Source organism: Lysinibacillus sp. GJ-1 (assembly GCF_021166035.1).
Lineage (GTDB): Bacteria > Bacillota > Bacilli > Bacillales_A > Planococcaceae > Lysinibacillus > Lysinibacillus sphaericus.
This window is the reverse complement of record NZ_CP088912.1, coordinates 2534901-2764340: the sequence shown is the minus strand read 5'-3', so window position 1 is coordinate 2764340 and position 229440 is coordinate 2534901. Positions and strand designations below refer to the sequence as shown.

The window sequence follows — 229440 nt, the reverse complement described above, 5'->3', positions numbered from 1 at the left end:
ATATTTTTAGTATTTTAACGCAAGGCAATAAAGGTTCAGCAATCGCTACGATTGATGAAATTGTCAAGCAAATTGCCAATGAAATGTAAAGGGTTTCAATAGAGTGAGCAATCTAGTTTAATTATGAATAATTTAGTGATAAACTATTTAACGATTAATGAAAAGGAGCTGTTCACTCATGGGCAAATTACAAGACAAAGTAGTAATTATTACTGGTGGAGCTGGCGGTATCGGTAGTGGTATGGCAAAAGCGATGGTAAAAGAAGGCGCAATCGTTACGATTGTAGATTTAAATGAAGAAACAGGGAAAGCAATGGAAAAGGAATTGCAAAAAATTTCTCCAAAATCAATGTTTTTACAGGCAAATTTAATGGATCGTGCTAATTTGCATAAAATAATCGATACAGTTGTTGAAAAATACGGTAAACTAGATGTATTAGTTAATAATGCACATGCTTCAAAACAAGCAACGATTGAAGATACAACGCAGGCTGATTTAGATTTATCATTTGATACTGGTTTTTATCCAACATTTTATTTAATGCAAGCAGCATTACCGCATTTAAAAGAAACAAAAGGAAATATTATTAACTTTGCTTCTGGTGCTGGAATTGCTGGTCATGAAACACAAGGTGCGTATGCTGCAGCAAAAGAGGCAATCCGCGGTATTTCTCGTGTAGCGGCAAATGAATGGGGACGTTTCGGTATTAATGTAAACTTAATTAGCCCAATTGCAAATTCACCAGGTGTACAAGCATGGGCAAAAGCACAACCAGAATATTACGAAGCTGTTAAAAATAAAATCCCAATGGGTCGCTTTGGTGATGTAGAAGATGACATCAGTAGTGTAGCAGTATTTTTAGCATCAGAGGATTCACAGTATATCACAGGTCAAACACTTATGGTTGACGGTGGTTCAATCATGCTTCACTAATTTTCTCGGTTATTGTTCGAGGAGGATTTTTTTGACACAGACAAGTATTTTTAAACTCATTCATATGATTGATCAGATGAATAATGCTAATATTATACGTTTTACGAAAGGTTTTCCATATCCGCTAGGCATTTCACCGATTTTAGTTTTAAGTGAACTAAAAATTAAAGGTCCGCAAAGACAGGCAGAATTAGCGGAAACGATTGGTTATACGAAAGGTGCTATGACAAGCATAGCTGAAAAATTAGTAAAACTAGGCTTAGCAGAAAGACTATACGATGAGGCGGATAGACGTACGATTCGTTTACAAATTACGGATAAAGGTGTAGAGGCATTAATAAAAGCACAAGAGGTTGGAAAGGACGTATTTATTCAACTTTTTGAAGTATTGAATGATGAAGAGATTGCACAATATTTGTCCATTCAAGAAAAGTTAGTGCAAGGAATACACGACAGAAATAATCAATAAGAAAGTTGCGTTTTTCAGTAGCTTGGAGAAATACCTTGAGCGTTTTTTTTGCTCAAGGTATTTCTCTTTTTTTTGTAATGATTGCGTTAAAAATGCAAACCAAATCGAAAGGCTTGTGCCTGAAAAATGATTATGCGATTGAGATGGTTTTATTGGCGAATTTTTAGTTGACTAAATAAATCTTTTTTTAAAATAAACGTAAAATCGACAAAAAAACTTTATAATTGAAGGGAAATTTGCTATTCTATACGGTACAAAAGGGGTTTTTACATACATAAAGGAATTTTTTCTTACTGTAGGGAAATGATAGAAGGTAGGTTAAAAAGTAACAAGATAAAACAGCGCATTTACAATCAGGATTGCCAATTTTACATATTAACGAATATAAAGACGCATATTTAGTAAATACTAGTGTACGTCTTTTTTTCGTCCAATATGCATATAAATAGACCATATAAACTTTTTTCCAACCTAAAACGTCAAAAAGAGGGGCAAATTTTTTAAAAAGCTAGAGAGGACTTAAGTATGGAAAAAAACATGAAACGAATGAAAGAAAAGAAAAAAAGAGTAAGAAGAAAATATGGCTTTGGATAGTAGGTAGCCTATTAACAATTTTTTTAATATTTATAGGTACAGCTTATTATACTATTCAGAAAACGATGAATAAAATAAATACACCTTTAGTTGAAGCGACAGACATTACTGAAGAAGCGCCAAAAACAATGAAGAAAAAAGAACCGTTTTCTGTGCTGTTACTAGGTGTTGATGAACGAAGCAACGATAGTACTGCTCAGATACAATGATTGTCATTACGGTCAATCCTGAAAAACAAACGATGAAAATGTTAAGCATCCCGCGAGATACACGTACCGAAATCATTGGTCATGACACAGTAGATAAGATTAACCATGCATATGCTTTTGGAGGCGTACCAATGGCAATGGATACAGTTGAAAATTTGTTAGATATTCCACTCGATTATTATGTATTTATTAATATGGAAGGGTTTCTACAAATTATAGATACGCTTGGTGGTGTTACGATTCAAAATGATATGGATTTAACCTATGATTCATACCATTTTCCTAAGGGAGAACTATCTTTAAATGGCGATGAAGCACTTATTTTTTCACGTATACGTTACGAAGATCCACGAGGGGACTTTGGTCGTCAAATTCGTCAACGTCAAATTATTGAAGCGGTAATGAAAAAAGCTTCTACACCTTCCGTAATTTTAAAGGCTAGTGATATGCTCGATGTTGTCGGAGACAATGTCCGCATGAATTTTACAGTGAAAGATTTAATCCAGCTACAAAGTATATATAAGAAAATGGATAGTAGTATAGAGCAGTTATCATTTGAAGCAGAAGGAGGGAAAATGATTGATCGTATTTGGTATTATGTACCAGATGAAACAGAGCTTCAACAAATACAAACAGAGTTAAAAACCCATTTAGAATAACGCACGATCATTTGGCTACAATAGTTGTAAAAATATGTTTGCGAAGGGAGCGAGATGAATGAATGGGAGGACCCAGGTGCTTAGGTATACAGCATTAAATAATTGCATGCAAAGCTATGTACCTAAACGGAAAGTACAAAAAAGTACAGTTAAATTCATGATGCAACAGCTACAACTATTATGTTTTAAAATTTTTATGTAATACAAAAAAATCATTCAGGTAGGATGCATGCCTAGTTGAATGATTTTTTTCGTTATAAAACGTGCTAGCAGTTTTTTATTTCGTTTGAAATATCTGAAAATTTAGTGTATAATTTTTTATAAGAAATGGTTGAGGGAGTGATTGTGATGATGATTGGTACAATATTGTTAGCTATCGCGTTGCCTGTTGGGATTGTATTAGCAGTTGATTTATTTAACGAGCAACATCACTCTACTACATAAAGCAACTAGTTGATGTACATAAATAGAATATATTTTCCAAGACACAAGCGACTGAGCTTATGTCTTTTTTTCATGGTATGGAAACATTTTGTGTTTTTATTCGTCAATAGACACTAGTAAATGCTATACTATTAAATAAAAAAGTATCGGGGAATGAGCATGCAAGCAGAAAAAACGAATATGAAAAAAGAAATTCTATCCTACATTAAAATTATTGTCGTGACAGCAATCGTCGTCTTAGGCTGTAAGCAATTTTTATTTGCACCGATAAAAGTACAAGGTGCTTCTATGTATCCGACATATGAGGATAAGGACATTATTATTGTAAGTAAAACAAGTAAAATTGAACGCTTTGACCAAATTGTCTTTCAATCTCCGACTGAGGATGAATTATATATTAAGCGTGTGATAGGGCTTCCAGGGGATACAGTGGAAATGATCGATGATGTATTGTATGTAAATGGAAAGGCCTATAAAGAAGATTATGTAAATCGTCAAACTGATGATCCGAGTCAACTACGCATTACCGAGAATTTCACATTAGAAGGTTTAACGAATGAGAAAAAGGTGCCAGAAGGTAAATACTTTGTCATGGGTGATAACCGTTTGAAAAGTTATGATAGTCGCCATTACGGCTTAATTGCAAAAGATGCTATTTATGGAGAAGCAAAATTGACACTTTATCCATTTAAGCATTTTCACATTGGCATTGAATAGAGACCAACGATAAAAATTCAAAAGGGGGCAGCTCATTGGAAATGGGCATGCCTCCTTATTTTCTTTATTTTGCTGATAATGCTTTACACACTTTATAAGAAGGGTAGTAAACGCAAACTGTTGAATCTTCAACTTTTTCTTTTAGTGGATGTTGTCTCTTTTCTAAGCTAGATGTTGGTTGATCGATTGAGAGCTCTTCTACTACTAATTCCGCGCCATAAAATAGCATTAAAAAATAGCATACTAATCCAAATATCCGCAAACAATCACCCCATTGCTATATTTCATGTCTATTACTATGTATGGTCGAATGATAAAAAATATAAGCAAAAAGCTAAAAAAATATATAAAAATAAATTGAGCTTATGTAAAGTACTGCGGGTGTTAGCAAATAGAGTGATAGAAAAATGTTGTAACGCAAAAATCCATATGCTAATATAGCTAAAGTAAAATAATGATCTGTATAACCTCAATAATATGGATTGAGGGTCTCTACCAGGAACCATAAAAATCCTGACTACAAAAATTTGCTTGCATTTTGTAGTCAGGATTTTTTTATGCTGTTACAAAATGGGAGTGTAACAGAAAGGTGATTCCATGAATTGGAGAGTATTTATATTGGCTGCTACTACTTTTGCAGTTGGATTGGTAGAGCTAATTGTAGGCGGTATTTTGCCATATATCGCAGATGATTTGAACGTTTCAGTTGCAACAGCAGGACAATTAATTACCATTTTTGCACTAGTATATGCTATTTCAGCGCCTGTCCTTTTATCGTTAACTGCGAAAGTGGAAAGGAAGCAGCTTTATCTTATTTCATTGTTTTTATTCACATTGGGGAATGTCATGACCTATTTCAGCCCAACCTTTGCCATTGTGATGATTGCAAGAATCATCACAGCAATGAGTACAGCATTGGTAATTGTGTTGTCTTTAACAATTACAACAAAAATAGTAGAGCCAAGACATCGTGCCAAAGCGTTAGGGCTTATTTTTGTCGGCGTCAGTTCGGCATTAGTCATCGGTGTACCAATGGGCATTTTTATTACCGAAGCATTCGGTTGGCGTGCCGTTTTTTTAGGGATTGCAATGCTGTCATCTGTATCCATGATTCTAATATTTATGATTTTAGAAAAAATGCCAGTTGTTGAAGTGGTGCCATTAAAAGCTCAAATCAAGTCATTAGCTAATTGGAAAATAGCAAGTGCGCATTTAACAACACTGTTTATGTTGGCGGGGCATTATATGCTTTATGCCTACTTTACGCCATTTTTAGTTGAAGCATTTAATTTAAGCTCTTCTTGGATCAGTATTTGTTATTTAGTATTCGGTCTCGCTTCAGTAAGCGGAAATGCAATTGGTGGTTGGTTAAGTGACCAAATTGGTACAGGCAAATCGATCGTTATGATTATCGCAACATTTGCCATCGTGCTGTTCAGTATTCCGTATACAATTGTCGCGTTTCCGTTATTTTTAGTCGTGACAGTGTTGTGGGGAGCGCTTAGTTGGGCACTTACACCACCGTTACAAAATTATTTGATACAAACAGATCCTAAAACATCGGATATTCAACAAAGCTTAAATACTGCCGCCTTACAAATAGGTATTTCGATAGGCTCTGCAATTGGTGGGGCTATGTTTACTGTTACAGGTTCGGTCATGCATTTAGCAAGCTTCGGTGCTATTTTAGTGTTAGCTGCATTAGGTTGTGCCATTTTTTCTTTAAAGAGAGCGCCGCTTGCAAAAAAATCATCATTTAAATGGTAACTTATAAAATATCATTTATGCTAAACGTAAATTATGATATAAAGCAGGACTATGATTGTTGGAAATAGAATGTAAGAGAAGAGAGGGAGGCTGGTAAATAAATGCAGGTAGATTTAACGGAATTTGAAGGATTGAATGTGAAAGTTGTCGCAACGATTGATCACACGCTTTATCGGAACGTTGGTGCCATTATTTTATATGAAGAAGATTCACACATTTTATCTGTACGAAAACTGAAACGAAAAATCGCTGATCAATATATACCAACAGACGAACTCGAAAATTTTATATTTGATTCACAAGCTGATGCTATTAAATTTACACATAAGTTAACTAGAATGAGTGCGCTGGATTATTTGTTAGTGACAAACAGAGAAAAACAGTTAAGTGAATAGCCGTTTAGGTCGCCTTGTAAAGTACGAGACGACCTAAACAATTGCTTTATTGCTCGTTTTACATTGTAGAGGGAGCAAGTAACCAACTTTTTTTGTGACTAAGGGCAATTAACTTTGCGCCAAGATTGGCATACTTCATATGAAAGACTTGATATTTTGTAGAGAGCATATGCTCGATAGACATGTCCATCGCTTGACTGACTGAAATTAACGAAGAAGCAATATTCATTGATAGGATGGCACTGATTTCGCAATCATTTACTGCTGTCTTGCCTCGAATCTTAGCAATTTGTAAACTTCCTTGGTCAATGGATAGTGGTGGGGCAAGTACGCCATTTTCTTTTAATAGCTTCTCTAGTTGTTTATTTTCCTCTTTTAAATATTGAATAAACTCCAAAATAATAACTTTTAACTCTCGATTCACCGCATGCTTGAAAAAGAGATGATTGGTCGCTATATAGCCATTATTGACCCCAAGTTGTTTCCAAATTGCAAACACTTCCTTAAAACGTAGAGCGTCTAAATTTCGCTTTGACATTTTCATTATTGCACGTCCTAACTCATTTTATAGTTGTTGATTGTGAGATTAGGATGGGATGATTTGTTATTTTTTATACATTTATAGGAAAAGTAGTCATTATCAATTTGGTATGTGTGTCATCTAGCAAAACGTATGTACAATATTTGTTTGAAGGCTTCGCCACTTTACTTCTGCTTTTTCTCTGTTTCGCTCTTTAATAGAAGTCTCGTCACGAAGCATTCCTTATCTACCATCATGCTTTTGTTGTTTTATTTTTAAAGCTCCTAATCGTGGTCTTTAAGGACGCATAATTCCCAATGGCTGCGTATCCATAAAAATGGCCCATAAATACACCTGCTAAAAAATTATGTTTGTGGCTAATAAAAATAGAAATCATTAAACCTAGAGCCAGAGCGATTGCTGGGACATATTTAGGTTGAATAGGGAAAAAAACTTTAATTGCTTGAGTCAGGATCATGACAACCGGTACGGCAATCACAGCATCCCAAAAATTTGTATGGATAATAGGAAAGCCCATTGTTTATACACCTCTTTTATACATGATGAATAATAGTTAGACTTTCCATTCTGAAATGTTTTATGCATTTTTGTAACGAAAACCAATAGACTTCATGTCATGAATATTCGTAACCATTTTGATACATATATGGATAATGGTAATAATTTAAGTTGTAAGGCGGATGCATTTGCATAAAATTGGGTGAGCTAGAGGGAGTGGGAATGGATTGGTTGCATTCTTTTGGAGGACCGATATAAGTCGTAGGAACTACAGCCGCAATCGTTTGTTTCCATACATTTTCATCTAAGCAATACGTATGCGCCATAATTGCTGTTGGTGTAAATTTCAAAATATCAGAACCTAAAATGACTTCGGGTGTAGGGGCATCAAAAATAGCGAGTATATGCGTGTTGTCTGCATTCGCGACGATATAATGCCACCAACCCTGTGGAATATTTGTTACCTGTCCAGATTTTATTGGGTAATTTTGAATTTGTTTTGTAAAAGGATTTAATAAGGAAACGGTAGCAGCACCAGAAATACAATAAACAAGCTCTCCTGCATTTTGATGATAATGCGGTTCTACAACATTATTCGTACTTAGAAATATATCAAGCAAGGATACATTTTCTAATGTATTTAATTGGGCAGTACCGAGAATGTTGATGTAGTTTTGATTATCCTTTTTAAATAGGGGGCTTGTATTTACATCAAACGTAAACTGCGTGGATGGAGATGTGTAGTCGATGGGCAAAATCATACATCCTTCCTTCATGTAAGTACATGTACGTTAATATCACAGATTATGACTATAAAGGTTGGTGCTTTAAGCGAACGCCTATGAAAGAGCTAAATAACAAAATTGCGCGAGGGGTTTTAAAATTTTTATCTAATAATCAATCATTATTTTGTATTTCAATTATGACCTCTTTTTCAAGTTTAGAATGCTGTTGTTCAAAAATTCCCTTGAGATTTTAGATTGAACCAGATAAATAAGTTTAAAACATTTAAGATGACTATAATGATTATAATTGCGACTGCAACTTTTACCCAATTCATATGTACCTCACTTCCTTTTTATTTTTTGATTGGATTTAGATGAGTTTATAAAAAATTATAATATATTTCTGATAATTAATTAAGAAATTAGCTACTTTAAACGATTAAAATACAGTTTCTGCATTTCCTAATTTTCAGTCAGTGTCCCAGTGGTGAAAATTTATGAATACCTAGTTGTCTTCTACATAACAATACAAGTCTAAACATATAAATAAAGGTAGCGAAAAAATACTAGTGTTTAACCATTCATAGAATCAAATCTAGTATTTTCACAATTCAACTACACCCTATTAAAAATTAAGGAAATCTTAAGTTTCAGCTTAAGTAAAAATTAAGATTTATTTTCTATACTATAAAAATAAGGAAATTACGAAACCATTTGAAGAATTAAAACGTATTGGTATTAACAGAACAATTGAAGTAGGTGACGAAATGGTATATACCATTTACATAGTATTGACAAAAACAGGGACCTTATTATCGAAAGCAATAGGGATGTATACGGGAAAAGAGATGAACCATGCTTCCATCGCCTTTGACCAGGAACTTTTTGATATGTACAGCTTTGGGCGAAGACAGCTCAATAATCCTCTAAGTGGCGGATTTTTAAGGGAAAATGCAGAAGCTGGTCTTTTTGAATACGCGGATTGTGTGATTTACCGTTGTCGTGTTTCGTATTATCAGTACTTAGAGATGGAAAAAATTGTACACTATATGTATTGCAATCGAGATCGATATAAATATAATTTTATAGGGCTTTTTGGTGTGATGATGCAAAAGGAAGTACGTAGAGAACGCGCTTATTTTTGTTCGCAGTTTGTGGCAACCCTTTTAAAAATCGGTGGTCTGAAGATTTATCAAAATCCAGCGTTAATGACCCCCGACTGTATTGCACAGTTACCTTATTTAGAAGAGATTTTTGCTGGTAAACTAGCAGATTATTTACATGGTGTACGACAACCCGCAATGCTGTATGGTTAAAATCACCTTATTTAATTCCGTTGTATGCCTATCGAATACATGTAAGACATTTTTTTGATATAATGGTTGAATGAAAAGAGGCGGGTGATAAAGGTGCAAATCATTGTAGTTGAAGGTGTACCTTATCATTGGGTGCAACCGTTACAAGAAATTCATGCACATGTATTTGAAGGTGCACATCTTACTCTAGAAAAACTGGAAAGTAAAAAAGACCTGCTTTGTTTATTTGCCGTGGAGAAACAGGAGATGGTAGGATTTAAATTAGGCAACCCACATTCTGATGGCGTTTTTTATAGTTGGTTGGGCGGTGTTCACGAAAAAATGCGAGGTCAAGGTATTGCTAGTCAATTGATGCGAAAGCAACATGAAAAAGTGCTAGAACTTGGCTATAGTAAAGTTCGTACATACGGTAGAAATAAGCGCAAAACCATGCTCATCACAAATATTCACCATGGTTTTGATATTGTTTCGACTTTTATTGATGATAAAGGTCGACATAAAATAGTGTTTGAAAAATTATTGAATTGAGGAATGTATGATGAAAGCATATTTAGCGAATGGGTTATTTTCTTTAGGAGATCGCTTAGTAAATGAACGGTTAGCAACGGCAATTCGACAAGCGATACCAGATATTGAATTATATGTTCCACAGGAGAACGATGCGATTAATGATAAGGCATCCTATGCGGATAGTTTAGCCATTGCAGAAGCGGATTTAACAATGCTACAAACGAGTGATGTTTTAGTGGCTGTGTTAGATGGTGTAGAAATTGATTCTGGCGTAGCGGCTGAAATCGGTGCATTTTCAATGCTGAACCGCCCAATCGTTGGGGTATTTACAGACGTCCGTCAACAAGGGCGAGAAAATATGATGAAAATAGAGGCGCTTATACGTGATGGCATTGAAAATCAATTTGTTTACCGTAATTTATTTGTTATCGGTTTAATCAAGCGCAACGGTGTCATTACGACTTCTATTGACGATGCTGTATTAGCGGTTCAAGAACTACAACAATAAGGAGGAATGGCAATGCTTTTAACAACAACGGATGTTGTTGCAGGAAAAGAGATTGAAGAAACATTAGGTTTGGTTAAGGGCAATTCGGTCCAATCGAGAAATATTGGTCGCGATATGATGGCGGGGCTTCGCAATATTGTGGGCGGTGAAATGAAAGAATATGCCGAAATGCTCGTGCGCTCCAGAGAAATTGCTACACGAGCTATGGAAGAAGAAGCGCAGCTTTTAGGAGCTGATGCGATTGTAGCCGTCCGATTTTCCACATCATCTGTTATGGACGGAACTTCCGAGGTTTTAGTCTATGGTACAGCCGTAAAATTAAAAAGTTAACTACTATAAGAGGACTTCAACCTACTCGGATTGAAGTCCTTTAATATGCCAGTTTACTTGATAATACTTACAAAAAATCGGTATGTCCGTCTGTGAAGAATGGAATCTAATGCAATTAGTATTGCACTAATTATCCCAATTATATAGAAAATTCGTAGTTATAAGGACTAATGATGTCCATCTCGTTTTGTATAATAAGAGGGTAACTATGTAGAAAGAGTGGGATATATGGTGGATTCACAACAAAATAAAGGCTATCGTGTCATTTCAATGTTCGACAGATTGATGGATGGTCAAGGAATTAGCAAAAAGCAAGAAGCATTTACACATCAAGTTGGTGAAAAAACCATACAACGAGATTTAGATCAAATTCGAGCGTATATTGAAAAAGCTAAACTAGACTGTCATTTAGAATATGTGCGAACAGAAAAAGTGTATAAGCTAACGAATACCGGGAAAAACGTTTTATCCAAAGAACAAGTGCTAGCGATTGTTAAAATACTTATTGAATCAAGAGCGCTTTTAAAATCAGAAATGAGCGATATTATCGATAAACTTATATCGATTGTTGCAGCAGATAAACAAGAGTTTATTCATAATATCATTTTAAATGAGAAGCATTTGTACGTTGACTTAAATCATAAAAAATCTCTTTTACATTTAATATGGGTAATTTCAGAGGCAATTCAAAAGAAAAAAATAATTAAAATTGATTATTTACGAGAGAGTGAGATAATTCCTTCACAAAAGATATTAAAACCTCTTGGTGTTATTTTCTCCGAATACTATTTCTATTTAATAGCTTACGATAGTAAGCATGAGAAGGACCTACCGATTGTCTATCGTATTGATCGTATCCAGCATTTTCTAGAGTTAGATAAGAAATTTCAAATCTCCTACTCCGAACGCTTTCAAGAAGGTGAATTTCGTAAACGCATTCAGTTTATGGATGCAGGTGAGCTGATGCATATTAAGTTTCTTTTTAAGGGGCGTTCGCCACAGGCGGTCTTAGATCGTTTACCGACAGCCAAAATTTTGTCCAATAAAGATGGACAATGCTTGTTTGAAGCGGAAGTTTTTGGTCGTGGTATTAAAATGTGGCTACTTAGTCAAGGGGCGAATATTGAGGTGTTGGAGCCTTTAGAATTGAGAGAAGAAATGATTGAAACAATCCAATCCATGCAGCAAAATTATTTTTATATGTAAACGAGGAAAGTATACTTCATTTTTAAACGCATCGCATATTAGAACAAAAAAGTTATAAGAATGAATGAAAAGTTGACTAAATTCCCTTGCTATTGCCGACTATAAAATGAAGGGGGAATTTACAATGTACTCACTTTCAAATTTCAAATTATTGGTTGAAAAACAGAAAAAAATTGATGCGATTTATCAACATTGCGATGAATTAAAAAAAACAACGATTACACCTAAAATTTCCGAAGAAGTAGAACGATTTTATACATGTTGTAAAACACGTTTAGAACAGCAAGGTTTTAAGGTCACTTTGACATCTTCAAAATTAATTGCAGAGTATAAAGAGGCATTTATTACTATCGATAAGCATTCTAAAGACATCGAAGAATGTATTTTTATTAATTTAAATAATTATGTGGAAGATCAGTTATCCATTATGCTAGACATTGAATATCAACAGTTCGAACAAATCATTACATATAACCTAGATGGTTTTTCAACGGTTATAGAGCAAGTAAACGAAAAATTAAACCAAGCCAAAAATTTTCAAGATGCTTGTAAAGCCGCAAAGCTTATTTATAAAAATAATCAAAACGAAATTTTTCATTCTGCTGACGAGGCAGTAAACTATTATTTTAAGTAAAACACAAGGCATCATCCTTACTAGGGATATGCTCTGTTTCAGATGTCCGTTGGTAAAGAAGTGTTATAACCATGATAAAAGGCATTGCTTGATGCCTTTTATCGACAAGCTAAAGCATACTAGGAGTGCATCTTAGTATGCTGTTTTTAGTTTAAAATAATAGAGCATTAGGAGTCTTGATCCTTACAATTAAAAGCTTTTCTTATTTTATAGGTATTACAAGCAGTTCCTTGCTCATCGTAAATTTCTTTACCTACGACTAGTTCAGTATTGCGATTAGCGTATTCGTCATAGTTCGTAATCGACAGTACATCGTCGGCAGTCCAGTTTACATTTACACTACCTTTGGCATCACTAAAATAAATGGTTTGTTCTTCGTCATGTTTTTGATGATATATAATATTGACAATCAAATTGACTCCACCTATAGCGCCACCATAATTGTCATAATAAACTTGTGCTGAATAGTCACCATTTGGTGAAAGAATAGGGCGACCATATTTGATATCGCCTGTATAGAAAAATGTATAAGTAAAATGGTGATAAACAACATAAAGGCAAAATAGTAAGATTGGCATCAACAAATATAAACTCATTTTTTTCATATTCTTCCATACCTCCTGTAAATAATACGAAACTTTTCATTGAAAGTTCCTAGAAAGGTAGTTCTCTTTTAAAAGGGTTTTTGCCAATTTTGGAGAATTGTAAATACTATAAAGGAGGAATAAGATGTTTCCTATTGTAGAGACTGAACGATTAATATTAAGAGAAATAATAGATGAAGATGCAACAGACCTTTTTCGCTGTTTTTCCAATCACCTTGTTACCCAGTATTATGGATTAGAACCCTTTGCAACAATTGAAGAAGCAAAAAAACTAATCGAAACTTTTTCGAAAAATTATAAGGAAAAAAGAGGTATTCGGTGGGGTATAGAGCGGAAAGAAGTAAAGGGCATTATCGGAACCATCGGCTTTAACGCATGGTCACCTAAACATAAGCGGACAGAAATTGGCTATGAGCTGCACCCCGACTACTGGCGAAAGGGCTATACGAAAGAGGCAGTAGCTGAAATTGTATCCTATGGGTTTGATAAGATGGAACTTAACCGGATTGGGGCAATTGTCTTTATTGAAAATGTAGCATCCAATCAGTTACTAACTCATTTAGGTTTTCACAAAGAAGGCGTATTAAAAGAATATATGTATCAACAAGGGAAAGCACATGATACAAATGTATATGCTATTTTTAATGATAAGCTATAAAGCCATGAGCCCAAATTCACCTTTCAGTGCGTTTAGGCTCATTGTAAGAAAATAAGATTTACTCCGTCGTTATCGCCAGTAGAAAATTGTCTCGTTCGGATTCTTCTTGCATTTTACTATCGACTAACATTGCACCATACTTTACAGTTGTCATTTTGGCATCGACTAAAAATTGTACATTGACTTTCGCCTTCTTGTTGTTGATAGGACAATCACCTTTAAATTCCACTACATCTTGTCCCTTTTGTGTCTCAAAATAAACCCAATATGGATTTTCGCAAGCTGAAGCAAAAGCTTTTTCGAATGATTGGTTACTATTTTCGATTGAATAGTTTTTGACATATGTAATATATTCATTATCCGTTATGTCTTCTTGTGGACCATAAAAATACCAAAACACGCCTATTATGCCGATTGGTATAATCCATAAAATATTACGCTTACTTAATTTCCCCATTCCCCATCCCCCTTTATAACCATATTTTATCATCTTGCCCCTATTATTTGCTAGCTCAATATAATATTTTCTAACTTAAACATTTTTCTTGTTATCCAAAATCTATATGGGATAAGGAGAAAGAGGTTATGTGCATTTAGTTTTTTTTCTATTTGAAGAGAGCATCGTTGCTTCGCTTCTGACATTAGGAAGTGCTATTTTATATGGTATACAGTAAAATAGTTGTAGGGTATTTCACAATAAGAGGCTGGGACAAAAGAGAAAAGTGTTAGATAGACTGCCATCAATCTAACACTTACTTGTTGCGCCGTTGTTGTCCGCTACGGAGGTGCTTTCCGCTCAGCACAGTAAGCCGCAACCCTCGCTACGCGCGGAATGCCCGCGTCTTACATTATGTGCTGTTCCCGCCGGAGTCACCACCTCCGCTACAACAACTAGTAACCCTTCTAATTTTTTATTTATTGCAAAAGTAAGAATAGCTAAGTTAGCCAAGTTCTCCATTCCTTAAATCTTTCTAGTTATGTCCCAGCCTCTTTCCATTTTTAGATAACAAACTACTAAAATATTTAAAAGAAGATGTGATCATTTTATGGGAAAAATCGCTATTTTAGCTGAAAAACCATCGCAGGCACGAGCTTATGCAGAAGCCTTTAAAATTAAACACAAAGAGAAAACGTTTATAGAGTTAGAGCCCTGTTCAACATTTCCTGATGGTGCCATTATTAGTTGGGGGATAGGTCACCTCGTCGAATTAAAGGAACCGAAGGAATATAAAAAGGAATGGGAGAAGTGGTCTTTAGATGCCTTACCGATTATTTTAGACAAATATGAAGATAAAGTTGTTAGTAATGTATACACACAGTTTAATGCGATAAAAAAAATCTTCCACGATCCACAAGTAACCATGATTTATAATGGATGCGATGCTGAGCGTGAAGGATCGAATATTTTTTATTCCATTTATAAAATGACAAAAGTAAAAAAGCCTGTAAAACGTTTATGGATTAACTCTTTAGAAGTGGATGAAATTCGGAAAGGTTTTCAAAATATGCACAGTAACGAGCGCGATTTGCTGATGTATCAAGAAGCAAAAACACGCCAAATTAGCGACTGGCTAGTGGGCATGAACTGTAGTCGTTTATATACATTACTTCTTCAGCAGAAGGGCTTTAAGGGCAGTATTTCTATTGGGCGTGTGCAATCACCAACAGTGTATTTGATTTATAAAAGACGACAAGAAATCGAGAATTTTAAGCCTGAAAAGTTTTATGAAATTGAAGGAGTATTTACAGCCCAAAATGGTATGTATAAAGGTAAGGCGAAAATCAAATCCAATGTTAGAGAAGAAGTAGAGCAGTTATTGAGACAACACGCTATTCAGCCAATGGATATAGGTCAAATTACGAGTGTAACGAATAAGACAAAGCGAATCCAACCACCTAAATTGCACGCATTATCAACTTTGCAGGCAACAGCAAATAGACGCTGGAAATATAGTCCGGCTCACGTGTTAAAATTGACACAGTCGCTATATGAGAAAAAGCTTGTATCGTACCCACGTACCGATTCACAGCTGATAACACCAAATGAATACAATTATTTACACGAAGCACTGCAAAAATATCAACAGCTCATTGGTCAGTCATTTCCCCCTGTTTTAAGAGGACAACATAAACGTTATGTTGACAGCTCTAATGTAGGCGAGCACTATGCCATTATTCCAACGAAAAAGGTGCCAACAGAAAAAGCGTTGCAGTCAATGGCTGCGGATGAACGAAATATTTATTTTGAAATATTACATACAACGCTTGCAATGTTTCATCATGATTATGAGTATGATGAAAAAACGATTTTAACGGATGTGAAAAATGTAGAATTTAAATCCGTCGGGAAAACAGAGCTTGTAAAAGGTTGGCGGGAGCTTTTCGCTGGCGATAAAGAGCCTTCACATCGTGAGGAAGTTCTACCTGTCGTATCTAAAGGGGAAATCGTCCAAAGTCAAATCGCCATTATGGAAGGGACTACAACGCCACCAAAGCCTTATACAGAAGGGCAACTTATTACAATGATGAAAACATGTGGAAAATCGGTTGAAGACGAGACTGAAATTGAAGTTTTAAATTCTGTAGAAGGTATTGGCACAGAGGCAACACGTAGTGGCATTATTGAAACGATTAAAAAGCATGGGTTTATTGAGGTGAAGAAAAATATTGTCAGTATCACACCTAAAGGGGAACTATTGTGTAGAGCAATTGAAGGAACCTTGCTTTCCAGTCCATCGATGACAGCAAAATGGGAAATTTATTTAAAAAAAATAGGACGTGGTGAAGGATCGGCCAAACATTTTATCGACAGTATTGGCAAATTTATCTATCAGTTAATTGCCGAAGTACCAAACAAAATTAACACAATCACAATTAATGCGGATCAATTTCCAACAAATGCTAAAGCAAAAGATATTGTGACATGCCCAACATGTAAAGTAGGCAAAATTAGCTTGCGCAAGAAATTTTATGGTTGCTCGGAATATAAAAATGGCTGTAAACAAACATTTCCAGAAAGATTATTAGGGAAAAAGCTTACGGAGAAGAATATTAGAGATTTATGTACGAGCGGGAAAACAGCCGAAATGAAAGGTTTTAAAGCAAAAAGTGGCAAGCAATTTAGCGCTGCCCTGCAATTTGTGGAAGGGAAAATTGAATTTGCATTTAATACAAAAAAATAACGTTCATAAAGTTTATTTGGAATGTGCTACTTAAGGTACAAATGGATTGAAATTATGCCTTTTTTATAGAAGGAGTGAAGCGTGTGGATGAGCAGGAACTAGTAGTGAAGGATTACTTGTTACAGGGAATCGAGGCAGGGAATTATTCGCAAGATGGGAAAATGCCAAGTGAACATGCTCTAATGGAAATGTTTGGTGTACCACGTATAAAAGTACGAAATGCCTATGATTTACTAGAGAAAATGGGTTTAATTTATTCGCAGAAGGGGATTGGGCGCTTTTTGCGGGAAAAACAAAAACCACTTGAGGTTGTAATGTCTGGCGATATTAGCTTTAGTGAAAAAATGCTCAAATTTACATCAAACTATCAATCAGTTGTGACGAAAATAGAACAGGTACCTAAAGAACATATTATTTTTAGCAAGCCGTATGTTCAACATAGCGACCTTTACCTAATTGAAAGATTGCGCTTTATTGACGAGGAACCCACAGCAATCCATCGCTCGTATGTCGTTGTTGAAAATATGCCTGCCATTAAGCAGGTGAATGATGATTTAACCTCTATCTATACATTTTATCAACAGCATGGTGTAAAACAATTTCGTAGTTCCTTCTCACATTTAGCTGTCAAATTTCCAAATGAACTGGACCGGTCATTGCTTGCATGTGAAATATTGGTGCCTCTCGTCAAGGTAGAATCGGATAGTTGGGATGACGAGCATAATATTTTACTAGAGTACACAGAAATTTTATATCGAACGGATCGCTTCTTTTTTCAAATATAGATTAGATTGACTTCAAACCATTCGTGTTTGAAGTCTTTTTTTATGTTGTAAGACAACCGGAAGATAAATTGCTACGTGACCCCGCCATTTTAATTAAATGCCGTTAATTTTTGTAAAACTTAATTTACATGAACTTCACGAAACCTTTTCACTACTGAACATGGCGCCAAGTTAAGGTATTGGTGAAGGGAGTTGGTCAAGTGAAACGAGCTGAACGGACTAAATTATTAATTGAGGTTGGACGTGAAGAAGCATTACAGATGGCAAATGAAGTTTGTAGTCACCATGAGGTAATTGAAATCCAAGCACCAAGAGAGGGGCTTGTCATGATTAAAATGCGAGAATCGGCACAGCAATCCCTTTTTTATATAGGTGAGACGTTAGTAACAGAAACTAAGGTCAAAATTGGCGAAGCATTTGGTCTTGGCTTAGTTCGCGAATATGAGCCAGAGCTTTCCAAGGCACTGGCCATTATAGATGCTGCTTATAATGGGCAACTACCTGTAGTGGCAAAGTGGGCGAGCGTGTTAACGAAACTGTCACAACGTCTTGATATGAAGCAACAAGAAATAAAATGTTCAATTGAACGGACAAAAGTTCAGTTCGACACGATGTCGATATAAGGAGGTAGGGAACATGGAAACGGTACACTTTACGCAACTGACATTTCGTACATTAATGGATTGTTTTGCTCGACCAGGCAGTAAAGGGACGTTACAAACTTTGCATTCCATCGATGGGCTATATCCTCAAACATTATCTGTTTTAATGACATTGTTCGATGGAGAAATCAGCTTTCAAGCAGTAGATGATTCGAAGCGACTTCACCAAGAACTACGTCAATGGACAGGCGCAAAAGTGAAAGATTACCATGAAGCGGATTTTATCATTGTGCCTGCAAATGCTAACAAAGAGCAAATATTGAAAGTGTTAGAAGTAGTGAAAATAGGAAATTTAATTGATCCACAGCAATCCGCTACAATCGTCATGGAATTGCCACAGCAGTCAAACGAAGTTGTCTATCAATTAACAGGGCCTAGTATTTTGCATAAAGAACTAGTGGAACTGGGATTATCTCCTGATATTTTGGCGTTGCGTGCAATTCGAAATCGAGAGTTTCCGCTAGGAGTCGATTTGATTTTAATAGATGAAAATGGTATGGTGCTCGCTTTACCACGCACAACGAAGTTGGAAGAGGTGAAAAGCTAATGGCGTATGTAGCAGTTCGTGGTGGCGCCGAGGCGATTGAAGCATCTTTAGAGCATTTGCAGTATGAGCGTGTGAAGCGAGGCGCACATATTTCAGTGCATACATTACAGTCCACAATGCGAGGTTTTTTAGATCAAGTCATGTCGGAAAGTAGTTTATATAGTGAACGTTTAGCCTCTTTAGCGATGAAACAAAGCGAGGGCAATGCAGAGGAGGCTGTATTTTTATTACGTGCTCACCGCTCCACATTGCCACGCTTGTATTATTCAACTGTAACGAATGCGAGAGAAATGTTTGTCCTACGACGCATATCGGCTAGTTTCAAAGATATTCCAGGAGGGCAAATTTTAGGGGCTTCACACGATTATTTACACCGCTTATTGGATTTTGATTTGCTGGAGGAAACCGTAGCAGATGTTGAGCTAAAAAAGGCGGCATTTGAACAAATAAATAAACCGGAAGAAAGTGAACTTGCATTAGAGCAGCTACCAAAAGTAATGGATTATTTACGCGATGAAGGTCTAATAAGAAAGTTCGCTTTAAATAATCAAGAACCTAAAGATGTGACGAAGCAAGCCATAACGTTTCCAACAAATCGTTCTCAACGTTTGCAAACATTAACAAGGGGACAAACAGGGACAATTACATCTCTTGGTTATGCAGGTCTTCGCGGCTACGGTGCATCACATCCAAATGTTGGGGAGGTACGGGTAGGTTGGCAACCAATTTATGTTGCATTAGAAGACGACGATATGGACCCTTATTATATTGGCGCCATTAAACTAACGGAAGTAGAGTCGTTTATTCCTGTTGATGTAGATGAAGATGGACAACAAGTGTTGGAATTCGATGTTGGCTATGGTGCATGTTTTGGACAAAACGAAACAAAAGCCATTGCGATGTCTATCGTAGATCATGCACTAGAAGTTGGAGGCGATTCTCCAATCCATGACGAAGAATTTGTACTACTTCACGTGGATATGATTGAATCTACAGGATTTATCTCACACTTGAAGATGCCGCATTATGTCACATTCCAAGCGAAGTTAGAACAAATGCGCAGTATAAAAAAGGAGGGGCACCGATGAGCGCAGTACCATTTGCTTTGTTAGACGAACAGTCAAAGCGTGAAATCCGACGAGCAATTTTGAAAGGAATAGCAATTCCTGGCTATCAAGTGCCATTCGCCTCGCGTGAGTTGCCAATTGCCCGAGGGTGGGGAACAGGGGGCTTGCAAGTAACACTCGCATTAATTGGTAAAAATGATGTATTGAAAGTTATTGACCAAGGTTCGGATGACTCCGTCAATGCAGTTAATATAAAAAAGCTTGTGACCAAGACAACGGGTGTTCAAACAACGACTCGTACGCAAGATGCCACGCTTGTACAATCACGCCATCGCATTCCTGAAGTGCCATTGCGTACAGATCAAGTGTTAGTGCTACAAGTACCAGAGCCAGAGCCGTTGCGGGACATTGAACGGAGTGAATTTAAAACAAAACGTTATCATGCAGAAAAAGAATATAGCGGTGCTTATTTAATGTTGTTTGAACAAATTATGCGCTATAACCAGACTTCTCAAGGGGCGGATTATCCAGTATTAGTCAATGGACGCTACGTTATGAATCCTAGTCCAATTCCACGGTTTGATAACCCAAAAATACATCAAAGTGAGGCGCTTATACTTTTTGGGGCGGGACGTGAGAAAAAAATTTACGCAGTACCGCCTTATACAAATGTAGAGTCGCTTGCATTTGAGGACTATCCGTTTGTTGTCGAGCAATTTGAAGGAAAGGTGTGCCGAGAAACAGGTCTTTCAGATGTCTTTCTTGATGAGCTTACAGATGAAGTTACGGGTGAAACTTACTATGTTTGTAATGATACAAGTTATATGCAAGAAATATTACAACAAAAGGTGGCAGCAAAATGATGCAAGAACAACCGGTATTATCGATTCGACAGTTATCCAAACAGTACGGTGATGGTTGTACGCATTGTCAGCACGAAGACATGAAACTAGAAAAAAATTTTTGCCCTGTCTGTAAAACTGTCTATGCATGTCGAAATGTATCGTTAGATTTATATCGAGGAGAAATATTAGGAATTGTCGGAGAGAGTGGCAGTGGTAAATCGACATTGATGAAAAGTCTTTACTTTGATGAGACGGTGACGTCAGGAGAAGGCTATTTAGTAGATTATGAAAATGGGCACAACAATATTTTTACTGAATCGAGTCAAATGAAGCGTCATATACGAAATACGATTTTAGGGATGGTTTATCAAAATCCGATGCTTGGACTGAAAATGGATTTTTCATCCATGAGTAATATTGCAGAAAAGCAAATTGCAGCAGGTAATCGTCATGTTCGTCAGATGGAAGAGCGAAGCCTATCACTTCTACAACATGTTAGAATTCCTGTCCATCGAAGTAAAGAAGCACCGAAAAATTTTTCAGGTGGCATGCAGCAACGGGTTCAAATTGCTAAGGCCATGTCCAATAACCCGCCTATTCTATTACTAGATGAAGTAACGACAGGATTAGACTTGTCTGTACAAGCAGATGTTTTAGATTTAATTAAATCGATACAACGGGAGTTAAATATTTCAATGATTGTTGTATCACATGATTTGGCCGTTATTCGTATGCTTGCTGATCGTACAATTGTCATGCTGAATGGGGAAATTATTGAACATGGGTTAACAGATCAAGTGTTGGAAGATCCACAGCACGAATATACACAACAATTAGTTTACTCATTACTGTAAGGAGGTAAATGATGCTTGCGATTATAAATGGCGTTATTGTGACAGAACAGCAATTTTTAAAAAACCACATTGTATTAGTGGAGGACCATTTAATTAATGCGATTGTCCATGAAGCGGACATTGATTTACATGGTATAGAGGTTTTAGATGCTAAAGGTGGCTTTGTATCACCAGGTTTTGTCGATATTCATTCGGATTATATTGAGACGATTGTCAGCCCTCGTCCAACCTCAGTAATGAGCATGAACATTGGTTTACGGGAGAGCGAACGCATTTTAATGACGCATGGCATTACAACAATTTTTCATTCCTTATCCTATTACGGGGATGATAAATACTCACATAAAGCAATTCGTAATCCGGAAAATGTTCAAAAATGTGTTGATGCTATTTACGCTTCACACGAAGAGCCACATTTAATACGACATCGTTTACATGCTCGCTTCGAAATTGATTCCATCGATCAAATACCGAACTTAGAGCGCAATATTAAAGATGGCAAAGTGCATTTGCTATCATTTATGGATCATACACCAGGTCAGGGACAATATCGAAATCTTGAAATCTATAAAAATATTATGCGCGGCTATCGTTCCATGTCAGATCAGGAAGCCAATGTATTAATTCAAAATCAAGTTGATAAGGCGAAAATGACTTTCGATGATATTGAACGACTAAGTCGACTAGCCATTGACCATAACATTGCGGTTGCTTCACATGATGACGATGATGTAGCAAAACTTCAACTTGTTCAATCGTATGGCACAACAATCAGTGAGTTTCCTATTACACTCGATGTGGCAAAAGAAGCAAAGAAGATGGGGATGCAAACGATTGCTGGTGCACCCAATATTTTAAATGGTGGCTCCCATTCAGGGAATTTAAGCGCCAGTGAGGCGATTCAAGCACAAGTAATCGATATTATTTGTAGTGATTATTATCCTCCTGCAATGTTACACGGGATTTTCGAATTATCGAAACAATATGATGAAGATTTACACCGTTTATTCCAACTTGTGACGATTAATCCTGCACGTGCAGTAAATCTTGATCACGAAATTGGCTCGATTGAGGTTGGTAAAAAAGCAGATATATTAATTATTGAACAGATGGAAGACGGCTATCCCGTTGTTACAACAACCATGGTTGATGGCAACATTATTATGCAAACCAATTATCGCTAAGGGGGGGAAACGATGTTAACTATACACAATTTGCAGAAATCGTTTACTATTCATCATTTACAAAAGACTTTTCCAGCACTTGAAAATATATCATTGCATGTGAAGGAGGGGGGCTTTTTAGGGATTGTCGGTAAAAGTGGCAGTGGCAAATCGACCATCTTAAAAAGTATTTATCGCACTTATATGCCGCAAGCTGGAAACATTATATTCCATTCAGATGCCTATGGTGAGATTGATTTATTACAAGCGACGACTCGACAAATTGTTTATTTGCGAAAACATGAAATTGGTTATGTGTCGCAATTTTTAAACGTCATGCCTCGAACGACAGCATTAGAACTGGTGACACAATCTCTACTAGATGTAGGTGTAGAACAACAAGAAGCTATTGCCCGAGCAAAGCAAGCATTACGTCATTTTGATTTGGAGGAAAAATTATGGAATAGTTATCCAAATAATTTTTCGGGTGGAGAGAAACTTCGTTTAAATATTGCTTGTGCGATCGTGAAAGAGCCACGCCTCCTTCTTTTAGATGAACCTACTGCTAGCTTAGATCAAGCCTCGAAAGTTAAGGTAAGGGAATCCATCGAAAAGCTAAAAGCACAAGGAACTACTTTAATTGGTATTTTTCATGATTTAGAGTTTATGGAAGGCCTGTGCGATGATGTTTTTACAATGATGAAAATTAGCGACAAGGAAGTGTTAGCGTGAAAATTGATTTGCATACACATAGTCGTTATTCCGATGGTAGTGAAACTTTGATGCAATTATTCCAGCAAGCGAAGGCAGCAGGTATCACACATCTAGGCGTTGTTGACCATGATACAACAGCTCACCATGCGGAGGGGCGTAAGCTTGCGGCACAATTCAATATCGAATTTATTGCTGGTGTTGAAATATCGGCCTATGACTTTAAGCGTCAGCGCAAAGTCCATATGCTTGGCTATGGTTTTCAAGGTCCATGTCCACATATTCAAGCACTTTGTACACCACTACTTGCTCGCCGGCACGCCCATTCATTATGGCAATTAGCGCGCATACAGGAGGCGGGGTTCCCGCTCGATGCAAAGCAGGCACTCGCCTTTGCTCGCGAAAGCGGTACATTATATAAACAGCATATTATGAATGCGTTGACAGAAGAGGCATATAGTTCAAAATACTATCAAACATTGTATCGCTCATTATTTAAAACAGGAGTAGCAGCAGGGGATATTGTTTATGTTGATGCATTTGATGCATTGCAAGCCATTCATGCTGATGGCGGAGTCGCTGTCGTTGCCCATCCTGGTCAGTTAAACTCTTTCGATATCACGGAGGAGCTTGTGCAAGAAGGGCTTGATGGAATCGAGTTACTTCATCCTGATCACACACCTGTGCATATGGAACAGGTGCAACAATTAGCTCAAAAATATCATTTAATCACAACAGGTGGATCAGATTATCATGGTCGTTATGGTGCACCTGTACAATTAGGGCAATATACATTATCCAATTTACAAACTGCCGTTTTTATTTAGTGAATGTAAAATTTTATTAAGAAAAATGCGGAGCTATTTCCAAGCGCTTTCCGAGATGATTAAATGGGGCATGTAGAGCAAAACTACAAAAACTGAAGTGAAAAAGGAGAAGAATAATGAACAAACGATGGTTATCAATTTTGATGGGCATGTTGACTGTACTTTTTTTAGCTGCTTGTAGTTCGGAAAATGGAACAAGTGAAACAAAGAAAGCCAATGCAAAATCAGATGGACCACTTGTAATGGTTTGGTATCCAAATGAATCAGGTTCTGAAATGGCTCCTTCTCGTGATGCTTTTGGTGCCATTTTTGAAAAGGCAACAGGGCGTAAAGTAGAACATAAATTAACGACAGATTATGCGATTGCGATTGAATCAATTGCCAATGGCAATGCACATATTGCTTTTATGGGAGCGCAAGGGTATATCGAAGCGAAGGACAAAAGTAAAGATGTCGAACCCTTAGTTGTACCATCCGGAGAGTCTGGTACATTAGACGATGCGGTCTATTATAGCTGGCTAGCGGTTCCAAAGGATCAGGCACAACAATATCAAAAGAATGGTAAATATACGTTAGATACAACGGAAGGCAAAACGATTTCTTTCGTCTCTGCTTCTTCAACATCAGGTTTCAAAGTACCAACAAGTTCAATTATTTCTCACTTTAGCGATAAAAATTTAACTGAAGAAGCTTTAATGGAAGGCAATGAAGTATATCCTGAAGTCTTATTTGGGGATTCTCACCAAGGGTCAGCTGTCAATATGTTGATGGAGCGCTCTGATATCGCAGCATTTTGTGATACATGTGTGGAGGCTTATGTTGAGCTAGTGGAAGGAAAAGAAAGTACACCAGGTGCAGTTTATAAGGTAAAAGATAATGCTGCAGCACCGTTTAACACGTTAACAGGAAAAGAATTTGTGCTGATACAGGTAACACCAGTACTTAACGCTCCATTCGTAGTCAATACGTCGGTATTAAGCGAAGAAGATATTAAGACATTAAAAGAACACTTAATCTCGGATGAAACAACCAATAACAAAAGTATTTTTGTACCAAAAGATTCCGGCGATTCTGGATTGTTCTATAGGGCGGCGGACGAGCGTTTCTTAGAAGTGGAAGATGCTTGGTTTAATCCAATTCGCGAACTATCAAAATAATACTGTACAGGGCTTTTATCTTTAAAGATAGAAGCCTTTTTCAAAAAAGTCTCAGAGATTTTCCATGCTATCAGCTTTATCAAATTACGATACAAGGAGAGAGAATAATGACTACTATTGTATTGGAAAGACAGCCCCTGCAGTCAGCATTTACTGTTGCTCCAGAAAGAGAGCAAGCCAACACGATTTTGCAGCTTCATAAAATTGCTAAAAGCTATGACCATAAGTCCATGGTGTTAAATGATATCAATCTTTCCTTGCAAGAAGGCGAGTTTGTATCCATTATAGGTCAATCGGGTGCAGGGAAATCGACATTGCTACGCTGCATTAATCGAATGATTGAACCGTCCGAAGGAGAAATTATTTTTGATCAGCAAGATATTACGTCTATCAATAAAAGAGCAATGCGGCAACAACGTGCCAAAATGGGCATGATTTTTCAGCATTATAACTTAGTTTCCCGTCTAACTGTATTTGAAAATGTGTTGCATGGTCGGTTTGGTTATAAATCCACGATGCAAGGTATCCTAAGTATTTATACAGAAGAAGAGAAACGACTTGCATTATCGATATTAGAAAAGCTGAATATGAAGGATCAAATTTATAAACGTTGTGACCAGTTAAGTGGTGGTCAAAAGCAACGAGTAGGGATAGCAAGGGCATTAGTGCAAGAGCCAAAGTTATTGTTATGTGATGAGCCTATCGCATCCCTTGATCCCAATTCATCGAAGGTCATTATGGATCACTTAAAGGAAATTTCACAGTCTATGGGCATTACTGTGTTAGTGAATTTACATCAAGTCGACGTTGCCATGCGTTATTCTGATCGAATTATCGGATTACGTAAAGGGGAGAAAGTATTTGATGATATCCCGAAGCAGTTAAACCAGCTTGCTATACGTAACATTTATGGAACAAGTGTAGATGAACTAATTACGGAATAAAAGGTTCGGAGGGTATGATGACAGAGGCGAATATTTTACGTAGGAAAAAGTGGCGAATGACAGGTGTAATGATTGTTCTGATTGTATTAACGTACGGCTCAGCAGCCATTACAAAGTTTAATATAATAGAAGGTTTATATGCGATTCCTAGTACACTTGCATGGATGATTAATAATTTAATTCCTTCAACTGAAACAATAGAAAATATACCAAAAGTATTACAACGCCTTTGGGAGACGATTATTTTATCCGTCATAGCTTCTACTACAGCAGCCGTATTTGCTTTGCTTTTTGCAATATTAGGGGCGCAAACGACACAATTCAATCGTTTCTTTGGCTTTGTAGCACGGTTCATTGCATCCATTTTTCGTAATGTTCCAGTAATCGCATGGGCGCTTGTTCTTGTTATTTCATTTGGACATAATGTTGTAACGGGCTATTTCGCTCTATTTTTCTCGACGTTTGGCTTTTTAGTTCGGATGTTTATTGAAACAATTGATGAGGCAAGTTCAGACGGAGTAGAGGCGCTAAGGGCCACAGGGGCTACATATTTTCAAATGGTATGGAAAGGCGTATTACCAGATACGATGCCTCAGATGCTTAGTTGGATATTTTATATGATTGAAACCAATATTCGAAGTGCGACATTAGTTGGATTATTAACAGGTACAGGTATTGGTTATCTATTTGATCTTTACTATAAAAAACTGGATTATAATATGCTAGGGCTTATTACCATTATGATTATCGCGGTTGTGTTTATTATTGAATTTACATCAAACAAAGTAAGGAAGGTGATTTCTTAATGCACGTGTCACCTTTAGAGACAAATGTTAAAGTAAGAAATGGTCGAATTCAAATCACTAAAATGACAAAGGCGAATATCGTCATGCGTCTTGTACTATGGGCACTACTGTTATTTACACTGATTGGACCATTTTTGCTTGATTATGGGACAATTACATGGTCAACAGCCATTTCCTTAACGCTAGGTAATTTAAAGATGATGTTTTTAGAACCTGCCTTTCATCAAATTACATTTGCTACAGCGTTAAAGCAAATTAGTATAACACTTGCATTAGCTTTTTTAGCAACGATTTTAGGAGCAGTACTCTCTTTTTTCCTTGCTATTTTTAGCGCGAAAAACTTAGTCCCTTCAATGGTGTCAAATGGGATAATCGCTTTTAACTCATTTATTAGAGCAGTACCTACAGTCCTGTGGGTGTTAATCTTTGCGATTGTTGCAGGTCTCGGTGCAATTGCTTGTGTACTGGGGATGATGCTGCATACCATTGCTTACTTAACAAAGGCATTTGCTGAATCATTTGAGGAGTTAGAAGAAGGTACTATAGAAGCATTGCGGGCTTCAGGAGCGAATTGGTGGCATATTGTATGGCATGCTGTTGTTCCGCAGTCTTCGTCCTATATGGTGTCGTGGATTTTTTTACGCTTTGAAACGAACTATGGTGTGGCAGTGGCGATGGGTGCAGCGGCGGCGGCAGGTGGTATTGGCTTTGAGTTATTTATGGCTTCTAGTTTTTACTATGATTTACACGAAGTTGGGATGATTACGTATTGCGCTCTTATTGTCGCCATCATCTTAGAGCTTGTGTCCCTTCGTATTAAAAGAAAATTAATGGCGAAATCATAAAATGAAGTGCAGATGAAGATTTGACTTCGAACACACTGTAGGCAAATTCTAATCCTAAAAGAAACGAACGATAATAAAAATAACACCCTAATGATGGTCATTTCACACATCAATTAGGGTGTTATTTGTCGTTTAGATTTTAAAGCTACGCACCATCTGATTAAGTGAATCAGAAATGCTCGTTAATGTTTGCGCAACACTTTGAATTTCTTCCATAGAAGCTAACTGTTCTTCTGTTGCTGCGACCACTTCGTGTGTGCTTTCGGAATTTTCCTTAAAGAGTGAAGAAACGATTTCATATTGTTGGGTAACCGTTGTAAAATCAGCTGTTAGTTGTTCTGTTGTGGCAGCTATTTCTTGTACTTTACCCGTGACATGGGCAATGGATTGCATAATATCTTGAAATTGTACCGAAGTAGTAGATGTTAATTGAACGCCACTACCGACATTTGTTTGCACTTTTTGTATCGTTTGAACGGTTTCATTGGTTGTCTCTTGAATACGTGTAATGAGTGCTTTGATTTGATTTGTCGAGCCACTGGATTGTTCAGCTAATTTTCGTACTTCTTCTGCAACTACGGCAAATCCTTTTCCATGCTCTCCTGCACGGTACTTCAATGCCGCATTTAAGGCAAGGAGATTTGTTTGATTGGCAATGTCATTTATCAATGTTGTGATTTCACCAATTTTGACAGCATCTTCAGCGAGTGAATTGATATTTTTATTTGTTTCGTCTACCGATTGTGAAATGGCCTCCATGGACGAAACAATTTCTTTAACGGATTGTGCTCCTTGATCCGCCTGTATACTAACTTCATTCGTATCTTCTGAAACATCAGCTGTATAATGTGTCATACTTTCTAAACTTTGCAATGCTTGCACGATGGCAATAGTGCTTTCGTGTAAAATGTTCGCTTGACTATCCATACTCGTCGAGACATCTTGTATATTTTCCGTAATTTGATGAGAAGATCGTTTTGATTGATCCGCACTCGCTGAAAACTCTTCGGAAGACGCTGCTACTCGCTCGGATGAAGAGCTAATTTGTGTCATCATTTGTCTTAATGAAGAAATGAAGTGGTTAAATGAAGTAGCCACTTCCCCTAATTCATCTTTGTTTTTTACTTGGATCGTTTTAGTTAAATCGCCGTTTCCGTGTGCGATATCATTCATCTGAATATTTAGTTGGCGCAATGGTTTTAAAATGGATTGATAAAGTAAAACGCCTAAAATGATTCCAGATACTGTGGCAACTATCGCAACTCCGAGTAGAAGTGCTTGGCTCATTTTAGATTGTGATTTCAAGCTAGCGCTTGCTACTTCTGTTTGTTGATCTATTTGTGCAATAAAACGTTCAAACGAAGGGTCAAGTACTTCTTTCCGTATTCTTCGTTCTTCCCCAAAATGAATTTCAGCTGCTTTTTTAGGGTCTATCGTATGATTGTGAATAACTAATTGAACTTGATTCCAATATTTTTCGTAATTTGCCTTAATGTCATCAATGGTCTGTTGCTCTGAGGATATGATGGAAAAGGCATATAATTGATTAAATTGGTTTATAATATCGTTTGATTTTTCCTCCATTTGTGACACGAATGTTGGATCATTTGTTAATAGTAATGCTCGCTCATCATTTGAAAGACCGGCAAGCCGATATTGAATTTGCTTGGTGATTGTTTTAATTTCCATCAGATTATTTACCTCATTATTTTGTGAGACAATCTTCGATAAAGACCATGTCCCAAATCCACCTACGGCCATGATTGACAACACAAAAATTGAAGTAACAAGAATAAGTCTTGTTTTAATACGCATACAAATCCTCCATCTATTTCGATAAATTAACTTTGCTTTAAGAAAGCAAAAAGTGATAGAGATAAATAGTGATATGGTCGACTAACACCAAATGGGGTATTAACATCTTGCTTTTATAACTATTATCTTTTGCAATAAGTATTCAGAATAAGAGAAAAGTGGTTATGTACTTCACTGGCTTTATCAATAAAGTAACCTAATTTGCGTCTTATATTATTTAAGGATAATGAATCTGTTATTGCTAAATATTAGTTTATTTTAACATCACATGTAGTGATTGGCGAGAACTATGTGGTAGATTTTTGCTTTTTCATATAAACATAAAGCGTGTAGTCCGTAAATTTGAGTTACTAATCTTTTGTCACACATCAATCAATCAGCAAAGCGTATTGAATCTATCTAAAATAGCAGCCATTTTACGTCACATAATAAGGAAGTAAGCGTTTGCTTTATTATATAGAAGAAAGGCAAAAGCTTGTGCATTACCAGCTGGTGTAAAAGGAACTGGAAAGGTATTAACCCAATGGACTAAAAGGGAAGCGCACAAATAAAAATGCCATCTTATATAAGGTGGCATTTTTTAATCGTTGCTAACAAATTCATTATCAAATAGCACAGACATAATGATTATTGTAGCATATCATAATGACAGTAAGCGCTCTCTTCATTAGTCATAAAAGAAAACAGTTTTCAGCTAGCAACGTATGATAGAAAGCTGTTGGATGCCATTAGATGAAGGAGACGAGCTAACTTGAAGCTCGTCTTTTAATGAACAAACGTAATCGCCACGATCATATAGCTAATTTAAGCTAGTTCAAACGAAAATTTACACGATTATGTGACATATGCGAAAAAAATTTATAAAAACCTTAACTAATTCATATGAAATCCGTATAATAAATCAAACAGTGCGAAAATTGTCCATTTTTCTATCGACGAATTGCGTGAATTTTTTAAATTGTATTGACGTAGAGAACGATAATTTGTACACTGTGTACATTCAATTGTTTTTTGGAGGAATACATTATTTTAAAAAGTTAGGATTTGATAGATATGATCGTATGTAAATTTGGTGGAACATCTGTAGCAAGTGCAGAACAAATTCAAAAAGTAGCAAACATTGTAAAATCTAATCCGGCACGCAAAATCGTAGCCGTTTCAGCACCAGGAAAACGTTCTGGTGATGATATAAAAGTAACAGATTTACTAATTGACTTAGCTCATGCGGCATTACAAAATGAAAATATAGAAGAAAAACTACAAACAGTAGTTAATCGTTACAAGTCTATTGCTGACGGGTTACAGCTAGATGATACGATTTGTGACGTTATTACAGAAGACTTGCGCGAACGTGTGCAAGGTGATATTTCCAATGAAGAATTATTTATTGATAGCTTAAAAGCGGCAGGAGAAGATAACAATGCCAAGCTTATTGCAGCATATTTTAACTCTATCGGTATGCCAGCACGCTATGTAAGTCCAAAAGAAGGTTTAGTCGTCAACGATTTACCTGAGCGTACGTTTGCCTTACCTGAAGCTTATACAAATTTAGCGCCATTAAAAGATACAAAAGAAATTATTGTTTTCCCAGGTTTCTTCGGTTACACTAAAGCGGGCATATTGCGTACGTTTGATCGCGGAGGCTCGGATATTACAGGCTCTATTTTAGCAGCTGCTGTTGAAGCGGAGCTTTATGAAAACTTTACGGATGTGGATTGTGTATTTTCCGCAAATCCGAAAGTCGTGAATGATCCAGTGGAAATTAAAGAAATAACGTATCGCGAAATGCGCGAATTATCCTATGCGGGCTTTTCTGTCTTCCATGATGAAGCATTAATGCCTGTCTATAAGATTGGGGTGCCAGTTAACATAAAAAATACAAATAATCCTTCAGCCCCAGGTACTCGAATTGTACCGAGTCGTCCTGCTACAGGTCGTCCGGTTACAGGTATCTCGGCAGACAGCGGCTTTTCAACGTTATATGTGTCTAAATATTTAATGAACCGTGAAGTAGGGTTCGGTCGTAAGCTTCTACAAATTTTAGAAGATGAAAATATTTCATATGAACATACTCCGTCTGGTTTAGATGATATTTCGGTGATTATGCGATCCAACCAACTAACACCAGAAAATGAAGCGCGTATATTAACGCGTGTGAAAAATGAATTGCAGGCAGATGATGTCCAAATGCGTCATGGATTCTCAATGATTGTGATTGTTGGGGAAGGGATGCGTAATAACACAGGTCTTGCAGCACGTGCAGCAACAGCAATATCTAAAACTGGAGCTAATATTGAAATGATTAATCAAGGCTCGTCTGAAGTAAGTCTTGTATTTGGTGTTTTACAAGAGTATGAAAATCGAATTTTACAAGCACTATATGGAGAATTTTTTGCACAAGTGCAAGCATAAGTAAACCCAATACGATAGTTTTATAAAAACAATAAAATTATCTAAAAATAAAACGGAGCTGCCTTATAAGCAATGAATTCATAGCTTATAAGGCAGCTCTTTCATTTTATAAGTTACCTGGATGTATGAATGCCTCCAAAAAATCAAACACTACTAGAAGGAATAGAGTTTTCTTTTATACAGTAATGCTGTAAAATCGAGTTCGTACATAGATAGGAGGTCGTAATAGATTGAAGAGTTTTTCAATGGGCATGATTTTGTCAGTTATCGGTATTTTAGTTGTCTGTTTAACCATTATGGACATTTTACCAGCATCGACGAAATCCATGAAAATTATATATGTTGGGATTGGTTGGGTTTTTATTATAGCCGGTTCAATTATTCGATTTAAAAATTTAAAGCAAAGGCAATAAGAAAATTAACTAAAATGAATGTTGCAAACATCAAAGTTATGATACAATTTCAAAGAAATAAATAATTTCAATACGATGAAGTTATTATTTTGTACTATACAAAAAATTCAGAAGGTTCAAATTTGCAGTGTATTCATAATTAAAGAATGAACAGTACAAATTCTTCTTGTAAGAATTTGTTTTTTTATTTACCTCCACTACAAAATATGGGTTCTCCCGTTGGAAAGGGAGTAGTGAATAACCAATTCGGTATATAATAAATAATGGAGGTAAGTAGACGATGATTGTACGTAAGGAAGATATAAAAATAGTAGATAATTATGTTACGATTCAAACAATAACTCCGATGAAAGTTGTCTCGTCAGCGATGCATAATCCTGGCTTTGGCTACTATACACATCTACTGAATCGCTCTGTACCAAAAACTTATGATGAACGAAAACCACATCATGAGTTGCGACGGTTTTTGCAATCAGAGGGTTATCCCATCGACAAAACCGTTGCGATGATGACAGCAGTAAACGCTCGTTTTGCAACAATACGTGAATTTACATATGAAGGTTTGCATCTAGTTGTTATGATAACAGCAGGCTTGGGCAATGCCGTTGATATTACGCGTGCATTTCATAGACAAGAGCAATATCACGCTGGAACGATTAATACTTGGGTGCTAATCAATGGAAAACTATCGGATGAGGCGTTGTTTCAGGCAATGATCTCAACAACAGAGGCAAAGGTCAAAGCACTACTAGATGAAGATATCACAGATCCTACTACGGGTACATTAGCAACAGGCACGTCAACGGATAGTTTACTTATTGCATCGACGGAAGAAGGCGATTTCCATCAATATGCAGGCCCTATTACAATGTTGGGCAAAGTGATTGGGCATGGTGTTTATGAAACGATGCGTGAGGCCATCCAAAAATACAAAAAAGAGAAAGAGGCGAATCCACTATGATTTTACTAGTGATTGCCTGTATCATTGGCTTATTATTTGATTTAGTTGTCGGTGATCCTCCTAAAATGCCACATCCAGTACGGTGGATAGGCAAACTTATTCAAGCGCAAACCGCCTTGTGGAATAAGGGCAAGATGCGAAAATTTCGTGGGATGATCATGGCGTTAGCTGTTGTTGGAACGACCATGTTTGTTGTAACCGTGATAGTAGTGCTTAGTTATCAAGTGAACATTGTGTTTGGAATTCTAATTGAGGGGTTATTAATTGGCGTTGGACTAGCACAGCGTAGTTTAAAAGAAGCAGCAATAGCTGTCTATGAGCCTCTTGTCCAAGGAGATTTTGCAGAAGCACGTGTGAAATTATCGTGGATTGTTGGGCGAGATACCGATCAGCTTGACGAGGATGAAATTGTTCGGGGTGTAGTAGAAACAGTATCTGAAAATACAAGTGATGGTGTAACCGCGCCACTCTTTTATGCATTTTTATTTGGGGCAATTGGTTTATGGGGATACAAGGCAGTAAACACGTTAGATTCAATGATTGGCTATAAAAATGAAAAATACAAAGATTTTGGTATGTTTGCCGCAAGACTTGATGATGTCCTAAATTTTATTCCTAGTCGTTTAACAGGGTTGTTGATGGTACTTGGTACTAAAAATGAAACAACTGTTTCGCTTGGCAAACGCTTAAAACGCTGGGTACAGGATGCTAAAAAACATCCTAGTCCGAATAGCGGTTATTTGGAAGCAGCAACTGCTGTACAGTTAGGCGTACAACTCGGCGGGAAAAATACATATCAAGGTGTTGCATCGTATAGAGCGACGATGGGTGAAAAACTTGTACCGTTAACGAAAGAGCACATTGCCACATCTGTGACTCATATGCGAATTGCTACACTGCTCTTTACGCTTGTTATGTTAGCAATGGAGGTGTTAATTTTTGCAATTACCTAATCATGGAGCAAATCCGCAAAATGTCTATCAGCAGCTCGGGCTGAAAATGCCGACAGAAGTATTTGATTTTAGTGAGAATGTCAATGCAGCAGGTCCTCCTTCTTTTGTTGAGGCACGCTGGCGCACATTTTATCCATTAATCCAGCGTTACCCAGATCCAGATGGTGAACCTTTTTTAACAAAGGTGGCCCATTTTCATGGCATTGAAAAACAGGCAATCGTCCTAGGGAATGGGGCGTCAGAGTTATTTAGTGTATTAGCCAGACGCTATGTAAATAAACGTGTTATTGTCATTCATCCGACATTTTCGGAGTACGAACGGACGCTAAAGGCTGCCGGGGCGAATGTTGTGCCAATTGTTGTGGATGATTTTATAAACTATACATTACCAATGGCACGTCTTTATCAAGAAATGGTACATGCAGATGCAGTATATATCTGTACACCAAATAATCCAACAGGTGTCTTACCAAAAAAAGAAGAACTACTCCGCTTAATAGCTTATGGAGCGGACGTAGACTGTGAACTCGTATTGGATGAGGCATTTATTGATTGGGTCAGTGAAGATCATTCGTTAATTGGCGATGTTACGCATCATCCACATGTAATTGTTGTGCGATCGATGACAAAAATGTATGCCATTCCTGGATTAAGACTCGGCTATTTAGTTGCAAGCAAAATTATTGTTTCAGAGCTAAAAGCAATGTTGTCACATTGGAATCTCAACGCATTTGCGCTTGTTATCGGTGCGGGCTGTTTGGATGAGCATGATTATTGTCAACAGGCAATCGACTATGCCACAAATCAAAGAGCGTGGCTCCAACGTTTTTTGCACGAACACGGATGTCGCGTAACAAATAGTGTGACAAACTATGTATGCTTTTCATTGCCGAGCAACCAGCATCCAGATACATTTTTCAGCTTTTGTTTAGGACAAGGAATTGTCCTGCGCCATACAAAAAACTTTATGGGGTTAAATGGTGAATGGTTCCGCATCGGTATTAAAGATGTAACAGCGATGACCTATTTACATAACTGTTTACAAACGTGGTTTAAAGCAAATAAGGGGTGAGAAAAGTGACAACTTTTTATCTAGTTCGACATGGGGAAACAGTTTGGAATAAAGAACATCGATTGCAAGGGTGGTTAGATTCTCCATTGTCTGAAAACGGCATTTTACATGCCCAAAAACTTGGTGAACAATTGAAAAACATTCCCTTTACTGCAGCGTATAGTAGCACAAGTGGTCGTGCAAAACAAACATTACACTATTTAACAGTAGGTCGCAAGCTAGCAATTCACTATGAGGATGATCTACGTGAAATTTTTTTAGGAAACTGGCAAGGAAAAACTGTGGAGGATATTATGGTCAGCAATCGTTTTGACTACGAGCTGTATACCCATTTTCCAGCACAATTTGTCGCCACTCACACCGAAAGCTTTGGCGAAGTAACAGAACGAGCGATGTATACGTTAAAAAATATTGCCAAACGCTATCCACATGAACATATTTTAATTGTGTCACATGGAGTAACGATTAAATGCATGATTAATGCCATATTAGAGCGGGGCATTGACCAGTTATGGATAGCCCCACACATAGAGGGGACAAGCGTGACTATCGTAGAGCGTACAGAAGAAAGCTGGCACGTCAAGGTTATTGGTAGCACACAACATTTACAATAGAGAGGTGAAAACAGTGCCGCTAATTTTTATTTCGGGTGGGGTTCGCAGCGGTAAATCTCACTTTGCCGAACAAGAAGCTGTTTTGCACTATCAAAATAAAGATTTAATAAACAAACGATTGATATATATTGCTTCTGGTGTTGCCATGGATGTTGAAATGGAAAAACGCATAGTGCGACACCAAGCAGATCGTTTAAAACAAGCGATTGCGTGGCATACAATTGAAGCACCTTATCAAATACAGGATGCCTTTAATACGTTGGTTGAAGGGGATATTGTACTTTGGGACTGTGTGACGACATGGCTGACAAATGCCTTTTATGAAGGGTTTGATCGTGGAACGCCATGTGTAGAAAAGCCAGGGTGTCTAGAGGAAAAAATATGGTTTATGAAAAGTGCAGTATTGACGTTACTTGACAAAAAGGTGACGCTTTTTGTCGTTTCTAATGAACTTTTTGATGAACCGCCGTATGAAAATCAGGAGGTGGAATTGTACCGCCAATTGCTCGGCAATCTCCATCAATGGTTTGTATCTATTTCACATGACGCCTATGAAATAAATTATGGTATCGTCAAGAAATGGAAATAAGGAACCAACTTCTAAGCTTAGTTAGTGACTGACACAAAAAAGATGTAACTCCACAAGTAAACGGGAAAATCTAGATGGCACGGTAGCATGGAAAATGATTTTGATTGCTCCTGTAAACGTTTGCTTTTTATGTCTTATTGGCAATTGATCTACTAGATTTTTTTATATTCTTCACTAAAATTGGTTGAGATAACACGAAAGAAAGAAGGCAAGGCGATGAAAACTATATGGCACAGTGTATTGCTGGCATTTCAATTTTTTACAGTTTTGCCTGTACATAAAGAAATTCCGTTAACTAAACGGACAATTACCGGAATGTTTGCATTTTTACCTTGGATAGGGGCGCTGATGGGAGCTGTTGTTGCAGCGATAATCTACTGTTTAACACAATGGACAGCCAGCAGTGAAGTCCTCTTAACTTTTATGATTATCGGTTTATTTGCATTATTTACAGGAGGCTTGCATCTAGACGGTTTTATCGATATGGGGGATGCTTATTTTTCTTATCGCGATCGAGATAAGCGACTTGAAATATTAGATGATCCGCGAGTTGGGGCATTTGGTGTACTATCTGTGTTATTTCTAGTGTTGGGAAAATTCGTTGTGCTACATGAACTTTTTGTACAGAATAAACTTTCATTATGGATGCTTGTCTTTATCCCTTTATTGACACGTGTAGGAATGAGTTTCTATTTTCTATCGTTACAATGTTCGAAGGAAAAAGGACTTGCTTATTTTTTTAAAACACATATACATCATCGCTTACTGACAAGTTTGATGTTACTTACGCTTTTACTTGCCTATTGTGGTGTGTTCGTAGTTTCAAGCTTTTCTATAGTGCCATTGCTGTTAATGGTCGTTTTAGTCATTGCATTTGTATTGTTTCGGCAGTTTACAGTGCGTAATTTTGGCGGAGTTTCTGGGGACTTGCTAGGTGCTTCAATCGAAGGAATGGAGGTTGTGCTATGGGTGACATTGTTACTGTTCGTTTAATGAGACATGCACCAACAAAAGAAAATGTGGAAAAGCGTTATATTGGCTGGACAGATTCTTCCTTAGCACAGGCGTCGGCGCTTCCAATAGTCAATGATTCTGTCAGAAAAGTATATGGCAGTGATTTACGTCGTTGTCAAGAAACCGCGAAATGTTATTTTCCACAAGCTAGCTATATAGCCGATGCGAGATTTCGAGAGACGAATTTTGGTGATTTTGAAGGCAAAACATATGACCAATTAAAGACAGATTCTCGGTACCGTAGATGGTTAGATGACCCAATGAAAAATGCCCCACCAAACGGTGAAAGATTTGATCAGTTTTGTGAGCGAGTAGTCGCAGGTTTTTTAGCGTTACCAAAAGATGAGGATGACTATTATCTCGTTGTTCATGGTGGGGTGGTGCGAGCGTTACTTGTTGCATTTGCTCCACAACAAGAGGCTTTTTGGTCATATCAAGCACCCCATAATCGCCTATTTACGCTAACGTTTTCCCGAGCAGCTTGGAAGGAGGGAGCTAGATGCATGTCTTTATCGGAGGAGCCTATAACGGAAAAACCGCTTATGTAGAGCGATTACTAAAAGATGATCACTATACGATAATTGATGGCGAACTACCAGATGTTGCACCTGATTGTGATGCACTCATTATTAAAAATTTAGAACAATGGCTCGTAAAACGCAATTTGGAGGAAGATGAAGCCATTATCCATCACATTTTGACAACACTTAAAAGCCTTGAAAAAAACTGTGTAGTGTATATGATTGTAACCGATATGGGACGTGGTGTTGTACCGATGGAAAAGCAAGCAAGACTATTGCGTGACACGTGTGGTCGCTTGTATCAGGCGTTATTTGCAGAAGCACAACAAGTAAATCGCATTTGGTATGGCATTGCAGAACGTATTAAATAAACGAGTTTAGGCTTCAGTAGAATACTTGTAGAAAAGAGGAAATGGAATGAATCGACAAAAATTAATGAGTTTGACATTAACAGCCATGGTTGCGGCGATTTGTGCAGTTGGGGCAGTTATTAAAATTCCGTCTTTTGTATCATCGGCGGCACTCGACTCAGCGCCAGCATTTTTAAGCGTTGCCTTTTTATCGCCTGTATTGGCAGGAGTAGCAGGGTTAATAGGTCATTTGATTACAGCATTGACATCTGGTTTTCTACTTGGACCTTTGCATCTTATTATTGCGGTCGAAATGTTTATTGTTGTATGGCTATTCGGTGTGATGCACAAAAAAGGTATGCATTTTTGGAAATGGCCGGTAGCGCTTATATTAAACGGTGTGATCGCACCACTCCCATTTTATTTCATCATTAGTCCAGCGTTTTTCTGGGGCTCATTAGCGAGTATTTTCATGGCAACTGTCATCAATTTATTGATTGTAGCTGTCGTGATGCCAATACTCTCGAAAGTGTTTGTTCGTAAGGCAGGGCGAGCAAATTGAGAAATGCAGTAAAAATAGGGAATCTGATTGTTACAACAGATAATGCTGCAGCCATCGGAGAAAAACCTCAAGATGTCGTATCGGCTCCGGATACATTAACTGCTTATTTAACTGGGCGCGTCACTTTTCTAGAACAGCTTGCAGCCGATGCCCTACCCAGTCATATTATTCTTGCCAACTTTTCAGGCGATGAGGCGTGGTCTCGTTATGTCGTAGGACTTGCGCAAGTCTTTGAAGAAGCAGGTCTACCATGTCCACCTGTAAATGGCAGTTCAGAATCCAATATGCCGACTGTGCAATCGGGATTATCTGTAACAATGTTAGGTGAAATGCAAACAAGGTCGTCATTTGCTCGTGACAACCTGATTTGGTATACGTATGGACTGCCACTCGTTGGCAATGAAGTGCTTGCGCAGCCTGAAGATGTGGCCCAACTACAGCCCATTTACCAAGCTTGGCGCGAGGAAATTGTGCAACAAGTTTGGCCGGTAGGTTCTCAAGGCTTACAAGCAGAATTTTTAAGACTTTTTGGTCAGCAACAAATTAAAAGTTCGCTGGATGTAGGAAAAACAGCAGGGCCATGTGCGGTAATTTTACTAGGAATTAATCCAAAAAAAGAGCAACTGGCACAAAAAATTTTTACTAGAAATTTTGAGAAACTGCGTAAAACTGCATTGGAATAGGGCTTGCTTCGAGCAAAAGTAGCGTTTTCGAGAATACAAGGGGCAAAACGCCTATTGAAACGTTAAACACAATATGTTAGATTTGTTTAGGAGTTAAAACACTATATATAGTATATTGGACAAGCGGTACCAGTATGGTTTAAAAGGGAATTCGGAAATAGAGATATCTAAAGCCGAAGCTGTCCCCGCAACTGTAAGTGCTGACAAATAATTAGGATGCCACTGTGAAAGAACGGGAAGGCAATTATTTGAAGGAAGCATGAGCCAGGAGACCTGCCGAGTTGTTCAAGACAGCAACACATCTTCGGGGATTGAGAAGTGGAGGCGAGAGATTTGTCCACTTCGATGTGTACATGTCCTTCATTTCCATTTCCGATTTTACAGCGATTACGCAACCGAAACAGGGTGTGTAATCGCTTTTTTGTGTGCGCTGATAGAAAGGGAGAGAATGGGAATATGACAATTCAAATCGAACAGCAGATGGCTAAGTTAAAGAAAAGTTACACAGAGGAGGAGCTTGAAAGCTTTGTAAGATTATCGGATAGATGGCTACGAAAAAATGACAATGCAACATTTGAAGCTTGGGCGGATGCGATGATTTTACAAACACTTAGTCTTATTGATGAGGAAGAGCCATATTGGACATTTGTTGCTGCCCAAATTTACTTAGAAAAATTGTATGATCAATTTGCTACCCGTCGTGGTGTTGGGGTGGAAGATGTCTATAAGGTATTTCCAGAGCAACTTGCTCGCTATACCGAGGCAGGGCTTTATCACGATTGTTTAACGACGAAGTATAGTGAACTAGAGCTAGTCGAGCTTGCGTCTTATCTTGAACAGAGTCGTGATGAGCTGTTTACGTATATCGGTTTAAAAACGTTAATGGACCGCTATGTTGTGCGTGATTATACAAAAACACCTGTAGAATTACCGCAAGAGCGTTGGATGGTCATTGCAATGACATTGATGCAAGATGAAACGGAAAACCGCTTAGAAAAAGTACGAGAATCGTATTGGGCGATGAGTAATTTATATATGACGGTTGCAACACCGACATTGTCGAATGCCGGAAAAACGCATGGTCAGCTTTCAAGCTGCTTTATTGATACGGTAGATGATAGTTTACAAAGTATTTATGATACGAACACCGATGTTGCAACATTATCGAAATACGGGGGCGGTATAGGCGTTTACATGGGGAAAATCCGTAGTCGTGGCTCCTCTATCAAAGGGTTTAAAGGCGCATCTAGTGGGGTACTGCCATGGATCAAACAGCTTAATAATACAGCGGTGTCAGTGGATCAGCTTGGTCAACGCCAAGGCGCAATCGCCGTATATTTAGATGTGTGGCATAAAGATGTCTTTACGTTTTTAGATTTACGTTTAAATAATGGAGACGAACGATTACGCGCACATGATATTTTCACTGGTTTATGTTTACCGGATATTTTTATGGAAGCGGTCGAAGCGCGTGGAGAGTGGTATTTATTTGACCCACATGAAGTACGTGAGGTAATGGGCTTCTCACTTGAAGATTGTTATGATGAGCAAAAAGGACAAGGCTCTTTCCGAGATAAATATGCGTCGTGCATTGCCAATCCACTATTAAGTCGAGAAGTGGTGCCGGCAATCGATATTATGAAGCGTATTATGCGTTCACAGTTGGAAACAGGTGTACCATTTATGTTTTACCGCGATGAAGTAAATCGCATGAATCCAAATAAGCATGAAGGGATGATTTATAGTTCAAATTTATGTACTGAAATTTTCCAAAACATGTCGCCGACGCAATTCGAATCCATTACGTTAGAAGATGATGTGATTGTGACACGTCGTAAGCCAGGAGATTTTGTTGTATGTAATTTATCTTCTGTCAATTTAGGAAAGGCTGTTCCGGCTGGTGTGTTAGAGCGTTTAATACCGATTCAAGTGCGCATGTTAGATAATGTGATTGCCTTAAATACTATTCCTGTGAAACAAGCCGAGCGTACTAATGCTCGTTATCGTGGAATTGGGCTAGGGACATTTGGTTGGCATCATTTACTTGCCTTGAAGGAAATTCAATGGGAGTCGGATGAGGCAGTTGACTATGCTGATAAATTATACGAGCATATTGCGTATTTAACGATTCGTGCATCGAGTGCACTTGCGCGCGAAAAAGGTGCTTACCCATTATTTGAGGGCTCTGACTGGCAAACGGGTGTTTATTTTGAAAAGCGTAGCTACAACAGTGACAAGTGGCAAGCTTTGCGTGCAGATGTCGCAAAATATGGACTGCGCAATGGGTATGTAATGGCCGTAGCACCAAATTCATCGACGTCTATTTTGGCAGGCAGTACGGCAACAATTGATCCGATTTTCCAAAAGAGTTACTCCGAGGAGAAAAAGGATTACAAAATTCCTGTTACAGTACCGGACTTATCACCCGTAACGACTTGGTATTATAAGTCTGCTTACTTTATCGATCAAAACTGGACGATTAAACAAAATGCGGCACGTGCCCGTCATATTGACCAAGGCATTTCGCTTAATTTATATGTGCAAAATACGATTCAGGCAAAAGACTTACTCGCTTTACATCTTAATGCTTGGGCAAGTGGCGTAAAAACGACTTATTATGTGCGCTCAACATCTGTTGAATTGCTAGAATGTGAGTCTTGTGCAAGCTAGGAGGAATAGAAAATGACAACAATTACGAAACGAAAAATGATGGATAAGGAGGCGCCAAACCGTTCGACAGCCATTGTGAACGGGCGCTCTTCTAATATTTTAAACTGGGATGATGTGCGTTTTAGTTGGGCGTACCCAAAATATAAAAAAATGCTTGGGAACTTTTGGACACCTTTTGAGATTAATATGAGCAATGATGTCAAACAATTTCCAACTTTATCAGCGGATGAACAGGAATCATTTTTGAAAATTATTGGCTTACTGGCGCTGTTAGACAGTGTACAAACGGATTTTGCGGGCAAGGTGGCGGACTATTTAACGGATTCGAGCCTTAATGCCTTAATGATTATTTTAGCGCAACAAGAGGTGATTCATAATCATTCCTATTCTTATGTTTTATCCAGTATTGTAAATAAAGATGAACAAGACCGTACATTTGACTTTTGGCGCACGGAGCCAGTGTTAGAGCGTCGCAATGATTTTGTGATGAAAGGCTATCAAGCATTTGCAGAGGAACCAAATGTTGAAAATATGTTAGAGGCCATTGTCTATGATGTTATTTTAGAAGGCTTATTTTTCTATTCAGGCTTTGCCTTCTTCTATCATTTAGCACGCAATCAAAAAATGGTGGCTTCGTCAACGATGATCAATTATATCAACCGTGATGAACAGCTACATGTGGATTTATTTGTGAAAATCTATCAGGAATTGCTAGCGGAATTTCCTGAATATGATACACCAGAACGAGCGGCGCGTGTGCAGGAGATTTTCCGTGAAGCGGTTCAACTTGAAATCGATTGGGCAAATGAAGTCATAGGTGAAAAAATTGAAGGACTTGATGTGGAAGATGTCCATGATTATGTCCATTTTTATGCGAATGTACGTTGCCACCAACTAGGGGTAGAGCGTCCGTTTGAGGGTTATCGAAAAAATCCATTAAAATGGATTAAAGCATACGAGGATGTAGACTTAGGAAAGACAGATTTCTTTGAACAACGCTCCCGTCAATATGTCAAAGTTAATGTAGAAGATAACGGCTTCGATGACTTGTAATTTAATATAATATAATTGTTTGAGTGCCTGTCACTCTATCCACTTGGCTTTTGCGTAGCATGATGTAAGCCACAACTCCCGCTTTTGCGCCGTATGTTGTGACTTTCTGTATGTGAGTTCCCGCAGAAGTTCAAGTGGATTTTTACTTTCTAGCCAGAAAATTGTTTAAGTGCCTGTCACTAAAATCCATCTGAATTCAGTTGCCAATTGGGAATGATTTTCAGTTATAATGAATAGCGTATGTGATTTACAAGGAACGGAGACGAAAGAATGCAAGTAGTTAAACAGTTAGGGAGGTATTTAGGACCCTATAAATTTTTTACACTGATTGCACCTATTTTAATGGTGCTTGAGGTAACGATGGATTTAATCCAACCAACCATTATGCAACATATGATTGATACAGGAATAGCAAATGGTGACAATTCATATGTCCTTCAAATGTTCGTGTTAATGCTGATGAGTGCGGTTCTTGGACTAGTGGGGGGGATTGGGTGCTCTTTTTATAGTTCCAAGGCGGCTATTCACTTTGCCTCTGATGTCCGTCAATCATTGTATGAAAAAATGATGACGTATTCGGCAAAGGAACGTGATGCTTTCACTACAGGAAAGTTAATTACCATTTTAACAAGTGATGTGGAAAGTGTTCAACGTGCATTTATGATGACGTTACGGATTTTTGTTCGTGGCCCGCTGTTATTTATTGGGGCTGTTATTATTGTTTTTGTAACAGCTCGCGAATTATTTTCTATTTTACTAGTAATTGTACCGATTTTAATAAAGGCCATGTATTTTTTTACAAAATATTCAGGTGTTTTGTATCGTAAAGTACAAGAGGCTATTGACGGGGTTAATACAAAATTACAGGAGAATTTAGCGGGGATTCGTGTGGTGAAAGCGTTTCGACGTGAAAAGCATCAGGTAGAGCAGTTCGCTATGCTCAATGACACGCTAACGAAACGTTTTATTACCGCAGAACAAATAGTAGGAATACTGGTACCGTTTACGATGTTTGTCGTCAATATTGGCATTGTTGCGGCACTTTGGCTAGGTGCCATTAAAGTGGAAACAGGTACTTTGCAAGTTGGTGTTATACTTGCGTTTATAAACTATTTAACGATTATTTTAAATGGACTCATGTCTTCGAGTATGGTTCTAATGCAAATTGCTCGTGCTCTTCCTTCTGGGGAGCGTATTGTGGACGTCCTAAATAGGGAAGTGGCAGTGACAGAAGTAGCGCAGCCGATTACGACGTCCATCCAAGGAATGATAGACTTCCAAAATGTAAGCTACCGCTATTATGAAAATTCGGAGGATGTCCTGAAAAACATTACATTTTCTGTACAGGTAGGGCAAACAATTGGGATAATTGGTAAAACGGGGAGTGGTAAATCAACACTAGTAAAACTATTACCACGACTAGTTGACCCGACAAGTGGAGTTATTTTACTAGATGGAAAACCATTACATCAATATGCATTGGCAACATTACGAAAACATATTGGTTTTACCTCTCAAAAGGCTTTACTATTTTCAGGGACAATTGAAAAAAATATACGTTTTGGGAAGGAAGAAGCGACACAACAGGAATTACAGCTGGCACTTGATGCAGCTTGTGCAACTGAATTTGTTGCGAAACTTGAACAAGGGCAAGCACATGAATTGTCACAAGGGGCAACGAACTTATCTGGCGGTCAAAAACAGCGCTTAGCACTAACCCGCGCATTTGTAAGACGACCAGCTATCCTTGTCTTAGATGATACAACGTCCGCTCTAGATAGCGCATCTGAAAAGCAAGTACAGCAGGCGATTAACGAGCAATTTCAAGAGACAACAACATTTATTGTTGCATCTAAAATTACTTCCATTCAACAGGCAGATTTAATTTTAGTGTTAGAAGATGGCGAAATTGTTGGGCAAGGAACGCATCAGCATTTATTACAAAATAATAAGCCGTACAAAGCAATCTATGCTTCTCAGCAAAAGGTTGGTGAACGACAATGAGTCAAAGTCAACCAAAGCAAATAAATTTTGGACGTGGACCACGAATAGGCGGACCAACAGAAAAAGCTCAAAATCAAAAAACAACGCTCTTACGTTTATGGCACTATATCAAACAACAAAAAGTGGGATTGTACTTCTCGGTATTTTTCGTAATCGCTTCGACATGTTTAAGCTTAGCTGGTCCATATCTAATCGGTCATATTGTGGATGACTATATTATGAAAAAGCAAGTAGCAGGGGCAATTCGACTTGGTATTGTTCTTGCCTGTATTTTTACTGTAGCATCCCTTTTTACTTGGTTACAAACGTATGTCATGATTCATGTCGCGATGAAAACAATTCGCACATTACGGCTTGAACTATTTAAAAAACTGCAAACATTAACAGTGAAGTTTTTTGATCAACACGCACTTGGTGATTTAATGAGCCGTGTGACCAATGATATTGATAATTTGAATACAGCGTTAGCACAAAGCGTGACACAAATCGTATCGTCGATTTTAACAGTCATCGGAGTAAGCATCGCGATGTTTGCCTTGAGCTGGCAATTGGCTATTGTCACGCTCATTATTATCCCTTTGATTGTTTTCACAACTAAACAAATTGTCAAGCGTAGCAGTAAAAATTATGCAGCTCGTCAACGTGATTTAGGAAAGCTGAATGGAACGATTGAGGAAATGATAACAGGTGCAGAGGTCGTGACACTTTTTGGTAAAGAGCAGCAAGCAATCGAAACTTTTCGATTACAAAATAACAACCTTCGAAATTCAGCACAACGCGCTGAAATAACGTCCGGCTTACTAGAGCAAATCAACAACTTTATGAATAACTTGGGGCTAGCAGTTGTCATTGGTACAGGGGCATTTTTGGCTGTGAAGGGGCTCGTGACTGTCGGCATTATTGCGGCATTTGTCACATACACGCGTCAATTTTTCCGTCCGCTTAATCAGCTATCGAACTTATTAAATACGTTTCAATCAGCGATTGCAGGGGCAGAACGAGTTTTTGAAATTTTAGATGAACCTTCAGAAGTGGCAGATAAACCACAGGCAATTGATTGTCACAGTTTGAAGGGGGATGTAGCATTCCAACAAGTATCTTTCAGCTATTTGCCAAATCAGCCGATACTAAAAAATATTACTATCCAAGCCAAGGCAGGAGAAACAATTGCACTAGTGGGTCCTACAGGCTCTGGTAAAACGACAATTATTAATTTGCTGACTCGTTTTTATGATGTCGATGCAGGTGAGATTCTTATTGATGGCCACAATATTGAGGAGTATAAAATGGCGACGATTCGAAAGCGCGTTGGTGTAGTATTACAAGATACCTATTTATTCACGGGCACTATTCGTGAAAATATTCGCTTTGGTAAGCTCGATGCGACGGATGCAGAGGTTGAAGAAGCGGCTAAAATTGCTAATGCACATAATTTTATTAAATACTTACCAGCACAATACGATACTGTAGTACAAGCAGGGGGAGCTAATTTAAGCCAAGGGCAAAGACAACTCCTAGCGATTGCTCGTGCTATTTTAGAAAATGCTGATATTTTAATTTTGGATGAAGCCACATCTAGCGTTGATACGCAAACAGAGGTGGATATTCAAAAAGGATTGCAACATTTAATGCAAGGACGCACAAGTTTTGTGATTGCACACCGTTTGAAAACGATAGAAAATGCCAATCAAATTTTCGTTATTCAACAAGGCGAAATTGTTGAACAAGGTAACCATCAACAACTGATGCAACAACAAGGAATTTACAACAACCTCCAGCAAAAACTACTGTTAGAACAAGAACAGCCAAGTGTCTAAACCCTTTTAAATTTCCTATGAAAAAATGAATAGCGTTCATTTACAGAACCCTTCATCTTAAGCGCACTGAAAAAGATGGAGGGTTCAATTTTTGACAAGTAGTCGCATATAGATGGTAAAGAAAATGGATACGGCTACGTCTTAGGTCTTAGACGAAGTTAAAGCCAAGGGTCGTTTTCATATAGCGAGAATCAGATAAAATGAAATGAATGGAATATGAAAAAGTAGGAGGAAATAATGTGAAAAAAATATTGGTTTTAGCTTTCATGATGTGTGGCTCGTTGCTCGTTTTAAGTGGTTGTTTTTCTGTGATTCCAGAGAAGGAAAAAGAAGATACCTTTCAGGTGAAAAAGGATGATGCGCAAAAATTAGATGTTGAAATAAATCTAGGTGTTGGGGAAATGACGGTTTCAAAAGGTGCGAAAGAATGGTTAGAGGGAAATGCCCAGTATAATATTAATAAATTAGCACCAGAAGTGAAGTATAAGCTACGTGGCAATACAGGTGAAATTGAGATTGATCATAAAGGCTCTAGTAAAGTGAAGATTGGTAATACAAAAAATTTATGGGATGTCCAATTAAATGAAGATATTCCAATGGACCTTTCGATAGAGACAGGTGCATCAAAAGCAATGCTTGATTTACGAGGTCTGAAACTTGAAAAATTAGATATTGAAACAGGGGTAGGGGACCTAAATGTTGACTTAGGTGGCGATTGGAAAAAAAGCTTCAAAACAAATATTGAAACGGGTGTTGGGCAAACTACGGTCATTTTACCATCAGAAGTCGGTGTAAAAATAACGACCGAAAAAGGCATTGGTTCGATGAATCTAGAAGGCTTTATTGCAAAAGGTAAAGGGGTATTTGTTAATGAGGCGTATGAAAAGGCAGATATAGTGCTTGAGGTGAACTCAGAGTTAGGCGTAGGCGACGTTACATTCAAACTAGATAAGTAACTACCTACTACAATACAATCAATTTAAGCGTCAAATACAACAGGTGAATTGTATTTGACGCTTATTTTATGTTAGCTTAAAGAAAGCAAGCGTAATTGAAGGAGCGAACGAATTGAGAATTTTTACATATAAACAACCTGTAACGATTGAATCGACGAAAGTAGTTCAAATAGTGAATGAGGAAGGAAACGTCTCATCAACTGTACAGCGGATTTACTCCAATGGATTGAAAAAAGCTTTTGACCGTACGATGGATTATCGATATTTTGTACAATTTGATGTCAGCACAGTGGACGGACAACGTCTTTTCTCCTGTAAAAAAGTATCACGACGTGGGCGTGTACATTTCAAAGGCAAGGACTTTGTAACAGGAAAAGACTATATGATTGCCTATGACGGCTGGCAAATCATGATTCCAGATTTAATCATAACAGATGGTCAACAAAAAATAATGCTGAATAAGGAGATGGAAGGCTGGTCTGTGTTTACGTTGGATGAACAGCCAATTGCACGCTGGCAAGCGGTTTATCAAGAAACACATTTTGATATTACACTGGAGATAGAAGCAACGAGCCCGATTCAACATGAAGCATTTTTTATTGCCATAGGACAGGCTGTCTTATTTGTCGGAGCATAGTGTGAAAAGCACCTTTCATGAATGAGAGGTGTTTTTTTTGATGACATCAACTTCATCGTTATTGCACTATTACAATGTTAATTATAGTAAAATTAACTAAGAAGTTTCCAACTTACAATCATTGTTTGAAATTGATATTTCGAGGAGAGAGTGGGATGAAGAAAAAGCCGATTTACGTTGAAATTGATATACAAGCACCGATTGAGGATGCTTGGCATTATACGCAAAACCCAAAGTTGCATGAACAGTGGGATTTACGCTTTACATCCATTACATATAAAGAAAAAGAAGAGCTTTCAGAACTGCAACGCTTTACTTATGAAACAAAAGTGATGCCTGGTGTAACAGTGAGTGGGTGGGGAGAAAGTAAAGGGGAACATTTGACGAAAGATGGCGTTAAAATATCTTCTTTGCATTTTGGGACGCCACAAAAAATATCACCAATTGCAGAGGGTAAAGGGTATTGGAAGTATATTCCGAAGAAACAAGCGTTAACTTTTTTAACGCAATATGATTATGAAGTGCGCTACGGCAAATTAGGATTGCTATTTGACTTGGTATTTCGTCCATTAATGGGATGGGCAACAGCACTTAGTTTTGATGTTTTGAAAAGGTGGCTAGAGAAGGGAGAAAATCCATCTGCGCAATATCGACGCTTTTTTCTAACACTGCTTATTAGCGCATTATTTTGCTTCGTTTGGTTGTATCATGGACTAATACCTAAAGTACTGTTCCAACATCCTCTGGAAGTGATGATGGTAGAACATTCGTTGACACAGGTGAATACTGCTAATGACCGCAATGTAGCAAATGCAACTTCACTCGTTTATTGGATTGGTGTGGCAGAGATGCTATTTGCACTTTGCTGGTTAGTACCTAGAGGGAAGCGGTTGCTCTTTGGGCTGCAAATCATGTTATTCCCACTCTTAACGCTTGGTGCTGTGTTAGTAGATACTGATATTGCAATAGCCCCATTCAACCCAGTCACATTAAATGGCGCATTATGGGTCTTATCCATTATAGGATTTGTACTTAGTAAAGATTTACCGAGTGCGGCAAGTTGTAAACGAAAGCGAGGGAAAAAAGATTGACCATCTATCAAACGTTATTAGGGGAGGACTTTAAAAGACTCCATCCAAAACTACAACAGCGCTATGCATTGCCAGTAGGTCAAACGTTTAATGCGCAAGGCGTGATGCATGATATACAATCAGGAGCAAAATGGATGCGTCCCTTTTATGTGATGGCTGCCAAGTTTAGGTTTTTATTTCCTGAGTCAGGAAAGGATATCCCCTTTACTATCAGTAATACATGTCGACAAATGCCCAATGGAGAATTGGAGGTTATATGGGAACGTTCCTTTTATTTTAATCGCAAGACAAGGCATTTTGATGCGAGGATGACGGTTGATCCAATTAAAAAAATTGTCAAAGATTACTTAGGCGCACCAGCTCTTTTTTATTCAGATTTATTGTTTTCAGTGACAAGAGAAGGGAAATTAATTATTCGTTCAGGGCCACAACGATTTGTTATGTCTAGACTAGAATGGGCGATACCGCAACAGCTAGAAGGGCGCGTTATTGTCGAGGAAGGCTATGATGAGTACAGAGAAGTTTTTACAATTCACGTATCGATTTATAATCCGCTTATTGGGAGGTTAATGATGTATGCTGGGGAATTTACGCAAAAATCTCTTTAGTCCCGTGTTATTAATAGGTTGGGTACTTATGCTGTGTTGCTATCTGTTTAGCATGCAACCACATTATTTACTATTACTTACTTTTGCGCAACTTGTATTCGTCCCTGCAATGCTAAAAATGGTCGTTTCTTTCAATAAAATAGGTCATATTATTATCATCGCTATGATGCTTGTTGTAACGATTTTACACTTTTCTATTAATCGTGAGTTAGCGATTGTCTTAGCGGGTTTATATGTTGTCTATACAGCTTATATTGCATACCAAGGTGTGACGCGCTTTTTACAGCGAGGTTTTACGAACATTGCTGAAATCGCTATCGATATTGGACTCCTCTATTTATTTATTGGAGGTCTATGGTTCTTTGCCTTTATAGCAGAAATAGATACAGGATTTTCATCGTTAATTACATGGTTAACTGCAATCCATTTTCACTATTCAGCTTGTCTATTTGCAATATCAATTGGTTTATTTGGACGTTTCCATACAAGCAAATGGTACAATGCAGTCGTCATAATCTTACTAACAGGACCATTGTTAGTTGCACTTGGAATTACGTTTTCGACAGTCATTGAAATTGTATCAGTGGCACTTTATATATTTGCCATCTACTGCTTGTTTACACTGTCCTTGAAAACAACTCTGCCTAAGAGACAGGGAGCACTATTGCGAATTTCTTACGGCTCATTATGTTTGACAATTTTAGGATCTTTTCTTTATGCTATTGGCAATTTTACTGGCACGTCGATTATAAGTATTCCCGACATGTTAACCTTTCATGGTTTAGTGAATTGTCTGTTGTTTGGATTGATGGGGGTAATCGCGTGGGGAATAGACGTCCCAAAATCTTCCCATCAGCCTTTTACGTTTCCGGTGAGTCGTATACGGGGGAAACTACAGCCTTTGGAAGAGCCTCATACCGGTTTAGTTGATGCACTGCAAGATTTTGTAGATACAAGGAAGCTTCCACAAATTATTCCACATTTTTATGAGCAAACGACTAATTATCGTCTAAATGCTTCGGTACAATGGCGATGTTGGTTTAAACCATTTGCATTCATCTATCAAGGCATTAGCCGTTGGATGCAACAGCTTAATTTGCCGCTATCCAGTCGACCAGTGGAGATGAATGGCGTTATTATGAAAGTAGATGAACGACAGGATGGTCGCCTTGCTCCGCGTGCTTGGATTCGTAAAATAAACGAGCAGACGATATTCGTAGCCATTTACTCACAACATACGACCAATCAAACAACGTATATGAATATTGCTTTACCATTACCTTTTTCAACTATGATAGGTATTTTATATGTATATGAGCAAGACGGAAAATTACATATAACAAGCTCTAAAACTGGGGAAGCAGGTATCTATTTAGCATTCAAACAAAATATATTGAGACTACCTTTGAATGAGCATTTTACGATTACGGCGAAAAATGATACAACTTTAACGGCGATACATACGATGCGCATTTTTGGATTGTCTTTTTTAAGAATAGATTATCAAATAGAACAAATATAATTACGTTATTCTACAATAATAAAAAATAAGCTGAAGAAAGAGAAGAAGTGTTAGATTGACGAATGTCGATTTAACACTTTTTTGCTGTAAGTACTATTATCTACTACTGAGAGCAGTTGCATAATTAGTTTCGTTTTCTACCATTCAATTTACATGTTAATAGTATAGAGAAAATATACTATCAACTTAGCTCCATTTTGTGAATTTTAGATTCAAGTCCCGAAAAAATTGAATTTTTTAACTAGAATAAGCAAACTAAATAAGCGAAAAGTCTTATTTATGGATTTTTCTTTTTTATAAAAATCATAATCCAATAGAAGGAAAAATGATGTTGAAAATCAAAAGGATGCTAAAAAACACAAAGAAACCTCTGTTTTATTCAACTAATTATAAGAAAAAATATTATTTCATCCTAAACCTTTTTAAAAATGGTAGATTACTAATATTAAGCAATACAGTTAAATTTTTTATCGATTGCCTGTTATTTTTTAGAGAAGAAATAGAATACTCGAAGGAGATTGCCAAAAAATTGATAATAAGAAGGAGAAATTGACAAATGAATTTTAAATCGATTAGCAAAAGGATTGTATTTTCATTTAGTATTGTTGTTGCCGTTATTGTTTTATATATTGGTTTCAATTTTTATGAAATTGCACAAAGTAACCAAGCGACAGAACAAATTGTGGATGAGGAGTTGCAATTATTAATTGCTGATTATGAGTTAGCATCTACTATTGGTTTAAGAATTGCTGCAGCAAGGGGCTATGTATTATCTGGCAATGAAAAATATAAAACAATTTATGATGAAAATGTAGAACGAGCGCTTGCCAATGAAAAAATACGTCTAGCTATTGCTGAATCAGCAGAATTTAACAAGTATGCTGAAATGGCAAAAGAATGGAGTAGCTATGTTCAAAACGATGTTTTTGAAATATACGATCAAGGAAATAAGGAATTAGCCATACATAATTTAGCTGCAATGGATGAAAAAGCGACGGAAATCCGTGAGGGATATGAGGCATTAGCAGCACAACGGAAACAATCAATAAATGCTGTAGGAGATACACTTATTACTGATGGGGAACGTAAGCAAACTATAAGTATTATTGTAGGAATAAGCATTGCCTTGATCGCCATTATTATTGCAATATTCAGCGCTCGTATTATTTCGAAGCCTATTATCTTAATTACCAATCGGATGAAGAAAATTACAGATGGGGATTTAAGTGAACCTGCACTAAATGTAACATCAAAAGATGAAATAGGGCAATTAACCGAAGCAACAAATACGATGTCCCAAATTTTAAATAATCTATTAAAACATATTCAAACGGTGTCAAATGAGGTTGCCGCCCATAGTGAGGAACTGATGCAATCTGCTACAGAAGTAAAAGAGGGGACAGAGCAAGTTGTAGATACAGTTGAAGAAATTGCAAATGGAACGGAAGTGCAAGCGAGTAATGCATCTGATGTGGCAACAAGTATGATGGATTTTTCAAGTAAAGTAACCGATGTCAATCAAAGTAGTAGAGATGTCTATCAGTTTTCTGAATCTGTGATGAAGCTAACAGAAGAAGGGAAAGGACGTATGGAAGCTTCTACACAACAAATGATGACAATTGACTATATTGTGAAAGATTCAGTTGAAAAACTAGATGAATTAAATAAACAAACACAGGAAATATCTAAAATTATTGCGGTAATTCATGATATTGCAGCGCAAACAAATTTACTGGCGTTAAATGCAGCAATTGAAGCAGCACGTGCAGGAGAGCATGGCAAAGGATTCGCAGTAGTAGCAGATGAAGTTCGAAAACTAGCAGAGCAAGTATCTTCATCTATTAGTGAAATTACAGGTATCATTCAAATAATTCAAGATGATTCAACCGTTGTGACATCCTCTCTCGAAAAAGGATATGGAGAAGTTGCAAAAGGTACAACACAAATTGTTTCGACGAATGAGACATTTAGTGAAATTGCAAATGCTGTCTATTCCATGTCATCGAGCATCGTCAATATGTCAACAAAGCTAGAAGAAGTTGTACAAAATACGATGACTATTAATAAATCAGTGGATGAAATTGCCGCTGTGTCTGAGCAGTCAGCTGCAGGTATTCAAGAAACTTCAGCAACGATAGAACAAACCGCTAGCTCAATGGACGAAATAAAAAATAGTTCAAGTCATCTAGCTGAAATGGCTGAAAACTTAAATGATCTTATTGGGAAATTTAAATTATAAATAATGTATTAAACCGATTGGATACAACACCGAAAGAAAACAACAAATTACGATAAACAAAACCAGTAAGAGGCGAATGTATCGCTTACTTGCTGGTTTTTTAATGTTCATAAGTAATTGTTGGTGAATATCTTTTAAAAATAGATTTTCCAATGGATAAACGAGGAAATGGTCATTTATTTGGTTAAAATTGAATAATCGTAAGTTCAATGGGGATATAAATAGGATGAATAGGGTGATTTATGGAGTACTTAATAAAGTACGACATGTAAACGACAGGAGGCATGAGGATGGCAATACTTGTAGTAAAAAAAGGTATAATGCATCGTTATCAAAATATCAATCAGGCGCTGCAAGACGCTGAAGTTGGAGATGCTATAGAAATTCGGGATGGTATTTATGAAGAAAGTATAGAGATTTCAAAAAGGTTAACGCTCTATGGTAAAGGGGATGTTACGATTAAAGGTGGCGTGTTTATTCGTTACCATACGCATGTGGACATCCATAATATCCGATTTAGTCAAGGCCAAGGCATTTATGTGAAAGGGGATTTGCAGCTTGAAAACTGCATCATTGAAAAGCAACAAGTAAGTACCCAAGTCACTGTTAACTTTGGCACTTTAATGATGAAAAATGTTGATATACTGGCAGGCGCATCTAATCAATTTGGCATTCGGATAGATAATGGTTCAAGTGTTATGCTGATTGAATCGACATTACACCAGCATACGAAAGCACAAATCATTGCACAAAATAGTGAAATTTCATTGTCGAAGTGCATGTTGCTAGAGGGCACGATGAATGGAATTTTTGCCATACGAAACGTTCACATGGTCATAGAGGATTGTGAAATTCATGGGCATGAAAAAACTCAAATTGTTGCAGCATCCAGTACAATTTCTTTAGTCAACTCGCTTATTCACGAAGGAAAAGACGTAGGAATCCAAGTATTTAGTGGTTCAAAATTAACAATCAATCAATGTGAAATCAAGCACCATGCTGAAACTAATGTCGTTGTCCATGAAAGCGAACTTGTAGCGTCTGATAGTCGCATTGCGAAAAGTAATGGCAATGGACTGTATATAGGTGAAAAATCAAAGGCTGTTATCTATGATTGTCAGTTATCCGGTCATAAAAAACCACAGCTGTTTATAGAGAATAGTAAAGCCGAGATTCGAAAATGCCAGGTGACAAATGGCAGCACAACAGGTATCACTATTTTCAATGAAGCCGATGTCATGATGACAGAATGTACAATTCATCATCATACACAATTTCACGTAATTGTTGATGCAAGTGGTCTTGTTCTCGATCAATGTATCATACAGTTTGGGCAAACAGGTGGAATTTATGGAAATGATCATGCCAAAATCACAGTAAAAAATTCACGCATACAGGAATTAGAAAGTCATCATATTTATATTAATAATGCGCGTCTTTTTGCCAACAAATGTACCTTTAACCATATAGTTGGTAATGGAATTACGTGTATTGATGCCATTGTTGAAGTAGTAGACAGTCAATTCTCGCAATGTAAACAAAGTCCTTATTCTATTTTTTGGTCTGATAAGTCAATGGGGCGCATCCAAAATTGTGCAATCAACGACACCGAGCGAACTTTTTTGGCAATGACCAATCAATCGCTTCTTGAACTCGTCAATAGCACCTTATCCAATGTTAAAACAGCGGCAGTTGTTCAGGAACAGAGCCAATTATATATTCGGGGACCAATGCAAGCGGGAAGGTGTCAAAAAGATGACTCTTCAAGAATTATTCATATAGACTTACAACAACCAACGAGTAAAAAAACACAACGAATTGTCGATAAATTAAGTACATGTAACGGAAGCAATGTTGAAGATTGAAAAAAGAAAAAGAGTAGTTTCAAACTTTTGAAATTACTTTTTTTATGTCTGTTACAAGTCAAATGGTAAACACGGAGGTTTCAATTATAAGAAAAGGGGTATAAACAGTAGGGTTGGAACGTTCAATACCATATATATTCCATTTTTTACTATGCTATAAAAGTGTCTTAAGTGTGTAAGATGAAAGACCTTTACGAGATAAAATACTTGAAGAGGACGAATTTTTCATGCAAAATATGGACAAAGATTCATAGAATTCGACATAAGAAGTATTGATTTGTAAGAAAATTGCCCACTTTTTTGTGCGCGATACATTATGGTGAGAAAACTTGGAATTTATTCGGAAGTAAATTTAAAATATTTGTAATATTATATCCAAAATAACAATGTTTGTTTTTGTAGAAGAAAATATTGTTAGAAAATTTAGTTTTTAGATTGCTTAATTTGTAGGTTATATCCTATAATTAGTAAAAATGGTTCATTAATAATATTGTCTGTCTGTAGTACTAGACCTTTGGATAATGTTTTTGGAATAATGAAATGTTTTTGAATTTGGAAATGGGGTGAGAAAAGATGTTTGGGCTTTCGAAAGAAGAAATTATGATGATGCTAAAGAAAGTTGAATTAGCAGATAGCCAAAAAATTGCAATAGCTGATATATTTCATCAAAATAATCTGTTAATTGAACAACAGCTAGCATTTATTATCCATCTAGTAATAGATGAGCGCGAACGAAATACGTCAAACAATACATATTTAAATTAATGTCAAGGGATTTTGTCAAAGCGATAAACGATGCGTCTTTATATTATGCATAGAACAAATTATTAAAATCATGTGAGTCAAAATGATAAGGCTTACATCACAATATATGTAAATAAAGAAGAAATCACAGTTTTTTGTTGTGGACAAAATAACTGTGATTTTTTACTATATAAAACAAAAAATGAAACTTAGAACTATTCTAAACGTATAAAAGATAAAGAAGGAGGTTGTAATAATGAAAAGATGTGAGTGGGTAAAGTTAGACGAGCCATTATATGTAGATTATCATGATAAGGAATGGGGTGTGCCGATTTATGACGATCAGCACTTATTTGAAATGATTTGTCTAGAGGGGGCACAAGCAGGTCTGAGCTGGTGGACAATTTTACAAAAGAGAGAAGGTTACCGAGAGGCCTTTGACCAATTTAATGCTGCTAAAATCGTGTCCTATACCGAAGAGAAGTTGGCTGAACTAAAAGAGGATACACGTATCGTGCGCAACAAGCTTAAAATAGCAAGTGTCGTAACGAATGCACAAGCCTTTTTACGTATCCAACAACAGCATGGTTCTTTTTCACAGTACATATGGTCATTTGTAGACAATCACCCTATTGTGAATAACTGGGAAACGATTGCTGATGTACCAGTAACAACTGAACTAAGTGATCGAATGAGCAAACAGCTTAAAAAAGATGGTTTTAAATTTGTGGGTAGCACGATTTGTTATTCATTTATGCAGGCAGTCGGCATGGTCAATGATCATATTGTAGATTGTGGTTGTCGACAAGAGCAATCGTTAGAACAATCTTAAATTTATAGCCTATAACAAGGGGAATAATAGATGAAATGATGGACGTGAAAAATAAGTAACTAAACTAATATGTTCTAGTAATACTATTGCAATATTTTAAATATACGATTTCACTAGACAATTAGGATGTTCTCATATATAATGGAATTAATAATAAGATTTCTTGATTTAAAATATTGAATTCACCTATTACAAAAAGTAATCGTGTTTTTCGGTACTTTTTATAATAGGTGAATTTTTTTTTGAAGAAATTGTTTATTAATTTATTTTTTGGAGGTTTTATTTATGAAACAAGGTACAGTAAAATGGTTTAACGCAGAAAAAGGTTTTGGATTTATCGAAGTTGAAGGTGAAGCAGACGTATTCGCTCACTTCTCAGCAATCCAAGGCGAAGGTTTCAAATCACTTGACGAAGGTCAAAAAGTTGAATTTGAAGTGGAAGACGGTAACCGCGGACCACAAGCTAAAAACATCGTTAAACTATAATTGAACGATCGTTTTGTAAAAAGAGGCATTCTTTAAGAATGCTTCTTTTTTTTCTTTATTTAAAATAATCATCCTATACAATTGTTATTTTTCGTTCCATGTTAAAAGCATTAATCTGTATATCATGAATACACCTAGATAAGCCCCAACAACTAAAAATAATGGATTTAAAAAAACGGCATGGATGGTTGTCATAAATACTGCACCATCTTTAATAATTTGATAAATTGATGTGGATGCAATACTACCAAAAATTATCAGCGCTAGCACAGCCAAAACATTCCATAGCAGGCGAGCACGGTCACTTTTGTATTGTAGCAATAGCATGATAGCAGGGACAACGATGCTCGATAAGATGATGAACAGTTTCAACTTAAATCACTTCCTTTCCTTAATTATGACCATGACTTTTAAATCATAATCAATGGCAGAAAGTAAAGCATGCTATAGTGTGTCATCGCTAATAAAAAGAACGTGTAAAAAAATTAACAATGGGGTAATAAAAAATATAGCCAGTAATATGGCAATCAAGAATAGGGAAGAGAAATTATTGAATGATAAAAGCTTTCTATGATGTTCAGCTTTTTTTAAACATATAATGATATGATTTAAGTACATATCCAGTTAAGGAAAAAAATTAAAGATTCAGGAGGGATTATCATCAAAGATCATCGTGTAGTATACACAAAGAAAACGAAGGGGGAAGGACGGAAAATGGAAAAGAAAACTGTAGTTAAAAATGGAATAGGATTTGGTTCAGTTCTAGCCATTACAATATCTTGGAGTGTCCATCATTCTATACTATGGGCAATTATTCACGGATGCTTTAGTTGGCTATATGTACTTTATTATGTGATGACAAGATAAAGAGATTTAAGAAGTTGTACATAAGGCTGCGGATGATTAGTTTTAACATATCCTTCGCAGTTTTAGCATACATAACTAAGTGTTACTTTTACGATTAATGACACTACTCATTGTTTACTGTAAATGAAAGTTCTTTGAAAGAAAGGTTGATAGGATGACACATCAAGTTACCGCTAAGAGCAATATAGATTATGGTGCTACAGGCATCGATGAAATATTGCAAAATGTAGCATATATTTTATCTACATTTGTTATGTCTTACCCGGATAAGAGAGGACGGGACAGAAAAAAAGAGCTTGAAGTCCCTTTTCATTTTGCAAAGAAACGTAATACCGAACGTATCATTGATAGTATTCAACGATTTGAGCCTCGAGCAGTCATTATTGATGTGGACTATGTAGGAGATGTATCGAAAGGAAAGATCGAACCAGTAGTAAAAGTAATTGTTAATGGATAATTAGTTTGTATAAGAATAGCTTGTAACAGTCCACCATCCTTCGTAGTAAAAAACCTGCTTGACTATTTAGGAGAATTTTGGAAGTCGCAGCAGACGGTATTCACGTATACTGAAAGTCATCCGTAAATAGCAAGCAGATTCTTTTATAAAGCTTAGGTTTGTTTACACAGTTGCAATTCGTCTAAGTGCGTCAATTTTTTTGCAGTCGACAATAATAGGTGCATTTGCTGCTCCAGCTTCAACAAAATAAGCACAACAATTACACGTATCTAATTTTAAGAAAATAACACCAAGGAAGCTACCGCCACTTGATAAATAAAGATCTACTGTAGTTCCTAATTCAAATCTTCGTAATAAATGACAAATACAGCCTTCACAGTGGTGATGATCGTCTTTGTCCTCATCTCTGTCATCTTTCCAACAAGATTTTTTTTCACAAGCACAATAATTGTGTTTCCATTCTTCATGTTTTCGGCAACAAGATTTTCCTTTATGATCATGTTTGCATTTTTTTTCGACTTCGCAATAATATTGATCTTCTTGTTTATCACATGTATCTTTTTTGTAATGATTCCAATTCATATGTTTACAATATCTATTATCTGTCATTTTGAAATCTCCCTTTTGTTAGTTTGTTTGTGTAATGCGCGCGCTAGCCTTACATTTATAATCTATGAATTGAAATGATATTGACTTGGTAATATGTCCCTTAATAGAGTTAAAAATTAAAATCATTTTGAAAAAACAAACCTGTATGTATACCTATTGGATACAAATGATAGAAAGAAATAAGATTTGAGTAAAGAAAAAGAAGGTCAAAGAGCATAACGGTGTTGCCTTCCTTTCCTTTTGCGACAAAGAAGCTCTTTCCAGTGATGCGTCAGTGCCCAAAAACGTATTTTTTTGAAAAAAGGAGAGCAGGAGAAAATGCATAAAAGTTTTATAAAAGGTATTTGTATAGTGATGGCATTACTTATATTTGTAACAATTTATTTGAAATACCAGCCGACTACATCTGTGAAATTAACTCAAAATAATTCTTCTCAATATGCATCTGAAGAAATAGCGCAAAAGTTACAACGTACGCAATTAACAAAAAAAATAATTATAGCGCTAAGGGATGAAGGCTATCATCCAGATAGCACGATTGAATATTTAATCGACTCATCGGACAATCAAATTATCACAATAAGTTTACATAATTTAGAGAAAATCGATAACCGAACGGAGAGCAAAATCCAAAAAATAGTAAATAACATTGCAAAAAAGAATAACTTTAATTTGTTTATTGTGGATGTCCAGCTTACTGATCGAAATTGACGATTTTTGTACATGAATCCTAGTCTATTAGAAGATAATAAATAGTTAGTAATAACTACAAAAAGTTGAAAATTATTGGAAAATTATTATAGTATGTACTCCTCTTTATTGGTATATTTAGTATGTTAAAAGAAGAATTGGGAGGATTTAGTGATGAAGAAGTTTTTAATCATGGCTGTACTGTCGTTAGTAGCAATTATGGCAGCCGCATGTGGTAGTGAAGTTAGCAAAGGAGGTAGCACTCCTATCCCAAGTAACGAAGCAAAGAAGGAAGAAGCTTCAGCAGATAAGGAATCAGAAGAAAAAGAAGAAGTTAAAAACGATCAGACTGAGAAAGAAGCAGCTGCTCCAGTCGTTAATTATGCAAGAAACTATTTAGAAGATGTACCATTTTTCACAGAAGATCAACTAACATTAGAAAAGCAATCATATAATTTTATTTCAACGAATGCAGATTTATTCCCTGCTTTATCAAAAGAAGCAATTCAAAAAACAAAAAAGCTTGCGGATGATAAAATCACTTCCAAGCATTTAAATAAAAATATTAAACCGTATCTAGAGAAAATGGTTACTTTTGCAGGCGATATCATCCAAATAGAGGAAGATACATTAGAGGATGGTACACCAGTGTCACTTATTTTAATTGAAGATATGGACTTTAATGCGATTTATGCCATTGGCTATCAATCAACAGAATTCCTTGAAGGGGATTTTGTGGAAATTTGGGGTTTACCTTTAGGTCAATATAGTTATGAAAACATAGATGGCGGTACTACATTAGCTCAGGCTATTGCAACGTCTCATATAGAATAAAAAATATAAGGACACTCTCGAAGGAGATGTGTCCTTTTAGCATGCATCAAAAATTAATCTAATCTATGATATAATCGCAAAGAAAGAGGTGATTTTCCTGAATATTTTAGTTTTAGGTGCAACTGGCCGTGTAGGCAGTCATATCGTTTCCCTTGCACTAAACGATGGTCATCAAGTAATCGCATTAGTACGTACACCAAGTAAAATGATAATAGCGAATGAGAATTTACAAGTTAAACTAGGTAATGTCTTAAATAAAAACGACCTCATATCAGTTATGGCAGATGTAGATGTCGTTATTAGCGCATTAAATACGGATGGGTCAAACACGTTAACAGCAAGTTTACCACTCATTCTCGATGCAATGGCAAGTAAAAAAGTGAACCGAATTATAACAGTCGGGACAGCTGGAATTTTACAAAGTCGTCTAACGCCTAATTTACTTCGATATCAATCCAGTGAATCAAAACGAAAGTCAACGTTTGCAGCACAAGAACATCACAATGCCTTTAAATTATTAGCGCAATCAACTATGGATTGGACAATCGTTTGTCCTACATATTTACCAGATGGACGTTATACAGGTAAATATCGCGTAGAGCGGGATTTACTTCCAGAAGGTGGAAGTGAAATATCTGTGGCAGACACTGCACAATTTACTTACCAACAAATTCAATGTTCTGAATACGTGAAGTCTCGAGTAGGGATCGCCTATTAATAGATTATTTGCACACACTTATTTTAACGATGTTAGTTAAAATGAGTGTGTTTTTCCGTCATCGAAGAATCTACAGCTTTACGTCATTTTAATAAAAAAAGCTGTAGCAACAGTTTGCTACAGCAAATGAATAATTAGGGAGATTCATGGCTTAAATTTTATTGTGGCACATAACTTGTTTTTTTATACTACATATGGCAGTTAATAATTCAAATTTAAAAGCATTTTTTAATCATTTCCACAAATAATAAAGTACTAAATAATTTTTTTGGGAAGTGAAGTTGTTGAAGAAATTAATGCTATATATTGTGCCTTTTTGTATTTTAGCTATCCATTTTTTTTGTAAGTGAACGTTTCTCTGCTGATAAAGGAAGAAAATATTATGAAGAGGCAGGGCAAATATTATGGGAAATAAAAACAAATGAAAAAATAATTGCATTGACCTTTGACGATACCTCATAAAAAATATACACCTGAAATATTAGATGTTCTAGACAAGTACAATGCAAAATCCACATTTTTTATAGTCGGTGAAAATGCAGAAAAAACCCAGCAGTTATTCAAAGAATGTATGAAGAAGTATGAATTAGCCATTCACACATATACACATCCTTTAAGAACGACTATCCCTAATCTATTGAAGGAAATTAAACAAACACATGAAACAATTTACGGTATTAGTGGATATTCTCCAACTTTATTCCGTCCAGTGGAAGGGCAATATACAGACGGGATGATTGATGCAGTTGCAAAAGAAGGATACAAAGTAGTGATGTGGTCTTGGCACCAAGATACAATGGACTGGAAAAGCCCTGGTGTTAATAAAATTGTCAACACTGTGTTGAAAGGGGCTAAGGAAGGCAATATTGTTCTTTTTCATGATGGGGGCGGAGATCGAGGTCAAACGGTTAAAGCGCTCGAAAAAATTTTACCTGAACTGGAAAAGCAGGGATATAAATTTGTCACGGTTTCGGAATTACTTGAAGTGCAAAAAGCAACGAATAAAATGGAAAACAATAAGAAATAATAGGCTGCTTAGGTTAAAATAACTTCGATAAGTGCAAATTAAATGGGCACTTATCGAGGTTTTTTAGCGTATTCCGCTAGTTATTATTTGAGCCTGACCATCATCAATAGCATTCAAATTAAGCGAATAAGTACGACATCAAATAAAAAAGAAGAGCACAATAGTGTGCCCTCCCATTTCTAACGACGATGTTCTACAAGGTCAATTGCACCTAACACAATATGTGCTAAACCAAATCCAAAGACTGTATGGGCAATCATTTTGTTAGAACCGCTTTTTTGCTTTAATGCATATCCAGCAGCCGTAACAGCAGAACCTAAAATAGTTGGGATTAAACCTTCTCGAATTGAATTCATCAAAATCCCTCCATCGTAGTTAATTTGGTGTCATCACACCATTTATACTATTTGCGAATATGCGCAATACTATACTTGTCCAAATTTACTCTAATGAAGTGAATTTTTGTATAGAAAGGCGAAACACAGTAGGAAATCCAAGTACTTTCTCTTTTTTAAGCATGAAAAAATGGGTCACTTGGGGGAAGTGACCCAAAGGGGTTAATAGGAGTGTAAAGCTGGCATCATGCATGCCATTGCTTTGTATAACATTTTTTATAAGAAAGCAGTACCGACAATAATTAAGAGAATAAAGAGTACAACAATAAGCGTAAACGTAGAGCCATTGCCGCCACCATAGTAATAGTCACCGCCGTAGTTATATCCACCACAATAATTATTGTTCCAGCTTCCTACATTTCCGTAGTATCCCATGAAACATACCTCCTTTCCTTCCTTCAATTTATAATATGTTCCCTGTTGAAATGCGGAGGGGTATTTATCCCAATTCAAGCCCATCTGTTTTAGAAATGTTTTTTATAAAAAAATGTGTAAAGTTTTTCATTACAAAAAGCTGCAGCGTATAAAAACGCTACAGCTTTGAATTGGTTACCTGTTTGGTTTGTCAGTAAGAGCATTATAACATATTTTTTAAACTGCAGTATAGCAATTCTAATTCACTACATTAATTTTGGCTAATATGTATAAGGAGTTACTCCCACTACAATTTTATCACGGTCTTTAAATGTTCTTTCTGTTCAAAATACATAGTAGCTTAAACACTTGTAATTCATTTTAAACAAACCCAATATTTGCGAAAAAGCATAGACAATTTTATGTTTCCCCTAATGTCTTAGCCCACTTTAGATCATTGTAGAAAGCATATGGATGTGCCAAAAAGTACAAAGAATGATAGGTACTGGTTAGAAGCTTGAGGGAGATTAATTTACGAAAAGTTAGTTCTTTCTGTATTTTTGTTAACCTCCTTAGGTCTAGGAATTGAATATGCTAGAAATGAAGGCAGGGATTGAAGAAATCCAAAAAGTACTTTATGAAAAATAAAGTAGTTTTTTTATGCCTTCAGCTATCACCTGTGTGGGGGGCTAATATAGAGGAAAGTAGGTGATGATATGGAAACAAATACATTTTGGTCTTCACTTATAGGAGGTATGACCGCATTAATCGTATATCTAATTGGCGGTGTGGATGAATTGGTGACATCTTTAACAATATTAATGGCAATCGACTTAACATTAGGTGTAATGGTTGGTTGGATCATCAAAGATATAGATTCTCGTAAAACGTTTAAAGGTCTTCTGAAAAAGACAGCCATGATTTTAATGGTTATCGCAGCAGTTCAGTTGGACAACGCGACAGAAAGCGGCAACTTTATGCGTAACGCCATGATTTTGTTTTTAATTGGGATGGAAGGTATAAGTATAATCGAAAACTTAGGTAAGTTGGGCATTCGTGTTCCAAAGTTTTTAGCAAATGCTTTTGCACAGTTGAAAAAGGATAATGACGATAAAAAGGATGATGAGCAGTAGATTGTAGTTAAAAGTCTCGTGACTTAATGGATACTTTTTAATGTCTTATAAGGATATTACATTAAACAATTCCCACACAGTAATGGCAAGAAAATAGACACAAGGCCATTTGCCTATCAAAATAGATTTTCTACCACACGCTGCCTTTGGATAAGACTGCTGAAGACCCTGTATCTGTGGATTATAGTATATGGTGCGGGGATTGTTAGTCGAAAGGAATAATCTCATTGAGGTAGCAGGTCATAAAAATGAAACGTTTAATTGATCTTTTAACGCAGCACAAAATGGTAGCTGTTTTTCATAAAAATAATAAAAGAGTCACATCTAACTAGGTGGGGCTTTTTATTTTGCATTTAATAATGAGGGGAAGAACGTGTTGAAGGATAACACATCTCGAAAGAACGGCGTTGAAGGAATATTGAAGCATAAATGGATGTGATAAAGAGAACGTTGCCTTCAACAAGCTTTACCAAGTTTATTTGGAAAGAGGTGGTAGTATGCAATTAACCGATGGCTCCTGGATTTTTGAAACCGAAGAGATAGAAGCGGCTGTCATGAACTTAGAACGAGAGGGATACGAGCGAGAAATGTTGAACGCCTTTGCTCGATATGCTTACTTACGTTATAAACAAGTTAGGGATACTGTAAATCCACGGAAGTGCAAATACATGTTTATTGATAAAGTAAGAGAACAATTAAAGTCCCCAGCAAAATTACGTAGAGTTAGTAGTTTATTGAATATGACCGAAGAGGAAGTACAATACATTGTGGCATTTGTAAAAAAGCATTTGAAATATGTAAAATAAACAACCCTGTTTCAGTGAACTGGAAAATAAAATAGGTTTATTGAAACTTTGTAAATTATATAAACTTTTTGCCAATCCAATGAGCTGTTAACACTATAGGAAAAAAGAGCACACCAAAAGGTAAGGATATCAAAATCATTTTCCACGTAACAATTTGCTCCATCCATAATGATCTATATAAAACAATGCTGTATGGAATAATTATAATAACCGATGTAATAGTTCCAGGAGCAATAGAGCGGAATATAATAGTCTGCCCAATATGCGTAAACGCATGAATAAAAAATACTAATGAAACGGCTATAAAAAAGTATAAACTCCAACTAGTACCATTATAGAGATAGTAAATAGCTGAAATAGTAGCTGCACTGACAAATAAAAAAATAACAATAACTGCTGCTGCAAATTGAGCTGTCGTCATAGAAAACTGCTTCACAATTCGGTCAGCTATTTTGGGAGGCAACCGTTTATAAATCTTATTTCGATTCTTATGTAACCATTTTTCTACTAATATAATCTCTTCAAAATCGTGGATAATGAAAAGAATAGGAAATAACCAGATTAATGTTTGAACATTTAACCAGAATGCCATATTGACCTCACTTGCTTTCGTTTATATTTGGTCATGTATAAAGATTGTAGATTGGAATGGAAAAATGATTAAAGGGTCACTGGACCAGAGTGACCCTAACCAACAAATCAGGAGGTGCAAAGCTAAATTTGCTTTACACTACTATTACTATGATGAAATAGTTATGATAACTAGCTATTAGCCTGCAAACTAGATAAAAAATAAATACTTTATTATTTATAAAGTTACGTGTGTTTCTATGATTATAAGTATTATACCAATTATGGATTATTTAGTTAATTACTTTTTGAATAATCGTGAGTGATAGTTAACTTTTTGTAAAATACTGCTCTTTCGACAAATACGAAATGTTGATTAAGAAAAATGTTTCTAATTTATGCAAGAAATTCAAAGTGCATTGTAATGCATAGGGAAATAGTATAGTGAGTATGCGCAAGGATAAGTCTATCTACATGTGACATTGTCGATCTTTTTAATCAAATTTGTTGTTTTCAATTGTCAGAAATTATCAATATATCTTATAATAATAAAAAATATAATATAAGAGGTGAACTTATGGGGAAACCAGTAGATTACAATCTATTTCCAGCCTATCAAAACACACTTGAAGACAGACTAACCGAACGAAAAGAAGAATATATAGAAGAGTTAGAAAAAGCAAAACTTGGCGGGTATCTATTAGATTTTGAAAAATTATTAGAAGAAGTACCGCAATAAAAAAAGCACCTCACAGGGGGTGCTTTTTAGTTGAAACAAATCGTAAAAATCTGTATACCTCGTTACATACCAATCGAAAAAATTTCTTATTCGCCATTACATATCAAATAAAATAAAATTTTAGCAAATTGCTACAAAGTTTGTATAAGAATTAATAATTCAGTAAATATATTTATTTTGAATTATCTTCAAAATAATAGTTAAATAACCTTGATTTTTAGTTTGGATATTGAAATGCTATCCGTAATTGTTAAAATAAATTTTAACTAGATTTAGCGAGACATAGGAGAATAAGTGTCCAAATCTTAATGAGGTGGGTAGTATTAGATACCCATTAATAAAAATACTATGATAATGTTCGGTTGTAAATAATTTTAATACTCTGAAAACTGATAAACAGATTAAAATTTAATGTTTATAGGAGGATTAGTATGAAAAAATTTATTTGTTGCTTAGTAGTAATTTTGGTATTTTCTACTGTTGCATCTCCAACATTATTGACAATTGCAAGTTACGAAAATAATTTAACGCTAGCTTCAGAATATAATAGCTTTACGTTGCTTTATGATAATGGTAATCATTCAGCTTTTCAATTAAAAGATGAAGCAGGAAATATTTTTGAGTACGTTGAAGATGTAATCAGTAAACCTGATGGAACGGATGAAATTACCCAAAAAATATTTAATATTTCACCTAATAACGAGAAAGAATTAATAGATGAGAAAGTTATTAGGATAATGGAAACAACAGAAGAAATAATGATTAAAGAACTTACTAATCCGAATAGTGTGGAAGTGAAAATAAACAAAAATAATCCTCAATATAATACTAATAGTACTTTCCAACAACAATCTTATAATAATATTAATCCTAAATTAAAAACATTGACTGCCTCAAAGGGGGCATCTGGCGGTTCTTATATTGCGGCTATTCGTTGGGAGGAATCACCTAATAATAATAATGCCTATGCTATTTTTGGTACGATGTCTAAAACGACAACGAAGCAACAATGGCAGTATAGAGATTTTAAAGCAGCAGCTAATAATATAGTTGATCAAGAAAGAAGTCTTCTATTAGGCGGCTTAGGTGGCGTTGCAACAGCAGTCTGGGATGCTGTTAAGGGTGGTAATCTATTATCATGGGAATTAATTAAAAAGATATTTAAAAGCCTAGGAAAAAGTATACCTGTTTTTGGAACAATTCTTATTGTATTTACTTATGTTAATTTATGCCTTAAAGCAAAGGAAAAATATAATGCTATACCATAATTAAAAATAAAACTAAGTAACCATATAAGGTGATTGTTTTGAATACTTTCCTTGAAATTCTATTGGGCGCTTTGATAGTATTCGTTTATATTAAATTAATATCGTTTATTTTTAAAAAATCGGTAATGTATATGAATAGAAAAAGTACGGACTTTCTTGCACAAAGACTTCCTGGCTGGCTAATGGTTATGATATCAAGCGGTTGTATATTTTATTACACACTACCATTTTATCCTTATTATATAATGCAAACGATAATGTATGTAGCAATGGGTGTTTGCATTGTATCATTATTCTTATTGTTGGTCGTTAAAAATATTAGCATATCTATATATAACAAAATCCTAATAAAAATTAAAAAGGAGTATGATAGCAAATAAAGCATAGTCAAAAGAAGTTTTTGAAGTTTAATGATATATAACCATTTAGTTTCTATGGAAGAATTAGAAAACAAAAAAACTTGCTAGATTTTTGAAATTAGCGGAAGAAGTACCCAATAAATTAGGAGGCATCTCACTTTAAAGTGAGGTGCTTTTCAATATAGTCTAGAACAGTTTAATAATTATCAAATAAAAATATCATGGCATACCATAATAATGTAGATGTAAAAATTATAGAAGGAGGATTTCTTATGAATTCTCTTTTTAATATTTTATTGAGTGCTTTAATTGGCTTCGTTTATTTGAAAATAATGTCTCTTGTTTTCAAAAAATCGGTAATGTATATGAAAGAAAAAAGCAGGGACTTCCTTGTGCAAATATTGCCAGGGTGGCTTTTGATCATGTTATCAAGTGGTTGGATATATTGGTATGCACCTCCGTATTTGACATATTATTATATTATGCAAACTATAATGTATACCGCCATGGTTGTTTGTATTATGGCGTTGTTCTTATTATTGGTGGTGAAGCCGATCAGTATCAATAAATACAACAGAATAGTTGTATTTATTAAAAAGGATTTTAATCGTAATGAAAGCTAAGTTAACAGGTTCTAAACATATAGATGTGCAGCCATTAAGTGTATTGATACTAAATGGCTGCTTTTTAAATTAGAGTACTACGCAGAATAAGTAATGTAAATAATGTGCTATTGTTATAGAATGGTAAAAATACGATTTTGAAAGTAGAGGGAAAAGCATGTTTCCAATATTACATAGCGAGCGTTTAGTGCTAAGAGAACTGACAGAAAATGATGCGCAAGCAATATTAAGTTGTTTTTCAAATCCAGACGTTTTACGTCATTATGGGCAGAAGCCGTTAACGAGCTTAGAGCAAGTGAAACAGATTATCCAAAATTTTTCTACTAATTTCAAAGAAAAACGTGGCATTAAATGGGGAATATCCGTGCAAGGACAAGAAGAAATTATCGGTACAATTGGTTTTCAAGATTGGTCTGTTGAGCATAAAAAAGCGGATATCAGTTATGCACTTTTCCCTAATAGTTGGGGGCAAGGCTATGCAAAGGAAGCTGTGGGTAAAGTTATTTCCTATGGTATTCAAGAGATGAATTTGGTGCGCATAGGAGCCATTGTTTTTACGGAAAATGAAGCTTCGAATAAGCTATTGGAAGCATTGGGTTTTGAAAAAGAAGGGGTTTTAAGAAACTTTATGCATCAAAATAATATGCCTTATGACACTAATGTTTATTCTTTCATTAAGTAAAGAAGTAAAGAAGTAAAGAAGTAAAGAACAATATTGAATATCATCGAAATAAATAGTGAAATATAGTGGAAACTTTATTTACTAAATAATTTGAAACATGGAATAGTAACAAGTATAAACCCCGAAAGATGTTTTGAACAAATGTCATCGTCTAAAATGTGCAGTGCTGTTTTTGTGCGAACTGTAGATTTATTGAAAATAAAATACTTATAGTGTTGCTCACCGACTATTTATGGTAAGCCCCTCCATACAAAAGAGTTATTGCGCAAGTATGGGAGTTATTGTTTCCTAACAGTTTTAATCCTGTAGTGAGCTACGATTTAACTTTTAAACCTAGTAATGATGCAAATCCAACAGCTTGTTCAGAAGATACTTCGCAACCTTTTATACTTTCCAAAGTAACATTCAACCTTTCATATCGACATGAGCTAATATCAATACCTTTTAAAGATGTTTGAGAAAAATCCACATCGTTAATATCACACTCATTAAAAATGACTTTATTAAATTTGCATTCAAAATAGTTGGCGCTTTGTAGCGATGAATGATTAAAAATGACCTGTTTTAAACGAGTCTCTGTAAAATCACATAGATTTGCAATGCAATTGTCAAACGAAACATTTCCTACATGAGCTTCTGCTAAATTCAATCCTAATACTTTACAATTGTCGAATGTAACTCTGTGAATTAAGCCTTCCCTAAAGCTGGCATTTGATAAATCACAGTTTTCAAAAATTACATCAGTCAAATCAATTTTTCTAAAAGATACATCTATGAATCTAACATTTTTAAAGAGTACTTTTGATAAAATAAGTCTATCAATAGCTATATTGTCAATGACCGTATTGGCGATAACACAATTGGATAAGTACGGATCTTCTTCATAAAAAATATCTTGAATATTTACTTTTTCTAATGCTAAAGGCAATTTAGGTGATTCAATTTTAAATACTTTTGCCACTTTATCACACCTCTCAATGTAATGATGTATATAGAATAATAAAAAATTCATGCTTTTATAAGACTTTATTTTTTCTTCATAGTATGGACATAGCAGTTTGTGTTACAAAGGACCGATTGGGGGAATTAACATTGGAAGATTCGGTATTAAAATTTTATGATGAACTTGCAGAAGATTATCATCTAATATTTGTTGATTGGCATTTAGCCATTGCTCGGCAAAGTGAAATTCTATATAAAATTATCCAATCGAAGTTAAACTTATCTTCGATGCAGCAGGTTTCTTTATTAGATTGTTCATGTGGCATTGGTACACAAGCGATTGGTTTGGCGAATTATGGATTTCATGTAACCGCTACTGACATTAGTGCTGTATCTGTAAAGAGAGCTGAAAAAGAAGCAGCCCGTTATGGAGTGAAAATAAACTTTGGAGTAGCCGATTTTCGGGAGCTCAATACAAATGTATCAGGCTTATTTGATATTGTGCTATCGGCGGATAATGCAATACCCCATTTACTAACAGATAAAGATTTGCACAAAGTTTGTCAAAATATGTATGAAAAGCTTCGTCATAACGGTTTACTTTTAGTTACGATAAGAGATTACGATGCGATGGTCATAGAGAAAATAATCACGACAAAACCAAATATATTGGACGAAGGAAAGAGAATGACTTTTCAAGTCTATGATTGGGCAGAAGATGGAAAAACGTATACAGTAAAACAATTTATTATGAGAGAAATTAACGGTGAATGGAAAACAAAACATAATAGTACGCAATACAGGGCACTGTTAAGGGAAGAAATTAACAAAGTACTACGTATGATTGGTTTCGTCAATATTGAATGGCATTTCCCTGAAAATACAGGTTATTATCAACCGATTTTGACTGCTCGTAAAGTGTAAAATGCAGTTCCCAATGCAAGCACACTAACATAAATTTTTATACTAAATATGAAACTTTTTGAATTTTCAAACGTATATTTTTGAAATAATGGTTTTGTGGAGGTAAAAATGTATAAATTTAGTGTAGTGTTTGTTGTGTTTATCTGCTTATTAACGGCTTGTACACAAGATGAAGTTGTACCGAAAGAACAAGAAATTGAGGATGAACAGATTGTAGTGACACCTGATGGGAAAGTAACCTTTGAGATTATTAATAACATTAAGGTTCCACAAGAAAAAGTGGAAGAAATTAAAGATGAACTTCTAACAGCCTATGAAGTAATACAAAATTCGATTCAAACTGCTTATGTTCCTTCCGATAAAATCAACGTTTATCTCAATGAGGGAGACCTTGCTTCATTGGGCTTGGCATCTAGAATCGAGCTATATGGCGTGAAGGAAGACAGATACCCACTAATACATGAATTAACACATTCCTTACTGGGCTATGGGAAAGATTTTGATACAAGCAGTGGGTATTTTACACAAGAGGGTTTTGCTAGTTATTTGGAAGAAAAGTACGGGGAAAATAAAACATATCCCCATAAACTTGTAAAATATTTTATGGATGCAAACAAATTAATCCCTATTAGTAATTTGATAGATTCTAATCTGGATGAATCCTATTTTCGCCCTGTCTTAATAACTGAAAAAGATGTTACCCTTCGATTGATGAGCTATACACATGCTTCTTCTTTTGTAACATATTTAGTAGAGACTTACGGGTTAGAAAAGTTTGAACAGATTTACAATGAAAAGGATTTGTCAAAAAAAGTAGCGGAAGTATACGGAAAAAATATGAGTGAATTAGAAAATGAATGGATTGTTTTTCTTAATAAGGATTCAAATAATTTAACATATGAAGAGAAAATGGATATGGGGTATTTTTTTGCTATCTCTTCAGTTATCGATACGATTGATTCGAAATTTTTTTCAAAGGAATAAAATGATGCGTGTAACAGATGATTGTTCTTTATTTGTTCGTAGATAAAATTTCAAAGCGTATGTTATTTCCGCTGTCGTCTTAATCAATAATTTGCATTTTATTTTACAATTGTTTATTCTATCATAATACTTAATTTTGGAAATAAGGTGATGGACATGAACAGTTTAGACAGGGCAAATAGAAAAAAAGGAAGAGCATTAAAAATTTTAGATGAATTACAATTAATGCAAAGATGGAGTACGATAGGGACTTGTTTTGTAGTGGGTGCAACCGCTTATGATTTAATCGTATCGCCTGATATTGATATGGAGACATTTAGTGATGAATTAATTCCAGAAAAAGTAATGATGGCGTTGGCACCATTAGTAGACAATCAAAATGTAGTGGAACTAAAATATAAAAATTATATGGATTCTGATTATCAAGGCTATTATTTTAAAATCATTTATTTAGCTAATCAAGAAGAGTGGAATATCGATATGTGGCTTTTTTCAAATGGACGTCAAGGAGCACTCTCTAAAGATTTGGTGCCTTTTATGAAAAAAGCGTTAACAGAAACTTCGAGAAAAGCTATTCTTGATATTAAAGAAGCTTTACTAGAAACTAATTTAAGTTATTCATCAATATTTATTTATCAGGCTGTAATAGAATTTGGGATTCAAAATGTGAATGAATTTTTAGAATGGACGAAAAACCATGCTACGAATTTACTTATTGACTGGACACCTAATAGCCATTAGGTGTTAGAAAATGGGGCACTTCTCTAGTTTTCAAGACTTGATTTCGACATATTTTGGCAGAGTTTCTTCGTTTTAGACTATCTTTTTATAGTAACATGAAGGAAAAAGATGAGGAGATTGGAAATGCCTGATTTAGTGCTTGCCCTGTTTTTATTGAACCTTTCTTTATTTCTTGTGCATGAAATGGATGCGATTAGGCGCTCGGAGTGGCGGCTGTTTGTTGTACTAAAGGATATGGGAGATGAGAAAGCTTACAAAGTATTCACATTGATTCATATAGTTCTTTACATAATTATATTTTTGTTATTATTTAGTCAGTATCAAACGATTCTTTTTTGGATTTTAGATATATTTTTTATTGTTCATTCCATATTGCATTTGTTTTTTGAACGACATCCTCGAAATAATTTTAAACATGCATTTTCAAGAGCGATTATACATTCGTTAGGCATTCTTTCCGTAGTACATTTATTATTTTTAATTTAGCTTTAAAGCAAAGCCATATCTTTAGTGATATGGCGTTTTTTTATTGAAGAAAAATATGCCATAATTTGGAATAATACACCTAGAAAATATAGTAAAATGAGGGATGAATAGATATTTGAATTATTTGAAAATTAAAGAAAGGGTGGGGGATAAGGTGGTATTGCTTAAATACGATATAGAAGAGAAAGATATTAGGATGCTAAAAGAAGTTTATCAATCTGTTGGATGGCATAAACATAACGAACTTATCATCGAGAAGGTTTTTAATGCAAGTACTCATGTTGTAGTTGCATTGGTGGATGGCAAAATTGTAGGTTTTGTTAGAGCGCTTTCAGATGGGGTATTTAATGCAGCTATTTATGATGTAGTTGTCCATAAAAAGTTTCAAGGCCAAGGAATTGCAAGGTTGCTTTTGGAAGATATGAAGCAGCAGTTAGAAAATGTTTCATGCATTCAGTTAATTGCAACAACTGGTAATGTTCCTTTTTATGAAAAAATGGGATTTAAAAAATTGAAGACAGGTATGGGGATTTATAAAAATCAGCAACTAGCCCAAGAATATTTAGAGTAAATTTAGTAATGGATCGATCAATAATCATTAAAAAACCAGAATAGATGCTACAATATGTAGATTAATTCTGGTTTTTTTAAATAATCCAATTTATTTTATATACAAATTGTTCCTGTTTTTATACCAGTCGGTCCATTAAATCCAGGAATTGTATCAACTACTATATTTGTTGCGATATTAATAACAGACACCGTATTATCTAGTTGATTTGTGACATATGCAAACGTTCCATTCGGTAGGATGGTTACTTGGTCAGGGGAGATGCCGACAGGAATTGTTGCAATGACTAAATTTGTAGACGTATCTATAACAGATACTGTATTACTACCTTTATTTACAATGTAAACAAATGATCCATCGGGTGTAATAGCTGTTCCAACAGGTCCATTACCAACAGGAATTGTAGCAATTACTGTATTCATATTTGCATTAATAACGGATACTGTATTGCTCGCTTCATTTGTGACATAAGCAAATTGTCCATTTGGTGTAAAAACGATGGATCTTGGGCGAGCGCCTACAGGGATTGTTGCTACAACTATATTCGTTAGCGTATCAATAACTGATATTGCATTTGAATTTTCATCTGCAACATAGGCAAATGCACCATTGGGTGTAAAAGCTATTCCCTGTGGTGCAAGACCTACCGGAATAGTTGCAGTTACCGTATTTAAAGTTGTATTTATGACAGACACCGTATTAGAGCCTTGGTTAGAAACATAAGCCAATGTTCCATTTGGTGAAATGGCAACACCTAAAGGATTGATTCCAACTGGGATGGTGGCCACTGCCATATTCGTTGCCGTACTAAATACTGTTACATTATTCGAAAAGTATGCAGGCACATAACCGAATGCGCCATCTGGGGTGATTGCTACTTCTAAAGGAGCGGTTCCCACCGGAATGGATGCGACGATAGTATTTGTAGATGTATTAATTACTGAAACTCTATTGTCGGGCGTTTCTATTTGACCAGCATCCGTAACATACACTAGATAGTTGCAATTTGGTGGGGAAGGAAATGGCGGTTTACATTTACAATTACAACAAAAACAGCAACAATGACAACAACAATTAGGATTTGATTTAATCTTAAACTTTATAAAATAATTTGGTTGTTTTTCCACGTTAGTCCTCCTTTCTTTCATATATTGCTACTATATGTACACGTAACCATCTTCCTTGTATGTTTTCCTACATCTGAAAAGACACGCTTTCATATTAAGTACTTTTATTCAAATAATGTTTTAAATTTTGTGAACAGTATTAATGTTTCTTTACGCAAATAAAATTTAACTCTTAAATGAATCATATTTTTTCAGACGTTAGCATAGTGAAATAAAGGGGGATAAATATGGGAAATGTGAATATTTATGAAATCATTGGCTTTTCAATTGATCCTATTTATGAGGCATTAACAAAACTTATGGTTGATGAAGAAATCGTCATTGGCAAATATACCATTCGTAAAACACCAAAATTTTATGAAATTGAAAATATAAATTTGCATGAATGTTTTAAAGAAAAAGAGCATTGTTATCAATTTTTATGTAACTTGCTCATAATTAAATAATTACGTTACGACAGCCATTATGGATGTATGTTGATATACTGGAAAAAAACAAATATTGTATGATTTTATTCATATTATCAAAGAGTGAAGGGGGAGTATTATTGAATATCGAGCTCATAAACAGCAAAATTTCAGAACGCTTATTGAGTGGTACATTTGAAGTAAGTTTGTTTTTAATTGAAAAGATTAAGACGCATGATATGTTAGATTATTTTTCATTTCAACCATCAATAAGCCATTCTTTACAAAAAGAGATAATCAATATTATCCAGCCAACTATTGATAAGCTTGTTGGAAAAGAGCAACTAGAATTTAATGAAAATGGTCGACTGAATGGCGTAGTGGAGTATTGTAAGTCATCCTATATAGGAATAACTTATGATCATTTATTCAAAAGTTTACAGGAACCGGGTGAATCATTGAATGAAGATGTGCAAAAAGATTTATACTGTATAAAAATTGAAATAGAAGCAGGGAAGTATGCTTATTTCCTAAATCGCATTCCGCAATTTAAGAAGTTTTCTAAAGGGCTTTGGGGAATCATTGCGGATACTACTTTTAGAAAAGTCTCAGATTCATTTATTGGCATTGAACCAGGGTTCGATTTACTTATTTATGACAACGAAATACTAGTGGTAAATAATGTTTCAGTGCAACGAATTTTCGATTTGAAAACAAAGTATGTGCACAATACGAATTCGGTCTTATGTGCTTTTGAAGAAACGAATAAATTAGAAGGCTTTGAACAATTTAAAAATGATAGCATTGAAGATGGTAATATAGTTAAAAGAGTTTCGCGATTAATGACAAAGCCTGAGAGAATGACAAGGTTCGTTGAAAATTTTGATAAAATAGAAGAAATTATTAAAGAATTTGACTTAAATATAGAATTAAACGAAGAAAAGTCAAAAATAAAATATACAGATAAAAAACAATTAAATGATATCGTCAAGTTACTGAATGATGCTTATTATAAAACTGTTCTTACGGGTGAAAGAGGAAGAGATGATTTAAGGTAATTTATTAAGAAAGGGTGGAGGAAAAATGACAAATCTTTTTAAATTGTTTCTGTTTATATCGTCATACTCTCCATTATATGTCATTGTTGCTCTTTCCATATTCCCTTATGAAAATATTGATTGGCAGTCATTTATTGAAGATCAAGTAACGTTTACCGTTACTATTATCTTGGTTGTATTATTTTCCCTTTCCTTTTTACCGATTTGGTATATTAGGAAATGTGAATTAAACAGCACGATTGTTAGTGAGCGCGTAGCAAGAAAAAATGAAGAGATTTTAAGTTACTTAGTGACATATATCGTTCCTTTACTAGCCACCAATGTTAAAGAAGTAAGTACTTTGATTACAAATGGGATTTTGTTTATGATAATTGGCTATTTATATATTAAGTGTAATTTAATCCATGTGAATATAACGTTCTTATTATTTGGATGGAACATTTATGAGGATGAGCTTGGCCGCGTAATTATCTCAAAAGACAATCCAGATTATTTTATCAGAATGAACATTGCTAACAACCCTATCCGTGTTAGAAAACTGGCTAGTAATATTTATTTGCATAGGTCTTAGAGAAAGTAGCAAACCATTGTGAAAAGTCACTATTTGACAATGGGCAGGACTTAAAAACAGCCAAATTACTTAGTAGGCAAGGATACTCCTTATATGACAAACAAAAAAGCCTATACCAAAAAATGATATAGGCCTAATTCAAAAATTAATCTGTTTTTAGGAGAGAAAAAATATTAATATCTATAAAATTCCCTTTTGAATTTTCGTATTGTCTTAACTTTCCTTCGAATGTAAAATGAAGCTTTTGTAACACTTTTATAGAATTTACATTTGCAGGTTCTACCTTTGCTTCAATCCTATTGATTTTTAAAGTTTCGAAAGCATATTCAATAAGTGCCTTTATACCTTCAGGAGCATACCCCATGCCCCAATAGGCTTTCGCGATATCATAACCAATTTCTACTTTTGCATTATCTAAGTCTATTGAATTGAATCCACATGTTCCTATTATTTCGTTGGAGTTCCTTTCAATCATGCTAAACCGTATCGCTTCACCAGCATGAGCTAATTCTTCTAGAAGTTCAATCATCTCTGTTGCTTGCGTTTCATGCGTAAAGGTAGTGATATTCATGTATTTCGTTACATCTGGATCAGACCAAAGTTTAAACAAGCGAGGTGAGTCTGATACAGCCATTCTTCTTAAATGTAATCTTTGAGTGTGTAGTTCTTTTATCAATGCTTATACCTCCAATATTTTTAATCAGTTAGATAAAAAATATTGCCATCTGCGCATAGTTCAGTCCCTTCAAGGTTTTTATTCTAGTCTATGTTATTTCTCTTTCACTTTTGTTTTCTAAGTAGTATTGCTGCCATAAATAAAAAAACAGCTATCCATAAGGAAAAAAGAAAGTTTTCAAGCAAAGCCCAATGATTATTTTTGAAATAATACCAAATTCATGATAGTAAAAAAACGGTCATAATGAAAGTGATATATAAGTGCTTTCCGAATTTTGTCAATTGAAACACCATTGTGCATCAGTGTAACTTTAAAATTACAGGCTTTACAACCTTAAAAGAGGCTATGTAAACTTTTGTGGCTTTGTAACCTTGATGGAAGCTAGTTCACCTCAATCTTTACAAAAGTTAAAAATGTATGGCGAACCAACCGAAAATGCGGATCCAATAGCTCTAACATTACCTTGACTTGTTTCACTACCAACTTGACTGCTTACAAAGGAATCACCACCACAAGCTTTACAAATCCATTTACTATTCTCCATAAATGCACCTCTTTATGTAATATATGTTAACTATACTATAAAGTTGATGATAGCGTCTAATCTCTTCAGCGCATCATAGGTACTAATTCGTTTCTTGTCGTTCCCACTCGCTTCGTAAAATCCCCATTTTTATAGCATCATAGTATTTTCCATCAACAATTCGTGCATCTCTAATTCTTGCCTCTAATTGCATCCCTAATTTCTCGGCTACTCGTATCATTCTTTCATTACCAGACCAAGTAGACATCCCTAATCGATGAAGGGGTGTATTTTCAAAAAGATAGTCAATCCATAAGCGATAAGCTTCTGAACCATAACCACCATTCCAATAAGCTGTATCATATGTGACAATCCCTGTTTCAAGCCAGTTAGTATTTTTATCTACCCAATAAGCACCGACAACACCAATAAACTGTTCGTCTACTGCTATGATTAATGAACTTGGAACATCTTCAAATAATTGTTCATCTTTTGTCCATTCCTTTAAAAACGCAGCTTTAGACTTATGTTTTTCTGGAATATATGGACCGTTCCATTTCTTTGCTTCTTGTTTCTCATCAACATACTTCCAAAAATAGATATTTTCAATATCGGAAGGAGTAGCTGTTCGTAATGTAACTTTATTTCCTTTTATATGTATCATTGTATTCTCCTTGTTTATAACAAAACTACTATACTATAATATCATAATCAAATATTTTCTTATTTTATAGTATGTCGAAAGCATAGAGCGTACTAAAGGATTTAAAGTCAGCAGTATTCCTTCCAGTTCTTACTGGAAGGAGGATAAGTTGCCTTACAAAGGAAAGTTATTATAGGAAGGAGCATTATCTATGAATTTTGAAGAAGATATCCATCTACATGTTGGATTTTATGATACTAATGGTGAATTTGAAGGTATTTTTTAAAACAAAAAAGTGGCGGGACATGGTGCTTATTTTTCCATAATGAATCTTATAATGTATCCCTAAAAAAAACGTATGCTTTATTTGATCAATATTTTGGGTATATGGTGAGAGAATACAATATTTGTAATTTAACTTTTGAGCATGCGAATGAATTATTCAAAGAATTTTTATTAGAAGAGGAATTAATCGTTATAAGGGAGGGGGACAATACCTTTCATCTGAATGAAGTAAAAGTCCAAGATCATTAGGTTTCAGCTAATCACTGCCCAAAAACCTCTACAGAACCCGAGTTTGGCGACAAACTGAGAGTAATCTCATCCTCTATAAAAGTTATACTGAAAACTTTTATAGTATTTATTTTAGTTTTAAGCTGATAAGTAATGCCAAACACTAAGTTAAAAATTAAACATAATTTAAAGGATTCAAGAAAGCTCAATATCAATTTGTTTCCAGTGTTAAAAAAATTCACATGACCAATAACAGAAATAATAAGCCAATATCATTGGTCCATTAAAACATTGAGCTAAATCCAGCTCGCAATTCCCCCATATACTAATCAAAACAAGAGGACAGCGCGCCTGACATAGCTACACCCGCTGTACCTACAAATAGCTCCTCCGCCAGCACCTAACCCTAAGCTAGTTATTGCACCAAGAACTCCTAATGTATATGTCCATATTTGAACGAGCCAGCCAGTCTAGTCGTTTGAGCCGATTGTTCCCTGCTATGTAATTTTATAATCAGTCCACTAGTAACGGATTTATAAATTAAATACGCTATTACCATAACTATCTATTGCATGCGTTGGCAATGTCTCTATATAATCACCTTTTGTAACAATTATATTTCCAACATCAGCATTTTCAATTTTCACCTCTTCGTTTAACAAATCTAAACGCATTGTACTTTCCTAAATTGTTATTGCAACATCATTATTCTGCTCTGCTACATATATAGTTGATGCACTTAAAGCCATATTTCCAGTGAAAAACCAGTCAATATAAAAATTCCCTCATGATTGAAAACCCACGCATAATCTAGACTTAATGAAGTATTTATAATGCTTTAGTAGTCGAGTTACATGATAGATAGACTGAAACCTACTGTCTATTTTCGTATAAGGGAAGAGAAGGAGGCAAAGCCCTAATCTAGTTTTAATAACGTTTATCTAAAAATAACTAGTAAATTAACTCCAAATTATGTATATTTATTACGAGGAGGAATTAATTATGAAAAAGATATTAGTATTACCATTATTATTGTTATTTGGAATTATTTTTGCGGGATGTAGTGCGGATTCAGAAAAGGAGAGTGGAGACAAAAAGGAGGTTGCTGCAGATACAACTGAAAAGACTTCTGTGAGCAAACCACTTAAGGTCGATAAAGAGCTATTAAATGTCGAGGTAACGTTACCGGCTGATTTTTTTGAAGGTGAAGATATAGATACAGTGATTGCTGATGCCAAAGACGAAGGTATTCAAGAAGTAATTAAGAACGATGATGGTTCTTTAACGTTTAGAATGTCTGAATCACAGCACAAAGAAATCTTGAAGGATATGGAAGAAGAGATTATCGTGTTCATAGAAGAGATTAAAACAGATGAAGAGATTACTTCTATTAAGGATATAAGTTACAATAATACATATTCTGAGTTAACACTTTTAGTTAACCCAGAAGAATTAGAAAACACCCTAGACGTCGACGCTACAGCTGAACTTGTTCTGATGGGTATGTTCTATCAACTGTTTAATGGAGTAGATCTAGAAAAAATCAAGTAACAGTTACTTATAAAAATGAATCAAATGGTGAAGTAATTAATACAACAGTATATCCGTAAAACCAGATGATTTAAATGAGCAAAATTAATTTTAAAATTTCAATGAGTAAAAGCACTTAAAAAAGTGCTTTTTTATTTTGCACTAAAAGGAATTTGAGGCATATCATAGGTCTATACGCAACTATGATTTAATCAGACTTAGGAGTCCATCGGTGTTGCAATAGTTAATCCAAAAGAAAATAATTGTTAATACTGTAATAATTCCTTTATTTTATCGGAAGCTAAACAAGTTTAAAAGGTTTGCTAAAATGGTGTTTACAAATCTATTGCTCTGTTACAAATGATGTCAATTTCTTTAAAAAGCTGCTGCGTCATCATATGATACAGATAGAGATAAATGCTATTGCTTTTTATATTTTTTACTAGTCCATGCCCAATTTATGAAAGCAAAAATAAGGACGGTCCATAGAGAAAAGAAAAAGTTGCTAAGCAAGTTCCAATTACCGTATTTCAAATAATCACGAATCAATAAAATTAAAAACAGTGATAAAAAGTAGAAGAGATAGATATATTTCCTGATAAAAGTCATATTGTTAACCTCATTATGTATTTTCTATAAATTGTAGCACAAAAAACGTCGACGTTTGCATCAACACAAAGCGGAATAGATAATCAAGCATTATTTAGAGAAAGTATAACAATGGTGAAATTTATGTTAAAGAATTTTGTGGGAAATCTATACATTGCGCTTATAAAAGGTAGTGCTTTTGTACAATGTTGATTCACTTATTATAAATATGATGTAGATAGAAGCGGAAGTCTTTAGTTAAGGTAGTCATTTTTAGTAGGAGGGGCTAACATGTGGTGGAAACTTAACAAAATAATTGAGGATGTAAAGCAAATTGTAAATGGATAAGTCGGGAGAGCGACAAGTTGGATGGTGAAAATGCATTTGAACATCGAAATAACAAAACATTTCATTGCATCCATTATGCATTTGGAGATACTCAAAGAGAAGTAGAATGGTTCTACTCACATCTATGGAGGTCAATAAGTAAAGAAGATGCTTCTGACAAGCACTTAATAGCGATTGGTTAAAAGCATTACTTATATTAAGAATTATATAATGTAAAATTTAGAATGATCTCTATAGTATCTTACAGATAAATAAAGATGTAATTTAAAGAGGGGTGAAAGGATATGCTAAAAATTCTACCAATTGTTTTTGGAATCATCGTAATCGCGCTTTCAACTTATGGCCTTATCACACGTGATTATCAATTTAATTTCGTAACGATATTCTTCTTAAGTTTATCGATGTTAACTTTAGGCATTAATGCATATCAAAGTGAGAGAAAAGCTTACGGCTGGTTCTTAATAGGTGTATTTTTATTTTTAGTATATGTGTCAATTCAAAGTTTTATATATAGGTAAATAATTGACTGCAAGGGATATAGAATTGAAAATTAACAAAAAGACATGCCTTATTGGTATGTCTTTTTTTGTTAAAATCTCCTTTGGTTCTTCGGTGTTCTATGAGCGTAGGTATAATGATTGCTTCACTACAACTATGTAACAAAATCATTAAGTGAAAAGATTTACAGGATATTAATATCTAATTAAAAAACGCATGTTAGTTTGTTTAGGTGAAAGAAGTAATTACCTTTTATGAGAGGAGAAAAAATCATGGATAAAAACATTGAAGTTTTAAGAACAGAGGGGGATATTAATTTAACAAAAACCCGTTCTGTCTGGCAAGAAAATCATTTAAGTAAAGAATCGTTTGAGTTTATAAACGATGACGCCAAGTATTATTTACATCAGTCTCTTTCTACTCCTTGTTTAAATATTATTGAAAAAAGCTATGGCATTTACATAGAGGATATAGACGGAAGGAAGTATATGGATTTTCATGGGAATAATGTTCATCAAATAGGATATGGGAATGAGTATGTTATACGTGCCGTAAAAGAGCAGTTGGATACACTTCCATTCTCTCCAAGACGTTATACAAATAAAGTTGCAATCCAGTTAGCAAAAAAATTAGTTGCTATTGCACCAGAACCTTTAAATAAGGTACTTTTGGCTCCTGGAGGAACTTCAGCTGTTGGTATGGCTTTAAAGCTTGTTCGAAAGGCAACAGGTAAATTTAAAACGATATCGATGTGGGATTCGTTTCACGGCGCCTCTTTAGACGCAATTTCAGTTGGAGGAGAAGCGCTTTTCCGTAACGGTATGGGCCCATTAATGCCAGGGAGTCTACATATAGCGCCTTACAATTCATATCGCGGTTTGTTTGAGGATGACAATGGTAGGTTTAAATCCCTTGATTATCTAGAGTATATACTAGAAAGAGAAAATGAAATCGGTGCTATTATTTTAGAGCCTGTTCGTTGTACAGACGTGCATATCCCACCAAAAGAGTACTATCAACGTTTACGCAATATTTGTGATAGCAATAATATATTAATGATTTTTGATGAAATTCCAACTGCTTTAGGACGAACAGGAAAAATGTTTACTTTTGAAAACTTTGGAGTTATTCCAGATATTGTTTTATTGGGAAAAGGATTGGGTGGAGGCGTGTTTCCAATGGCGGCGATGCTCGTAAAAGGAGAACTTGATGTTGCCCAAGATATTGCACTTGGTCATTATACACATGAAAAAAGTTCGCTAGGCTGTGCAGCAGCATTGGCTACTCTTCATTATATTGAGGATTTTAAATTAATAGAAAAGGCTAATCAATTAGGAGAGTATATGAGAATGCGACTTGAAAAGATGCAAGAGCAGTATGAAATTATAGGTGATGTACGAGGAATCGGTCTTTTATATGGCGTAGAATTAGTATTGGACCGCCATTCGAAAGAAAAAGCTATAGTTGAAGCAGAACAAGTAATGTATAAATGTATGGAGAAGGGATTAAGTTTTAAAGTATCACAAGGAAATGTGCTTACGCTCACGCCACCACTGATTATTAAGCAACAAGAATTAGAGCTGGCAATGGATATTTTAGACCAATCTATCCAAGAGGTTTTAGAGCAGTAATATAGATTTATAAAAAATTGATGAAACATCTCATTTGAGGTGTTTTTATTTTATAAAGAAACAATGGCGGGTAAGAGGAAAGCTATTGCATTAAAAAACAGATAGTGTAGGTACTGTTAACACATTTTTGCACTTTAATAGAATGTGTGTAAAGGTGAAAAAATGTGGTATAGTGAAAAAAGAGGTGTAAAAAATTGGTTAGAGGGAATAGTGAATTTTTAGAAACAGGAACTAATTCAAGAGATCAGAGGGAGTTGATAAAATGTATTTATAATTGTAAAGATAAAGAGTTAATAAAATTTTTAGGTAAACACCTAAAAAGAAAAGATTGGAATGGAGATAGTTTTTATACTATTTTTAAAAGACTCCTAAAATATGAGACAAGAAATTCAAATATAAAAGGTTATATAAAAAATATTCAAGCTCTTTCTACAGAAGATCGGTTAATTTTGAAGGCAAGATTAGTAGAAATTGAATGTACATATGATAGAGTTTCCATATTAAACCTGAGTGGTGTAGGACTATTTGCTTTTTTACTTATCTATAAAGAAATGTCAAAAGAAATTTTATTTAAACAGCTCCCAGTAACCTATTATTATTTTATGCAAGCTGTTTATATTTTGGTTATATTATTTTTAATTAAAAAAGCAGTTAAATCAAAACATTTACAATCCCAAGCTAAGTATTTCTTAACAATAATTGATAACGTTAAAAATTAATCAATAGGAAACAAGAAGTTTTTTTCTAATTGCCATGAAACGTAATATGTGCCATACAAGTTTGCAGCGAATACGTTGAATAAGTGATTAATCTAATGAAGTGATTGTTTGGATAGATTTGTTGCTATTGCTATCCTTGAATTTGAAAAATTTTTAATTAGTAGTTGACTAAAGAAAAAGTTACAAGTAGCATAAAAGAAATAACGTTGTATTCTTATAAACTTAATAAGGTATAAAAACCTTATTCAGTAATTATAAAAAAAGTAGTCAAATTCTAAAGAGGAGTGATTGTAAATGGCAATAACAACATTTAAGGCAAACACATTTTTAAAAGAAAAGGTTTTGGTAGAAGCTCATGTTAGAGGACATAAAATTATTGTAGATGAACCAAAAGAATTAGGTGGAGATGATCAAGCTCCAAATCCTGTAGAACTCTTGCTTTCATCTTTAGGGGCATGTCAATCAATAGTAGCAAGAACGTATGCGAAGAAGTTTGATATAGACCTTCAAGATTTCTGGGTGGAATTAGAAGGAGACCTTGATACAGATGGCTTTTTAGGCAAGTCCGATGTAAGACCAGGATTTTTATCAATCCGATATACTTTTCATATCAAAACGAATGCATCAGAGGAAAAGGTAGAAGAATTTAAAAAATATATTGAAGCACGTTGCCCTGTAGGTGATTCGATTGCTAATACAGTAAATCTTGTGTCTTCAGGAATTGTTATTGAGAATTCTGTAGTTTAATCTATTTTTATGTAATGCCTAATATAATTGTAAGCTAGATATTCAGAATGTTCCAAACGATTTTCAAGTAACTTTGTATACTGCGAGGGAGGGGCACTAAGTGTTTCCTCCCTTGTTACTTACATACTGGGGCAAGACATACATAAACGGCTCTATTTTTAGTGATGAGTATATTTTTGTGTAATACTTAAGAACGTAGTAAAATAAACCATATTAACATGTTAAAAGGTGATGAAATATGTTTAATGGGAGGTTGGGTCGATGAATGAAAACAAGAAGAGTAAATTACAAATATTAGCAATCGTCATAATAATTGCACTATTGGTTGCTACTTTTGTAACTTTTTTCTTAGGGCATTTCGTCGTAGGTTCAGTTTTATTTGTAATCTTTATGATAATCTTGAATGCTATTAGTAGTTGGACGAGAATCAAAAATACAGAGTACATTCATTTTAAAGAGCATAAATATAATGAGAAATGGTGATGAAACGCGGATTTTGCTATGGTAATTATCCTAATCATGCTTTCTAGCCCTTTTTAATTTTGTCATTCATGGAGTGAAGACAACGACGTCCTACAAAAAATGGGGCGGAGTATCTTGATAAAGTTGACATAGCAAAATACTTGTTTTCTCTTGATAAAACCAAAAGCACATGTTTATTCATGTGCTTTTGGTTTTTATATCTATTTATAAAGTTGATAAACCCTAAATTTAGATTGTCAAAATTGATAAATAAGATATTCATTATATTAAATACACTGTTTATTAGAGAAGAGAAAAATTCGCATTTAATTCAATAAGTTGTTTTTTTGTCATTTCTTGCGCTTACCCGGGAAATTTTTTTTATTTCCTAATTGAAATACCCCATTCTAATGGCATTTTGTAACACAAAAAAGGAGGGCGAGGACAAATTGGGATTATCTGAGTAGCTAAAAATAATAACTATGTCGTGATGAATCGTACAGTATTACATGACAACTGGCTCAATCCTTAAATAATTTTAATGCGGATACATACAATCCTAACTTTTGGAAATCGTGTAGGAGGGCAAACAAGTACTCAAAATTGAAATATCACTTAGGTGACATATTAGCAGACCCTAGAAAAGGAGTGGTTATACAAGATACACCAAAGAATAGAGACTTCAAAGACTCTGCAAAACAATTGTATGGATAGGAGATCGATGCCTCTGACGGGATTCGAACCCGCACTCCTTTCGTAAGCATAGGCTAGGGGGAACACGCTTCCCTACGGACTTTCACCAGCTAGGAATTTCACCTGCTTCAGCTCATTTGCTTTTCGGTGCTTCTGAAACCCTTGCCTTGCGACCCGGCAGCTACAATGTTTTCCGGCGCTCTTCCCTTCTACAGCTACAGAGGCAAATAACTATTCTTTCGTTATATAGATTTTAGTAGATATTGAAAGTTTGAAAGAAATTGGGCAATAGCAATAAGCATAGCGCTACAATAAAGCAACACTAAGTTTGTTCAATCCTAAACAACTTTACAACACTAAAAACACAGCCTATCAATCCGCCAATAAAGAAAATATATGCCACTAGAATTGACATAGCATCTAAGTTGTGTGTAAAGATTCTATATGCTCCTACTGAACATAATGCTAAACCACTAATCGAGCTCAGTAATGTTCTATTCCTGTCAGTCAAAAAAACACCTCCAAATAATAGCATTTATAATATGGTAACAAAAATTCGCTATTTAGTTAACTAATGTATAGCGGTATTAATGTCATGAAAGCAAAAAAGCTTACTGAACAATATGCGTAATTAATGAAAATAGAATGATTAAAACATCCCACTACTATATATTAAAATCCCTTTTTTCTTTCAAGTACTTCGATCCGTTTCTCTAATTTCTTAATTTTCATGTCATTAAGTAAGACAATGACTGACGTTGCTATAGCGAAAGTAAAGGCTATGTACGTGATACCAAGCATAAATAAACCTCCTAATTTTTGTTAATTCTATTGTAACACAAAAAGCCGCAGCGTCGTCACACGCTAGGGTTTGAATTGGATTAAGCTATTTAAACCTTATCGAAGCATTATCCCACAGCTTACTTGGCTAACCTGATGAGCCAAAAAGGGCAAATTAATTTAATAAAAAAGATTTTACTGCAGTGGATTAAGAATTTTCCTTGGATGGTTGCGACAATGGAAGAAGCACAAAAGCCAGTAGCGAAGGTTGATGATAATAGTTTCAGCGGGGCGAAAACAGCAATGTATGGTTTTAATGTAACATTACCAAAGGCAGATGGAGATATAAGTAATCCGGTGTTTAATGAAGTTCAACATCGTGTCTATTTGTTAAATTATCGAACTAAAGAGTATGAGCAAAGGATTGCAGAAGTGCAAGCACGTATACCACTAGTATATAGAGACAGGGGGAGATTGAAGTTCTTCATAGATTACTAGATGGCATAGCATGCGTGCAATTGGAAACCATATGAGAATATCTAGTACGACAATTTTTAGGGTAAAACGATGAAGTATTCAATGAGCTACTTCATTTTAATAACATATGTTCAACAATCGGGCCAGATTGTTGAATAAAACTTTTAAAGGATTTTAAATTTATATTAAAATTTAGATGGTCCAAAAGGCTTTTACTTAAACTCCGGTTCTATTAGAATTAAAGTAGGAAAAGTTAAAGGGGGATAGATTTGATTAAAAAAATCGATATAACTAATCTTAAACTTGCTGAAGAAGTTTTAAACATTCAAATACCTTCATATAAAGTGGAAGCGGAAATAATAGACTTTTATGATATACCGCCATTGAAAGATACAGTTTACACGTTACAACAATGTGGTGAGACATTTTTTGGTTATTACGTAAAAGAAGAATTATGCGGCGTCATTTCTATAAAAGTAGAGAATGGTATAATCGATATACATCGGTTAATGGTACATCCTAAACATTTCAAAAAAGGAATTGCCAAGATATTATTGGATTTTATTGAAAACGACAATGAAGGATTGGAAACAATAATAGTATCCACTGGATCCAAGAATACACCAGCAGTGACTTTCTATTTGAAAAATGGATTTTCAAAAACAGAGGAAATAAGTATAACAGAACGCCTTTCCTTAACTTCTTTTAAAAAAGAAATTTAATATAGTTTATTTAGCAATTAAGCGCTCTCCTGGAATTAGGAAAGTGCTTTTTTAATTAAAAGGCAGATTGAAATCGTGCGCGATTGTGGAATAAAAGTAACAGATGTAACAAAAAGAACAAATGTAAAACATGTACGATGTTTTGTTTAAACTCGGTGCGGTAAAGGTTTCTGCCCTTGGGATAAAATCCTCTATATTAGGGAAAGACAGACTCACGACCGACCCACGCCTTATAAACTTGTTCGATATGATTTTTTAAGTGTATTACTAGGAGACGAGAAAATGAAACCCTTGTTTACACAAAGGATTATATATGCTAATTTGGATTAAAGTGTTAATTATGGTGGTGAAATTAATGAAGTGGACATATGTTTTAGGTATCGTTATTTTAACTGCGTTATTGAGTATAGGTGGTACACTTTTAATCTCAGACAAGATTTATGAAAAAGGAGAGCTGGAACAAGATGTGAAAGAATTAGAGAACACTTCAAAAGCAGATACAAAAGAAAAATTTGTATCGACGGTAGATGTGAGCGGTATAGGTTGGGAAAACCCTATTTTCTCCAAGAAAATTGATGATTGGAAAAGTGGAGATGAACCCTTCGTTGGCAATCTAGTAGAAGAAGTGATTCAAGAGATGGCACACCAAAAGATTATCGCTGAATCGAAAGAAGGCTCTATTATGATTACACCAGAAAGAATCGACATTTTAATACAGATGGTAGAAGAAAACAAAGATAACTATGAACGTCATAAAATGTCTGATAAGTATGCACCGTATGAAATATATCTAGATATATTAAAACGTTGGAAAAAAGGTGATTTTTCAACAGTTGACGATGAACATAATATTTTAATGTTTATTCAAGGAGGGAAACCACCTGAAGGTTTAGCAACAGGTATTGCTTCGGAAGAACAAGAGATAAACTATATTTTCCAAGTTTTTGCTAAAGAGGTAGATGAAGTCTTTGGCTCGACAGAAAAGCAGAATTAATCTATTTTTAGAAGTTAAATAATAATTGCTAACATCCTTCGGGGTGTTTTTATTTTCTCTTTTATAGAGAAGTCTTCCTAAGATATTAGCGGTATAGGCAGAGGATACCGAAAAAGATCTTGTTAAAAATAGAACGGAGGTTTTCGTCGTACCGAACAGAGCACCGTTGCTATCGCTAGATGCAGTCGCGCCTTCTGGTGTTGTAAATACTGATAAATTTAAAATATCTGGTAAAGCATAAGAGGAAGATGCAAATGCCACGGAAAAGGTGACAAGCCGTATCAACGCAGGTGAGCCAATGGAAATTTACAGTGGTTCAGGTGGTCCTTGGGAGTTTGAAGTATCACTTGCACAATTAGTAGTGTTTTGGTCGTAGATAATTACGGGGCTAACACAAGTAAAACCATTAGAGTGGCGCATCTATTATGTGTGGAAAATTTTGCTGGACTTGAGGACATCTTTGCTTTTGTTGCTTTGTAATAGATGAGTACAACAATACGGTTAATGTAGATGATACATGCGATAATATTGTGGAATAAAATTTTCGATGATATGTAATACAAGTTTTTATGCAAATTTATAAACAAACTCTGTAAGTATAGATGCTCTACTGTTTGTGCAATTTGTATAAAAAAATGTACAATCAATAGTTAAAGTGAAAAGGCAAAAACGTTGATTTAACAACATTCGTGCCTTTTTGGTGTATATTTTAATCGACAATTTTTGTTTGGGTGTTTAATTTATATGAGTGAATATAATTTACTGCGTACTTTACTAAAAAGATTCCTAAGACCCCACCCAAAACATTAAATAACGAACAGAAAATATCCATATTACCAAAGTGGCTCTTAGTAAAACCAGACCGCCCAAGTAAAAGATGGGCGAAATGTATCACTAAACAACTTAAAACAACAATAGAAATTGCTTTTTTGTTACTTTTTAAATTGAAAAGGAGTAATAAAAAAATCCCAAATGGTACAAATAAAATAAAATTATAAAATAAAGCTGAATAACTAAAAATAGAAATATGAAAGTGCATCGTATCAAATATTCCAAACCAGTCATTCGTTGAAATAAATCCTCTACTATTGTCTGCTGGATTTTGAGGGAGTGTGAATCCACCAGTTTTAATTTGAATTAAACTTATTAAGTAAAAGATAAAGCTATATAGAATAATTCGTTTTTTATTACTTTTTATTTCTTTTCTAAAATAGTCAAGAAATACATCAATAAAAATATATACTAGCAAAATTAGAAATCCGAAAGGAACAATATTGTAAAGAACGTATGTTGAATGCACAATTAACATCTCCCACTATTTGTAACATTTAAAAGTCAATATTTATTTTACCAATTTTTACATTATAAAACAAATATAACTCGTCAACTAACCTGTTACGTTAATTGAAGTATATAAAGCTACCAAAGCGTTGTTTAAGATATATAACCTTGCGAACGCATATAACTAATGATATTCGTGATACAACAATAGGGTGCATGTCAACGTTATAGCGAACCAAGAGCAACGTTTAGCAGAGCAGGAAAGGGCGATTATAGAGTTTTCCTCGTTAATTGCAAAGGAATCAGAAGGAGGCGAACAAAATGTTTAATGAACAGAGTGGACTAGTAGCTATCTGGTATAACTATGTGCTAGCACGTCCACATAAACGTAATCAAGTACCAAATCTATCGAATTTGCGCCAAGTGGTGTATCACAAACTAGAACAAGAAAATGATAGGAAAATTTATGAATTTCAGTCAAAAGAATGAAGTGAAATAATAATATTATACAATATAATAGACTTAATTGTTATGTTGTTTTCAATCTTAAATAATCAAAAGATAGTTATTGGAGAGGAAGATTGGATGAGTAAAGACTTTATTATTTTTGGAGCAAGTCAAGGGCTTGGCGACGCCTTTGTAAAAGGTCTACCCATAGAGGGAGATACAGTATGGATGGTGTCAAGAACACGACCAGAAAGTTTGGATATTAATGATGGTGTAAATCGCAAATGGCTCTCAATAGATTTATCAAGTCAACAACAAATCTCTTCTTTAAAGGAAACCTTAAAAGACATTGCAATAGATGTATTAATATATAATGTTGGCGTATGGGAAAAGCGTGGTTTCGAAGATGACTATACATTTGATAAGGATGAAATTGAAGATATTTCCAACTTAATCAATATAAATCTAACTTCTACTATTACGTATATTCAAGCGCTTCTACCAAACTTAAGACAAGCTAAAAATGGAAAAGTCATTTTAATTGGTTCAACGGCTGGCTTAGAACATACAAATAGTTCACAAGTTTCATTTGTTGCATCTAAATTCGGCTTACGAGGCATTACAAATGCTCTACGTGAACATTTGAGAGGAGATAAAATTCCTGTCACTTGTATTAATCCAGGGGAGCTAGCAGCAGAAGTACCTTATGAAGAAGGTGCAGAAAAGGCAATTGATTTATATGAAGGTACACGTATACCTGTACAAGATATTGTATCTATTGTGCAATGTGTGATTAATTTATCACCAATTTCATGTGTTAAGGAAATTACTATCCCTTCAATAACAGACTTAAATGCTTGATCGTTTCAAAATAAGTAAAATTACAATAGATTTTAAGCCTTCTACAATCATCTGTGGAGGCTTTTATTATGCAAAAAGAAAGGTATCCAATGAAAACAGACACATTATATACATCACTCGTAGGCGGCTCCATGGCAGGGGTCGCCTATTTTGTTGGTGGGATTGACCATTTAATTAAAGCACTCGTTATTTTTATGGCGATTGATTATATTTTGGGCGTTATGGTTGCGTTTTGTTGTGAAAAACGTTGATAGTAGAAAAGCCTTAATAGGACTGTTTAAAAAACTGGCGATGATTTTGATGGTGATTGCTACAGTACAACTGGACTTAGCAACAGAGAGTGGAAACTTTATGCGCAATGCTATGATTCTTTTTCTAATCGGAAGGAATCAGTATGATTGAGAATCTTGGTAAGTTAGGAATGAGAGTGCCTAAGTTTTTAACGAATGCTTTTAAGCAGCTTCAAATCGATAACGATGAGAAAAAGGATGATAAACAATGAGTGTCACAACAACATGTCTAGATTTAGGTGAATTACTACCAGTAGCTCAAACGGCTTGCAGATTGCTCTTTCAACAGTGCTATAAAGCAGGTATTCAAAATATCTTCGTTACAGAAACCTACCGTTCGCAGGCAAGGCAAAATTATCTATATGCACAAGGTCGAACAAGACCAGGGAAATTGTAACTTGGACACTGAAGAGTAATCACACTTCACGATTAGCATGGGACATTGCCGTGGCTCCCCCGAAACACTTATATGATGTAGATACATTAACAAAAGTCGGAGCAATAGCTCGTAAGTTAGGCATTACGTTGGGCGGTGATTGGGCACGCAGAATTGATAGACCACATTTCGAAGTAAACCGCAATTGGAAGATGCCTAGAGGGTACAAATTAGAAGGACTTGTAATTGTGCCAAGCAACAGTAAAATGAAAGTCCAATTAATTGTGGAAGACAAGAAGGAGGAGATTAAGGTGGCTAATACAATTTGGAATCCTGGTTCACCAGCTATAAGAACAGAGACAGAGAACTTTATTGCACAGGCGGTGAAGGATGGTATTATTCAAGGTTCGCACTTGAAGGATTTACAAAATGGTGTGATGACAACGGATCGCTTGATTGGATTGTATATTACGATTGAGCAACGTAGAAATAATAAAAATAGTTAGACACAGTACAAATACTTGTCTTGTTGACTTCAATTATAGAAATTGCAAAACCTAGGTGTTCATATGTAAAAGGCTGCCAAATGAATTTCATTTGGCACCTTACTGTTTTGCGCATTCAAAGAACCTTTTTTACCATTTTAATTCTGGATATATTTCTGAGATTTTCATACCTTCAATTGTTCCTTTTTCAAGTAGTTCTTCATAGCCATTAAATTCTTGAGAATACTTATCTTTAACTCTTGATAGATAAGATTTACCACGACTATGACTTATCCAATATTCCTCACCTTTATAATAAAAATTCAGTTCATCATTCATTTCGAGAAGGCTTTTAAACTCTAAGTACTCTTTTTCTGTCATGTAATTTACTCCTAATACGGATTGCCTCTATGGGTACCAGTCCAATCATGACGACGGATCGTTTGATTGGTTTGTATATTACGATTCAACAAAGACGTAATAAATAAAATAGAAAGACCGCTCTACCACTTAATCATTGTGGAGGGCGGTCTCTTGATTAATACTCTCTTACTTCAAATGAAGCAATCTTGTCGTGTACAATATATTCAGTTACTTTTTTATAAGGTGAGATAGTTTTTGTGAATTTGAAAGTTGAAGTACCTTGAGCACTTTCAAACCAATTCAAGTAACTATTTAAAACAGTATTAGTAACATCATATTCTTTTGTAATACCGTTTACTAGTGTGATACTAAGGATAGCACTAGAAGATTCATTATTTGGTTTCTTAACAATAACTGTAGCAATAGCAACCAGTTTTGTATTTTCGACTTTAGCAGTAATAATTGCTTTACCTTCATTAATGGCAGTCACATTACCGTTCTGGTCTACAGTGGCAATAGATTCATCACTTGTTGACCAAATTAAATTTTTATTTAATGAGTCTGCAGGTAAAACTGTAGCAGTTAATTTATCTTTGCTACCTTCAAGTAGCTCAAGTGCATTCCTATCTAATGTTATAGATTCAGTTTCTAGACTTCCTTGCTTCTTAACAGTTACAGTGCAGTTTGCAGTTAGATTTGTATTTGCAAGTTGTGCTGTGACAGTAATTATTCCTTCCTTAATAGCAGTTACATTGCCGTCTAAATCTACAGTTGCAATACTTTCATCACTACTTGTCCAAATAATATTTGCGCTGTCTGGAGTAACTACAGCAGTAAGCTTTTTTGCTTCACCTTCAGATAGTTCTAGATTATTTTTGTCTAAAGTAATGGAGTCTGTATTAGGAATATCATTCTCAGATATTAAAAATCCATCTACATCAATAGCGTCTATTGCAAAATACTCATTCTTTATGTTGTTTGTTATATCTATCTGAACTTTGTGTTTACCATAAGGCAAATCTACTTTTTTGTAGAATACAGTCTGTGAGCTAGAATCACCTCCTTTTGCCGAAGCTGATTCTGAAACACCATCTATATTGATTGAGAAAGTCGCTCTATTACTATAGATGAAGTCAAGTAACATAAATTTAGTTCCTTCAAAAAAGAAGGTAAAACTCATATCTTTAGCAGTACCTTCTATACGTGTTCCCTTGTATAAGGATGAACTTGAAAATGAATGCATATTTGTATATTTTACCAAAGAGTTTGGAACATCATATCTTTTCCAACCAATTTCAGGTTTTAAAAGTCTACTCCCAACTACCGCACTATTTTCAGGGGTATTATTTAAATTTGTTACTCCTTCTTCGTAATCAGCGAAGTCTGCTGCAGATGCACTTTCAAAACCAATACTAACAAAGGCTAAGAATGTTATAGCTAAATAAAAAAACCCTTTTTTGAACAAATTAATCACTTATGTATCCTCCTTCAAAATATCTAAGGGCATTATTCCAAATACCCTGCAGTAACAACTTTAACCATTAATAATTTAATTTACCATAATAAAAATCGACACTTTTTGATAATAAAAATGTAATACTAATAAATAAATCCATTTTTTAGGTGTGTAACAACCCACAACCAATGCCACTTCGTTACACAAAAAAAGTCACGAAAGTCACGAAAAAGTCACGAAAAAGTCATATTTCTCCCGAAAACATGTGAATTTGGGCGAAAACAAGTTTTTGTACTTTCGTAAGAAACCTTGCTATAATGGGCTTTGTGATTACATATGAAAGAGGGTAAAAGCATGAATGCTTACGACGAATGTAAGGGGTCGGGTTTTGGGAGAACCTTGATATATCAACGTTTATAGAGGATAAATGAAGCTGATTTTGCAAAAAAGCAACCAAACAGCAACATTTATCCTTTTTTTAATTCCAAACAGTTTTTTGAGAATTAATCATTCAATAGGGCGGTGAATTTAGCATGCATTTTTTTAGAAGTGTTTTCTCGCATGCCACCTGTTACATGAAGGTAAATTTTTGTCGTCGTATCGGAGTTTTTATGGCTTACTCGATTCATAATATAATTCAAGTCCACTTCAGCTTCTGCCAGCAGACTAATGTGCGTATGACGTAAAATATACGTGCGGAATGGTTTGTCAATATTCGTTCTTGAAGCAATTCGTTTAACAGCTCTATTAAGCATTTTAACGGTAGTAGGGAAGCCATCTTGCTCACCAAAAACATACCCATGATCTTGCCATTTGCTCAGTTTACGGAAAGCGATAAGTTCTTGAATTTTCTCGACTACAATATCATCGATGTCAATAATTCGAACACTTCCAATTGTTTTAGGGGGCGTTAATTCAAAGTCCTTTTTTCGGTCACCTTTCGCATAATTAGTCTTGTTAATGCGAATTGTTTTATTGTTCAAGTCCACATCCTCAAGTTTGAGAGCAAGGGCTTCACCTGGACGCATGCCCGTAAATGCGATTGTGTAAATGATTGTGCGATAAGCGATATTAGGATATTGATCTGTTTCTCTTAAAAACACCTTTAATTCTTCAGCTTCTAAAAACAACTGGCTTACATCTTGGCCACTCACTTGTTCCAACGTCATTTTCTTTTTTGGAACGAAGGCTCCATCTACTGGATTAATCTCAATAAGACCAACTTCTTTTGCATAGTTGAACATCATCTTAGCAGCGTTTTGAATGCCTCTAAGGGTAAAATAGGCGCAGCCTTTTTCAAATAAGTCATTAATGACATTTTGATAGCGAACCGTTGTAATATTAATTAATTTGTAATCCGCTAAATATCGATTGAGGACAGATAAACAGTACTCTCTATATTTAACAGTGGTTTCTTTGTTTCCTTTCAGACGATAGAGAGTAAGCCATTGGTTATAGAATTTTGCAAAACGTATTTCTGGATCAATCGTAAACTGATGTTTTAATGCAGCAACACCTTGCTTTACTTTTTCCTCAGCTTCCTTTTTCGTTTTACCACGTCTAGTAACTTGCCTACGCTTGCCTGTAATAGGGTGACGAGGACCTTCTCCAATACATCGCCAAGTATGTTTGTCGATTCTCTCACAAAACATAAAATCACCTCTAAAATAAAGTACGGATACTTTTATCTTCCCATAGCAAGCAGTAATTTCAACATTTCCTGCTGTTCCAATATGGAACATAGAAACGCTTGTTTAAGTATTGTGTTAAACGCTTCAAAGCAAATTCATATTCAACATTAAATAACTCTTGAAGTTTTACCACGGTTTGAGGCAAATAATCATATAGCTGTAATTCATCCAACATGAAGGTAGGCATACAGGCGTGATACATAAAATTATTAGCTTTATATTCTTGGTATTCACGGAAGAGGGGATACATATAGAATTGATCCCCGGTATGTAGTAACACATGCGCTAACTCATGACAAAAATCCTGCCATTGTTGCTGCTGGGTAAGGGATTCATCTAAGAATATGTAGGGTAGGTCGTTCGCATATAACGCTTGACTAGTTTCTGACCAATAAAAAACTTTAATACCTAAATTTTTAGCAATTTCTCTAAAATCCAAAAGGGGAGGAGTAATGATATTCATTTTAAAGTAGAATTCTTTAATGAAATCTTCTAAATGACTATAGTACATATAATCACCTCCATTAATTAGAACATATGTTCTTTTGTGATTTATAATAAAACCCCTCTATTTGCTAGGGGGGTTAGATTGGGATTTTAAAAATTGGGACCATTCACTAAAGAATGAATCCATATTTTTTTTATTATTAGGCTGGCTATTATTTGAATCATCTAAAGAATATATAAATTTTACTATATTATTGAGAATTGTTAACGCTTTATCTGATTCTAAGCTTATTATTTCTTTGTTTATTTTACCTAATAATAATGGACGAGATTTATATACATAATCTCTAAAATCCATTAAAAGTACCTCATTAGTAAATTTTTTTGTATGTGATTGGTTTTTAAATAATTTTCGAGATAAAATAAGTGAGGGTATTATCCAGCTAATAGATAACTGTGATTCCTTAATATTCTCGAATTCTAATAAAAAGTCCTTAACCACTTTTTCTTCCTTTGAATTCAAAAAAATTCCCTCCTTTTTATTTTTCTAATCTGTTATTAACTTTTTGCTCTAACTCTTCAGTTAGTAGTTTAATTGATTTAGATAAGTCATTCTCATGGATATCAAGCATGAAATCTCCAGTACGTAATCCGTCAGGAACAGCTTTAATGTATTTTAACTCAGTATTAAAAATATTCTCTTTTCCGACATCTTGAACAATATTTTGTTGAACTGGAGTATGTAATTGATTCCTAGGGTCTATAAGTGTATAAATTATACCAAGTGCGACTTTTTTTTCACCAAAAGTCTGCATAATAGAATCTTCAGCTCTATGCATCAATGCAATACCAGTAGAAGATAAATAATCTGGTTTTACAGGTAGTACATAGCCGTCACAACTTAGATAAGAACTTATAAAGAACACAGAATAAGTAGGTGGACTGTCAATCAATATGTACTTATATTTAGCTTTTAGACCAGCAAGTTCAATATGTTTTGATAATACTGATTCAACACCAGATTTTTGGGCAATTTGTAGCTCTAATAGATCTACATCCCCAAACAACATATCAAAATTTTCTTTTACATTAACAGTGTAATCTTTTTTTAAATGACTGTCATCAATCTTATTTACATTAAATAAAGCTCTAGATGCTTCTGATTCAGTAGGTTTTTCCTTTTTATCGGGCTCTTTATAAATATTATAAATTGTTTTACCTTGTTTCTTGTACTCATCATATTTTTTAACATGATCTTCGCTATGCAAAACACGTAAAACATATTGAGTAGCGTTAAATTGAGGGTCCATATCAATAACTAAAACAGGTTCTTTCAGGTATGTAGCAATTGCGTTAGCAATATTAACACAAAGAGTAGTTTTTCCTACTCCACCCTTCATATTCATAAAAGAAATAATAGGCATTAATTTTTTCTCCCTTTCATTTATAAATTTTTTAATTTTATTTTAAGTAATTCGTCCTTAATATATCTGCATAGACCATCAACTCCACCAAATAGGGAATAATAATCAATACCATTTACTTGTAAATATTTTTTACTAGATTCATAGGTAGAACTAGGCAATTCTATTTTATATAAAAATTTTCCTATTTGTGATTTATACTCTTCTTCTAAAGGAATATTATCTGTTCCTTGTACAGTGAAAAATCCGTTTTGTGATACTAATCTTTCATTACTTCTTCTTGGCATTAAGGCAAAGCTTTTTATGTGAACATCATGGTTAAAATAACTTGTGTACTTTTTTATTCTATTTGGTAACGTATCTAAAGTTATATAGCCAATAGAATCATAAGAATTATCTTGTTGTTTCTCATATAAATTATGACAATTCTTATTTAATGCAAGCGGATCAAGTGCCCAAATGGTTGCTGGTTTATCAGGGGATCTTCCATAATTTGCGAAATATAGAGCAGTGATGAAACTGGAAGTCCAATCTAATAAGCGGGTATGCATACCATAATGTTGCATAAGAAATAATGTATTCCATTCTTTTTCTAAACCGGAACCAAATCTATCTATATACATTGAGCCAAGGTTGACAAATGCATTATACATATTATTCTCTTGCTCCCTAACTTCATTTTTATTCGCACTTATTCTATAAAGGCCACTATTTAATTTGTAATCTGTTGAGCTATGTCCTCTAAACCATAGGGTTTCATGCTTAGAGGAAATATCATTTAATTGTTCTAAAACTTCTTTCAATTTTCATAACTCCTTTATAAATATTCAATTCTAAAAATATTTCTTAAATAATGTTCTATTTAAAGGACATGTCTCTAAGACATGTCCTTCGTTTCAGATAATACTAAGTTACTGTTAATTAAAACTAATTTGTCACTTCTACGTAATCCTGAACAGTTTTAAGGATTTGTTCACTGTAATTCAGTAAATCAATCGGGTGTACAAAGTCAAGAACAGTGCGTTCTTTGTCTGTTGCTGCGTCGTTTAGGACGATAAAGTTTCTGTTTTTTTCGAAAAATACGCGAATAATCCATCTTCGGATATTGTTATCAATAATAATATTGAAATAACTTCGATTATCTCGGTAGAATACACGTTCAGGTGCTATTGTATCTTTAAGAATTACCTTTACAATCGAATAGGATTCAAGTTCTTCAGGTGTTGTCACAATACCATCGTCTTTTACCGGTTCTTCTTTTGTTTCTTCATTGTTTGGATCCGGAAGGGTTACACGTACTTTACTATCTCCAGTTGATTTAAGGGCAGCGTTTAATTTATCGTTTACCTTTTCGTTTACAATTTGTTTTAATCCTTTTGAAATAATCGGTGTGAATTTTTCTAACGCATTCTTTGTTTTTAAACCATCATAAATTTGATGTACAAGGAATTTTACGAATTCTTCATCGGGAGTATCGAATTGAACGGATAAATAGCTTTTTAAGGCGTTTAAGTATTTAAGGTCAGAAGCGGTACTTGAAATATTTTCAAGATCAAACGTTTCTTTTCGGAATTTTGCGATTTCTTGGATGTGAATATCTCGTAGCTCTAAAATGTTAAATGTAAAGAAAGGTGTTGTATCCATCTTATTTGGCTCTTCTAAATCAGTAAAAAATTTGTATACGATACCGTTTGTAAGAATGCCAAATTTAGCGGAAGTAGTACCGAAATAACGGAATAATTGAGAGTCATGTTTTGTAAGGTTTTCGGCAATGCTCTTACACTCAATTAAAATCATAGGGGCGCCATCACTTAATATCGCGTAATCAACTTTTTCACCTTTTTTAATACCAACGTCGGCTGTAAACTCTGGGCTGAACTCTAATGGGTTGAAGATGTCGTAGCCTAAAATTTGAAAGAACGGCATCACTATGGCTGTTTTTGTAGCTTCCTCTGTCGATATTGAATCTTTTAAACTGTCAATACGTTTAGCTAAATTTTTTAATTGTTCTACAAACTGTTCCATATGTATCCCTCCAATTATGTAGTTACATTTGACTTGCGTAAATATAACTAGGTAAATGATAAAAAAATATTAATTGCCCAATATAGTATATATTTTACAAATGGGGGTTGTTTTAAAGGACATGCAAGCATGTCCTTATTTGATTTCACCGCTATCCTTCAAAATCTCCCACATTTTACGAAGCCTTTGTAAATCTTCCTCACGATTCTTAGGTAAATCCTTGTACCATTTTTGTAGGGAAGGGTCGTTGGCGAAGGCTTGTAACTCAGCTTCGTCCTCTGTTTGGTTAAGTGGTATATCATAATCAGTGTTTCCGAGTAAATAATCTGTTGTAGTATTTAAGGCTTTTGCTAAAAGTACAAGCATTTCATTAGAAGGAGTGCTATAGCCATTTTCATAATTACTAATTGTACCTTTAGTGGTTTGAACTTGTATCGCAAGTTGTTCTTGTGTAAGTTTTTTTGCCTTTCTGGCTATCTTCAAGCGGTGGTCTAACATTCGATCACTCCTTTGTACAAGTAAATTGTACTATTAATAATAATAAAGTACATTAATAAAACTGAAAGTACAAAAAAATCATACTTTAGTGTTGACGTATGAGATTCTTGTTGTTAATATGTTAGTACAAGGTATTCATACATATCTGTGGAGGTGAATATGATTGAAAAACTCGAACTTAATAATAGCTCGAAAAAAAAAGAACCTTACTCAAGCAGAATTAGCAAATATGTTGAAGACTGTTAGTAAAGCAACGATTTCTAACTGGGAGACTGGATACTCTAAACCACGTCTTGAAGTGGCACTTGCGGTTTCTAGAATTTTAGATGAAGATGTAGCTTTTTTATTCGGTTATGATGTACAAGATTCTTGTACATCAAGTGCTCTTTAGCAATTCTATATCCCTAATGGATGGATATAAAGCAAGGTGGGAGGATATGAAAAAGAAAACAACTTAGCGGAGAATTTTTCAAAAATCAGTAAGTGATCTAGTCATAGTACTTTAAGTGTTAATAATTTTTTAATTTGATAGCAAATATGAACGTCAATCTAACACTAGTTTAGTAGATTGGAAAAACAAAAAAATTGGAGGTTATTTATGAATCCATTACAAGTAATCGTACATGACAATCAGCGTGTGTTAACTACAGCTCAAATTGCAGACAGTTATGGTGCAGAAGAAAAATTGGTACAACAAAACTTTAGTAACAATAAAGAGCGGTACAAGGTAGGGAAGCACTTCTTTTATCTACAAGGTGAAGAGTTAAAAGCATTCAAGGACCACTTCGAAAATTTAGGGTTAGTTAAGAAAAATACAGCTTCTTTGTATCTTTGGACTGAAAAGGGAGCATGGTTACACGCAAAATCTCTTAACACCGATAGAGCGTGGGATGCCTATGAAAAACTAGTGGACGAGTATTACAACATGAAAGAAAAGATTGTGCCGTTATCAAAAGACCAAGCGCTTGTCACAGTTCTTCGTACTACTGCAGATTTGGTTGAAGATACGCAGGAGATTAAAAAAGAACAACACGAAATCCGTAAAGAACTGTCACTTATCAATGAAAAGGTTGAAGAGCAAATTACCCTAACGTCAGGTGAACAGCGTGCTGTACAAAAGGCTGTAGCGACAAAAATCTATGAATGTGAACAAGACACAACACTACGGCCAAAACTCTTTCGTGAATTATATCGTGAAATTAAAGACCGGTTTGCTGTAGCCAGTTATAAGGATATTCGTCGTCAGGATTTACAACTAGCGCTACGATATATCAATTCTTGGATTCCACGAAAAGTTACATTGGAAGAGGCTGCCGGGCAAAGCAGCCTATAGATTGGAGGGCTGGTAATGTTTAGCGAGGATTTTAAGAAGAATATGATGCTTGAGTTTCGCACGATGATTCGCGAGGAGATGGAAGCAACTTTACAGGGGACATATGTACAAATTCAACAGTTGCCACCGTTTTTAACGAAAGAAGAGTTAAAAAAATTGCTTCGAATTGCGGATACAAAGGCTTCAGCGTTGCTTGCAAGAGCCGATTTTCCAGTATTGCGAGAAGCGGGTGTTTTAGTACCCTCTCACTTATTTATTCAATGGGTTGAAGCCAACACACAGTGGATTGATTTAAATACAGGGTTAGCCCCTAATTCACTAAAAGCATTAAGACCAATTAAGCCCTACGTACTTACTTAAGTGATTGGGCATACAACCTCTTGACACTATTTTACCTCAACTATCAACAACAATTGGTTCTGCTTTTGCTATCCCTTGTTCCGCCTTGGAACATTGAGAGGAGGTGAGACCAATGTCATACGGAGCAATTTTAAAAGCGCTACGAGTAAGAGCCAATCTCACACAACAAGAACTGGCAGACAAACTACATCGCAGCCGTTCCTGTATTTCTAAGTTTGAAAAAGAGACTAAAACTATCGATATGCCAACATTCATGCAGTGGATACAAATTACGGATGGGCAAGTTGCAGCGGCAGCCATGATGTTTGGAATGGATGCTTTATCAATCATTAATCAATTATTACCATTTATCGGAGGAGGTTTTATATGGTGGATGTATTGACAGTAATCAAGCATCGTAAGGCGATATACGGGGCAATAGGAGCAATTGAATTCAATTTAATAATGGAAGATTACGACTTAGCAATTGAAAGAGCTTATGACATCATCAGAAGTTTAAAAGCTTTACAAGCCAATCAAAAAATAGATTTAGCAGAAGTAGATAGAGTGATAGATCACATCCAGCAGTGGGAGGTTCAGGATGTTCAAGTTTAAACGATGGAGCAAGTTATCGTTACAACAACGTCTAGTGTCGGTCGGCAATTGGTGGTACAGATAGTGAAGTGGTTAGTGGATTACTTCTACATGCCAGACGATGGTCGCAATCAATACCACAAAGCATTTTGTGTAAAGTGCGGTCTAATCATCATCGCCATTGGTGTACCAGTGATTATTGCTTGTTGGCAATAAAAAAAGCTGCTTAATCGCGGGAACGATTAAACAGCAGTGCGGTTTTGTCTACACATAGTATACCACAATAATCGACGTTTGCGAGTCGCAACTCGCTCTCGTCAAGCAGTTCATAATCCTCTTCTTTCGTCTGGTTAGCCGAAACATTATGAGCTGCTTGATGGGAAAGTCCATCAGAAAGAAGGTGAGGACATGAATCTTCAAGTTGAGAATCCAATGGTATTAGGAACACTCGAAACAGTTAATCGAGTATTGACAAATCACTTGGTTGAGAAAGAATTTCGGGATTTTTATGGCAGTTTAATAGTAAGTAATGACGATTACATGGAGTTTCCGAACGGTGATATTGTTCACATGGATAACATTCACACGTACTTAGAAGAGCACTTTAAAGCTTCATTTTGCACAAAAAAATAAACCACTACTCGCAATAGTGGCTTAGAAAAAACATTAATTATCGTTATTTTAACACAGGAGGTTAAAAGAATGGAAGCAGTATCTACTTTAAAGATGGATCGTATTGAATGGCTCCAACTACGTAAAAGCGGTATCGGTGGTTCAGATGCATCAGCAATTCTTGGATTTAATCGCTGGAAGTCAGCGTTTCAGTTATTCATCGAAAAGACATCTGAAATGGTTGAAGAAATCGACAATGAATTTGTGTACTGGGGCAATGTACTAGAAGATATTGTTGCACAAGAATTTGCAAGACGAACACGTAAAAAAGTACAGCGTGTGAATCGTATGCTACGACACCCTGATTTTCAATTTATGATAGCTAACTTAGACCGCCGAATCGTTGGAGAGAGAGCAATCCTTGAATGTAAAACAACATCTACGTACAACAAAGATGCCTGGGAAGGTGACGAAGTACCAGCAGCATATATTTGTCAGTTGCAACATTATCTAGCGGTCACTGGATTTGAAAAGGCATATATTGCGGTTTTGATTGGTGGGAACACATTTGTGTGGAAAGAAGTTGCCCGTGATGATGAATTTATTGAGTTAATGATTGAGCGAGAAAAAGACTTTTGGCATAACCATGTCCTTGCTAACGTACCTCCGGCGATTGATGGTAGTTCATCTGCTAGTGAGTTTTTAGCCAAAATGTTCCCTCAGGATGATGGTTCAGCCATTATGTTGGATGAGCAGATGAACACATTAATTGAGGCGATTGAATCATTAAAAAGTGAAGAAAAGCAACTCGAAAACCAACGTAAAGAATATGAAAATCAACTAAAAATAAAGCTTGGTGAGGCCTTAGAAGGATATTCGAATCGATTTAAAGTGACTTATAAAACAATTACAACTAATCGAATTGATAGCAAGCGATTAAAGGAAGAACAACCGGAGCTATATAAGAAATATTGCAATGAATCATTATTTCGCCGTTTGTCGATTAAGGAGGCGAATTAAACATGGCAACTACAAATGACTTAAAAGCGCAAATACAAGGTCAAGTACAACAAGGTCTTACACCAGAACAATCATTAAACAAATTGTTAAAGCGTATGGGTCCTCAAATTCAACGAGCATTACCTAAACACATGGATGCTGATCGTATTGCACGAATTGCCTTAACAGCAGTTCGTGCTACACCAAAGCTACTAGAATGTGACCAAATGAGTTTTCTAGCAGCACTTATGCAATCTGCTCAACTAGGAGTGGAGCCAAATACAGGGCTAGGACAAGCTTATTTAATCCCATATGGCAAACAAGTACAGTTCCAGTTAGGTTATAAAGGTTTAATTGATTTAGCTGTTCGTAGCGGTCAATATAAAGCCATTTATGCGCATGAAGTGTATAAGGAAGATGAATTTTCGTTTGCATACGGATTACACAAAGATCTTGTCCATGTACCTTCGACAAATCCAGAAGGCGAACCAATCGGTTACTACGCTGTATACCATTTAAAAAATGGCGGATACGACTTTGTTTACTGGACAAGAGAACGTATTGATAAACATGCTCAACAGTTTTCGCAAGCCGTTCAAAAAGGTTCGACAAGCCCTTGGAAAACTAACTATGACGCAATGGCTAAAAAAACTGTACTAAAAGAAGTATTAAAATATTCTCCTAAATCAATCGAGCTGCAGAAGGTAGTAGAGGCTGATGAAACGATTAAAAACGAGGTATCAGAGGATATGAGTGATGTTATTGATGTCACAGATTATTCGATCATTGAAGCAGAACCAGTTCAAGAGGAAAAAATTATTGAACAGTAACGTACCACACAAAGTCCTTCTGCCTGCTTGGATCTTCGAGCAGGCGAAGGATTCAAACGAAATGAGATACCTTGTAGTGGAATACATGAAACGATATCCAAACTATCAAATCATTAAAATAAGCGGTAGTTTCGCAGTTTGTGAGCGAGAACAAGCCTTTTTAGGAGGTAGCTATGATTAAAATTCGATTCGCCATTTTGTTAGCTGAACGTAGCCTAAAAATACGAGACATTCATCATTGGACAGGCATCCCTATGATTACACTTAGAAATCTGTATTATGGATGTTCGAACAGCATCAAAATAAACGATTTAAAAGCGATATGTAAGGTTTTGAATTGCGATGTAGGCGACATTCTACAATACGTTCAGGTGGGCTAATACGCTTGACTACGTAGGGTTAGAAGTGAATTAGTCGATGGACAGTAAAACTTGTCATTTCTTGCGCTTACCCGGGAAATTTATTTATTTCCTAACTGAAATACCACATTTCGAATAGCATTTTGTAACACAAAAAAAGGAGAGGCGAGGGCAAATGGGCATTATCCGAGTAGCTAAAAACAACAACTATGTAGTGATGAATCGTACAGCATTAAATGACAACCGTCTATCTTGGAAAGCTAAAGGCATTATGGCTTATATGCTTTCAATGCCAGATGATTGGGTGTTTTATATGGACGAATTAATTACGCATGCTACAGATGGCAAAGATTCGTTCAAAAGCGGACTGAAAGAGCTTAAAGATAACGGGTATGTAGAGCGAAAACCAGTTAGAGATGAAAAAACGAAAAGGATCGTTGCTTGGGAGACAATCGTCCATGAAGCGCCTATCCAACAAGAGGAGAATCCATCAGTAGAAATGCCACCAGTGGAAAAGCCATTAGAGGAAAACCCACTAATGGAAAACCCACTAATGGAAAACCCACAAGTGGAAAAACCGCCCCTACTAAGTATTGATAATAACCAAGTATTGAATAAACCAAATACTGATAATAACCAAGTACTGACTACAGACAAACAACATGCTCAAAGGCTATATGGGTTCTTTGTCAGTCGTCTGCAAAAGTTGCCTAGCAATAAGTTACGAGAAGATATTGATTACTATCTATCGACCTATCAAGATGCAAATCTAGTTATTGAAGCGTTTGAGCGAGCTCTGTTAAATGGACGAGTCAGAGATAAAGAAAAATATGCTAATGGTACATTACGCAATTGGAGATATGAGGGTGTAACATCTATGCAACTATTAGCGAAAAAGGAGGCTCAACAACGTGCATCTAATACAGGAAGTACTAGCAAAGGCACAAGCAAAGTACCAAGCATTATTGGACGAAGAAGCAGTCTCGATTAATGACAAACAATACGAATGTATGAAGTGCAAAGATGTAGGCGGATTATTTGAAATGAAAGTCGATGAAGATGAAACAAGTATTACTTACGGTAAATCATTTGAAATTTGGGTTGATTGCGAATGCGAGAAAAATAGAATTGTTAGCAAGCTGATGAAGGCTAGTGAAATCACAGAAGAATTCAAAGCAATGACATTTGATAACTTTTTTACCAATGGAGCACCCAAGGTAGTACAAGACATGCACCTATTGGCTACTAAATACTATGCAGATTTTGAACAAATCCAAAAGTCAAAGCAAAACAGTATTGCCTATCTAGGTCAACCAGGATCAGGGAAAACACACTTACTTATAGCTTTGGCCAACTTAATGATGACAGAGAAACATAAGTCAGTATTGTATTTTCCATTCGTGGAAGGCTTCGATGATTTACGTTCAGATTTTGAAAAGCTAGAGGCCAAGATAATCCGTATGAAACAGGTCGATATTCTCTTTATCGATGACTTGTTTAAACCTGTTACAAAGCAAATGAAAGATGGGGAAAGGATTAAAGTGCCACAGGGTAGCGAATGGGAAATTAAACAGCTTTATTCTGTTGTGAACTATCGTTATATGAATCATAAGCCGGTGTTTATTAGCAGCGAACTAACGTTTGATGAAATGATTGTTCAAATGGACGAAGGGCTCGGTACACGCTTTTATCAGATGTGTAAGCAGTTCTTTATTCATATCGATAAGGACTTAGGGTTGAATTATAGATTAAAGTGAGGGGCGCTTAGCCCCTTGATTGGAGGGCGAACAGATGAGGTACAACAAATCTATCGATTGTGGTTGTGGTCATAAAGTTAATCTAGACGACTTCTTAAATCTTGTCAGGAACGAAGCCTTAGACGATGGTGAAATAAGCGATTTACAGGAAGAAATAACGTGTAATGTATGTAATGCCATTTATCAAGTAAGTGCAAGTGCTTATGTACATATCGATGTTTCACTGGAAAGAGTCGAATTATTAAGCCGAGGCTTTGTGCTTAATGGTGAAACAGTAAGTTTAAATCAATTTGGCATTGGTGAAGAAGTTGCTTTGCCAGATGGCGAATACCAAGCTGGTAACATGCTTTACAAGATTAGTGGTGGAGTAGTTTGCAACATTTACAATGCACAAATTGATGAAAATCAATTAGCTTTGGCTATTTAGGAGGGAGTATGGATGAATAATGATTTAAAACAGATTTTAGCCAAGGTTCGTGAGGCGAGATGTGAGTGGGAACTAAAAAACCTCATGAATGAGCTAGAGGAATTCAACAAACAAAATTACAAAGCTGCTGCTATTGATATCGCTTTGGAAACAGGTGACCGCAAGGCTTTTAATAAATTGGTGGTGTGTTATACAAATGACTAAAAATTTCACATGGTACGCACCAAATGCAGAACTGCTGAAATGCCCTGTGCCTGGCTGTCATCACATTGGGACCATCATCACGAAAAAGCACTGCTGGCTAGAGCATGGCATGACGAGAGATGAGGTTGGTGAAAAGTACGGGAAGCCTAAGCGTATTTTGACATATAGCAAGAATCAAATTAAAGCGAGGAATGCGGAATGGGTGAACAATACTTAATCAATCAGTTGGTGTTTCACATAGGCCTATACAAAAAATATCAGTACAAAGAAAACGAGATAGGGTTTTATCAGAACCTTGAAGCTTTACGGTTACTGAAAGGGTTGAGCACACAGGACGAGGCTTTGGATTATGCTATTGCATTGACTGAAGGGGTGAAGGCTTCATGAGATCCGTAACGGTATTCCAATCGACATTCTAGTGCAAGGAATTCGGTACCAAATTCCTAGAGCCAAGAAACAGCTCAGAAAGCGGACAGAATATGCCAGACAATCAATCTAGTAACAAATACAGGTAGAACGAATTAAATCCCACCCAGAGCAATTATGGCGGTCGAAATTAACAGTTATGATCTACTTTTTGAGGATATAGGTGTTATTTAGTGAAGATGCTATGTTAAAGAAGTAGCAAAATACAAAAAATACTTGAAAAACTAAAATCAAGTGAATTATAGATGGGAGTGTCTTTTATGGGCAATCAAGTGAATTTGGTTGCGTTAGGTGATGGAGTCTATATTGTACAACAAGGGGCAATTGTAGAGTTTTTAGAGCCTAAAGATTATGGACAAGACTCTATCCAGTGGCAACATGGCAAAGTATTTGAAGTGAGCGAAAGCAAGCAAAGACGTGTGGGGTCAGTGAAAAAATAATTTTAAAAGAATCGTTGAATTACTAGAAATCATATTCAAATGAACTAAGTGTGAAAATCGAAAGAATATAACCAAAAATATCCTTCACATAAAGGGTCAACTAGAATGCATAGATATAAAGCAATAAAATATACTAAAGGAGTGGCATCTTCACTTTATTTTCTTGACGCAGATGGAAGTGTTATTTAAAAGTGCACTTGTCAAAGGAGTATAATGGAAAATAAGTCAATGAAAAAGTTTCTTGAATTCCATATATAATTTATTTAATATAACGGTAGGTGATATTATGGAATTATTAAATGACTCAAGAGTTAGGGAACTACTAATTGCTGAGTTAAGCGAAAAATATTCAAATTGTACAGATACACGTATAATTAATGAGCTAGGGTTGGATTTTGGTGCTGCAAGAGTTGATGTTGCGGTCGTAAATGGTATAATGCACGGGTACGAAATAAAAAGTGATTTAGATACTCTCTATAGACTTCCAAGACAACTGGAGTATTATAATCGTGCTTTTGAGAGGATGACAATTGTTGTATCTAGAAAGTATATTGATGAAGTCAAAAAAATAATTCCTGATTGGTGGGGTATTAAAACCATTAGTAAGGATCAAAAACGATTAATCAATATTAGAAAAGGTAGAAAAGTTTCTCAGCAAGACCCTGATTTGATTATAAAACTTCTCTGGAAAAAAGAGTTGGAAGATTTTATTGATTACCTATCATTTAGTAAATCATTAAAAAAAATGAGGAAAAATCAACTCCTTGCACTACTAAGCAAAGAAGTTGATTTTGATGTAACCCGTCAGTTTGTTTATAGTACTTTGAAAAAAAGAGAAAATTGGAGACTGTCTTAAAGTTGATTAATAGTTGTTTCAATATGATGACTGACTGAAATAGCAATAGGAGCCTGATGGTTACTTATTGTTATTTTTTTGTCTGCACATTTTTTTATCTCTTCATCTCCGAAAGAAAAACTTTCACCTGGGTAAAAATCACAATCTACTATTTGTTGACAAATTTCGAAGAAGCTATCTTCAGCTCCATCTTTAATAAGTTTAGATTTTGCAATATAGTAATCAGTATCAGTAGTATAAAAGATTTTTAAGTATGAGAGGTTGTGATTAAAGCCTTTCAATACTTCACCTTTCAAACGTGTAGTATAATCACCAAAATTAAGCATTGGGAATTCTTTTTTTAATTCAAGATAATTGTTTAACTCATCGCGAGCACTTACTAAAGTTAAATCGTGTACATCTGCATCACTAGCGTTTTCAGGGCAAGCTGTAGATAAAAATACAATATTTGATGGATTCAAGTCATTAAAAATAGTAATAGCATTTTTTACTCTTAAAGTTGTTGTATTACTATTGAAAAAGTCTAGAATAATAGTAACTTTTGTTGAATCGCTTAAACTTGATAAGTCTTCTTTCAATTTGCTATATACAAATTTATCAAATGGCTCTTGGAAATCATGACAGCGTATTCTGATAGCGATTTCTTCTGCTTCAGAATTAAGTACAGATTCTATAAGCCATTCTGGAGAATCATGGTGAAAACACGGAATAATTGATAGTTGCTGGTCTTTCATTTTATTAAGACAATGTACTACTAAATTTTCACCTTCTTTAGATAAAAGTTCATCTTTCGAACTTAACTCCTCAATTGCGCAATTAAAATCATAAATAAATTTTATTGAATCAACTCTGTCTTTTAGATAACTACCTAAAGTATTGAAAGTAGATTCCCATTTATTTTGGTTTTCTGGTTTAACTCTTTTTGATTCAATGATAGGAATAAGTTTACTTTTTGATGAACTTTTTAACTCCTTTAATGCCCTCATTTCGTTATTTGCATATTTTAGCAATGGATAGTACAAATGACATTCCTCCTTATAGATTATTTTTCTTACAGTTTATTTACATTCGACATATTTTTACATATTCCTTTTTTCTTTTAAAAAAACTTACAGTTAAAGTTGGATGTATGTATATAAGATCATAAAATGAGAAATAGAAAATCTCATTTTAAAGGGAATGCTTAATCTGTGTGAGTGTAAACGGACTTTCTTTTGGAAATATAAATAAATACGAGATTGTTTTAAACAAAGTATAATTTAGTTTAGTTCTACAAAGCAGCTAATAAGTATAGGTAGAGTAGTTAATAAAGTTGATAAGTTATTTTTATAAAAAGTTGTATTTATAAAAAACCTAATGGATTATTAGATATATAAAATTAAGGGAATATAATAGAATATAAATGTTATTGACATGGACGAGAGGATGTTTTTAGACCCTCTTAAGGTGCTGTAACACATATAATGATAAATAAAATATTTTTACCAAAAAATGTCATTTTGATATCTAGAATAAGTGAAAATGATAAAAATAATTATAAAGAAGATAGAATATAAAAATATTATTAGTTAAAATTAATTGTATTTTGGTCCTTTACGGAAAATACCGGAGGTACTAATAGGCGGGTTAATTACCTTTCTGTTAGTACCTCTTTTAATTTTATTAAGAGGTGAAGGTATGGGAATCACAGAGTTAATCAAATATTTATAAACGGAAACAGCATTTAGACAGAAAAATAGAGCGATTATAAAATCGCTCTAAAAAACTCATAAAATCCCATATTCATAGGGATTGCCCATATAAAGAAACCAAGTAGGGCAACCAGGCCAATAAAGAAATTATATATCTTTGTAGGCAAGATTTTTCCGAATAACGTTTTGTAGATTGCTACGCAAACTACCATTACAACCGGCAGTAAAATCATTGGGGGTATAAAAAATAAAAGACTTCCACCAAGTGATATATCTGAAAATATGTCCATTAAATTACCTCGTTATGTATTTTGTGTAAATTGTACCATAAAAAAGCTGCAGCGTCGTCACACGCTACAGCTCTAATTGGATTATGCTATTTAAGCCTTCTCGAAGCATTATACCACATTAAGGGGGCTAACCTGATGGGCAAACAAGGGCAAATAAAAGTTACGAAAGAGAATTTACTGCAGTGGATTAAGAATTATCATTGGATGGTTGCGACTATTGCAGAAGCACGAAAGCCAGTAGCGAAGGTCGATGATAATAGTTTTAATGGGGCGAAAATTGCATTATATGGTATTGAGGCAACTTTACCAAGGGCAAGTGGTGGAAAGAGTGATCCTGTATTTATTGAGGTGCAACGACGTTTGTATATAAATAACAAACGCATTCAGGAATACGAGAGTAAGGTTGCTGAAGTGCAGAACCGAATTCCATTTGTAGAAGGGGAAAGAGAAGTTGAAGTCCTTCATAGATTGCTAGATGGCGATAGTATGCGAGCTATTGGTAAGCATATGCGTTTATCTAGTACGACAATTTTTAGAATAAGAAATAATATTTTGAATCAGATGATGAAGTAGCCAATGAGCTACTTCTTTTTAATAACATATGTACAACTATCGGGTAAGAATGTGGAGGAAGCGATTATTAGGATTAATTGTAGTGATCCGTATCATAAATTAGTGCTGTTTTTAGGATTAGAGGAAAAATTAAACCCACGTTACATTAGTTGACGTGAGTTTAATTTTTAATTAATTATTGTTAATACTTTCAACAAAACGTTTATATTTACTTTTATTATTAATTCTATAATTTATTTGTTTAAAGTCTAAGTATTCGATTATATTTATCACATCATTTTCTGAGTCCATACCCTCAAATTCCATTTCATAGAATACTCGTCCATCCGGATAAATAGTATAGTCCAAATCGCAAATGTAATTTTTATTAAATGATAGTTTCCTTCTTTCATTTTTTATAGAACCTAGATACTTTAGTTTGTTAGATTTTATTTTATCTTTGAGAGAAAGTGTGAAATCTTTATCGAAATAGTCAAAGATATACTCAGGATTATCTCTGTATTTATAAAAATCGTTTCTTGAAATTTCCTTTTCAAATTCTTTTGAAATAGTTATATTACTGATTAAATTATTTAATTTTGTTTTAAGGCATAAAATTAAATCTTCACCATTTTCTTCTCGAATTCTTAGTGTTATACCCAATTGGTTTAAAGAAAATTCATTAGTATCAAAATAATAATTAATTTGATTGAGTGGGTTACTGATTTCTTGGAATGAATCTAATAATTGAGAGTAGTCTTCTTTATTTAACAATAATTTCAATTCTTTTTCGTAAGACAAACCATGGTCATCTCCTCTTTTATAAATATTGATTATTTTATCACAAATATATAAACTTCTATATTATAATTAAGTTAACTTTTTATGTAATTAAAACGAAAATATGGAGGTAAAGTTAAATGTATAATTTTCAAGAGGATTTAGAATTAGTTCGTTCTATTAATGACCCTATTCACGGCACTATTAAATTAAGCAATAAAGAAATATTAATTATTGAGCATCAATTATTTAAACGATTACATAATTTAAGACAAAATTCTTTTCTATATAAGGTGTTTCCTTCTGCTAAACATACAAGATTTGAACATTCCATTGGGGTAATGCATTGCGCACACAAATTATTAGCTGCTGTTATAGAAAATGGAAATATTGCAAATCAAGGAAATGATATGGCAACTAAAGAACAGTATTTGCAAAATATTGAACTTGGAGTAGGGATAGCATTAAGTGATCACTTAGAAGAAAGTAAAATGGTGGAAATTTTCAGACATTTAAGAATTGCAGCATTATTACATGATATTGGTCATGGACCTTTATCACACTTATTTGATTCTTATGCTCCAAATATTGAGGAATTTGAACAAATATTAAACTCAGATAAATCTCTAAATGAAGATGAAAAGTATAAAAGAGAACTTATTAATATGTTAAGAGAATATCAGGATAATGAATCCAATGATGATGGTAAAGAAATAAGGATTGAGCATGAACATGTTTCATCTTATTTCACGTTTAAAATTCTAAATGATTTAAAATTTGATAAAGACGATATTCATATTATACTTACTATTTTAAAACCAGAGCTTGCATTGAATTTTATTAAAGTAAATATCTTTGGAGAGGAATATAATATTTCTAAACTATTAACAGACATAGTAGCAAGTGCACCAATTGATTGTGATAGAATGGATTATTTAAAGCGAGACAGTTATTTTACTGGGGTACCGTATGGGAACTATAGTGAGGATAGAATTTTAAAAACTGTATTAACGTATGTTCATAATGGGGAAGTAAGATTAGGGTTAAAAGTTAGTGGGCTACATGCCATCGAAGGATTTTTGCTTTCAAGATATCAGATGTTTGTCCAAGTATATGGTCATAAAACAAACGAGGCTTGCAATGCAATGTTAAATTATATTGCAAAAGGGGAAAAACTATCATTTAAAAAATGGTCAGGTAAAGAATTAAATGAAAAAGATTTTATTTCACTTTATCTAGAACTTTCAGATGATAATTTTTTGACTCATTTGAGTGAAGAATTTGAGAAAAGTGGTGAGGAAGATAAAAAACAAACTATTGTCGCTTTGCAAAATAGGGATTTGTGGAAAAGGGTTTATGAGGTAGAAGAATACGTTCCTAGCAAAACAAGTGAAACAAATGTTAGCAAAGCCATTATGAGCTGTTTTGAAAGTATGAAAAAAGAATACAATGAGATAGAAATATATCAAGGAGATCGTTTTCCATTAAAAGATGTTAAGACTGTTGGAGCAAAGCTCCTTGATAAAAAGTCGCATTCCTATTATACTGTTTGCCCCAAAAAATTACAGGAAGGTTCACAAATTATTGAATCTTTAAATCAAGGGTTACGCATCCATAGAATTTATGCTTTAGAAAAGAGTATAGTGTCTGATTGTAAAATATATGCTAGAGATGCTATACATTCAAAGATATTAGATGCAGAAAAAGCAGATTCTAATTAATATTGTTAGAAAAATGCAAATTCTAAAATATATATACCGCACTTAGATTAGTTACGGTGAACCGTATCACAAGTGATAGTAAAGCGGAAGTTTGAGCTTATATTATAATTATTATTTAAAAGTCGTTTACCTACTGCTTATAGGGGCGACTTTTTGCTTAATTATATACAAGAGTTTAGTTTATAATCATAATCTACTAAGATAATTCTTATAAAAGTAGTAAAAGGTTTTTCAATAAGTCAGAAAATATATTTGTTCTTTTAGTACAATTTTCCCTTTTATTGCACTATAAAAATACATATTATTACAAAAATACAGGTGGTATTTTATGAAGGAAAGATTTGAGAAATTATTTTTAGGTTCAACAAAAGTTATAAATTGGTTAGAAGGACCAGGTTTTTTAGGGATGAAGAAAGCTGGTAATATATTGATAGGAATGATGATTTTTATAGGAAGTTTGTTGTATTGCATAGAAGGAGTTAGTTTGGTATTAAATGAAATACTTATGGGAATATTAGCAATTACAATGTTTTCATTACTCTTTGTATTAAGTCTGAGAAACTTTTGGTTAAAGCCACCAAAATTTATTCGTAAAGATGCCTTAAATCCAGCACAGTTATTCGATAGTTTTAGTCATTGGTCTTTTTTATATGGAATAATGGTTTACTCATTATTTGCTTCTTTTTTTATTGAAGGAGTTTATATAGCTTTGGTAAAATTAATTCTTCAAATTAATTTTGATTTCAGTAAGTCATTTTATAACTTATTCTTCTTAACAACCGCTGTATTTTTAGTTTTTTATTTTATGTATCATGTTTCTGTAAAGAATGTTTCTACAAAAGTAATTAAAGCTAGAATAAGATTGTATTTAGCAATTATAACTACTATTACGGCGGGTTTATTAGGATTGTCATTAAAGGAGATTTTATTACCGTTAATAACTTATCTTGGAATTGGACTGGCGTGGTTATCTTTTTTTGTTGAGAAGATAGAAAGTGAAGTCTGACATTTAAGTAGACGGTACTGCTAGAGAGCTTTAATCGGGCTCGATTGTGGAACAGGTGTAATAAAAAGAACAAATGTATGATAGTTTGTGTTTATAAATATATATTGTAAACTCGGAGGTAGGTTCGGTGGGGTAAAGGTTTCTTCCTTTGGTATCTATAAAAAACAAATTATTGGTGAGAGACTGAACGACGACCGACCTGCGCTTGTCAGATTTGTTCGGAGCGCGACATACATGGACGGCCCATATTTTTTAATAGATTAGGTATCTTAATTAATACAAAGGCCTAAAAATCGGAATAAGGTGTGGTTTTTAAGTGAACTTCGTCCACTTTCCATTTTATTCAGTCAAACGTTACTAAACGTGCACGGAAATGCACGAACACAATTTGATTACAATAATTAACGTGGAGAAGAATCTCTACCACGGTTACTAGAAGTGAGCTAACTCGACAGTATTACCACAATAGAATAATAGACGAATGCAGGCTTTCATCCAGCGCAGGGATAGGGGCTTTTATTATGCTTTGAAAACTGCATCAAACAGCCATAAAAAAAATAACAGACAAGTTTATGGGCGAGTAAGTATCTTAGGAACATTAGATAACGAAAAGTGCTGGCATGTACTAGTAATCGATAGGGCGGAGTTTGGTGTGGTTTTTAGAGCAAAAAGTTATTACATATACTTCATCTTCTAGTTTATGATTGAAATAAAGGAGATGATAATATGAATACTAATGACGAAAAATTTAACACAAGAAACGAACTTTATAAATTGTTTGCTCAAAAGATAGAAAAAATTTTTAATGTAGATGATTTTGTAAAAGAATATAATGAAAATCAAATAATCCCAATAAACTACTTTGAAAATCATTCTGAGTTGCATGTGGATTTTGGGGAAAGTGTTGTTGTGATTTTTAACTTTTGGGAAAAAGATTCGAAGTCCCTTGATATAATATATGAAAATGGTCAATGGATTCTTGAACCTAACGAATACTGGAAAGAATATGACAAGGCAATTGAGGTTGATGGGCAATTTATTGAAGAAATATTAGAGAAATTTAAATTAAAAGCAAATGAATCTTTAGAAAGTCGCACTTAATAGGTACGGCTTTTTCTTTTGCCCTGAAAAGTGAGCATCGGTGTTCTACCCCTTACCACTAAGTAACGGTGCTTGCTTTTGAGGTCAAAAAGTTATTGAGGTTTTGTACATGCCTTTTGTTCTATGATGGAGTGGGAGGTGTGTATATGTATACTGAAGAAGAATTTGTAAAAGCAAGAGATGAACTTTACAAAAAGTTTGTTGATAAGATTAATAAGGATTTTACCATCGAATATAGACGTTTTTTTGAGACATCTATAAGATTAATTAAAAATAATAGAGAGTTTTATGTGGTGTTTGGAGATAAAAGTGTTGATATTATTTTTATGGAAAAAGATAAGAGAGTAATTATCTTAGAATTCGAAGGCGGAAATTGGTTATTTAGAAACGATAGTAATGGTAATAAGTCAGTTTTTGACGATGAAAAACTTGATAGAGTCCTTAGTCGTTTTAATTTATATAGTGATATTGGTCGTACCGAATAGGTGCGGCTTTTCTTTTGCAATGTTGGAGGTGGTGTTTATGAGATATGGCTAATTGGGATGAAATACAGAAAGAGTGGGAAACAACAAAGATTACACTAGCTGATCTTGCTGAAAAGCATGGGATAAAGCTTGGTACATTAAAAAGCCGAAAGAGCCGTGAGAAATGGTCAAGGGATGCAACTAAAAAGGATACAACCAAAAGAGTAAAGGTTGCAACTAAATCTGATAACGATGAAGTGATACAGGATGCACCGCCTCAGAAGGATGGGCGACTGAAGAAAAGAAGTGGTAATCCAAACCCGCCGAATCAGTTCACCAAACGGAACAGGGCTGCTATGATTCATGGCTTGCGTAGTAAGTTCCTTTACGATGAGCAAATCGAAATCATGGAGGCATTGCAGGACTTAGATGTGGTTGATCAGCTATGGTTGCAGATTGAATTAAGCTTCTCTGCTATCATTCGTGCTCAAAAGATAATGTGGGTTGAAGACCCATTTGACCACCTAAAAGAAGTTAGCAGCGAAATGAGTGGCGAAAGCATTGATAAGGTCGATTACAAGGTTATCTACGCTCATGAACGTTATGAGTCTTACATAAAAGCTCAAACGAGGGCATTCGCTGAACACCGTAACTTGGTTAAGCAGTTTATGGACCTTACAACTGAGGACGATGAGCGTAGGCTTAAACTTGAGCAGATGCAGTTGAACATGGAGAAAACCAAAACTGACATTGAACTATCGAAAATCGCTATCCGCAAGGAAAATGGTGATGATGAAGATGAGTTCGAGGATGATGGCTTCTTAGAGGCGTTAGAAGGCAAGGAAGTGAATTGGGATGAGTAAGCGAAAGAAACCTGCTTTATTCTCGTTCAAGCCTTTTAGTCAGAAACAACTTAAAGTACTCAAATGGTGGCAATCCAATTCCCCTCACAAGGACAAGGATGGTCTTATTTGCGATGGTTCTGTTCGTGCTGGTAAAACGGTTGTAATGTCACTATCGTTCGTTATGTGGGCAATGGAGACGTTTGAGGACGAGAACCTTGGCATGGCTGGTAAAACAATCGGCTCCTTTAGACGTAACGTATTCAAACCGTTAAAACGGATGCTGATGTCCAGAGGCTACAAAGTAAAAGAATATCGTTCCGAAAACATGTTCACTGTCACTAGAAATGGCAAGGTGAACTATTTTTATATCTTCGGAGGGAAAGATGAGGCTTCACAAGACCTTATTCAAGGTATTACGTTAGCGGGTATGCTTTTTGATGAAGTAGCGCTTATGCCTCAATCATTCGTCAACCAAGCAACAGCGCGATGTTCTGTGGATAGTGCAAAGTTTTGGTTTAACTGTAACCCTGCTGGTCCTTATCATTGGTTCAAGTTAGAGTACTTAGATCAACTAGAAAATCAGAACATGTTGCATCTGCACTTTACAATGGATGATAACCTGTCGTTGTCACAACGTATCAAAGACCGATACAAACGCATGTATAATGGTGTATTTTATCAACGATTTATTTTAGGGTTATGGGTACTTGCTGAAGGTATTATTTACGATATGTTTGATGCAGTGCTGCATGTTGTAAAAACAGAGCCTCGTCATTATACAAAATATTATGTCAGTGTCGACTATGGCACACAGAACCCTACAACGTTTGGTTTGTGGGGTTTTTATAATGGTGTTTGGTACAAGGTCAAAGAATATCATTACGATGGTCGAAAGAGCAGTAAACAAAAAACAGGTCCAGAGTATTATGAGGATTTAAAACAGTTTATAGAAGGTCTTGAGAACCTTCATGGAGTTATTGTTGACCCGTCTGCCTCTTCATTTATCGCATTATTAAAAAAGGATGGTGTAAGAGTGGTAAAGGCGAAAAATGATGTTTTGGAAGGGATACGGAATGTTGGAAATGCACTTACTAACGGATTGATTTTATATAATGACTGTTGCAAAGAGACATTCCGTGAATTTAGCTCTTATATTTGGGATGCGAAGGCAGCGGATCGAGGCGAGGACAAGCCAGTTAAACAAAATGACCATCAAATGGACAGTGACCGATATTTTGTAAACACGGTGATCTTTAAAAAAGGTGGCTTATCTGTTCTTAAGTGAGGTGATGGCATGCTAATTGAAGACCTATTTCGACCCCGTTGGCATGAGCAAATGGAAGAGGTGATAAAAAACATGATTGCTAGTGTGATCAAGAATGAACAGGTCATACTCAATGAAATAAAGGATTGGGAAAAGTCAGAAAAACGCAAGTTAATGATTATTGGGGCTAAGTATTATAAAGGAAAAATGGACATCGAAGAAAAGAAACGTGATGTTGAGTGGAAGTCTAATTTAAAGCTGGTGCATGGCTATGTGAAGAAACTTGTAGACCAAAAGGTTGGATACACGCTTTCCAAACAGCCATCAGTAACGAGTGAAAATAATAGCTACCAAAAAAAGCTTAACGATATTTTTGATGCAGGTATGATTAACCGTTTGCGAAAAATAGGTAAAGAGTCCATCAACAAAGGTGTTGCGTACCTACATCCGTATTTTAACGAAGATGGTCATCTGACTTTTATGCGTTTCCCGTCAGAGCAAGTGATTCCTTTCTATGCGGATTCTGAAAATATGAAAATCGAGTCGTTTTTAAGAGTGTTTGAAGTGGATCATTACGAAGGTACAACGAAAAAAACGTTGAAGAAGGTTGTTCATTATCACAGTCAAGGTATTGACCATTTTGTTTTAGAAAGTGCAACACTCGTTCCTGATATTCCTGCAGGAGGAAAGCAAGGATATCACTTCTTATTTGGCAAACAGCCAGTATTGTGGGAGAAGATACCCCTTATTCACTTCCGATATAACGAAGAAGAACAACCGTTGATTGAACAAATTAAGTCATTAGTTGACAACTACAATACACAAGCATCGACGAATGCAGATGTACTTGCGGATATACCCAATTTCATCTATAAGCTGATTAACTATGGAGGAGTGGATTTAAAAGGATTTCTCCATGATCTCAATGTGTATCGGGCAGTCAAAATTGACGAGAATGGGGACGTTGATAAACTCACTGCTGATATTCAAACAGAGGCTACTGAAAAAGAGCTAGAACGTACTCGTAAGGCGATATATGAGCTTGGTAGAGGTGTCGATACGCTAAATGAGAATTTAGGGAATGCATCAGGTGTAGCACTCAAATTTCGTTACAGTGATTTAGACATCGATTGCAATATCCTAGAAAGTGAAATGCAGTCCAGCATCGAGCATATGCTATGGTTTATCACTCGTTATTTAAAGATGATCGGTGAAGGGGATTTCACGAATGAAAAGGTAAAGTTTGTGTTTAATCGTGACATCATCACCAATGAGGTGGAAGCTGTTGAAATGTGCGAGAAGTCAGTGGGAATTATTGATGACCAAACAAATCGTGAAAATCATCCTTGGTATACGCCAGAAGTTGAACAAAGACTTAAAAAGCAAAAGGAGGAAGAGCAAAAGGAGATAGACGAGTACCAAGAGTCCTTCGAGAAGCAACGGCAGTCTCAAATGGAAGTGAAGGACAATGAGTAAGTATTGGGAAAGTCGTGCCGCACAACGTGAACTAGAATCACAGTTGATTGCTAGTAAGTACTTAGCTCGGATGGAAGAGCAGCTTCGAATGGCGCAAGCAAATATCATACAGCAAATTGAGGCGTTCTATGCGCGATATGCAATAGATTATAAGGTTTCGTATGCAGAAGCAAAGCAGTATTTAACGGCAAAAGAGTTAAAAGATTTTCGCCATATCACCTTACAACAGTATAAAGCTCTTTCATTAGCTGGAAATCCTGAATACGACCGTATTTTAAATGCTATTGGGTATCGTGCTCGTATTTCACGCTTAGAAATGTTGCACTTACAGATTCAAATGCAAATGCTAGAGCTATATGGTAGTACAAACGGTTTACAAGCTTATACGTACACAGGTTTATCAGAAGTATATGAAAACGCTTATTACAAGACACTTTTTGATATTGCTTTACTGCTGTTTACCAACCTGTCACAAAGCTGACAGACGATGTGATGAAAGAGGTACTCACATATAACTGGTCGGGTAAAGAGTTTTCGAAGCGTATTTGGGGTCATAAAGCAAAAACAATGGCTGGGATAAAAAAAGAGTTGGAAAGATCATTTAAGCAAGGTCGTTCATTGATTAAAACATCAAGGGCAATCAGTGAAGCAACTAACGTGGCGTTAAGTAGAGCTCAAGCACTTGTAAGGACAGAAGCAAACTTTTTTCATGGCTTAGCAGCGAATAACGCTTATCGTGAAACTAACCTTGAGCGTTATCAAATACTAGCAACCCTTGATAACCGTACATCAGAAATCTGCAAAGCACAGGATTTAAAGATTTATTTAACGAAAGATTATAAACCGGGTACCAATGCACCTCCATTTCATACAAGATGTCGAACGACTACCATTCCGTATTTTGATGAGTCGGAGTATATGGAAGGTGAAAAAAGGATAGCACGAGATCCGATTACTAGTACAAACGCCAAAGTGTCAGCCAAAATATCCTATCAAAAGTGGTATCAGGATTATGTCATCTATAAACACGGACAAGACACCATAGATTTGTTTAATAAAAAACAACAAAATCTAGCGCAAGACAAAATACAATATAGAGAGTTTCAAAATATACTAGGAAAGCATGCTCCTTCGTTAGATGATTTCCAAACGATAAAGTATAATGGAGAAGAGGAATGGTATTTACTAAAAGGTTATCGACATGCTGTTGAAAAAAAGGATATTCATATCTTTGTTGATTTTAAAACATATAAAAATACAGCCAATGAAGTGAAGGAAAGGATTGTAGGGATTACAACGGCAGATGGGGTCAAAATATCCGGTTATAAGTCCCACTTTGTAGATCGGATAATTGGGCAAATAGAAGCGGGTACAACAGGAAAAGGTAAACGTTCAGGTGTTAAGATTGAAGATGCATTACAAGCTTTAATTAACCCCATGCAAATAAAGGAAAAGAAAAACTCTAGGCAGTATATCAATGATAAATGTATAGTAACTATTAATCAAACTACGGGTAATTTAATTCAAACAACACCTAAAACAAAGGAGGTCAGTACATGATTAAAATGACACAAAAAGATGAAGAGTTTTTAGCGAAACATCTCTCAAATTTTCAAGAACTAAAGAATGGACCTATTAATGATTTATTATTAGAGATACACGATTTAACATTAGAGGGTTTAGATGAAAACGACGATCCAACAGATTTCTATTATGAAGCTCAAAAAGTATACGACTCTATCTATTTAATGAATTAGCACTTAACCTATAAGATTATGGTTAAGTGCTTTTATTATGACTTTATATCACTTTTAACGAGCTTTATTGCTAAAGAATAGGTTGTGTTATTGCATATAAAAAATGGAATAGGAGGAGCGTTAAATGGATAAGGAAGCATTAATTGCTTTAGGTTTAACGGATGAACAAGCAGATAAAGTCATTTCTGGTTACGGTAAAATGGTACCGAAAAGCCTCTTTGAAAATAAAGTTCAGGAGGTGAAGGATTTGCAAAAAGAAATCGCTAATCGCGATATCCAACTTGAGGAGTTGAAAAAAATTGATACTGCGGGTTTACAAAACAAAATAACCGAGCTACAGCGACAAAATAAAACCGATAAAGCAGAGTATGAAGCGAAGATTAAGGACACTCAACTGAAAAGCGCTTTGAAATTAGCACTTGCTGGCAAGGTACATGATGCGGATCTCGTCGCTAGTCTTATCGATAAAGCGACAATTGAATTGGATGAAGAGGGTAATGTCAAAAAAGGACTTGATGAGCAACTGAAAATGTTGCAGGAATCAAAGTCCTTTTTATTTGTGCCAGAATCTCAAACATTGCCGAAAGGTACAAAGCCTGCTGAAAGTAAAAAAAGTGATAAAGATGAAGGTTCAAATGAAAATTACGGAAAGCGGATTGCAGAAGAAGTGTTAGGCAATACACAATACTTAGCTGATGCGCGAAAGTCTTACTTTCAATAAGGAGATGACATGGAATGAGTAAATTCATTGAAACAACTTTTACAAACAAAAAAGAGATATTGAAATTTCCGGATCATTATGTGAACGTAGCGATTACTGTTTCAGACAAGGGCGTTAACCCAAATGCAGAGGGCAAAAAGATTGTACCTGCTGGAACGATTTTAGGTGGTGGCTTCCTTACAGATGAAACGGTAAAAGCGGTCAAAACAAATGGTGCTGGCGCTGAGGGGGTTCTTTTCAATGATACGGACGTTACTTATGGTCCTGCGTCAGGTGCAGCATTAATCCATGGATTTATTGCACTGAATAAACTTCCTGAACAGCCAACGACAGAAGCTATTAGGGCATTAAAACAAATTACATTTTTGAAATAAGAAAGGAAGATATTACATGCCAACAATTTTTGATTTAGTAAACGCCAAAAATATCGCGACTTACTATCAGAACAACCCATCAAATCGTATTCCTTATTTAGGGGCGACCCTTTTTCCGCCAAAGAAACAACTAGGTTTAGATTTAAACTGGATAAAAGGCTCAAATGGATTGCCAGTCGCATTAATGCCATCTGAATTCGATGCAAAAGCAACAATTCGTGATCGTATCGGCTTTAGCAAAATTCAAACAGAAATGCCTTTCTTCCGTGAAGCAATGCGAATTGGGGAAAAAGATCGCCAAGAATTAAATAAATTACAGTCTTCCAATTTAGATGCTATGACACAGACCATTATCGCCAATATTTATGATGATGCCACTAATCTTGTGAATGGTGCGAATGTTCAACCAGAACGAATGATTATGCAATTACTTTCTACTGGCAAAATTCGTATTACAGCTAACCGTCAAAATTACGACTATGACTACAAAATGAAAGATGAGCACAAAGAATCGTTAGCAGGTGATGCGCAGTGGGGGAAAGTAGATGCTACACCGATTCTAGATATTATGAAATGGCAGGATACGGTGGAAGAGAATACGGGTACTCGTCCAAAAAACGCGATAATGACACGTAAAACATTTGGCTATTTGCTCAATCATCCAAGTATTCGTTTAGATATGAATCCATTGGGCGGGGACTTGATTATCATGACGGATGCCATGTTAAAGCAGTATTTACAAAATAAATTTGGACTTTCTGTAGCGGTGTATAACAAAAAATATCGCGCTGAAGACGGCTCCTTGCATAATTTTTATCCAGATGACTACTTTACATTGATTCCAGATGGCAATCTCGGTAGTACGTATTACGGTACGACACCAGAAGAATCAGATTTGTTAACTGGACAATCTACTGCTGATGTATCGATTGTGAATACGGGTGTAGCCATTACGACGATTAAAGAACCGCATCCTGTAAATGTTGAAACCATTGTTTCTGAAATTGTGCTACCAAGCTTTGAAACAATCGATAATATTTTTATCGCAAAAGTAAACTAATGGCAGGTGATGGCTAGATGAAAACAATAGTGAAAGTAAAAGATGATAGTTTCCCTGTTCGTTATGACAGTAAAAGGTATAAAGCCGGTGAAGAATTAGAAGTGCTTTCAGAACATGCAGACCATCCAGATTTTGAAGTGTTAGTAGTGATGGAGCCACCTAAAAGACGCAATACAAAAGCTACAGCGACCAAAGAGGCAGAGCCCAATTAGGAGGGTATAATTTGGATGTATTCGATATCGTTATCAATAAAATGGAGCCAGATGTATTTACGGAAGAGGTACTACTGTTAAAAATAGAGGAGGTAGCACAAGCCATTAAAACGTATTGCAATCGAAATGATATTCCAGATGATTTAATATTTGTCCATGCGAACATGACGCTAGATTTAATTCATCAGGAAATCAAATCGATGAATCCTTCTGATTTTTCCGTTGCAAAGTCTGTTAAAGAGGGTGATGTTGCAGTTGAATTTACTACCAATACGACGACAAGTGAGCAAGCAACTGCAAGAGTACTCATGAACTATACCTCCCAGTTAAATCGTTTCCGAAAATTGAGGTGGTAGGATGACTATTCGAAGGTTATTGACGACGGCCACAAAGTCTGTTGAGCGATTATATGATCGCGTAGCAACAATCAAACGTTATGAGGAGTATGAAAAGCCAAATGGCGCTACAAGTCAACAATGGATTACGAAATATGCGAATATCCCTTGTCGTTTATCTACAGTAGGCATGCAGACGCTAAATAACGTGGTCCAAGGTGAAGCCAATCAAATTGTTTATGATGCGAAGCTAATCCTTTCTCCAACGGTGGATATTCTAGCTGGTGATGAAATAACGGTACAACTATTTGAAGATGGTGAATTGATGCTAACCGATGAATTTACTTCTGCTAAAGAGTCATTCTTGTATGTTACACATCAAGAAGTGTTGCTGAAAAAGAAGGGCTATGCTTAATGGCTTTTGAGTTTGAAGAAGTAATACAGTTAGCTGAAAAATTGAAAGAGCTCACCATTGCTTCTGGGAGAATTCATAAGAAAGTCGCGGAACGCATCGCTCAATTGGCGATTCGTAAAGTGAAAATGCTCACACCTGTAGATACCGGAGATTTGCGGAATAACTGGAAGTATCACATTGTTAAAGAAGGCGATACGTATAAAATTGTTCTATATAATCAGGTAGAATATGCGCTGTTTGTAGAGAAAGGTCATCGTATTGTAATTGCTGGACGTACAGTAGGTTATGTCGATGGGCAATTTATGCTGGAACTTACAGAACAAGAGATGGAACAGATTGCACCACGGATGTGGGAACGAGAAATTGAAAAAGAGTGGAGGCGTATTTTAGGTGAATAGTGTAACAGAAGGCATCAAGACACTTGCAATCATGCAAATACGTTCTTTGTATCCATCCATGCATGTATATGATAAACCAGTTAAGCAGGGCTTAAAAGTACCTGCTTTTTTAGTACGCATTTTTCATGTTCATCAGGAACGTGGGTTGAAGTACCAAGCAAATCGCACGTATTCATTTAGTATGGTTTATTTCCCTTCTACTGACGATGTAGATGAAGAATGCCTTGATGTATTAGAAAGCGTTCAAAACAATTTTAAATACCTTGCTGATCGGTTTCATGTACATGAAATAAGCGGTGAGATCGTTGACGAAACGTTAGTAGTTAATTTCCAAGTGAAGGCTAGACTACACGATATTTTAGATGAAGTGAAAATGAGAACATTGGAGGGCGTTGGATTTGACACAAGTGGCGACAAACAAACAGAACACTGTGAAGCAGCCAGGGAATAAAAAATTCTCGAAGGCTGCTTTTTTAGATAGCGCTCAATCTACAAAAGAGCGCTTGGAATATGAGGTTGTGCTACAAGATGGAGCAACCTATACAAAAAATGAAGCTGACAAGTTAGTAGCAGAATGGAAGAAGAAAGGAGTGAATGCCTAATGGGTGGTATTTGGGAAACGCAAAATAAAGTACGTCCTGATGCGTATATCAATTTTGAATCAAACAGTTTAAATACAATGGGCCTTGATTCTAATGGCGCTCTAGTTGTTCCTGTAACACTTGACTGGGGTGATGTTGGGAAGTTTATAAAACTCTCTCCCAATACAAAGTTTAGAGCACTTTTTGGCAAGTCACTTGGTGATATACTCCCGATTCGAGAAGCCTTTAAAGCTACGAGCAATGTCTATCTCTATAACTTAAATGGAGAAGGACAGAAGGCGCAAGCAACAGCGCATGGTTTAACGGCCATTGCAAAATACGGAGGTACTGAGGGCAATAAGATTCAAGTTACGACTACGGAAGGGTTAGATCAATATACAACCGTCAAAACGTATGTTGATGCTGTTCAAGTAGACGCGCAACATGTCGCTTTTTTTGATGAGTTAAAGCCTAATGATTACGTCATGTTTAACGGATCATTGCCATCCAGTGATGCAATTTTGACGCTTACTGGAGGCACTACAGTCGCTGCAACCAATGATTCAATTTCTGAATTCGCATCCGCATTAGATAACTTGAATTTTAAGGTTGTGGCTTATGGTACAGATGAAACTACCACAAAGGCGTTGCTTGCTTTAAAGATGAAAGAGCTACGACAACAAGCCGGTAAGCGTGTCACGTTCGTAACGAATAATTACAATGCTTCAGACCATGAAAGTACGGTATCGATTAAAAATGGGGTCCTGCTTGCAGGTGGTGAATTCTTACAGGCAAAAGATTCCTTGTATTGGTTTGGTGCCGCATTTGCAGCGTCTACAGTAAATTCATTGACGTTTGAAAAATATCCTGGTGCGATTGAAGCGGAAACGATGACAAATGATGAAATCATTCAGGCTTTAAAAGATGGCCATATTGTCTATACGCTACATGAGGATGAAGTCGTAGTGGAGCAAGATATTAATACATTTCGTTCATTTACACCGACGAAGAACCAAGATTTCCGAAAAGGAAAAATTGATCGAGGGATGTCCATTATTGAAAACAACACACGACATATTTTTAGAAAATATTTCATCGGGAAAGTAATCAATAATGCGGATGGTCGAGATTTGTTTAAAAAACAATTAATGAAAACGGTACTTGATCCATATGTGCGTTTAGGTGTTATTGAACCTTATCTACCTGCAGATATTGTGATTGAACAAGGAGAAGAAAAAGATGCCGTATTCGCAATACTAGGAGTTAAATTTATCGATGCCATGGAGAAATTATATATGCGAATTGAGTGCAAATAGGAAAGGGGCATAGCGTATGGTAAACGTCATGCAAACAAAAGACGCCATCTCCTCGCGTGAGGGCATGGTGTTTATTAATATCGAAGGACGTACATTCGAAATTGCGGAAATTTTAAAGTTTAAAGCAGAAGTTGAATACAACAAAGTCGAAGTAAAACGTCTTAATGCTCGAATGGAAGGCTCTAAAATTGTGGGGGCTAAAGGTGTTGGTGAAATGACGATGTACTACCATCGTCCAGAAGTACGTGCAATGGCAGTGGAGTATCTACGTTCAGGTAAATCGCCGATGTTTGATGCAACGATTGTCAATGCAGACATAACAAGTGCAGCAGGTAAACAAACTGTTGATGTTCGAAATATTGTTCCAGATAAAACACTGTTAGCAATGATTGATGCCGATAGTGCAGACACATTAAAAGACGAGTTTCCATTCACCTTTGACGATTTTGAAATCTTAAACCAATTCAATGTGATTCAATAAGGAGGATCAGTAAATGAGTAATTTTAAAGCATTCATGAAAGAAAATGTAAGACAAGCCGAGCCTGTAGAATTAAAGTTAGAACGTTTTGCAGAACCTATTCAACTACGTCCGTTAACATCTGCAGAGTCGGATGCTATTAATGATCGATGCTTTAAAAATAAACCTGGTAAAAAAGGGCGTCAAGAACGTGTATTTGATCCAGTAGCCTATAACCGAGGCATTAGCGTGGCTTCAATTGTTTATCCGGACTTAAACGATACAGCGCTTCAAACATCTTACGGTGTCCGTGGTGCTGAACAATTGTTTGGCGCAATGTTCTGGGTAGGTGAAGCCTCTCAAATCTCTGATAAGGTATCGGAAATTAGCGGTATTGATAAGGCGCTAGAAGATGAGGTAGAAGAAGTAAAAAACTAATACAGGGCAGTGACGATGAGCGCGACGGATTAGCCTTCTATGCACACGTTGCGCTACATCGTTTTAATATACTGCCCACCGCATTTTTAAGTATGAATCGCAAGGAACGCGCATTTATTATTGCTAGTTTGGATATTGAGTTGGAAAAAGAAGCAGAGGCTGTGAAGTCGCGGAAATTTACTTAAACTAGTGGCGCAGGTTAGTTAAATCGTTTTGTTTAAACGTTATTCAACAATCGGGCCATATTGTGGAGTAACAATCTATTAAGAAATGTTACTTAACGACGATTTCGGTGCATTTTAAAAAGTGGTAAAATTTTCTTGATAGAGTTAATTAATGGTTTAATGAAAAAGAAATAAAATCATTATTACTTAAATTCTTTTTGCGTATGCAAACTATCGAGGAAAGGTTGCTGAAAGAAAATGAAATCAATACTCAAAATACTTATGAATCCAATAGCTAATCTGAACGAAGAGTTGAAACAAATGATGCCTCTTTCGATTGCACTTGGACATGAAAACGATGTATTTGTCCTACTGAAGGAAGAGCCAATTCCACTAATCGATGGTTGTTTCCCTGCAACCGTTACGGAACAAAGCTATAGATATCAAGTCATTCATCTAAAAGATGGACAAAAGAAAGTACTAGATTTGCCGAAAGAGACATGGAATTATCATTACATACAGCCGATTGATGACGGACAATTTCTGCTTGTATGCGCACGGTCGTATTACCATGATGCGCAAAACATTGAAGAAAACGCACGTGTCTATGATGAAAATGGGCGTTTCATCCGATCATTTTGTTTAGGGGATGGTATTGGGCATGTGTACGTAACAAAGAATCAAGAGATTTGGACAGGGTACTTTGATGAAGGCGTTTTCGGCAATTACGGCTGGAAGGATCCGGTTGGCCGCAGCGGGCTAGTTGGCTGGGACGTCTCGGGTGCTAAATTAGATTCGCTTGAAGAAGATAAGGAATATTTTATTTTTGAGTGTTTGGCGTTGAATGGTGTAGCAGATGGAGGAATTTGGTTTTTCTTTAGCCTAGATTCGAAGATTGGCGTAAGGAAAGAGGGTCTCACATCGTATTATTCACCCGAAGATATTTATTTTCAGGCGTTTGCGGTGAACGGGGAGACGATCGTTGCATACCGAGGCAGAGGAGATACACTCTTAGAGTTACATCGTGAAGGTAATGAATATAAGACTGTCCGTAAAATCGAGCTGATGAGGCCGGATGGTAAGCCTTTCGAACCGCAATTAGTGAATAACCGTGAGAGTAAGTTGCTGTTTTTGGACGGGGATGAGCTGTATATGTATGAAGTGAAATCCGGTGTGTGACGGTTTAGGTGATAAGGAATATAGATTTAGTATGGCTCAGTAAAAGAGACGATTTATTGCTTAAAAACAGCAGTGCAACTATCTTGGCTCTTCGCATTTGTGAGCTACTATTGAATAAGCACTTCTGTCTAAGTTCATTAAAACGTTATAAAGTATACAAAATCATTCAAATTAACTTTCCCAAATAAAAGTTTTGGACACAGAAGACCAAACTACAACAATCGGGCGCGATTCTGTAATAAGGATTAGCGCTCGGTTTCATTATAGGGCCAGATTGCGGAATATCAATTTTTTAAGATATGCTATCAAACGACGGTTTGGGAAGTTTATGTAATATAATTAAAATAGCATAGCGGGTTTTCAGAAGGAGGCGAGGTAAATATGGAACAATTTATTCTAAATGGACAAATTGTTAATGTAGATGTTCAAAAAACAAAAGAATTGTATAAAGAGCTTCCTTTAGTTTCTGACAAAGAACATTGTGGCTGTTCCGATTGTACTTACTATGCGAAGGCAATTGTTCATACATCTCCAGCAATTCAACAGTTTTTTGAACAATTTGGCGTCGATCCAAGGAAAGAAGCTGAAGTATGGAGAGCTAGTGAAAATGACGATGGTACATATTGTTATGTAGCAGATTATCATTTTATTGGCGAAATTCCCTATGATAAAGAATTAGATTGGATTGACATAGAGGATGCGTCATTCGGTTTGACAAATCGAACTGGAAATTTGCCTTCACCAATGATTCCAGAAACCTTCACCCCACCTATAATCGAGATGATTCTGAAAATTAATTTACGTTCTGATATCTAGTTATTTAGAGAGCAACAGACTTATACAGCTTTATGAAAAATTCCTATAAATTAGAATTTGGAGAGGAGTGTAACAATGACAAAAATAAAGGAACTTCAAAAAACAACTGGTGGAACAATAGCGATTGATTGGAACTTAGTTGAAGAAAACATTGGCTTTAAATTACATGATAATTTAAAAGACTTTTATTCACGAATATTAGGAAGCAAAAATAAGTCAGGCTACATTTCAGGAATAATAAAATTCAATCCTGCTGAATTTGTAAAGCGATATGTCAACAAAGACAATTGGCTAAACGATGCAAATGGCAATAGTACTTGTGCAGAATTTACGCTTTGTCTGTTAAAGCAAACAGATGACAACAAATATATATCAGACTTTATTCAAGAGGCATTTTTTGGCGAATGGACAGGCGGAAATGATTTCGGGCATAGAGCATATATCGGTGAAATTCTTATCAACATAGGTCAAGTATCACTTCTTTTGAATAATGATACAGGAGTATTTGAATGGGTAGATTTTGGATATGGGTATTTTGATAAATATTCTGATAATCCATATGGAATTGTGGCTGATAATACACAAGAATTTCTTAACAAAATCAAACCAGCAAAGTTTGATAACTTCCAGTTTAACTAATAAATGAATATAAAGAAACCTCACTTATGATACAGAGAACCTTATCATAAGTGAAATTTTATTAATTCGTTATACAAACGTGTGGTGAGTGAAATATATAGTACTTGGTTGTCAAAAGTTAATGACAATAATGTTTTATGAACTTCATAGACGTAAATCGGAATAGAGTTTTCCGTAACTTAAAATTAAGTCAAACACTCTCATTTGAGGGTGTTTTTCTATTTGAAAATTCAATTTTTTTCGCTGCGAATATTGTCGAATCTCCTCTGATTATTTATATTTATATTGAGATGAATTTTTTATAAAGGGAGGAATTTTTTTATGAAAAAGGCATTTAAGTTTGGATGTTTAGGAGTCTTAATAGGACTTGTGGTAATGTTGTTCTTAATTTTAGTGATAGGGGGAATTTTGAGTGATGAAGATTCTCCAACACAAAAAAGTACAGAGGAAACAAGTGTTATTATCGATGCTACTCAATTTAGCAGAATAAATAGTGCGCAATTAATTGAAATTATGGGACAACCGGAAATAATTGAGGATTATGAGTGGTTAGTACCTAAAACTAACAAAAATATTGTAGGGAAACTCTATATTTATGAAAAAAATAAATTTGAGTTTGTGTTATTTGATGATACTGTTTCAAGACTTAACGTTTATTCTGGTCAATTCTGGGGGTATGATGACTCTACGATGGAATTTGAAAAGAATGATGATATTTTTCATTTATTTGGGATAGAACCTAGTAAGCAATTAAAGAAAGTCGCAGATACAGATTATGCTCTAAGATATAAAGATGTTTCAGAAAAAATTGATGATATGTGGATTCAAGATATAAAAGATAAAACTTTCGGAATCGCAAAATTTACATATGACTCTACATACTACTAAAAGGAGTGAGTGCATTGGCTCGGAATAAAGTACTTGCAGGGGACTATGAAGGAAAGAACATAATGATTGGTCAACAAGGTATCTTTAGCAAGGAGGAAGTTTTTTTATTCACAGGTTTTACTAAAAAGTTTCCTTTAAATAAAGAAACAGTAGAATCTTACGAGTTAATAACTAAAGAGCATAGAAAAAGTGCAGTTAGTGGTGTTGCTCGTGGATTAGTCGGTGGTGTGTTACTAGGTCCAGTTGGGTTATTGGCGGGCTTATCTGCCAAAAATAAAGGAACTCACATCTTAGCAATCGAATTCAAGGATGGAAAGAAAAGTTTAATTGAAGTCAACGAGAAAATTTATAATCTTTTCTTGCAAAAGATGTTTTAAGCACTCCTCGTGAGTGCTTTTTTCTTTGTATAAAATAAAACGAGAGGCAAGAAGGAAAGATGAAAAATAATATAAAAAGAGTAAATTTCAGTTCACCTTTATGTTTTAGGCTACCTAGATAAATCACTTCTCTACGGTCAGGAATCGTGATACATAGTCAAATATACTATGTCACCTTTTACTTCTTACGCGATAATTGATTCTTATTTGGATATTTATGTTAAAATTGATTTTGAAGATTGTGAAGTGTGCTTAACTTATTGATGAGGAGGTATAGTTGATGAATATTTATTGGTTAGGTGGAGGTTATCCTCTTGATTGGGAGTTTTGTTTTTTAACAGTTTCAGAATATAAAGAGAAATTAATTGAGAAAAGAGAGAGCAACCCTGATTATTTTGATATGCAAACAGGTGGGGTGGATAAATTATTTGCTCTTATAGATAAACGTGTCACGTTTGCTCTAAATAACTTTAATGAGACATTAGACAAATACGGTAATGAATTAAGATGCCCTCCCATGATTACGCCAATACCTAAAGGGGATGATAGTAATGAGGCAGATTTTATCATAATTTTAAAGTCAGATGAAGATGGGGATACATTAGTTTACTCGCCATATCCTATTTCATATTTAGAAGGTTGAGAGGGCCCGTATTGGTAGAAAAAACTCCATTTGAAAAGAAATGTACTTAGAGCAGAATAGAGGTGGGAAATGGACTCTTTAGAATTAAACAAATCTAAATATAATGTCTCTAATATTAAAGACATTTTACATAGAAAGCTTATTCTTGCTAAACCGTTAACTAAAGATCAATTAAAAAAAATTAACCTAGTTAACCCCCCTGTATATGAAAAGGAGAAGTATCTCATTCAAGAACAATGGTTATACAGTATTAATATTGGAGAATGGGAAGATGTGGAGATTACTATTCAAGGGAGTAATGAAAAGCCTGATGCGGAGATTATCGAAATGGCGGAAAAAATATTCGATGAACTTTATCTACATATAAGCTGTGCGTTAAAGTATTTACAGAAATTCTTTCCTAATCAAGAAATGAAGAACTACTATCTTTCCACAATATGTTTTGGAAAGATGGTTAATTTTGACGATTATATATTTACTGGGTTTAGTTTATCTTTTTTATTTGACGACGATACCTTTGAGTATCAATATAAAGTGAAATTTAAAGACAATGGATTACCTATTGGTTTTGAAGGTGGCTCAATTTAATAATTACAGATATTTTTTAAAAATTATAAAGCTACACAAGCCATTCATTTTGAGTGGCTTTTTCTTATGCCTAGAAAGGGGTGATGCACTTGTCTGTTCGAACAACCATGACCTTAACAGACAAAATGACAGGCACTTTACAAAAGATGATGAAAGCGATGAATAGCACAATCCGTGCAATGGAACAGATGCATAACACATCTAGTCGAAGTATGGATATGCGTAGTCTGCAGCGTGCAAGGCGAGATATTGAAAGTGCTACTGCCGCCATCAATCGATTAAGAACTAGTGCGAGACTAGCCCAGCAAAATGTGGGTGCTTTGGGTGATAAATTTAGAGGAACCTCGGGCGGTATTGCTGCCGCCACAAATGGTGTTGGGCGGTTTTTAAGTAAATTTACAGGGTTTGCGGCTGCTATATTGTCTGTCCAAGCTTTGACAGAAGGATTTAAAAAGTTAGTAAGCGCTTCTGATGCTTATAGTAATGTCAATGCACGTCTTGCCAATATCAATGATGGGTCACAAACACAGAAGGAGTTACAGGATAAGATTTATAGGGCCGCCCAACGTAGTTTAGGTTCGTATAATGACATGGCTGCGAGTGTCTCCAAGTTAAATTTATTAGCGGGTGATGCTTTCTCAAGTAATAATGAAGCCATTCGATTTGCGGAACTAATGAATAAGTCATTTGCAGTATCAGGTGCAGGCGCACAAGAAAAAGCTGTAGGTATGCATCAGTTAACACAAGCCTTAGCTTCTGGACGGTTACAAGGGGATGAATTTGTATCCATTACTGAAAACGCTCCGTTATTAGCGAAAGCAATAGCAAACGCTATGGGGGTAAGTATGGGTGAAATGAAAAAACTCTCTTCTGAGGGTAAAATAACGGCTGACATTATCAAAAAATCATTATTCGAAGCTGCAAATGATATTGAAGATAAATTCAGCAAATTGCCATTAACTTTTGCCGATGCCATGACAGTCTTCAATAACTGGGCACAAAGAGCATTTGAACCGTTATTTATACGCTTAAGACAGTTTGTTAACTCGGATGCATTTGGCGTGTTAGCAGGTCATGCCATGGTGTTTATCAATCTCTTTGTAGCTGGATTATCACTTGTGTTTGATGCACTGGAAACTTTGTATACCATTATTGGAGCAGTCGGGCAGTTTATGTATGATAATGCTAGTTGGGTCGTGCCTGTTCTTGTGATAATGGGTACTGTTATCGGTTCCATAGTCGCTATACTAGCAGGCAAATATGCAGTTTTAGGCTTAATACGTGTTGCCACGCTGGCTTGGGCAGCTGCACAATGGGTTGTAAACGCAGCCTATTTAGCAAGTCCGATAACATGGGTGTTAATTGCGATAATCGCTGTTATCGCTTTTATAGTAACGGCCATGGTCATGTGGGGAGAACAAACAGCTACAGTAATAGGTTTTGTTGCAGGCATTTTTGGCGCATTAGGAGCGTTTATCTTTAATACATTTGCCAATATAGCGAACTTCCTCACAACCTTTGCAGAATTTTTTATTAACTTATTTATTGACCCTATATATGCAGTAAAAAAGTTGTTTTATGATTTGGTCATGATGGTCGTAGATAATATGTCTGCGATGATGAGGAGCTTCGATAATGCTGCAACATTCTTAGGTAATGCTTTTGTTGCAGGCGCAAATAAAGCCATTAAAGCAATAAATTGGATTAGTAATGCTATAAAATCAGTTACCGGGATTGATTTAGGGAAATTTAGTGAGTTGGGGATGACCGATTCAAAAATGATTTCCAAGTATATACAAAATTTTGCTATTAAACCGCCTACGAGTGATAAAAACGTAGTCAGCTTACCTAAAACCAAGCTAATGAACATTCCAAATGCATTCGATAAGGCGAACGAATGGGCATATAACGGCATGATAGCTGGCAGTGAAAAATTAGGTGGACTCGTGGAAAAAGCCAAAAATGTTATGGGATTAGGGGAGAAAAAAGAAAAAGAAAATCCATTTTTAGATAAATTTAGTTTGATGGATGATGTGGTGAATACCGCGCCGTCCGCATCTAAAATAGGTGCTTCGGGTGATCCTGATAAAGGAAAACGAAAAGATGGGAAATTAAAAGGTGGAAAACTGGATAAAGTCGGTAAGATTGAAGACAAAGTCAATCTTGCAGACGAATATCTCGAATTATTTAAAGATATTGCAGAAGGGAAAGCCATTCACAACATTGTTTCGCTTACACCAAATGTACAGGTCTATAATCATTTCGACGATACAACAGGTAGTGCAATGGAAAAAATGCTGGCTAAGTTCGGCGATTTGTCCCATGCGAATGGCCATGTAGCGAAAATAAACGACTATGTATCACAAGGATTGAATGCTCCTATTAGAGATGATGTTACAGTCTCAAACGAAGTACGAGAAAAGGTTTCGGCTTCACCTATCACCAATAACAGTAAAACGATTGTGCAACATATTCAAAGTGAACCGAAGTTTTATTTTACTGGCGATATTCATGAAAAAGTGGATGTAAATGATGTTATAAAAGTGATTACACAAGGGTTGAAAGATGAGCAAAGTCGTTCGGTAGAGGGGGTATATGGATGATAGGAATTTATCTAAGTGCTAACAACGATCAAGAAGGATTTCGTATTCCCGTCAATCCTCCTGAATTACCATTTAAACAGGATGCCGATGGAGAGGAATTTCAGATTGCTAAAACGGGCACAGTCAATGTTCCGAAACCAATGCAACTACAGGAATTTTCATTTTCATCATTTTTTCCTGCGGTGGATACCCATTATGCAGAGACGCAGTTTAGAGAGCCGAAACAATATATCGAACAAATTAACAAGTGGATGGCCGATGAAAAGGTGATCCGCTTTATTTTTGTTGGTGGTTCTTTTTCAGTTAACGAACAAGTGACGATTGAATCATTTGAATATAAACAACAATTTGGGACAGCTGACGTTGATTACACCATCTCCTTTAAAAAATATGTTCCCTTTGGTTTTAAGAAAATGGAGCTCATGAAAAAGACTACAGCACCGGTTAATCAAAAGGCATCGCAACAAGTTGTAAAAAAGGAAGCGCCAAGGGATAATCCTAAACCTATACCACAGACATATAGTTTGGTTAAGGGCGATTCGCTTTGGAAAATTGCGCAAAAATACACCGGAAATGGAGCGGATTATAAAGCTCTACAATCGTTGAATGGCATTAAAGATAGTGATTTAAGAAAGTTGCCTATCGGTTTAAAAGTTAAAATCCCGCCTGAATGGACGGCTAAGAAATGAGGTGCGAGGTATTGAGGTTTTAATCGATAATCGGGATGGAAATATCTATGAAGTGCCTGTCACATCGTTGAGTTGGAAGACTGAAAAAACAGGGAAAGCATCAGAACTTACTGTGCATTTACTTAACCCAAAGCCACTGGAATATACCATCGCTTCTGGAGCGATTGTTAGAGTAGTGGATGGTCAACATAAAGTATTTTATGGCTATTCATTTAAAGCCAGCTTTGGTGTTAGTAGTGAATTTCACATTACGGCTTACGATCAATTGAAATACTTCATGTATAACGATTCTTTTGTTATCCCACCAATGTTAGCTGAAAAAGCGATTGAGCGTATTTGCGGTCTTGCAGGACGTAAGCTAAGTACTATAGCGAAAACAGGGTTTATAGCGCCTGGAATGATCGAAGAAGATAAAAAAGCATTGGATGTCATCATGAAATATATTGATTCGGCTATCGTAGCCACGAACCAAAGTTTTGTCTTTCTCGATGATTTCGGCACACTTGGTTTGCATAATATTCGTGATTTGGTAATACCACCTACAGACTTTTATATAGGGGAGGAAAGTCTTTTATATGACTTTGATTATTCTGTATCCATTGAGGATACTTACAATCGTGTAAAACTAGTTTTAGATGATAAAAAAGCTTCCAAACGTCGAGTATTTATTGCACAGGATAGTGGTAATATCGCGAAGTGGGGTCAATTACAATATTACAAAAAGGTTGATGACAATATGACACCTGCTCAAATAGACGGTTTGTTAAATGCATTACTTGCGGTTCATAACAAAGAGAAAAAGGAACTGGCATTAAAATGTTTAGGTGATTGGCGAGTGCGTGCAGGAAAGATGGTGTATATCTACATCGAGAAATTAGGACTGAAACAATTGTTTTTAGTGGAAGCATGTACGCACGATTGGTCAGCTAATGTCCATACGATGAGCTTAGAATTGAAGGTGATTTCATGAGTTTACTAGAGTTAATCAAAACGACGGCAATGGCAGCTTTTCATGCGTCCAATCCAGTAAATATTGTGTTTGGAAAAGTTATAGAAGCAATGCCATTAAAAATTGAATTGCACTCAAAACTCATCTTAACGGATGAGTTTTTACTTGTGGCCGAACATCTAACTCGCCATGAAAGAGTGGTAAGTATTCAATTCCAGTACCCTAAAAACTACACGAAAAGACAAATCGGTGATGAGGGTAAACAAGCAAGTTCCAAACGAAAAAGTCAAGGTGAAGCGAGTGCAATTCCTTATGAAGACTATGAAATGAAGTATGCAAAGATTGTATTTGAAGATGGCCTAAAAATAGGCGATAAAGTAGTATTACATCGCGTTCAAGGCGGTCAAAAGTATTTTGTATCAGACCGATACAGGGAAGGTGATAGGGTATGGTACTACCCACAGAAAGAATAACGATTACACCTGAAATTGAAGTAGTGGACGCTGTTGCATTACCCACTCGAACATATCAACTGGATTTTAAGCGGGGTTGCTGCAGTGGATTTATTGATGGGCAAAAAGCGATGGAACAAGCCATTTTCAAAGTGCTGCACACAATTCGTTTTAAACACCTCATTTATACACATAATTACGGTTTTCAAAACATGATGGGTTACGATGAGTTGTATGTGCGTGGTGATTTAGCTAGGCGTATACATGAAGCAATACTTCAAGATGAACGCATTAACTCCCTTGAAAATTTCAGTCTTGAATTTACGTCAAAAGATGATGTGTTAGTGACATTTACGGCAAGAACAATTTATGGTGATGTCAGTCTGTTAAAGGAGGCGATAAGGATTGCTTGAATACCTAGAATCCAAAACTTTCGATGGTATCTTAGCTGAAATGCTGGAACGTGTCCCGAATGATGTTGATAAACGGGAGGGTAGTGTCATTTATGATGCCCTTGCTCCAACAGCATTAAAGGTCGCTGAAATGTATTGGGATATGGCTATACTGTATCGCCGAACTTTTGCGGTTACTGCAGACGGTATGGATCTTGAAAAACGAGTGAATGAACATGGAGTGGAACGTAAAAAGGCCGGCAAGGCGATTCGCCGCGCTCTATTTACAGATGGGGATGGTCAACCTCTTGAAGTAGCGATTGGAAGCCGATACCGTTTAGATGCACTTGTCTATCATGTGACAGAACGACTGGAAGCGGGTGTATACAAGGTGGAAGCGCAAACCGCTGGGGCAGTCGGCAATAAAGACTATGGCGAAATGCTACCGCTTGAAGCGCATAATACGCTCGGTAAAGCCATATTAGCTGATGTACTGGTACCAGGAGAAGATGACGAAACCGATGCTTCACTATATCAAAAGTATCTAGAACATATCCGTGAAAAAGCTTTTGGTGGTAATCGTGCTGATTATAAGAAAAAAGTGATGGCCATTCAAGGTGTTGGGGGTGTGCGATTAAGGCGTGCCCCCTATGGTGGTGGAACGGTTCAAGTAATAATTATTGATACTGATTTTAACGCACCTACATCGGAATTTGTCTCCCATGTTCAAGAGCTAATAGATCCTACCGAGTTTAAAGGAGAAGGCTATGGAACTGCACCGATAGGACATAAAGTAACAGTTCAAGGGGTGGAGAAAGAAGAAATTAATGTGGCATGCGAAGTAATGTTGAACGGTGTAACGGTCGGTCAAATTGAAGCGCAAGTAAGTGAAACGCTAGAAGTGTATTTCGCTGAACTTCGAGCAAATTGGATGCAGGATGTAGATATCCATGTCCGTATTACGCATATCGAATCGCGGCTATTAGAGATTGAGGGAATTGAGGATATTGCTTCTACACGATTGAATGACGTAGCTAACAACATTACATTGGTTGAAGAAATTCCGGTGCTTAAGAAGGTAATGTTGAAGGAAGTGAGTTTATGACAAATGCTTTTTTAGATGAGTTGCCTTCTTATTATCAAGAGATTAAAGAGTTTCGAGAGTTGTCCAATACAGTTACAGTGAACTGGGACCAACTTAGCGAAGCTCTTTTTAGTATGGATAATGATCAATTTATTTTAACTTCAAGCGAGGCTGCTATTGCGATAAGAGAAAAAGATTTTGGTATTCGCGCAGATCCAAAAAATGAAACATTGAATTTCCGAAAACTGCGATTACTGGGGCGCATGCAAGAAATTACGCCCTATGTATTGGAGTATTTAATCAAGGCACTGACGGGACTAGTCGGTGAAAACAAGCATCAAATTTTATTAAATAGTCATCAATTTGAAATGGAAGTAGCAATCGATGTTGAACAATCGATTTACTACAATGAGGTTATAAAACTAGTTGAACGCATTGTGCCGTTAAACATTGATTTACTAGCGACAATCCTAGCGTTAAAGGAGTGTCTAGTTGTTATAGGAGGCACATATGGATGGGCGCTACATTATAAAATTTGTGGCCGTTTTAAAACAGCGCAAGTGCATGGGGCAATCGGAAGAGAAATGATAAGCGTTGCTACTGGAATATATGGTTTTCATACAGGTACTCGCGTTTGTGGTCGATTTAGAGCGGGAGGTGTGAGTGATTGAACGAAATACAACCATTAATGATAGATTTAACGCAACAATTTTTAAATAGTCTTACAGTTAGTGCGAAGGTAACCATAGATGGTGTCATTTACGATAAAGAAATCTATCATACTAGCACAAAATATGGACTAAGAAAGTACGTGAAATTGTCGACAGAACAAGGTTTGGTCACACGTGCTGCTTTAGTCGATCGTTATGGGCGTGAAATGTACGTAAAAACAATGAACTATCAAAAAGGTTCACACGGATATGTTATTGCATTTCCTCTCCAACTTGAATCAAAGGAAGTGAATGTAAATGGGAAACTATATGAATAGTGAAATTCCATTAAATTTTAAAGAGAATCCATATACGCGTACTGAATGGCAAGATGATGTTAAAGACCCTCTCACGGGGGAAATAATCGAAATTGGGACAACTTATATGGCTGAATATGCAAACAATTTCGAGTGGGGTATTTATAACGCGTATCGTTTTATGATTGAAATGTACCGACAGATGGAACGCATGCGCGTAAGGTTGGAACTCGACGGCCGTGTACCAGGTAACTCCGGAACATTCGCCGATACACTGGACGGCAACACAAACAAAATCCAGTTAGATAAAACGATGACCGAAATTATTGAGGCAGTAGAAAAGGGCGCAACTGCATTAAAAGTTGCGAGTGTAGAAGGCTTTACAGCAAGGACACAAGTGACTATTTACGATGATGAACATAGTGAAGACGTGATGATAACAGAAGTAGGTGAAGACACGATTACGGTATCAACAGTTGCTAAAGTATATAAAAAAGGTGCAAAAGTAGCGCGTAGTAACGTTGAGATGGATTATGCAAAGGCTGAAATGCGTTTTGGTGATTGGCAGACTTATGATGTTGAATGGATAGAGGTGATGTAGCGTGGTTCGATATTATTGGAATAAGTATAGAGCCGTTAAGCGATATAGCACGAATCCGGATACATGGCCATGGGAATATAAAGGTAGCCACAGTACCCCTTATTCTACGGATGATAGTCCTTATGAAACCAGGGCACAAACTTTTTCACTAGACGTTGAAGGTAAAGTAGTTCCTAATTATAACTCATATCATCGAAGTAATATGTCACCGGGTATACCATATTACTTTGTGTACAACCCTAATTCATCGATGGAAAGTGGTCATCGAGAATATACAAAAACCGTATACAGTACGGTAGGGCAGTACTATACTGTATATCAACGTTGGTCATGTAAAGGGGAAAATATACCAAGTAGCGGGATGGCCAGTGGACCATTAGTTCAATCTAATATTGTAGCGGGTGCATCCGCCTATGTAAATGGAGGCGTACACTCAGATGGATTTTGGTATGAGAGAGGAGCAGCTCTTCCGACTGCACCGACAACCCCTGGTACATTTACACAACCTTCTGGCGATTTAGAAATTGGTGATGCTGTAACCATCGCATGGGGAGCATCTTCTGATGTAAATAATGATTTTTCTCGTTACATCTTAGAGGTAGCAGTAAACAATGGCTCATGGGTACAAATCGGTACACCGACAACCAATCGTTTTTCGTATACCATCCCCACTGCTTCAAGGATTCAATTTAGAGTAAAAGCAGTCGATGCTAGAAATTTAGAATCCAGCTATCGGACAAGTGGTGTTTATACCGTAACAAAACCAAAATATTTTTGGAATAAATATCAGACATCTTTAGGCGGTCTAGTTCAATCAGGAATTGTAGCGGAGGAAACAGCGTATCCAACGAACCAAAAACATAGTGACGGTTACTGGTATGTAAGAGGCAGTCGTGTCAATCAAGCCATTGCACCGCCTGGGCCATTTACAGCCCCAACACAAGGCAAAAAGTTTAAACCAAACGAGACGGTGAACATCACATTTGGCGCCTCTCGCGCTGCGAATCTCGCACTTTATGAAGTAGATTACCGATATAACAGCACAGACGATTGGACACCACTTCCATCCAACAACACGCTAACACGTAGCTTGCAGATAAGTACAAATCAAACACATAAAACATTAGAACTACGTGTGCGAGCAAAAAATACAAGCTATGTGTATTCTGACTATATCCATTCAGATGTATTGACAATCGAACACAATGTAGCTCCTACTGTATCGTTACGGAGTCCATCTGGCAACGTGAGATTATATGAAAATGATACGCTCATTATCGAAGGAACAGCCTTTGATCCTGACGCAGATCAATCCGTTACAGTGTATTATCAAATCAATGAGGAACCTCGTAAAATATTAGCGACCAACCTAAGTCAGGTAAGATTCCCTTTAACAAAGCAGTTAACTTTTAAAGGGGGCAAGCTTTATCACGGTAAAACGGCTATTACGGGCCAATTATCTGAAGGAACCATTCAAAAACTATTTGTATGGGCAGAGGATACGGAAAAGGGGATTTCGCCAAAAATAGAACGAAGGTTTTCAGTCGTACCGAACAGAGCACCTATGTTATCAGTGGATGCAGTCGTGCCTTCTGGTGTCGTGGATACTGATACATTTAAAATAACTGGTAAAGCATCAGATGAAGATGCAAATGCCACGGTGAAAGTGACAAGGCGTATTAACACAGGTGAGCCAGTAGAAATTTACAGTGGTTCAGGCGGTGCATGGGAGTTTGATGTAAAGCTAGCACAATTAATAACGGGTGAAAATACGATTGTTCTTGAGGTAGATAATTACGGTACAAGACAAGTAAAACCATTAAACTAAATAAAAAAGAAGTGAAAACGCCTATTTTACAATCCGTTGCTCGATACCAAATCGAGCCGCCAAGCGGGTCTGCAAAGGGCGTTTTATTGTTTATTCAACGTGATGAAGCACTTGAAATAAAAGTGGAACTATCTATGACAGCAAAGGGTGAGTCAGAGCAATATACAGAGTTAACACCGGTGAATACAGCACCAATCACAACCAAACAGGGTGTAGTGGAAGATACCTTTGAACATAAAGGGATGGAAGCCAAACAACGAATTGTGTTAAAAATTACGCCAATGCGTACGGACTTGACATCTAATTACAAAATACATTTGATAACAGGGGCGGTGGACTAATGGCATTTCAATATAAAGTACGTAATCCCGATGGCACAATGGGTGAAATGAAAAAGTTCGGCGACGATGACACACCAGTAGAAAAGGCTGAACGTTTAGAACAAGAAAACCAACTATTATTGAGCAGTATGAGGGAGATGTCAACATATATAGCGAACCAAGAGCAACGATTAGCAGAGCAGGAAAGGGCGATTATGGAGCTTTCCACGTTAATTGCAAAGGAATCAGAAGGAGGCGAACCAAGTGTTTAATGAACATAGTGGTCTTGTAATCATCTGGTATAACTATGTGCTAGCAAGACCAGAAAAGCGTAATCAGGTGCCGAATCTATCGAATCTGCGTCAAGTGGTGTATCGGAAATTAGAAAAAGAAACTCATGCAAGTAAGTAAGCAGTTGTTAATAATCTTTATGAAAAAAGGAAGGTACCAATGAAAACAGACACATTATATACATCACTCGTAGGCGGCTCCATGGCAGGAGTCGCTTATTTTGTTGGTGGCATTGACCATTTAATTAAAGCACTCACTATCTTTATGGCGATTGATTATATTTTAGGCGTTATGGTTGCCTTTGTTGTGAAAAATGTAGATAGCAGGAAAGCCTTAATCGGACTGTTTAAAAAAGTGGCCATGATTTTGATGGTGATTGCTGCAGTGCAATTGGACTTAGCAACCGAGAGCGGAAACTTTATGCGCAATGCCATGATTCTTTTTCTAATCGGGATGGAAGGGATTAGTATGATTGAGAATCTTGGAAAGTTAGGTTTGAAAGTACCAAAGTTTTTAACGAACTCTTTTAAACAACTACAAATCGACAATGATGATAAAAAGGATGATAAACAATGAGTGTTACAACAACATGCCGAGATTTAGGTGAATTACTACCAGTGGCGCAGACAGCCTGTAGATTACTCTTTCAAGAGAGCTATAAAGCAGGCATTAATAATATCTTCGTTACTGAAACCTACCGGTCACAAGCACGCCAAAATTATTTATATCAGCAGGGGCGAACTCGATTATATGACTCCAAGGGTAAGCGCCTTTATCCAGTGACTTGGACGCTAAAGAGTAATCATACTTCACGTTTAGCGTGGGACATTGCCGTGGCTCCACCGAAACCCTTATATGATGTAGATACATTAACAAAAATAGGGGCAATAGCTCGTAAGTTAGGTATTACGTGGGGCGGTGATTGGGCACGTAGAATTGACCGACCACATTTCGAAGTGAAGCCCAATTGGAAGATGCCTAGAGGGTACAAATTAGAAGGACAAGTAATTGTGCCAAGCAACAGTAAAATGAAAGTCCAATTAATTGTGGAAGACAAGAAGGAGGAGATTAAGGTGGCTAATACAATTTGGAATCCAGGTTCACCAGCTATAAGAACTGAAACTGAAAACTTTATTGCACAGGCTGTGAAGGATGGTATTATTAATGCTTCACACTTGAAGGATTTACAAAGTGGCTTAATGACAACTGATCGTTTAGTTGGGTTGTATATTACTATTCAGCAGAGACGTAACAGAAAGTAATAAATTTAAGCCCTGCTCAAAAATGAGTGGGGTTTTTTGATATCTTATTTTGGTTGAACGAACGTAATAGCTCCACAATAAATGGTGCAAGGTGAACCAGCGTTAAATAATTGGTTGGAATAATAAATTGGAAATTTTTAACCAACTGGAGTTGGTATAAGGTATTATTAAAGTAGAGAGATAAATGGATATTTAAATCGATTAACAGAAGGAGTTTGAGCATGATAAAACAAGCTGAATTACTATGGGAGCGTATAATTGAAAGAGGCTCAAATCAAGTTATTAATTTTAAAGAAGCACTAAATCTTCAACCAAGTGCAACAGTTGAAGAGTTCCAACTAATTGAAAGCACTATAGGCGTGCATCTCCCAGAAGAAATGAAAAGTTTTTATAGTGTTTATAATGGACAAGTTTGGGATCTAGGAGTAGAGCCTTTTGTTAGAAATTTAACACTCTCTCCAATTTCGGAAATTATTAAAAACTGGGAGTTTCTACAGGAAGAATTTGATCCTGATGACATAATGCCAGATATTAATTATGGTGCTGAGGTTAAACCATTTCTCTGGAATAAAAAGTGGATTCCAATTGCTGAAAATGGAGGAGGAGATTATCTTTGTCTTGACACCGATCCAACTGAGGCTGGAATATTTGGACAAGTGCTATATTTTTACCATGATTATGGCAATCGTTCAATTGAAGCAAAAAATTTATATGACTTTATAGAAGTTTGTTTGAATGAAGAAAGTTAAGTGACAGCAAGTATTAAACAAATACGACCACTTCAATATAGGCTGCCTTTATCAAATAAGTTCTAATAGATAAGTTAATAAAGACAATTACACTTTTTAATGAAGTTCACAAATATTACACAAGATATAAGAGAAACCTTAATAATACAAGGTTTCAAAGCATAAATTAATTTCCTCCTGGGACGTCTATTGTAAATCGCAGAATAATTTTAAGTACTCGTACCATTGAAATCACAAACAGAGGAATTGCTTAGGGCGATTAAAAAATCACTCATTCCAAAAATCATGAATGATTTTTTATATTTCGCAGCTGCTCAGTATTATATAGTTTTATATTTTTTTGTACCCCAGTGTACCAAATATTAAAAATAAACGTCTACACTTCTAATATGTTCTAATTTGAATAAATATAAATTTAAAAGTATGAATATTACTTGTTACAGTCAATTTTTTACACCTAAAAAAGCAACCAAAGCAACAAAAAAGCAACCAAAAATCTGAATGTAGGTGAATATCGGTGAAATCGAAACATTATACAAGTGTGAAAAACCTTGCTATAATGGGCTTTGTGATTACATATGAAAGAGGGTAAAAGCATGAACGCTTACGACGAATGTATGCGTTCATGCTTTTTCTATGTCTTGATATATCAACGTTTGTAGGGGTTTTTTGAGGTTGGTTTTTTGGAAAAAGTCACGGAAAGTAAACATTTATTCATAAAGTGAGTAAGGTTTTTAAATCTTGATAAAGCATTTTCTTATAGCACTTAAAATAAATTTCGAGTTTTTCATTATTTAATATAAAATAGATATTATAATTATTTAAATAATATCATTATTGGAACTTATAAGGAGATTGAGATGGAATTAGCATATGTATGGATTGAAAGTTACAAAGTTTTATCAAATCAAGAATTTAATTTCGGAGCAAAATTCTTTTTTTCTTTAAAAGAAAAGAAATTGGCTTACTCAGAAAACCAAGCTTACATTCCTAATTTTTATGATATAGATGATTTAGGTAATGCTAAAATAAATAATATAACGGCAGTAATAGGTCAAAATGGTGCTGGAAAAACAACTCTATTTGATTTTATTAGAAGATATGTATTGGGAAACGAGAATCCCAAATACAATTTTATAGCGATTTTTCTAAATGGAGATAGTATAGTTGTTAAAGGTAAGAATACCCAGGAATTTACATTTGATTTTGATAGTAATATCAAAGATTCTAAAATTGATAGTAAGAATAATAAAACCGTATTTATCTCTACGGTATATGACAGGAAAATTGAAGAACAGCTCTCAAATGAAATAAATTTGAGTACAAATTATTTACTTTTAAAAAATTCGTATCAAAGTACAAAAATAAAATATGACATTAACTTATTAGAAGTTATTTATAAGAATAAAGATAACTTTACTTTAAATATTGATTTACAGTTCCCCAATAATTTAGAAATAACTTTAATAGATACTACTATTGATACTAGATTTTTTGTTAAAGAGTATACGGATCATATAAATAAAATCAACAATATTTTATCAAGAAAAGGAGAAACTAAAGAAAATACGCTATTTAGAAATTTACTTTATACTGTATTTAATGCGTTTCTAAATTATATAAATAAACAAAAGAAATTAATGAATATTTCTGGAAATACAGAAAAAATAAGAAAAGATGTTGAACTATACGAACTACTTAACGATTTAATAATTGATATGGCTAATAATATGAATTCTTTAAATCCTGAAGAAGTATTTATATCGACATTAGAGAATATGTTAAATCGAAGTTTAAATTATAAGTCTTATAAAAAAATCATAACAAATCTTTTTGAATTTTTATTGTATTTCAGAGGTTTGTTAAATAACGAAATACATATTGATATTGATATTGATAACGATTGGGACGGTTTTACACTGAAGGGTCAAAAGAATATTATTGAATTTATAAATTACTATAGCAGAAGTAATTTTAAAAAGGATTTTTTGATGTTTAATTGGGCTGTCTTAAGTTCGGGAGAAGAGTGTATAATTGATATATTTTCTCGATTATATCAAGTTGTTAAATTAAATAATGGTAGGCAGAATTTAAATGTTTATTTATTAATCGATGAAATTGAAAATAATTTACATCCCCAATGGCAAAAGCAAATTATAGAGGATATGATTCGATTTATAAGAAAGTTTTATAATAATTGGAGTGTGCAAATTATCTTGACATCTCATTCGCCTTTTATGATTTCTGATCTTCCTCATTTTAATGTTATTTTAATGGAAAAATCAGTGAATGGTAAAATAGTTAATGGAACATTAGAAAATCACGAATTAACATTCGCATCAAATATTCATACGGTATTGGCACATAGCTTTTTTATGAAGAATGGTACAATGGGGCAGTTTGCAACAAATAAAGTAAATTCATTATACAAAGAGATATTGAATAAACCTATAAGTGAATTGATTATACAGAGAAAAGAATATGAACGATCAATTAGCATTATTAGCGAACCAATTTTAAGGTATAAGCTTTTGAACACATTAGAGGAAAGATTAAAAATTAATGTTTATGACGAAATAAAATACTTAAAAGAAGAGATTTTAAAATTAAAAGAGGCAAATAACTGAAATGATTAAGATTAAAACACCTTCAAAAAGAATAAAAGAGTATCACCTATCATATTTTCAAAAAAAAGATATTGATGGACAATTTGAATTAATAATTTCACGACAACCAAATCAAGAATTTATTGAATTTTTAACTTTCCTTAAAGAAACAAAAACTTCAATACTAATTGGTAAGCCACAAAAACTAGAAAAAATCAAGGGTCATATAAAGAAAAAATTTAACAAGATTTATTATGAACTATTTAATTTAAATTCAACTGAGAATCCTATTGAGAGAACAGCAGAAGATATAAATTTATTTAATGAATTACGTAAAGACATTGAAAGTATATTTGATTACAGAACATTTAGTACTGCATCTACACCATTATCTCAAGGAGTAAAGTGGGGAGCTTATGGTCTTGTAAAAGAATTAAAAGTACAAATTTGTCCATATTGTCAAAGAAGTTTTACTTCAACTATTAAGGAGAGATGGTAAAACTAGACCAGTGCTTGATCATTTTATTGATAAAGCTAAGCATCCATACTTTTCGGTGTCTCTATATAATCTTATCCCGTGTTGTTCAGTGTGTAATTCTTCTTTTAAAGGAAGTAAAAATTTTTCATTACGTAATAATTTCCATCCATATATTAATGGTTATGAGGAAAAGGCAGTATTTTTTTTAAAACCACATGAAGAGTGTGATGAAGATTTAACAAATATATTAAATGGATTTTATTCAATTGGGATAAAATCCATTTATAACAATAACAAGAGTTTTAATAGAAGAGTAAGTTCAAGTAATAGAATTTTTCATTTATGTGAGTTGTACGATTTTAACAAAATTTATATTGATGATTTAGTTAATCAGAGTCGTATTTACACACCAGAATTTATTAATGAATTAGCTAAAATGGAGATATTTGAAGGTGATCAGGAAGTTAGACTGATACTAAACGGATTAAAAAAAACAAATGAGCCTTATTTATATACTGACAATGATAACTATAGAGTTCTGAATAAACTTCTTCACGACATAACAAATGATTTGGGTATATAAGGAAATTGCAACAAGCATTAAAATAGAACCTGATAATATGTTCTATTTTAGGTGAAATAATGGTTTTTGTAGTATCGCCTTTTTAACTTTCCAACAACTCAGTAAACTTATCATGCATCCTCTCTGCAGCAGCCACACGCATCCCAGAAGTAACATGCAAATAAATCTTTGTAGTAGTATCAGAATTTTTATGACCAACCCGATTCATAATAAAGTTCAAATCCACCCCAGCCTCTGCCAGTAGACTAATATGTGTATGGCGGAGGATGTAGGTGCGGAATTGTTTGTTGATGGCAGTGAGAGCGCCAATGCGTCGGACGGTTTGGTTGAGCATTTTGACGGTAGGGGGGATACCTTCCTTGTCCCCGAATACAAAGTCGGACTTAGTCCATTCGCGATATTCACGCCATTGGTAGAGCTGCTTTAATTTCTCCACGACAATATCATCAATATCGACGGAGCGGACGCTGCCGGCTGTTTTTGGGGGAGTGAGCTCGAAGTCACCCCTTATACTTTTCTTCGCATACACCGTTTTATTAATGTGTATAACCTTTTTCTCCAAGTCGACATCTTCATACTTAAGTGCAACAGCTTCGCCTGGTCGCATTCCTGTAAAAGCGATTGCGTAGATCAGCGTTCGATATATAATATTACGGTGTTTGTCTACGTAACTTAAAAATTCCTTTAGCTCATCTGTTTCTAAATAAAGCTTCGCTGTATCCTCACTGCTTGCTTCTTCTAACGTCATTTTCTTCTTCGGTACAAAAGTTGCTTCTACAGGGTTCATTACAATCAATCCAGACTCTTTGGCATATGCAAATAACATTTTGGCTGTATTATGAGTGCCACGTAGCGTATTGTAGGCTGTCCCACTCTCAAATAAATGATTGAGTAAACCCTGTAATTCGATAGACGTGATTGCGGTCATTTTCTTTTTGGCCAAGTATCGATTGAGTAGGGTTATGCAATAAGTACGATGCTCGTTGGTAGTTTCCTTATTGCCTTTCATTCGGTAAAGCTTTAACCAATCTTGGCTAAATTCTTCAAACGTTATCTTCGCATCGAAGCTATATGCTTTGTTTAGTTCAGCAATGGCTTTTTCAACTCTTTCGCGTGCTTCCGTTTTACTTTTACCACGACGTGTAATTTGACGACGTTTGCCAGTGGCAGGGTTACGAGGCCCTTCACCAGTGCACCGCCAAGTTGTCTTATTAATTTGAACGTAATGCATTAGCTGTCACCACCTTTATGAAAGTACTTCCCAAATTATTTTTAGTTTCTCGACGTCTTTCTCATTACAGTGGGGAAGAGACTTGTACCATTGCTGTAATGAGGGATTGTGGGGAAATGGTTCTTTTAATGCAGGATTATAAGTAGGATCATCGGACAAACCTGCAACATCAATTAGTTTTATGTAATCATATTGATAGGCTGTGGCAATGCGTTGCAATGTTTCAGGCGTTGGTTTTATCGCATTGCCAGTACGACGATCCGTTCCTCTTTCAAGCATAGCCAAGTAAGAAAACGTAATATCCATACGTTTCGCTGCATCACGTAAAGATTCATCACCACGTAGTTCCTTTAATAACTCACCTAAACTCAAAATCGTTCACCTTCATTTCATAAATTTTGAATGCATATACCATCCTGTTTCCAACTATAAAATAGAGTTATCGTTCTGCCTATTCCAATTCAGCATAAGCAACTTTTTACTGCGGTATTGCTCCAGTCGTTTGAATGCAAAGTCATATTCAACATTAAATAGTCGTTGTACATTTTCGACAGTCAGTTCACTAGGCTCTAGTTCATCCAACATAAAAGAGGGGACACAGGCATGGTACATAAAGTTGTTTGCTTTATATTCTTGGTATTCACGGAATAGGGGATACATGCGTTGTTGATTGCCAGTATGTAAGAGGACATGGCCTAGTTCGTGGCAGAAATCTTGCCATTGTTGTTGATGTGTAAGTTTATTATTTAAAAATATGTATGCACGCTCCTTAAATAAAAGTGCTTGACTTGTTTTATTAAAGTAAAATACATCAATATTAAGTTGCGAAGCTATTTCCTGAAAGTTAAGTTTGCTGGTTGTCGATATTCCGATATGCAAATAAAGCTCCTTAACAAAATCCTCAGTAAGTGTCGTTGAAAAAAACATTTAAAACATCTCCAGTATAAAAAAATAGGAACAAATGTTCTTTTTGTTTTTATAATAAACCCCCACCATTTATAAGTAGGGGTTATTAAAATCTATATTAAAATCGAAAACCAAATAAACCGCCATGATCAGTAGCATCAGTAATATCAATATCAAGTTTTGCATGTTCAAAATTAGAATTTAATGAATCATAAACATCAGAATTTAACATCGTTATATATTGGAAATTTAGTTTCTTTGACATAATTTCGGCATACTCAAGTGCTAAAGAAATTTGTCGTTCATCTACTCCATCAAATAAATGACTATCATGAATTAAAAAATCTATAGGTCTTTCCAAATAAGAACTCATTTCCATTAGCATCATATCAAAACAAAAAATCATCATGTTATTTATACCTTTACTTTTCTTGTCGGATTTAACAATCTCTATGTTTATTCCATTTTTTCCTTTACTATCAATGAATATTTTTGCAGGATCATCAGAACCATAAAGATATTGTGCTGCATGAGAAAAAGAAAGAATTGCTTTTTTTATAGTTTCATCGTTATCTATAAAGTCCTGACTTAACATCTTTTGTAGTTCATTTTCTTTAGCTGTAATTTCATCGTTAATTAAGTCAATTGATGTAATAGTCTCGAACTGTTGCATCAATGTTTGTTGTTCGGATTTTAGAGTATTTAATTTTTCTTGGATGCTTGAATATTGATCTAATGCTCCTTTATTTTGTAGTGTCTTCATAATCTTAGATCTTTCGATATCCCATAAATCTATTTTTTCTTGTAAAACTTTGATATCATCTTTTATTTCTTTGATTTCGGTCATTAAATAATTTTTCCTATTTCTCACAACTGAATTATGGAATTTTTTTACATCTTCAAACCTTTTTATAACATTATCAGGTAAAACTAAATTAATTTCTCCATAAAGATTTTCAATTGATAAATTTGATTCAGCTTGTTCAGATTCTAATGATTTTTCAATATCTGCAATTTGTAAATGTAATATTTGTGAATTATTTGTTGCATTATTTATTAATTTTGTCAGTTCGTTTGCTGATTCTTCTAGTTCTCTATACTCAGGGAGTATTTGAAAATTTTGTAACTGATATTCTAAATGTCTTATTTTATCTTCTAATATAGTAAGTGATGTTTTTATTTGTGCCTCAGATTTAAACATATTAACAGTTTTATTTTTTAATGCTCTTTTTAAAACTTTTAATTCACTCTCTTTATTTATTAAGTGTTTCCATTCGGTGGGTATTTTTATATCCAATCCTAATAAAAAAGTGAGCGCAGCTTGCTTAGATATTTTATTTTGTTTCTTATGAATCTCAGTGGCATCTAGAAAACTACCATTTATGTCTTGGCGAACAAAATAACCAAATGAACCTCTAAAAGATGCGTCTTCATTGTTTGTACCAAAAAAAATATCTAAGAATTTTTTATTCATTTTACTTGCAGGTTCTTCTTCAATTATTTTTTTATTCGGATATTGTGTTATTAGTTTGATAGGTGATCTAGGTAAAGTATTTCTTTCAGCTACATAATTAATATTATTTATAGAAAAATCAATTTTAAAAGTTTGATTCATTAAAGCATCATTCTTAAAGATTGAATTTGAAGATATGTTAGATCCAAAAACAAAATGTATTATTTCTATAAGGCTGGATTTCCCAGATCCATTTCTAGTATTTGTTTGTTGCGATTGTTCTATTTTTTGTGTAACAAGTATATTCATACCTATATGAAATTCTATCTCTTTAAATGTAGAAATAGAGCTTGAGATTTTATTAATCATTTTTCAACCTCCATAATTTCCCCTTTTTGAATTCGATAGCCCCAATAGCATATAAAAAATCTAAAGTTAAAATAAATAAATCAAAGGGAACCTGAGGGAGTTGTGATTTATCTTGTATTATTTTGTATTTTTCCCAGACCTGTGTAACAGTCATTGGATCTTCAAGGAGGGAAATAAGCCTACCCCCTGCTTTAATTATTGTTCTTTCTTCATGTATGTATTTATTAGGGAGCAGCACTCGTATCACCTCCATTAATTTTTGCTCTAATATCACATTATATTCAATTGATTCACTTTTATAATAAATGAATTGTTCAAACACTGGCAACTTCATCCTCGAAAATAGTACAGTTTTCAAATAAGTAGGCTAAAATAGTTAATATTGCAAGCTCATCTGTTGGGTTTTGAATGTATTTAATTCCTGCAAACTCTCTTAACTCAAAGAAAATTTTATCTGAATTTATATGTTTTTCTTTTAAGTCAAGATATTGTTTTCTAAATGATTCAGATAAATTTTGAATTGCATCTACATCGTGACCTAAATCAATTATTAATTCTATTAAATGTGCTTTTCGCATACCAATTTTTAGTAAGTCTTGAATATAGTCTGATAGATTATTAATACTTATTTTGTGTTGTGATACTTCTTTGATATCCTGTCCATTTGCTGGATTTTCGCTCATTAATCGAAAAGGGACCAAGAATGGTTGAATGTGCTTTATTTGCAAATTTTGTAAATCGAAAATTGTTGGTGCTTCACCAAGTAATGAACTAATCTCATCAATAGGTAATGAAAACACGATTTCTTTAATCTCATCTATTCCCCATAATGATATCTTAATAGGGTTTCCTGGTTCTCTTTTATACTGTTCAAAAGCTTGAAGAGTATGAGCTTCAATTCCTCTTACCCCATCTTTAGAATTTTGAACTAAAATCCAATGTTTAATACAATTATCCCAATGAACTAAAGCTTTTTGATAATCCTCTTTAGTTTTTGAAAGAAGTTTTGCTCCATTAATTTCATTTGGTGCATAAACTTGAAATATTGTTTCTTCTTCTGAGAGGTAACCGTCACATTTTAAATCTCCTAAATTTCCCCAGGTCTTGACCTCGGTGAAATTTTTTTTATATTTTAATTTCATCAGTCTTGAAAAGAAATCTTCGAATCCATTTCCACGTTCTTTATAAAAAAATAGCTCGAATTGTAATTCGTAGAATTGTCGTTGTAACTTATCCATAACCTATCCCCTTAATTATATTAATAAGTAATTATAGTTAAATTTAACCACTAAAATATTAAAAAATTACACGACTAATTAGTCGCGTAATTTTTATTTCTTTTTTTGAAGAATATCCCACATTTGTTTCAAAGCTTCCACATCTTCTGTTTCTGATTCGGGTAATTGTTTATACCATCTTTGTAATTCAGGATTATTAGCGAAGGCTTGAAAAGCAGCTTCGTCTTTTTCTTGTGGTGTAAGTGAAAGGTTATCTGTTCGACCTAGTAGGTAGTCAGTACTGACTTCAAAAAAATCGGCAAGTCTTTGTAAAGTATCAGTATCAGGAGAACGATTCCCGCTTTCATAACCAGATATAGAAACCTTAGTTACATTTATTTTACTTCCTAATTCAGTTTGAGTTAATTTCTTTTCTTTTCTAAGTTTCTTTAGGCGCTCTCCATTCAATAAAAACACCTCATTTCGATAAATTAATTATACAAGTTAACTATTAGATAACAAAGACATAAACAATAAGTTAACTAAAGGGGAATTTTTGTGTTATAAACTATTGACAATTCCTATTGAGTTAACTTATTATTTTGTTAACAAGAGGTTAACTTTGGTTAGGGGTGTTTATGGTGGCTCTTGAAAAACTAAAAGAACTTCGAGTACAACAAAAGTTAACTTGTAAACAGGTGGCTGATGGGGCGGGTATTTCAAAGGAGCATTATTGGTTTATTGAAAATGGTAAGCGAGGTTTGACCTATGAAATTTACCGCGCGAATAGCAAAAGTTTTCGATAAAAAACCTGATGATATTTTTTTGAATAAGATGTTAACTTATTGTGAACTTTTCGGGGTGGAAGTAGGGTATGATGCATCAAAAAAACAAGATAAGCGTTCATGACAAGGAAACCTCTGCTGGAACAGAGACTGAAACGACACTATTACTTCATGTGATTGAACAAGGTGTGCAGTCTTTATTACTTAGAGACAAGTACCTTCGAATTCTCATAGCAATTTAAACAATGACACTTATATGTCTGTTTTTAAAATGAACTTCCTAACGGTAGTATTGATTATTTTCTGCTTGTATATGCAGAGATTTAGACAGATTAATGGGGAGTATATACAACATTTAAATTGAAAGGAGGTGGTTAGGATGAGGAAACAGAGTGTTAAGGATTATTTATTAAAAGAGTTTCCACCAAATGTTACTAGTTTGGAGAAGGCTTATTTTATTAGTGGTGAATGGTGTGAGCGAGAGTTAGAGGAAGTACAGCAAATTTCGGAAAAGGTTATAGAGCTTTTTAAGGAATTGGACATGACGTACACAGATGCATACGCCATGTTAGGATTCATTCGCTTGGATTTAGACTATCGCTCAGAGCGCATGAAGTTATAGTCATTTAGTGTAATTCTTTATTTCCATCAGTGAAATAACCTTAACTTTTTCATTTCTTAAGTCGATGAATGGCAGCTCCCATCTACCATCTAGTGACTTGGCATTCAACAGGTATGGGTAGATTGGGGAGTCATCAGGTTGGATGTTTGATTTTTCAATGATTTCTAATATTTTTGTAAATAGTAATTCTAAGTATTTTGGATTTATCAAAGGAGTTACATTAATTGGATTTGCATTATAAGCGGTCCAAAGTTTTTCAATAAAAGTAGTGTTCTTAGTACTATAAGTCACTGAACATGGATCTTTATTTATTAGTTCACATTGAACAACACTATCATTTTGGAAATTTACAAAGTCACCATACCAAAGAGTATTGTTTAATTCAATTATAAATTTAAGATTCCTATTAATGTCAGATTTTTCTCCTAAAATACTTTTTAAAAAATAGTCCGCTGCTTGTAACTGTTGAATTGTGTACATGTTTACATCTCCTTTTGTATTTAGATATTCACGAAAAGGTAGTAAGGCATATGCTTAACAACGCTACATTAGGGTAAGATTAGCACCTTATATGGTGCTAATCTTAATACCTAAATAAATTGGTATTGATAATCACTTCCGTCAACAATTAAATACCAACGACCAATACCACTAACATTAATTCGTACAGGTGTTTTCGTATAATGACCTCCGTAATATTCAAATCTCTGACCAGATTGATATTTTCGGAAATTACTTTCATTTACAAGAAAGACATCTGCAGCATACGAGAGTTTTACTTCAGCAGTTAATGAACCATTACTTTGTGCATATGGGATTTTTACCATATATATCACCTCTTCACTTAATATTACCATTAAGATAACACAATATATTGTGTTAATCAAATGAATAGGAGTGTATATATTGTGTTTTGTTTAAAAACTATTAGAAAAACAAAAGGAATATCCCGTTATCAGTTAGCGAAACTATCAGGTGTGAAAGATTCTACTATTCAAATGATTGAAAATAGCGAGAATCCAAATCCTACATTCAAAATAATGTGCAAATTAGCAGATGCATTAGAAGTAAGTTTGGATGATCTAAGGGGAGGTGAGAAGTTTGGGATGGAGCATGACAAAACCGAAGCGTAAAAAGAAGCGCAAAAAGCCATTACCTTCGGATGAATTTCGAAATGTAAAAGGGGTTAAGCGTGAGCGGATGATTGCTGAAAGGAAAGCGAGACAACTTACGCAAGCACAGTTAGGGAAATTGGTTGGCTGTTCAACTGCAATGATAAGCGCTATTGAGAGTGGGCGAACTAAGCCAGGATTAGAGGTTTCATTGCAGTTGGAAGTTATTCTTGAGACATCACTTTTTGAATTATTTCCTGATTTATAAAAAAAGTACTTGACTTGGAGGGGGGCACTTTTTTTCCATTTTTCAAGAAATAGTACGAATGTAAACGAAAGAGAACAAAAATGAATGAAGCTTTCAGTCACTAACCCTTAATTTTAAGAACATAAACGAAACAGGGTGAAACAAATTATTTACATTTAGTTACAAATTTGGATATAGGTCAAAATTTATAATGGAGGTAAGGACATGATCAATGTAAATTTTGATTCTGCTGAACTTCGGGCATTAATTAGAGAGGAAATGAGGGCAGCGATCAATGACTTGGATTGGCAAGTGAGACCACTGCCGCCAATGCTTACGAGGAATGAGTTGAAACAGCTACTACGCATTGGGAATACGAAAACGTCAGAGCTGTTAGGAAGAGAGGATTTTCCTGTCTTACGTGAAGCGGGGGTGTTAATTCCAACACATTTGTTTATGAGATGGGTGGAAGATCATACGGAGTGGGTAGAGCAAAATGTGAAGCCTTTTAGATCCATAGGTTAATACTTTATATAAAAATTTTAAATCACAACAACGTAATATTGTATTCCGGTTTGGAATGTGAAAGGTGGTGAGACGATGAAAATTGGCGCCATTTTGCAAGCCTGTCGTGAACGCGCAGGATTGTCACAAGAAGAACTGGCATTTCGCATGAATCGATCGCAGTCCTGTATTTCAAAATTTGAAAATAGCGTAAAGATTCCTGATGCCATCACCTTTATGGAATGGTTTAAGCAAACAAATACGCAAGAGGTCGCTGTCGCATTTTTAATGGGGATGGACGGGCTTACGATTTTACAAACATTGCTACCGATGGTTGGTGGATTTGTATGTTGGATAATTTTATAAAATTAGAAAGGAGAACATCTATGGAAAAAATCAAAGCGTTTTTAGCTTATCAAGAGACAACTAAATACAAATTGCATAGGGTGGCGAATGCCAATTTAGATATTTGTTATTCAAATTTTAAAATGATGGAATTGTTATCTATGTTAAAGGAAAAGCATGAAATGGCAGAGAATGCAGGGGTCTTAGGGATAGATTTTTATGATGGAATCTGTAATGTGCAAGTGTCGTATGACGATTTTCAACGTTTAACGGAAGGAGTTCAGGACATTCGCATTGAGCCGTCTCTGTGTCCAGAGTTTGAAAATGAGCATGTATATGCTGAAGTAGAAGACGTTCATTTAGTAGCTGTTCGTTCGATTGAAAAAGAAAAAATGCAAGCGCAATAGCACCTGCATAAAGGTTGAACTGTAGCTTTGGTCGGTTTCAGTTCAAAAATTTAATAAAAATCTTGTCCTTTTATTATGGACAAGAACTGGATAGAAGTCAATAAAGGAGGAACGGATATGAAAGAAGTTTTAGAGAAACTAAATACATTTCTGGCGCAGGAAGAAGAGTTGTTACGGGATTATGCGGTCGATGTAGCGGAAGCTTTCGATAGTTGTTTGTATGTGAGCAATCAAAAGGATTACTTCGAACAAAAGGGTCGAGTTACTGCTATAAGAGCTGCTATTGAACTAGTGGAAGATTTAGAGAATCAATTGCAAATGGTTTAGTTCATTTTTAGGGTTTATCAATTGTCTAGTGAATTTGATGTTGCAACCTTGCACTCATAGGGTGGCGACAATTTGTCGCCACCCTTATGAAAGGAGAAGTCGCATGGATTTAACAGAGATTCAACACGCAGATAAAAAGGTGTTAACAACGGCTCAAATTGCTGAGGCGTACGAAGTGGACAGTAAGTCATTGATCCGCAATTTTCAACGGAACAAGGAGCATTATCAAGAAGGTACGCATTATTTTGCGCTTACAGGGGAGGCACTGAAACAATTTAAAGGTGGGCGACAAAATGACGCCACCCTCAAATTTGTATCATTGCTGTATTTGTGGACCGAAGAAGGGGCGTTTTTGTTAGCGAAGTCACTCAGTAGCGACAAGGCGTGGGAGGCATACCATCTGCTTGTTGCGCAGTATTACAAACTGACAAACGAATTACAGCAAGTACAACCTGTTTCATTGCCGTATGTCGAGAAACGCTTATTAGCCTTGGAGCAACGTGTAATGGAAATTGAACAACAGCTACATGGAATCACACTACATACAGGCGAGCAAAAGCGTTTACGACAAGCGGTGACTGAACGTGTCAATCAATTATGCATGGTGCAAGCGCGTCGTCCAGCCTTTTTCGCGTCCCTTTATCGTGAAATCAAACGCCGTTATCAAGTGGTGTCGTATCGAGATGTTCCACAGTGCAAGCTTCAAGATGCTTTGCACTTTATTTCCACATGGAGAGGAGGGGCAGACACATGAATCTACTCATCAATGAACCGCCTTTACAAGTTCTGCCTAGTTTAGCTGCTAAGGTGGGCTTGAATGAGGCGATTGTATTACAGCAATTGCATTATAAATTGCTGATTTCTGCACATGTCTATGACGGGCATAAATGGGTGTTTAACAGTTATCAGCAATGGAAAAAGGAGTTTCCGTTTTGGTCCGAAAAAACGATTAGGCGTACGATTAGAAAACTTGAGGAGAATGGCTATATCATTTCAACGGATCAATACAACAAATATAAAATCGACAAGACGAAATGGTATCGGCTAAATTATACAAAACTTGGTTATATAACGATGGGACAACATGACCTATCGAGCGAGTCAAAATGTCCTGACACATGTGGACAACATGACCCTACACAGGGGGACAAGTTGACCTCATCAAGTGGGTACACTTTGACCGCACCAATAACCAAAGATATTAAGAGTAATAAAAATAATAATAATGTCGAGCAACTCGACATTGTGCATGAAATTATTGCTCACTTAAACAAAACCGCTCAGAAAAACTTTAAAGCCACAACAGCAGCTACGAAGCGACTCATACATGCTCGACTGAAGGATGGCTATATGCTAGAGCACTTCAAATGTGTCATTGATACAAAAGTCAAACAGTGGCTGCACAATCCGGACATGAATAAATACTTGCGTCCAGATACGTTGTTCAACGCTACGAAATTTGAAAGCTACTTGAACGAAAAACAGAGCGTACCAACAAACCAAACTCATTTGCCTGAATCACTCGATTTAGATTTTAGCAAGGGGGAAGACCTGTAATGTCATACCAAAACATTAGCGTCGAGCTAGCGGAAAAAAGTCTACTAGGAACGATGCTCCATGAAAATTATTTAATTGCAGATAGCAACTTAGAGGCAGCTCATTTTATTTCGCAAGTACATCAAAATATTTTTACGAGCATGTTACAGCTTGTCAGTGAACGTAAAGCCGTTGACTATATCACATTGCTGACAACAAGAGAGCCGATTGAACTTGGTGGGGCAAATTATTTAGCGGAGCTTGGCAGCTTTGCGAGTGCAACGAAATTTGAGGAATACGAAACCATTGTACTTGAGAATTGGCGAGAGCGATCCAAGCGTCAAATGATGGAGCAAGCACAGCAAGAAGATTGGGGCATAGCAGAAATTCAACATGCATTGGACAAGCTCATGACGCAATATACGACTACCAATACGAGCATTAAAGCCGACTTAATGCAAATGGCAAAGCGACCTTTCGAGCAAGAAAACAGCAAGACAGGTGTACTTACAGGGCTACTTGATTTGGATAAGCTGCTAAATGGTTTTCAAGATGCTGAGCTTACGATTATTGCGGCTAGACCTTCGATGGGGAAAACGGACACGATGAATCATATTGCACTAAAAGCGGGATGGGATGGCTATTTACCAATCATCTTCTCACTGGAAATGAGTCGCACTACGCTTATTGATCGGCTTATTGCTGCAACAGGCAATTTTAATCGCTTAAAGATGCGCAACCCCTATGAGTATTTTACTGACGGCCAAAAAGAAAAGTGGATGTCAACGCTCGGCATGCTTGATAATGCCAATATCGAAATTGATGATCGAGCCGGGTTGACCGTCCCACAGATTCGAGCTACTGCACGGAAAATCATTAAGGCCAATCGTGATAAAAAGCCCGTCATCTTAATCGATTACTTGCAAATCATTCGAGTCAGCAATCCACGCGATAATCAAACACAAGCAATTGGCCAAATATCGTGGGATTTAAAGCAAATGGCAAAAGAATTTAATTGCCCTGTGATATGCCTTGCTCAACTCAATCGCAGTGTGGAGCAACGCCAGGACAAACGCCCGGTAATGAGCGACTTACGAGACTCAGGCAACATCGAACAAGATGCTGATGTCATCGCATTTTTATATCGCGATGATTACTACGCCAAAGAATCCGAACGCCAAAATATGTTGGAATTTATTATCGCTAAGCATCGAAATGGACCGACTGGGACAGTGTTCGCCAGTTATGTAAAAGACACGGGCCGACTGTCGAATATAGCCTGGAGTGTTGCAAGATGAGCGACTTTATCACAGTGAAGGAGGTTTTGGAGTATGCCACAGAGTTTGAATTGTGTTGGTTTGCCCATCAAGTCTATTGGGCTGTGTCTACACAACAAATTCAGTTGGAGGATGATTCTAGTAAATTGCTAGAGGTAGTCTATGATGACGTGGCTGTACGTGAAATGACCGATCGTAATGTACTTGGCATTGGTCGTATTAAGCTATATGTCGTCAAAAGCTTTGCCCAATATGCTTTTTACTTTGCTAGTGATCCACTTGAAGTCAATATGCTGCATCGAGTGTTATTTGGTGAAGTGGCAGAAGCCATTACAGAAGCACATCGATTGTTAACAAAGGTGATGTATTTTGCCGATTTCGATATACAAACTTCACTGCTAGAATACCGAAAAACGATCGTTCAATTTCCAGCCTACCTTGGTCATGCAGAGGCAGGACAATATAACTTGTACCGCCTAGATTTGCACAAAGGGGTGAGAGGGATTGTCTAAGCAAGAACGTGAAGAGATTATAGCTATTATCATGCTACGCAAAAACTACGCAGAGGAAATGCTTCGTAATATGTCAGATGAAGAGCTAGTGAAGACGTTGGATGAGTTATAAAAGTGACTTTAACTTGAAGAAAAGAGAGGGATGAGAATGGATAATGTGAACATTTATGAAATCATTGGCGTTTCGCTGGACCCTATTTATCAGGCACTGAATCAGCTTCATGATGATGAAGAAATCCTTATCGGCAAACTTACCATTCGCAAAACAGCTAAATTTTACGAAATTGAAAATGATCGTTTACATGAATGCTTTAAAGAAAAAGAACGTTGCTATCAAGTGTTAAGCAATTTGGTCATGACCAATTAAAAAAAAGCTATGGCGGCAACCATAGCTTTGATAAAGCAAAGGCTTCTCCCTTGCTACCAGTAATATCATTATAGCATAAGGGGGAAGCATTTATGCGATTAAAACCACTAGTCATTTCGAACGACGGCATCCTACAAATCGACATCATGGAGCTCCCCGAAAACTGCGTCATCGTCCTCTCCGATGGCATTGCAAAATTCACCGAGCTCCCTGCACACGCTAAGACAAAAATCGTTACATACCAAGGGAAAGTGAGAAGGGTTGAATTTGATGAGGGGGAGGAGTTTTAAAATTTAAAAATTGACTGAGTGGAAAGTTAAATATTGGTGTTGATGGTATTGTTTAACTTGATATAATAAAGTTATCTATGTCTCTTGTATAAGTACATTAGAAATATAAAAAATATAATTTTTTTAATGTAAATAAGATGAGGGTGAGAGAAAATTTAAAAATACTTTTTTAGACATCTATAAAGAGAGAGGTGTGAATTATTTAAATAAAAATGGTGAAAATTAAAATTAAAAAATAATATTGATTAGATGAAGGTGATATTTTGAGCTCTAGCATTGTTACTTTGGTTATTGGAATTATAGCTGGCTTTCTTGCAAATTATTTAATAGAACAATATAAAGATAAAATATTAAAAAATAGAATATTTGAGAGTTTTTATAATGATGTATTTCACTTTTTAAACAGCTCTTATGAGACAATATCAGTTCAATTAGCTGAGATAAAACAAGAAGAATTAGATAATGAGCTTGGTATAAGGAATTTGAAAATGTCTTTTAGTAATAATCATGTATATAAAGAATTGTTTTTGAGGATTTTATTTTTTAATAGCTCGGAAATAAAAAAACAAGATTATGAATTAGTAGATGAAGTAAAAAAGAGAGTACACCAAATTCATCTGATATTATATAAAATAGATACCTCTACCAATTACAATACTCTTACTTTTAATTTTCATCTACAAAGCTATAAAAATGTTAAGAAATTACTAGATGAAATTAATCAACTGTTACAAAAAAAAGATCACAATAAAAGAAAAGTACTGAAAATGTTATAAAAGAAAAAATGAAAGAAATAGCTATACTGTTATCTGGGACATTTATTGCAGGAGTTTTTGTAGTATATTTGCAAATTCCTGATGATTTTTTTGAAAGACTTGTTTCATTAAATATTGCAATATTAATGGGGACAGGGGCATTATTTCTAGCAATAAGTAATTTAATAATAGATAGGGATGGCAAAGAAATAAAAAAGAAAATTTTGAAATTTATTTCAATAAGTTATCCTGCCTTTTTTATTGTAAATATATTAATGCTTTTAATTGGAATGGAAATAACAGTATTTTCTGATGTGGATAGAAATGAATCTTTCCTTAATTGGATTTATGTGTTTTTTAAATCACTAGGTTTATTTATAACATGTTATTGTATATGGGTTATTGCATCGTTATTTAAAGAAGCATTAACTAAGATTAAATAATTTGTTACTTATGTTTCTTATGGGGAAATAAGAGATGGCAAATTATTTTCGACTGTGTGTTGTGCATTTTAATAATTTGAAACTTCAATTCATAAAGCAAGTTTTGAAATTAGAATTCTATACATAAATTTTAAAATTATTTAATATTTTTAGTGATATATATATGTGAAAGTAGTTACGCTTTAGTAAAAGTTCTACCAGCTCACTGGAGGACAACAATAGATAGTAGCAAAACGCTGCCATCTAATGTTGTCCTCTTTTTATTTTAACCAAAGGAGTGATAAAAAGTGGATATTCTAAAAAATATTAATGGTAAGGCAACACAAAAAGCCATTGAAACGGTCTTACGACAATATCGAACATATCAACTAACAACACCTGAGGATTTGTTGCCGACGATTACAGCGAATTATACTTTAAACATGCCATTATACAGTGGAGGATTCCATTCAAAAGTTGAAAATACGGCGATCCGAAATATAGAGCATTACAAGCAAGCGAAAGCCTTTTTTGAAAGATTTAATCGTGCTTTTTACAAATTGACGCAAAAAGAGCGACAGATTATTGTAATGGCTTGTTTAGAGGAGACCCCTTTGTATAATTATCAAATCTCAAAAAAGCTCCATATTAGTGAGCGTACGTTTTATCGTATCAAGGCACAAGCATTGTATAAATTGGCATTGGCTTTGCAAGTGGAGGTATATGATGGGGACGAGGTGAAGAGTCAATGAATTTTGTCCAGCCAATACGTGATGTAGATAAGATTCGTGACGTTCGTAAAACATTACAAGATAATCCACGTGATGAGTTGCTCTTCTGTTTTGGTATTTATACTGGGCTAAGAATTGGCGATATTTTGCGTTTAAGGGTAGGAGATGTTCGTCATAAGCATGTGTTGTTTATAAAAGAGTCAAAGGTGCAGAAAAAGAAGCAGAATAAGACAAAACGAATTCCGATATTAAAGGAATTGCAAAAAGTGCTCATTCCGTACATTGAAGATAAGGAAGACCAGGAGTATTTATTCAAATCACGACAAGGTAAAAACAAACCAATCACCCGAGTAAGGGCATATGCAATATTACGAGCAGCTGCATTGGCTAATGGCTTGGATGAAATAGGGACACATACTCTACGAAAGACCTTCGGTTATCATGTATATCAAGAAGAAAAAGATGTAGCGTTGCTGCAGGATATTTTTAACCATTCAGCTCCTTATATTACATTGAAATATATTGGGGTAAGTCAAGATGCAATCGATCAAGCTTATCAAAAATTAAATAAGCGTTTGAAATTTTAAAATAGCACTGGAATGTTGGTGCTATTTTTATTTTGCTTATTTTAGGAAATGGTTCAAATTTTTAAATTGACAAACACTTTCACACACTAAAGACATTTACAAAATAAGGACTTGTAAAGCCCATGATTTGAACAGGGTGTAAAGTATTGAGAAATCTCGCTTTTTAACACTTTCAGCACTTTAACAGAATATAAGATATGTTAATGTGGTAATATAAGGAATGAGATAGAATAAAAGGAGAGATGGTTGTGAGAGTTATAATTGTTGAATCTAGTAGTCCGTGGGATTTAATGCATGGAACGTCTGAGAAAGACTCTTTGGAACAGATTTGTAAAATGATGGGTCACGATGTAGCGTCATTTTTTGTTAAATCAAAATTTGAATTCGAAGCAGTTTTTGAATATATTTCATCAATTAATAGTTTTAGTGATGATGAGCAAGAGCCTCTATGTATTCATATAAGTTGTCATGGAAATAAAGATGGCTTAGCTATAGGAAATGACTTTTTAAATTGGGAAAACACTGTTGAATGCATGGCACCTGTACTAAGTATGGAGAACTACGGAGAGCCGATATTTTTAGCTGTATCAGCTTGCGGAACAGATAAACAATTACTTACAAAATATATACGAGAAAGAAAAGATCTTAAAATTATACCTCCCAATTACATATTCTTCATAAATCAAGAATTGGTATCATGGAAAGATGCCTTACTAAATTGGACTATTCTTTATCATCAAATTGATAATTTGGATATTACAAATAAAATGGACTTTCAAGATTTATTATCAAGAATAGCTGGTTCTGGATTAGGAAGTTTAAAATATTATCGATGGGATGTTAAAGATAGAAGATATAAGTTTTTTCAAAGACAACAACAGCTAGTGTGATATGGCAGACTTTTGGCAGTAAGTTGGCACACTTTTTCGAAACGAGCGTGCTATTATGGTAGTATGCAATATTCATCAAACAACATAACGACAGGCGATGCGGGTCATGCTGCGTCGTCTTTTTTGTTACAGTTATTATTCTGTTAAATAAATTTAGGTTCTTCTACCCAAGAACGCCAGCCTGCGGGTCTCCGAGGCCAGAAAAAGGGCTAGATATATTGTCAAAAAAGGCGTTCCTTCCATCCTGTAAATCAAGTGAGGTGAGTGCATGGGTGACAGCTAAAACGAAATTGGATGATCGAACGATTGTCAATACGAAAACAATTGCCAAAATGTTTAATATGACGGAAAGGAATGTTCGTTATTTAGTCGAAGAAGGTGTGATTGCGCGTGTTGCTCATGCGCTATGATCTGATCGATACCGTCAGTCGCTACATTACTTTTTTGAAAATGTCCTTTGATGGCATTGATGAGAACAAAGTGATGGAGTCTTTAGATTATGAGAAATGGCTGCATGAGAAGGCGAAACGGGAGAAGGCTGAAATTGAGTTGGCGCATCTAAAACGAGAAATGCATAAGGCGGATGAAGTGGAGAAAATTCAAAATCATATGGTCATGGCGTTTCGTTCAAAGATGTTGTCGCTCCCCTCGAAGTCAGCGTTACTTTTAGCAAGTAAGGATGACCCGAAAATGATAGAAGCATTACTAGAAAGAGATATTCATGAGGCATTAGCTGAGCTTGCTGAGTATGATGCAGCACAGTATTTTACAGAGGATAATGTTGAACTAGAATTGGAAGGTGATGAAGATGGTCCAAAAACAGACAATGAGTCTATTTAAAGAAATTGCTAGCTTAGTAGCACCTCCTCCAAAGCTAACGGTATCGCAGTGGGCGGATAAGCATCGTGTATTATCCAAGGAATCCTCAGCTGAGCATGGGCGATGGAATACGGAGCGTGCGCCTTATCAAAGAGAGATTATGGATGCAGTCAATGATCCAGGGGTTGACCAAATTGTCGTGATGTCTTCTGCGCAAGTTGGGAAATCCGAAATATTAAACAATATTATCGGTTACTATATTGATTATGATCCGTCTCCAATGCTTTTAATGCAGCCAACGCTTGAAATGGCAGAGGCCTATTCAAAAGACCGCATAGCCGCCATGATACGGGATACACCAACATTAACGAAGAAAATTAATAGTCCAAAGGCGAAGGATGGAAATAATACGTTGCTACAAAAGAAGTTTCCTGGTGGTCATTTAACACTTGTTGGTGCCAATTCACCTGCTAGTCTTTCTTCTCGTCCAGTTCGATTAATCCTTGCTGACGAGGTAGACCGGTTCCCAGCATCTGCAGGTGCTGAAGGAGATCCATTAGCACTTGCGCAGAAGCGGACAAAAACTTTCTGGAACAGTAAATGGGTATCAGTATCGACACCTACTATAAAAGGTGCTTCGAGAATTGAAGCGGAATATGAAGAAAGTACAATGGAACAATGGTGTGTATCTTGTCCGAGCTGCGGATTATTTCAACCGTATAGTTGGCCACAAATTCGATTTCAGACGGTGACAATGGAATGTGTGCATTGCAAGGCACAACATAACGAAGTGGAGTGGAAATCAAGTCCTGGTAAATGGATTGCGCGAAATCCAGAAGCCTCGAAGCGAGGTTTTCATCTGAATGCATTAGCATCACCTTGGGAGAACTGGGCAAAGATTATTGCGGAATTTAAAGAAGCGAAACGTAAAGGGCTAGAAACATTTAAAACGTGGGTCAATACAACGCTCGGGGAATCTTGGGAGGAAAAAACCAATGACCAAGACCATACGAAGCTTGTTTCCAGACGTGTTCGTTATGATTGTGAAGTGCCTAAGGATGTATTAGTGCTGACAGCAGGTGTCGATGTGCAAGATGACCGTCTAGAAGTGGAGATAGTAGGCTGGGGAGTGGATGAAATTTCCTGGGGAATAGCTTATAAAATATTTTACGGAGATCCAGCGCAGCAAGCTGTATGGAATCAAGTTGATGCATTTTTATTAAAGGATTATATACGGAACGACGGTGTAAAGCTTTGTGTTGCTGCCACTTGTGTGGATTCAGGTGGGCATTATACAAGTGAGGTTTATGATTTTTGTAAAGACAGGGAGCATCGCCGAGTATTTGCGATTAAAGGAAAGGGCGGTAATGGCGTCCCGTATATTAATAAACCGTCAAAAGTAGGGAGACAACAAGTACATTTGTTTACGCTTGGCGTCAATGAAGGGAAGGATTTAATTTATTCCCGATTGAAAAATAAATACGAAGATAAGCCTGGTTATTGCCATTTTCCGTTAGAAGCGGATAAAGGGTATGACGAGGCTTTTTTTATTGGCTTAACGGCAGAAAGAAAAGTGACACGCTTTTTCAAAGGTGTTCCGCGGATTGAATGGGTGAAACGTTCTTCTAATATACGCAATGAACCGCTTGATATACGAAATTATGCAACAGCTGCTTTACGTATTTTAAATCCGGATTTGAAATATCTTGCTGAACATAATTTAACAAGCAACATTTATACGCAAACAACGAGGCGAAAAAAACGAAAGCGGAGAGTGATTTCTAAAGGAGTGTAGAAGATGGCTTTTACAGTTGATGAATGTAGAGAAAGGTTAGCTATTTGGTTGGAGGCAGAGGCGAAAATCGCCATTAATCAGAGTTATTCGTTAGAAAATAGGAGTTTTAATCGTGCGAATTTGGCGCAAGTAAGGGACCAAATAAAGTTTTGGAGAAGCGAGTTAGCTTTAGCAGAAATGCGAGAGAATGGTCGAAGTCGTAGACGAGTGATACGAGTTGTGCCACGTGATTTGTAGGGGGTGTGACAAGTGAACATATTGGATAAGGCGATTGAGGTTGTTTCGCCTGAAAGAGCATTGAAACGTGCAGGTGCTCGCAAGCGACTACAAATTATCAATTCAGGTTACGCCAATAGTGGCGCCAATAGGCGTAAAAAAACGATGATTGGTTGGATTTTTAAAGGTGGTTCCACGAAAGAAGATATCGATGACAATCAAGATACGTTGCGTCAACGATCTCGTGACCTGTATATGAACACACCACTTGCTACTGGATCAATCAAAACGATACGAACGAATGTTGTAGGCTACGGTTTGATTTTAAACAGCCAAATTGACCATGAGTTTTTAGGTTTGTCTATTGAGGAAGCGGATGCGTGGGAAACTACTGTTGAACGTGAGTTTGCTCTATGGGCCTATTCAATTATGTGTGATGCGTTGCAAATGAATAATTTTTATGAATTGCAACAACTAGCATTTATATCGTGTTTGATGAGTGGAGAGGTGTTTGCAACGTTACCTTATCGAAACCATCAGCAACATTGGTACGGATTGCGTGTGCAGTTGCTTGAAAGTGACCGTATATGTAGTCCAAATGGAGCAAGTAAAAACATTATCAATGGCGTGGAGCTTGGTCGATATGGGGAAGTTGTTGCTTACCATATTTGTGATACACATCCTTTAGCGGAGAGTACCGGTCAGAAAAAATGGGTGCGTATCGACAAGTTTGGTCAGAAGAGCGGACGTCAAAATATATTGCATTTAATGGAGTCTGAACGGCCAGAGCAACGACGAGGTGTGCCAATCCTTGCGCCAGTAATTGAGAGCTTAAAACAGCTTGGGAGATATACAGACGCAGAGTTAACGGCTGCCCTTGTATCTTCCCTGTTTACAGTTTTTATTGAAACGAAGGATGAATATGATGCACCCCCGTTAGGATCGGCCATTAACGAACAAGAACAAGTGGATAAAGAGGATGAATTAAGTTATGAACTTGGTGCAGGTGCGATTGTGGCACTTGCAGAAGGCGAAAAAGCAAATACATCCAATCCAGCACGTAATAATGCCTCATTTGATCCGTTTGTTGTAGCGGTTTGCCGTCAAGTTGGCACAGCGTTAGAGCTCCCGTATGAAATATTATTAAAACATTTTACATCCAGTTATTCAGCCTCACGAGCTGCGCTTTTAGAGGCGTGGAAGATGTTTAAAATGCGGCGCACGTTTTTGGCAAATGGTTTCTGCCAGCCAATTTATGAGGAATGGTTAACAGAAGCAATCCTTCTTGGCAGAATTCAAGCACCGGGTTTTTTAGACAATCCATTGGTACGAAAAGCTTATTGTGGTGCTGAGTGGAATGGGCCAACACAAGGACAACTCGACCCATTAAAAGAAGTACAGGCAGCGATGTTACGTGTGGAAAATGGCTTTAGTACAAGAGCACGTGAAACGGTAGAACTAACAGGTGGTAACTACTGGCTTAATCATGCACAGCGCGAGCGTGAAGAACAAGCACGTCGCGAGGCGGGGCTCGATATGAGTTATTTAGAAATTATGAAAAATATTGTACAGGAGAAAGGGGTGAGAATAGACGATGAGGATTGACCTTCGTGGCGCGATTGTACCAGACGGCGAACAATGGATTTATGACTGGTATGGCATTCCTGCTGTTAGCCCTAAACGCATTATGCAGCAAATTGATAAAGCAATCTCAAGTAACGAAAAAGAGCTGATTGTTAATATTAATAGCCCTGGTGGATCTGTTTATGCAGCGTCTGAAATATGGACCCATATTAAGAAATTCTCCGGGGATTCTGTAGCCGAAATTACGGGTGTTTGTGCAAGTGCAGCGTCCATTATTGCAATGGCTACAAAACGGACGGTTATTGCTCCTGTTGGCGCATTAATGATTCATAATGCCTCGACTATTGCACAAGGTGATTATCGTGAAATGGAAGCGATGAAGCAATTATTAATTAAAACAAATGAAGCAATAATGCAAACCTATAAAGTGAAAACAAAAAAGTCAGACGACGAGTTAAAGCAGATGATGGACGCAGAGACGTGGATGAATGCACAGCAAGCAATGGAGCATGGCTTTGTGGATGACATTATGTTTACCGAGGATGTAGAAGTCGTTGCTTCAGCACAAATGGCACAAGATTTTGGCTCTAATGGTTTATTACCTAAAGCAGTAATCGACAAAATGCGCAAATTGTTAGCAAGAGAGCCAAATTTAGTCGTCAACAACAATGTTTCACTAATGAGTGAGCAAGTAGCAATGGAAGGAGAGGAACAACAAATGGATGTGAAGGAATTAGAAAGTAAACACCCTGACTTAGTCGAGCAAATTCGAAATAATGCCAAAGAAGATGCAATTGCAGCTGAACGTAAACGTATTCAGGAAATCGAAAACATTGCACTACCTGGCTTTGAAGAAATCTTGAATAAAGCAAAGTTTGAAACAGGCATGACGGCTGCTGAAACCGCGTTACAACTGTTAAACGCGCAAACGCAACAGCGTAAAACGAAGCTCGTGAATATTCAACAAGATGCTTCGTTACTTAATGGTATTGAAGGGCAGGAAGCACCAACGAATAATGATGATAATGAAATTGATGCACTTGTTAATAAAGTGTTAGGGAATGGAGTGAAATAGCATGCCGATTTTAGAGTTTGATAATTTACTAGGCGGTTTTCAAACAGATGTTGTATCAGAGCCTATCACAGTAGCAGCAAACCAAGAATTATCAGTAGGACAAGTATTTGCTCTGAATGAAAAAGGTCAAGCGGTTGCCATGACGAAAACGAGTTCTGCAAAAGATGTTTACGGTATTATGGCGGATGCCATTGCAACATCGGCTGATGAAACGAAACCCGCAGTTTGTTATAAGAGGGGAGAATTTAATGTTCGTAAAATTATTTTACCTGCGGATGCAGATGTTGTACCTTATCACATCGCTCTAAGTAATATCGGGATTACATTAAGAAATACTGTGCCAGCAGACCCGCAAAAGGAGGAATAGATCAATGGCTATTAATTTATTTGAAACACGTACGATGCTAAAGTTTTCCGAACGCATGCCTCGTGTCACGACATTTTTACGAGATATGTTATTTACTGATATAGAGCTATCGCCAACAAATATAGTCGATGTAGATATTAAAAAAGGACGTGCCAAAATTGCGCCGTATGTAAGTGAAAAAATCGGTGGTAAAGTTGTAGAAAATAGCGGTTATCGTACAGAAACATTTGCACCACCATTAGTTGCTCCAACGACAATTACAACAGCTGCGGATTTACAAAATCGTTCAATGGGCGAAAATTTATATTCTTCTCGTACACCAGATGAGCGAGCAGCGGCAAAGCTAGTGAAAGATTTAAAAGAGCTCGACACCATGATTACACGTCGAGAAGAAGTGATGTGTGCACAGGCGATTTTTGATGGTGAAATTAATGTGAAAGGCGAAGGTGTCGATTATGTGATTTCGTTTAATCATACCAATCGAGAGACGCTTTCAGGGTCAAACTTATGGAGTGCTTTTACATCAAAAAAATATGCTGATTTGAAACGTTGGGTACGAACTGTCCAAGAAACAGGCTTTGTTAACGTTGATAATGTAGTCATATCACCAGATGTAACGGATGTACTACTGAGGGATAATGACATATTAAAACTATTAGATATTCGTAATGTAAATATCGGTGAACTAAGGCCTGAAACATTACCAAATGGTGCAACGTATATCGGTACAATTGCAGGGGTAGGTCGAATATATGAATATGCAAGTAGCTACTATGATGATGTCGATAATAAGGTGAAGCCCATTGTCCCTCCTGGAACGATTGCCTTGCTAGCGACGGAAGCAGATTTTTCAATGGCCTATGCAGCCATCACCATTGCGAAAGGTGATGACTTGGTCACTTACGAAGCGGATCGTGTCCCTGATTCTTGGACGGAAAAACGCCCTCCTCGAAAAATTTTGCAATTAAGTGCCAAACCGTTGCCGATACCAAAAGAAGTAAATAGCTGGTTTGTAGCGAAAGTGCTATAAGGGGGTACGCATATGATTCGAGCAAAACATACGATTTTTCACGATAATGTGTTTTATGCAAAAGGAGCGATTATCGATGGGTTAACAGAAGCAGAGGAATCACGATTAGTTCACTTAAAGGCAGCAGAATATGTACTTTCGCCAGAAGAGGAGCTTCAAAGGCAGCGTGTAGAAAATCAAAAGGTTAAGATACCTGCAGAGGAAATGGAAGAGCTTCGCATTGCGCTCGACACTGAATACAATGCCGACGATCTAAAACGTACGGCAAAGGAAGTTGGAGTCGATTTAACAGGTATTTCGAAAAAAGACGACGTCATACAAGCGATTATCCAGCAAGGAAAAGCCCATGAGTTGCTTGAGGATGACGCCAATGAATAGGACATTTAAAGACCTTGTAGCCGAGGATTTAGATGTCTTTTTTAATTGTCTGGAATTGGCGAAGGTGCATGAATTAGATGGAGAATTCCTTGATTTAGTTGTAGAAAGTAATGTGGAACATGTGAAAGATTATAGCCGTGATCAGTTAAGTGCGTCTCAGGAAGTATTTGTCCATCTTAAAACAATCTTTGTGAAAAGTTGCGATTTCTATGTTCCGAAAGTAGGCAACAGTTTGATGTTGGATGGCGAAGAATACTATGTCGAAGAAGCGAGCGAGGACATGGGGATTATCCGCATTGTCGTCAGCGCAAATGAAAGTTAGGTGTGAATATGATTGAACTAAAAATGCATCAAGTAGAAGTGCTAGAAGCACTGTTTGCTACAACACCAAAAGAAGCACGGATGCTATTTGCTCGTGCGATTAATCGATCTGCAGAATCTTCAAGAACAAAGGCGAGTCAAGAAGTTCGAGCTAAGTATGTGATACGATCTCTAGATGTTAAAAAGCCGATGAAGGTCAAGAAAGCGACAGCAAGTCAGCTATCAGCGCATGTTCATATAAGTGGGGGCGTAACGCCTTTAATGAAGTTTGATATCACACCTACAATGCCTGATGTCATGCCAGTGCGTGCTCGTGTGAAAAAAGGTAGTAGTAGAAAACTCATTCCACATGCTTTTGTTGCAAAAATGGAGAATGCGCATATGAACGCCTTTACACGTGTTGGGAAAAGGCGGTTGCCGATTAAGGGACGCTATGGACCTTCAATAGCCCAAATGACGAGAGAGCCAAAAGTATTTGCTAATATTACGACTCATGCTCAAAAAACATTGGATAAACGACTTGACCATGAAATGAACCGACTATTATATGGAGGCTGATAAGATGGATGCTTTAAATATGACCGATGAATTAGTTGCCTTTTTTACAGAAGCTTTGGCAGATATGCGCTTGCAAACGAAAGATGAAGATATATGGAAACCACCGACAGTATATGATGGCTATTTGCCACCGAAGAAGAATGCGCGACGTGGTGATGATGATACCGAACAGGACGACTACCCATTCGTCATTGTTCGTTTTTTGTATGAAAAAGATAATTTAAAAGATAGTAATACGATACAATTTAGATTTTTAATTGGTACGTATAGCAAGGATGAACGCCAAGGGTGGCGAGATACGCTGCATGTCATGAACCGAATGAAATTTGCGTTAAAAGAAGTCGGATTTGTAGGCTCTGGTTCCTTATCAGGTGATATCGAAATGGCGCTTTTTGAAGAGCAAATGAAACCGCTGTGGCGTGGCGTCATGGAAGTCGAATTTGCAACACCAGTAGTTCAATTAGATAGGAGTGAGTTTGGAGATGCCTTCAATGATTAAAAACCAACAAGCATCACCACAACTAGTAGGTCAAGTTATTACAGAGAGTGTACCGCAGGAGATTCTTATCTATGTAGGGCCACCCGTAATCGGTTTACAACGATTCAGTTCTTTTGTTGGGGGTTACCCGGAGCATTTTAAAGATCACCTTGAAAAATCACCGGCATTTCGCAACATGTTTATTGCCCCCGAAAAGCTCGTGGAGGTTCAACAGCGTTTACTAGATGCGCATTCAGTAGAATCGATGTGGTTTACAAAAACAGCAGCTTATTTTAGTGGGGTGAAACAGTGATGATACGACATGGTTCAAGAGTACGAGAAGTTCCTACCTCTATTTCCGCACCAGTAGTGGCGACAGCGACACTTCCCGTTGTATTTGGTACAGCCCCTATTCATTTGGCTGAAACCCAAGAAAACGTGAATCAGCCTGTTTTAGCCTATTCATTTGCGGAATTTGTGAAAGCATTCGGGTACTCCGATGATTGGGCAAATTACACGCTTTGCGAAATGGCGGATTTAGCATTTAGACAATTTAAAGTAGCCCCAGTTGTGTTTGTAAATGTTTTAGATCCAACGAAACATAAAACAAGCAAAACGGAGTCCATAACGATTCGTAATAAAAAAGGGATGATCGAAACAACGGGCATTTTATTAAAATCGCTAGTTGTTCAAAATAATGAAACGAAATTGAAGCATGATGAAGACTATATGGCATCGTTCAATGAAGATGGCCAAGTTGTACTGGCAATAGTAAAGGGCAATATAACAACGATCAATGTCACTTATGATTATGTAACGCCGAATGTCATCACCAACAATCATATTATCGGTGGTTATGATATTGCATCTGGAAAAAGTACAGGTTTAGAGTTGCTGAACAATGTATTTCCTAAACTAGGGATGGTGCCAGGTCTTGTTCTTGCACCTAAGTTTTCAAAAAATCCAACGGTGGCAGCGGTGATGAAAGCAAAGGCTTCATCCATCAATTCCTACTTCAAAGCACAGGTGTTAGATGATGTGAATACTCGTGTTGCAAATACGTATACAAAAGTGAATGAATGGAAAAACACCAACAATTATACGGGTCATAATGAAGTCGTTTGTTGGCCACTTGTTGGCATGGGCGAAAAAGTGTATCACCTTTCGTCTCACATTGCTTGTCGTATTATGAAAACGGCGTATGACAATGGAGATTTTCCACACGAATCACCATCTAATAAATCATTACCAATGACCAAATTATTAGTAGAGAAAGACAATGGTTATGAAGAAATCGATTTATCACCGGATCAAGCGGAGTTATTAAACAACCAAGGTATTACAACGGCTATCAATTTTATTGGTGGATGGCGTGCTTGGGGGAACTATACGGGAGCATACCCTGGTAATACGGATGTCAAAGATATTTTTACGCCTGTTCGGATTACGCACAATTGGTTAGGTAACACCATTATTTTAACAACTTGGAGTATGGTAGATGGGCCAATTGGTCCGCGTCTAATTAATAGAGTGCTAGATACGATGGGGATGTGGTTGAACGGTTTACAAGGTCAAGGGGTTTTAATTGGCGCACGCGTTGAATTTAGAAAAGAAGATAACCCTTTAACGGATTTAAATAGCGGCAAAATACGTTTCCGATATTTAGTAGCAGAACCGACACCAGCGCAAGATATTGATAATATTTTAGAGTTTGATGTGAATTATTATAATGCATTGTTTATCACTGATTAGGGGGGACAAGCATGTTTCCGGAAAAAATAAATGATTTTAGGGTTTTTGTAAATGATAAACCTGATTTATTAGGTATTACGGATGCAGAATTACCCGAGTTGAAATTTATGGCTGAGACTGTGAATGGTGCTGGGATTTTAGGTGAATATGAAGCGCCCAATTACGGTCATTTAGAGTCAATGAAGCTTAAACTCAATTGGCGTGTTATTACAGGGGAGCTAATCGATTTTTATAAACCAGAAAGCTTAAAAATAGACTTACGGATGTCCAATCAAATCTATGATATAAAAAAACGTTCACGCTTCAATGTACCTTCTAGAGTACTTGTGCATGGATCTGTCCTAGGAAATCCATTAGGAAAAGTGGCAAAAGGCTCACCGTATGAAGCTTCCACTGAGATTGAAGTTTACTATATAAAGCTTGAGTACAATGGCAAAGTGATGTTTGAATATGATCGTCATAACTATATTTACAAAGTGGACGGCATTGATTACAGCGCAAAAATTCGAGAAGCATTAGGACTTTAAGGTAAAAGGAGCAGATGATAAATGAAAGATAATCGAGATGTTCAAAATGAAATAAAAGAAGAAGTAGAAAATCCAAATTTAAAAGTGATTACATTACAAAGTCCTATCGAAATTGATGGGACTTTTTTCAATGAAATTAAACTGGATTTTAGCAATATGACAGGCGCTGATGTGTTGCAAATTGATGCGGAATTAAAAACAGAGGATCACCCAGAAGGCTTCAATTCCGTTTACAATCAACAAGTTTTATTGAAAATAGCGTCCAAAGCTTCAGGTATTTTACCGGACGATTTAATGAAATTATCGATTGCAGACTTTGTCGAAGTGACCTTTACGGCTCGTAATTTTTTGTTAGGATTGTAGGTCCTCAGGGAGGCGCAAGAGATATAAGAAAATTACTGCTTGTCATGGCCTCTAATTCCTTTACCTCCATTGACTATTGGGCACAACAATCCTTTCTGTCACTGAAAGAGTGGAAAGAGGTACTGGAAGAAGTACTAGAGGAAGGAGCGAAAAAGGATGGCTAGATCAAGATCATATGATATGACTTTTGAGATTAACGGGAAAGTCGCTAGCTCCTTCAACAATGTTTTTAACAAAGCTACAACAAACCTGAATGATTTAAAAAAACGCTCACGTGAAGCACAGCGTGAGATGGCTCGCCTTGGTCGCGAGTTCCGTAATGGCAAGATTCATCAATCACAATATGCTGAAGGTACTGCAAAATTAGCACGTGAATTAAAACAGCTAGAAGGTAGCCAACGCCGTCTTAATGCGTTGAAAGCTACCTTTGATAGTGGCATGGATAAAGCGAAACGTGCTGCAGGTGTGGCAGCAGTTGGCTCAGTCACCGCTGCAACGGCTGTGGCTGTCTCGTCATTAAATAAAGCAGCGGATTTTGAAGCGCAGATGGCCAAAGTATCTGCAGTGTCTAGTGCAACCGCAACGGATTTTGCAAGACTGAATGCAGAAGCACAAAAGCTTGGAAAGTCAACGGTATTTTCTCCTACTGAAGCGGCGAAAGGAATGGAATATCTTGCACTGGCGGGTTGGAAAACAGATGAAATTATATCAGCGATGCCCGGTATGCTAAATCTTGCTGCAGCTGGAGCCCTTGATTTAGGAAAAGCTTCAGACGTTACATCCGATACAATGCAAGCATTTGGACTAAGCGCAGATAAAGCAGGACATGCTGCGGACGTCTTTGCTTACGCCCAAGCGAATGCTAACACAAATGTAGAGATGCTCGGTGAAGGGATGAAATATCTCGCACCAATAGCCAACACTTTTAAATGGTCATTAGAAGGCACTACGGCTGGCATGATGGCACTTGCTAACCAAGGTCTGAAAGGTTCCATTGCTGGTCAAGCATTTGCTTCATCTTTAAGTAGGTTATCGAAGGATAATGCAAGTGTGCAAAAAGTTATGAAGAAAACTAATATAGCATTCTTTGACGCGCAGGGAACCCTTAAACCACTCCCGAAACTAATTAAGGAAATTGAAAAGGGTACGGCTGGTATGACGGACAAACAAAAATCAGCCACGCTCACTACACTGTTCGGAACAGAAGCTGTTAAGCATTGGTCTATTCTACTTTCGACTGGTTCGGATGAACTTGAGCGAATGACGGCTGCCTTAGAGAAGTCAGAGGGAACCGCTGCAAAAATGTCTGCAACAATGGTCGATAATTACGCAGGGTCTCTTAAGCTTTTGCAAAGTAATATCGAGGCTGCCCAAATCAAGTTTATGGAGCCCGTTTTACCAGTCTTCCAAAAGTTTTTTGGTGGTATAGCAGGAAATATAGATAATAACATGAGCAAAATTGAAAAAGCCGGGGAAGTGACTGCAAAAATCCTTGATGATATAACTGCACCATTTAGCACAACAAAACCTATTAAACCAAAAATCGAACCGAACATGGATCCAGCTGATGCCCAGAAGATGATCAATCAATACAATCGAGAATTAGAAAAATATGAATTGTTTAGTAACATGGACTTTGGCGATAAAGTCATTTATATGTTAGATACGGCTACTGCTAAAGCGGAGGAGTGGCTAGGTGGCAGCGGTGGACAGGCAATGGAAAAAATCTTCTCTAAACTTGGAGAAATAGCAGTTAAAGCATTTTTGGGAGCATTTACAGGTTCTTTAAAAGCAGCCGGTAATAATGCATTAAACGGCAATTTCGCTGGCGCACTTGGCATGGGTGCTGCAGCTTGGATGCTTGGTGGTGGAGCACTTGTGAAAGGGGCTATCGGTGCAGGTCGATGGGCATTGGAGAAACGAGGTGGGAAAGGAGCAAGGAAAGATTCCGCATCTTCTCAAGATACTGCAAGTGTTGAAACAACAACTACAAAAGAAAAAGGAAAAAAATCAAAGTCAAAAAGAACCAAGGGAGCAGCGCAAGCAGCCACAACAACTTTATGTGAAGTTACAACAGCGACAACAAGCTCAAAAGAAAAGAAATCGAAAACTAAAGGAACAAACAAAGGTGCAGCGAAAGTAGCACCTAAAGCTAGTCAAGCGTCTGCTTTATCTCAAATTTTTAACACAGGGAAAAATGTCGTGAAAGGTGGAGGCAAGGCGCTAACGACTGTTGCGAAAGGGATTGGTAAAGGCTTTGCACCAATCGGTTTAGCAATGGGTGTTCATGATATTTTTAAATCAAAAGATAAAGTCAAAGCGACAGCACAAACAACCGGTGGATTTGCAGGTGGCCTTGGTGGTGCCAAACTAGGAGCTGCAATCGGAACAGCTATAGCACCAGGAATCGGTACAACCCTTGGTCTTCTGTTAGGTGGAGCTGCTGGCTATATTGGAGGAAAATGGGCCTGTGGTAGAGCGGTAGATACAGCACGTGGAGGACAACGAGCTGCAAGTCAAGCACCATCTGATAAAGGACGTACCGAGGCAACTAAATCCGTAGATACTACAAAATTAAATGCAGCTGCGACACAACTTGCGACTACGTTTGATACGACAAATACAGCATGCACAAAACTAGAAACAAGCATTAGTACGACTGCAGCCAATATGGACAATTTAACGAAGTATACAGGACAAGTCAGCACGGATTTTGTTACGTCCTTTGCTTCATTAAAAGCAACTACCAATCTATCCAATACAAATATGTCAACGTTAGCATCAACCATTGGGCAAGCCACGGGGTGGGTTTCATCCATTCAAGGTATCCAACCTGCTGTTCAACATGTGATCGTCGCGTTAAACCGACTTCGCACACGTATCGACAATATGCAGATTCAAGGTGCTGGCGGCGCTACATCAAGGAGGACGCAATATGAATAGCTATACAACAATTCAGGGTGATACGTGGGATTTAATTGCCTATCGGTTATGGGGGAGCGAGTATTTGCTTCCCCTTTTACTTGAAGCAAATCCAAAGCATCGTGACATAATTATTTTTACAGGTGATATTGTTTTAAACGTTCCGGTCATCGATACAGCAATTTATTCACAACGTCCTGCGTGGCTAGGGGAGCACGATGATGTATGACGATGGCAAGACGAACAGAGTTAAATGTAACCTACAATAATACGCGTTTGACTGATGAATTGGGCAACGATTTATTAGATTGGACGTATACCGACAATTTAAGTGGAGAAATCGATGATTTGCAGCTTGTTTTACAGGATGCGGATGTGCATTGGTTAAATGATTGGTTCCCATCGAAAGGTTCCCTGATAGAAGCTGAAATTGCAAAAACTCATTGGGCAGATCGTGTTATAAAAACGAAGCTAGGAAAGTTTGAGGTAGATGAATTAATTGGCGATGGACCACCAACAAACATGACGATTAAGGCGTTAGCTGTTCCCGAATCCAATTCCATCCGAGGTGAATACAAATCAAAGGCATGGGAAAATGCAACCTTAAAACAAGTAGTACAAGATATTGCGAAAGCCAATCGTTTAAAGCTTTTTTGGGAAACAACCGAAAATCCTAAAAAAGATCGCTATGAGCAAGAATCTGAAACAGATTTAGCTTTTTTGCATCGATTATGTAAAGACGAAGGGTTATGTCTTAAATTATCCAATAGCGCCATTGTTGTTTTAGATGAGGCGGATTATGAGGCAAAACCTGTAGTGGATACAATAATACGCATGAGTAAAGAAACGTCTAACATTCAAGTACTTCAATGGCGATTCAATACAACACTTACAGGGACGTATAAGGCTTGCCGAGTACAGACGCATGATGCTGGGAAAAAGAAGACGATAAATGCAACATTCACACCTCCAAAGGCGCCAAAAGTTGGCCGTACATTAGTTGTGAAGCAAGAGGTTAAATCGGTGGCAGAAGCTCAGAAACTAGCGAAAAAACGATTGAGAGAAGCGAATAAAGATGCTACAACGATTCAATTAGTTGTTATCAGTGAAATTCATATCGATGCAGGCATGACGTTTGATGTAATTGGGTTTGGACGTTTGAACGGAAAATATATTGTAACGAGGGTACAACATCACAAAAGCAAAACAACACTCGATTTGCGTAAATGTTTGGAGGGATATTGATGCGGATGCAAGTTGGCGAAGTCACAACCATTGATCCAACAAAGGGAACAGCACGGGTCAAAATTGAAGAGCAAGACAACAAAATATCAGCTCCGTTACGTGTGCTATATCGCGGGACATTAAAAAATAAGGATTTCTGGATGCCGAAGATAGGTGAACATGTACTTTGTTTGTTTACAAAACAAAGTGAAGGCTTTATTATAGGGGCTTTTTATTCAGAAGGCACACAGCCACCCTGTAATGAACCAGAGAAACGATGTATCGAGTTCGAAGATGGTAGTGTGATAGATTATGACGCTAAGACACATACATTACATGTCAATATAGTGGGTGAAATTAATATCCAAACAAAAGGATTAATTACAGTAAATGGTACCAATTACTTTCACCAATTGCTAGTACTTCATAAAGGAAGGGATTTGAAATGGCGACAATCGGTAGCTTTGGCGATGTACTCTTTGAAGTATCCACGGAAAAAACTCTGACATTTTATGATTTAGAGAAAAAAGCAATGCCAAGTGGGAAGAGCATGATATTCAAGGCAACAAGACTAAATTAGAGTTTAATGGACCGGGGCTAACGGATATCACGTACAACCTTTTATTGCGTGGTGAACAAGGCATTAACCCTGTGAAAGAACTAGCAAAGTTAGAGAACATGCAACATAAAGGGGAAGCACATCACTTTATCTTAGGACAAAAACCAATCGCACCTAATAAATTTGTAATAGCGGAGTTATCGGCAGGCTTACGAAATATAGATTCAACAGGAAATGTCTTATCTGCAGAAGTAACGGTGTCTTTAAAAGAGTATGTGCAAAGCAAAACGGTCGTTAAAAAAACAACAGCAAACACGCAACAAAAAGCAGTTACCAGTAATACAAAAGCACTAGGAATGATGACCATTACGGTGAAATCGGTGCATATACGAAGTACCAGGTATCCAGCATAAGGTGCTAGGGTATGCCATGAAAAATCAGCAATTGACTGTTTACGGTGTGAATAATGGTTGGTATAGCCTTGGTGGGGCAAATATATTACAGCGAATAACGCTTACTCAACGTTTAAGAAAGGGTGATGTTATGTACGAAGTTGAGCCGACAGAACCAATGAAAACAATCAATTTTGGAGCGACAGGTGTAGAGGAGATTCTACAGAATGTCGCTTTTATTATACACAGCTAGTATGAGTTGCCCACTGGACCGTGAGTTTGGTTGGGATAAGACGGTAATCGATACGCCTATTCCGATTGCAAAAGCAAGAATAGTGGCCAATTTAACCGAAGCGATTCACAAATTTGAACCACGAGCAATCGTTGTAGCTGTAGATGTGTTAGGAGATGGTCTTCAAGGTCGTTTAACGCCAAAAGTGCAGGTGAGCATTCGTGAGTCGTTTTAATTTACCTGATTTATATTTTTTAGAAAAAGCACCCGAGCAAATTGAAAGTGAAATGTTGTTGCATGTTAGAGAAAAAACAGGGCTAACTCTGCAACGTGCAGATCCAAGGTTGAAATTTATTCAGGCATTGGCTGCATTTGTTTCCATAGAGCGCAACAAATTAGAACACGGTTTGCGCCAGAATCGCTTGTCATATGCCGAGGATGACATGCTAAATCATATGGGGGCAGAAATGTCTACGGAACGTCTACCAGCGAAATATGCACGGACAACAATGGCTTTTAGTTTGGAAGAAGATCGTGTGGATGCCCTGACAATTCCTTCGGGAACAAGGTATCAGGTTGGCGATGTTTATTTTGAGACAAAGGAGGCACATATCATCGCGCCAGGTACCCACCTTTATACAGTTGAAGCCACTTGTACGGAGCCAGGCGAAATGGGCAATGGCTTTTTAGTTGGTGAAATCGCCACGTTAGTCGAGCCTTTACCTTATGTGAAATCCGTCCAAAACACGACCGTTACTAGTGGAGGTGCAGAGGAGGAAAGTGATGATGCCTATGCAGAACGAATTCGATTAGCGCCGGAAAGTTTCTCCGTAGCTGGTCCCAAAGGTGCTTATATTTATTGGGCTAAGGCTGTTAATCAAAATATAAGTGATGTAAAAGTAGAATCACCGGTAAGCGGAGAAGTGCATGTCTATATTCTTATGGCAAACGGAAAGCTTCCGGTAGAAGAAGAGTTGACTTTAGTTGAAACGAAAATGAGAGATAACCAAATACGGCCATTAACTGACAAGGTATTAGTAAAAGCACCATCGATTGTTAATTACACTGTATCAGTAGAGTATTGGATTGCAAATCAAAACAGTATAGTTTCTCCTATCATCGAAAAGCAAGTAAATCAAGCTTTTGAGGGTTATCTTAAATGGCAACGTTCAAAAATGGGTCGAGACGTTGATATTTCTGAGCTTATAGCACGTCTAAAACAAGCAGGGGCAGCGCGTGTATCGGTAAGTTCACCCATGTTTATTGAAATTGCAGATACTGAGGTTGCAAATGAATTATCAACAGAAATAACGTTTAAAGGGCTAACAAATGACTAGTGACATCTTGAAATTATTGCCCTATAGTTTACGACAAGACCCTGTGCTTGAAGCCATTGCAGAAGCTACAGAAATGCAATTAAAACAAGCTTATCAGGAAGCTGGAGTTGTTAGCAATTTAGTCAATATTGATGAGATGCCGGATGAGTTACTTGATTTATTAGCATTTGAAAAGCATGTTGATTTCTATCAGGCTAATTTGCCGATTGACCAGAAGAGAAATCTAGTGAAATCTTCAATTAGCTTGCATCGTAAAAAGGGTACCTCTGCAGCTATTCAACAAGTGTTTAATAAGCTTGCTCTTGATAGTAAATTAAAAGAATGGTTCCAGTACGGAGGAGAACCTTATTACTTTAAGATTGAAGTTAACATTAAGGATAAAAGTGTTAGTGAGGAAACGCTTAATTCTCTAATTACGATGATTAATGAATATAAAAATATCCGTTCACATTTAGAAAAAATAGATGTTTTCTTTACTACAAATAGTAAAACGTCAGTAGGAGCTTGTTCAATTTTTGGTGAAGAAATATCGGTGTTTCCGTGGCAAATCACAATTATTGATACAAAAGGTACTTATCGTTTTGGAACAGGACACCAGTTCTTTGATACAACAACGATTTTCCCAAAAGGGGGTAATTAGATGGCTGAAAATTTTTATACAGTTTTAACGAACGCTGGTATAGCAGCATTTGCAAATGCACAGGTTTCTCAAAGTAAAGTAGATTTTTCTACTATAGCTGTAGGTGACAGTAATGGCGCTTATTATAATCCTGTAGCTGCTGCTACAAAGCTTGCTAATGAAGTTTGGAGAGGACCTATTAATTCGATTTCAATTGATGAAAAGAATCCAAACTGGTTAGTTATAGAGGCTGTGATTCCTGCAACAGCAGGAGGATTTAGTATAAGGGAAATCGGTGTTTTCAATCCAGCGGGCGTTCTTTTAGCAATTGGAAAGGTTCCGGAAACCTATAAGCCCGCAGCGGAACAAGGAAGTTTAAAAGATTTATATTTGCGGATGATTTTAGAAGTGTCTAACGCAAGTGCAGTAACTTTAAAAGTTGATCCTGCCATAATATTCGCTAGTAAAAAATATGTGGATGAAAAAGTATCCTCTATAACACAAAACACTACGCAAATTCTCGACAAAATAGACGAATTTAACAAAAATGAAGGGAAGAATATTGTAGAGCTAGTCAATAAAGTTAGTAGCAATATTACTGCACATTTGGATGAAAGTATGCCACATGTGTTTACGGACAACGGTGTGAAATATCGGTGGGGTTTTCGTACAGTAAATGGTGAACCACAAATCATTTATGAGGAGATGACAACTTGAAAATCATTGACTTAGCAACGAAAACAGTGCAAACGACTATAAAGGCTGTTGTAGATAACATTCGTACGGTTGTCAATGCTATTAAAACAACAACGGATGCGATAAAGACAAAAACTGATACGATTGATACGCGAGCAAATACAATAAATACGAACGTCAATACGATAAGTACCAATGTAGGAGCACCGACAACAGCAGCCAATAGCGCTACGAACGCAAATGTCCATGCGAAATTGAATTGGTTGACTTCAAATGTCGCCGATACCTCAACAAAACAGCAACAGCTATTGAATGGTGTAAACACCATAAACACGAATACAAACACAGTAAGTACAAATGTAAATAGAATGAATGCGAATGTCAATACGATAAATACAAGCGTTGATAGAATTAACAGTAACGTAAATACAATTAATACAAATGTATCCTCAACAAAAACAACTGTAGATAACATAAAAACCGTTACAGATTCAACGAAAGAAACTTTAGATAGTATTAAGACGGTTGCTGATTCCACTAAAACAAGTGTAGATAATATAAATAGAAATGTAACAAGTGTTCAAAATCATCTAAGTACAGTAAATAATAATGTAGCAACAGTTGTAACCACATTAAGAAGTAGTCGTTTCGTAAAGTCTGTCCAAAGAGGAAAGACTGCTGCTTATGGTAATAGTGGCTACACAATACCGATATCACGTGTGGACACTTCAAAATCATTATTAATAATTAATGGTACAGCTAGAATAGAAACGCATGGTGCTGATATTCGTATTATTCATTTGGAAAATGATGCATATCTCAATTCCAGTACTATTAGCTTCCAATCACTTAATTCTACTAGTATCAGATCTATTTTTATAGATTGTGCATGGCAAGTAATAGAATTCTATTGATAGAGGAAGTGAAAAAAATGTTTAACTATATACAATTAGATGAAAATAGTGTCGTGATTGGTATTAGTCAATTGAGTGGAGAAATAGATAATGACAACATGATATTAATTAATGATTTAAAAGTTGAAATGGGAAGTACTTATAATAGACAAACAGGCGAATTTACAGCCCCAGTTATACCCAATCCAATACCAATGAAATCACAACCAACATTAGAAGAAATGCAAGCACAAATACTCTTAAATGTTGAGTACCTAGTATCAAGATCTGAATTAGGATTAGGAGGAAAATAAGATGAAGGTATTTGAATTATGTAAGTTTTTAATTGATCGTAAACGTTATGGACATGCGGCAATGTTGAATAAGGTAAATGTCTTTTATGCTAATAACCAATTGGAAGATCATGAATACACAGAGTTATTAACTATAATGGATGCACAACAAACGCAAGCAGATGCTTAGCGTTATTTTTATTGTCAAAAAATTATTAGAGCAAACTTTACTACTTTGTGATTACATTGAAAATGAAAGGAGTGAAGTTTGTGGTAAATATCGTTAAATCAACTGAGTATTGCGATATCTTGAAACAAGTTAAAATTCAGGATGGAGAAAATGTATATGCAATTGAAGAAATTTATGTAAAAGCCCTTAAAAGAATTGAAGTTCGTTTCGCCTGGTATAAAATAAATGAAAATGGTGTATTGAGATTTATTAAGAGTGCATTAGATTTAGAAAAAGAAAGTTTGTTTGAATTGTTGAAAATGTCCATTGAAGAAGGGATTTTCGCGAAAGAACAATTCCATGCTCTGTCTAAATAAATTTTAACTAAAAATAATTTTACTGCCTTCCACAAACATTAGTGGAGGGCTATTTTATGCATAAGGAAGGAATCCAATGAAAACAGACACATTATATACATCACTTGTAGGCGGCTCCGTGGCAGGGGTCGCTTATTTTGTTGGTGGCATTGACCATTTAATCAAAGCCTTCGTTATTTTTATGGCGATTGATTATATTTTAGGCGTTATGGTTGCTTTTGTTGTGAAAAATGTTGATAGTAGAAAAGCCTTAATAGGGTTATTTAAAAAACTAGCTATGATTTTGATGGTGATTGCTGCGGTACAACTGGACTTAGCAACAGAGAGTGGAAACTTTATGCGCAATGCCATGATTCTTTTTCTAATTGGTATGGAAGGAATCAGTATGATTGAGAATCTTGGAAAGTTAGGTTTGAAAGTACCAAAGTTTTTAATGAACGCTTTTAAACAGCTACAAATCGACGACGATGATAAAAAGGATGATAAACAATGAGTATTACAACAACATGCCGAGATTTAGGTGAATTACTAGCAGTGGCGCAAACGGCCTGCAGATTGCTCTTTCAAGAGTGCTATAAAGCGGGAATCAAAAATATCTTTGTTACGGAAACTTACCGATCGCAAGCACGGCAAAATTATCTATATGCACAAGGCAGAACAAGACCAGGGAAAGTTGTGACGTGGACGCTGAGGAGTAATCATACTTCAAGATTAGCGTGGGACATTGCCGTAGCTCCCCCGAAACCCTTATATGATGTAGATATATTAACAAAAGTCGGGGCTATAGCTCGTAAGTTAGGCATTACGTGGGGTGGTGATTGGGCACGCAGAATTGATAGACCACATTTCGAAGTAAACCGCAATTGGAAGATGCCTAGAGGGTACAAATTAGATGGACAAGTAATTGTACCAAGTAACAGCAAATTGAAAGTGCAATTAATTGTGAAAGACAAGAAGGAGGAAATCAAAGTGGCAAATACAATTTGGAATCCTGGTTCACCAGCTATAAGAACAGAGACAGAGAACTTTATTGCTCAGGCTGTGAAGGATGGTATTATTAATGCTTCACATTTGAAGGATTTACAAAGTGGTGTGATGACAACGGATCGCTTGATTGGATTATATATCACAATCGAGCAACGCAGAAATAATAAATAATAGTTAGACACAGTAAAAGTACTTGTCTTTTTGACTTTAATCATAGAAATAGCAAAGCCTCAATGTAAAAGGCTACCAAATGAAATTCATTTGGTAGCCTTGCTGTTTTGAGTATTCAAAAAACCTATTTTACCATTTTATTTCTGGATATATTTCTGAGATTTTCATACCTTCAATTGTTCCTTTTTCAAGTAGTTCTTCATAACCATTAAATTCTTGAGAATACTGATCTTTAACTCTTGATAGATAGGATTTACCACGATTATGACTTATCCAATATTCCTCACCTTTATAATAAAAATTCAGTTCATCATTCATTTCGAGGAGGCTTTTAAACTCTAAGTACTCTTTTTCTGTCATGTAATTTACTCCTTTTTAATACGGATTGCCTCTATGGGTACCAGTCCAGTCATGACGATGGATGTTTGATTGGACTGTATATTACGATTCAACAACGTAGAAATAATAAATAGTTGTATAGTGCAATTTAATTCTAAAATTACTATGAAGACCAAGATAGCATAAAATGCAGTCTTGGTCTTATTGTATAGAAAATGTAATTTATTATTTTTTTGTAATTCATTCAGTTTTACTCACTGCTATTAAGTCCGAAAATTTCAAGTATATCTTCCATAATAAGACTTGTGTCTGTAGCTACTACTATAAATATTAATAAACTAATAATAATTGAAATCACTATTAATACATTAAATGTAGTAACATTTTTTTTATTATATTCTGGAGCTTCTTCTACTTGAGCTACTAAATCTTTAGCTGAAGCAAGAGCTATAGTATCAGTATCCTCTTTAAAGTCCTCTTTAACAATATTGCAATATTCACATATATATATTGTTAAACCATCTTTTACACTCTTCTTAAAAGAATTTTTTGCCAAGCAGTTAGTACAATTAAACAATATTTTACCTCCTTTTTCAGAAACAACTATTTACCATTTTAGGTAATCAATCGCTTATTGTATATAGAATTTAATATAATTTTAGGTGTGTAACAACCCACAACTAATGCCACTTCGTTACACAAAAAAAGTCACGAAAGTCACGAAAAAGTCACATTTCTCCCGAAAACATGTGAATTTGGGCGAAAACAAGTTTTTGTACATTCGTAAGAAACCTTGCTATAATGGGCTTTGTGATTACATATGAAAGAGGGTAAAAGCATGAATGCTTACGACGAATATATGAAACAGGTAGTGAAGCCGATGCGTGAAGAGTTGGTGGATGCTGGATTTAAAGAGCTGACAACGGCGGATGCTGTTAATGAATTTATGGCGGATGCGAAGGGGACTTCTTTGGTTGTTATCAATTCGGTATGTGGATGTGCGGCAGGGTTGGCTCGTCCAGCGGCTCGGGAAGCGGTAGCTGCGGTTAAACCGGATAATCTTGTAACTGTATTTGCAGGGCAAGATCCAGAAGCAACTGCTGCAATGCGTGGTTTTTTTGAGGATGTACCACCAAGTTCACCATCAACTACCATTTTAAAAGATGGTGAATTGGCTTACTTTATTCCGCGTGAACAAATTGAAGGCTTCCCAGTGGAGCAAATTACTGCACATTTAACAGGCGTTTTAGAGCAGACATGCGAGAAGTAAAAACAATTGTCACTACAGCGGGCAGACCAGACGACTTGTCGATGGTGCTCGCTGATTTTGTGTGTAGCAAGTTAGATGTTCCCTTTATCCCTCGTCATAAACGCTCAATCCGTAAACTTGCAGAGGACTTTCAGGCGAATATCATTGTAGCAGGGAAAAATCGCTATGAATATTATGCATTTGGCGCAGAAGAGCCCTTTTTCTTTCATCCGAATTCCGCAGCATTTCGCTTAAAGCGAGTAGCGAGGGGAGAAATGGAGCCGTTTTTAGAGGCGGCACAGCTCGAAAAGGGCGATTCGGTCTTAGATTGTACGCTCGGTTTAGGTGCTGATGCGATGTTAGCCGCATTTACTGTTGGTCAATATGGAAGAGTGGTGGGACTGGAAGCGAATCCAAATGTGGCGTTTATTGTAGCGCATGGTATGAATACATATGATACCTCGGAGCTTCCGTTAACGGCTTGTATGCGGCACATAGAAGTGGTACAAGCAGAAGCAGTTGCTTATTTAAAATCACAGCCAGACAGTGCATTTGATGTTGTCTATATGGACCCAATGTTTGAAGAAATTATTGAGGAATCGAATAATTTTCAGGCACTTAGGGCAGCGGGAGCACATGTAACTTTAACTGATGCATGGGTCGAAGAAGCGAAACGAGTGGCTAAAAAGCGTGTTGTTTTAAAAGCTCATTATAAATCAGATTGGTTTGAAAAACATCATTTCTCCAGATTAACGCGTTTGACTTCAAAATTTCATTATGGCGTTATTGAGAGACAATAGACGACGGGAACAGACATCATATCATGTCTGTTCTTTTTTTCTTGTGAAAAAAATTTTAGCGTAAATGAACGTTATAAAAGAGGTTTCTACAAAAAAGGGCTTAGCAAAATTTTTCCTGTAATTGTGTTAACTTTTATTCAATTATCTATATTGTCTTACTTTTTTCGTTGCCACCCGTGTTTCTCAAGTTCCGCTTGTAGTCATACTAAAGATGTAAAGCCTTTACTCTTCATCCTAACATTTACGTTTGTCATCTGTTCTTTACGAAAGGGCATGTGATCTGGTCATTTGGCATTATGTCAATATCCATTGAAAGCATTACGGCAGGCATATGATTTGTCTGGAAGTATTCTATTTATTAATGGTGTAGCTTCACTCTTAACGCTAACTACAAAACCACTTGCTTTAGCAAAAGGGCTTAAAAAATTATTAAAACTATTACGAAGTTATGTGTACCAATTGAACAATTTTCTTTAATGATTGTTATTGCCATTTGTTTTAAACAAATATATTGAGTTACAACGGATTGTCCTAGCTCAAACATCTATAGGCTTGCCATTCAATTAATGGCTTTTATAAAGCGTGTTTTTTTCTTTATTCCCATTATTGTTTACAACTGTTCAAAGGGCAGATCGCCTTCGCGATTCCATCGATGCAAGAAGCTATAGTGATGGCTAAGAGCGTACAAGCTATATTGAACTACGCTATGGGAAAGAAGATTTGATTGTACTAGTTTTTATTACTATTAAATGGGGTGGTGTTTAGATGGATATTTTGGAGTCGTCATTGATTATGAAACAAGGTACATTACCGATATTATCGCACTTAAATTTACCTGTTGTGAGCGTTATTATCCTTGTTATAAATGCCATGAAGCGCACGCACAATATGCTAAGAATTAACGATTAAAGACTATATGGAGTCATCGTCCTGCGTCTTTTAATGAAAGATGTGCAGCTCATTATCCTATTTATTTTACCAAGCCATAGTTTATAGTGAAAAATGTGATTTTACTTTATAAATTTTTTGTGCTATAATTAAAAACGTGCTATTTTAGGTAGCATCTTTCAGTAATCTGGCATTCTGCTTTTTGTTTTTTAGGATACTTATTCACACTGGCGCATGCTTTGGGGCTGCAAGGACGCAAAAGAAGGTTGGGTTTGCGTTGCTTAAGTTAGAGAGCACACAGTGGAATTTTACCGCGGTGAAGAAACGAAACGTTTCGAAATAATATTCCCCAGATGATTGGGTTGAGACTTTACAATTTACAGAAATGTTACCTATTAAATACTAAAGGGGTAGTTTCGCTAAGGCGAGGCTACCCCTTGTCCAATTTCGGATAGGAATAAAAATAATAAGTATATGTGATTTAGCACCTGCTTTTTTATAAAAAGTTAGGTGTTTTTTTAGTTTTTTCTCCTAAATTACGACATATATCGACAAATTATCATGGGTTATATTACCGTTTACTATTGTGGGAAAATAAGTAATAATAAAGTGCGGAGTTTTTTAAAAAATCAAATATATACTATTTGACTGAAAAATTCTGAAAAAAGATTGAAACGAGGGTGTGGCATATGAAACAAGTAAACGAAGTACCAAAAAGTGTATTGAACCAACTAGCAGAAGTAGCTCAGCAACAACAAGAAAGTTTGGAGGCACTTGTAGCATTCTATTCCCAAGAAAGGTTGTTAGTTCGACTGGCAGCTTCTTCCTATGAAGATCAATATTGGCTATATGGCGAATTTTTATTAGGGACATTGACCAATGATATTGTAAAGTCTTCTTCTGGAATTACATTATGCGCCAAAAAATTGGCCAATAAAGAAAGTATCATCAAACATGCTTTCAAAGAAATTTCTACAGTGAAAGTAGCCGAAGATGGGGTTGCGTTTGTCAGCGATGAAATAGAAGTATCCTCTAGCGGTGAAGAAGAAGTTCAAATTAGGATTCCTGCGCAAATAGGGCACATAACAACATACATAGAAATAGCAATAACTTTATTTAATAGTGCTTCCATGGCTCCTCGAAAAATTGCAACCGCATCATTGCTAAATAGTTCGTCAACTGTACTATTAGCGTATCCGACAGAGCTCATCATTGCACATAAATTTAATACCATATATCAATATCCAACATTAGAAGAAACGTTGAAAGATTATTATGCAATTTATTTACTAGCAAGTACCCAAAATTTTGAAGGTCGTGTATTACAAGAGGCTATACTCGATACATTCGAACGAAATAAAACGATAATTGAAAAAAATCCGCCAGTGTTCTCGAATCGTTTTGATTTGGATGAAAGCAAGAACAAAGCATGGCAACAATTATTAACGCAACAAGTATCCTTTGCTAAAGTTCAAAAACTTGTTCACCAATTTTTATACCAATTTATAATCAAATTGAAGTAGAAAATGAATTCTTTGAAAATTGGGATTATACATGTGGTAATTGGCGATAAAACATTGAAAAATCCGCGAGCTCAAATAGCGTTCGCGGATTTTTTATCTGTATCTTTAATTTATCCGACATTTTCTGGACTTAAAATATCGGATATAGTAGGTTGTTTTTAATTATGATAGATAGCGAAAGGAGTGATATTAATGGATTGGATTGTAAGAATAAATAGAGTAATGGATTACATTGAACAAAATCTATCCGGTAAAATAGACGCCAAAGAGGTAGCAAAATTAGCATGTTGTTCTGAGTACCATTTTCCTAGAATGTTTTCAGCTATAACAGGATTTACATTGGCGGAGTATATTAGGCGAAGGCGTTTATCGCAAGCTGCATTTGAACTTCAAAACAACAGCTCTATTCGAATTATTGACCTTTCGATTAAGTATGGATATGATTCACCTGATGCCTTCAGCCGTGCTTTTAAGAACCTCCATGGGGTTACTCCAACATTAGCTCGCAAGAAAGGGATTGAATTAAAAGCCATCCCAAGACTCTCCTTTCATATTTCAATCAAAGGAGATGTAGAGATGGATTATCGAATCGAAGTATTAGAAGTTGAAGTTGAAATTGTAGGTGTGAAACAAGAAGTTAGGACAGCTGATGTTTTTATTGATATTCCTAAATTGTGGGAAGCTGCGAATAAAAATGGATTGTTACAAAGATTAATAAATATGTCATGGGAAAGCCCACAATGCAAAATGGAAGGGATTTTAGGTGTTTGCGGCAAACAAGCGGCAATTACAGATGAAGAATTTGATTATTTTATGGGATGCCGCTATTCGCAAAAATTCCCCAATGATATGGAGAAAATCGTCATCCCTAAAAATACAACATGGGCTGTTTTCCCAAATATCACGGATGCCTGGAACCGTTTATATACTGAATGGCTGCCATCGTCCGGATACGAATTAGCAGACCTGCCTTGCATTGAAAATTATTTAGCACCTGATCGCATTCCTAGTAATGAGCTTTGGGTTCCTGTCCTACAAAAATAATTTTTAAAACAAATTTACTGTGCATATAGATGTAAGTTGAAGAAGGCCACTCTACGAAGGGTGGTCTATTTTATTGAGTAAAATCGCTAAACAGAAACAACGAGGTAAGGTGTGAGAGATGTAAAATATAAATGTTAGACCAATCTAGAAATGGTTTTAATGCGCCATTCATTTGCATACAGTGGGGTGAAAGCAATCATTGAAAGGATGTGAAGACACGATGAAAGTGAAGGTTAAAGAATGGCGTGTAATGTCCGATCATAACAAACAATTATTATTAAACGCGGTAGCTACGAAATAAAACCTTAATGAGTGTCTGAAAAGATAATCACTAACGAATAGCTAAAACAATTAAATAAAATATTGACACTTACTTCGGTAGGTGTTTTTTTATTATAAACTGTTGGAAGCACTATAGCTCTACTAACAACCGTTTTGCAAAGGCTTGTTTAGATAATAGCAGGTTAAATGATGGTATGATAGGAATAGATTGGTAAATCGGATATAAAAAATAAGAAGGGAGGTAGTGTGAATGGAAGTTAGAAAGCCGAACAACTTTGAACTAGATGAAATCATTGCGCTTTCGCCACAAGCTTTATTTGATGGTACATTGGGCGGAGTAAGGGCAACCAATGAAAAAGTAATGAACCTTATTGAACCACTTCTAAATAAAGGATGCTATTATTTAATCGCAACAGAGAATCATAACTTAATGGGATGGATTCTAATTGGTGAAAATAAAGACCAATTTACGGAACAATTAAATGGCTTTATTTATGAGCTATATGTAAAAGAGGCCTATATAGGCAAGGGTATTTCGAAAGTATTAATGAATGTTGCTATTGAGCAATTGAGACAGGAAGGATATTCAGAAGTCAGACTTAGCGCTTACGTAGGGAACCATGCGATAAAATTATATGAAAAAATGGGATTTAGTTACAGAACCGTAAGTATGAATTTACAATTGTAAAAGTCCTTAATCATACACAATCCAAATAAGTACCTGGTTGTATTTAATAATCGATTGTTTTTGTTAGGATGGATTTCATAAGTCCATTCAAAATTATTTGCTTATAGCAATCGTGCACTCAATAGGAGCTTTACATGTTAAGGGAATAACAAAAAAGATTGAAGCCAAAGAGCTTCAATCTTTCTTATTCATACATTTCTGTATATGCGTTTGCCGTATTTGATTAGCCCTACCAAGTCCCTTAACAGCACCTAATAGAAGCTTAATTTACATCATGTTGCAATAAAAAAATTTGAAAATAATAGCAAAAACCTAAGTAATACGGCATTATACATACAAACTGTGTTCGGTATGCATAGTAACTAAATTAGTCAGTGAAGCATAAAGAAGTTAAGTAACCTAACATTAATAAAAGACCAATACCCATTGCGATTGACATACTTTGTACCTCCTTTTAAAAAACGACACATTTATACATAAATTATTGTACAATGAAATGTAGAAATATGAAACCTTTTATTGGTTGGAACGTATTATATTATAAGTAGAATTACCAATTTGTACATAAAAGAGAAGGTGTTAATTAATGAAAAAGTGGGTTCAAAAAAGTATCGTAATTATGGTTGCGTTTTTAACATTTGGATTAATTACGCCAACACATGAAATTTGGGATGCATTCGATCAAAACCCTTCGAATCGCGCCTCTATCGGTCCTTCTTCTGGGACAAGCACTGCGCTAGCCGCTGAACCCGAAGCAAAAGCGGATGAAGCAACTGAAATACAGCAAAATGCGATTGACTACGAAGCACTTCTAGTTGACGCAGCAAAAGAGCAATCGTATATGAAGTTTGGAACAAAAATCGGCTCTAAAATTAGCAATGAATTTGATTCTATTATCTTCCCTAAAATAGAAGAGGCAATAGCGATGACAGTGGCTAACGTTGAAGAGGGATCAATGGCAAATCTCACAATTACTGAAAAACCAAGTGGCAACTATGGTGAAAAAATTTTCAATATTGTTAATAACGAAACAGGCAATGATTTAATTCGCTTCCATGTGCGTACAGAAAAGCGCCCACAAGAAGGCTACTACTACAATTTCCACTATCACAGTGCCGAGGATGATTTTATGGCTCACAACAATCTCGGAGATATTTACTGGGAAAAAAACACACCACCGAAGTGGTTGTCATGATATATAAGGGTTTAGGGGCTGTCTCTTAGAGATTAGCCCCACTTTTAGCCCCAATTTCGATAGCGCGGTCAAAAGTGTCGATAATTTTATCTTCCATTTCCCTCAATACATGCCCATATGTTGTATAAATCATTTCAGGCGTGTTCCCCAAACGTTCAGCAATCGCCTTTACCGGTACACCATCGTTCATTAATATAGTTGCATGAGAGTGTCTAAGAGAATGGAGTGTACACTCTTTTAATCCGGCGCGTTGAATAATCCTTTTAAATCCTTTGTGTAACGTTGGTATTGGCATTGGTATCATACTTTCCAAAGAGTGAAATACATAATCATCACCTTTATATTCTTTTGCGTATCTTAGCATTACACTAGATGATAAGATAGATAAAAATCTAATAGATACATTGGCTGAGTCAGACGCAATACAATTGATAATGAAACATATGTGGATATTGTAGAACAACATGTCGAAAGTTTAAGATAAATGTAAAAGTCACTCTCGATGTGTGACTTCTTATCAAAATCCTATCACACAATTAATCCTTTCCAGTTTATGATTAGTGTAAAAGGCGGTGAAATATATGAGTGTAAAAAACAAAGTAAAATATCTTAATATAGTTACAGTAATTGGTATGTTATTATCAACATTCTTTTATATAAAGGCTGTTCTAAGAGATGGGTTTGAACAAGTTGGGTTTTTAACAACAACATTATATGCAGTAGCTATTGTAGTATCAATTATAAGTTTTGTAGTACATTGGAAAACTAAACAGTTCATTAAGAGAAATGAAGGTCATGCCTAAATAGGCTCTTTTTTATTATAAATATTTCCACTAAACACTTGTAAAACGGTACTATAATAGTGGGAGGTGAAACATGGCAAAGATAGAGAAAATCATCGATAAGATGAAAGTCCAACCTGGGCATAACCTTCGCAGAAATAAAAAAAGTCCTAGAACATAACGGATACAAGGTAGTAAGAGTTGCGGGCTCACATCACCAGTTCCGAAATGGACAAGGACTTCTAACAACCATCAAGCGTGAAAATCCAGTAGACATTCAAGCTGTGAAGGATGCACTCAACAGAATAGGGGAGTAAATTCTCCTTCTGTTTTCCCTTTCTATCTTAAGCCATATCACATGAAAAATCAAAAAGACTTAGATTATTATTTGTCGTTGCCTTATACATTTCAAGTGCGTAAAATAGAGTCAGGTTATTGGGCTAACATCAAAGAAATAGATGGATGTCACACGCCAGCGGACAGTATCGAAGAAGCCTATCGAGATTTAGAGAAAGTTTTACAAATGACTATTGAAACCAAACTAGAATTCGGCGATCCGATACCTGAGCCAGTTGACCAAGATTACAGCGGAAAGTTCAATGTGCGTGTTCCTAAATCATTGCACAAACAATTAGCATTGGATGCGGAAGCCGAGGGCGTATCGTTAAATCAGTATGTGGTGTATAAACTTTCAAGATAATAAATGAGAAGTCACGTTCATTTGAGCGTGGCTTTTTATTATACAATTAAATATATTAATGTAATTTTTGTAATAAAAAATAGTATGAAAGTTATAAATGAGTTGTTATAATTGAACTATATGGAATAGGAGGAAAAACATGAAAAACATAATTAAAGCATTTTTAGTACTTACAATTGTTTTACTGAGTTTTAATATCAATATTTTTAATAATATTGAAGCAAAAGCAGAAACAGTTGAACAACAAAAGATAACATTTGATCCAACCCAAGGCAACCTGTCTTTAACTAATGAGAATATGACTGTAAGTGGTGGTAATGGTATTCGTATTCTAAATTCGTTTAAACAGACTGGGAAGTGGTATGTTGAATTTAAGATGGAATTGTCGCATTCAAGAATTGGTCTTGCTCAAGAAGGGATAACTTTTGGTGTAGGTCATAGTACAAATAAAGATAATTTTTGGTTTTATAAAAACGGGACTATAGGAGGGGGAGCTCTTCCTGGTCGCAAATATAGTGATCCAATAAAAGACACTGATATAGTGGGCATGCTGTTAGATTTAGATGAAGGAAAAGTAGAATTTTCAATCAATGGTGTAAGTCAAGGAGTAGTTACGACAGAATTAAAGAGTCTTTTTACTAAGCAAATATATATTTATGCCGGAGGAGGATCTAGTTCTTCTAACACTAGTAGAGTAACAGCTTATGTTGATAGAGAAGAGTTAAATTACCTTCCTGAAGGATATTCACCATTATCAGAAAATGACAATAACACTGGAGGTGGAGAAGCAGGGGGTGGAGAACCAGGAAATGGCGACTCCGAAGGCGGTAGTACAAATAAGGTAAAGTTATTCTCAGGTAATAATGCACTATATAAATTGGATGAAAATGGAAATGTATTTGCTTGGGGAAATAACAGTTATGGCCAATTGGGCTTAGGTGATACAGAAAATAGATCGCTTTCAACTAAAGGGAAGGTTGCAATTTTTGAACCAGTTTCGGATTTAATTATTGGCGAACGTTTTGTAATCGCATTATGTAAAAGTGGCAATGTATATGCATGGGGAGATAACACAAGTAAATTATTTAGTGACAGTGGTGGTATTATTCCAATACCGATTCAATTTGATGAAGGCATAGGAGCAATCATCAAAGCTGAATAAATCATTTTTATTAAGCATCCTATTATTTTAATTAGGATGCTTTTATTATGATTTCTATTAACGATTTATAGAGGGAGGTGAGAAATTGAAACTATGATAACGAATCAAAACTTCGGCATATATATCATATTCGTTACTACAGGTTGAAAGGGTTCCATGGGATTTCTCCAATTGGTTTGTGAGGTATCAATACCAACCAGTTAGCAACAAATGAAATCCTATTTAGTGTTATTAGTAGACTTGCCAATAAAATTTCGGCGTTACCTATTAAATTATACAAAAATTATGATGTGATTCAAAATGATATTTTAGAAGTACTCATAAATGAGCCAAACAAAAATATGAGTAGCGTTGATTTATTAACTGCTTTAGAAGTAAGCAGAAATGAAACTAGTAATGGATAGCAAATTTTACGAGATATACGCATGCGACCAATTGAAATTGTTCCACTAGGTCCATCCTGTGTTACTGAATTTATTAACAAAGATGATGGTTTAGTCACGTACTCGACCTAAAAGTTTAGATAAGAAGGAGATGGCGTCAAACGTCAATGGCTTCCAATTGATTTGTCTAGCCAACAACAAATTCCAACTATAAAGGAAATGTTAAAAGGCATTTCTCAGATATTTCAACCTTAATCAATATCAACCTGACATCTACTATTACGTATATGCAAGCGCTTTTGCCAAACTTAAGACAAGCGGAGAATGGAAAAGTTATTTTAATTGGTTCGACGGCAGGGTTAGATCGTAACGAACAATGCGCAAGTATCACTCTAAATTCGATTTACGCGGTATTACAAATGTTTGACATGAACATTTGAGAGAAGATAAATTGTATAATTCCAGGGGAACTTGCTGCAGAAGTTCCTTGGAAAAAGCCATTCATTTATATGAAGGAACACGTATCCCTTTACAAGATATTGTATCAATAGTCCAATGTGTGATTAATTTATCACCCGTATTTTGTGTAAAGGAAATAAACATCCCTTCCATAACGGACTTAAATGCTTGAAGTGTTTAATGATTAAGATTGAAAGGTAAAGCCACCTCAAATTGTTCTCCTCTTAATAAATCAACACTCGTTTACCATACGAGTGTTATTTTTTTGTTTTAATTCCTGCATCATTTTGCATCTGAATAAATTTTTAATGTTAATGGATGAATTATTAACATTCCTCAATGTGCAACTGTAATCTAAAACTCTATTATTGAAAATAAAGGGGGGTATTTTATATAAAAAATTTATGAAATCGTTATATAGGCTATTTACTGAACGATGTAAAGGAGAATTAAAGAAAGATGCGTAAGAAGTTTTTATTCGTGGTACCTGTCACGTTATTTTTATTTGTATTACTTTTCAATGAGAATAAAGTTTTAGCAAATAATTTTACAGAAGATGGTTTTATTTATAATGATAATATAACGGGTATAGTACCAGAAATGTATTATCCAGGTGGGGTAACAATTTACGGAGATAATAATCCCAGTCGAAAAGATTTGGTCATTCCAGATACGCTTGGTGGTAAGCCTGTCACAAATATATGGTATGAATCATTTAATAATAAACAACTGACCTCCTTGATTCTGTCAAATAATGTAAAGTTAATAGGTTACAATGCATTTGATAATAATTTACTAACTTCAGTAGTACTCCCCAATCAGCTTGAATGGATTGGAGATTTTGCTTTTGCGAATAATAAGCTATCCAGTATAACAATACCTGATACTGTAAAAAGAATCTACTAGGGTGCATTTGTTAATAATGATTTACAGACAATAACGATTTTAAGTCGGAATACAATTGTATTACCAAATGCTATACCTAAACAAACGAAGATTTTGGGAACAATTCCATCAAAGGCAAAGGAGTATGCTGATCAAAATGGAAATCCATTTGAGCATTTAGGATTTACAATTACCTACGATGGAAATGGCCATACAAGTGGCAGTGTTGCAGCAGATTATATAGATAAGACAACACAATCATTTACTGTGAAAAAACAGGAATCATTAAAGAAAGATGGTTACGTTTTTACGGGATGGAATACAGAGCGGGATGGTAGCGGCACTGATTATCATGTAGATGAAGTAAAAACAATGACAGGAGATTTAACACTTTATGCTATTTGGTTGCCACAGCAACATGTAACGTTTAACACGGATGGAGGGAGTATAATTCCACCTCAATTCGTGAACGATCAAACATTAGTGGTGGAACCACCTGCTCCAACAAAACAAGGGCATACATTTGAGGGTTGGTATAAAGAGGCAGCACTAACAAACAAGTGGGATTTTATGAATGATGTAGTAAGCAGTCCAATTACTTTGTATGCGAAGTGGAAAGTCGTTCAACATGAAGTGACGTTTAATACAGGTGGAGGAAGTGCAATGCCATCACAACTAGTTGATGACAACACAGTACTGATAGGGACATCTGTTCCAACGAAACAAGGTTATATATTTGCTGGTTGGTATAAAGAGGCAGCACTTATCAACCAATGGGATTTGACAAATGATGTAGTAACGAGTGCAACAACATTATTTGCCAAATGGAAAGTCGTACAATATGAAGTGACGTTTAATACGAATGGGGGCAGTGGAATCCCTTCACAGATGGTCGATATTAACATGAAGATAAATGAACCCACTATCCCAATAAAACAAGGTTATACATTTGGTGGATGGTATAAAGAAGCAACATTGACAAATGGGTGGGATTTTAAGAAAGATACGATAACAGGTAAGACAACGCTTTTTGCAAAGTGGTTTGTTAATAGTTCTCCAGATAGTAGTAATAATAGTAGTGATTCATCACCGCAAAATGTTACAGTATATTTTGAAACAAATGGCGGGAGCGTATTAGGTCACTTGTCTGTAGCGTATGACACAAAGATAGCAACGTTACCGATTCCTAAAAAGGAAGGTTATACGTTTGGCGGCTGGTATAAAGAAGCTGCTTTAATCAATGAGTGGGATTTGACAAAAGACCGTGTGACGAAAGAGACCAAGTTGTATGCGAAATGGATTGCAAACATAGCGCCAAAGCCTACCCCAGAACCAAGTCCGGAACAAACAACACCTGAACCTGACTTACCAAAAGTGTCCTTTCATGATATTGCGGGCCATTGGGCAAAAGAAATGATAGAAGAAATAGCTAGTCAAGGGATTATAACAGGGTATCCAGACGGTTCGTTTCGTCCGAACGAATTCATTCAACGACAGCATGTAGCATTGTTATTTTACCGTGCTTTTGAGTTCGAGCCGACACGCAATGCGCTTACATTTTCGGATGTAACTGCAAACCATCCATACTATGAAGCCATTACGACATTACAACAAGCAGGAATAGTCGATGGTTCACAGGGGAAATTTAATCCTAATGCTTTAATGACGCGTGCACAGTTGGCAAAAGTCGTGACGCTTGCGCTAAAGATAGAATTAGGAGGCTCTAGCACATTCCAAGATGTTCCTCCAACGCACTGGAGCTATGCGTATATCGCTGCATTAGCAGAACTTGAAATTGTAATTGGCGATAACGGTAAATTTAAGCCAGATGAACCCGTTACGCGAGCACAGTTTGTAGCCATTCTATACAGAGCATTGAATCTTCGTTAGAATCTATTAAACTCATCGACTAATGAAATAAATGAAACTCGTATTTTGATTAAAGTTTTATCAAAATACGAGTTTTCGCTTTACTTGTAATAATAGGTTAGAGTTTAAATATAAAATGGAAGATATATATATAATTTACAATAAATGTGTTATACTTATTTTGTTTTACAAAAAAAAAAAGGGGGAAATAACATCTATTTGGTGTGATATGTATGAGCGAATTGAAAAAGGTTTTTGGGAAATTAAATAAAATCGATATGTTTTCACCGTATTTCTTTTTGCCATTTATTTTACTGCTATATTTTTTTATTAGCTTATTTGATTGGCATAAATTTGAACAATTCGGTATTCATGTATCTATTTGGCCGGCTGTAATTTTAGCCGTTATTTGTTACTACATAGGTGTATTTTTAATCGATAAACTAGAGTGGACAATTCCATCGTTCGGTCTGTCGTTTTTAGGAAAGTATGTAATTCATTTTATCGTGGCCTTAACAGTGCTTGGGTTAGGCTCTTATTTCTTGATGATTTATAATGGTAACTTGGGGATAACGGACGAAGCCAATCGCCGAAACTTAGATCCAAAGTTAAACTTCTTTAGCCAATTATTATGGTTTGGGGTTTTATTGCTGTTATCTTATAAAATGATAATGGAAAAAACGATGACATGGAAGAAAGCAATAGTATACGGTCTGATTTTTGCTGTTGTAATGTTTCTATTTTTATTAATGGCCTATCGTACGCCGCTTATTATTATGTTATTTACAGGCATCATTATTTTCCATTATGTTGTGAAAAGAGTGAAGCTAACATGGTTTTTAACAGCATTATTCGTAATTGGTATCGGATTTTCGTTGTTTGGCTTTATACGTGTGATGACAGAGGATACGACAAAGGCATTCAATGATCGTACGCAACCCGATGTAGAATTAACTGCGGAGGAAGAAAAAAACCTATTAACGGCTGAACAAAAAGTAAACTTAACACCGAAATGGGTGCGTGCATTAAATGCTGAAGCTGTCACAAGTCATATCGTGTTAAGTACTATTATCGAATACACAAAAGAAGAAGATTACTTAAAAGGTCAAATCCATAAAGGCATTTTTAGTACAATTTTACCTGGCGAGCAAATCTCACCACGTATGAAAGTTACCGAGGTCGTTAATTCAATTACGGTCGAAAGAGGTATATTGGTCACACGTGAACAGCGAACAACAACGCCAACTTTTATTGGTCAATTGTTTTTAGACGGAGGTTATTTATTAGTAGCAATTGGCTTCCTATTGTATGGCGTATTAATTTCTCTAATTTATAATAAAGTAAAACAAAATGGCATACGTAGTTTCCATACTGTCGCTTACGCATTCACAATTACTGTGTTTACAGTATCCATGCACACCGGTTTACTGGATTTAATCTTTGTTCTGATGCTTGGGTTCGTTATTATTGCATCATCTATTTTGCCATCTTATAGGCAAAAGCTGAATAATTAAATAAATAAAACTATCCGCTAAAGTTAATGGTAATAACTTTTTCAGGATAGTTTTTTTATGCATGTTTCGCTTAATACAAAAATGGCCTTCTCCAAAGCGGAGAAGGCTTATTAATAATCAAGTAATGCGCTCAAAAAATGTAATGGTCTTATCCATATCTGTCACATGTTGATTACACGAATCGCTGTCTGCACAAATGTAATTGCTGTGATTTGTATAAGTGCCGACGATATTTCCTTTAATGGATGTAGTAAATAGTCCAATTTCAGCGTGACGATTACAGATTGCGCATATACCACGAATTGTATGATGGGCGAAAGTGCCTTTGATTGCCTTTAATTTATCGTCTTGCTCTATAATGACATATTTTCGATTGGTACCATAATCATCCCAAGCGAAATAGCAAATTTGTTGAAAATCCATTTGTTCAAGATTCGGCAATTTTAGCTTCTTTTCTTTTTTAAACAGGCTTTTGATTGTGCTTGCCGTAATTGGTTTAAATGGGATAACATACGATTTTAAATCATTTAAATAGGCTTCACCTGTTCCACGTTCTGTTACAGATAAAATAGGCTCAATGAGTTGCGCTTGCGCAGGCGTCATGACAACTTTTTCAGTAATTTCTGTTTGTACAAGACCACGCACAGTCAGAATGACGTTTTTATCTTGTGTAGTAGCAAGTGTTTGTAAAATTTTATTCATTTGTTGCTCAAGTAAATGATAGTTAGCCACCGTTAAAAACGGCTGAATTGCTTGTTCTTCCATGTGAATTCACTCCTGTAAATTAGGCTTTTTTATTTTATATAAAGAGATCATCCATTTGTGGGGTTTACCTAGACCTCTTCGACCTGATAATTAATGGGTCTAGAGCAGGCATTACAAAAGAATGCGACCATTTCGATTCCTCCTTGTAAAGCAAACTATAAATATTTTAACATTAAAAGGGAACGAAATAAAGAAAGAGCGGTGGGGGAAGAAATAACATGCTATGTAAGGGGAGATAAACTTGTGCATTCAAGTTTTTACAACAAGAAGGCAAAAAAAATTTGGCTCATATAAAAAGAGCTACATTTAGGTAGCCCAACTTATGTCAGCAATGACATAATAAATTTTCCACATAGCATAAATATTGCATAGACAAGTAAAGCGCTTAGTACGGCAATGCTTGGCTTATACCAGTTTGTTAATAGGAAAGCGAGCACAGTGAAAAGTAACATGCCTACTGCACCAAAGACCGTATTTTGTAAAACATTGTGAAAGGTGTCAGCTTTCATATGCTTCATTTGCATACCCATGTTAATAAGCGTAAGAATTGGCAACGCCGTAATAATGCCCGATAAAAATAAATACTTAGATTGGCTTAAAAGTAAGGCTAAAACCATAATAGTTCCACCAACAATAAAATAAATCAAATATAGCAATTGTAACCCTCAGTTTCTTATTCTCTTCAAGATTAGTAGTGTAATAATACTGCACATAACTCCTGCTTACAAGGTCCTCCGAATGTAAGTAGCAAAAAGTTAGCAAAAATAGATGTTGATTTGAAATTAATAGCGAAATTCTGTAGTAGGATGGTAGCAAATGCAAGAGTGTATACCATAATATAGGTTTGATGCAGATTAAAAACAGTCCATCCAAACACGAATATGGCGAGGGTTCGTATTGTCAGCGCAGTAATGAAAAGATCAGTAGTAAACAGAAAAAGACAATGATTTAATGGGAGAGGAAAGGGTTGTGTTAAATTCTAATCCTGTGCAAAATATGTGAACAATTGCAAGTATTAAAAATTTCATTTCTTTAATAGAAATCTCTTTTAATATATCGTTATATACGATATAATCGTGAGTGACGATATATTAAAGGAGTAAAAAGTATGATACAAGATATAAACTATTATTTTACAAATATTTTCTATCATCTCCATACAACACATGAAGATAATATTTCCCATCAAAGTGTGCGTATTTTACAGATGATTCAAAAGGAAGATGAAGTGACGGTTCGAGATATTGCAAAATTATTAAATATCTCGCAAAATACTGCTTCAGAGCATGTAAAAAAGCTAGAACGACATGGCTGGGTTGAGAAGATTCGAGCAGCCAATGATCAACGTAAAGTGAAGCTTTTTCTTACAGCGGATGGATTACAGATTGTAAAGAAAAATACGGAATTAGATGATAACAAACTAAAGCAGGCGCTACTTCTTTTATCAGAAAAAGAACAACAAAGTGTTTTAGAAGCATTTCAGCTATTAAGCGAGGTGTCGAAATGATTTATACAGTTGTAAAAATTATATGTTCTGCTGCGATTATTGCAGTTGTTACAGAAGTTGCTAGAAGATTTCCTACATATGGTGGTATGATAGCCGCACTGCCACTTGTCAGTATTTTAAGTATTATTTGGCTAACCGTTCAAAGTGAACCAAATGAGCATATACAGCGATTTACGGTTGGTGTGATAGTTGGACTTCCTGCAACAATGGTTATGCTATTTGTTATGTATTTGGCAATGAAATCGTCTATTCATATTGTTTTTGCTATAGGGCTAGGAGTAATGTCATGGGTAATATGTTTAGGTATTCAAAAAGCCATCGCTGGTGTATTTCATATTTCAATATAAAGTAGGTAGATTATTATGCCAATCATCCATCGTTCACAAGTTTCAAAAAAGGATGTTCAAGCGTTTTTTCAAACACATTGGGGAAGTACGGAAATGGTTATTTCCAGTGGTATTTATGATTGTAGTACATTAGAAGGTTTTGTATTTGTAAATGACAATCAAACAATAGTAGGTCTAATAACCTATGAAATTCGGGGAGCTGAATGTGAAATTATTTCCCTTGATAGTATGGAAGAAGGGAAAGGAATCGGCTCATGCCTTGTAAAAGCCGTGGAAGAACAAGCACGTCAGCATCACTGTACTGTTGTTTCACTCATCACTACGAATGATAATTTACATGCACTAAAATTTTATCAAAAACGAGGCTATTCTCTCGTAGAAGTTCTACCAAATGCGGTAGAGCGAGCAAGAGCATTGAAACCGGAGATTCCTTTGATTGGCCATGACGGTATCCCCATTCGCGATGAAATACGGTTGCAAAAAACATCTGTCTCCATATAAGGCAGATGTTTTTTTATAGTTCACGAATGTATTAGTAAAAATTCTGTTCCGCTACGGTATTTGTCGTTTATACTAATGGTGAAGCTTGAAAGTGAGGAATCTAATGAAAAAAATAATATTTATCCTATTTTTTAGTGTGTTAGTAGTGGGAGCGGCTTTTATCATCTATTTGAAAAGCAATCCACCACTTGTTGTCAATGGTTATACAAACGCTGATGGAAATCCGTCTATTCGATTAATAGAAATTGAGAATAAAGGGCTAAGAGAGCTACAACTACAATCGATACTTGTCGATGAAAAGTTGCCAGACAATGCCAAGCTAGTCATTAGTAAATCAGAACCGTTTGAAGTTGGCGCAAAAATTGAGAACAATCCTAATATGACATTTCATAAACTAACACAAGTGAGTATTTTTCCTAGTCAATACATAGATCGTCAGGCAATTGGTAAACAACCGCAACATTACGCATTACAAGTACATGCTACAGCAATTCAAAAGATTACGATTCAATACAAATATTTAAACATACCATTTACATTAACGGCAGAGCTTCAATCAAATGCCTAACAAAGAACGGTGACATATCGAAATCGGCATCTTTCAATGGGTTCATCCAATTATTTTTTTCTCAAATTTTGTCATATCTATTAGGCGCTTGTCTTTTCATAAGATTGTTTGATGAAAAAAACCTGTTATTCCTAAATTGTGGTAATCTAATCGTAATAGTTATTGGAATGATAGGAGGGGTCTAATGGGTTTAGTCATTGTTGGCATCATAGCTGTTATTAGTATTTTAGTGTCCATCTTCATAATTGTTCGGAAACAGTCCAAAGGTGATATAAGGCTACAAGTGGAAGCGATATGTGAAGGAAAAAATGAATTAGATCAAGCAATAATGAGAATCTACTTTACATTTTCGATTGGTAAACTAGCTAGCAGAAGTAAAGAAATTATCGGTAGTATTGATTGGTCAGAAGGCTGGATGCCTGTTAGCTACAATTTGAAAGAACATGGCAGCTATCGAGAAGAACGTATCCTTACTTTGACAGAAGATAAGTACACTACTTTTGAAATAGATGCGACAAATGCGATAGATGACCAAGGGAGCGGTGAGGGTTACGTCGTTTTAGTGTTAGAGAAACCGACACAGACCATGCTATCAAGAGCTGGTGTGATGTTAGTCATAACAGCTAACTTAGTATCCTATCAATTATCAGATTCTATTAGTTGGCATAATGAAGTAATTGTGAACCATATTTAAATTAGAAAAGCTATTCGTAAGGATTAAAACTTATGAGTAGCTTTTTTGTTTAACAAAGTGGGTAATGACAAGGCGATAAAAAATTTTTTCAAAAAAATGTATGCGTTTTACATGTTGGTACGCTCATATTTCAGGGATTTTGAGAATGGAAAAAAATTTTTTTCAATTATTGACAACTTTTGAGATGTCCGATATAGTGAATACCAATTTCATGAAACCATGAAAACAGCTATGATAAGGACGAGAGTTTTGATGAACGATTTACAGAGAGGGGAGCCTAGGCTGAAAACTTCCTAATGCAGCGTCAATTCTTACTACCTTTGAGCAGTGCTAGGAAACTTGCACCGTTATTTGCAACGTTACTGCAAAGACAATGAGCCGCTAGTGCATCTAGTGGGAATTTGGGTGGAACCACGGGTAAATGACACATACTCGTCCCTATTTTAGGGACGAATATGTGTTTTTTTTAATTTTTCAGTAAAGGAGAAAAGATCATGTCAAATCAAGTTATCAATATTCAGTTTCCAGATGGAAAGCAACAAGTATTTACAAAAGGTGTTACACTAACCGACATTGCACAAGCGATTAGTCCAGCACTGCGCAAAAAAGCAATTGTAGGAAGTGTCAACGGAACCATTACTGATTTGACGCGCCCTATTTTGGCAGATGCCCAAATCAACCTATTTGATGCTAGCACACACGAAGGAATTGAGGTTATTCGTCATTCCACAGCTCATTTAGTAGCACAAGCGATTAAACGCTTATATCCAGAAGCCCAATTTGGCGTAGGACCAGTAATCGAAAACGGTTTTTATTATGATATTGAATTATCACATTCTCTTGTGCCAAAGGATTTACAAAAAATAGAAAAAATGATGCATCGTATTGTGCAAGAAAACATTCAAATACAACGAAAAGAACTAACACGTGAAGAGGCAATCCGGTTGTTTCAACATGATAAACTGAAATTAGCATTACTAGCTGATATTCCAGAAGATGATTTCATAACGCTTTATGAGCAAGGTGATTTTTATGATTTATGTCGTGGCCCGCATGTATCCTCAACAGGTAAATTACAGCACTTTCAATTAATGCATGTATCAGGGGCATACTGGCGCGGCGATAGCCAAAATCAAATGCTTCAGCGAATTTATGGTGTTGCATTTGCTACAAAAGAAGAATTAAATGATTATTTTATCTTTTTACAAGAAGCAGATAAACGCAATCATCGTACATTAGGAAAAGAACTCGAATTATTCATGTTTTCAGAAGAAGCGCCAGGTATGCCTTTTTACCTAGCTAATGGCCAAATACTTCGAAATGAATTAGAATCTTTTTTACGCAAATTACAAACAAAATATGATTATCAAGAGGTTCGTACACCATTTATGCTGAACCAGCGTTTATGGGAACAATCAGGACATTGGGAGCACTATAAAGAGAATATGTACTTTACACAAGTAGATGCCCAAAGCTTTGCGTTGAAACCTATGAACTGTCCAGGACATATGCTGATATTTAAAAATGCAAGACACTCATACAGAGATTTACCGATTCGTATGGCGGAATTTGGACAAGTGCATCGACATGAGTTTAGCGGAGCATTAAATGGACTGCTACGAGTTCGAACTTTTTGCCAAGATGATGCCCATATTTTTGCCACACCACAACAAATAGAAGATGAAATCAATTTAGCGCTGCGAATCATCGATCATATGTATCAAGTATTTGGTTTCCAATACGAAATTGAATTGTCGACGCGTCCTGCTGATTTTATGGGGCATATTCAGCTCTGGGATGAAGCGGAATCGGCATTGGAAAATGTCCTGAAAAATGCGGGTTATTCATATAAAATAAATGAAGGAGACGGAGCGTTTTACGGCTCTAAAATTGATATTCATATAAAGGATGCTATTAAACGAAGTCATCAATGTGCAACGATTCAACTGGATTTCCAACTGCCTGAGAAATTCGATTTAACATATTTAAACGAACAAAACGAAAAAGTAAGACCTGTTGTAATTCATCGCGCTGTTTTCGGTTCGATTGACCGCTTTTTAGGTATTTTAATTGAACATTTTGGTGGAGCCTTTCCGACGTGGTTAGCACCACAACAAGTTATTGTGATAGGGGTGGCTAAGATACACCAAAAATATGTTCAGCAAGTAGTACAAGCACTTGAAAAAGAACATATACGGGTGCGTGAAGATAACCGCCAAGAAAAGTTAGGGAAAAAAATCAGAGAAGCTCAATTGAAAAAAATACCGTATATTCTCGTATTGGGCGATCATGAATGCAACAATCAAAGTGTAACAGTGCGGAACTATGGTCAACAAGTGTTGAATGAAAAACCATTACAGCAATTTATTGAAGAAATTAAGCTCGAAATTAGCGAAAAAGCGTTGCCTGATAATTAAATGCAATAAAATAAAAGCCTGATAAGATGTTCAATCAGGCTTTTATTATTTTTAATAAAATGATTTAGTATGCACATGTATTAAAGTAAGAATTTTCGTATAGATACAAAAGTATAATCGTTACTTCTAGATATGTTTTTTCATGCATATTATATAGTGTAGATAGAAGATTATTTCATTTATTATTATGGAGTATTGGCAGATTTTATTATTGGTGAGTAGGTACTACCCCCTATAAGTAAATTTTTTGTTTCTGCATCAATCACTGCATATTTATGAAATTCTTCTTGTGCATGTTGGCGATAGGAAGCCAAGAAATACACTTGTCTGTTTGGATGAATCATTGTGTGATTAGAGAGATCCATTTCTTGACTGACAGTATCTGTTTTCGTATAAAAAAATTCACGAGTTTCTGGCACGTCTTTAAATAATATTTTTTCACGCATGCTGAATGTTGCACCATGATATTCTTCATAGAGTGATTTATCTAATTGCTTATAAAATTCGTCTTCTACAAGAAAAGTTTGAAAGTGATTACTAGGGTATTTTAGCGTAGTGTTTGTTGTTGTGATTGGTTCACAAATAGTAGCAGTCGACTCTTTTGGTATAGACTGTGAGTGTGAAAATAGATTAGAAAAAACGACCAAGGTTAAAAGAAGTACTTGCATAATTTGGCCTCCTATAATTAGCGTTATAGGTAGATTTCCCAATTTCTTGTTATATATACGTTTCATGACAATAACATACAGAATTCTGGGAAAAGGCGATATAGCTTTTTAACGAGTGAAGAAATTGAATGAAAAACCAGCCAAGAAAATACTCTTTTTGACTGGTTTTATCCAAAATGCGCGTTTTTTATAAAATGTAATGATAATGACCCCTCCTTTTTAGGAAGCTTGTTTAAAATATCTGTTTAGCAACACATCTAGCTCTTGGCTATAGTCAACTACAGCAGGGTGTGTAAATCCTAAATCTTTTGCCTTTTTATACATAATTCTCCTTTTAATCTCGATTTCAAACTTCAAGAATTGTTTAAACAATAAATTTACCAACTTTTTCTCCTCCTAATTTTTCTACATATTCTTGATTTAAAATTCTCATGGCTTCGATTCAGCTTTTTCATTGTATATCAGTTAAAACAAAAAAATTGTCACATTGTGTATAGGAAATGAAATTCGTAATTTAGTCACATATAAGTCTATTTATGGATCATACTAATAAATAATAGACTAGTTTCATTTCTCCTTATTTTCAGCTTTTACGTTACATAATTAGCGCGTATAACGAGATTTTCTTTAAGAAATCGTTAAGAACTTAACGCGTATGATATATGTCTTTTTTACTAGATGAATTATTCTTCCTACCTAGAAAAGAAATTGCTAATAGTTACATTCATTCATATATTGTCGCAATTTATCAAATCCTATTATTTGCTGTTTAATTATTAGGGATTTTTCTTTTTTAAAATATTGAACTGAACAGTTTATAAACAACTGTTCATAATGTGATGGTTTTGGGAATCGAAATGCTCAAAATACAATAAGTAGCAAATGAGTAACGCACACATTCATTATTTTGAATGTGTGCGCTTTTTTAGCTACGTGGGGATTCTTCACGTAATATAAAATAAGAGAATATCGTGAAATTTGCCAAAGCGGAAAATTTCATTCCGTAGTATCCCTTCTTTTGTAAAGCCACATTTTTCATAAGAGCGAATGGCTCCTACATTAAAGCTGAACACTTGTAGTTTAATTTTGTTGATTGCAATGTAATCGAATATGAAGGTGATAAGTGTTTGCATTGCATCTGTTCCTAATCCTTTACCTTGCCATTTTTCACTTACTGATATGCCTACTAAGCAAGTGCTGTTGGTCCAATTGATAGAAAATACACCACATGATCCAATAAGCTGTTGTGTCGTCTTTTCAAAAATGCCGAAGAAAAATTCTTCTTTTTTTCCACTAATATTTCGAAAGAATGAAGAATGGTCTTCAACTGTATGTGGGAATGGTATCTCATCATTAGCAAGTAATAAAGTAGGCTTTTCATTCTCTATTTGTATATACTCTTCTAAATCAGAGGATGCCATTTGTTTTAATATAATTGATTGTCCATTTAGAAAATCTTTAAAATATTGTTCCATATAAAATCTCCCTTATCTAAGGGTGCAGTTTGTGTACTATCCCTTTGAAAATTAGTTTTTTTCAAACAACGTTTCTACTGCGTTAATTACAATCATATTCACAGCTCCTTTAATTTGAATAGTATAATAATAGCATAGTTTGGAATTTTAAGTAATTACATGAAAAAATAAAATGCAATCAAACTTTGTCAAATGATGGTTGGGTTTTGCTAGTAATTCCCAAAATAGGTTAGAATTTAATAATAAAAAATGTACTAGTTGGAAGAAGGGGTATAATGCGGTTAAAGTTTTATGATCAAACAGATTATTCATTAATTGAACAATATATGTTATCACAGGAGCAACTTCTCTATACAATGTCCCCAATGGCAAGTCTTAAACTCTCCGAAACCGATATCAATCGGCATGCCATTTTAGCAATGAAAGGTGAGAAGCTTGTCACTTTTTTTGTTCTTCACGAAAATGAAGGAGTAAAACCTTATTCAGAAAATAACCAAGCCATTTTAATTCGTGGATTTTCAACAGATATGCATGAACAAGGAAAAGGGTATGCCAAAGGAGCATTACAATTATTGCCTACATTTGTACGACTACATTTTCCTACAATCAATGAATTAGTGTTAGGTGTTAATTTTTCGAATACAGCAGCTCAGGCGCTCTATAAAAAATGTGGCTTTGTCGATGAAGGCATATGTGCAGTAGGCATCAAAAGTGAGTTGAAAGTAATGAGCTATTATTTACAAAGTGATCATTGAAGTGAGGAGGAATGCAGATGTACATAATAGAAGCAAGTATGGAACACTTCACTTTTCTCTGTGCATTGGATAAAGAAGTAATAGGTGACTATTCAAGAAGTGATCGCATTAAGCATGCAATAGTAGAAAGACGATGCATGATTTACAAAATACAAAGTTGTATTGCAGGATTTTTAATTTTTACAACGGATTTCTTTGATTGTAGTTTTATTTCATTAGTTATAGTCAAACCGTCTGAACGTAGAAAAGGTGTTGCTACCGCACTATTAGTAGATTTTATTGAAAGAGCACCCACTGCCAAAATTTTCACGTCAACGAATCGTTCCAATACAAAGATGCAAAACATATTTAACGCTACAGGATTTAAAAGAAGTGGCTATATAGAAAACTTAGATGACGATGATCCAGAAATTATTTACTTTACATTAAAATAGCAATCTTCGTATTCTTATTCATGGACAGGAGGGGGACTAGCGTAATTTGCTCCCTTTTTCTCTGTCATAATTTTGTAACATTATCTATTAATTAGGAAAGATGAGCTTCAAAAAGGGCACTTAATGTTTGGCAAGACGTTCTATTATGGAGAAGCAATTTACAGCTTCTACAAAAAAAGGATGTTGGAGGTCGTTGTGTTGAGTACTGAAAATTTAATAAGCTTAAGTGGGTATTCGTTATTTTTTGCTTTTATCTTGCTGTTAATTGCGATTTTACCGTTAGGATTAGCAGTAAAATCTGCAAGGCGTTCGTTTAGGAGACTAGGTCTTATACTTACATATTCAGCTTTCATTTTGCAATTAGTGTATTTTATTTTAAGATGGATTGCAGTCGAGCATGCACCTGTTAGTAATATGTATGAGTTTATGACGTTTTTTGGCATTATGCTAACAGCTAGCTTTCTTATTATTCATTACTTATATAAACAAATTGTCGTAGGGTTATTTGTAATTCCAGTAGTACTAATTATTTTGGGCTATGGAAGTGTTTTTACAAATGAGGTGAGACCTCTTGTACCTTCGCTGCAAAGTAACTGGTTAACAATTCATGTTATGACAGTAGCGTTTTCAAGTGCTATTTTATCGATATCATTTGCAACTGGTATTATCTATTTACTGAAATCTTTGGATGTTCATAAAAGGACGGGTAGTACCGTTGCGTTAGAGTTTGTTATGTACTGTTTGATTGTGGTAATTGGATTTAGTGCTACAGCAACGGTATTTAGTGTAACGACGGAAGAAGTACACATTCAATTTGAAAATGCGCAAGGTATGAAGGAAAAGGCAGTCTATACGATGACACCACTTATTGTTAATGAAGGAGCGGTCACAGAAAGTGGAGAGACAATCGGCTGGTTGAAGATTACGCCATCAATTGATGCCAAAAAGTTAAATTCTATCGTATGGGCATTTATGGTAGGAACCATCTTGTATGGTGCCATCCGACTGCTCTTGAGAAAGCCACTCATCGTGCTATTAAAACCATTAACAAGCCGTGTACAACCAGCTTTAATGGACGAAATTTCATATCGGGCGGTAGTGATTGGCTTCCCATTGTTTGCTTTAGGCGGTTTATTATTTGCTATGATTTGGGCACAAATTGCATGGGGAAGGTATTGGGGGTGGGACCCAAAAGAAGTCTGGGCGCTCATTACGTTTTTATTTTATGCGGCATTTCTCCATCTTCGTCTGTCAAAAGGATGGGAAGGGGAGAAAACAGCCTGGCTATCTATTGTTGGCTTTGGCATTATTGTATTTAATCAAGTTTTCGTCAATTTAGTCATTGCTGGTCTGCATTCTTACGCATAAAAAATAAGGAAATGAAAAGAGACATCCATAAAGGATGTCTCTTGGACTTTGAACTGTTAATTCTTGAACGAGAATTAAAGTTTTACAACGTTTGTAGCTTGAGGGCCACGGTTACCTTCTTCAACGCCGAATTCTACTTTTTGTCCTTCTTCAAGTGTTTTGAAACCTTCAGATTGGATAGCAGAGAAGTGTACGAATACATCGTTTCCACCTTCTACTTCGATGAAGCCAAAACCTTTTTCTGCGTTAAACCATTTTACTGTACCTTGAGTCATTTAAAAAACCTCCAAAAATAAATTCAACAATCATATTCCTTCAATCAGTATAAAATAATACCATAATCAGAAGCTCGCTAGAACACGTTACTATTGAATACGTGGTTTCATTGTTTACGATGAAGCAATTTAATTATTACTTTCATTATATAACAGATTCATACATTTATCCAGCAAATGCCGTTTTTTAGTAAGAAAAAATTACATAATATCATTTTTAACTATAATGATAATAAAAAATGCTAAAAAACAAAGGTATAAAGTGCTTCGTATACTAAAAAAACACTAAAAATCGTTTTATATTACCATTTATTTGATTTTCGATATAACTTTATAAACGACATGTAGAAGTTATTGGGAAAATCCGAGTGACTGTCACCGCTCAATTAGTCAATCCATGCTTTTTCTTTGGCAACAATGACTGCTTCAGCACGTGATTCCACATGTAATCTGACAAAAAGTTTTGATAAATAATTTTCCACTGTACGCTGGGTAACGCCTATTGCAGAGGCAATGGCTTTATTGGTACATCCTTGTGCAACCAGCTGCAAAATTTCCTGTTCTTTATGACTTAGTAATACTTCCTGCTTAGCATTGGAACGATTCGAGTGCTGTTGGACAAAGTCTAAAAAATCTGCTGATAATAAAATTTCCCCTCGCAAAGTGGCTTGGATTGTTTGAATTACCTGTTCTTTTGTAGCGAGCTTCGATAAAAGCCCATCTACTTTTTTTTCTACAAGAAGCTCGTAATAATCGGATAATTCGTAGCCTGTATAAAGAATAATTAGCGCTTCAGGCTGTTGTTTCTTAATCATTTCAGCTAGTTGAATGCCGTTTAACGGTTTCATATTAATATCAATTAAATAGAGCTGAAAGGGGTGTGATTCCATTCTAGCCAGTACATTGGCACTTTCTTGTTCTGTTTCAATATGGACATTTTCTAGATCTTGTAATAATGTTTTTGTTCCGTCTAAAACGACAGGATGATCATCTATTATCAATATTTCAATCATTTGTAGGGTTCCTCACATTCCTCTTGAATTTGAATATAAATATGCATGCCATCATTGGGTTTGGAGGTAATGGTCATATCTCCGTTAAAGGCTCGAACACGTTCTCGAATGCCGTTAATGCCCATAGAAGCGGAGGATTGCATTAAATCTTCAATATCACAGCCGATACCATTATCGTCGTATTGGAGAACAAAACCGTGGTTTATAGCAAGTAGTTTAAGTGAAACTTTAGATGCATCGGCATGTTTAATAGCGTTATTTAGCATTTCTTGAACTAGACGATAGACAACTAAATGTAAAGTTGGATCTTGGAACTGAACTCGATCGATTTGTGTATTTAATAGAAAGTTTGCACGTATTTTCACTTTTTGTACGAGTTTTTTCAATGCCATTTCTAAACCAAAAGTATCAAGTAAAGGAGGGCTCAGATTTTCGCAATACTCCCGTAAATCTTTCGAGGCATTTAACAGTTGTTCCCGAATATCTAATACTTTCTTTTCCTCAATAATCGGAGAGCTAGCGATAACATCTAATTCTCTCGCTAAATGTAATTGCTCCTGTAAAATAGTGTCATGTAATTCCTGTGCTAAAATACTCTTTTCTTTCTCAATAATATTCCATAATAATTTATCAAGCCAAGGAAGTTGGGTGTTATGGGTGTCTTTCATGTGCTGAATATCTCGTACTAAATCTTCAATTAGTTTTAAATTATCAATAAACATAGAGACGTATAATGCTAGTAACTCCAACCATAGAAGTTCTTCTTTTTGTAAAGTGTGTCTAATTCGTATAAGAATCTTTTCATCTACTGTATCATGGATCAGAAGTTGTGTCAGTTGGCTCTCTACTTGAATTTCACCACGAGAAAATGGGACATCTTCCATGATTGTTTCAAGCGTAAATGCAGTTGTCCCGAGTTTTTCGGTTATTTCATATTTGAGACTTGAAAGTAATTCCTGTTGGCTTTTAGCTTTACTAATACGTTTAACGGCTGCATATAAATTATGGACATAATCACCAGATGATGAAAATATAATTTTTCGATGTTTAAAGTCAAGTTGCTCTTTGACATAAAAACTGGCTATAAAACCAATAAAAATAATAAGAAAGACAATAATCATCAATTCAATTGAAAGATAGTCCAAAAATAGGATGGCTAATAAAGACGATAAAATAAATGAACTGAAAAAAGCGAGTGATGAATAATAGCGAAAACGAGATAATTGGTATTCAATATCAAATAAGCGTTCGTTCACTTGAATAAAAATAAAGGAAAAAGGTATAAACAAAATAAATAAAACACTAATTTCAGGTCGTATTATCGCGTTATACCCTAAAATTTCGGGTACAACAAACAACAATAGAAATGGCAAAAATGGGACGATACAAGAAATAGCGATTAAGCGTATTTTAGCTAATCGGGTTTGTAAATAGCTCGTTAATAATATATAGATTGCATAGAGTACCAATACCGCAAATAGACTGAGCGTTACAATCGGGGTAATAACCCTAAATTGTGGAAATAGCATTTCAATGATAAAGCAACATACAATAACAAACGGGAGCAAATAGAGCCACTTTACATCTATATACTTCCATTTTATGTGTAAAAAACGATAATATTGTTGTAGGAAATGAATGATAAGCACTAAGCACAAAACTAAACAAATACCGTTTACAATCATGCCAATGATGTTTCCTCTACTTGAAGCCCCTACACTTGTATAAGCTAAAGAGCAGGTTAATAAAAATAGCATTAGTAATTTCGTAATTAAAGTATGGTTATTTCGCTTCCATAAATAGATGGCAACACTTAAACAAAGGATGAAATAAAACATCGGAAAAACAATATGTAAATATAACTCTTCAGGTAAATCCCTATGTTTAATTTGGACTGTTCGAACAGTACCATCTGGTTTTAGTAGTGTTAGCTCTTTCGCCGATGTAATATAAATATCTGCTTGAGAAGTGCCAAAACCTTTAGCGGGCTTTTGATCGATTGATAGGATCATATCACCTTGCTCAATCTTTTTTTGTTGAGCCCATTCTGAGTAATAAGGATGAATAATAACAGGTAGTGTATTCGATGTATCGACTAAAATATTAATATAAGGACCACGAATGGCAACAACCAGAACATAAATGCCAAGAAGTAAATATGTTAAAAAAATACTAAAAGTTAATTTGCTCATAAAAGACGCTCTTTAAATATTATAATCATAGTATAGTGCTCCGTTTCATCATGAAGTATCTACTATATTATCCATAATTTTTAATTTTTTTGGAATACCGAAATAAAGTGTTTCGGAAAACCACTAACATTTTTTCGGAATAACGAAATAGTCTTTTCGGTATAAGCTGTGATAATGTGAATCTAGCCTAAGTGACGGAAAGGGGGAGCACTGTGTGAAATGGAGTGTGCTGTCACTCATCCTAATTTTCCTAGTCGCCATAGTGGCGTATCCCAAAACGACATTTGCTCAAACTTTTAATAAAGATGCAATAGAAGTAGATATTTGTATCATTGGAAGCGACAATCATTTTGTCTATAAGATTCCAAAACAGTTACATAATGATACGCCTTATTTTGAAATGCAAAATGATATCGAAGCTTCCTTAGCTAGCCATTGGAAAGTGCAAGGGGGTCATGTTGAAACAAATCATTCGAATGTAGCGTATACTTTTTTTATCGAGGATTTATTTCAAGAAAAACAAGATGGTCATTTGAAGTTATCTATACCATATCGCACTTTAGTAGGCATGTTTCGTGAAGATGAAGCAATTCAATTGCGCATTATGGCGAGTAAATTAATGAATTGGCAAGTAAACGCAAAAGAATGGGCGTCACTAGGATTTGTTCAGCCACTGACTTTTTTGAGTGAAAGTGAATATGTCTACAATGGGGCTGTTAACGAATTGTTGCAACAACGAGTTGCCCATTTTGATGGGGCGATCGCTAAGCGTCAAATGTTGTTACGCAGTGTTATGTATTTTAGTTTTATTATTGTTCAAATTTTTGCATGTTTACTATTATCCAGACGTTTGAAAAAACGAATCATTCAGCACCCTGAAGAAATGCATCAATTTAGAAAACTAAATTATATGTACCAAATCATTCCTTTATTTATTGTTATTGTGCAAATTATATATTTAGTGATGTCTGGTCTACTAACAGCATTTGGCATTTACTTTAGTCCTGGCATTGATTTGTTGTTTATTATTGGGCCAATTCTTTTTACAATTATATTGTTGCCGATGTTTTTTGTTCCGACAGAAAATGAAATTGCAAAAGAATTACAACATAATAAAATGGATTCACACTTAGAATAGTATCCCTGTTTGTAATTAATACAATAAAATGCGATGTAGCTGTTGGAAAGTAGTTTGTTTTTGTAATTCGACGTTCACTCCTCAATATAAGATGTTATAATGGTCAACAGCATATTTGAAGGAGCTGGTGACAAATTGACGCATCCAGAGACTGCGTATTTAAATTTACTACAACATATATTAGAAAATGGGATAAAAAAAGAGGACCGTACGGGGACAGGTACGTATAGCATCTTTGGCCATCAAATGCGTTTTGACTTAAGTCAAGGCTTTCCGCTTTTAACAACTAAACGCGTACCATTTAAACTTGTAGCTAGTGAGCTTCTTTGGTTTATTAAAGGAGATACAAATATTCGCTACTTATTACAACATAATAACCATATATGGGATGAGTGGGCGTTTAAAAAATGGATTGAATCCGATGAATATTATGGACCTGATATGACAGATTTTGGTCGTCGATGCTTAACGGACGAAGCGTTTAATGTTGTTTACCAAGCTGAGCTGGCATCATTTTGCGACCGTATTTTAACGGATGATGATTTTGCAAGAAAGTACGGCGATCTTGGGAATGTCTACGGCAAGCAATGGCGCAATTGGACAACGTCAAACGGGGAAAGTCTTGATCAATTACAAGATGTTATTCATCAAATTAAGCATAATCCAGACTCACGTCGTATTATTGTCAATGCATGGAACCCTGAAGATGTCATTAATGCAGGGGCAAAAGGAAGCAAAGCGGCTTTACCACCTTGCCATGTTATGTTTCAATTTTATGTGGCAGAGGGCAAATTAAGCTGCCAATTAATGCAACGTAGTCTAGATACATTGCTTGGCTGTCCATTCAATATTGCCTCTTATGCATTATTAACACATTTAATTGCGCATGAATGTGGGCTTGAAGTCGGCGAATTTATTCATAGTATTGGCGATGCACATATTTATGCAAATCATGTGGAGCAAGTAAAAGAACAGCTTTCACGTGAGCCGCGGGAACTACCAACCTTGAAAATAAATCCGAATAAAACGTCGATTTTTGACATAGAACTTGAGGATCTATCCATCGAGGGCTATAATCCACATCCAGCAATTAAAGCACCGATTGCGGTTTAGTCAAAAGTAAGCAGCAGCCATTTTGGTGGCTGCTTTTTTGATGGCATGGACTAGGTCCAAATAATCTATTTTGATAAATAGGCAAGTTGGTGGATGTTTCGATAGGGGGCCTACTATTATAGTATTTATGGTATTATAAGGTATATTTTCTAATAAAAGCTTTAGGGGTGGCTAGGTTGAGAGAAAGAATAGTGCTACAAACGACAACAAAAGCAAAGATTCTTCGATTGCGCGAAAATGGGGAGTCCTCGTTCCCAAAAAATCAGCAGCCTCAACAGGATAGTCCAGCTATTACCACTACATTAACACAAGAACAATTAGTAAAAATGATGCAAATTATTGAGGAAATCCGTGTGAATGGTACTAAATAAAAATGTAAGCGCCTTCGATAAATAAAGACAACGCTAATTACCTTAACTCTTGTCCGGTTGTATCATAAAAAGTAAATATGGCAGGAAACGTATCTTCTGCATCAGGAGGTAGTTTAAATGTTCATAAATGGCGCAGAAGTATCAACTTCGACTTCTTTTTCAAAATTCATCTAGTTTGTCAATTGTATTTTGGCAACATTGCTGTCTAATTCGTGTACATATAGTGTGCCATAGTTACCTTTATTGGTTTTATATTGTCGATAGGTTTCTGAGGGATCTGTTGCTAAATAAATAAATTTAAGTTTGCCATTCCACCCTTTATTAAAACGTGCATGACCATACTGACTATCGTTTATTTTCAACTGGGCTAACCACATATTTGTTTCTTCTATTCGTTCAAAATGCATGATTTGTATGCTACTGTCGATAAATTCTTCTAAAAATTCTTTCACTGTTGTTTCGGATGATTTTAGATGATAGTCGTTATAATAAGCATTTCCGTAAATGAAAAGTCCTAATAATAGTAATGGTGAAAATGAGCATATTACAATTAATATTAATTTGATTTTCATGCTAAATATCCTCCTGTCAATAAAAGTTTTCACATTTAATCTTTATTCAATTATATCGATTTTTACTTTTACTCGTCTATCGATTATATTTTGATGATGATTTCTAACTTGTGCAGTAAGAAATCATCACTATAAATTCAAGCGCCTTCTAAGCTATAATGGCGAAGGAGGTGTTTTTAGATGAACGTAATTTTTATAGAAACAATGACAGGGACAGAGCTTTTACAGATGGTATCACATGATGTGGCTGGCATACTAGCTGCGGCTCAAGGAGAAAGTGTAACGTTCCCCGTTGGTCATTATAAATATGAATTTCACAATCTAGATTTCTATGAAGAAAATGGTCAAATCCAACAAGAGCTCGTTATTTATATGACAAAAATTTAAATTCGATAGCGGGTGTATTTTTGTGAATAATGAACAGGTTAAGATATGAGCAAATGATTTGTAATTATCTTAACCTGTAACTATAATAGTTACAACAGGTGGTGATTCGTATGGTCAATAGTCGATTTTCAGTCGCTATCCATATACTTTCGCTCATTGCTACAACATCTGATAAAAGTCAGCTTACATCTGATTATATTGCAGGTAGTGTCAATACGAATCCCGTAGTCGTACGACGAATGATTGGGAAATTGAAAAAAGCAGGCTTGTTAACATCTCAGTCGGGAATCGCTGGTTATGGCCTTGTTATTGAACCAAAGGATTTGTCATTGTTGAGCATTTACCGAGCGATTGACGGTCCAGAGCAACTATTTGCAATACATGATGAACCGAATCCTGCATGTGCTGTCGGCCGACAAATACAGCATACGTTGGAAACGGTTTATCTAGATGTTTGGCATGCAATGGAAAAACAGTTACAAGCACAAACGTTACAAGATGTGCTAGATCAACTTCGTTAAAAGTAACGAGGTCGGTCTTACTGTATTCAACCTGTAACTAAAACAGTTACAACTAATTGTAGGAGGAATTTATAATGAAAATAGGCGTTATTGGAGCAACAGGAAAAGCAGGGCAAAAAATAGTGGAGGAAGCATTACAACGTGGTCATAACGTTACAGCCATTGTTCGTTCAGCTTCTAAAGTAAAAGAGGATATTCAAGTGATAGAGAAGGATGTATTGGATTTAACGCAAGAAGATGTAAAGGGTTTTGATGTTGTTGTGAATGCGTTTGGTGCACCACTTGGACAAGAAACATTACATGTTGCTGTAGGTCGTCATTTAATCGCTACCTTTAACGGCATTGCCACAAAACTATTCGTAGTGGGGGAGCAGGCAGCCTATATGTAGACCCAGAAAAAACGATTCGTGTTATGGAGACGCCTGATTTTCCGGAAATGTTTTTGGCAACTGCAAAAATCAAGGTGAAAACTTGCAAGACTTACAAGCATCAAATATTTCGTGGACATTTTTAAGTCCTTCTGCCCTATTTGATCCAGAGGGTACGTTCAGGTAGCTATACAACAGGAATAGATCATTTGTTAGTGAATGCTAAAGGTGAAAGTTATGTCAGCTATAGTGATTATGCGATTGCAGTATTAGATGAAATAGAAAATCCACACTATTTAAATAGACGTTTTACCGTTTCCTCAACTAAATAATCCTACTGCCGAGCGTATGAAATATGCTCGGTTTCTCGCTATTTATCGTCGTTTACGAAAAAACTTTCATTTTACTGATAAATGACTGTTTACAAGACGGCATTTATTAGCTACTATCAGTGTGAGTATTAGTTCAAAGGAGACGACAATAATGTCCACACAACGTATAGAAAAAGATTTTTTAGGTGAAAGAGTATTACCAGCAGATGCTTATTACGGGATTCAAACGCTTCGTGCAACAGAAAACTTCCCAATTACAGGCTATAAAATTCACCCAGCCCTAATTAAAGCAATGGGTATTGTAAAAAAAGCAGCAGCATTAGGTAATATGGAAGTACACCTATTATCAAAAGAAATTGGAGAGGCTATTGTCGAGGCTGCACAAGAAGTCATCGATGGTAAATGGGATGCTGAATTTCTAGTAGACCCAATCCAAGGTGGTGCAGGCACTTCTATTAATATGAATGCGAATGAAGTTATTGCGAACCGTGCTCTTGAAATTTTGGGTAAAGCAAAAGGGGACTATCAAACGATTAGCCCGAACAGTCATGTTAATATGTCACAATCAACAAACGATGCCTTCCCTACAGCGATTCATATTGCTGTATTAAATTTAATTGATGAGCTTCTGGTGACGATGGAAAATATGCAAGCCGTATTCCATCAAAAAGCAGAGCAATTTGCACATGTTATTAAAATGGGACGTACGCACTTACAAGATGCTGTACCAATTCGCTTAGGACAAGAGTTTGAGGCTTATTGTCGCGTAATTAACCGTGATATTGTTCGTATCCGTCAAACACGTCCAAACTTATATGATGTCAATATGGGGGCAACAGCTGTCGGTACTGGGCTTAACGCTTTCCCAGACTATATTAAATCTGTAGACCAACATCTAGCTGAAATTTCTGGCTTACCATTAAAAGGTGCTACACATTTGGTAGACGCTACGCAAAATACGGACGCTTATACGGAAGTGTCAGGGGCACTAAAAATTTGTATGATTAATATGTCTAAAATTGCGAATGACCTTCGTTTAATGGCATCTGGTCCTCGTGCAGGTTTAGGAGAAATTATTTTACCAGCACGTCAACCTGGTTCATCTATTATGCCTGGTAAAGTAAATCCTGTAATGCCAGAAGTGCTAAACCAAGTTGCATTCCAAGTAATTGGGAATGACCATACAATTTCTTTAGCATCTGAAGCGGGTCAATTAGAATTAAACGTAATGGAACCAGTGCTTGTATTCAACTTAATTCAATCAATTAGCATAATGAATAACGTTTTCCGTGCATTTACAGAAAACTGTTTAAAAGATATCGAAGCAAATGAAGAACGTATGAAGGAATATGTAGAGAAAAGTGTGGGTGTCTTAACAGCAGTCAATCCACATATCGGTTATGAAGTAGCTGCTCGTCTTGCACGTGAAGCAATTCTTACAGGTCGTTCAATTCGTGAACTTTGCATTGAAGCAGGTGTCTTAACGAAAGAGCAATTGGATTTAATTTTAGATCCATATGAAATGACACATCCAGGTATCGCTGGTTCTAGTATGATGAAATTAAAATAATTTCTAAAGAGGCTGGGACAAAAGAGAAAAGGTGTTAGATTGATGGCAGTCAATCTAACACCTTTTTGTTGCGCCGATGTTGTTCGCTTCGGCGGTGCTTTGCGCGGGCACACACGTAAGCCGCAACCCTCGCTAACGCGCGGAAATGCCCGCGTCTTACGCTGTGTGCGTTCTGAGCAGAAGTCACCGCCTCCGCTACTAACAACTAGTGAACTCTTCTAATTTTTTATTTATTGTAAAAGCAAGAATAGCTAAGTTCTCCATATAGAAAAATTTATGAACACCTTTCCTCTGTTCCTTAAATTATTTTAGTTTTGTCCTAACCTTTATCTTTTTTTAGTATACCAATATACATATAAAAGATGGGCGTATTTCTATCAATCTTAGGATAAATAAACTATAATAATGGTATTATAGTAATATTATAGTTAGGGGATTTTGGTATGACTTTACGAAAAAAAAGTATTTTTGGGTTTTCATTATTAAATTTAATAATGATTGTAGTATTAATTATAGATCTTGCTAATTTAACAGCATTAGCATGGCTATCTACAATATTAACGATTATTGGTATCTCCATTACTTTATCCTATATCTTCTATGTTAAATATAAAGTGATTCAACCTATTAACCAATTATCTAATGCTGCGAAAGCAATTTCAGTAGGTAACTTTGACTCTGATGTCATTACTGTACAAGACAATAGTGAGATTTCAGAATTAGCAAAAGCTTTTATAGAGATGAAAGAGCAATTGCGTACGATGACACTAACAATTGCCAACAGTTCGACAGATTTATCTGCCAGTATCGAAGAGTTGTCTGCAAGTACAAATGAAATTACAATGGCTGTGGAAGAAGTTGACCATCAAATGGAAAAAACGTCAAATGGTCTTAAACAAGCCGCACAATCGGCAAACAATAGTGCTGTTGCAATGCAGGAAACAGTAGATGGCATTGAGCGTATTTCGATTGCCACACAGGATGTTTTCAACCAC

General features: G+C 35.7%; 292 protein-coding genes, 5 pseudogenes and 2 riboswitches (2 of these 299 running past the window's edge). Of the genes and pseudogenes, 244 read left to right on the top strand and 53 right to left on the bottom strand.

The genetic code is table 11. The features are described 5' to 3' along the window. The 7 genes from dacB to lepB form a co-directional block, all read left to right on the top strand. Nucleotides 1-89: the 3' end of a D-alanyl-D-alanine carboxypeptidase/D-alanyl-D-alanine endopeptidase gene (dacB, locus tag LO754_RS13685; protein ID WP_229386954.1), read on the top strand. It extends 1345 nt beyond the left edge of the window; the window shows 89 of its 1434 coding nt (coding positions 1346-1434); its start codon lies off the left edge, out of view; it ends in the stop codon at nt 87-89. An 89-nt stretch (nt 90-178) separates the two neighbouring features. After that, complete coding sequence (locus LO754_RS13680) at nt 179-934, top strand: SDR family oxidoreductase (protein WP_231784607.1); 756 nt, start codon at nt 179-181, stop codon at nt 932-934. A 31-nt stretch (nt 935-965) separates the two neighbouring features. Then, entirely contained in the window at nt 966-1403 is a 438-nt protein-coding gene (locus LO754_RS13675; protein ID WP_024360997.1) for a MarR family winged helix-turn-helix transcriptional regulator, read from the top strand. Between the two features lie 659 nt (nt 1404-2062). Beyond that, the gene (locus LO754_RS23780; RefSeq protein ID WP_435892034.1) at nt 2063-2206 is read left to right on the top strand and encodes a hypothetical protein; all 144 of its coding nucleotides are present in this window, start codon (nt 2063-2065) and stop codon (nt 2204-2206) included. Then, on the top strand, nt 2203-2865 hold the full coding sequence (locus tag LO754_RS13670; protein WP_435892033.1) for an LCP family glycopolymer transferase: 663 nt from the start codon (nt 2203-2205) through the stop codon (nt 2863-2865). Before LO754_RS23780 ends, LO754_RS13670 begins: the two co-directional genes overlap by 4 nt. 348 nt (nt 2866-3213) lie before the next feature. Further along, complete coding sequence (locus LO754_RS13665; protein ID WP_029747072.1) at nt 3214-3309, top strand: hypothetical protein; 96 nt, start codon at nt 3214-3216, stop codon at nt 3307-3309. Between the two features lie 159 nt (nt 3310-3468). Beyond that, entirely contained in the window at nt 3469-4026 is a 558-nt protein-coding gene (gene lepB / locus LO754_RS13660; protein WP_024360995.1) for a signal peptidase I, read from the top strand. A gap of 64 nt (nt 4027-4090) precedes the next feature. Here the strand turns inward: lepB and LO754_RS13655 are convergent, their stop codons facing one another. Further along, nucleotides 4091-4288: a hypothetical protein gene (locus tag LO754_RS13655; RefSeq protein WP_024360994.1), complete on the bottom strand. Its 198-nt coding sequence runs from the start codon at nt 4286-4288 to the stop codon at nt 4091-4093. A gap of 177 nt (nt 4289-4465) precedes the next feature. Beyond that, nucleotides 4466-4566: riboswitch (purine riboswitch) on the top strand. Nucleotides 4567-4623: 57 nt separating this feature from the next. Between LO754_RS13655 and LO754_RS13650 the strand changes: the two genes are divergently transcribed. Together LO754_RS13650 and LO754_RS13645 are read left to right on the top strand one after the other, a co-directional pair. After that, a complete protein-coding gene (locus LO754_RS13650; RefSeq protein ID WP_108030104.1) occupies nt 4624-5793 on the top strand; it encodes an MFS transporter in 1170 nt (389 codons plus the stop codon). Nucleotides 5794-5894: 101 nt separating this feature from the next. Continuing rightward, entirely contained in the window at nt 5895-6188 is a 294-nt protein-coding gene (locus LO754_RS13645) for a hypothetical protein (protein WP_024360992.1), read from the top strand. Between the two features lie 58 nt (nt 6189-6246). Here LO754_RS13645 and LO754_RS13640 read toward each other — a convergent pair whose 3' ends face one another. The 3 genes from LO754_RS13640 to LO754_RS13630 form a co-directional block, all read right to left on the bottom strand. After that, nucleotides 6247-6732 carry a DUF3231 family protein gene (locus LO754_RS13640; RefSeq protein ID WP_024360991.1) on the bottom strand — a complete coding sequence of 162 codons (486 nt, stop codon included), beginning with the start codon at nt 6730-6732 and terminating at the stop codon, nt 6247-6249. A gap of 229 nt (nt 6733-6961) precedes the next feature. Then, nucleotides 6962-7246, bottom strand: a complete 285-nt coding sequence (locus tag LO754_RS13635) for a hypothetical protein (RefSeq protein WP_231784606.1) — start codon at nt 7244-7246, stop codon at nt 6962-6964. A gap of 97 nt (nt 7247-7343) precedes the next feature. Next, nucleotides 7344-7988, bottom strand: a complete 645-nt coding sequence (locus tag LO754_RS13630; RefSeq protein WP_231784605.1) for a cupin domain-containing protein — start codon at nt 7986-7988, stop codon at nt 7344-7346. A 731-nt stretch (nt 7989-8719) separates the two neighbouring features. Here LO754_RS13630 and LO754_RS13625 point away from each other — a divergent pair. From LO754_RS13625 to LO754_RS13600, 6 genes are all read left to right on the top strand, one after another. Beyond that, nucleotides 8720-9268, top strand: a complete 549-nt coding sequence (locus tag LO754_RS13625) for a hypothetical protein (protein WP_229386952.1) — start codon at nt 8720-8722, stop codon at nt 9266-9268. A gap of 93 nt (nt 9269-9361) precedes the next feature. After that, nucleotides 9362-9796, top strand: a complete 435-nt coding sequence (locus LO754_RS13620) for a GNAT family N-acetyltransferase (RefSeq protein WP_229386951.1) — start codon at nt 9362-9364, stop codon at nt 9794-9796. 7 nt (nt 9797-9803) lie between these two features. Beyond that, the gene (locus LO754_RS13615) at nt 9804-10286 is read left to right on the top strand and encodes a nucleoside 2-deoxyribosyltransferase (protein WP_229386950.1); all 483 of its coding nucleotides are present in this window, start codon (nt 9804-9806) and stop codon (nt 10284-10286) included. 12 nt (nt 10287-10298) lie between these two features. After that, nucleotides 10299-10616: a YbjQ family protein gene (locus LO754_RS13610; protein ID WP_024360985.1), complete on the top strand. Its 318-nt coding sequence runs from the start codon at nt 10299-10301 to the stop codon at nt 10614-10616. Nucleotides 10617-10844: 228 nt separating this feature from the next. Next, nucleotides 10845-11822 carry a helix-turn-helix transcriptional regulator gene (locus LO754_RS13605; RefSeq protein ID WP_029747070.1) on the top strand — a complete coding sequence of 326 codons (978 nt, stop codon included), beginning with the start codon at nt 10845-10847 and terminating at the stop codon, nt 11820-11822. A gap of 124 nt (nt 11823-11946) precedes the next feature. Further along, nucleotides 11947-12456 carry a hypothetical protein gene (locus tag LO754_RS13600; RefSeq protein ID WP_024360983.1) on the top strand — a complete coding sequence of 170 codons (510 nt, stop codon included), beginning with the start codon at nt 11947-11949 and terminating at the stop codon, nt 12454-12456. A gap of 167 nt (nt 12457-12623) precedes the next feature. Here LO754_RS13600 and LO754_RS13595 read toward each other — a convergent pair whose 3' ends face one another. Continuing rightward, a complete protein-coding gene (locus LO754_RS13595; RefSeq protein ID WP_024360982.1) occupies nt 12624-13061 on the bottom strand; it encodes a DUF5412 family protein in 438 nt (145 codons plus the stop codon). A gap of 124 nt (nt 13062-13185) precedes the next feature. Between LO754_RS13595 and LO754_RS13590 the strand changes: the two genes are divergently transcribed. Further along, complete coding sequence (locus tag LO754_RS13590; RefSeq protein ID WP_231784604.1) at nt 13186-13719, top strand: GNAT family N-acetyltransferase; 534 nt, start codon at nt 13186-13188, stop codon at nt 13717-13719. A 58-nt stretch (nt 13720-13777) separates the two neighbouring features. Here LO754_RS13590 and LO754_RS13585 read toward each other — a convergent pair whose 3' ends face one another. Continuing rightward, nucleotides 13778-14176, bottom strand: coding sequence for a hypothetical protein (locus LO754_RS13585; RefSeq protein ID WP_025219816.1), 399 nt, complete (start codon nt 14174-14176; stop codon nt 13778-13780). 589 nt (nt 14177-14765) lie between these two features. On the opposite strand from LO754_RS13585, the gene LO754_RS13580 reads away from it, so the two are divergent. The 14 genes from LO754_RS13580 to LO754_RS13515 all read left to right on the top strand — a co-directional run bounded on the left by LO754_RS13580 (nt 14766) and on the right by LO754_RS13515 (nt 28114). Then, nucleotides 14766-16901, top strand: coding sequence for a type IA DNA topoisomerase (locus LO754_RS13580; protein WP_108030109.1), 2136 nt, complete (start codon nt 14766-14768; stop codon nt 16899-16901). An 83-nt stretch (nt 16902-16984) separates the two neighbouring features. Then, nucleotides 16985-17686, top strand: a complete 702-nt coding sequence (locus LO754_RS13575) for a GntR family transcriptional regulator (RefSeq protein WP_025219814.1) — start codon at nt 16985-16987, stop codon at nt 17684-17686. Nucleotides 17687-17886: 200 nt separating this feature from the next. Then, complete coding sequence (gene phnG / locus LO754_RS13570; protein ID WP_108030111.1) at nt 17887-18309, top strand: phosphonate C-P lyase system protein PhnG; 423 nt, start codon at nt 17887-17889, stop codon at nt 18307-18309. Between the two features lie 13 nt (nt 18310-18322). After that, entirely contained in the window at nt 18323-18895 is a 573-nt protein-coding gene (gene phnH / locus LO754_RS13565) for a phosphonate C-P lyase system protein PhnH (protein ID WP_231784603.1), read from the top strand. Further along, nucleotides 18895-19983 (top strand): carbon-phosphorus lyase complex subunit PhnI, encoded by a 1089-nt coding sequence (locus LO754_RS13560; RefSeq protein WP_024360975.1) that lies wholly within the window; start codon nt 18895-18897, stop codon nt 19981-19983. Before phnH ends, LO754_RS13560 begins: the two co-directional genes overlap by 1 nt. Beyond that, on the top strand, nt 19980-20825 hold the full coding sequence (locus LO754_RS13555) for an alpha-D-ribose 1-methylphosphonate 5-phosphate C-P-lyase PhnJ (RefSeq protein WP_229386944.1): 846 nt from the start codon (nt 19980-19982) through the stop codon (nt 20823-20825). Before LO754_RS13560 ends, LO754_RS13555 begins: the two co-directional genes overlap by 4 nt. Next, complete coding sequence (locus LO754_RS13550; protein WP_374116271.1) at nt 20825-21661, top strand: ATP-binding cassette domain-containing protein; 837 nt, start codon at nt 20825-20827, stop codon at nt 21659-21661. Before LO754_RS13555 ends, LO754_RS13550 begins: the two co-directional genes overlap by 1 nt. Before the next feature lie 11 nt (nt 21662-21672). Continuing rightward, a complete protein-coding gene (phnM, locus tag LO754_RS13545) occupies nt 21673-22845 on the top strand; it encodes a phosphonate metabolism protein PhnM (RefSeq protein WP_231786328.1) in 1173 nt (390 codons plus the stop codon). Between the two features lie 12 nt (nt 22846-22857). Then, nucleotides 22858-23556 (top strand): phosphonate C-P lyase system protein PhnL, encoded by a 699-nt coding sequence (gene phnL / locus LO754_RS13540; protein WP_107894473.1) that lies wholly within the window; start codon nt 22858-22860, stop codon nt 23554-23556. Continuing rightward, entirely contained in the window at nt 23553-24362 is an 810-nt protein-coding gene (locus LO754_RS13535; RefSeq protein WP_231784602.1) for a PHP domain-containing protein, read from the top strand. Before phnL ends, LO754_RS13535 begins: the two co-directional genes overlap by 4 nt. Nucleotides 24363-24478: 116 nt before the next feature. Then, nucleotides 24479-25519, top strand: a complete 1041-nt coding sequence (locus LO754_RS13530; protein ID WP_024360969.1) for a PhnD/SsuA/transferrin family substrate-binding protein — start codon at nt 24479-24481, stop codon at nt 25517-25519. Between the two features lie 107 nt (nt 25520-25626). After that, nucleotides 25627-26463 carry a phosphonate ABC transporter ATP-binding protein gene (gene phnC / locus LO754_RS13525; RefSeq protein ID WP_108030118.1) on the top strand — a complete coding sequence of 279 codons (837 nt, stop codon included), beginning with the start codon at nt 25627-25629 and terminating at the stop codon, nt 26461-26463. Nucleotides 26464-26477: 14 nt separating this feature from the next. Next, nucleotides 26478-27269 (top strand): phosphonate ABC transporter, permease protein PhnE, encoded by a 792-nt coding sequence (phnE, locus tag LO754_RS13520; RefSeq protein WP_435892032.1) that lies wholly within the window; start codon nt 26478-26480, stop codon nt 27267-27269. Next, nucleotides 27269-28114, top strand: coding sequence for a PhnE/PtxC family ABC transporter permease (locus LO754_RS13515; protein WP_024360966.1), 846 nt, complete (start codon nt 27269-27271; stop codon nt 28112-28114). The genes phnE and LO754_RS13515 overlap by 1 nt, the downstream gene beginning before the upstream one ends. A 132-nt stretch (nt 28115-28246) precedes the next feature. Here the strand turns inward: LO754_RS13515 and LO754_RS13510 are convergent, their stop codons facing one another. Continuing rightward, on the bottom strand, nt 28247-29929 hold the full coding sequence (locus LO754_RS13510) for a HAMP domain-containing methyl-accepting chemotaxis protein (protein WP_231784601.1): 1683 nt from the start codon (nt 29927-29929) through the stop codon (nt 28247-28249). Nucleotides 29930-30982: 1053 nt separating this feature from the next. Here LO754_RS13510 and LO754_RS13505 point away from each other — a divergent pair. The 26 genes from LO754_RS13505 to LO754_RS13380 all read left to right on the top strand — a co-directional run bounded on the left by LO754_RS13505 (nt 30983) and on the right by LO754_RS13380 (nt 58597). Beyond that, nucleotides 30983-32341 carry an aspartate kinase gene (locus LO754_RS13505; RefSeq protein ID WP_024360964.1) on the top strand — a complete coding sequence of 453 codons (1359 nt, stop codon included), beginning with the start codon at nt 30983-30985 and terminating at the stop codon, nt 32339-32341. 230 nt (nt 32342-32571) lie between these two features. After that, nucleotides 32572-32754, top strand: a complete 183-nt coding sequence (locus LO754_RS13500) for a hypothetical protein (protein ID WP_024360963.1) — start codon at nt 32572-32574, stop codon at nt 32752-32754. A gap of 280 nt (nt 32755-33034) precedes the next feature. After that, nucleotides 33035-33715: an adenosylcobinamide amidohydrolase gene (locus LO754_RS13495; RefSeq protein WP_029747066.1), complete on the top strand. Its 681-nt coding sequence runs from the start codon at nt 33035-33037 to the stop codon at nt 33713-33715. Continuing rightward, the gene (gene cbiB / locus LO754_RS13490; RefSeq protein ID WP_024360962.1) at nt 33712-34668 is read left to right on the top strand and encodes an adenosylcobinamide-phosphate synthase CbiB; all 957 of its coding nucleotides are present in this window, start codon (nt 33712-33714) and stop codon (nt 34666-34668) included. Before LO754_RS13495 ends, cbiB begins: the two co-directional genes overlap by 4 nt. After that, nucleotides 34655-35740, top strand: a complete 1086-nt coding sequence (locus tag LO754_RS13485) for an aminotransferase class I/II-fold pyridoxal phosphate-dependent enzyme (RefSeq protein WP_231784600.1) — start codon at nt 34655-34657, stop codon at nt 35738-35740. The genes cbiB and LO754_RS13485 overlap by 14 nt, the downstream gene beginning before the upstream one ends. Nucleotides 35741-35745: 5 nt before the next feature. Next, entirely contained in the window at nt 35746-36354 is a 609-nt protein-coding gene (locus LO754_RS13480; RefSeq protein ID WP_231784599.1) for a histidine phosphatase family protein, read from the top strand. A gap of 13 nt (nt 36355-36367) precedes the next feature. Further along, nucleotides 36368-36943 (top strand): bifunctional adenosylcobinamide kinase/adenosylcobinamide-phosphate guanylyltransferase, encoded by a 576-nt coding sequence (locus LO754_RS13475; protein ID WP_024360960.1) that lies wholly within the window; start codon nt 36368-36370, stop codon nt 36941-36943. Nucleotides 36944-37159: 216 nt separating this feature from the next. Beyond that, complete coding sequence (gene cobS / locus LO754_RS13470; protein WP_024360959.1) at nt 37160-37936, top strand: adenosylcobinamide-GDP ribazoletransferase; 777 nt, start codon at nt 37160-37162, stop codon at nt 37934-37936. After that, nucleotides 37909-38505 (top strand): histidine phosphatase family protein, encoded by a 597-nt coding sequence (locus LO754_RS13465; protein WP_229386939.1) that lies wholly within the window; start codon nt 37909-37911, stop codon nt 38503-38505. Before cobS ends, LO754_RS13465 begins: the two co-directional genes overlap by 28 nt. Further along, nucleotides 38457-38849, top strand: a complete 393-nt coding sequence (locus LO754_RS13460; protein WP_024360957.1) for a bifunctional adenosylcobinamide kinase/adenosylcobinamide-phosphate guanylyltransferase — start codon at nt 38457-38459, stop codon at nt 38847-38849. The genes LO754_RS13465 and LO754_RS13460 overlap by 49 nt, the downstream gene beginning before the upstream one ends. Before the next feature lie 46 nt (nt 38850-38895). Then, on the top strand, nt 38896-39390 hold the full coding sequence (locus LO754_RS13455; RefSeq protein WP_024360956.1) for an ECF transporter S component: 495 nt from the start codon (nt 38896-38898) through the stop codon (nt 39388-39390). Next, nucleotides 39387-40073: a hypothetical protein gene (locus tag LO754_RS13450; RefSeq protein WP_231784598.1), complete on the top strand. Its 687-nt coding sequence runs from the start codon at nt 39387-39389 to the stop codon at nt 40071-40073. The genes LO754_RS13455 and LO754_RS13450 overlap by 4 nt, the downstream gene beginning before the upstream one ends. A gap of 107 nt (nt 40074-40180) precedes the next feature. Beyond that, nucleotides 40181-40369: riboswitch (cobalamin riboswitch) on the top strand. 160 nt (nt 40370-40529) lie between these two features. After that, the gene (locus LO754_RS13445; RefSeq protein WP_255702569.1) at nt 40530-42743 is read left to right on the top strand and encodes a ribonucleoside-diphosphate reductase subunit alpha; all 2214 of its coding nucleotides are present in this window, start codon (nt 40530-40532) and stop codon (nt 42741-42743) included. A gap of 12 nt (nt 42744-42755) precedes the next feature. Next, entirely contained in the window at nt 42756-43796 is a 1041-nt protein-coding gene (locus tag LO754_RS13440) for a ribonucleotide-diphosphate reductase subunit beta (RefSeq protein WP_024360953.1), read from the top strand. 270 nt (nt 43797-44066) lie between these two features. After that, on the top strand, nt 44067-45800 hold the full coding sequence (locus LO754_RS13435; RefSeq protein ID WP_231784597.1) for an ABC transporter ATP-binding protein: 1734 nt from the start codon (nt 44067-44069) through the stop codon (nt 45798-45800). Continuing rightward, nucleotides 45797-47617, top strand: coding sequence for an ABC transporter ATP-binding protein (locus LO754_RS13430; RefSeq protein ID WP_231784596.1), 1821 nt, complete (start codon nt 45797-45799; stop codon nt 47615-47617). Before LO754_RS13435 ends, LO754_RS13430 begins: the two co-directional genes overlap by 4 nt. Before the next feature lie 239 nt (nt 47618-47856). After that, the gene (locus LO754_RS13425) at nt 47857-48573 is read left to right on the top strand and encodes a toast rack family protein (protein WP_024360950.1); all 717 of its coding nucleotides are present in this window, start codon (nt 47857-47859) and stop codon (nt 48571-48573) included. Between the two features lie 112 nt (nt 48574-48685). Then, nucleotides 48686-49210, top strand: coding sequence for a tubby C-terminal domain-like protein (locus LO754_RS13420; RefSeq protein ID WP_024360949.1), 525 nt, complete (start codon nt 48686-48688; stop codon nt 49208-49210). Between the two features lie 155 nt (nt 49211-49365). Further along, nucleotides 49366-50301 carry a DoxX-like family protein gene (locus LO754_RS13415; protein ID WP_231784595.1) on the top strand — a complete coding sequence of 312 codons (936 nt, stop codon included), beginning with the start codon at nt 49366-49368 and terminating at the stop codon, nt 50299-50301. Then, nucleotides 50298-50909 (top strand): DUF4166 domain-containing protein, encoded by a 612-nt coding sequence (locus LO754_RS13410; RefSeq protein ID WP_231784594.1) that lies wholly within the window; start codon nt 50298-50300, stop codon nt 50907-50909. The genes LO754_RS13415 and LO754_RS13410 overlap by 4 nt, the downstream gene beginning before the upstream one ends. Beyond that, nucleotides 50878-52431, top strand: coding sequence for a YndJ family protein (locus LO754_RS13405; RefSeq protein WP_231784593.1), 1554 nt, complete (start codon nt 50878-50880; stop codon nt 52429-52431). Before LO754_RS13410 ends, LO754_RS13405 begins: the two co-directional genes overlap by 32 nt. A 556-nt stretch (nt 52432-52987) precedes the next feature. Beyond that, nucleotides 52988-54670 (top strand): methyl-accepting chemotaxis protein, encoded by a 1683-nt coding sequence (locus tag LO754_RS13400; RefSeq protein WP_229386931.1) that lies wholly within the window; start codon nt 52988-52990, stop codon nt 54668-54670. A 290-nt stretch (nt 54671-54960) separates the two neighbouring features. After that, nucleotides 54961-56535, top strand: coding sequence for a right-handed parallel beta-helix repeat-containing protein (locus tag LO754_RS13395; RefSeq protein ID WP_231784592.1), 1575 nt, complete (start codon nt 54961-54963; stop codon nt 56533-56535). A gap of 573 nt (nt 56536-57108) precedes the next feature. Further along, nucleotides 57109-57300 (top strand): hypothetical protein, encoded by a 192-nt coding sequence (locus LO754_RS13390; protein ID WP_024360943.1) that lies wholly within the window; start codon nt 57109-57111, stop codon nt 57298-57300. Between the two features lie 235 nt (nt 57301-57535). Beyond that, on the top strand, nt 57536-58111 hold the full coding sequence (locus LO754_RS13385) for a DNA-3-methyladenine glycosylase I (protein ID WP_229386929.1): 576 nt from the start codon (nt 57536-57538) through the stop codon (nt 58109-58111). A 285-nt stretch (nt 58112-58396) separates the two neighbouring features. Next, the gene (locus LO754_RS13380) at nt 58397-58597 is read left to right on the top strand and encodes a cold-shock protein (RefSeq protein WP_024360941.1); all 201 of its coding nucleotides are present in this window, start codon (nt 58397-58399) and stop codon (nt 58595-58597) included. Between the two features lie 84 nt (nt 58598-58681). Here the strand turns inward: LO754_RS13380 and LO754_RS13375 are convergent, their stop codons facing one another. After that, a complete protein-coding gene (locus LO754_RS13375) occupies nt 58682-58969 on the bottom strand; it encodes a hypothetical protein (RefSeq protein ID WP_024364925.1) in 288 nt (95 codons plus the stop codon). Nucleotides 58970-59618: 649 nt separating this feature from the next. Here LO754_RS13375 and LO754_RS13370 point away from each other — a divergent pair. Continuing rightward, complete coding sequence (locus tag LO754_RS13370; protein ID WP_231784591.1) at nt 59619-59921, top strand: hypothetical protein; 303 nt, start codon at nt 59619-59621, stop codon at nt 59919-59921. Between the two features lie 162 nt (nt 59922-60083). On the opposite strand, the gene LO754_RS13365 is transcribed toward LO754_RS13370, so the two are convergent. Then, nucleotides 60084-60530 carry a hypothetical protein gene (locus LO754_RS13365; RefSeq protein ID WP_231784590.1) on the bottom strand — a complete coding sequence of 149 codons (447 nt, stop codon included), beginning with the start codon at nt 60528-60530 and terminating at the stop codon, nt 60084-60086. Nucleotides 60531-60848: 318 nt separating this feature from the next. Between LO754_RS13365 and LO754_RS13360 the strand changes: the two genes are divergently transcribed. From LO754_RS13360 to LO754_RS13345, 4 genes are all read left to right on the top strand, one after another. Next, nucleotides 60849-61241 carry a hypothetical protein gene (locus tag LO754_RS13360; RefSeq protein WP_024364922.1) on the top strand — a complete coding sequence of 131 codons (393 nt, stop codon included), beginning with the start codon at nt 60849-60851 and terminating at the stop codon, nt 61239-61241. 153 nt (nt 61242-61394) lie between these two features. Then, entirely contained in the window at nt 61395-62054 is a 660-nt protein-coding gene (locus LO754_RS13355) for a hypothetical protein (protein WP_024364921.1), read from the top strand. 97 nt (nt 62055-62151) lie between these two features. Then, nucleotides 62152-62772 (top strand): NAD(P)-dependent oxidoreductase, encoded by a 621-nt coding sequence (locus tag LO754_RS13350; protein ID WP_229389827.1) that lies wholly within the window; start codon nt 62152-62154, stop codon nt 62770-62772. A 445-nt stretch (nt 62773-63217) separates the two neighbouring features. Beyond that, a complete protein-coding gene (locus LO754_RS13345; RefSeq protein WP_231784589.1) occupies nt 63218-63799 on the top strand; it encodes a polysaccharide deacetylase family protein in 582 nt (193 codons plus the stop codon). Nucleotides 63800-63978: 179 nt separating this feature from the next. Here LO754_RS13345 and LO754_RS13340 read toward each other — a convergent pair whose 3' ends face one another. Both LO754_RS13340 and LO754_RS23635 read right to left on the bottom strand, forming a co-directional pair. After that, entirely contained in the window at nt 63979-64155 is a 177-nt protein-coding gene (locus LO754_RS13340) for a hypothetical protein (RefSeq protein ID WP_024364918.1), read from the bottom strand. Nucleotides 64156-64410: 255 nt separating this feature from the next. Beyond that, the gene (locus LO754_RS23635) at nt 64411-64569 is read right to left on the bottom strand and encodes a YjcZ family sporulation protein (RefSeq protein ID WP_080653413.1); all 159 of its coding nucleotides are present in this window, start codon (nt 64567-64569) and stop codon (nt 64411-64413) included. 695 nt (nt 64570-65264) lie between these two features. On the opposite strand from LO754_RS23635, the gene LO754_RS13330 reads away from it, so the two are divergent. Next, nucleotides 65265-65681, top strand: coding sequence for a phage holin family protein (locus LO754_RS13330; protein ID WP_024364917.1), 417 nt, complete (start codon nt 65265-65267; stop codon nt 65679-65681). A 497-nt stretch (nt 65682-66178) separates the two neighbouring features. Then, entirely contained in the window at nt 66179-66487 is a 309-nt protein-coding gene (locus LO754_RS13325) for a hypothetical protein (protein WP_025219786.1), read from the top strand. A 55-nt stretch (nt 66488-66542) separates the two neighbouring features. Here the strand turns inward: LO754_RS13325 and LO754_RS13320 are convergent, their stop codons facing one another. Then, the gene (locus tag LO754_RS13320; RefSeq protein ID WP_231784588.1) at nt 66543-67079 is read right to left on the bottom strand and encodes an HXXEE domain-containing protein; all 537 of its coding nucleotides are present in this window, start codon (nt 67077-67079) and stop codon (nt 66543-66545) included. A gap of 555 nt (nt 67080-67634) precedes the next feature. Here LO754_RS13320 and LO754_RS13315 point away from each other — a divergent pair. The 4 genes from LO754_RS13315 (at nt 67635) to LO754_RS13300 (ending at nt 70728) form a co-directional block, all read left to right on the top strand. Further along, the gene (locus LO754_RS13315) at nt 67635-67796 is read left to right on the top strand and encodes a hypothetical protein (RefSeq protein WP_162832729.1); all 162 of its coding nucleotides are present in this window, start codon (nt 67635-67637) and stop codon (nt 67794-67796) included. Between the two features lie 431 nt (nt 67797-68227). Continuing rightward, the gene (locus tag LO754_RS13310; RefSeq protein WP_229386925.1) at nt 68228-69064 is read left to right on the top strand and encodes a hypothetical protein; all 837 of its coding nucleotides are present in this window, start codon (nt 68228-68230) and stop codon (nt 69062-69064) included. A gap of 631 nt (nt 69065-69695) precedes the next feature. Beyond that, on the top strand, nt 69696-70046 hold the full coding sequence (locus LO754_RS13305; RefSeq protein WP_024364912.1) for a hypothetical protein: 351 nt from the start codon (nt 69696-69698) through the stop codon (nt 70044-70046). 157 nt (nt 70047-70203) lie between these two features. Then, on the top strand, nt 70204-70728 hold the full coding sequence (locus LO754_RS13300; RefSeq protein WP_231784587.1) for a GNAT family N-acetyltransferase: 525 nt from the start codon (nt 70204-70206) through the stop codon (nt 70726-70728). 313 nt (nt 70729-71041) lie between these two features. Here the strand turns inward: LO754_RS13300 and LO754_RS13295 are convergent, their stop codons facing one another. Further along, a complete protein-coding gene (locus LO754_RS13295) occupies nt 71042-71689 on the bottom strand; it encodes a pentapeptide repeat-containing protein (RefSeq protein WP_024364910.1) in 648 nt (215 codons plus the stop codon). 131 nt (nt 71690-71820) lie between these two features. Between LO754_RS13295 and LO754_RS13290 the strand changes: the two genes are divergently transcribed. The 5 genes from LO754_RS13290 to LO754_RS13270 all read left to right on the top strand — a co-directional run bounded on the left by LO754_RS13290 (nt 71821) and on the right by LO754_RS13270 (nt 75376). Next, complete coding sequence (locus LO754_RS13290; protein WP_231784586.1) at nt 71821-72594, top strand: class I SAM-dependent methyltransferase; 774 nt, start codon at nt 71821-71823, stop codon at nt 72592-72594. Nucleotides 72595-72702: 108 nt separating this feature from the next. Further along, nucleotides 72703-73578, top strand: a complete 876-nt coding sequence (locus LO754_RS13285) for a hypothetical protein (RefSeq protein ID WP_024364908.1) — start codon at nt 72703-72705, stop codon at nt 73576-73578. 156 nt (nt 73579-73734) lie between these two features. Continuing rightward, nucleotides 73735-74319, top strand: a complete 585-nt coding sequence (locus tag LO754_RS13280; protein ID WP_231784585.1) for a hypothetical protein — start codon at nt 73735-73737, stop codon at nt 74317-74319. A 123-nt stretch (nt 74320-74442) separates the two neighbouring features. Then, a complete protein-coding gene (locus tag LO754_RS13275) occupies nt 74443-74805 on the top strand; it encodes a DUF6713 family protein (RefSeq protein ID WP_108030140.1) in 363 nt (120 codons plus the stop codon). A 196-nt stretch (nt 74806-75001) separates the two neighbouring features. After that, the gene (locus tag LO754_RS13270; protein ID WP_231786325.1) at nt 75002-75376 is read left to right on the top strand and encodes a GNAT family N-acetyltransferase; all 375 of its coding nucleotides are present in this window, start codon (nt 75002-75004) and stop codon (nt 75374-75376) included. A 95-nt stretch (nt 75377-75471) separates the two neighbouring features. Here LO754_RS13270 and LO754_RS13265 read toward each other — a convergent pair whose 3' ends face one another. Continuing rightward, nucleotides 75472-76503: a beta-propeller fold lactonase family protein gene (locus tag LO754_RS13265; RefSeq protein WP_341867444.1), complete on the bottom strand. Its 1032-nt coding sequence runs from the start codon at nt 76501-76503 to the stop codon at nt 75472-75474. Between the two features lie 227 nt (nt 76504-76730). Here LO754_RS13265 and LO754_RS13260 point away from each other — a divergent pair, with 227 nt between their 5' ends. The 3 genes from LO754_RS13260 (at nt 76731) to LO754_RS13250 (ending at nt 78539) form a co-directional block, all read left to right on the top strand. After that, nucleotides 76731-76949 carry a hypothetical protein gene (locus LO754_RS13260; protein WP_024364903.1) on the top strand — a complete coding sequence of 73 codons (219 nt, stop codon included), beginning with the start codon at nt 76731-76733 and terminating at the stop codon, nt 76947-76949. A 101-nt stretch (nt 76950-77050) separates the two neighbouring features. Next, nucleotides 77051-77968, top strand: coding sequence for a DUF4868 domain-containing protein (locus tag LO754_RS13255; protein ID WP_231784584.1), 918 nt, complete (start codon nt 77051-77053; stop codon nt 77966-77968). Between the two features lie 25 nt (nt 77969-77993). Then, nucleotides 77994-78539, top strand: a complete 546-nt coding sequence (locus tag LO754_RS13250) for a hypothetical protein (protein WP_231784583.1) — start codon at nt 77994-77996, stop codon at nt 78537-78539. Nucleotides 78540-78684: 145 nt separating this feature from the next. Here the strand turns inward: LO754_RS13250 and LO754_RS13245 are convergent, their stop codons facing one another. The 3 genes from LO754_RS13245 to LO754_RS13235 form a co-directional block, all read right to left on the bottom strand. Further along, nucleotides 78685-79215, bottom strand: coding sequence for a GNAT family N-acetyltransferase (locus LO754_RS13245; protein ID WP_231784582.1), 531 nt, complete (start codon nt 79213-79215; stop codon nt 78685-78687). Nucleotides 79216-79606: 391 nt separating this feature from the next. Further along, complete coding sequence (locus LO754_RS13240) at nt 79607-79759, bottom strand: hypothetical protein (RefSeq protein ID WP_229386921.1); 153 nt, start codon at nt 79757-79759, stop codon at nt 79607-79609. A gap of 82 nt (nt 79760-79841) precedes the next feature. Beyond that, nucleotides 79842-80402 (bottom strand): GNAT family N-acetyltransferase, encoded by a 561-nt coding sequence (locus tag LO754_RS13235; RefSeq protein ID WP_108030145.1) that lies wholly within the window; start codon nt 80400-80402, stop codon nt 79842-79844. A gap of 270 nt (nt 80403-80672) precedes the next feature. Here LO754_RS13235 and LO754_RS23880 point away from each other — a divergent pair. Then, nucleotides 80673-80915: pseudogene (locus LO754_RS23880) on the top strand (DUF3986 family protein); the annotation flags it as partial. A gap of 512 nt (nt 80916-81427) precedes the next feature. Here LO754_RS23880 and LO754_RS13230 read toward each other — a convergent pair. Further along, nucleotides 81428-81568, bottom strand: coding sequence for a hypothetical protein (locus LO754_RS13230; protein WP_158497890.1), 141 nt, complete (start codon nt 81566-81568; stop codon nt 81428-81430). A 328-nt stretch (nt 81569-81896) separates the two neighbouring features. Here LO754_RS13230 and LO754_RS13225 point away from each other — a divergent pair, with 328 nt between their 5' ends. The 7 genes from LO754_RS13225 to LO754_RS13195 all read left to right on the top strand — a co-directional run bounded on the left by LO754_RS13225 (nt 81897) and on the right by LO754_RS13195 (nt 87438). Then, complete coding sequence (locus LO754_RS13225) at nt 81897-82445, top strand: hypothetical protein (RefSeq protein WP_231784581.1); 549 nt, start codon at nt 81897-81899, stop codon at nt 82443-82445. A 932-nt stretch (nt 82446-83377) separates the two neighbouring features. Beyond that, complete coding sequence (locus LO754_RS13220; protein WP_167492628.1) at nt 83378-83542, top strand: hypothetical protein; 165 nt, start codon at nt 83378-83380, stop codon at nt 83540-83542. Between the two features lie 102 nt (nt 83543-83644). Next, nucleotides 83645-83878 carry a DUF3953 domain-containing protein gene (locus LO754_RS13215; RefSeq protein ID WP_108030148.1) on the top strand — a complete coding sequence of 78 codons (234 nt, stop codon included), beginning with the start codon at nt 83645-83647 and terminating at the stop codon, nt 83876-83878. Between the two features lie 252 nt (nt 83879-84130). Further along, complete coding sequence (gene pbfA, locus LO754_RS13210) at nt 84131-85489, top strand: (R)-1-hydroxy-2-aminoethylphosphonate ammonia-lyase (RefSeq protein WP_231784580.1); 1359 nt, start codon at nt 84131-84133, stop codon at nt 85487-85489. A 194-nt stretch (nt 85490-85683) separates the two neighbouring features. After that, the gene (locus tag LO754_RS13205) at nt 85684-86208 is read left to right on the top strand and encodes a hypothetical protein (protein ID WP_024364895.1); all 525 of its coding nucleotides are present in this window, start codon (nt 85684-85686) and stop codon (nt 86206-86208) included. A gap of 294 nt (nt 86209-86502) precedes the next feature. Continuing rightward, the gene (locus LO754_RS13200; RefSeq protein ID WP_024364894.1) at nt 86503-86955 is read left to right on the top strand and encodes an OsmC family protein; all 453 of its coding nucleotides are present in this window, start codon (nt 86503-86505) and stop codon (nt 86953-86955) included. Between the two features lie 261 nt (nt 86956-87216). Beyond that, nucleotides 87217-87438, top strand: coding sequence for a hypothetical protein (locus LO754_RS13195; RefSeq protein WP_231784579.1), 222 nt, complete (start codon nt 87217-87219; stop codon nt 87436-87438). Between the two features lie 1344 nt (nt 87439-88782). On the opposite strand, the gene LO754_RS23475 is transcribed toward LO754_RS13195, so the two are convergent. Further along, a complete protein-coding gene (locus tag LO754_RS23475; protein WP_255313819.1) occupies nt 88783-88911 on the bottom strand; it encodes a hypothetical protein in 129 nt (42 codons plus the stop codon). A 216-nt stretch (nt 88912-89127) separates the two neighbouring features. Here LO754_RS23475 and LO754_RS13190 point away from each other — a divergent pair, with 216 nt between their 5' ends. From LO754_RS13190 to LO754_RS13180, 3 genes are all read left to right on the top strand, one after another. Beyond that, nucleotides 89128-89388, top strand: a complete 261-nt coding sequence (locus tag LO754_RS13190) for a hypothetical protein (protein ID WP_231784578.1) — start codon at nt 89128-89130, stop codon at nt 89386-89388. Nucleotides 89389-89636: 248 nt separating this feature from the next. Then, nucleotides 89637-90089, top strand: coding sequence for a GNAT family N-acetyltransferase (locus LO754_RS13185; protein ID WP_108030150.1), 453 nt, complete (start codon nt 89637-89639; stop codon nt 90087-90089). A 355-nt stretch (nt 90090-90444) separates the two neighbouring features. Continuing rightward, on the top strand, nt 90445-91083 hold the full coding sequence (locus tag LO754_RS13180) for a DUF6241 domain-containing protein (protein ID WP_231784577.1): 639 nt from the start codon (nt 90445-90447) through the stop codon (nt 91081-91083). A 709-nt stretch (nt 91084-91792) separates the two neighbouring features. Here the strand turns inward: LO754_RS13180 and LO754_RS13175 are convergent. Continuing rightward, complete coding sequence (locus LO754_RS13175) at nt 91793-92392, bottom strand: hypothetical protein (RefSeq protein ID WP_231784576.1); 600 nt, start codon at nt 92390-92392, stop codon at nt 91793-91795. Between the two features lie 293 nt (nt 92393-92685). On the opposite strand from LO754_RS13175, the gene LO754_RS13170 reads away from it, so the two are divergent. From LO754_RS13170 to LO754_RS13150, 6 genes and pseudogenes are all read left to right on the top strand, one after another. Continuing rightward, on the top strand, nt 92686-92853 hold the full coding sequence (locus LO754_RS13170; RefSeq protein WP_229386909.1) for a hypothetical protein: 168 nt from the start codon (nt 92686-92688) through the stop codon (nt 92851-92853). Between the two features lie 96 nt (nt 92854-92949). Beyond that, nucleotides 92950-93672, top strand: coding sequence for an SDR family oxidoreductase (locus LO754_RS13165; RefSeq protein ID WP_231784575.1), 723 nt, complete (start codon nt 92950-92952; stop codon nt 93670-93672). A 68-nt stretch (nt 93673-93740) separates the two neighbouring features. After that, on the top strand, nt 93741-93923 hold the full coding sequence (locus tag LO754_RS23470; RefSeq protein ID WP_255702568.1) for a phage holin family protein: 183 nt from the start codon (nt 93741-93743) through the stop codon (nt 93921-93923). Between the two features lie 40 nt (nt 93924-93963). Further along, nucleotides 93964-94174: pseudogene (locus LO754_RS13160) on the top strand (phage holin family protein). Then, nucleotides 94171-94359, top strand: a complete 189-nt coding sequence (locus tag LO754_RS13155; protein WP_231784574.1) for a M15 family metallopeptidase domain-containing protein — start codon at nt 94171-94173, stop codon at nt 94357-94359. Before LO754_RS13160 ends, LO754_RS13155 begins: the two are co-directional and overlap by 4 nt. Nucleotides 94360-94409: 50 nt before the next feature. Continuing rightward, nucleotides 94410-94844: a M15 family metallopeptidase gene (locus LO754_RS13150; protein ID WP_231784573.1), complete on the top strand. Its 435-nt coding sequence runs from the start codon at nt 94410-94412 to the stop codon at nt 94842-94844. Nucleotides 94845-94973: 129 nt separating this feature from the next. Here the strand turns inward: LO754_RS13150 and LO754_RS13145 are convergent, their stop codons facing one another. From LO754_RS13145 to LO754_RS13105, 9 genes are all read right to left on the bottom strand, one after another. Further along, the gene (locus LO754_RS13145; RefSeq protein WP_231784572.1) at nt 94974-95204 is read right to left on the bottom strand and encodes a hypothetical protein; all 231 of its coding nucleotides are present in this window, start codon (nt 95202-95204) and stop codon (nt 94974-94976) included. Nucleotides 95205-95361: 157 nt separating this feature from the next. After that, on the bottom strand, nt 95362-96660 hold the full coding sequence (locus LO754_RS13140) for an Ig-like domain-containing protein (protein WP_231784571.1): 1299 nt from the start codon (nt 96658-96660) through the stop codon (nt 95362-95364). 485 nt (nt 96661-97145) lie between these two features. Beyond that, entirely contained in the window at nt 97146-98294 is a 1149-nt protein-coding gene (locus LO754_RS13135; protein WP_231784570.1) for a site-specific integrase, read from the bottom strand. Nucleotides 98295-98352: 58 nt separating this feature from the next. Further along, the gene (locus LO754_RS13130; protein WP_231784569.1) at nt 98353-98844 is read right to left on the bottom strand and encodes an ImmA/IrrE family metallo-endopeptidase; all 492 of its coding nucleotides are present in this window, start codon (nt 98842-98844) and stop codon (nt 98353-98355) included. A 57-nt stretch (nt 98845-98901) separates the two neighbouring features. After that, nucleotides 98902-99303 (bottom strand): hypothetical protein, encoded by a 402-nt coding sequence (locus LO754_RS13125; RefSeq protein WP_231784568.1) that lies wholly within the window; start codon nt 99301-99303, stop codon nt 98902-98904. Between the two features lie 16 nt (nt 99304-99319). Beyond that, nucleotides 99320-100204: a ParA family protein gene (locus LO754_RS13120; RefSeq protein WP_231784567.1), complete on the bottom strand. Its 885-nt coding sequence runs from the start codon at nt 100202-100204 to the stop codon at nt 99320-99322. A gap of 20 nt (nt 100205-100224) precedes the next feature. After that, nucleotides 100225-101007, bottom strand: coding sequence for an FRG domain-containing protein (locus tag LO754_RS13115; RefSeq protein ID WP_231784566.1), 783 nt, complete (start codon nt 101005-101007; stop codon nt 100225-100227). A gap of 124 nt (nt 101008-101131) precedes the next feature. Next, nucleotides 101132-102229 (bottom strand): type I restriction endonuclease, encoded by a 1098-nt coding sequence (locus LO754_RS13110; protein WP_231784565.1) that lies wholly within the window; start codon nt 102227-102229, stop codon nt 101132-101134. A gap of 135 nt (nt 102230-102364) precedes the next feature. Next, nucleotides 102365-102727, bottom strand: coding sequence for a helix-turn-helix transcriptional regulator (locus LO754_RS13105; protein WP_231784564.1), 363 nt, complete (start codon nt 102725-102727; stop codon nt 102365-102367). A 163-nt stretch (nt 102728-102890) separates the two neighbouring features. Between LO754_RS13105 and LO754_RS13100 the strand changes: the two genes are divergently transcribed. From LO754_RS13100 to LO754_RS13020, 18 genes are all read left to right on the top strand, one after another. Next, nucleotides 102891-103118 (top strand): helix-turn-helix domain-containing protein, encoded by a 228-nt coding sequence (locus tag LO754_RS13100; RefSeq protein WP_231784563.1) that lies wholly within the window; start codon nt 102891-102893, stop codon nt 103116-103118. A gap of 207 nt (nt 103119-103325) precedes the next feature. Then, nucleotides 103326-104060 (top strand): ORF6N domain-containing protein, encoded by a 735-nt coding sequence (locus LO754_RS13095; protein ID WP_231784562.1) that lies wholly within the window; start codon nt 103326-103328, stop codon nt 104058-104060. Between the two features lie 15 nt (nt 104061-104075). Further along, nucleotides 104076-104420: a DNA-binding protein gene (locus LO754_RS13090; RefSeq protein ID WP_231784561.1), complete on the top strand. Its 345-nt coding sequence runs from the start codon at nt 104076-104078 to the stop codon at nt 104418-104420. 112 nt (nt 104421-104532) lie between these two features. Next, complete coding sequence (locus LO754_RS13085) at nt 104533-104802, top strand: helix-turn-helix domain-containing protein (protein ID WP_231784560.1); 270 nt, start codon at nt 104533-104535, stop codon at nt 104800-104802. Beyond that, nucleotides 104787-105014 carry a hypothetical protein gene (locus LO754_RS13080; protein ID WP_231784559.1) on the top strand — a complete coding sequence of 76 codons (228 nt, stop codon included), beginning with the start codon at nt 104787-104789 and terminating at the stop codon, nt 105012-105014. The genes LO754_RS13085 and LO754_RS13080 overlap by 16 nt, the downstream gene beginning before the upstream one ends. A gap of 63 nt (nt 105015-105077) precedes the next feature. Continuing rightward, nucleotides 105078-105209 carry a hypothetical protein gene (locus LO754_RS23465; RefSeq protein WP_255702567.1) on the top strand — a complete coding sequence of 44 codons (132 nt, stop codon included), beginning with the start codon at nt 105078-105080 and terminating at the stop codon, nt 105207-105209. Between the two features lie 192 nt (nt 105210-105401). Next, nucleotides 105402-105626 carry a YqaI family protein gene (locus LO754_RS13075; protein WP_231784558.1) on the top strand — a complete coding sequence of 75 codons (225 nt, stop codon included), beginning with the start codon at nt 105402-105404 and terminating at the stop codon, nt 105624-105626. 69 nt (nt 105627-105695) lie between these two features. Then, on the top strand, nt 105696-106625 hold the full coding sequence (locus LO754_RS13070; protein ID WP_231784557.1) for a lambda-exonuclease family protein: 930 nt from the start codon (nt 105696-105698) through the stop codon (nt 106623-106625). Between the two features lie 2 nt (nt 106626-106627). Continuing rightward, nucleotides 106628-107434, top strand: a complete 807-nt coding sequence (locus LO754_RS13065) for a recombinase RecT (protein ID WP_231784556.1) — start codon at nt 106628-106630, stop codon at nt 107432-107434. Beyond that, on the top strand, nt 107424-107615 hold the full coding sequence (locus LO754_RS13060; protein ID WP_231784555.1) for a hypothetical protein: 192 nt from the start codon (nt 107424-107426) through the stop codon (nt 107613-107615). Before LO754_RS13065 ends, LO754_RS13060 begins: the two co-directional genes overlap by 11 nt. Continuing rightward, the gene (locus LO754_RS13055) at nt 107608-107814 is read left to right on the top strand and encodes a helix-turn-helix domain-containing protein (protein ID WP_231784554.1); all 207 of its coding nucleotides are present in this window, start codon (nt 107608-107610) and stop codon (nt 107812-107814) included. The genes LO754_RS13060 and LO754_RS13055 overlap by 8 nt, the downstream gene beginning before the upstream one ends. Nucleotides 107815-107968: 154 nt before the next feature. Then, nucleotides 107969-108784, top strand: a complete 816-nt coding sequence (locus LO754_RS13050; protein WP_231784553.1) for a DnaD domain protein — start codon at nt 107969-107971, stop codon at nt 108782-108784. Then, on the top strand, nt 108705-109550 hold the full coding sequence (locus LO754_RS13045) for an ATP-binding protein (protein WP_231784552.1): 846 nt from the start codon (nt 108705-108707) through the stop codon (nt 109548-109550). Before LO754_RS13050 ends, LO754_RS13045 begins: the two co-directional genes overlap by 80 nt. A gap of 34 nt (nt 109551-109584) precedes the next feature. Then, a complete protein-coding gene (locus LO754_RS13040) occupies nt 109585-109977 on the top strand; it encodes a hypothetical protein (protein WP_231784551.1) in 393 nt (130 codons plus the stop codon). A gap of 12 nt (nt 109978-109989) precedes the next feature. Beyond that, nucleotides 109990-110181 carry a hypothetical protein gene (locus LO754_RS13035; RefSeq protein ID WP_024364730.1) on the top strand — a complete coding sequence of 64 codons (192 nt, stop codon included), beginning with the start codon at nt 109990-109992 and terminating at the stop codon, nt 110179-110181. Next, complete coding sequence (locus tag LO754_RS13030) at nt 110174-110398, top strand: hypothetical protein (protein WP_231784550.1); 225 nt, start codon at nt 110174-110176, stop codon at nt 110396-110398. Before LO754_RS13035 ends, LO754_RS13030 begins: the two co-directional genes overlap by 8 nt. 469 nt (nt 110399-110867) lie before the next feature. Beyond that, nucleotides 110868-111047, top strand: a complete 180-nt coding sequence (locus LO754_RS13025) for a hypothetical protein (protein ID WP_231784549.1) — start codon at nt 110868-110870, stop codon at nt 111045-111047. Between the two features lie 286 nt (nt 111048-111333). After that, nucleotides 111334-111903 (top strand): sce7726 family protein, encoded by a 570-nt coding sequence (locus LO754_RS13020; RefSeq protein ID WP_231784548.1) that lies wholly within the window; start codon nt 111334-111336, stop codon nt 111901-111903. Here the strand turns inward: LO754_RS13020 and LO754_RS13015 are convergent. Continuing rightward, nucleotides 111900-112925: a beta family protein gene (locus LO754_RS13015; protein ID WP_231784547.1), complete on the bottom strand. Its 1026-nt coding sequence runs from the start codon at nt 112923-112925 to the stop codon at nt 111900-111902. The genes LO754_RS13020 and LO754_RS13015 overlap by 4 nt on opposite strands. A gap of 722 nt (nt 112926-113647) precedes the next feature. After that, the gene (locus LO754_RS13010; RefSeq protein ID WP_231784546.1) at nt 113648-113884 is read right to left on the bottom strand and encodes a hypothetical protein; all 237 of its coding nucleotides are present in this window, start codon (nt 113882-113884) and stop codon (nt 113648-113650) included. A gap of 135 nt (nt 113885-114019) precedes the next feature. Between LO754_RS13010 and LO754_RS13005 the strand changes: the two genes are divergently transcribed. Beyond that, nucleotides 114020-114457, top strand: a complete 438-nt coding sequence (locus tag LO754_RS13005; RefSeq protein ID WP_231784545.1) for a helix-turn-helix domain-containing protein — start codon at nt 114020-114022, stop codon at nt 114455-114457. 171 nt (nt 114458-114628) lie between these two features. On the opposite strand, the gene LO754_RS13000 is transcribed toward LO754_RS13005, so the two are convergent. After that, on the bottom strand, nt 114629-115237 hold the full coding sequence (locus LO754_RS13000; RefSeq protein ID WP_231784544.1) for a CYTH domain-containing protein: 609 nt from the start codon (nt 115235-115237) through the stop codon (nt 114629-114631). Nucleotides 115238-115356: 119 nt separating this feature from the next. On the opposite strand from LO754_RS13000, the gene LO754_RS12995 reads away from it, so the two are divergent. The 48 genes from LO754_RS12995 (at nt 115357) to LO754_RS12760 (ending at nt 152306) form a co-directional block, all read left to right on the top strand. After that, on the top strand, nt 115357-116937 hold the full coding sequence (locus tag LO754_RS12995; RefSeq protein ID WP_231784543.1) for an HD domain-containing protein: 1581 nt from the start codon (nt 115357-115359) through the stop codon (nt 116935-116937). 328 nt (nt 116938-117265) lie between these two features. Then, on the top strand, nt 117266-117943 hold the full coding sequence (locus LO754_RS12990) for a hypothetical protein (protein WP_231784542.1): 678 nt from the start codon (nt 117266-117268) through the stop codon (nt 117941-117943). Nucleotides 117944-118669: 726 nt separating this feature from the next. Next, nucleotides 118670-119044, top strand: a complete 375-nt coding sequence (locus LO754_RS12985) for a hypothetical protein (RefSeq protein ID WP_231784541.1) — start codon at nt 118670-118672, stop codon at nt 119042-119044. A gap of 146 nt (nt 119045-119190) precedes the next feature. Then, a complete protein-coding gene (locus LO754_RS12980; protein ID WP_231784540.1) occupies nt 119191-119529 on the top strand; it encodes a hypothetical protein in 339 nt (112 codons plus the stop codon). Nucleotides 119530-119573: 44 nt separating this feature from the next. Then, nucleotides 119574-120371, top strand: coding sequence for a hypothetical protein (locus LO754_RS12975; protein ID WP_231784539.1), 798 nt, complete (start codon nt 119574-119576; stop codon nt 120369-120371). Beyond that, nucleotides 120364-121638: a PBSX family phage terminase large subunit gene (locus LO754_RS12970; protein ID WP_231784538.1), complete on the top strand. Its 1275-nt coding sequence runs from the start codon at nt 120364-120366 to the stop codon at nt 121636-121638. The genes LO754_RS12975 and LO754_RS12970 overlap by 8 nt, the downstream gene beginning before the upstream one ends. A 72-nt stretch (nt 121639-121710) precedes the next feature. Next, complete coding sequence (locus LO754_RS12965) at nt 121711-123093, top strand: phage portal protein (protein WP_231784537.1); 1383 nt, start codon at nt 121711-121713, stop codon at nt 123091-123093. Then, nucleotides 123086-123574 (top strand): hypothetical protein, encoded by a 489-nt coding sequence (locus LO754_RS12960; RefSeq protein ID WP_231784536.1) that lies wholly within the window; start codon nt 123086-123088, stop codon nt 123572-123574. Before LO754_RS12965 ends, LO754_RS12960 begins: the two co-directional genes overlap by 8 nt. An 11-nt stretch (nt 123575-123585) precedes the next feature. Then, nucleotides 123586-124653, top strand: a complete 1068-nt coding sequence (locus LO754_RS12955) for a minor capsid protein (protein WP_231786324.1) — start codon at nt 123586-123588, stop codon at nt 124651-124653. After that, on the top strand, nt 124650-124850 hold the full coding sequence (locus tag LO754_RS12950; protein WP_231784535.1) for a hypothetical protein: 201 nt from the start codon (nt 124650-124652) through the stop codon (nt 124848-124850). The genes LO754_RS12955 and LO754_RS12950 overlap by 4 nt, the downstream gene beginning before the upstream one ends. A 124-nt stretch (nt 124851-124974) precedes the next feature. Beyond that, on the top strand, nt 124975-125571 hold the full coding sequence (locus LO754_RS12945) for a phage scaffolding protein (protein ID WP_231784534.1): 597 nt from the start codon (nt 124975-124977) through the stop codon (nt 125569-125571). Between the two features lie 14 nt (nt 125572-125585). Continuing rightward, nucleotides 125586-125945: a hypothetical protein gene (locus tag LO754_RS12940; RefSeq protein WP_231784533.1), complete on the top strand. Its 360-nt coding sequence runs from the start codon at nt 125586-125588 to the stop codon at nt 125943-125945. Between the two features lie 16 nt (nt 125946-125961). Then, entirely contained in the window at nt 125962-127005 is a 1044-nt protein-coding gene (locus tag LO754_RS12935) for a major capsid protein (RefSeq protein WP_231784532.1), read from the top strand. Between the two features lie 17 nt (nt 127006-127022). Continuing rightward, nucleotides 127023-127217, top strand: coding sequence for a DUF7210 family protein (locus LO754_RS12930; protein WP_231784531.1), 195 nt, complete (start codon nt 127023-127025; stop codon nt 127215-127217). A gap of 11 nt (nt 127218-127228) precedes the next feature. Next, complete coding sequence (locus tag LO754_RS12925; protein ID WP_231784530.1) at nt 127229-127573, top strand: head-tail connector protein; 345 nt, start codon at nt 127229-127231, stop codon at nt 127571-127573. Between the two features lies 1 nt (nt 127574). Further along, nucleotides 127575-127967 (top strand): hypothetical protein, encoded by a 393-nt coding sequence (locus LO754_RS12920; protein WP_231784529.1) that lies wholly within the window; start codon nt 127575-127577, stop codon nt 127965-127967. Further along, entirely contained in the window at nt 127967-128365 is a 399-nt protein-coding gene (locus tag LO754_RS12915) for an HK97 gp10 family phage protein (protein ID WP_231784528.1), read from the top strand. Before LO754_RS12920 ends, LO754_RS12915 begins: the two co-directional genes overlap by 1 nt. Next, on the top strand, nt 128358-128816 hold the full coding sequence (locus LO754_RS12910; protein WP_231784527.1) for a phage tail terminator family protein: 459 nt from the start codon (nt 128358-128360) through the stop codon (nt 128814-128816). Before LO754_RS12915 ends, LO754_RS12910 begins: the two co-directional genes overlap by 8 nt. Continuing rightward, a complete protein-coding gene (locus LO754_RS12905) occupies nt 128764-128967 on the top strand; it encodes a hypothetical protein (protein ID WP_231784526.1) in 204 nt (67 codons plus the stop codon). Before LO754_RS12910 ends, LO754_RS12905 begins: the two co-directional genes overlap by 53 nt. Further along, complete coding sequence (locus LO754_RS12900) at nt 128967-130262, top strand: phage tail sheath C-terminal domain-containing protein (RefSeq protein WP_231784525.1); 1296 nt, start codon at nt 128967-128969, stop codon at nt 130260-130262. Before LO754_RS12905 ends, LO754_RS12900 begins: the two co-directional genes overlap by 1 nt. A gap of 16 nt (nt 130263-130278) precedes the next feature. Then, the gene (locus LO754_RS12895) at nt 130279-130743 is read left to right on the top strand and encodes a phage tail tube protein (RefSeq protein ID WP_229386854.1); all 465 of its coding nucleotides are present in this window, start codon (nt 130279-130281) and stop codon (nt 130741-130743) included. Nucleotides 130744-130756: 13 nt separating this feature from the next. Beyond that, nucleotides 130757-131158, top strand: a complete 402-nt coding sequence (locus tag LO754_RS12890; RefSeq protein WP_229386853.1) for a phage tail assembly chaperone — start codon at nt 130757-130759, stop codon at nt 131156-131158. Nucleotides 131159-131580: 422 nt separating this feature from the next. Then, nucleotides 131581-132501, top strand: a complete 921-nt coding sequence (locus tag LO754_RS12885; protein WP_229386852.1) for a hypothetical protein — start codon at nt 131581-131583, stop codon at nt 132499-132501. A gap of 381 nt (nt 132502-132882) precedes the next feature. Further along, nucleotides 132883-133317, top strand: coding sequence for a hypothetical protein (locus LO754_RS12880; protein ID WP_229386851.1), 435 nt, complete (start codon nt 132883-132885; stop codon nt 133315-133317). A 75-nt stretch (nt 133318-133392) separates the two neighbouring features. Beyond that, the gene (locus LO754_RS12875; RefSeq protein WP_231784524.1) at nt 133393-133956 is read left to right on the top strand and encodes a hypothetical protein; all 564 of its coding nucleotides are present in this window, start codon (nt 133393-133395) and stop codon (nt 133954-133956) included. Nucleotides 133957-134277: 321 nt separating this feature from the next. Beyond that, a complete protein-coding gene (locus LO754_RS12870; RefSeq protein ID WP_229386849.1) occupies nt 134278-134844 on the top strand; it encodes a hypothetical protein in 567 nt (188 codons plus the stop codon). Nucleotides 134845-134858: 14 nt separating this feature from the next. Further along, nucleotides 134859-135221 carry a hypothetical protein gene (locus LO754_RS12865; RefSeq protein WP_231784523.1) on the top strand — a complete coding sequence of 121 codons (363 nt, stop codon included), beginning with the start codon at nt 134859-134861 and terminating at the stop codon, nt 135219-135221. Nucleotides 135222-135501: 280 nt separating this feature from the next. After that, nucleotides 135502-135864: a hypothetical protein gene (locus LO754_RS12860; RefSeq protein ID WP_229386847.1), complete on the top strand. Its 363-nt coding sequence runs from the start codon at nt 135502-135504 to the stop codon at nt 135862-135864. A 69-nt stretch (nt 135865-135933) separates the two neighbouring features. Next, nucleotides 135934-136452, top strand: coding sequence for a hypothetical protein (locus LO754_RS12855; protein ID WP_231784522.1), 519 nt, complete (start codon nt 135934-135936; stop codon nt 136450-136452). A gap of 83 nt (nt 136453-136535) precedes the next feature. Further along, nucleotides 136536-139055, top strand: a complete 2520-nt coding sequence (locus LO754_RS12850; protein ID WP_231784521.1) for a tape measure protein — start codon at nt 136536-136538, stop codon at nt 139053-139055. Then, nucleotides 139052-139744 (top strand): LysM peptidoglycan-binding domain-containing protein, encoded by a 693-nt coding sequence (locus LO754_RS12845; protein ID WP_231784520.1) that lies wholly within the window; start codon nt 139052-139054, stop codon nt 139742-139744. Before LO754_RS12850 ends, LO754_RS12845 begins: the two co-directional genes overlap by 4 nt. 1 nt (nt 139745) lies before the next feature. Beyond that, nucleotides 139746-140714, top strand: coding sequence for an XkdQ/YqbQ family protein (locus LO754_RS12840; RefSeq protein ID WP_231784519.1), 969 nt, complete (start codon nt 139746-139748; stop codon nt 140712-140714). After that, nucleotides 140711-141166, top strand: coding sequence for a DUF2577 domain-containing protein (locus LO754_RS12835; RefSeq protein WP_231784518.1), 456 nt, complete (start codon nt 140711-140713; stop codon nt 141164-141166). Before LO754_RS12840 ends, LO754_RS12835 begins: the two co-directional genes overlap by 4 nt. After that, nucleotides 141142-141558 (top strand): DUF2634 domain-containing protein, encoded by a 417-nt coding sequence (locus LO754_RS12830; protein ID WP_231784517.1) that lies wholly within the window; start codon nt 141142-141144, stop codon nt 141556-141558. Before LO754_RS12835 ends, LO754_RS12830 begins: the two co-directional genes overlap by 25 nt. Further along, nucleotides 141551-142642 carry a baseplate J/gp47 family protein gene (locus LO754_RS12825; protein WP_231784516.1) on the top strand — a complete coding sequence of 364 codons (1092 nt, stop codon included), beginning with the start codon at nt 141551-141553 and terminating at the stop codon, nt 142640-142642. The genes LO754_RS12830 and LO754_RS12825 overlap by 8 nt, the downstream gene beginning before the upstream one ends. Continuing rightward, nucleotides 142639-143292: a putative phage tail protein gene (locus tag LO754_RS12820; RefSeq protein WP_229386839.1), complete on the top strand. Its 654-nt coding sequence runs from the start codon at nt 142639-142641 to the stop codon at nt 143290-143292. Before LO754_RS12825 ends, LO754_RS12820 begins: the two co-directional genes overlap by 4 nt. Beyond that, the gene (locus LO754_RS12815; RefSeq protein ID WP_231784515.1) at nt 143289-143609 is read left to right on the top strand and encodes a hypothetical protein; all 321 of its coding nucleotides are present in this window, start codon (nt 143289-143291) and stop codon (nt 143607-143609) included. The genes LO754_RS12820 and LO754_RS12815 overlap by 4 nt, the downstream gene beginning before the upstream one ends. Beyond that, on the top strand, nt 143590-144189 hold the full coding sequence (locus LO754_RS12810; protein WP_231784514.1) for an integrase: 600 nt from the start codon (nt 143590-143592) through the stop codon (nt 144187-144189). The genes LO754_RS12815 and LO754_RS12810 overlap by 20 nt, the downstream gene beginning before the upstream one ends. Before the next feature lies 1 nt (nt 144190). After that, nucleotides 144191-146017: a hypothetical protein gene (locus LO754_RS12805; protein WP_231784513.1), complete on the top strand. Its 1827-nt coding sequence runs from the start codon at nt 144191-144193 to the stop codon at nt 146015-146017. Nucleotides 146018-146028: 11 nt separating this feature from the next. Then, nucleotides 146029-146358, top strand: a complete 330-nt coding sequence (locus LO754_RS12800) for a hypothetical protein (protein WP_231784512.1) — start codon at nt 146029-146031, stop codon at nt 146356-146358. Continuing rightward, on the top strand, nt 146358-146609 hold the full coding sequence (locus LO754_RS12795) for a hypothetical protein (RefSeq protein ID WP_231784511.1): 252 nt from the start codon (nt 146358-146360) through the stop codon (nt 146607-146609). The genes LO754_RS12800 and LO754_RS12795 overlap by 1 nt, the downstream gene beginning before the upstream one ends. After that, entirely contained in the window at nt 146602-146748 is a 147-nt protein-coding gene (locus LO754_RS12790) for a hypothetical protein (protein WP_231784510.1), read from the top strand. Before LO754_RS12795 ends, LO754_RS12790 begins: the two co-directional genes overlap by 8 nt. Nucleotides 146749-146787: 39 nt before the next feature. After that, nucleotides 146788-147204: a phage holin family protein gene (locus LO754_RS12785; protein ID WP_231784509.1), complete on the top strand. Its 417-nt coding sequence runs from the start codon at nt 146788-146790 to the stop codon at nt 147202-147204. Continuing rightward, nucleotides 147201-147890 (top strand): M15 family metallopeptidase, encoded by a 690-nt coding sequence (locus LO754_RS12780; protein ID WP_231784508.1) that lies wholly within the window; start codon nt 147201-147203, stop codon nt 147888-147890. Before LO754_RS12785 ends, LO754_RS12780 begins: the two co-directional genes overlap by 4 nt. A gap of 221 nt (nt 147891-148111) precedes the next feature. Next, entirely contained in the window at nt 148112-148639 is a 528-nt protein-coding gene (locus LO754_RS12775; protein ID WP_231784507.1) for an SMI1/KNR4 family protein, read from the top strand. Between the two features lie 860 nt (nt 148640-149499). Continuing rightward, a complete protein-coding gene (locus tag LO754_RS12770) occupies nt 149500-151266 on the top strand; it encodes an AAA family ATPase (protein ID WP_231784506.1) in 1767 nt (588 codons plus the stop codon). 1 nt (nt 151267) lies between these two features. Then, entirely contained in the window at nt 151268-151744 is a 477-nt protein-coding gene (locus tag LO754_RS12765; protein ID WP_231784505.1) for a hypothetical protein, read from the top strand. 10 nt (nt 151745-151754) lie between these two features. Beyond that, on the top strand, nt 151755-152306 hold the full coding sequence (locus LO754_RS12760) for a hypothetical protein (protein WP_231784504.1): 552 nt from the start codon (nt 151755-151757) through the stop codon (nt 152304-152306). 82 nt (nt 152307-152388) lie between these two features. Here LO754_RS12760 and LO754_RS12755 read toward each other — a convergent pair whose 3' ends face one another. From LO754_RS12755 to LO754_RS12725, 7 genes are all read right to left on the bottom strand, one after another. Next, a complete protein-coding gene (locus LO754_RS12755; protein WP_231784503.1) occupies nt 152389-153537 on the bottom strand; it encodes a site-specific integrase in 1149 nt (382 codons plus the stop codon). Between the two features lie 15 nt (nt 153538-153552). After that, entirely contained in the window at nt 153553-153909 is a 357-nt protein-coding gene (locus LO754_RS12750; protein ID WP_231784502.1) for a helix-turn-helix domain-containing protein, read from the bottom strand. Nucleotides 153910-153963: 54 nt separating this feature from the next. Next, nucleotides 153964-154464: an ImmA/IrrE family metallo-endopeptidase gene (locus tag LO754_RS12745; protein ID WP_231784501.1), complete on the bottom strand. Its 501-nt coding sequence runs from the start codon at nt 154462-154464 to the stop codon at nt 153964-153966. 97 nt (nt 154465-154561) lie between these two features. Then, nucleotides 154562-156265 carry an ABC-three component system protein gene (locus LO754_RS12740; protein ID WP_231784500.1) on the bottom strand — a complete coding sequence of 568 codons (1704 nt, stop codon included), beginning with the start codon at nt 156263-156265 and terminating at the stop codon, nt 154562-154564. Beyond that, nucleotides 156258-156587: an ABC-three component system middle component 6 gene (locus LO754_RS12735; protein WP_231784499.1), complete on the bottom strand. Its 330-nt coding sequence runs from the start codon at nt 156585-156587 to the stop codon at nt 156258-156260. The genes LO754_RS12740 and LO754_RS12735 overlap by 8 nt, the downstream gene beginning before the upstream one ends. After that, nucleotides 156580-157503, bottom strand: a complete 924-nt coding sequence (locus tag LO754_RS12730) for an ABC-three component system protein (protein WP_231784498.1) — start codon at nt 157501-157503, stop codon at nt 156580-156582. The genes LO754_RS12735 and LO754_RS12730 overlap by 8 nt, the downstream gene beginning before the upstream one ends. A gap of 93 nt (nt 157504-157596) precedes the next feature. After that, complete coding sequence (locus tag LO754_RS12725; protein ID WP_231784497.1) at nt 157597-157959, bottom strand: helix-turn-helix transcriptional regulator; 363 nt, start codon at nt 157957-157959, stop codon at nt 157597-157599. 161 nt (nt 157960-158120) lie between these two features. On the opposite strand from LO754_RS12725, the gene LO754_RS12720 reads away from it, so the two are divergent. The 3 genes from LO754_RS12720 to LO754_RS12710 all read left to right on the top strand — a co-directional run bounded on the left by LO754_RS12720 (nt 158121) and on the right by LO754_RS12710 (nt 158889). Further along, nucleotides 158121-158288: a helix-turn-helix domain-containing protein gene (locus tag LO754_RS12720; RefSeq protein WP_231784496.1), complete on the top strand. Its 168-nt coding sequence runs from the start codon at nt 158121-158123 to the stop codon at nt 158286-158288. Between the two features lie 68 nt (nt 158289-158356). After that, complete coding sequence (locus tag LO754_RS12715; RefSeq protein WP_231784495.1) at nt 158357-158509, top strand: hypothetical protein; 153 nt, start codon at nt 158357-158359, stop codon at nt 158507-158509. Nucleotides 158510-158646: 137 nt separating this feature from the next. Beyond that, complete coding sequence (locus tag LO754_RS12710; RefSeq protein WP_231784494.1) at nt 158647-158889, top strand: hypothetical protein; 243 nt, start codon at nt 158647-158649, stop codon at nt 158887-158889. On the opposite strand, the gene LO754_RS12705 is transcribed toward LO754_RS12710, so the two are convergent. After that, a complete protein-coding gene (locus tag LO754_RS12705; protein ID WP_231784493.1) occupies nt 158890-159369 on the bottom strand; it encodes a PolC-type DNA polymerase III family protein in 480 nt (159 codons plus the stop codon). It abuts the gene before it with no gap. A 110-nt stretch (nt 159370-159479) separates the two neighbouring features. Further along, nucleotides 159480-159716 (bottom strand): DUF1883 domain-containing protein, encoded by a 237-nt coding sequence (locus LO754_RS12700; RefSeq protein ID WP_231784492.1) that lies wholly within the window; start codon nt 159714-159716, stop codon nt 159480-159482. 81 nt (nt 159717-159797) lie between these two features. Here LO754_RS12700 and LO754_RS12695 point away from each other — a divergent pair, with 81 nt between their 5' ends. The 50 genes and pseudogenes from LO754_RS12695 (at nt 159798) to LO754_RS12450 (ending at nt 191332) form a co-directional block, all read left to right on the top strand. Next, on the top strand, nt 159798-160022 hold the full coding sequence (locus LO754_RS12695; protein WP_201262181.1) for a helix-turn-helix domain-containing protein: 225 nt from the start codon (nt 159798-159800) through the stop codon (nt 160020-160022). After that, the gene (locus LO754_RS12690; RefSeq protein ID WP_231784491.1) at nt 159991-160269 is read left to right on the top strand and encodes a helix-turn-helix domain-containing protein; all 279 of its coding nucleotides are present in this window, start codon (nt 159991-159993) and stop codon (nt 160267-160269) included. Before LO754_RS12695 ends, LO754_RS12690 begins: the two co-directional genes overlap by 32 nt. A gap of 204 nt (nt 160270-160473) precedes the next feature. Beyond that, nucleotides 160474-160773 (top strand): DNA-binding protein, encoded by a 300-nt coding sequence (locus LO754_RS12685; RefSeq protein ID WP_231784490.1) that lies wholly within the window; start codon nt 160474-160476, stop codon nt 160771-160773. Between the two features lie 75 nt (nt 160774-160848). Then, nucleotides 160849-161118 (top strand): helix-turn-helix domain-containing protein, encoded by a 270-nt coding sequence (locus tag LO754_RS12680; RefSeq protein ID WP_025219733.1) that lies wholly within the window; start codon nt 160849-160851, stop codon nt 161116-161118. A 20-nt stretch (nt 161119-161138) separates the two neighbouring features. Continuing rightward, complete coding sequence (locus tag LO754_RS12675) at nt 161139-161504, top strand: hypothetical protein (protein WP_231784489.1); 366 nt, start codon at nt 161139-161141, stop codon at nt 161502-161504. Nucleotides 161505-161621: 117 nt separating this feature from the next. Continuing rightward, nucleotides 161622-161831 (top strand): hypothetical protein, encoded by a 210-nt coding sequence (locus LO754_RS12670; RefSeq protein WP_172771730.1) that lies wholly within the window; start codon nt 161622-161624, stop codon nt 161829-161831. A gap of 103 nt (nt 161832-161934) precedes the next feature. Further along, the gene (locus LO754_RS12665) at nt 161935-162585 is read left to right on the top strand and encodes an ORF6N domain-containing protein (protein ID WP_231784488.1); all 651 of its coding nucleotides are present in this window, start codon (nt 161935-161937) and stop codon (nt 162583-162585) included. Next, entirely contained in the window at nt 162582-163388 is an 807-nt protein-coding gene (locus LO754_RS12660) for a conserved phage C-terminal domain-containing protein (RefSeq protein WP_231784487.1), read from the top strand. The genes LO754_RS12665 and LO754_RS12660 overlap by 4 nt, the downstream gene beginning before the upstream one ends. Further along, nucleotides 163388-164665, top strand: coding sequence for a replicative DNA helicase (locus tag LO754_RS12655; protein WP_231784486.1), 1278 nt, complete (start codon nt 163388-163390; stop codon nt 164663-164665). The genes LO754_RS12660 and LO754_RS12655 overlap by 1 nt, the downstream gene beginning before the upstream one ends. Then, nucleotides 164662-165156 carry a hypothetical protein gene (locus LO754_RS12650; RefSeq protein ID WP_231784485.1) on the top strand — a complete coding sequence of 165 codons (495 nt, stop codon included), beginning with the start codon at nt 164662-164664 and terminating at the stop codon, nt 165154-165156. The genes LO754_RS12655 and LO754_RS12650 overlap by 4 nt, the downstream gene beginning before the upstream one ends. Further along, on the top strand, nt 165149-165268 hold the full coding sequence (locus LO754_RS12645) for a BH0509 family protein (protein ID WP_137067835.1): 120 nt from the start codon (nt 165149-165151) through the stop codon (nt 165266-165268). The genes LO754_RS12650 and LO754_RS12645 overlap by 8 nt, the downstream gene beginning before the upstream one ends. Nucleotides 165269-165304: 36 nt before the next feature. Next, on the top strand, nt 165305-165523 hold the full coding sequence (locus LO754_RS12640) for a hypothetical protein (RefSeq protein ID WP_231784484.1): 219 nt from the start codon (nt 165305-165307) through the stop codon (nt 165521-165523). 92 nt (nt 165524-165615) lie between these two features. Next, nucleotides 165616-165813: an XtrA/YqaO family protein gene (locus LO754_RS12635; RefSeq protein ID WP_107896292.1), complete on the top strand. Its 198-nt coding sequence runs from the start codon at nt 165616-165618 to the stop codon at nt 165811-165813. Nucleotides 165814-166076: 263 nt separating this feature from the next. Continuing rightward, nucleotides 166077-166589, top strand: a complete 513-nt coding sequence (locus tag LO754_RS12630; RefSeq protein WP_231784483.1) for a hypothetical protein — start codon at nt 166077-166079, stop codon at nt 166587-166589. 8 nt (nt 166590-166597) lie between these two features. Next, entirely contained in the window at nt 166598-167011 is a 414-nt protein-coding gene (locus tag LO754_RS12625; RefSeq protein WP_231784482.1) for a hypothetical protein, read from the top strand. A gap of 287 nt (nt 167012-167298) precedes the next feature. Further along, nucleotides 167299-167742 carry an ArpU family phage packaging/lysis transcriptional regulator gene (locus LO754_RS12620; protein WP_231784481.1) on the top strand — a complete coding sequence of 148 codons (444 nt, stop codon included), beginning with the start codon at nt 167299-167301 and terminating at the stop codon, nt 167740-167742. Next, entirely contained in the window at nt 167739-168308 is a 570-nt protein-coding gene (locus LO754_RS12615; protein ID WP_231784480.1) for a tyrosine-type recombinase/integrase, read from the top strand. Before LO754_RS12620 ends, LO754_RS12615 begins: the two co-directional genes overlap by 4 nt. Before the next feature lie 248 nt (nt 168309-168556). After that, nucleotides 168557-169198, top strand: a complete 642-nt coding sequence (locus LO754_RS12610; protein ID WP_231784479.1) for a hypothetical protein — start codon at nt 168557-168559, stop codon at nt 169196-169198. 272 nt (nt 169199-169470) lie between these two features. Then, complete coding sequence (locus LO754_RS12605) at nt 169471-169608, top strand: hypothetical protein (RefSeq protein ID WP_231784478.1); 138 nt, start codon at nt 169471-169473, stop codon at nt 169606-169608. Next, complete coding sequence (locus LO754_RS12600; RefSeq protein WP_231784477.1) at nt 169583-170038, top strand: hypothetical protein; 456 nt, start codon at nt 169583-169585, stop codon at nt 170036-170038. The genes LO754_RS12605 and LO754_RS12600 overlap by 26 nt, the downstream gene beginning before the upstream one ends. Next, complete coding sequence (locus LO754_RS12595; RefSeq protein ID WP_231784476.1) at nt 170007-171812, top strand: phage terminase large subunit family protein; 1806 nt, start codon at nt 170007-170009, stop codon at nt 171810-171812. The genes LO754_RS12600 and LO754_RS12595 overlap by 32 nt, the downstream gene beginning before the upstream one ends. 3 nt (nt 171813-171815) lie before the next feature. Then, the gene (locus LO754_RS12590; RefSeq protein ID WP_231784475.1) at nt 171816-172049 is read left to right on the top strand and encodes a DUF6148 family protein; all 234 of its coding nucleotides are present in this window, start codon (nt 171816-171818) and stop codon (nt 172047-172049) included. A gap of 12 nt (nt 172050-172061) precedes the next feature. Then, nucleotides 172062-173633, top strand: a complete 1572-nt coding sequence (locus LO754_RS12585) for a phage portal protein (protein WP_231784474.1) — start codon at nt 172062-172064, stop codon at nt 173631-173633. After that, nucleotides 173623-174687, top strand: a complete 1065-nt coding sequence (locus LO754_RS12580) for a head maturation protease, ClpP-related (RefSeq protein WP_231784473.1) — start codon at nt 173623-173625, stop codon at nt 174685-174687. The genes LO754_RS12585 and LO754_RS12580 overlap by 11 nt, the downstream gene beginning before the upstream one ends. A 1-nt stretch (nt 174688) precedes the next feature. Further along, nucleotides 174689-175054 carry a head decoration protein gene (locus LO754_RS12575; RefSeq protein WP_231784472.1) on the top strand — a complete coding sequence of 122 codons (366 nt, stop codon included), beginning with the start codon at nt 174689-174691 and terminating at the stop codon, nt 175052-175054. A gap of 4 nt (nt 175055-175058) precedes the next feature. Next, nucleotides 175059-176084, top strand: a complete 1026-nt coding sequence (locus LO754_RS12570; RefSeq protein WP_231784471.1) for a major capsid protein — start codon at nt 175059-175061, stop codon at nt 176082-176084. Nucleotides 176085-176096: 12 nt separating this feature from the next. Continuing rightward, the gene (locus LO754_RS12565) at nt 176097-176462 is read left to right on the top strand and encodes a hypothetical protein (RefSeq protein ID WP_231784470.1); all 366 of its coding nucleotides are present in this window, start codon (nt 176097-176099) and stop codon (nt 176460-176462) included. Continuing rightward, nucleotides 176455-176784, top strand: a complete 330-nt coding sequence (locus LO754_RS12560) for a hypothetical protein (protein WP_231784469.1) — start codon at nt 176455-176457, stop codon at nt 176782-176784. The genes LO754_RS12565 and LO754_RS12560 overlap by 8 nt, the downstream gene beginning before the upstream one ends. Nucleotides 176785-176792: 8 nt before the next feature. Then, nucleotides 176793-177341 (top strand): phage tail protein, encoded by a 549-nt coding sequence (locus tag LO754_RS12555; protein WP_231784468.1) that lies wholly within the window; start codon nt 176793-176795, stop codon nt 177339-177341. Nucleotides 177342-177345: 4 nt separating this feature from the next. Continuing rightward, nucleotides 177346-177840, top strand: coding sequence for a hypothetical protein (locus LO754_RS12550; protein ID WP_231784467.1), 495 nt, complete (start codon nt 177346-177348; stop codon nt 177838-177840). After that, nucleotides 177833-178132, top strand: a complete 300-nt coding sequence (locus LO754_RS12545) for a hypothetical protein (RefSeq protein WP_231784466.1) — start codon at nt 177833-177835, stop codon at nt 178130-178132. The genes LO754_RS12550 and LO754_RS12545 overlap by 8 nt, the downstream gene beginning before the upstream one ends. Beyond that, nucleotides 178129-179571 (top strand): phage tail sheath protein, encoded by a 1443-nt coding sequence (locus tag LO754_RS12540; protein WP_231784465.1) that lies wholly within the window; start codon nt 178129-178131, stop codon nt 179569-179571. Before LO754_RS12545 ends, LO754_RS12540 begins: the two co-directional genes overlap by 4 nt. A gap of 11 nt (nt 179572-179582) precedes the next feature. After that, complete coding sequence (locus LO754_RS12535; RefSeq protein ID WP_231784464.1) at nt 179583-180098, top strand: phage major tail tube protein; 516 nt, start codon at nt 179583-179585, stop codon at nt 180096-180098. Nucleotides 180099-180119: 21 nt separating this feature from the next. Beyond that, a complete protein-coding gene (locus tag LO754_RS12530) occupies nt 180120-180461 on the top strand; it encodes a phage tail assembly protein (RefSeq protein ID WP_231784463.1) in 342 nt (113 codons plus the stop codon). Nucleotides 180462-180617: 156 nt separating this feature from the next. Next, nucleotides 180618-183404 carry a phage tail tape measure protein gene (locus tag LO754_RS12525; RefSeq protein ID WP_231784462.1) on the top strand — a complete coding sequence of 929 codons (2787 nt, stop codon included), beginning with the start codon at nt 180618-180620 and terminating at the stop codon, nt 183402-183404. Beyond that, on the top strand, nt 183397-183612 hold the full coding sequence (locus tag LO754_RS12520) for a tail protein X (protein WP_231784461.1): 216 nt from the start codon (nt 183397-183399) through the stop codon (nt 183610-183612). Before LO754_RS12525 ends, LO754_RS12520 begins: the two co-directional genes overlap by 8 nt. After that, nucleotides 183609-184628 (top strand): contractile injection system protein, VgrG/Pvc8 family, encoded by a 1020-nt coding sequence (locus tag LO754_RS12515; protein ID WP_231784460.1) that lies wholly within the window; start codon nt 183609-183611, stop codon nt 184626-184628. Before LO754_RS12520 ends, LO754_RS12515 begins: the two co-directional genes overlap by 4 nt. After that, complete coding sequence (locus LO754_RS12510) at nt 184628-185113, top strand: phage baseplate assembly protein V (RefSeq protein ID WP_231784459.1); 486 nt, start codon at nt 184628-184630, stop codon at nt 185111-185113. Before LO754_RS12515 ends, LO754_RS12510 begins: the two co-directional genes overlap by 1 nt. Before the next feature lie 25 nt (nt 185114-185138). Further along, nucleotides 185139-185579, top strand: a pseudogene (locus LO754_RS12505) (phage tail protein); the annotation flags it as partial. 16 nt (nt 185580-185595) lie between these two features. After that, on the top strand, nt 185596-185811 hold the full coding sequence (locus LO754_RS12500; protein ID WP_231784458.1) for a hypothetical protein: 216 nt from the start codon (nt 185596-185598) through the stop codon (nt 185809-185811). Then, complete coding sequence (locus LO754_RS12495) at nt 185786-186025, top strand: GPW/gp25 family protein (protein ID WP_231784457.1); 240 nt, start codon at nt 185786-185788, stop codon at nt 186023-186025. Before LO754_RS12500 ends, LO754_RS12495 begins: the two co-directional genes overlap by 26 nt. Next, nucleotides 186012-187127 carry a baseplate J/gp47 family protein gene (locus tag LO754_RS12490; protein WP_231784456.1) on the top strand — a complete coding sequence of 372 codons (1116 nt, stop codon included), beginning with the start codon at nt 186012-186014 and terminating at the stop codon, nt 187125-187127. The genes LO754_RS12495 and LO754_RS12490 overlap by 14 nt, the downstream gene beginning before the upstream one ends. After that, the gene (locus tag LO754_RS12485) at nt 187120-187767 is read left to right on the top strand and encodes a phage tail protein I (protein WP_231784455.1); all 648 of its coding nucleotides are present in this window, start codon (nt 187120-187122) and stop codon (nt 187765-187767) included. Before LO754_RS12490 ends, LO754_RS12485 begins: the two co-directional genes overlap by 8 nt. Next, nucleotides 187768-188463: a phage tail protein gene (locus LO754_RS12480; protein ID WP_231784454.1), complete on the top strand. Its 696-nt coding sequence runs from the start codon at nt 187768-187770 to the stop codon at nt 188461-188463. It begins immediately after the preceding gene. Next, nucleotides 188460-189356 (top strand): hypothetical protein, encoded by an 897-nt coding sequence (locus LO754_RS12475; protein ID WP_231784453.1) that lies wholly within the window; start codon nt 188460-188462, stop codon nt 189354-189356. The genes LO754_RS12480 and LO754_RS12475 overlap by 4 nt, the downstream gene beginning before the upstream one ends. Nucleotides 189357-189373: 17 nt before the next feature. Further along, nucleotides 189374-189649, top strand: a complete 276-nt coding sequence (locus tag LO754_RS12470) for a hypothetical protein (RefSeq protein WP_231784452.1) — start codon at nt 189374-189376, stop codon at nt 189647-189649. A 1-nt stretch (nt 189650) separates the two neighbouring features. Then, nucleotides 189651-189818 (top strand): hypothetical protein, encoded by a 168-nt coding sequence (locus tag LO754_RS12465; protein ID WP_231784451.1) that lies wholly within the window; start codon nt 189651-189653, stop codon nt 189816-189818. Between the two features lie 80 nt (nt 189819-189898). Further along, nucleotides 189899-190174 (top strand): hypothetical protein, encoded by a 276-nt coding sequence (locus tag LO754_RS12460; protein ID WP_081769896.1) that lies wholly within the window; start codon nt 189899-189901, stop codon nt 190172-190174. Nucleotides 190175-190250: 76 nt separating this feature from the next. After that, the gene (locus tag LO754_RS12455; RefSeq protein ID WP_231784450.1) at nt 190251-190667 is read left to right on the top strand and encodes a phage holin family protein; all 417 of its coding nucleotides are present in this window, start codon (nt 190251-190253) and stop codon (nt 190665-190667) included. Then, nucleotides 190664-191332, top strand: a complete 669-nt coding sequence (locus LO754_RS12450) for a M15 family metallopeptidase (protein ID WP_231784449.1) — start codon at nt 190664-190666, stop codon at nt 191330-191332. The genes LO754_RS12455 and LO754_RS12450 overlap by 4 nt, the downstream gene beginning before the upstream one ends. A gap of 129 nt (nt 191333-191461) precedes the next feature. On the opposite strand, the gene LO754_RS12445 is transcribed toward LO754_RS12450, so the two are convergent. Together LO754_RS12445 and LO754_RS12440 are read right to left on the bottom strand one after the other, a co-directional pair. Then, complete coding sequence (locus LO754_RS12445; RefSeq protein ID WP_231784448.1) at nt 191462-191692, bottom strand: hypothetical protein; 231 nt, start codon at nt 191690-191692, stop codon at nt 191462-191464. A gap of 229 nt (nt 191693-191921) precedes the next feature. Continuing rightward, the gene (locus tag LO754_RS12440) at nt 191922-192248 is read right to left on the bottom strand and encodes a hypothetical protein (RefSeq protein ID WP_108030261.1); all 327 of its coding nucleotides are present in this window, start codon (nt 192246-192248) and stop codon (nt 191922-191924) included. Between the two features lie 261 nt (nt 192249-192509). Here LO754_RS12440 and LO754_RS12435 point away from each other — a divergent pair, with 261 nt between their 5' ends. The 7 genes from LO754_RS12435 (at nt 192510) to LO754_RS12405 (ending at nt 199340) form a co-directional block, all read left to right on the top strand. Next, complete coding sequence (locus LO754_RS12435) at nt 192510-192941, top strand: BrxA/BrxB family bacilliredoxin (RefSeq protein ID WP_231784447.1); 432 nt, start codon at nt 192510-192512, stop codon at nt 192939-192941. Further along, entirely contained in the window at nt 192929-193720 is a 792-nt protein-coding gene (locus tag LO754_RS12430; protein ID WP_108030262.1) for a class I SAM-dependent methyltransferase, read from the top strand. Before LO754_RS12435 ends, LO754_RS12430 begins: the two co-directional genes overlap by 13 nt. A gap of 765 nt (nt 193721-194485) precedes the next feature. After that, the gene (locus LO754_RS12425) at nt 194486-194629 is read left to right on the top strand and encodes a hypothetical protein (protein WP_231784446.1); all 144 of its coding nucleotides are present in this window, start codon (nt 194486-194488) and stop codon (nt 194627-194629) included. A gap of 668 nt (nt 194630-195297) precedes the next feature. Then, nucleotides 195298-196131 carry a nucleotidyl transferase AbiEii/AbiGii toxin family protein gene (locus LO754_RS12420; protein ID WP_231784445.1) on the top strand — a complete coding sequence of 278 codons (834 nt, stop codon included), beginning with the start codon at nt 195298-195300 and terminating at the stop codon, nt 196129-196131. Between the two features lie 192 nt (nt 196132-196323). Next, nucleotides 196324-197175 carry an AraC family transcriptional regulator gene (locus tag LO754_RS12415; RefSeq protein ID WP_231784444.1) on the top strand — a complete coding sequence of 284 codons (852 nt, stop codon included), beginning with the start codon at nt 196324-196326 and terminating at the stop codon, nt 197173-197175. Between the two features lie 532 nt (nt 197176-197707). Continuing rightward, nucleotides 197708-198145 carry a GNAT family N-acetyltransferase gene (locus tag LO754_RS12410; RefSeq protein ID WP_231784443.1) on the top strand — a complete coding sequence of 146 codons (438 nt, stop codon included), beginning with the start codon at nt 197708-197710 and terminating at the stop codon, nt 198143-198145. A gap of 586 nt (nt 198146-198731) precedes the next feature. After that, nucleotides 198732-199340: a YpjP family protein gene (locus LO754_RS12405; RefSeq protein WP_231784442.1), complete on the top strand. Its 609-nt coding sequence runs from the start codon at nt 198732-198734 to the stop codon at nt 199338-199340. Between the two features lie 25 nt (nt 199341-199365). On the opposite strand, the gene LO754_RS12400 is transcribed toward LO754_RS12405, so the two are convergent. Then, on the bottom strand, nt 199366-199704 hold the full coding sequence (locus tag LO754_RS12400) for a tyrosine-type recombinase/integrase (RefSeq protein WP_255702566.1): 339 nt from the start codon (nt 199702-199704) through the stop codon (nt 199366-199368). A 217-nt stretch (nt 199705-199921) separates the two neighbouring features. Here LO754_RS12400 and LO754_RS12395 point away from each other — a divergent pair, with 217 nt between their 5' ends. From LO754_RS12395 to LO754_RS12355, 8 genes and pseudogenes are all read left to right on the top strand, one after another. After that, complete coding sequence (locus tag LO754_RS12395) at nt 199922-200143, top strand: hypothetical protein (RefSeq protein WP_024364074.1); 222 nt, start codon at nt 199922-199924, stop codon at nt 200141-200143. Nucleotides 200144-200259: 116 nt separating this feature from the next. Further along, on the top strand, nt 200260-200439 hold the full coding sequence (locus LO754_RS12390) for a type II toxin-antitoxin system HicA family toxin (protein WP_305981550.1): 180 nt from the start codon (nt 200260-200262) through the stop codon (nt 200437-200439). Nucleotides 200440-200480: 41 nt separating this feature from the next. Continuing rightward, nucleotides 200481-200822, top strand: a complete 342-nt coding sequence (locus LO754_RS12385; protein WP_231784441.1) for a type II toxin-antitoxin system HicB family antitoxin — start codon at nt 200481-200483, stop codon at nt 200820-200822. Between the two features lie 139 nt (nt 200823-200961). Then, nucleotides 200962-201984: an SPRY domain-containing protein gene (locus tag LO754_RS23630; protein ID WP_305068867.1), complete on the top strand. Its 1023-nt coding sequence runs from the start codon at nt 200962-200964 to the stop codon at nt 201982-201984. A 498-nt stretch (nt 201985-202482) separates the two neighbouring features. After that, a pseudogene (locus LO754_RS23775) lies at nt 202483-202998 on the top strand (SDR family NAD(P)-dependent oxidoreductase); the annotation flags it as partial. Nucleotides 202999-203285: 287 nt separating this feature from the next. Then, nucleotides 203286-203732 (top strand): leucine-rich repeat domain-containing protein, encoded by a 447-nt coding sequence (locus LO754_RS12365; protein WP_231784439.1) that lies wholly within the window; start codon nt 203286-203288, stop codon nt 203730-203732. Between the two features lie 93 nt (nt 203733-203825). Continuing rightward, entirely contained in the window at nt 203826-205601 is a 1776-nt protein-coding gene (locus LO754_RS12360) for an InlB B-repeat-containing protein (protein ID WP_231784438.1), read from the top strand. Between the two features lie 212 nt (nt 205602-205813). Then, nucleotides 205814-207094, top strand: a complete 1281-nt coding sequence (locus LO754_RS12355) for an oligosaccharide repeat unit polymerase family protein (RefSeq protein WP_231784437.1) — start codon at nt 205814-205816, stop codon at nt 207092-207094. Between the two features lie 117 nt (nt 207095-207211). On the opposite strand, the gene LO754_RS12350 is transcribed toward LO754_RS12355, so the two are convergent. Together LO754_RS12350 and LO754_RS12345 are read right to left on the bottom strand one after the other, a co-directional pair. Further along, nucleotides 207212-207859 (bottom strand): FusB/FusC family EF-G-binding protein, encoded by a 648-nt coding sequence (locus LO754_RS12350; RefSeq protein ID WP_025219626.1) that lies wholly within the window; start codon nt 207857-207859, stop codon nt 207212-207214. Nucleotides 207860-208179: 320 nt separating this feature from the next. Beyond that, complete coding sequence (locus LO754_RS12345; RefSeq protein WP_255702668.1) at nt 208180-208506, bottom strand: DUF3147 family protein; 327 nt, start codon at nt 208504-208506, stop codon at nt 208180-208182. A 461-nt stretch (nt 208507-208967) separates the two neighbouring features. On the opposite strand from LO754_RS12345, the gene LO754_RS12340 reads away from it, so the two are divergent. The 6 genes from LO754_RS12340 (at nt 208968) to thrS (ending at nt 213893) form a co-directional block, all read left to right on the top strand. After that, entirely contained in the window at nt 208968-209366 is a 399-nt protein-coding gene (locus LO754_RS12340; protein WP_024364082.1) for a MarR family winged helix-turn-helix transcriptional regulator, read from the top strand. Further along, nucleotides 209366-209713, top strand: coding sequence for a DUF3147 family protein (locus LO754_RS12335; protein WP_024364083.1), 348 nt, complete (start codon nt 209366-209368; stop codon nt 209711-209713). Before LO754_RS12340 ends, LO754_RS12335 begins: the two co-directional genes overlap by 1 nt. A 15-nt stretch (nt 209714-209728) precedes the next feature. After that, complete coding sequence (locus LO754_RS12330; protein ID WP_108030275.1) at nt 209729-210214, top strand: GNAT family N-acetyltransferase; 486 nt, start codon at nt 209729-209731, stop codon at nt 210212-210214. 103 nt (nt 210215-210317) lie between these two features. Beyond that, nucleotides 210318-210782, top strand: a complete 465-nt coding sequence (locus tag LO754_RS12325; RefSeq protein WP_231784435.1) for a hypothetical protein — start codon at nt 210318-210320, stop codon at nt 210780-210782. Nucleotides 210783-210966: 184 nt separating this feature from the next. Further along, nucleotides 210967-211476, top strand: a complete 510-nt coding sequence (locus LO754_RS12320; protein ID WP_024364086.1) for a hypothetical protein — start codon at nt 210967-210969, stop codon at nt 211474-211476. A 494-nt stretch (nt 211477-211970) separates the two neighbouring features. Beyond that, the gene (thrS, locus tag LO754_RS12315) at nt 211971-213893 is read left to right on the top strand and encodes a threonine--tRNA ligase (RefSeq protein WP_231784434.1); all 1923 of its coding nucleotides are present in this window, start codon (nt 211971-211973) and stop codon (nt 213891-213893) included. A gap of 185 nt (nt 213894-214078) precedes the next feature. Here the strand turns inward: thrS and LO754_RS12310 are convergent, their stop codons facing one another. From LO754_RS12310 to LO754_RS12300, 3 genes are all read right to left on the bottom strand, one after another. After that, on the bottom strand, nt 214079-214561 hold the full coding sequence (locus LO754_RS12310; protein WP_029747373.1) for a hypothetical protein: 483 nt from the start codon (nt 214559-214561) through the stop codon (nt 214079-214081). A gap of 219 nt (nt 214562-214780) precedes the next feature. Further along, nucleotides 214781-214945, bottom strand: a complete 165-nt coding sequence (locus LO754_RS12305; RefSeq protein ID WP_024364089.1) for an aspartyl-phosphate phosphatase Spo0E family protein — start codon at nt 214943-214945, stop codon at nt 214781-214783. Between the two features lie 560 nt (nt 214946-215505). Next, nucleotides 215506-216036, bottom strand: coding sequence for a GNAT family N-acetyltransferase (locus LO754_RS12300; protein WP_231784433.1), 531 nt, complete (start codon nt 216034-216036; stop codon nt 215506-215508). A 275-nt stretch (nt 216037-216311) separates the two neighbouring features. On the opposite strand from LO754_RS12300, the gene LO754_RS12295 reads away from it, so the two are divergent. The 3 genes from LO754_RS12295 to ccsB all read left to right on the top strand — a co-directional run bounded on the left by LO754_RS12295 (nt 216312) and on the right by ccsB (nt 218593). Next, on the top strand, nt 216312-216791 hold the full coding sequence (locus LO754_RS12295) for a GNAT family N-acetyltransferase (protein ID WP_231784432.1): 480 nt from the start codon (nt 216312-216314) through the stop codon (nt 216789-216791). A gap of 11 nt (nt 216792-216802) precedes the next feature. Then, entirely contained in the window at nt 216803-217225 is a 423-nt protein-coding gene (locus tag LO754_RS12290) for a GNAT family N-acetyltransferase (RefSeq protein ID WP_231784431.1), read from the top strand. Between the two features lie 198 nt (nt 217226-217423). Then, complete coding sequence (gene ccsB, locus LO754_RS12285) at nt 217424-218593, top strand: c-type cytochrome biogenesis protein CcsB (protein WP_229386815.1); 1170 nt, start codon at nt 217424-217426, stop codon at nt 218591-218593. 74 nt (nt 218594-218667) lie between these two features. Here ccsB and LO754_RS12280 read toward each other — a convergent pair whose 3' ends face one another. The 3 genes from LO754_RS12280 to LO754_RS12270 form a co-directional block, all read right to left on the bottom strand. Further along, complete coding sequence (locus tag LO754_RS12280) at nt 218668-218868, bottom strand: cold-shock protein (RefSeq protein WP_010859201.1); 201 nt, start codon at nt 218866-218868, stop codon at nt 218668-218670. A 386-nt stretch (nt 218869-219254) separates the two neighbouring features. Beyond that, the gene (locus LO754_RS12275) at nt 219255-219881 is read right to left on the bottom strand and encodes a response regulator transcription factor (protein ID WP_024364094.1); all 627 of its coding nucleotides are present in this window, start codon (nt 219879-219881) and stop codon (nt 219255-219257) included. Further along, entirely contained in the window at nt 219878-222073 is a 2196-nt protein-coding gene (locus LO754_RS12270) for an ATP-binding protein (RefSeq protein WP_231784430.1), read from the bottom strand. The genes LO754_RS12275 and LO754_RS12270 overlap by 4 nt, the downstream gene beginning before the upstream one ends. A gap of 214 nt (nt 222074-222287) precedes the next feature. Between LO754_RS12270 and LO754_RS12265 the strand changes: the two genes are divergently transcribed. From LO754_RS12265 to LO754_RS12255, 3 genes are all read left to right on the top strand, one after another. Continuing rightward, a complete protein-coding gene (locus tag LO754_RS12265; protein ID WP_231784429.1) occupies nt 222288-223211 on the top strand; it encodes a hypothetical protein in 924 nt (307 codons plus the stop codon). 99 nt (nt 223212-223310) lie between these two features. Further along, nucleotides 223311-224324: a thymidylate synthase gene (locus tag LO754_RS12260; protein ID WP_231784428.1), complete on the top strand. Its 1014-nt coding sequence runs from the start codon at nt 223311-223313 to the stop codon at nt 224322-224324. A gap of 176 nt (nt 224325-224500) precedes the next feature. Beyond that, on the top strand, nt 224501-224695 hold the full coding sequence (locus LO754_RS12255) for a hypothetical protein (protein ID WP_024364098.1): 195 nt from the start codon (nt 224501-224503) through the stop codon (nt 224693-224695). A 170-nt stretch (nt 224696-224865) separates the two neighbouring features. On the opposite strand, the gene LO754_RS12250 is transcribed toward LO754_RS12255, so the two are convergent. Further along, nucleotides 224866-225267, bottom strand: a complete 402-nt coding sequence (locus LO754_RS12250; RefSeq protein ID WP_231784427.1) for an FYVE zinc finger domain-containing protein — start codon at nt 225265-225267, stop codon at nt 224866-224868. 180 nt (nt 225268-225447) lie between these two features. On the opposite strand from LO754_RS12250, the gene LO754_RS12245 reads away from it, so the two are divergent. The 5 genes and pseudogenes from LO754_RS12245 to LO754_RS12225 form a co-directional block, all read left to right on the top strand. Then, nucleotides 225448-225654, top strand: coding sequence for a hypothetical protein (locus tag LO754_RS12245; RefSeq protein ID WP_025219612.1), 207 nt, complete (start codon nt 225448-225450; stop codon nt 225652-225654). 110 nt (nt 225655-225764) lie between these two features. Further along, a complete protein-coding gene (locus LO754_RS12240) occupies nt 225765-226175 on the top strand; it encodes an Rrf2 family transcriptional regulator (protein WP_024364101.1) in 411 nt (136 codons plus the stop codon). 74 nt (nt 226176-226249) lie between these two features. Continuing rightward, nucleotides 226250-226875: pseudogene (locus tag LO754_RS12235) on the top strand (NAD(P)-dependent oxidoreductase). Between the two features lie 151 nt (nt 226876-227026). Beyond that, nucleotides 227027-228445: an aspartate ammonia-lyase gene (gene aspA, locus LO754_RS12230; protein WP_024364103.1), complete on the top strand. Its 1419-nt coding sequence runs from the start codon at nt 227027-227029 to the stop codon at nt 228443-228445. 443 nt (nt 228446-228888) lie between these two features. After that, a protein-coding gene (locus LO754_RS12225; RefSeq protein ID WP_024364104.1) for a methyl-accepting chemotaxis protein crosses the window boundary here: on the top strand, nt 228889-229440 show its start. The gene runs 693 nt beyond the window's last position; only the first 552 of its 1245 coding nucleotides appear in the window; the start codon lies at nt 228889-228891; its stop codon lies off the right edge, out of view.

Coding starts and splice junctions, on each gene's coding strand:
- LO754_RS12300 (WP_231784433.1), bottom strand. CDS start 216,036: ATGGAACAATATTTTAAAGATTTTCTAAATGGACAATCAATTATATTA.
- LO754_RS12495 (WP_231784457.1), top strand. CDS start 185,786: ATGTCGCTTTTATTATACACAGCTAGTATGAGTTGCCCACTGGACCGT.
- LO754_RS12595 (WP_231784476.1), top strand. CDS start 170,007: ATGGTCCAAAAACAGACAATGAGTCTATTTAAAGAAATTGCTAGCTTA.
- phnL (WP_107894473.1), top strand. CDS start 22,858: ATGTTAACTATACACAATTTGCAGAAATCGTTTACTATTCATCATTTA.
- LO754_RS12525 (WP_231784462.1), top strand. CDS start 180,618: ATGGCTAGATCAAGATCATATGATATGACTTTTGAGATTAACGGGAAA.
- LO754_RS12860 (WP_229386847.1), top strand. CDS start 135,502: ATGAATATTTATTGGTTAGGTGGAGGTTATCCTCTTGATTGGGAGTTT.
- LO754_RS12520 (WP_231784461.1), top strand. CDS start 183,397: ATGAATAGCTATACAACAATTCAGGGTGATACGTGGGATTTAATTGCC.
- LO754_RS12715 (WP_231784495.1), top strand. CDS start 158,357: ATGATGCATCAAAAAAACAAGATAAGCGTTCATGACAAGGAAACCTCT.
- LO754_RS13400 (WP_229386931.1), top strand. CDS start 52,988: ATGAATTTTAAATCGATTAGCAAAAGGATTGTATTTTCATTTAGTATT.
- LO754_RS12785 (WP_231784509.1), top strand. CDS start 146,788: ATGAAAACAGACACATTATATACATCACTCGTAGGCGGCTCCATGGCA.
- LO754_RS13390 (WP_024360943.1), top strand. CDS start 57,109: ATGTTTGGGCTTTCGAAAGAAGAAATTATGATGATGCTAAAGAAAGTT.
- LO754_RS13130 (WP_231784569.1), bottom strand. CDS start 98,844: ATGTACTATAGTCATTTAGAAGATTTCATTAAAGAATTCTACTTTAAA.
- LO754_RS12820 (WP_229386839.1), top strand. CDS start 142,639: ATGACAAATGCTTTTTTAGATGAGTTGCCTTCTTATTATCAAGAGATT.
- LO754_RS12885 (WP_229386852.1), top strand. CDS start 131,581: ATGAAATCAATACTCAAAATACTTATGAATCCAATAGCTAATCTGAAC.
- LO754_RS13070 (WP_231784557.1), top strand. CDS start 105,696: ATGGAAGCAGTATCTACTTTAAAGATGGATCGTATTGAATGGCTCCAA.
- LO754_RS12445 (WP_231784448.1), bottom strand. CDS start 191,692: ATGACAGAAAAAGAGTACTTAGAGTTTAAAAGCCTCCTCGAAATGAAT.
- LO754_RS13055 (WP_231784554.1), top strand. CDS start 107,608: ATGATTAAAATTCGATTCGCCATTTTGTTAGCTGAACGTAGCCTAAAA.
- LO754_RS13340 (WP_024364918.1), bottom strand. CDS start 64,155: ATGAATTCAATTCGAGAAGGTTTAATCCCAACTATTTTAGGTTCTGCT.
- LO754_RS12570 (WP_231784471.1), top strand. CDS start 175,059: ATGGCTATTAATTTATTTGAAACACGTACGATGCTAAAGTTTTCCGAA.
- LO754_RS23780 (WP_435892034.1), top strand. CDS start 2,063: ATGAATAAAATAAATACACCTTTAGTTGAAGCGACAGACATTACTGAA.
- LO754_RS13415 (WP_231784595.1), top strand. CDS start 49,366: ATGAAGAAAAAGCCGATTTACGTTGAAATTGATATACAAGCACCGATT.
- LO754_RS13430 (WP_231784596.1), top strand. CDS start 45,797: ATGAGTCAAAGTCAACCAAAGCAAATAAATTTTGGACGTGGACCACGA.
- LO754_RS13365 (WP_231784590.1), bottom strand. CDS start 60,530: ATGACAGATAATAGATATTGTAAACATATGAATTGGAATCATTACAAA.
- LO754_RS13110 (WP_231784565.1), bottom strand. CDS start 102,229: ATGGAACAGTTTGTAGAACAATTAAAAAATTTAGCTAAACGTATTGAC.
- LO754_RS13260 (WP_024364903.1), top strand. CDS start 76,731: ATGGGAAATGTGAATATTTATGAAATCATTGGCTTTTCAATTGATCCT.
- LO754_RS12535 (WP_231784464.1), top strand. CDS start 179,583: ATGTTTCCGGAAAAAATAAATGATTTTAGGGTTTTTGTAAATGATAAA.
- LO754_RS13630 (WP_231784605.1), bottom strand. CDS start 7,988: ATGATTTTGCCCATCGACTACACATCTCCATCCACGCAGTTTACGTTT.
- LO754_RS13225 (WP_231784581.1), top strand. CDS start 81,897: ATGAAAAAGATATTAGTATTACCATTATTATTGTTATTTGGAATTATT.
- LO754_RS12775 (WP_231784507.1), top strand. CDS start 148,112: ATGATAAAACAAGCTGAATTACTATGGGAGCGTATAATTGAAAGAGGC.
- LO754_RS13030 (WP_231784550.1), top strand. CDS start 110,174: ATGACTAAAAATTTCACATGGTACGCACCAAATGCAGAACTGCTGAAA.
- LO754_RS13175 (WP_231784576.1), bottom strand. CDS start 92,392: ATGTTAATTGTGCATTCAACATACGTTCTTTACAATATTGTTCCTTTC.
- LO754_RS13530 (WP_024360969.1), top strand. CDS start 24,479: ATGAACAAACGATGGTTATCAATTTTGATGGGCATGTTGACTGTACTT.
- LO754_RS12510 (WP_231784459.1), top strand. CDS start 184,628: ATGCGGATGCAAGTTGGCGAAGTCACAACCATTGATCCAACAAAGGGA.
- LO754_RS13670 (WP_435892033.1), top strand. CDS start 2,203: ATGATTGTCATTACGGTCAATCCTGAAAAACAAACGATGAAAATGTTA.
- LO754_RS12795 (WP_231784511.1), top strand. CDS start 146,358: ATGGCATTTCAATATAAAGTACGTAATCCCGATGGCACAATGGGTGAA.
- LO754_RS13595 (WP_024360982.1), bottom strand. CDS start 13,061: ATGAAAAAAATGAGTTTATATTTGTTGATGCCAATCTTACTATTTTGC.
- LO754_RS12660 (WP_231784487.1), top strand. CDS start 162,582: ATGAATCTACTCATCAATGAACCGCCTTTACAAGTTCTGCCTAGTTTA.
- LO754_RS13305 (WP_024364912.1), top strand. CDS start 69,696: ATGAATTCTCTTTTTAATATTTTATTGAGTGCTTTAATTGGCTTCGTT.
- LO754_RS12875 (WP_231784524.1), top strand. CDS start 133,393: ATGACAAAAATAAAGGAACTTCAAAAAACAACTGGTGGAACAATAGCG.
- LO754_RS23635 (WP_080653413.1), bottom strand. CDS start 64,569: ATGGGATACTACGGAAATGTAGGAAGCTGGAACAATAATTATTGTGGT.
- LO754_RS12940 (WP_231784533.1), top strand. CDS start 125,586: ATGAGTAAATTCATTGAAACAACTTTTACAAACAAAAAAGAGATATTG.
- LO754_RS12625 (WP_231784482.1), top strand. CDS start 166,598: ATGAAAGAAATAGCTATACTGTTATCTGGGACATTTATTGCAGGAGTT.
- LO754_RS13465 (WP_229386939.1), top strand. CDS start 37,909: ATGGGTGACATTGTTACTGTTCGTTTAATGAGACATGCACCAACAAAA.
- LO754_RS13680 (WP_231784607.1), top strand. CDS start 179: ATGGGCAAATTACAAGACAAAGTAGTAATTATTACTGGTGGAGCTGGC.
- LO754_RS13440 (WP_024360953.1), top strand. CDS start 42,756: ATGACAACAATTACGAAACGAAAAATGATGGATAAGGAGGCGCCAAAC.
- LO754_RS12675 (WP_231784489.1), top strand. CDS start 161,139: ATGGAAAAAATCAAAGCGTTTTTAGCTTATCAAGAGACAACTAAATAC.
- LO754_RS23630 (WP_305068867.1), top strand. CDS start 200,962: ATGAAAAACATAATTAAAGCATTTTTAGTACTTACAATTGTTTTACTG.
- LO754_RS13075 (WP_231784558.1), top strand. CDS start 105,402: ATGAATCTTCAAGTTGAGAATCCAATGGTATTAGGAACACTCGAAACA.
- LO754_RS13370 (WP_231784591.1), top strand. CDS start 59,619: ATGACACATCAAGTTACCGCTAAGAGCAATATAGATTATGGTGCTACA.
- LO754_RS13230 (WP_158497890.1), bottom strand. CDS start 81,568: ATGCGTTTAGATTTGTTAAACGAAGAGGTGAAAATTGAAAATGCTGAT.
- LO754_RS12425 (WP_231784446.1), top strand. CDS start 194,486: ATGGATATTTTGGAGTCGTCATTGATTATGAAACAAGGTACATTACCG.
- LO754_RS13605 (WP_029747070.1), top strand. CDS start 10,845: ATGGTGGATTCACAACAAAATAAAGGCTATCGTGTCATTTCAATGTTC.
- cbiB (WP_024360962.1), top strand. CDS start 33,712: ATGATTTTACTAGTGATTGCCTGTATCATTGGCTTATTATTTGATTTA.
- LO754_RS12250 (WP_231784427.1), bottom strand. CDS start 225,267: ATGAAAATCAAATTAATATTAATTGTAATATGCTCATTTTCACCATTA.
- LO754_RS12400 (WP_255702566.1), bottom strand. CDS start 199,704: ATGCTAAGATACGCAAAAGAATATAAAGGTGATGATTATGTATTTCAC.
- LO754_RS12810 (WP_231784514.1), top strand. CDS start 143,590: ATGGGAAACTATATGAATAGTGAAATTCCATTAAATTTTAAAGAGAAT.
- LO754_RS13050 (WP_231784553.1), top strand. CDS start 107,969: ATGGGCATTATCCGAGTAGCTAAAAACAACAACTATGTAGTGATGAAT.
- LO754_RS12710 (WP_231784494.1), top strand. CDS start 158,647: ATGAGGAAACAGAGTGTTAAGGATTATTTATTAAAAGAGTTTCCACCA.
- LO754_RS12705 (WP_231784493.1), bottom strand. CDS start 159,369: ATGTACACAATTCAACAGTTACAAGCAGCGGACTATTTTTTAAAAAGT.
- LO754_RS12415 (WP_231784444.1), top strand. CDS start 196,324: ATGGATTGGATTGTAAGAATAAATAGAGTAATGGATTACATTGAACAA.
- LO754_RS13235 (WP_108030145.1), bottom strand. CDS start 80,402: ATGATACATATAAAAGGAAATAAAGTTACATTACGAACAGCTACTCCT.
- LO754_RS13580 (WP_108030109.1), top strand. CDS start 14,766: ATGGGAAAAATCGCTATTTTAGCTGAAAAACCATCGCAGGCACGAGCT.
- LO754_RS12830 (WP_231784517.1), top strand. CDS start 141,142: ATGGTACTACCCACAGAAAGAATAACGATTACACCTGAAATTGAAGTA.
- LO754_RS13280 (WP_231784585.1), top strand. CDS start 73,735: ATGAACAGTTTAGACAGGGCAAATAGAAAAAAAGGAAGAGCATTAAAA.
- LO754_RS12770 (WP_231784506.1), top strand. CDS start 149,500: ATGGAATTAGCATATGTATGGATTGAAAGTTACAAAGTTTTATCAAAT.
- LO754_RS23475 (WP_255313819.1), bottom strand. CDS start 88,911: ATGCTTGGTATCACGTACATAGCCTTTACTTTCGCTATAGCAACGTCA.
- LO754_RS12615 (WP_231784480.1), top strand. CDS start 167,739: ATGAATTTTGTCCAGCCAATACGTGATGTAGATAAGATTCGTGACGTT.
- LO754_RS12975 (WP_231784539.1), top strand. CDS start 119,574: ATGGCTAATTGGGATGAAATACAGAAAGAGTGGGAAACAACAAAGATT.
- LO754_RS12270 (WP_231784430.1), bottom strand. CDS start 222,073: ATGAGCAAATTAACTTTTAGTATTTTTTTAACATATTTACTTCTTGGC.
- LO754_RS12515 (WP_231784460.1), top strand. CDS start 183,609: ATGACGATGGCAAGACGAACAGAGTTAAATGTAACCTACAATAATACG.
- LO754_RS13145 (WP_231784572.1), bottom strand. CDS start 95,204: ATGACAGAAAAAGAGTACTTAGAGTTTAAAAGCCTTCTCGAAATGAAT.
- LO754_RS12340 (WP_024364082.1), top strand. CDS start 208,968: ATGATACAAGATATAAACTATTATTTTACAAATATTTTCTATCATCTC.
- LO754_RS12480 (WP_231784454.1), top strand. CDS start 187,768: ATGGCTGAAAATTTTTATACAGTTTTAACGAACGCTGGTATAGCAGCA.
- LO754_RS13285 (WP_024364908.1), top strand. CDS start 72,703: ATGTATAAATTTAGTGTAGTGTTTGTTGTGTTTATCTGCTTATTAACG.
- LO754_RS12950 (WP_231784535.1), top strand. CDS start 124,650: ATGATTAAAATGACACAAAAAGATGAAGAGTTTTTAGCGAAACATCTC.
- LO754_RS13360 (WP_024364922.1), top strand. CDS start 60,849: ATGCATAAAAGTTTTATAAAAGGTATTTGTATAGTGATGGCATTACTT.
- LO754_RS13665 (WP_029747072.1), top strand. CDS start 3,214: ATGATGATTGGTACAATATTGTTAGCTATCGCGTTGCCTGTTGGGATT.
- LO754_RS13165 (WP_231784575.1), top strand. CDS start 92,950: ATGAGTAAAGACTTTATTATTTTTGGAGCAAGTCAAGGGCTTGGCGAC.
- LO754_RS12740 (WP_231784500.1), bottom strand. CDS start 156,265: ATGATTAATAAAATCTCAAGCTCTATTTCTACATTTAAAGAGATAGAA.
- LO754_RS23470 (WP_255702568.1), top strand. CDS start 93,741: ATGCAAAAAGAAAGGTATCCAATGAAAACAGACACATTATATACATCA.
- lepB (WP_024360995.1), top strand. CDS start 3,469: ATGCAAGCAGAAAAAACGAATATGAAAAAAGAAATTCTATCCTACATT.
- LO754_RS13190 (WP_231784578.1), top strand. CDS start 89,128: ATGGAAGAAGCACAAAAGCCAGTAGCGAAGGTTGATGATAATAGTTTC.
- LO754_RS13590 (WP_231784604.1), top strand. CDS start 13,186: ATGTTTCCTATTGTAGAGACTGAACGATTAATATTAAGAGAAATAATA.
- LO754_RS12575 (WP_231784472.1), top strand. CDS start 174,689: ATGCCGATTTTAGAGTTTGATAATTTACTAGGCGGTTTTCAAACAGAT.
- LO754_RS13200 (WP_024364894.1), top strand. CDS start 86,503: ATGGCAATAACAACATTTAAGGCAAACACATTTTTAAAAGAAAAGGTT.
- LO754_RS12720 (WP_231784496.1), top strand. CDS start 158,121: ATGGTGGCTCTTGAAAAACTAAAAGAACTTCGAGTACAACAAAAGTTA.
- LO754_RS13155 (WP_231784574.1), top strand. CDS start 94,171: ATGAGTGTCACAACAACATGTCTAGATTTAGGTGAATTACTACCAGTA.
- LO754_RS13025 (WP_231784549.1), top strand. CDS start 110,868: ATGGGCAATCAAGTGAATTTGGTTGCGTTAGGTGATGGAGTCTATATT.
- phnM (WP_231786328.1), top strand. CDS start 21,673: ATGCTTGCGATTATAAATGGCGTTATTGTGACAGAACAGCAATTTTTA.
- LO754_RS12920 (WP_231784529.1), top strand. CDS start 127,575: ATGACTATTCGAAGGTTATTGACGACGGCCACAAAGTCTGTTGAGCGA.
- LO754_RS12325 (WP_231784435.1), top strand. CDS start 210,318: ATGAAAAAAATAATATTTATCCTATTTTTTAGTGTGTTAGTAGTGGGA.
- LO754_RS12310 (WP_029747373.1), bottom strand. CDS start 214,561: ATGCAAGTACTTCTTTTAACCTTGGTCGTTTTTTCTAATCTATTTTCA.
- LO754_RS12780 (WP_231784508.1), top strand. CDS start 147,201: ATGAGTGTTACAACAACATGCCGAGATTTAGGTGAATTACTACCAGTG.
- LO754_RS13080 (WP_231784559.1), top strand. CDS start 104,787: ATGGTGGATGTATTGACAGTAATCAAGCATCGTAAGGCGATATACGGG.
- LO754_RS13310 (WP_229386925.1), top strand. CDS start 68,228: ATGAAAAAATTTATTTGTTGCTTAGTAGTAATTTTGGTATTTTCTACT.
- LO754_RS13405 (WP_231784593.1), top strand. CDS start 50,878: ATGCTGGGGAATTTACGCAAAAATCTCTTTAGTCCCGTGTTATTAATA.
- LO754_RS13395 (WP_231784592.1), top strand. CDS start 54,961: ATGGCAATACTTGTAGTAAAAAAAGGTATAATGCATCGTTATCAAAAT.
- LO754_RS12485 (WP_231784455.1), top strand. CDS start 187,120: ATGACTAGTGACATCTTGAAATTATTGCCCTATAGTTTACGACAAGAC.
- LO754_RS13240 (WP_229386921.1), bottom strand. CDS start 79,759: ATGGAGAATAGTAAATGGATTTGTAAAGCTTGTGGTGGTGATTCCTTT.
- LO754_RS12455 (WP_231784450.1), top strand. CDS start 190,251: ATGAAAACAGACACATTATATACATCACTTGTAGGCGGCTCCGTGGCA.
- LO754_RS13600 (WP_024360983.1), top strand. CDS start 11,947: ATGTACTCACTTTCAAATTTCAAATTATTGGTTGAAAAACAGAAAAAA.
- LO754_RS13555 (WP_229386944.1), top strand. CDS start 19,980: ATGAGCGCAGTACCATTTGCTTTGTTAGACGAACAGTCAAAGCGTGAA.
- LO754_RS12900 (WP_231784525.1), top strand. CDS start 128,967: ATGGGTGGTATTTGGGAAACGCAAAATAAAGTACGTCCTGATGCGTAT.
- LO754_RS12555 (WP_231784468.1), top strand. CDS start 176,793: ATGATTGAACTAAAAATGCATCAAGTAGAAGTGCTAGAAGCACTGTTT.
- LO754_RS13510 (WP_231784601.1), bottom strand. CDS start 29,929: ATGCGTATTAAAACAAGACTTATTCTTGTTACTTCAATTTTTGTGTTG.
- LO754_RS12755 (WP_231784503.1), bottom strand. CDS start 153,537: ATGCATTACGTTCAAATTAATAAGACAACTTGGCGGTGCACTGGTGAA.
- LO754_RS13560 (WP_024360975.1), top strand. CDS start 18,895: ATGGCGTATGTAGCAGTTCGTGGTGGCGCCGAGGCGATTGAAGCATCT.
- LO754_RS12855 (WP_231784522.1), top strand. CDS start 135,934: ATGGACTCTTTAGAATTAAACAAATCTAAATATAATGTCTCTAATATT.
- LO754_RS13180 (WP_231784577.1), top strand. CDS start 90,445: ATGAAGTGGACATATGTTTTAGGTATCGTTATTTTAACTGCGTTATTG.
- LO754_RS12635 (WP_107896292.1), top strand. CDS start 165,616: ATGCGATTAAAACCACTAGTCATTTCGAACGACGGCATCCTACAAATC.
- LO754_RS12640 (WP_231784484.1), top strand. CDS start 165,305: ATGGATAATGTGAACATTTATGAAATCATTGGCGTTTCGCTGGACCCT.
- LO754_RS12290 (WP_231784431.1), top strand. CDS start 216,803: ATGCAGATGTACATAATAGAAGCAAGTATGGAACACTTCACTTTTCTC.
- LO754_RS13135 (WP_231784570.1), bottom strand. CDS start 98,294: ATGTTTTGTGAGAGAATCGACAAACATACTTGGCGATGTATTGGAGAA.
- LO754_RS12395 (WP_024364074.1), top strand. CDS start 199,922: ATGAGTGTAAAAAACAAAGTAAAATATCTTAATATAGTTACAGTAATT.
- LO754_RS13550 (WP_374116271.1), top strand. CDS start 20,825: ATGCAAGAACAACCGGTATTATCGATTCGACAGTTATCCAAACAGTAC.
- LO754_RS12995 (WP_231784543.1), top strand. CDS start 115,357: ATGTATAATTTTCAAGAGGATTTAGAATTAGTTCGTTCTATTAATGAC.
- LO754_RS13320 (WP_231784588.1), bottom strand. CDS start 67,079: ATGGCATTCTGGTTAAATGTTCAAACATTAATCTGGTTATTTCCTATT.
- LO754_RS12565 (WP_231784470.1), top strand. CDS start 176,097: ATGATTCGAGCAAAACATACGATTTTTCACGATAATGTGTTTTATGCA.
- LO754_RS13385 (WP_229386929.1), top strand. CDS start 57,536: ATGAAAAGATGTGAGTGGGTAAAGTTAGACGAGCCATTATATGTAGAT.
- LO754_RS12410 (WP_231784443.1), top strand. CDS start 197,708: ATGGAAGTTAGAAAGCCGAACAACTTTGAACTAGATGAAATCATTGCG.
- phnE (WP_435892032.1), top strand. CDS start 26,478: ATGATGACAGAGGCGAATATTTTACGTAGGAAAAAGTGGCGAATGACA.
- LO754_RS12960 (WP_231784536.1), top strand. CDS start 123,086: ATGAGTAAGTATTGGGAAAGTCGTGCCGCACAACGTGAACTAGAATCA.
- LO754_RS13020 (WP_231784548.1), top strand. CDS start 111,334: ATGGAATTATTAAATGACTCAAGAGTTAGGGAACTACTAATTGCTGAG.
- LO754_RS12450 (WP_231784449.1), top strand. CDS start 190,664: ATGAGTATTACAACAACATGCCGAGATTTAGGTGAATTACTAGCAGTG.
- LO754_RS12845 (WP_231784520.1), top strand. CDS start 139,052: ATGATAGGAATTTATCTAAGTGCTAACAACGATCAAGAAGGATTTCGT.
- LO754_RS12550 (WP_231784467.1), top strand. CDS start 177,346: ATGGATGCTTTAAATATGACCGATGAATTAGTTGCCTTTTTTACAGAA.
- pbfA (WP_231784580.1), top strand. CDS start 84,131: ATGGATAAAAACATTGAAGTTTTAAGAACAGAGGGGGATATTAATTTA.
- LO754_RS13010 (WP_231784546.1), bottom strand. CDS start 113,884: ATGGACATATTTTCAGATATATCACTTGGTGGAAGTCTTTTATTTTTT.
- LO754_RS12665 (WP_231784488.1), top strand. CDS start 161,935: ATGGATTTAACAGAGATTCAACACGCAGATAAAAAGGTGTTAACAACG.
- LO754_RS12365 (WP_231784439.1), top strand. CDS start 203,286: ATGCGTAAGAAGTTTTTATTCGTGGTACCTGTCACGTTATTTTTATTT.
- LO754_RS13170 (WP_229386909.1), top strand. CDS start 92,686: ATGTTTAATGAACAGAGTGGACTAGTAGCTATCTGGTATAACTATGTG.
- LO754_RS13610 (WP_024360985.1), top strand. CDS start 10,299: ATGCTTTTAACAACAACGGATGTTGTTGCAGGAAAAGAGATTGAAGAA.
- LO754_RS12935 (WP_231784532.1), top strand. CDS start 125,962: ATGCCAACAATTTTTGATTTAGTAAACGCCAAAAATATCGCGACTTAC.
- LO754_RS13515 (WP_024360966.1), top strand. CDS start 27,269: ATGCACGTGTCACCTTTAGAGACAAATGTTAAAGTAAGAAATGGTCGA.
- LO754_RS13275 (WP_108030140.1), top strand. CDS start 74,443: ATGCCTGATTTAGTGCTTGCCCTGTTTTTATTGAACCTTTCTTTATTT.
- phnC (WP_108030118.1), top strand. CDS start 25,627: ATGACTACTATTGTATTGGAAAGACAGCCCCTGCAGTCAGCATTTACT.
- LO754_RS12880 (WP_229386851.1), top strand. CDS start 132,883: ATGGAACAATTTATTCTAAATGGACAAATTGTTAATGTAGATGTTCAA.
- LO754_RS13455 (WP_024360956.1), top strand. CDS start 38,896: ATGAATCGACAAAAATTAATGAGTTTGACATTAACAGCCATGGTTGCG.
- LO754_RS13270 (WP_231786325.1), top strand. CDS start 75,002: ATGCTAAAAGAAGTTTATCAATCTGTTGGATGGCATAAACATAACGAA.
- LO754_RS12330 (WP_108030275.1), top strand. CDS start 209,729: ATGCCAATCATCCATCGTTCACAAGTTTCAAAAAAGGATGTTCAAGCG.
- LO754_RS12700 (WP_231784492.1), bottom strand. CDS start 159,716: ATGGTAAAAATCCCATATGCACAAAGTAATGGTTCATTAACTGCTGAA.
- LO754_RS13585 (WP_025219816.1), bottom strand. CDS start 14,176: ATGGGGAAATTAAGTAAGCGTAATATTTTATGGATTATACCAATCGGC.
- LO754_RS12730 (WP_231784498.1), bottom strand. CDS start 157,503: ATGGATAAGTTACAACGACAATTCTACGAATTACAATTCGAGCTATTT.
- LO754_RS13460 (WP_024360957.1), top strand. CDS start 38,457: ATGCATGTCTTTATCGGAGGAGCCTATAACGGAAAAACCGCTTATGTA.
- aspA (WP_024364103.1), top strand. CDS start 227,027: ATGTCCACACAACGTATAGAAAAAGATTTTTTAGGTGAAAGAGTATTA.
- LO754_RS13095 (WP_231784562.1), top strand. CDS start 103,326: ATGAATCCATTACAAGTAATCGTACATGACAATCAGCGTGTGTTAACT.
- LO754_RS12650 (WP_231784485.1), top strand. CDS start 164,662: ATGAGCGACTTTATCACAGTGAAGGAGGTTTTGGAGTATGCCACAGAG.
- LO754_RS12465 (WP_231784451.1), top strand. CDS start 189,651: ATGAAGGTATTTGAATTATGTAAGTTTTTAATTGATCGTAAACGTTAT.
- LO754_RS12965 (WP_231784537.1), top strand. CDS start 121,711: ATGATTGCTAGTGTGATCAAGAATGAACAGGTCATACTCAATGAAATA.
- LO754_RS12405 (WP_231784442.1), top strand. CDS start 198,732: ATGAAAAAGTGGGTTCAAAAAAGTATCGTAATTATGGTTGCGTTTTTA.
- cobS (WP_024360959.1), top strand. CDS start 37,160: ATGAAAACTATATGGCACAGTGTATTGCTGGCATTTCAATTTTTTACA.
- LO754_RS12580 (WP_231784473.1), top strand. CDS start 173,623: ATGAGGATTGACCTTCGTGGCGCGATTGTACCAGACGGCGAACAATGG.
- LO754_RS12590 (WP_231784475.1), top strand. CDS start 171,816: ATGGCTTTTACAGTTGATGAATGTAGAGAAAGGTTAGCTATTTGGTTG.
- LO754_RS12980 (WP_231784540.1), top strand. CDS start 119,191: ATGTATACTGAAGAAGAATTTGTAAAAGCAAGAGATGAACTTTACAAA.
- LO754_RS13640 (WP_024360991.1), bottom strand. CDS start 6,732: ATGAAAATGTCAAAGCGAAATTTAGACGCTCTACGTTTTAAGGAAGTG.
- LO754_RS13085 (WP_231784560.1), top strand. CDS start 104,533: ATGTCATACGGAGCAATTTTAAAAGCGCTACGAGTAAGAGCCAATCTC.
- LO754_RS12680 (WP_025219733.1), top strand. CDS start 160,849: ATGAAAATTGGCGCCATTTTGCAAGCCTGTCGTGAACGCGCAGGATTG.
- LO754_RS13315 (WP_162832729.1), top strand. CDS start 67,635: ATGGGGAAACCAGTAGATTACAATCTATTTCCAGCCTATCAAAACACA.
- LO754_RS12955 (WP_231786324.1), top strand. CDS start 123,586: ATGAAAGAGGTACTCACATATAACTGGTCGGGTAAAGAGTTTTCGAAG.
- LO754_RS13635 (WP_231784606.1), bottom strand. CDS start 7,246: ATGGGCTTTCCTATTATCCATACAAATTTTTGGGATGCTGTGATTGCC.
- LO754_RS13040 (WP_231784551.1), top strand. CDS start 109,585: ATGAGGTACAACAAATCTATCGATTGTGGTTGTGGTCATAAAGTTAAT.
- LO754_RS12930 (WP_231784531.1), top strand. CDS start 127,023: ATGAAAACAATAGTGAAAGTAAAAGATGATAGTTTCCCTGTTCGTTAT.
- LO754_RS13330 (WP_024364917.1), top strand. CDS start 65,265: ATGGAAACAAATACATTTTGGTCTTCACTTATAGGAGGTATGACCGCA.
- LO754_RS12470 (WP_231784452.1), top strand. CDS start 189,374: ATGTTTAACTATATACAATTAGATGAAAATAGTGTCGTGATTGGTATT.
- LO754_RS13355 (WP_024364921.1), top strand. CDS start 61,395: ATGAAGAAGTTTTTAATCATGGCTGTACTGTCGTTAGTAGCAATTATG.
- LO754_RS12245 (WP_025219612.1), top strand. CDS start 225,448: ATGAACGTAATTTTTATAGAAACAATGACAGGGACAGAGCTTTTACAG.
- LO754_RS12275 (WP_024364094.1), bottom strand. CDS start 219,881: ATGATTGAAATATTGATAATAGATGATCATCCTGTCGTTTTAGACGGA.
- LO754_RS12765 (WP_231784505.1), top strand. CDS start 151,268: ATGATTAAGATTAAAACACCTTCAAAAAGAATAAAAGAGTATCACCTA.
- LO754_RS12985 (WP_231784541.1), top strand. CDS start 118,670: ATGAATACTAATGACGAAAAATTTAACACAAGAAACGAACTTTATAAA.
- LO754_RS13120 (WP_231784567.1), bottom strand. CDS start 100,204: ATGCCTATTATTTCTTTTATGAATATGAAGGGTGGAGTAGGAAAAACT.
- LO754_RS13495 (WP_029747066.1), top strand. CDS start 33,035: ATGATTGTACGTAAGGAAGATATAAAAATAGTAGATAATTATGTTACG.
- LO754_RS12870 (WP_229386849.1), top strand. CDS start 134,278: ATGAAAAAGGCATTTAAGTTTGGATGTTTAGGAGTCTTAATAGGACTT.
- LO754_RS12260 (WP_231784428.1), top strand. CDS start 223,311: ATGGTCAACAGCATATTTGAAGGAGCTGGTGACAAATTGACGCATCCA.
- LO754_RS13105 (WP_231784564.1), bottom strand. CDS start 102,727: ATGTTAGACCACCGCTTGAAGATAGCCAGAAAGGCAAAAAAACTTACA.
- LO754_RS13325 (WP_025219786.1), top strand. CDS start 66,179: ATGCAATTAACCGATGGCTCCTGGATTTTTGAAACCGAAGAGATAGAA.
- LO754_RS12320 (WP_024364086.1), top strand. CDS start 210,967: ATGGGTTTAGTCATTGTTGGCATCATAGCTGTTATTAGTATTTTAGTG.
- LO754_RS12240 (WP_024364101.1), top strand. CDS start 225,765: ATGGTCAATAGTCGATTTTCAGTCGCTATCCATATACTTTCGCTCATT.
- LO754_RS13035 (WP_024364730.1), top strand. CDS start 109,990: ATGAATAATGATTTAAAACAGATTTTAGCCAAGGTTCGTGAGGCGAGA.
- LO754_RS12420 (WP_231784445.1), top strand. CDS start 195,298: ATGAAACAAGTAAACGAAGTACCAAAAAGTGTATTGAACCAACTAGCA.
- LO754_RS12295 (WP_231784432.1), top strand. CDS start 216,312: ATGCGGTTAAAGTTTTATGATCAAACAGATTATTCATTAATTGAACAA.
- LO754_RS12915 (WP_231784528.1), top strand. CDS start 127,967: ATGGCTTTTGAGTTTGAAGAAGTAATACAGTTAGCTGAAAAATTGAAA.
- LO754_RS12500 (WP_231784458.1), top strand. CDS start 185,596: ATGAAAAATCAGCAATTGACTGTTTACGGTGTGAATAATGGTTGGTAT.
- LO754_RS13645 (WP_024360992.1), top strand. CDS start 5,895: ATGCAGGTAGATTTAACGGAATTTGAAGGATTGAATGTGAAAGTTGTC.
- LO754_RS13435 (WP_231784597.1), top strand. CDS start 44,067: ATGCAAGTAGTTAAACAGTTAGGGAGGTATTTAGGACCCTATAAATTT.
- LO754_RS12670 (WP_172771730.1), top strand. CDS start 161,622: ATGAAAGAAGTTTTAGAGAAACTAAATACATTTCTGGCGCAGGAAGAA.
- LO754_RS12970 (WP_231784538.1), top strand. CDS start 120,364: ATGAGTAAGCGAAAGAAACCTGCTTTATTCTCGTTCAAGCCTTTTAGT.
- LO754_RS12890 (WP_229386853.1), top strand. CDS start 130,757: ATGAGTAATTTTAAAGCATTCATGAAAGAAAATGTAAGACAAGCCGAG.
- LO754_RS12430 (WP_108030262.1), top strand. CDS start 192,929: ATGCGAGAAGTAAAAACAATTGTCACTACAGCGGGCAGACCAGACGAC.
- LO754_RS12745 (WP_231784501.1), bottom strand. CDS start 154,464: ATGTTTTTTTCAACGACACTTACTGAGGATTTTGTTAAGGAGCTTTAT.
- LO754_RS13380 (WP_024360941.1), top strand. CDS start 58,397: ATGAAACAAGGTACAGTAAAATGGTTTAACGCAGAAAAAGGTTTTGGA.
- LO754_RS12895 (WP_229386854.1), top strand. CDS start 130,279: ATGGTAAACGTCATGCAAACAAAAGACGCCATCTCCTCGCGTGAGGGC.
- LO754_RS13300 (WP_231784587.1), top strand. CDS start 70,204: ATGTTTCCAATATTACATAGCGAGCGTTTAGTGCTAAGAGAACTGACA.
- LO754_RS13650 (WP_108030104.1), top strand. CDS start 4,624: ATGAATTGGAGAGTATTTATATTGGCTGCTACTACTTTTGCAGTTGGA.
- LO754_RS12945 (WP_231784534.1), top strand. CDS start 124,975: ATGGATAAGGAAGCATTAATTGCTTTAGGTTTAACGGATGAACAAGCA.
- phnH (WP_231784603.1), top strand. CDS start 18,323: ATGGAAACGGTACACTTTACGCAACTGACATTTCGTACATTAATGGAT.
- LO754_RS13065 (WP_231784556.1), top strand. CDS start 106,628: ATGGCAACTACAAATGACTTAAAAGCGCAAATACAAGGTCAAGTACAA.
- LO754_RS12355 (WP_231784437.1), top strand. CDS start 205,814: ATGAGCGAATTGAAAAAGGTTTTTGGGAAATTAAATAAAATCGATATG.
- LO754_RS13505 (WP_024360964.1), top strand. CDS start 30,983: ATGATCGTATGTAAATTTGGTGGAACATCTGTAGCAAGTGCAGAACAA.
- LO754_RS12545 (WP_231784466.1), top strand. CDS start 177,833: ATGATTAAAAACCAACAAGCATCACCACAACTAGTAGGTCAAGTTATT.
- LO754_RS12350 (WP_025219626.1), bottom strand. CDS start 207,859: ATGGAAGAACAAGCAATTCAGCCGTTTTTAACGGTGGCTAACTATCAT.
- LO754_RS13195 (WP_231784579.1), top strand. CDS start 87,217: ATGAATGAAAACAAGAAGAGTAAATTACAAATATTAGCAATCGTCATA.
- LO754_RS13215 (WP_108030148.1), top strand. CDS start 83,645: ATGCTAAAAATTCTACCAATTGTTTTTGGAATCATCGTAATCGCGCTT.
- LO754_RS13090 (WP_231784561.1), top strand. CDS start 104,076: ATGTTTAGCGAGGATTTTAAGAAGAATATGATGCTTGAGTTTCGCACG.
- LO754_RS13625 (WP_229386952.1), top strand. CDS start 8,720: ATGGTATATACCATTTACATAGTATTGACAAAAACAGGGACCTTATTA.
- LO754_RS12385 (WP_231784441.1), top strand. CDS start 200,481: ATGAAAAATCAAAAAGACTTAGATTATTATTTGTCGTTGCCTTATACA.
- LO754_RS12685 (WP_231784490.1), top strand. CDS start 160,474: ATGATCAATGTAAATTTTGATTCTGCTGAACTTCGGGCATTAATTAGA.
- LO754_RS12835 (WP_231784518.1), top strand. CDS start 140,711: ATGAGTTTACTAGAGTTAATCAAAACGACGGCAATGGCAGCTTTTCAT.
- LO754_RS12850 (WP_231784521.1), top strand. CDS start 136,536: ATGCACTTGTCTGTTCGAACAACCATGACCTTAACAGACAAAATGACA.
- LO754_RS13250 (WP_231784583.1), top strand. CDS start 77,994: ATGACAAATCTTTTTAAATTGTTTCTGTTTATATCGTCATACTCTCCA.
- LO754_RS12560 (WP_231784469.1), top strand. CDS start 176,455: ATGAATAGGACATTTAAAGACCTTGTAGCCGAGGATTTAGATGTCTTT.
- thrS (WP_231784434.1), top strand. CDS start 211,971: ATGTCAAATCAAGTTATCAATATTCAGTTTCCAGATGGAAAGCAACAA.
- LO754_RS13005 (WP_231784545.1), top strand. CDS start 114,020: ATGGGCAAACAAGGGCAAATAAAAGTTACGAAAGAGAATTTACTGCAG.
- LO754_RS12990 (WP_231784542.1), top strand. CDS start 117,266: ATGAAGGAAAGATTTGAGAAATTATTTTTAGGTTCAACAAAAGTTATA.
- LO754_RS12655 (WP_231784486.1), top strand. CDS start 163,388: ATGTCATACCAAAACATTAGCGTCGAGCTAGCGGAAAAAAGTCTACTA.
- LO754_RS13445 (WP_255702569.1), top strand. CDS start 40,530: ATGACAATTCAAATCGAACAGCAGATGGCTAAGTTAAAGAAAAGTTAC.
- LO754_RS13615 (WP_229386950.1), top strand. CDS start 9,804: ATGATGAAAGCATATTTAGCGAATGGGTTATTTTCTTTAGGAGATCGC.
- LO754_RS12530 (WP_231784463.1), top strand. CDS start 180,120: ATGAAAGATAATCGAGATGTTCAAAATGAAATAAAAGAAGAAGTAGAA.
- LO754_RS12435 (WP_231784447.1), top strand. CDS start 192,510: ATGAATGCTTACGACGAATATATGAAACAGGTAGTGAAGCCGATGCGT.
- LO754_RS12280 (WP_010859201.1), bottom strand. CDS start 218,868: ATGACTCAAGGTACAGTAAAATGGTTTAACGCAGAAAAAGGTTTTGGC.